The sequence below is a fragment of the Arthrobacter sp. KNU40 genome (genome assembly GCF_051515115.1).
GTDB lineage: Bacteria > Actinomycetota > Actinomycetes > Actinomycetales > Micrococcaceae > Arthrobacter.
Window position 1 is genome coordinate 2,614,569 of the sequence record NZ_CP195850.1, and the last position, 230,686, is coordinate 2,845,254.

Genomic DNA, 230,686 nt, shown 5'->3' on the forward strand with positions numbered 1-230,686 from the left:
CCTTGAGCCGCGGGGCCACGGCCGCCGCGCCGTCGTTGTTGAAGCCCATGCGGTTGATCACGGCCTTGTCCTCGATCAAGCGGAAAAGCCGTGGCTTCTCGTTGCCGGGCTGCGCCTGGCCGGTGATCGTTCCCACTTCCACGTGGCCGAAGCCTAGTTCAGCGAGGGCTTCGATTCCGTGGCCCTCTTTGTCGAAGCCGGCCGCAAGGCCGAAGGGCGAAGGGAACGTCAGCCCGAAAGCCTCCGTGCGCAGGGAGGGGTGCGGAGCCGTCATTTTGGCCAGGACGCGTCCTGCGCCTGAGCGGTGTGCGTAGCGGATCGCCTGGAAGCCGATCTTGTGGGCTTTTTCGGCATCCATCCAGGAGAAGGCCAGCTTGAAGAATGTGGGGTAAACGCGCATGGTACTAGTTTTCCGGTTTACGGGTCGCGCACCAAACCAAGGCGGTTACCGGGCGGTAGCATGTACGAATGCCGAGCAATCCACTTGATGGAGTTCACTCCCAGGCAATCATCGAAGCCGATGTCGTCATTATTGGCGCGGGATTGTCGGGACTGGTCGCCGCCGCCCAAGCCTACGCCGACGGCAAACGGGTTGCTGTCCTGGACCAGGAGCCTTCGGCGTCCGTGGGCGGCCAGGCGCATTGGTCTTTCGGTGGCTTGTTCCTGGTCAACTCCCCCGAGCAGCGGAGGCTGGGCGTCAAGGACAGTGCCGAGCTCGCCTTGAGCGACTGGCTGGCGTCCGCGGCCTTTGACCGGCCCGAAGACTTCTGGGCCCGGCGGTGGGCAGAAGCTTACGTGGATTTCGCCGCCGGCGAGAAGCGCCGGTGGCTGAACTCGCTTGGGGTGCGGCTCTTTCCGCTCGTGCAGTGGGCCGAACGCGGCGGCTATGGTCCCCAAGGCCACGGCAACACTGTCCCGCGGTTCCACGTCACGTGGGGCACGGGACCAGGCGTCGTGCAACCGTTCCTGGCGAAAGTGCACGAAGGCGCGGCCCGCGGGAGGATATCCCTGCACTTCCGGCACCGCGCCACGCAGATCACGACGACGGCGGCCCGCGTCACGGGGGTCGGCGGCGAGATCCTGGAGGCGTCCGGAGCCGGACGCGGCGAAGCGTCGGCAAGGACCGTCGTCGGGCACTTTGAGGCGACCGCGGGTGCGATCATCGTGACCACCGGCGGGATCGGCGGGAACCACACTTTGGTGCGGAGGCAATGGCCCGACGGTAACGCGCCGGAACACATGCTGAGCGGTGTACCTGCATCCGTCGACGGCGAGTTCCTCGCTGCCGCCGCAGCCGCCGGCGGGCGGCTCATCAATGGCGACCGCATGTGGCACTACCCCGAAGGCATCCACAACCACTCCCCTGTGTGGCCTTCGCACGGCATCCGGATACTGCCCGGTCCGTCGTCGCTGTGGATTGACGCGACGGGAAGGCAGCTGCCAGCCCCGCTGTTTCCGGGCTTCGACTCGCTGGGCGCCCTCCGGCATATCCTGGCGAGCGGGCACGGGCATTCGTGGTTTGTGTGCAACCGCACCATCGCGCTGAAGGAGTTCGCCCTCTCAGGCTCGGAACAGAACCCGGACCTCACTGGCAAGGACATCAGGCTCCTTGCCTCCCGGCTCAGTCCCGGCAGCGACTCGCCGTTGCGCCTCTTCCTCGACCGTGGCGTGGACTTCCTGCAAGCCGCAACGGCCGCCGAGCTCGCCGCGAAAATGAACGCGCTGACAGGTTCAGCGCTGGTAGATCCTGCCCGGCTCGATTCACTCATCCAGGATCGGGACCTGCAAGTGGCGAGCGGGCTGGGCAAGGATCCGCAGCTCGCCGCGATCCGGGCGGCCCGGCGATTCGCCACCGACAAGATCATGCGGGTGGCCCCGCCGCACCGGCTCACCGACCCGAAGCACGGCCCGCTCCTGGCTGTCCGGCTCTCTGTCCTGACGCGTAAGAGCCTCGGCGGGCTTGAGACGGATCTGCGTTCACGCGTGCTCGACGATACCGGAGATCCCGTCCCGGGCTTGTATGCAGCCGGCGAGGCTGCCGGCTTCGGCGGTGGAGGAGTCCATGGCTACCGGGCATTGGAAGGAACGTTCCTCGGCAGCTCCATGTTCACCGGACGCGCAGCCGGACGCGATGCCGCGGCGAGTGTCTAAGCTGTTCCCATGGAGTGGCAGACCGATATCCTCGGTGCGGACTTCGAAAGTTGCGCATTCGAGGCGGCCGGACCTGATGGAGTTGTCCGGCGCGCAACGCTCGTCCGCCATGTCCCGCGCCAGGGCACCGGCGGCCCGGGTGATTCTCTCCCGCCGGCCAACCGTTCGGTCCTGTTCCTGCACGGCTGGAGCGACTACTTTTTCAACGTTGCCCTGGCAGAGTTCTGGACTGGACAAGGCTTCCATTTCTACGCGTTGGACATGCACAACCATGGCCGCAGCCTGCAGGCAGACACACCTGGCGGTTACGTTGAGCACCTGAACGACTACGACGCCGAAATCAGCAAAGCCATCGGCATGATCCGTTCCGCAGACCAGCGTGAACAGGAAGCCGGTTCATTGACCCTCATGGGACATTCCACCGGGGGCCTCGTAGCCGCTTTGTGGGCCAGCAGCCACCCTGGCTCCGTCCAGTACCTCGTACTCAATAGCCCGTGGCTTGAAATGCACGGAAGTTCCGTGGTCCGGCGTGCAGCGCAGACGATGGTGAAACCGCTCGCACGGTTCTGGCCCAAGACAATCCTGCGCTTGCCCGAACGCGGCTTCTACTTCCGCAGCATCAGCAGCTCGGCCGAGGGAGAATGGCTCCTCGACGAAAAATACCGCCCGCCTTTGGCGTTCCCCATGCGGGCCGGCTGGCTCAGCGCGGTCCTCAGCGGCCACACAAGGGTGGCCCGGGGTCTGAGGATAGACATCCCGATCCTGGTCCTGATTTCCGGGGCGAGCGCCAACGGCATGGTCTGGCAGGAGTCCATGCGGCATTCGGACGCCGTCCTGGACGTCAACACCATGGCCGTCCGTGCCATGACCCTTGGCCGGACCGTCACCCTGGAACGGGTGGATGGCGGCCTCCACGACGTCTTCCTGTCGGCCGGTCCGGTGCGCGCCGATGCCTACGACAGGCTTGCGCGCTGGATTCACGGGTACATCACCAACGGGCCAGGGACGGACCGTGCGGGAGGCCAGGAGCTTGGACAAGCGGGGGAAATGCCATGACCACGGAACTGGGATTGCCGGTCTGGCAACGGGACTTTCTGGGCGGCGGTTTCGAGGCCTTGGAGCTCGAACTTCCACCGGACGAAGAGGGGCCGGTCTGCGCAACCCTCGTCCGGCACGTCCGCCCGGCGGCCGCACCATCGGTGCAGCACGGACTCCTGGATGCGCTGACGGCATTCACTCGACGCCGGCGCCGGAGCGACGTTCCCGTTACCAAGGGGCCGCCGAGGGTGGTGCTGTATATCCACGGCTGGGCCGACTACTTCATGCAGACAGAACTGGCCGAGTTCCTGGGCGCCTCGGGGTTCCATTTCTATGCGCTCGACCTGCGCAAATTCGGGCGGAGCCTGCGGCCGGGCCAAACTCCCGGCTACACCACAGACCTGACGGTCTATGACGAAGACCTCGACGCCGCCCTGCAGGCCATCCGGCAGGATATCGCCGAGCTGACGGGCAGCGCGGAGGCAGCTACCATCCACCTCCTGGCCCATTCGCTGGGCGGCCTGATCGCGGCGCTCTGGGCTGACCGGAATCCCGGCCGCATTGCCACGCTGACGTTGAATTCGCCGTGGCTGGAGCTCCAAGGCAGCAGCCTGATCCGCAGCATGGCGATGCGTCTTGTGGAACCGTTTGCGCGCACGGACCCCAAGCGTCCTTTCCGCTTCCCGGAGATGCCGGCCTACTGGGAAAGCGTGAGCAACCTGGCCCACGGCGAATGGACCCTTGATCCGGAATGGAGGCCGCGGGCGTCCTTCCCGATCCGCGCAGGGTGGACCAAGGCAGTCCTGGCGGGCCACGCCGCCGTCGAACGCAAACTCAATATCGACGCGCCGGTGCTCGTGTTACTTTCCGGCCGGACCCGGATCCAGGCTGAGTGGACCGCGGAGCTTATGCGCGTCGACGCCGTGATCGACGTCGAGCAGACTGCCCGCCGGGCACTGGGCCTCGGGCGCCGGACGGCGGTATTCCGCTATCCGGGTGCACTCCATGATGTGTTCCTGTCACGGCGGACCGTCCGGCAGCAGGCCTACAGGGACGTGGCCATCTGGTTGGCTTCCTATCCGGACTGAGCGGTTTCAACGCACGCTCGTGCTAGTTCCGGGCCGCGGTCAACGGGGTGCCGCAGCGTCTACCGCGCCTCCATATCGGCGGTCCCGTTTGGCATAGATCTCGACGGCGTCCCACAAAGTCCTGCGATCAACGTCGGGCCACAGTGTGTCCATGAAGACGAACTCCGCATAGGCCGATTGCCACAAGAGGAAGTTTGAGAGGCGCTGCTCACCTGAACTGCGCAAAAACAGGTCCACATCCGGAAGGTCCGGTTCATCGAGGTACTTCTGGATGGTCTTCTCAGTCACGGAGCCGGGCTTCAAGCGCCCATCAGCCACATCCTTGGCAATCGCGGCCACGGCATCGGCGATTTCGGCGCGCCCGCCGTAGTTAACACACATGGTCAAGGTGCACGTGTCGTTGCCGCGCGTGTACTCCTCGGCTTCCTCCAGCTCCTTGATGACGGAGCCCCAGAGCTTGGGCCGCCGGCCTGCCCAGCGGATCCGCACGCCCCATTCGTCGAGCTGGTTGCGTTGCCGACGTAGCACGTCCTTGTTAAATCCCATGAGGAAGCGCACTTCTTCAGGAGAACGGCGCCAGTTTTCGGTGGAGAAAGCGTAGACACTGACGTACTTGATGCCCAGTTCGATCGCACCCGCCATCACATCCAGCAGGGCCGGCTCCCCGGCCTTGTGGCCCTCGATGCGCGGAAGGCCGCGCTGGTTCGCCCAGCGGCCGTTGCCGTCCATGACGATCGCCACGTGCCGCGGTACCAGTTCGGCAGGGATGGCCGGCGGCCTGGCGCCCGAGGGATGGTGGTAGGGGGCCCTCACCGGAGTGGTCCGCGCCGTTGCCGTCTTCTTTTTTCCCAGTGCCACTTTCAGCTTCGCTCCACATGTTTGAGGGACTTCAATGCTCGTTCAAGGTGCCATTGCAGGTAACTTGCCACCAGTCCGGCGGCCTCGCGGCGATGCAAGGATTCGGACACATCCGCAGTGGCCCAGTCTCCCGTCAGCAGCGCACCCAGCAAGACGACGGTCTCGGGAGCGGGTGCCGGCGAGCCGGGCGGGCGGCAGTCGTTGCAGATCATTCCGCCCAAGGGAGCGGAGAAGGCTGTGTGCGGACCTCTCGCCCCGCAGCGGGCGCAATCCGTGAAACTGGGTGCCCAACCGCCGGTTGCCAAAGCGCGGAGCAGGTAGGAGTCAAGAATGAGTTCCGGCGGGTGGTCGGAACGGCTCAAGGCGGCAAGTGCCCCGACAAGGAGGTTGTATTGGGCCGTTCCCGAATCGGCGTCGGCGTCCGTCAGTTTCTCCGCCGTTTCCGTCATGGCGGCAGCGGCGGTGTACCGGGAGTAATCGGCGGCGATCGAGCTCCCGTAGGCTCCTTTGGCGACAGCCTGGGTGACGATGTCCAAGGTGCGGCCGGAAACGAGTTGCAGGTCAGCCACCATGAACGGCTCCAAGCGGGCACCGAACCGGCTACTGGTACGCCGTACGCCCTTGGCAACCGCCCTTACTTGTCCGTGGTGCTTTGTCAGCAAAGTGATGATGCGGTCCGCTTCGCCCAGTTTGTGGGTGCGCAGCACTACGGCATCGTCCCGATAGGACCGCGCTGCGAACGACGAAGGATTGGCCACAGTTAATCTTCGCACCACACCGGGCCTTATCGGGTCCGGCGAAGCCGTGCGGCGCCGTGTTGGCGGCGCCGCACGGCAAATGGCTATGCCCGGACGGCCCGGATGGCTCGGTTGACGGCGGAGATGACTGCCTTGAGCGCCGCGGTGCTCGTGTTGGGATCGATACCGACTCCCCAGAGGACCCGCTCGCCAACGGCGCATTCAACATATGCTGCGGCAGTGGCGCTGCCACCTTCGGAAAGGGCATGTTCGGAGTAGTCCAGGACGCGGACGTCCACGCCGTCTTGACGGAGGATGTCCAGCATGGCCGCGATCGGGCCGTTGCCCGTGCCGGTCCGCTGGACCACCGTGCCGTCAATGCGCAGGGCTGCATGCAGGGAAAGCTCGCCGGACTCATCGGTCTCGGTGCGGATGGAACCCAGCGAATAGCGTCCCCACTGGCCATCGGCTGTGCTGGCCGGCAGGTACTCGTCCTGGAACATCGCCCACAGCTGGGCTCCGCTGACTTCGCCGCCCACGGTGTCGGTGCGATGCTGGATGACGCCGGAGAACTCGATTTGTGCCCGGCGCGGCAGGTCCAGGCTGTGCTCGTTCTTGAGCAAGTACGCCACACCGCCCTTGCCGGACTGGGAGTTGACGCGGATGACGGCCTCGTAGCTGCGGCCCAGGTCCTTCGGATCGATCGGCAGGTAGGGAACCTGCCACGTGAAGTCGTCGACGGCCTTGCCGGCCGCGGCAGCTTCCTTCTCGAGGGCTTCGAAGCCCTTCTTGATGGCGTCCTGGTGCGAACCGGAGAACGCCGTGAATACCAGATCGCCGCCATACGGGGAACGCTCGGGAACGGGCAACTGGTTGCAGTACTCCACGGTCCTGCGTACCTCGTCGATGTCCGAGAAGTCGATCATCGGATCGACGCCTTGGACGAACATGTTAAGGCCCAGGGTGACCAGGTCCACGTTGCCGGTACGCTCGCCGTTGCCGAACAAGCAGCCTTCGATGCGGTCGGCGCCGGCCAGGTAGCCCAACTCCGCGGCGGCAACGCCTGTGCCGCGATCGTTGTGCGGGTGGAGGGAAATGATGATGCCTTCACGGGGGTGCAGGTTCCGGTGCATCCATTCGATGGAGTCCGCGTAGACATTGGGGGTGGCCATTTCCACGGTGGCGGGCAGGTTGATGATGACCTGCTTGTCCGCGGATGCTTCGAAAACATCGGCGATCGCGTTGCAAACGCGTGCTGCGTACTCAAGTTCGGTCCCCGTGAAGGACTCCGGCGAGTACTCGTACGTGATGTGGGTGTCCGTGAGGGTTTCCTCGTACTTCTTGCACAAACGGGCACCCTGGAGGGCGATGTCCAGGATCCCGTCCTCGTCCTGGTTGAACACGACGCGGCGCTGCAGGACCGACGTCGAGTTGTACAGGTGGACGATCGCCTGCTTGGCGCCGACGAGTGATTCGTAGGTGCGCTCAATCAGGTGTTCCCGCGCCTGGGTCAGGACCTGGATGGAGACGTCATCCGGAATGTGGCCGCCTTCGATGAGCTGCCGCACGAAGTCGAAGTCTGTCTGCGAAGCGGAGGGGAAACCGACCTCGATTTCCTTGTAGCCCATCTTGACCAGCAGCTGGAACATTTTCAGCTTGCGGGCCGGGCTCATCGGGTCGATCAGGGCCTGGTTGCCGTCACGGAGGTCCACAGCGCACCAGCGCGGAGCCTTGGTGATGACCTTGTCCGGCCAAGTGCGGTCCGGCAGCTCGACACTGATCTGGTCCTGAAAAGGCAGGTACCGATGAATGGGCATTCCGGAGGGCTTTTGTGCGTTGCGCATGACTTTGGGGGCCTTTTCTCTTAATCTTTGATGGAAGATTGGCCGGGCATAGCTAACTCCGCAGCGAGGGTTGGCCTAGCGAATGATCGCCTACGAGGCCCCGCCGCGGCAGCTAAGGAGAAGCATTCCTGCACGCACCATTTCACAGTAACACGGGTGCGTATGATGACAATGCAATACCTGAAGCAACGTCCACTATGCAGACGCGGTAACGGCGGTGAGCCGGTTCCGCTCGTCGTCCGAAGGAGTTCTTGTGCCACAGTCGGGGATCACACTGTCCAACATCGATGAAACCGTCAGGCCGCAGGACGACCTTTACCAGCACGTCAACGGGGCGTGGCTGAAGTCAACGGTCATCCCCGACGACCGCCCGCTTGAGGGAACGTTCACCGCGCTGCGGGATGGCGCTGAACTGGCAGTCAAAGCGATCATCGAGGAAGCTGCCGCAAAGGGCGAGGACGCCAGCGGCATCGAACGCAAAGTAGGCGGGCTCTACAACAGCTTCATGGACGAAGAGGCCACCGAAGCCAAGGGTATGGAGCCTATCCGCGCCCGGCTTGCGGAGGTCTTTGCTACGGCTTCGCCGGCCGAAGTGGTTGCCCTGACCGGGCGGCTGTTCCGCTCGGATGTGTCCGGCCTGTTTTCCATCTACCCCGCTCCCGACGCCGGGAACCCGGACCGGGTCCTGTTGTACATCGGCCAGGGCGGACTTGGCCTTCCCGACGAGTCCTACTATCGGGACGAGAAGTTCGAAGGCATTGTCAGCGCCTATGCGAAATACGTCACCAAACTCTTCGGCCTGGGAGGCATTCCCGACGCCGACAATGCCGCGGCGCGCGTTGTCGCCCTCGAAAAGGCCCTTGCCTCGCACCACTGGGACAACGTCACCCTTCGCGATCCGCAGAAGACCTACAACCTCAAGACCGCGGAGGAGGGCCGTGAACTATTCCCCTACCTTGATTCCTGGTTCGATTCTGCCCGGATTGAAGCAGGCAAATTCACCGAGCTGGTGGTAAGCACTCCTGATTTCTTCGCGGGTGCGTCCTCCCTCGTCGAGACCGAGTCCCTTGCCACGTGGCAAGAGTGGCTGGCCCTGCGTGTGCTCAATGCCGCCGCCCCCTATCTCTCGTCGGCGTTCGTGGACGCAAACTTCGATTTCTACGGCACCACCCTGAGTGGCACTCCGCAGAACAAGGACCGCTGGAAGCGCGGAGTCGCCGTCGTCGAAGCCGCCCTTGGTGAGGCGGTCGGCCAGATCTACGTTGAGCGCCACTTCCCCGAAGGCTACAAAGCCAGGATGCAGACGCTGGTTGCCAAACTGATCGAGGCTTACCGCGAGAGCATCACGGCGCTCGACTGGATGGGTGACGACACCAAGGCTGAAGCGCTGAAAAAGCTTGAGGCCTTCCGGCCCAAGATTGGTTTCCCGGACAAGTGGATTGACTATTCCGCCGTCGACATTGATCCGGGTGATCTTCTGGGGAACGTCGAGCGGGCACACAACGCCGACGTCGACCGCCACCTCGATGAGGTCGGCAAGCCGGTCGATCTCGACAAGTGGCTCATGACCCCGCAGACGGTCAACGCGTATTACCACCCCATGCTGAACGAGATTGTCTTCCCCGCGGCCATCCTGCAACCGCCATTCTTCACGGCGGAAGCCGACGACGCGGTCAACTACGGAGGCATCGGCGCCATCATCGGCCATGAAATCGGCCATGGCTTCGACGACCAAGGCTCCCAGTTCGACGGGAGTGGAGCGCTGCGGAATTGGTGGAGCGAGGAAGACCGCAAGGCCTTCGAAGCACTGGCGGCGAAACTTGTTGCCCAGTTCGATGCCCTTGCCCCCTATGCCGCTCCCGAGCACAAGGTCAACGGGAAGCTCACGCTCGGCGAAAACATCGGCGATCTGGGCGGCCTGACCATCGCCTACAAGGCTTATCTCCTGAGCCTTGAGGGTGCGGAACCTCCCGTCCTCGAAGGCCTGACCGGCCAGCAGCGCTTCTTCATGTCCTGGGCTGCCGGCTGGCGCCAGGTCATTCGTCCCGAGGAAGCCATCCGGCGCGTCGCTACGGATCCGCACTCCCCCAACGAGTTCCGGACCAATGCCATCGCCAAGAACCTGGACTCGTTCCATGAGGCGTTCGCGGTGGAAGCCGGGGATGGAATGTGGTTGTCGCCTGAGGACCGCGTCAGCATCTGGTAGGCAGCGGGAGTTTCCCGCGTTGCTACCTCGCGATGAGTGCCGGGTTGACCGCCTGGCATTTCACGTCGCCTGCGGTCTGCTTGACGACGTCGGACGGTACGGAGGCAACTCCGTACTTGGTCCCGGAATTGAAGTCACTGCCGACATAGACCTGGACTCCGACGACACCCTTGGATAGTTCGACTTGCGAGGCCGGGATCCCCAGGAGGTTCGCGACATCCGGCGCGACGTCGGCATAGCCGGTCCCGTAATAGACAACCGTCTTGGGGACGGCGGCTGCAAGGAAATGAGCGGCTTTCGTGAATCCGCCGCCAACCAGGGCAGCGGCGATCTCCTGTCCGCGGGACGCGACGCCCGTTCCGTCTGCCACGGTCACTGGCTGAAGGGCCTTGTCATAGGCCGGAACGGCAGGAGTGCTTGGCGCCGGTGCCGCGCTGCTTGACGGGGCGCCGGACGCCGCGGGCGAGGGACTGGCCGACGGAGTGGCCGTGGCCCCCGGCGTGGTCAGGTCCAGGTTCGCGCGCATGGCGGCGAACAGCTGCGTGGCCTGCGGTTCAACCAATTCGAGCCTGTTGGGATCGACGGCGGCGGGCTGGGTGGGAACCGAGACGAACGCGACCTTGGACAAGTCAACGTCTTTGAGGCGGCTCCCGATGGTCAGGAGCGACTGGACCGATGCCAGGCCTTCATCCACGGTCAGGTTCTTTGTCACGGCATCCGCGATGGACAGCAGGCTCTGCGGATTGCTTAGCGTTCCGTCGGACTTGATCTTCCGGGTCAGCGAAGAGAGGAAACCCTGCTGCGCCTGGATCCGGCCGAGGTCACTTCCGTCGCCAAAACCGTGGCGGGTCCGGAGGAAGGCCAGGGCCTGCTCCCCTTGGACACTCGATGTTCCCTTGGGGAGCCGGAGTCCGGAATCAGGGTCGTAGACGGCGTCGCTCACGCACACGTTGACCCCGCCGACGGCGTTGGACAGCTCCTTGACGGCGTTGAAGTCGGCCATCATGAAGTGATCGATTTGCAGTCCCGTGAGCTTGTTCACTGTGTCCACGGCGCAACCGATCCCGGCTTCTGCCATCGCCGAGTTGATCATGACGTTGGAATGGGCTTCATAGACGGTATTGGTTTTGGGATCGGTGCACTTCGGAACATCCACCAAGAGGTCGCGGGGAAAGCTGGTGAGGCTCACCCTCTTGTTGTCCGCCGAAATGTCCAGCAGCATCATGACATCCGACTGGCCATAGCCGGTGGAGTCCTGCGTTGAACCGTATTGCGCGTTCTTTCCGTCCCTCGTGTCGGACCCGAGGATGAGGATCTGCTGGCGGTCCGTGGCGTCGTTCGCAGCGGCCTCGGTCCTGGGAGCGCCTGCCGACAAAGGTGCTTTGCTGATGTTCGACTGCAAGCGGATGACCCAGTAGGCGGCGAAAGCAATACCTGCGACCAACAGCACCGACACCGTCACGGCGGTGACCTTAAGCCAGAGCGGGAGGCCCTTCGGAGCATTCATGTGGCGGGGGGTGCCGGGAGCTTCCCCGTGGCGTGCAGCGCCGGGGGCACCTATGGTGCCGGGCTCCTGAACGCGTGCATCGCGACGTCGCACGACTCGCTCGACCTTTCCTCGGAAAATGGGATTCGGACCATTTTACGGGCCCAAACTGGGAAATTCCCCAGCGGCTAGAATCCCAACTTCACGAGTTGCTTCGGGTCGCGCTGCCAGTCCTTGGCCACTTTGACGTGCAAGTCGAGGTAGATCTTGGTTCCCAAAAGGGCCTCAATGCCCTTGCGGGCATTCGTTCCGACCTCGCGCAGCCGGCTTCCGGCCTTGCCGATGATGATGGCCTTCTGGGACGGACGTTCAACGTACAAATTGACCCGCACGTCGAGGAGCGGGTTGTCTTCGGAGCGGCCTTCGCGGGGCAGGATTTCCTCCACCACCACAGCCAACGAGTGGGGAAGCTCGTCCCGGACGCCTTCCAAGGCTGCTTCCCGGATAAGTTCGGCGACCATGACGGCCTCCGGTTCGTCGGTGAGTTCGCCGTCCGGGTAGAGGGGCGGAGAAGGAGGCATGTGGCCGATGAGGACGTCGGCGACCGTACTGACCTGGAAGCCGTCGGTCGCGGAAACCGGAACGATATCGGCCCAGCCTTGTTCGCCGAGGACTTCGCGGCCCAATGCGGCTACAGCCAGGAGTTGTTCGGTCAAGGCCTGGCGGTCCACCAGGTCGGTCTTGGTGACAAGTGCGATGATCGGCTTGCGTCCGACGGCGGCGAGCTGGGCCGCAATGTATTTGTCGCCCGGTCCGATCTTCTCATTGGCGGGCAGGCAGAAACCAATGGCGTCCACTTCGGAGAGGGTGTCCGCGACGAGATCGTTGAGCCGCTTGCCAAGGAGGGTGCGCGGGCGGTGCAGGCCGGGAGTGTCCACGAGGATAAGTTGTGCGTTCTCCCGATGGACAATGCCGCGGATCGTGTGCCTCGTGGTCTGCGGCTTTGCCGAGGTGATGGCCACCTTCTGGCCAACCAAAGCATTGGTGAGGGTGGACTTGCCCGCATTGGGACGGCCCACAAGAACCGAGAAACCCGCGTGGAAGCCGCCGAAGTCCTGATCGGCGTCGAACTTCTTATTGTGCTTGCTCACGTGGAACTCCCTGTTGCGTTGTGTCGGCCTCGTCGAGAAGGTCTTCAAGGTCAGTGTCTTCTTTTGGAATGGCTGCCGCAATGATATGGCTGACCCGGTTTCGCCGGCCTTCCAGCCTATCGGCTTTCAAGGAGATCCCATCCACCCTCACTGCGCTGCCTACGATCGGCACCTTGCCCAGGGTTTTTGCCAGGAGGCCGCCCACTGTGTCCACTTCGTCGTCGTCGAGGTTGATGTGGAAAAGCTCGCCGAGGTCGTCGATGCTCATCCGTGAACTGACGCGGTACGTGCCATCACCCAAGTCAGCGACTTCCGCATCGTTGGAGTCGTACTCATCCACGATCTCCCCCACGATTTCCTCGATGAGGTCCTCGAGGGTCACCAGCCCGGCCGTGCCGCCGTATTCGTCAATCACTACGGCCACATGCGTGGACTCTTGCTGGAGCTCGCTGAGGAGGTCGCTGACAGGCTTTGATTCGGGAACGAAACGGGCCTCGCGGGCTATGGCATCAACGTCCTGGCGCACTGATGGCTGTTCCGGGCGGTGCAAGGCGGCAGCGACGTCCTTCAAATAGAGAATGCCGCGGATCTGGTCCGCATTCTCGCCGATAACGGGGATCCTTGAGTATCCGGAGCGCAGGAACAGGGCCATGGCCTGCTCCAGGCTGGATCCGGACTCGATGCTCACAATGTCCGTTCGAGGGACCATCACCGAGCGCACTAGCGTGTCGCCGAAGTCGAAGACCGACTGGATGAGTTCGGCCTCGCTGTCCTCGATCATGTCCGATTCCGTGGCCCTGTCGACGAGTTCACGGAATTCTTCCTCGCTGAAGAAAGCTTCATCGCCGCTGGGCGCACCGGGTGCCACCACGCTGCCGATCCTCACGAGCCAGCCGGGAATGGGACCCAGGATCCAGCACAGGAACCTGATGAGCGGGGCAGAGTAGCGAACCACGCCGCCAGAGTGGGCGCGTCCGAGTTGACGGGGCGAAACGCCCACCAGAACGAAACCAATGACGGCCATGATGCCCGTCGCTGCCAAACCGGCAAGCCAGACGTTCTCGAGGAGGCTATGCATGACGACGGCGACGGCCACCGCTGCCGCCATCTCGAACCAGACCCGCCAGAAACGCAGCGCCCGGATGTGCGCAATTGGCTGCGCGAGGATGCTGCGAAGCGCATTCCCCCGGCTCTTGACGATGGCTTGCTCGGCGTCGTGCCGCGGCAGGAAGGTGAAGGCAGCCTCAGCCGCGGTCAGCAGGGCGACGAAACTGAGGAACACCAACGCCATCCCGACCAGGATGAGCGAGGTCACAGCATGGTCTCCATGGGGGCGTCCTTGCCAAGGAACGCGGACAGCAGCTCACGCTGCAAGCCGAACATCTCGGCCTTTTCCTCCGGTTCGGCGTGGTCGAAACCGAGCAGGTGAAGGATCCCGTGCGTGCAGAGCAGGAGCATTTCATCCTGTGTCGAATGACCGGCGTTGCGGGCTTGCACCTCGGCCACCTGCGGGCAGATGGCGATGTCGCCCAGCATGCCCTGCGGAGCAGGCTTACCAGGCGTTCCCGGCGTCAACTCATCCATCGGAACAGACAAGACATCGGTAGCGCCAGGTTCGTCCATGAGCTCGATGTGGAGCTTTTCCATGGCAGGCTCATCCACCAGGAGGATGGAAAGTTCGGCTTGGGGGTGAATGTAGAGCCGCTCGAAGATGAAGCGTGAAAGCGTCACCAATTGTGCCTCGTCCACTTGGACGCCGGACTCGTTGTTGACCTCGATGCTCATCTGTGTTCTCCCCGTTTGTCGTGGATCGGCGTGTGCTGGGCACGCACCCGGTGCTTTTCATCCCATTTGCTGTAGGCGGACACGATGTCGGCGACAAGCCGGTGCCTGACGACGTCGGAAGCGTCCAGCATCGTAAAGTTCACGCCGTCGATTCCGTTGAGGATTTCCTGGACGATGCGCAGACCCGAGGTGGCGCCGAAGGGCAGATCCACCTGGGTGATGTCACCCGTGACAACCATCTTGGAGCCGAAGCCCAAGCGGGTCAGGAACATCTTCATCTGTTCCGCCGTGGTGTTCTGGGCTTCATCAAGGATGATGAACGCGTCGTTGAGCGTGCGGCCGCGCATGTACGCAAGCGGTGCTACCTCAATAGTCCCGGCAGCCATAAGGCGCGGGATCGATTCCGGGTCCATCATGTCGTGCAAGGCGTCGTACAAAGGACGCAGGTACGGGTCGATCTTGTCGCTCAACGTTCCCGGAAGGAAGCCGAGGCGCTCTCCTGCCTCGACAGCGGGCCTCGTGAGGATGATGCGGCTGACTTCCTTGAGCTGCAGTGCCTGGACGGCCTTGGCCATCGCCAGGTACGTCTTGCCGGTGCCCGCAGGACCGATCCCGAAGATCACCGTGTTGTCGTCGATGGCGTCGACATAGTTCTTCTGGTTGAGCGTTTTGGGGCGGATGGTGCGCCCGCGGCTCGAAAGGATGTTGTGGGTCAGGACTTCGACGGGGTTTTGGAGGGACTGGCTGCGCAACAAGGACACGAGTTGCTGGAGCACGTCCGGGGTGATGACCGTCCCCTTGCCGACCAGGCCGCGGACTTCCTCTAGAAGCCGCATGATCCGGGGAACATCGCTCGACGGTCCGCTGAAGGAGAGCTCGTTGCCGCGCACATGAAAGTCGACGCCGGGGAACTGGGCTTCGATGTAGCGCAACGCCTCGTCATGGCTGCCAAGGGTCTGAACCATCTGATCCGAGTTGTCAAAGATGACAACTTCCGTCCGGGCGCCCGGGACAGAGTGTGGGAACTCGGCCGGACCTGTGTCAACGCTGCCGGCCTTGGGCCGCCCGTTCAATGATTCTGTCATAGTGCTGGCCTTGCGGCCTCTGCTCCTCCGGCTTGGTGATGTCCATCGATTTTCTCCGATGTCCGTCTGCTGGATGGGCGCACGATCGCGGGCCTCGGATTGCTTTCAATCCTACGCCAGCCAGTCTCCGGGGTGGTTCCAGACCCTGCCCGGCGGGGCTGCGGACGGCCGATCCATGCCGCTTTGGTATCAACTCGGCATCGACCTCGTATCAATCGGATTGCAGTTGGCCGCCGGGGTATCGAAACGCCAGCCGGGGCCCGGGAGACTGTGACAAGCTGATTCATGGGCAAAATGCCCCTGTGCCCGGCCACCGGGCGCATGACTCCCCCGCACCACCGCGGCCGAACACGAGCAGGAATCCACCATCACCAGGCCAGCCGTCACTCCTCACGGCACACGCATCCGGAAACGCTCCGCGATGCTTGTGACCGCTTTGACGGCTGCCTTGTTCCTGTCGGGCTGCATTGCCGATCGCACGGGACAGGGATCCACCACTCCGATCCCCACCCCGACAGTTGCGCTGCAGACGGTGCCGGACAGCAATGCTCCGCTCGAAACAACCCAGGCCTCAAACAAGATCCCCGTGTATTGGATCGGGCGTAGCGACACGGACACCTTCCTGTACCGCGAATTCCGTGACAACCCTGGCAACGAGAACCCCATCACCACGGCCCTGCGGATCATGATGTCCCAGAAGCCGTTGGATCACGATTTCTTCACGCCGTGGCAGAACCCAGGCAGCCTGGCGACCTCGATTTCCGGTAAGAACGTCGTCACTGTCGATGTTTCCCGCGACGCGTTCAATTCCAATCTCGACGCCGGGATGGCACAGCGTGCGGTCCAGGAACTCGTCTATACCGCCACCGCAGCGGCCGCGAGTTCAGGACTGATCGATTCAGGACAGCAGATCAAGGTGACCATCCTGGTGGACGGGCACACGGACTACATGGCATTCGGTCAGGTCAAACTAGGCGATCCGATGGTCCGCGACGCATCCATGGTGGCACCGGTGTGGATCATCGACCCGCAAGAGGATCTGACCTTGCCTGCCGGTCCGGTCAAGTTCAACGGCCGGAGCACAGACCCCTCGAAGAAACTGCATTGGCAAATCCTTCGCGAGAACTCAAACGGCGACAAGTCCTCCTACCTCGCCGGGCAGACCACTGCATCTGCCGTTCCCGGACAAGGTGGAGCCTTCAGCCTCACCGTGGGGCTCGGAGCGGGCCGCTATGAATTGCGGGTTTCCTTGGTAGGACCCAACGACGCCGACGTCGCGACGGATACCCGTACTTTCAGCGTTCGCTGAGCGAGCGCTGATCCAGGACGAGCGCTGCGGGCTACCAGCGCCCCAGAATGTCACTGGCGAGCACGACGGCTGCGGGTCCCGCCGTCGACGAGCGAAGCACGTGGTGGCCCAGGAGCGCGGTGACCGCGCCGACGTCGCTGAGCTTCGTCACTTCGCGCGGTGAAATGCCACCCTCCGGGCCGACGATGAGCAGGACTTCGCGACCCGCCCCGGTTTCCGCGTCGGAAACCTCGGCCTGCCACTTCTGCAGGACATCCCGCAGCGGACGTTTCGCGTCCTCATGCAGGATGATCGCCAAGTCGGCCGCGGCAACCGCCGCAGCCAGGCCGGAGCCGTCGACGGCGGCACGCACCTCGGGAATCCACGCGCGCCGCGCCTGCTTGGCGGCTGCCGTGGCGACGGACTGCCACTTCGCGTGGGACTTGGCCGCCCTGTCACCCTTCCAACGGACGATGGAACGCTCGGCCTGCCAGGGCACGACGGCGTCGATCCCGAGTTCCGTTGCCGTCTCGACGGCAAGTTCGTCCCTGTCGCCCTTCGCGAGGGCCTGGACCAATACGAGCCGCACGGTTGGTTGGTGCTCCTCCTGGACGGCGGTGGCAAGGACTGTCAGGGTTCCGTGCCCGGATTCGGTCACGGTGCCCGTGAGCCGTTTTCCGGCACCGTCGGCAATATCGACGGCTTCGCCGACTTCCAGGCGCTTGACGGTGACAGCATGCCTGGCTTCGGCGCCGTCGAGCACAAAAGTGTCTCCAGGGCCGAGCCCGTCAAGCGTTCCGGCTGCTGCGAAGAATACGGGGTTGCTCACCGCTATAGGTTACCGAGCTTGTCCCGCAGCTTCGCGAACATACCGCCGCTGGCCACAAGCTTGCCTTCGGTGAACTGCTCTCCGCGCAATTTTGCCAGTTGGCGAAGCAGGTCTTCCTGTGCGGCGTCGAGCTTGCCGGGCGTCTCAACGTGCAGGTGCACCTTGAGGTCTCCCCTGCCGTAGCCGCGGAGATGGGTGACGCCGAGTCCACGCAGGGTGATGACTTCGCCGGACTGCGTGCCGGACTTGACGTCAATCTCCTGGGGACCGTCGAAAGTCTCAAGCTGCAGCTCAGTACCCAGTGCCGCGGCAGTCATGGGAACGCTCAGCGTGGCGTGAAGGTCGTCGCCTTCGCGGATGTAGGTGGAGTCACTGTTGACCCGGATCTCCACGTAGAGGTCACCGGGAGGACCGCCCGCAGGACCTGCTTCGCCTTGCGACGACAGCTGGATGCGGGTCCCGGTAGCGACGCCGCCGGGCACCTTGACGGTCAGTGAACGGCGGCTGCGGATGCGGCCCTGGCCGTTGCACTCATTGCAAGGATCCTTGATGATCGAGCCGAAACCTTCGCACGATCCACACGGTGCGGCTGTCATGACCTGGCCGAGGATCGAGCGTACAGCCCGCTGGACCTGGCCCGAGCCGCCACAGATGTCGCAGCGCTCCGGGTGGGTGCCCGGACGGCAGCATGAGCCTTCGCACGTGGGACAGATGACAGCGGTGTCCACCTCAAGCTTCTTGTTGACACCAAACACGGCCTCACGCAAGTCGATGCGAACGCTGATCAGGGCGTCCTGCCCGCGGCGCATACGTGATGCGGGGCCTTGCATGCCGCCGCCTCCTCCGCCGAAGAAGGTATCGAAGATGTCCTGGAAGGCGAATCCCTGGCCCGCGTATCCTCCGCCGAAACCGTTGTCGGTCCCGTTCTCGTTGCCAGTTGCGTCGTAGACACGGCGCTTCTGGGGGTCGGAGAGGACCTCGTAAGCGTGGGTCACCGCCTTGAATTCCTCGGCTGCGCCGGCCCCGGGGTTCACATCGGGGTGCAGCTTACGTGCGAGTTTGCGGTAGGCCTTTTTGATCTCCTCGCCGGTTGCTTCCGGCGAGACGCCCAGAACGTCATAGTGACTGCTCAAAGTCGGTATCTCTTCCTTGTTTACGGTTCCACTGCGTTTCTTGCGAGGCGCCCTCCAGCCGAGGCTGTCAGCCGCCCAGAATGCGGGAAAGGTAGCGTGCGACGGCACGGACGGCCGCCATGGTGTTGGGGTAGTCCATGCGGGTGGGTCCAAGAATGCCGATCTTGGCGCTGCTGCCCGGACCGTAGCCCGTGGCAACCACCGAAGCCTCCGAGAGGCCGTCATAGGGGTTTTCGCGGCCGATGCTCACCGTGACGCCGCGGGGGTCTTCCGCCATATCCGACAACAGCCGCAACATGACCACCTGCTCCTCAAGCGCTTCGAGGACCGGACCGATGCTCAGCGGGAAGTCCACGTTGGAGCGGGCCAGGTTGGCCGTGCCTGCCATGACCATGCGCTCGTCGCGGCTCCGCTCGGCAAGCCTTTCCAGGCCATGGGCAAGGGCGCCTGCAAGGTTGCGAAGCGTCGGCGGGCACAAGGCAACCACCGAAGGCAGGACTTGCGGCATGAGGTCGAGCTGGGAGCCGGCAATGCTTCCAAGGAACCGCGCGCGCAAGGCCATGAGCTCTTCGTCGGTGGCGTCCGTCGCTGCGTGCACAACGCCCTGTTCCACCTTGCCAGAATCGGCGATCAATACCACCAAGACCTGACGCGGTGCCAAAAGGACAAACTCAATGTGCCGGACACGCGCGCGGCTCAGGTGCGGGTACTGGACGACGGCGACCTGGTTGGTCAGTTGGGAGAGGAGCCGGACAGTGCGCTCAAGGATGTCCTCAACGTCGTCGGGTCCCTCAAGCAAGGAATGGATAGCCCGGCGCTCGGCAGCCGAAAGCGGCTTGACCTCGGAGATGCGGTCGACGAACAGGCGGTAGCCTTTGTCCGTTGGAATGCGGCCGGCACTCGTGTGCGGCGCGGCAATGAGGCCTTCTTCTTCAAGAAGTGCCATGTCATTGCGGATGGTGGCGCTCGACACTCCCAAATGGTGCCGTTCGACCAAGGCTTTGGAGCCGACGGGCTCGCGGGAGTGAACGTAGTCCTCCACGATGGCGCGTAACACTTCAAGCTTGCGTGGTTCGCTCACTGCCCACCTCCAATCAACATTTCAACAATTAGCACTCAACATGCCCAAGTGCTAACAAGTCTAGTATGAGCCACCTCGTTGTTAGCATTGGTACCGCTCGCGGCGAACATGATTCCCGCGAGGCCGTGGGTAATGCCACGGACCGTCAACGATCCCCCTAGCGCAAAGTGGTGTGAAGACCGTGTCTTACGACAATTGGGGCCCGCAAGACCTCACCTCGTCTGCCAAACGGCAACTGCCTGAGGTGCCCGTTGAACGCGGGATGGTTCTCGAGGACGTGCAGTCCGGTTGGGTCGGGGCCGTGACCAGGGTGGAGAAGTCCGGGGGCATGCACATTGTGGTGCTTGAGGATCGGCGGGGAAAGGCCAAATCGTTCCGGCTCGGATTCGGATTCCTCCTGGAGGGACAAGCAGTGAAGCTCGTGCCGCCGGCTCCACGCGCCGCGTCCGCCAAGGCCGCGGCGCAAGCAGGCAGGACGGCATCGGGATCCGTCCGCGTCGCCGGGCAGCGGGCCCAAGTCGCCAAGGCGAGCCGGATCTGGGTGGAAGGCAAGCACGACGCCGAACTCGTGGAAAAGGTGTGGGGAGATGATCTCCGGGTGGAGGGCATCGTCGTCGAGCCCTTGCACGGCGTGGACGATCTCAAGGCCGCCATCGCCGGGTTCTCCCCCGGCCCGGGCCGCCGGCTCGGAATCCTCGTGGACCACTTGGTACCGGATTCGAAGGAGTCGCGGATTGCTGCCGAAGCCATGACGCTGCCGGGCGCCGCGGGAAACGTCCTGATCGTGGGACATCCCTACGTGGACGTCTGGCAGGCAATCCGGCCCAAGGTGTTGGGGATCGAGCAATGGCCAACCATCGCGCGCGGCACGGATTGGAAGACCGGCATCCTGAGGTCCTTCGGCTGGCCGCATGAGACGGCCGAAGATGTCGGGCTGGGTTGGCAAAAGCTTCTTGGCGCCGTCCACAGCTACGCCGATTTGGAGCCCTCGTTGCTGGGCCGCGTGGAAGAAGTGATCGATTTCCTGACTGTTCCGTGACGATTGCGCGCCCCGGGCAGAGGAGTTGGTCGGCTGATCGCGTGCCGAGCAAGTATTCTGGGACAGCAACACTGCACCGATTGATACTCGAAGGAAGATACTTTGGCAGACAACGCTCCTGACGATCGGGATGGCACCTCGGGCCAGTCCCAGTACCACGGCGTTCCTGCCAACGCGCTGCCCTTGACCGCCTCGGAAGACCGGCAGTGGGCAACACTGGCACATTTCGGCGGGATCCTTGGCTGCGTTCCTTCGCTTCTGATCTACCTGATCTTCCGCGAACGTGGCCCCTTCACGGCACAGGAATCCAAGGAAGCGCTCAACTTCACTTTGCCTCCGACGATTGCCGCAGTGCTCGCCAACGTCCTTGTCTTGCTCCCGGTGGTGGGAAACCTGTTCGCTGTCCTTGCCACGGCGATCTGGGTGGCCGTGACCTGCTTCTCGGTGTCAGCCGGAATCCGCGTCAACCACGGACAACCGCACCGCTACCGCTTCAACCTGCGCTGGATCAAGTAGCCGGTCTTCGCGGGTCCGTACGCAACTCCCGCGCCAACCGCTAGCGCCTGCCGCTAGTCCGGAAGGATCCGGCGGACCACGGCGTCCGCGAGTAGCCGGCCCTTGAGAGTCAGGACCAGCCGTCCTTGGAAGGCCGCACCAGGCTCAACCAGTCCGTCGGCAATGAGGCCTGCGACGGCGTGGCGGCCCACCTTGTCGAGCGCGTCAACTTGAAGCCCTGTGCCGAGCCGAGCCTCCAGCATGATGCGTTCCACTTCCCGGGTTCCGGCGTCGAGCGTTTCACGTCCAGCGGCCGGAGACACCCCGCTGCCGAGCCTGTTGGCATAGGCTGTGGGGTGTTTGACGTTCCACCAGCGGACGCCGCCCATGTGGGAATGCGCACCGGGTCCGATGCCCCACCAATCGTCTCCCCGCCAATAGGCTAGGTTGTGTTTGCACGCCTGTTCGGGAGTGCGGGACCAATTGCTGACCTCGTACCAGTCCAGACCGGCGGCGCTGATCAGCTGATCGGCGAGTTCGTACTTGGCGGCGTGGTCGTCGTCGTCGATGCCGGGAACTTCTCCGCGCCGGATCTGCGCCGCCAGCTTGGTGCCTTCTTCCACGATCAGCGCATAGGCACTGATGTGGTCCGGACCGTAGGACAACGCTGTCTCGAGGGAGGTCCGCCAATCAGCCATGGACTCGCCGGGAGTCCCATAGATGAGATCGAGGCTCACCGCAAGGCCGGCGTCGCGCGCCCATTGGACCACCAAGGGGACCCGGCTGGGAGTGTGTGTACGGTCCAGGACCTTGAGGACGTGAGGGACCGCCGACTGCATGCCGAAGGAAATCCGGGTAAAGCCGGCGTCTGCGAGCAGCTGGAGGGACTCGGGCGTCACAGAGTCCGGGTTCGCCTCAGTGGTGACTTCGGCTCCCGCTTCCAGGCCCCAGTGCCCGACGGCGGCCGTCAGGATGCGTGCGAGATCTTCGGCAGGCAGCAGGGTCGGCGTCCCGCCGCCGAAGAACACCGTGCTCAGGTGCCGTTGCGGCAGCCCGGAGGCTTCCATGGCCCGGACGGCGAACTCCACTTCCGAAATGGCAGTAGACGCGTAGGCGTCCTGGGAGGCGCCGCCGCCAAGTTCGGTGGCTGTGTAAGTGTTGAAATCGCAGTATCCGCAACGGACGGCACAGAAAGGTATGTGGACGTACAGTCCAAATTTGCGTGAATCGACGCCGTCGAGCACCTGCGGCGGCAAGAGTCCGTCCGCAGGTGCCGGATCCCCGAGGGGAAGAACGCTAGGCACGGATTTCCCCTCGTGCCTGTCCTGCGCGCGCCCCTACAGTGCGCGCGTGTCCCGTGGTGTCCCGGGCGAAAAGCGGCATTACTTCTTGGCCTTGTCCTTGGATTCGTCGGTGGTCAGGGCTGCGATGAACGCTTCCTGTGGAACTTCCACGCGGCCCACCATCTTCATGCGCTTCTTGCCTTCCTTCTGCTTTTCCAGAAGTTTGCGCTTACGGGTGATGTCACCGCCATAGCACTTGGCAAGGACGTCCTTGCGGATGGCGCGGATGCTCTCACGCGCAATGATCCGCGAACCGATGGCGGCCTGGATGGGCACCTCGAACTGCTGGCGGGGAATGAGTTCGCGCAACTTGCCTGTCATCATGACGCCGTAGGCGTAGGCCTTGTCGCGGTGGGTGATGGCACTGAAAGCGTCAACCTGCTCGCCCTGGAGCATGATGTCCACCTTGACCAGGTCTGCGACCTGCTCGCCGTCGGCCTTCCAGTCCAGCGAACCGTAGCCGCGGGTCTTGGACTTGAGGATGTCGAAGAAATCGAAGACGATTTCGGCCAGCGGAAGGCGGTACCGGATTTCCACGCGGTCTTCGGAGAGGTAGTCCATGCCGCCCATGACGCCGCGGCGGCTCTGGCACAGCTCCATGATGGCGCCCACGAACTCATTCGGCGCCAGGATGGTGGCGGACACCATAGGTTCGCGCACCTCCGAGATCTTGCCGGTGGGGTATTCGCTCGGGTTGGTGACGTGCAGGACCCGCTTGTCCTCCAGCGTGACCTCGTACTCAACGTTGGGAGCGGTGGAGATGAGGTCGAGGTTGTACTCGCGCTCGAGGCGTTCACGGGTGATTTCCAAGTGCAGCAGGCCAAGGAAGCCCACGCGGAAACCGAAGCCCAGGGCGGCAGACGTCTCAGGTTCGTAGACGAGTGCTGCGTCGTTGAGCATGAGCTTCTCTAGGGCATCCCGGAGCACTGGATAGTCCGTGCCGTCCAAGGGATACAAGCCGGAGAAGACCATAGGCTTGGCATCGGCGTAACCGGCGAGGGATTGCGAAGCGGGCTTGGCCAGGTTGGTCACGGTGTCGCCGACCTTTGACTGGCGGACGTCCTTCACGCCGGTGATCAAATAGCCTACTTCGCCGACGCCCAGGCCCTTGGAGGGCGTGGGCTCCGGAGAGCTGACACCGATTTCCAGGAGCTCGTGGGTGGCACGGGTGGACATCATCTGGATCCGCTCGCGCGGGTGCAGCATGCCGTCCACGACACGGACGTAGGTGACCACGCCGCGGTAGGTGTCGTACACGGAGTCGAAGATCATGGCTCGGGCCGGAGCGTCCGGGTCGCCGACAGGAGCCGGAAGATCGCGGACGATCTTGTCCAGCAGGGCCTCTACGCCCACGCCGGTCTTGCCGGATACGCGCAGCACGTCCTCGGGGTCGCCGCCGATAAGGTTCGCGAGTTCCGCGGCGTACTTTTCGGGCTGGGCGGCCGGAAGGTCGATCTTGTTGAGCACCGGAATGATCGTGAGGTTGTTTTCCATCGCCAGGTAGAGGTTGGCCAGGGTTTGGGCCTCGATGCCTTGCGCGGCATCCACCAAGAGGACTGCGCCTTCACAGGCCGCGAGGGAACGGGAAACCTCATAGGTGAAGTCAACGTGGCCGGGGGTATCGATCATGTTCAGGGCGTAGCTGGTGCCGTCAAGTTCCCAGGGCATGCGGACAGCCTGGGACTTGATGGTGATGCCACGTTCGCGTTCGATATCCATGCGGTCCAGATACTGGGCCTTCATGTCGCGGGACTTAACGACGCCGGTGTACTGCAACATGCGGTCGGCCAAGGTGGATTTACCGTGGTCGATGTGGGCAATGATGCAGAAGTTCCGGATGATGGCCGGATCTGTCGCGGCGGGCACCGGTGCGGTGCGGGCCATGGGAGACACGCAGGGTCCTTACTGTCGATACTCACACGGCCGGACTCCGGACTGGTCTGGACCATTCCGGCCGATGCCGCATATCTGAACTAATAGTCTCCCACGAACCCGGCGCCGCTTGTGCACTGGCACGGCAAGGGAAAGTACGGTGGTTCCATGGCATCGGACACACACTTGCTTGGCAGACTCCTCAAAGGCTCCCTGGGCTACCTTCGACGGATCATCGGATCCCCGGCCGGCGCACCCCCTCGCCGATCCCCGAAGGGCGGGGCCGCGGCGAAGGCGAACCGGACACGGAACGCAAGCACCGACGTCGGGCAGCTTTCCGGTCCGTATCCGGGCGACTTCAGGGGCGCGGTGTCGCCGCGGTACTCCCCCAATCCCGACGGCAAACCGGACCCGGGAGAGATCGTGTGGTCATGGGTTCCGTACGAAGAGGATTATTCCCAGGGCAAGGACCGCCCGGTCCTTTTGATAGGGCACGACGGCGCGTGGCTGCTGGGGCTGATGCTGACCAGCAAAGACCACTACAACGGCCGCCGTTCAGATGACTACGTCGACATCGGCACCGGTTCCTGGGACCCTCAAGGCCGGCCGAGCGAGGTCAAGGTAGACCGGGTGGTTCGCATCAATCCGGCGGACGTCCGGCGGGAGGGTGCTGTCCTCGACAAACGCACTTTCCAACTTGTGGCGGGCCGGCTCAACGGGCAACACGACTCGGCATAGACGCGAAATCCCCGGAAAAGCGCCGAGTCTGATAATATTTATGGCGGTGTGTCCGTGCAGGTCGACGGCCACTCATGGTTGGCTGCCATAGGCATCCCCACGCCGCTCAGTCGATGGCCAACCTGAAAACCCTCTAGACCATTTTCCGCATTAAAAGAGAGTTCACACACGTGGCTAATATCAAGTCCCAGAAGAAGCGCATCCTCACCAACGAGAAGGCTCGCCTGCGTAACAACGCAGTCAAGTCTGAGCTGAAGACGGCCATCCGCGCCGTCGCCACCGCCGTTGAGTCCACGGACAAGGATGCCGCTGCAAAGGCTCTTGTTGCTGCTAGCCGTAAGCTGGATAAGGCTGTCAGCAAGGGCGTTATTCACAAGAACAACGCTGCAAACCGCAAGTCGGCGATCTCCAAAAAGGTCAGCGCACTCTAAGGTTTATCCAGTTCGACTGAGCTGAACATGAGGCCGGCACCCCTGGGTGCCGGCCTCAGGTATTTAAGGCGGAGCTACCTGAGACGAGCAGGACCGAGTTTACGGGCTCTTCACGGTTCGTGGGGAAATGGATCCCTGGGATGAGCGTCATGCCGCCGTCCGAACGGCACTTCTCAAGAGAATAACCGACTTGTAATTGGCCGGGTTGCGGTAACCGCGGGCGGTGCGTTTGATGTTCTTTATGGCGGTGTTGTTGGCTTCAACCTTGCCCGTCGTGGCACCGGTAATGATCAGCACCTCGATCTCTTTCCACCACCGGCAGACGGTGCGGTAGAGCCTGTTCGTCTCCGGTCGTCCGGCTGCCTTGACCAGTTCCTCAAGTTCGTTCTTCGCCGTCGCGGCGTCCTCCAGGGAGCCGGTGCGCAGCAAGACCCGCAGCTGTTCCTTGACCTTCCAGACCGCCTGGAGCGTGCCGGTCGGATCGTCGGCAGCGAACACTTCTGCTAGCCGGTGGGCGGCCTTCTCCGTGAGGGTATTGCCAGCGCGCAGGAGAAGCATCCGGTGCGCCCAGGCCTTGTCGACGGCCCTTCCGCGGCGGGCCTTGACCTGTTGGGACAGGTTCTGCCGTGTCTCGGTCACGGCCTGGTTGGCCAGGGAGATCAGGTGGAAGTGATCGACCGCGACAGCGGTCCGGGGAAGCCACATCCGCAGCGCCTTTCGGAACGCGGCCGAGGGGTCGATCGCCACGACCTGCACGGCCAGACGCCATGCCAGAGGCCGGGCGAAGAGCCACTCCCCGACGCCCCTGTGGTCCCGGCCGTCCAGGACGCCCAGCACCTGGCCGCTGTCCAGATCCACGATCGTGGTCATCCACGGCTCGAACCGTGTCCAGGCCTTGGATTCGGGGTCCTGGAAGTAGCGCACGGACCGGAACCGGTGCTCATCGATACCCAGCATTCTTGGACTCAGCTGATCCACATCCGGAAGGGTGAGAAAGCAGGCTTCATTGAGCGCGACACGGACCATCCACCAAGACACCGCGAACGCGGCAGCAGTCTCCGAGACGGCCCGGCCCGAACGGATGACCGCACCCACGAGCTGGTCCCGGAGCCGGCCGGTAGAGCGGGCACGCCGCGGGACCTGGGCGGTGGACTCAAAGAACGAGAGCCTCTCGCACGCCGGTTCTTCGCAATACCAGCGGTACTTGGACCAGAGGACCTCCACCGGGCCGGCGACAGGAATGTCCCGGATCCGCTGGAAGCGTCGTTCCTTCCGCCGCGACGCAACCACCCCGCACGTGGGGCAGCCCGGCGGCTGGTCGGTTTCGACAATGACCCTCCGGCCGCCATCGGGGCTCACTCCGGTGGAAATGACACGGTAATCGGGCAGGTTGAAGATGTTGGTGGCAGCCTCAGCTGCGACCCCGGTAGGCTCGTTCAAGGCTCGTGGTCCTGTTCCAGGTTGAATGCTTAGACACACTCATCCCAGCAGGGCCACGGGCCCCCTTGTCTTCAACGACACGAACTCATTTCCCCACCAACCACGAAGAGCCAGTTTACGATGGAGACGATGACGAAGAGCATCGCTAGGCGCCCGTTCGGGGCAACAAACACCTTCTTGGCAGCCGCAATGTAGATGGCCCCTGCGATGGTGCCGAACAGAATACGCACCCAGGCTTGACCGAGGAGACCTCGCGCTTCGGGCTCCAAAAACAGTCCCATGGCGAGCACAGTGGCCATGAATGGGATTTGACCTAGAAGAACCCAAAACCAGCTGGCTCCGAGGGTGGGGCCATGTCCTTTGAAGATGCCCTTGTATATAAGCCTTAGTACGAGGCCTTGCAGAAAGGATGCCAGAGTACTCCAGATAATGACGCCTACGCGAAGGAAGGTCACGAGCACCTCTTGGCTCGAAAACCGGTTGTGCTCGGCATTTTCTGTGGCCAGCCGTTCAATGTTCGATCCCACCGCGAATTGGGCAGCCGCAGTGTATGCGAGCAGCAGGCAGATGATCCAGACCGGGTTGATTTTCGTCGGGCTCCGCGGTGCGGGAGGGTCGGAGGTCTTTGGGCTCGCGGAGGTCATGACTTACCTTTCGAGTAGCGCGTGTTCGGCCCACTCGGCGAGGGCCGCCAGGAAGTAGAAGATAGCTGCGGTGATGAGGACTTCGCGCATCTTTGGGACACGTGACGCCAAGTGTGTTCTCCTCTGATCTTTCCGAGAAGTGTTGGCCAGAACAGGCGTGGCCCCTGGATTGTGAGCGCCCACGCTACGATCTCGAGGGGAATTTGGACTACGGTCAGCGCGACGGTCTGGTGGATGCCAATAGCTGCGGTACTTGCAACCCACGTGAAGAGAGAAGCAAGGCCAATCCCGCAGGCTATGGCGAACAGAATTTTCAAGAAGTCGGTGCCCAGATACGGGAAACGGGAACGCAAGGCTTTGAAACGAGTGCGAACGCGGTTGGTGAGACGACTGCTCATTTTCGCGCTCCTGTTGGGCGCAGTTCGATCGTATCCTTCTGGCGGACCGCGAGATCGTAGTCGGTCCAGTGGTCATCCTCGTGGGTAGCCACGAGGACCAGACGGCATTTTCCTACGGCGAGCATTGACCGGCGTGCAACTGAGGAGCCTTGCAGGTCCATTCCGTTAAGAGGCTCGTCGAGAAGTAGGACATCGACGTTCTTGAGTGCCAAAGCTACTGTCAGAACGAGTCGCTGGCGCTGTCCGAGGGACAGGTCTGCAACCCTGGTTGGCATCATCTGTTCAGTCAGAAGATGATGCCCGTCATCTTCCTGCATCTCCGACGGGCCAATCAGCGGCCTGACCATATCCAAGTGTTCTTCGACCGTGAGGTAGTCGAGGGTGAGAAAGTCCGTGTCCAGATAGACCGCCGTGAAGTCCTTTCTCCACCGCGCGATTTCAGTGCACGACGTCGAGCTCATGCCACCGAGGAGCTTGAGTAGGGTCGTCTTGCCACATCCATTCGGCCCTCGAAGCGCAACAACGCCTCGGTCCGGAAGATCTACGGAGGCACGGTCAAAGATGACGTGGGATCCAAAGGCATGATCGACACGCGTTAGAGATTTCACGTGTCCTCCATTTCGGTGACTGATAGTTCACGGACCCACGCAGGTGCGTCGTTGAGAACCAGGGAGGTCAAGAGCACAGCCACGAGAGTCAGGGCGCCGGACGTGACGCCAAACCAGGGACCTTGTGTTGCTTGCGGTGCAGCGGTACCGAGAATGCCTGAGAACACAACTGCGAGGCCAGCGCAAATTGCTGCGCCTAAGCCTGCCTTGGATTTCTGCGCCAATTTCGAGATCCGCGAGCCTGGTATGACGGCTGTCCGACGTTGGACGATCAAGGCGTCGATACTTATCTCGAGAGCGACAAGAGCAACAAGCAAGACCGCCGCCTGGGTGTACTTTCCTAAAAGGAAGAATACAGATAACAAAAGGGTCAATGGCGCAGTCACTGCGATCGCGGTAACCAGGCTGCGGATAATGATCGGCCTTACCCAGGACGGTCTAAGCCTTACGAGGAACAGGGCAAAGCCCAAAGTTTCAGGTGAAGAGATCCGTGCGAAGGATGACCGATACAGAACTAAACCCGAGAAGAAGACAGCAAGAGCAATAAACGGGGCCGTCCACGGCCATGGTGTCAATTCCATGATTGACAAGGCCAAGCTTGACAAGAGAAAAATGCATGCTGCTTTAATTGATAAATCAGCCAGCAACCCTCGGCTACGTAGGGCACGAGGATGAGCGGTGGCCCTGTAGAGGGCAGGTGTGGACGCAGCCGTAAGAACCGTACCAGCGAGGATCAACAACAACTTGTAAGCCGATCCGGAGTCGAAGCTTTCATTGACATCAAATGACGGAGAATTCGTAAAGAGAAGAATCAGGCTGCACGCCGAAAAAGCAATAATCAAAACAACGAGCACCCGGACAGCGGCTCTCTTCAGGGGTGCCACGACAAGAAATGATGAGATTGCGAGGGCCCCGGCAGCTAACAGGTTATTGACATTGTGCCATCGCACGTTCTGAAGGATGAGCATGCCGGCGAGACCAAGATCCGTAAGGACCAAACCTGCGCGCATCCCGACGTCTAGGGATGCTGACACGCTGTTCCAGCAACGATGGGTTTTCGTGTAGCGGCGCCTTGCTTGTAAAAGCGCTATTGCCAACAGCGCCGCCATGATGCTCACGACGTCAGGGGTGCTGAGCGGAATTCCCAATGTGGTTAACCCACTCGGCTGAGGCGTCCACACTATTCCGACACCGATGATTAGTAATGTCAACAAATGGCCAAAGATCATTACATTGTTAACCGCCGCAGCGTGAGAAGCAAACCCTAAAATCGTCAGAAGGTCCTGGAGTCGATGCGACCTTCGCCGAAAATCGTTAGTGAAGGTGGCCTTGCACCCGGAGAGGACCACAGCGAATACACTAGGATTCCTGTGGGTGAAGTTGCGTAAGTTCATTGTGGCCCTCCCCATGGGCTAGTACGTAAGTGGTAGCGGTTTACCAGGCAACGAACTGCTTCAGAGCCCACTTCTTGATCAGACCAAAAAGGACCCCGGCCAGTGCTGCTCCAATACCAAAGGCCGCCACGACGGCTGCAGCCATCGCCGCCCACGATAGAGCATTGAGTGCAAAGTAAATGTTCGTAGCAAGGGCAGAAGAGATGCCTAGCGTAACGGTGGCCTGAAAGGCTACCGATATTGTGAGGAAGAACGCCAAGGTGACGCCTCCAATTTTCGCCATCTTCCCTCGGAATGAAACGTTGCTTGGGTTTCGACTCTCAACGGGAGTTGACATGAATGTTCCTTTCATTCGGTGACTTTCGTAGTCACACATGGAAAGTGACTGAAGGCATGGCCGACGAAGATGGCTTGCTCGGCCACAGACCCGGCCTTGTCCCCAAAGCAAGGTCACACGTCCGGCATCTCAAAGGGCAGACACGCCGGGCGCGGCATCCGGAGGAAGGGGTCCCGCACCGTGAAATCTACGGTCAAAAGGGCTGCCTGGGAGGCCGTTGGCTTGAATTTGAGTGGTCATTGCCAGAAATTGAGTAGTGATTGCCCCGAAATTGAGTACCAGCCGGCCGCCTCTTTGTGCACTGGTGACACGCAGAGCGCGTCGCGGCACGCCGTTGACTTTCTTGTGGACTGGCGGATATACGTGGGGACGAAACCTGCGGCGCCGGGCTGAGTTGGCGAGCGGCCGGGCGCCAGCCCTCTAACGGCCGCAGGCCGCGTTGGCGATGACCGTGACGGCGTGCTCTACCGCGTACACGGGATCCCGCGAGAGGCCCTTTACCTGGGCATCCGCTTCAGCCGTGACCTGGATGGAACGGACCAGGCCTTCGGGAGTCCAACGCCGTACGTCGCGTTGGGCCTGTTCCACGAGCCATGGCTGCATGCCAAGCTGCTTGGCGATCTGCGCCGACGATCCCTGGGCTCCGGCTACCTTGGCCAGGGTGCGGAGCTTCGCGGCGAGGGCGGCCACCAGCGGCACCGGGTCAACCCCGGTGGCGAGGGCATGCCGGAGGCTGGACAGGGCCTGGGGCCCGTTGCCGGCCATGGCGGCGTCCGCAACCTTGAATGCCGTGGCTTCCACGCGGCCGCCGTAGTAGCGCTCCACTGTGGCGGCGTCGACCGCGGTAGTGGCGTCCGCGATGAGCTGGTTACAGGCCGCCGCGAGCTCGGAGAGGCTGGCACCGACTGCATTGACGAGGGCCTGGACAGCTTCCGCTTCGATGCGGCGGCCTCCTGCCTTGAATTCCGAGACGACGAATGCTGTTTTCTCGGCATCCTTTTTCAAGGGCTGGCAGTCAACCACCGGCCATCCCGAGGACTTGATGGCGTCCAAGAGCTTCTTTCCGCGCACCCCGCCACCGTGGCGAAGGACCAACACGACGTCGCTCTCCGGTTGGGCTACGTATTTCAAGGCATCGGCGAGGAAGGCATCGGTCATCGATTCGAGGCCCTCGATCTCGATGAGTTTTGCCTCATCGAACAGTGACGGCGTGACTGCCATTGCGAGCGAACCGGACTCGTAGCTGCCGGCATTGAGCCTGCTGAGTTCCAATTCAGGTGCCGCGGCCCGCACTTGCGAGCGGATCCGATCCATGGCCCGGATTCCGAGGTATTCTTCAGGGCCGGTGATGAGCACTACCGCGGACGGTGTAATGTCCCGCCAGCTGGCGGTGTTCGCCGCGGAGGTTTTGGCCTTGGAGACCTGGCCAGCAGCCAATGTTGCTTCCTTCCAGAAGGGTTTTTCTTTAGTCCCAGTCTCCCACGTGGAGCGTCCGGGGCCGTGATCCCCAACCCCGCGGCTGGCCTACCGGGCGTCGGCGAGCCCGCGTAATGGCGGTCGCTCGAGACGCGGCGAAGAGCCGACTCCCCAGCCGCTATGAGGAACACCAGGCGACGGTGCAACGACAATACGGCTGAGCCTGCCCACGTTGGATGCAGGACAAGCCACACCATCAGGATGGTCACAACAGACAAGAGCACCATGGTGGCGATTCCCGTGGGACCTTCCGGCCAGGGCAGGGCGGCTCCGGGAAGTCCTGCGAAGAACCTGGCGATTGCCGCCACCATTTCCGCGCTGGCCCCGGCTGCGGCAATAGGAACAACTGCAAGCCACGGAAGCAGCGGAACGAGGGGAACCGCAATGGTTCCCAGGATAGTCACGGGGGCGACAAACGGAGCAACTGCGATATTCGTCAGCAGTGCGTAGCTGGAGAACTGGGGTTGCAGAGCCACGATGACCGGACCGCACAGAAGCTGCGCGGCCAAAGGCACTGCAATGGCGGTAGCTAGCCAGGAAGGCACCCACGCCGGAGCCCAGGAAGCTATCGGCGGCGCCAACAGGATAATGCCCAGGGTGGCGAGGACAGACAAGAGAAATCCGATGCTCGTGCCAAGTGAGGGATCCAGGATGAGCAGGCCGGTCACGGCAATGCACAGAAAGCCCAGGCTCCGTCCCCGTCGGCCGCCGCTTAGCGCGCTGAGGCCGATAGCTCCCATGACCGCCGCCCTCAGGACGCTCGCGTCCGGCCCCACCATCATGACAAAGGACGCCAAACCAGCAAGGGCCACTATTGCCGCGACTCCCCTGGCAAGCCGAAAGCTCCTGGCCAAAAGCACCAGGCCCCCAAGAATGAGGCTGCAGTTTGCGCCGCTGACCGCCGTGAGGTGGGTGGTGCCGGTAGTTTTCATCGCCGCCTCCAGGCCTTCGTCCAAGCCGGTGGTGTCGCCCGTGACCATTCCGGGCAGGAGTCCGGCTGCGTCGCCTTGCAACCATCCGGTGGCGGAGCCGAATTGCCTTTTCAGCTGAGCTGGACCGTGGGCAATGTTGGCCGGTGCTGCCGGGTTGCTTTGAGCTTCAGGACTGTGCCGCGTGTCTGGCTTGTGGCGCGAGTCCGGCCGCATGGGTGGGGTGGCGGCGGCAAGGACACCGGCCTCGATTTGTCCTGGTTTTGCCGGCTTCAGCTTGCCGGCGGTTCTTACCTCCTGTCCCGTGACGACCTGGTTCCAGCCTTCGCCTCCAGTCAGCAGAATTCTTGTGCGGGAATGGATGAGCATGCCGTCGGCCGCAATATCGATTACTTCGGCCGGTACGGCCCAGCGTCCAGATCCACGTGAATCCGTGCCCAGTTCGCGAGGATCACCCACGATCAGCACGTGAATGACCACCGAATCGCGTGTAGCCGCAGCGTCGGCAACCGGACCGTCCTGGCGCGGGCCGGCTTCCATCGCGGCGTGGGCGGCCACGGCCGCTCCGAACAAGCACGCCATCGCCAGAGTGGCAGGTAAGGTCCTCCCGCTTCGAGGGGCCACTACTCGGACCGTGAGGAGAAGACATGCGGCGAGGAGCAAAGCCACACAAACGACTCCCGTCCACAGCGAAGGTAGATGGGCGCCCGAAAGGGAAACAGCCCACGTGAGAATGGCAGAGGGGGCCAGCCGAAGATCCACGCGGCCCGGGCTCACATTGACTCCACGACCTTAAACCGTCACCAAGGGCAGCAAGGTCTCCATCATCTTGGGACCGACACCATCCACTGCATCGAGGTCCTCCACCGACGCGAACGGACCGTGCTGCTCGCGCCATTCGACGATGCGCTTTGCCAGGACAGGACCGACCTTTGGCAGGGCATCGAGTTCTTCAACTGTCGCGGTATTGAGATTGAGCTTGCCGCCGGCAGAAGTCCCTGCGCCTGTGCTGCCGGCGGTAGGAGGTCCGCCGGCAACCGTCCCGCCAGCAGCGCCCTGGCTTGGTGGAGGAACCGCCTCCCCGGTCCGTGGAACGTGGATCTTCGCGGCGTCCTGCACCACCGCGGCAAGGTTAAGGCTATTCAGCTCGGCTGCAGGATCCGCACCACCGGCAGCAGCGATTGCGTCAAACACGCGCGCACCGGAGGGCACCCTGACGATCCCGGGACTCTTCACGGCGCCGGCAACATGGACCGTAAGCAGCTGGGATCCATCGTGTGGTTCCGGGGCCTTGTTGGCACCACCTTTGCTACTTCCCGCGCCCGCCTCTGCAGGTGCTCTCGTATGTGAACTTCGGATGAGCGGCTCCATCGTCGGCTGCCCGGACCAGGACTGCCAGAAGAACCAAAGCACCAGCAGCAAACAAGGCACAGCCAACAAGACGGCCACGCGCCATGGCGTGCGCCACCGAAGCCGCGATGGAGATCCTGCCTCTTCGTACAGGTGCTCGGTGCCTGACTTCTCCCCCGCATCGGCCATTCCCGAGCCGGAAGTCATCAAGGCCTGCGCTGGAAGCAAAGGTTCCGTTGCGTTGTCGCGGCTCGACTGCGCGACGGCCTCCCGCCCCGACGGTGGGGCAAGGCGAACAGCGAATCGAAGCCGGGCGGCACTCGCAGCATCGTCCGCGGGTGAGGCTCGATTCCTGCGTGGCATATCCACGAGCCTAGAACGTCCGAACCCGCAGCAGCAGCCCGGAACGGCGCTATGTGGACAGGGCCGCCGCAGAATGCCTGTGGAGGATCAGTGGCCGCGGAACACGACCCACTCCGAACTCATATTTGGAAGTAGTGGTTCCTCCGGGGTTTCCGGTGCGGGTCGGTGTGGGGTGGCGGGATGAACCAGGGCACGCCTGCCTGGACCTGGACGTGCCAGTCTTCCTTGTGGATCAGGTGGTGGTGGTGGCTGCACAGCAGCGTCCCGTTGGTCACCATTTGTTAGTCTGACCCCATGAAAACTCCCCGGTCGGCCGCGATCTACGCCCGCATCTCTTCAGACCAGTCGGGGGAGGCTTTGGGCGTGACGCGCCAGCTGGAGGACTGCCGCAAGCTCGCCGCCGATCACGGCTGGACGGTCGGCGATGAATATGTCGACAACGACGTCAGCGCCTTCAAGGGGAAGCCTAGACCGCAGTACCAGCGGATGCTTTCCGATCTTGCGGAGGGACACCGCGACGCGGTGATTGTTTACAACATGGACCGGCTGACCCGGCAACCGATTGAGTTGGAGGAGTTCCGCCGGTTGTGTGAGCAGGCCGGGGTGACGCAGGTGAAGTCGGTGACGGCGGACATTGACCTCGGTAACGATGACGGCTTGTTCATGGCCCGGATCCTGGCAGCCATCGCCTCCAAGGAATCCGGCCGGAAGTCCCAGCGCCTCCAACGTAAAGCACGGCAGCTGGCTGAGCAGGGATTACCCAACGGCGGGCACCGTCGCCCGTTCGGATATGAGCAGGACCGCATGACGGTGAACGAGTCCGAGGCTGAGATTCTGCGCCAGGCTGTCGCGCGGTTCCTGGCCGGGGAATCCTCGCGTTCGATCTGTGTCTGGCTCAATGACGAAGGCGTGCAGACCACGGCTGGCGGCTCGTGGCAGACGATGACGCTGAACACCACGTTGAAGTCGGCGCGCATCGCAGGGCTGCGGGAACACAAAGGAGTCGTAGTGGCCGAGGCTCAATGGCCAGGCATCATCACGCCGGAGCAGAGGCAGCAGATTCTTGGCCACTTCGAAACCAAGAAACGGACGAACACCCGCGCGCCGCGCCGCTACGTGTTGTCGGGTCTGCTGCGTTGCGGTAAATGCGGAAACAAGCTGTTTTCCGCTGTCCGCGTCGACACGCGCCGGTACGTCTGCCTTTCCGGTCCGGACCACGGAGGTTGCGGAGGCATAGCCATTGTCGCCGGCCCGATGGAAGAGTTCCTGTGCGCTGCGGTCCTTCTGCGTCTAGACACTGTGGAGATGTCGGATGCGTTGGCCGGGCGCCGTGCAGCGGACGGGCGGCAAAGCACTCTGCTGGCGGCGTTGGAGACGGACCGGAACCAGATGAGATAACTGTCCGAGCTGTGGGCGGCCAAGGAAATTTCATCCGCCGAGTGGAAAGCCGCCCGCGGACCCGTCGAGGCCAGAATCAAGGCCACCGAACGGCAGCTGGCCCTGGCATCGAACTCCACGGCACTCGACGGGTTGATCGGCACCGGGGGGCAGCTGAAGGACACATGGGAGACGCTGAACCTCGACCGGCAAGCCGCGATCATCAAAGCCGTCCTGGACTACGCGACCATTCTGCCGGGAACACCGGGAGCACGATCGCTGGACCCGGCACGGATTCAGCCCGTTTGGCAGCTATGACGCCGCGGCGGTACTCCGGCCGCTGCCGCGTCCGTCCGTTCCGGGCGCAGCACCCATGAGCACGCCAACCCGGGCGAGAACACCGGGATCGGTCACACGGACCGGAACACCCTGAGCGGCGCAACTGGCCTCCACCCACGCGGCAAGCACCCCCTCATCCAGCATCATGCACCCCACTGCGCCCAGATCGCAGGAGCCCCGGCCCAATCCTCAACCGAGGCCGACGACCACTGAGTCACCGGAGGTCCGTTCAAGTATTCGGAAGCCTGCGCCAGAACATCACTCGGGGAGTGACCGCTGAGTGCTAGCTTGACCGGCTGAAAGCCTTGGGCCACGTCATACCGGTGAAGCCCGAACACCTGCGACCCCGGATCCGCGAAAGTCTTCGAGACGTACTTCGACAGATACCCGGCTGCCTTGCGTGCCTCGGACAACGCCCCCGACCCGACCGGCAAGTCACCCAACAACTTGATATGGACATGCCCGCGGCCCCAGGCTGCCTTGATCAGTCGCCGGTGAATGTATCGCCCGACGGCGAAATGAGCGTGAAGCCCATGATCGGTCTTGTGCCACTCCGGAACCCACGCATACGGCAACGGAGCACCGCCCAAGCCCGACCGGAGATCCCTGAAAAATGCGCCCAGATGGGAACGTAATTCCTGTGGATCATGGCAGCCGATACCGGCATAGGGGCTCTTCGTGGTTGGTGGGGAAATGAGTTCGTGTCGTTGAAGACAAGGGGGCCCGTGGCCCTGCTGGGATGAGTGTGTCTAAGCATTCAACCTGGAACAGGACCACGAGCCTTGAACGAGCCTACCGGGGTCGCAGCTGAGGCTGCCACCAACATCTTCAACCTGCCCGATTACCGTGTCATTTCCACCGGAGTGAGCCCCGATGGCGGCCGGAGGGTCATTGTCGAAACCGACCAGCCGCCGGGCTGCCCCACGTGCGGGGTGGTTGCGTCGCGGCGGAAGGAACGACGCTTCCAGCGGATCCGGGACATTCCTGTCGCCGGCCCGGTGGAGGTCCTCTGGTCCAAGTACCGCTGGTATTGCGAAGAACCGGCGTGCGAGAGGCTCTCGTTCTTTGAGTCCACCGCCCAGGTCCCGCGGCGTGCCCGCTCTACCGGCCGGCTCCGGGACCAGCTCGTGGGTGCGGTCATCCGTTCGGGCCGGGCCGTCTCGGAGACTGCTGCCGCGTTCGCGGTGTCTTGGTGGATGGTCCGTGTCGCGCTCAATGAAGCCTGCTTTCTCACCCTTCCGGATGTGGATCAGCTGAGTCCAAGAATGCTGGGTATCGATGAGCACCGGTTCCGGTCCGTGCGCTACTTCCAGGACCCCGAATCCAAGGCCTGGACACGGTTCGAGCCGTGGATGACCACGATCGTGGATCTGGACAGCGGCCAGGTGCTGGGCGTCCTGGACGGCCGGGACCACAGGGGCGTCGGGGAGTGGCTCTTCGCCCGGCCTCTGGCATGGCGTCTGGCCGTGCAGGTCGTGGCGATCGACCCCTCGGCCGCGTTCCGAAAGGCGCTGCGGATGTGGCTTCCCCGGACCGCTGTCGCGGTCGATCACTTCCACCTGATCTCCCTGGCCAACCAGGCCGTGACCGAGACACGGCAGAACCTGTCCCAACAGGTCAAGGGCCGCCGCGGAAGGGCCGTCGACAAGGCCTGGGCGCACCGGATGCTTCTCCTGCGCGCTGGCAATACCCTCACGGAGAAGGCCGCCCACCGGCTAGCAGAAGTGTTCGCTGCCGACGATCCGACCGGCACGCTCCAGGCGGTCTGGAAGGTCAAGGAACAGCTGCGGGTCTTGCTGCGCACCGGCTCCCTGGAGGACGCCGCGACGGCGAAGAACGAACTTGAGGAACTGGTCAAGGCAGCCGGACGACCGGAGACGAACAGGCTCTACCGCACCGTCTGCCGGTGGTGGAAAGAGATCGAGGTGCTGATCATTACCGGTGCCACGACGGGCAAGGTTGAAGCCAACAACACCGCCATAAAGAACATCAAACGCACCGCCCGCGGTTACCGCAACCCGGCCAATTACAAGTCGGTTATTCTCTTGAGAAGTGCCGTTCGGACGGCGGCATGACGCTCATCCCAGGGATCCATTTCCCCACGAACCGTGAAGAGCCGGCATAGGTCAGCGTTCCCAGCCTGTTCAGACGGTTCGCGGCGCAGTAGCGGCGTAGTTTGGACCCCGCACGTCGACCGGCTTCGGCAGCAGCACGCTCAGGATCGGCGGCGGCGCCTTTGGCAACGAACGCGCGGTTGGGCTGGTACGACGAGCGGAACCCGCCTCCGCCCTCGCCGGCGTCCGGATAGAGCGAGAAGAACCAGCCGGCATCGGCAGCGATGAGCCGGCCGAGTGAAGTGTTGACAGCAGAAGTGGACATGGGACCCCAAGAGAACGAAACCGACAAGGAATCGCCAAGGTCCACTGACAGAGCAAAAACAAGATTGGTATTCGACAGGGGGCCTCAGCATCCGGTCTCGCTCCGGAGGGCCCAACTCTGTCGTTTAACCGTGAGCGTTTTCTGGACGCGGGCCTGCCACGCTGCTCGACCCCTCAGGAAGGCCACCTGCTAAGTATCTGTTCCGGCCCTGAGTTGGTTCTGCCGGGTCCTGCAATGAGCCCATCTTGCCACACGAATTACACGGCTGTCACTACCTGCCGCGCGACCGTTCGTCCTCGGACGCTGAGCGTCCTCCGGGCGCTGCGTCACTTGCCACCGAAGGTCGTCCTTGCCTTGGGGGGTCGAGATTGAGGCCAACCGAGTTATGTTGCTATTTCAAGTGAAGCCACGTCGGCTACGCCGCCGTGCCCTCGTTTCCGTTACTCGTGCTGAGCGACATTACGAAACTACGGAATGCGGCTAGAGAGTCGTGGGACGGGTCAGCCATCAACCCCTTCTCAATGGCGTTTTTCAGTGTCTTCACGACGGCTTGTTCACCGGCCAAATAGGCCTGAACAAGACTCTTTGATTTATTCTTGAAGGAGGAACCCCTGAGGGTCTGCACCTCATGCAGATACTGATCCGCCAGATCCACCCGTGCCGTCTCCAAGGCGTCCAGAACCAACTGCTCCAAGGCGCCCACCCTCCCCTGACCTGGCATCAGATAAACACCCGTTCGCCATCGGTCGTCAACTGCAATCTCCTCCGGGTCCCTAGGCGTCGGCAGCCCGTTCCTTTGAAGGATATCCCTACAGCGCTGGAACGAAATCGAGTGATCCGCGTCTGCGTCCATGATCAGCCCGATGGCCCTACCTACCTCGTCAAAGTCATCCAGGGAAAGAATAACCTCCAACTCACTTCGCCAATCTGTCACGTTTCCTCCCATTTCATGAATCTGCCAGGACGAGGAAGACTCATTAGAAATGGAGGCGATCACTTTCTTGGCAAAAGCAGAATCGTCACCGCCTTCAACAAGTAACAGAAGCGGTCGTTCAAACATTGGGGAAGGGGACTGGCCACTCCTCGTGATTTCTACCGTCACCGGAGTTCAACATTCATTTTCAACGCGGTACGCAGCTTTTCGTCTCCGTAACTAATAACCTTGGTAGCCTCTTCTTCTCCCGCCCTGCGTAGGCGATGGACGATGAGGGCGTGGTTCAACTTCGATAGGACGCCTTCAGCCGCTCGCACACACTCAGCGCTGTGAGTCGTCGCCACTATCTGGACGTTAAGTCGCTGAGCCGCGCGCCACAACACCCACCAGAGTTTCGGGAGTACGGAGTGATGCACCCCTGCACCGACCTCATCAATGAGAAGCAACCCATCACGACAGTTGGCCATAGACAGTAGGTACTTGGCGACGGCCGTCACTCCTTCGCCCAACAGTTCGAACGGCACAAGAGTCCCGTCTATGTCAGCGTGAAGCTGAGGACGGCCGTTTTGTACCAAAACCTCCAAATTCGAAATGCGTGGGTCAATCTCCCGCAAACTACCCAAGAGATCCAACGAGGTCTTGCCGCGGCGCAATTCAGAGTAGCCCTGTGCTAAGTCAGGACCAAGATTTCCTACCACAATGGCAGCTTTTGAGAAGGGTTCACCCGCCGGCGGTTCCAAATGAAGTGCAATGTTTATAGATGAAGCGACGTTCCCAATTGGTCCCCCCGAGCTTTCCACATTTATCGACTGTCGATGATCAGTCACATCTTCGTTGCCGACTTTGGTTCGCACAATTACGCCAGCTGACCAAGCATTCTTTGACTCTCCTCGCAGCGTCGCAAGGGAAACCGACCCCTCCGATGTGTCTCGATCCGCAATAATCTGCACCGACAGGTCGCCTTTGCCGGTCCGAGCGGAAAGTTCGACAGGCTCCGAATCTTCGAAGTTCCGGAAGATATCCCGCCAGGGGCTCGTAGCACCAGAGGTTTCCAGCCCCAGGCCCTGTCCCCTGCCGGCGGTGAGGACCTGAAGGTAGTTCCCGGCAGCAAACGGTCCGCTAGCGTGAAGGAAAAGTGCTTCGAGTAGGCTCGTCTTCCCGGCGTCGTTGAGACCAGTTATCAGGTTGACTTGAGCGAGCTCAGGAAGATGGGCTTCCCGGAAGCCTCGGAAATTCCGCGCAGTGAATGAGTTATACACTCGTCTACCCTATTCCCTCTCCGGCGCGCTTGACTCATTTCCGCTCCGGCTGTGTCCCGACGACTTGGCCCTTCCCGGCATCCTCGAAACGGTGCGATCAGGTCGTTAAGATGAGTCTGCTGATTCCGCCAGGTTCCAGGGGACATATTGACAAGTTGTCCCGTTCGCGGTGCTGGTGGGTCCGCCGCGGGACCAGTACTCGATGTGGTGGGCCTCGCACCACGGTGCCGGCATGGTGCATCCGGGGAACGCGCAGCCCTTGTCCCGCGCCGTGATGGCTTTGCGGATCTGCGGCGGGAAGATCCTGGAGGCCCGGCCGATGTCCAGGACCTTGCCCTCGCCGCCCAGGACCACGGGGATGATGTCGGCGTCGCAGGCGAGTTTGCGCAAGGTGGCTGCCGGGACGGGCCCGGTGAACGTGAAGGACCCGCTGCCGCCGCCCCGCCGGGACCGGTCGAACAGGGCGGGCCGTCCGGGCTGCGGGGCTCGCCCTGCCTCTGAAGCTTGTCCGGCCCCTGGGGCTTGTCCGGGCTGCGGATCCCGGTGGTTCTGGGGGAAGAGGTCGCCGTGTTCCTGGGGGAAGAGGTCGCGGTGGTCGATCGTGGCCAGGATCTGCGGGCGGTGGCCTCCCGTGGCGGGCAGGGATCCTGTGGCCAGGGCAAGACGGCAGGCGCCGACCAGGCCGTCCAGGAGCTTCTGCGCCCTCGAACGCCGGTCCAGCGCCTCGGCACTCTCCGGTGCCTCACGGCAGGAATCGGCGGAGGCGGAGGAATCGGCGCAGGCATCGCCGGTCGACCCGCCGGAGGCTTCCGTGAAGGCCTGAACCGTGCCCTGGGCTGCCGCGCCTTGGGGTGTGCGGGTGCGGGGGTTGGTGGCGGCGTTCATGACCGTGAGCAGGTGTTCGTATTGCTCGGCGGTGGCGAAGATCTCCACGTGCTCCAGGCCGTGCTTGGGGCGGCGCAGGAACGCTCCTTGGTGGTGGCGGAGGGATTCTTCGGACGGTTCCGGTCCGTCCTGGTCGATCGCCTCGACCCAGCGCCGGGCCACCCTGGCCAGGAAGTCCTGGTCGTTTTCCTCCGCGGTGCGGGCCAGGGTGTGTTCCATTTCCGCGGCCTTTTCCGGGCTGCAGAGCGGGCGCACCTTCGCCACGGCCATCGTGATGATCCCGGCCGAGCGGGACCCGATCACCCCGGAGGCCAGCGCCGCGGCGGTTTCTTCGCGCCGGGCAGGAACCGCTTCTCCGCTGAGGCTCCGGCCCGGCAGCAGCTCGCCCGCCAGGGCGAGCCGGTGCCTGGCGTCGGCGGCACTGATCCGCAGCAACGAACGCAGGTGCTCGGCCGTGGACCTGAACTCCCCGGCGGCGGAGGCACCGCCGTGCGCGTCCGCCTCGCCTGCGGTGGCCCCGCCCGTGCCGGGGGCCGTATCGGCATCGGCGCCCCAGCCCGTTGTCCAGCCCTGCCGGGTGGCGGGTTCTTCGTTCCTGGCCCTGTCCAGCCCGGCCGCGGCGAGTATCTGAAGATAATCCAGGGTCCGGGCGAGCTCCTCGACCCCGGACGCGAACGCAACGGCCTCCCGGAAACCGGTGAACCCGACGTCGTCGGCCGCTCTTTCGGCCAGCTCCCGCACTGCCGCCACGGCCCCGTCCAAAACGGCCAGCCGGCCGCCCCGATCGCCCGCATCTACGGAGACCAGGGGGCCCGGAGGCTGACCTGGAACGGCGGCCAGGCGCGGACCACGGGCGCGTGGACCACGAGGACCGGACACTCCGAAAAGCCCCCGGGACGCAAGGCCCCGCCGGGTGTCGAAGTATCCGATCGCTTCCATGGAAACACTCTGCCAGGAGGGTACGACAGTAATGAGGCCGTCGTTCAGGGCGTATGCCCGCGAAGCCCGCGGCTACGGGTGGCTCCGCATCGTGTTCGCCTGATTCGTGGTAGCTGCCCACTGTCACTCAGGGGGCGTCGTGGCGCCCGGGGTACTGCTTTCCCCGACGACGACCGCCAAAACGCCGAGCCCGGCGTGGGCCGCCAGCACGGCGGGCAGGGCGCTGATCTGGGCAGGCGGGCAACCGAGGCATTTCTCCCCAAGACGGGCCGCGAGCCGCTCTGCCTCTGCCAGGTTTCCAAAGTGATGCACGGCAAGCCGCGACTGTCCTACAGGCCGGGAATTGACGTCGGCGGCAACGATTTCTTCAAGCCGGGCAACGGCCTTGGCAGCCGAGCGCACCTTCTCGAGCGGTACGATCTTGCCGTCGTGGACCGCCAGGATCGGCTTGATGGACAGCATCGTCCCGAGCCACGACGCAGCAGTGCCGATTCGTCCGCCGCGCCGGAGCTGCTCGAGGCTCGGCACGTAGAAGTAGACCTTGGTGCGGCCCAATCGCTCCTCGGCAAAGCGACGGACTTCGGCTGCTGAGCGGCCGTCCGCGGCGGCAACCAGCGCGCTTTGGACGCCCATGCCTTGCGCCATTCCCACGGTGCGGGAGTCAATGACTTCGACGGGGATGGAGACGCGTTGCGCGGCCATCCGGGCGGCATCGGTGGTGCCGGACAGCCCTGCGGAAATGTGGATGGAGACGACGGCTTCGAAGCCGCGGTCCCGGGCGGCGAGATAGGCCTGTTCGAATTGCCCGGGTGAAGGACGTGAAGTCTTCACGGACGATCCCGCCGCCAGGGCCAACGCGAGGGTCTGGGTGATGTCGTCTTCCCCCTCGCCGTAGATCTCTTCGCCCACCAGGACGGGCATCGGCACGACGGCGAGGCGGCCGTCGGCAACGAACGCCTTGACCCATTCGGCCGGGAGTGCGGCAGCCGAGTCGGTGACGACGGCGGTTCGCACGACGACGGGCGCCGGCTCAGTTCCGGCGCGTCCCGGCGTCGTGGACTGGCGAAGGCGGGCCAAACGTTCCTTGAGCCACAACCAAGCGGGTGGTTCGCGGTCCGTCAAGGGAGCCTCCTGGAACTGGTGGCCGGCCGCCGGCAAGCGCCGGCGGCCGTTTCCCGGCTATACCGGGACGATGTTCACCAGTTTAGGTGCGCGAACGATCACCGTGCGGATGCCGCGGCCATCGAGTGCCCGTTGCACGTTTTCGCTGGCGAGGGCGAGCTCCCGCAGGTCGTCCTCGCTGATGTCCGGCGAGACGTCCAAACGGTCACGGACCTTGCCCTGGACCTGCACGACAGCCGTCACGGTGTCCTGGACAAGAAGCGAGGCATCGTGGGAGGGCCAGCCGGCGTTCGCGACGGAGGCCGGGTGGCCCAACTGGTTCCACAGGTCCTCGGCCGTGTATGGCGCGAAGAGGCTCAGGATGATAGCCACGGCTTCGGCGGCTTCCCGGACGGCGGGGTCCGCTCCACCGGCACCGGAGTCGATGGTTTTACGGGTCGCGTTGACCAGTTCCATCAGCTTGGCCACCACGACGTTGAACTTGTTGTTGTCCAACAGCTCAGCGGCGTCGGCGATGGTCCTGTGGGTGACTGTGCGCAGCGCACGGTCACCCGTAGAGACATCGACGCCGGGCTCGCTTGCGACGTCCTGGCCAAGGCGCCAGGCGCGGGCAAGGAACTTTGCGGAACCGGACGGCGAGACATCTGCCCAGTCAACGTCGTCCTCGGGCGGGGAAGCAAAGACCATGGTCAAGCGGACGGCATCGACGCCGAACTTGTCCAGTTGCTCGCCGAGGTCCACACCGTTGCCGAGGGACTTGCTCATGGCCTTGCCGCCGTTGAGGACCTGCCCCTGGTTGAGCAGGGCGCTGAAGGGTTCGTCCGCGGCGAGGAGGCCCATGTCGTGGATGACCTTGGTGAAGAAGCGGGCGTACAGCAAGTGCAGGATGGCGTGCTCGACGCCACCCACGTACTGGCCGACCGGCATCCAGTCGTTGATCTTGGCAGGATCGAACGGTCCCTCGGTGTAGTGCGGGGAAACGAATCGCAGGAAGTACCAGGACGAGTCCACGAACGTGTCCATCGTGTCCGTGTCGCGCTGGGCGGCCCGTCCGCAATTCGGGCACTCGACGTTGACCCATTCCAGTGCTGCGGCGAGAGGAGACGTGCCCCTCGGCGACAGCGCTTCGCCGCGCAGGTTTTCTGGCAGCGTGACGGGCAGTTGATCGTCCGGTACCGGCACCTCGCCGCATTCGGCGCAGTGGATGATGGGGATCGGAGTACCCCAGAAACGCTGGCGGCTCAGGAGCCAGTCGCGCAGGCGGAAGTTGACGAACTTCTCCCCTGTGCCCAGCTTCTCGAGGATGTCGATAGCTGCGGGGATGGCATCGGCCTTGGACAAACCGTCCAGTTCGCCGGAGTTCATCAGGGTGCCCTCGCCGGCGGTCGCGATGCCGGTTTCCGCCGGGTCTTCCCCGCCGGTGTTCAGGACCGGACGCACCGGCAGGTCAAACGCGCGGGCGAAGTCGAGGTCGCGCTGGTCGTGTGCGGGCACTGCCATGATGGCGCCCGTGCCGTAGTCGGCGAGCACGTAGTCGGCTGCCCAGACAGGCAGTTTTTCGCCGTTGAGCGGGTTGACGGCGTAGCGGCCCGTGAACACGCCGGTCTTCTCGCGCTCAGTGGACTGGCGCTCGATGTCCGACAGGGCCTTGACCTTTTCGCGGTAGGCCATGAGTGCGTCGTGCTGTTCGGGCGTGACCAGGTCCAGCGCCAGGTGCGCATCCGCGGCGACAACGAAGAACGTTGCCCCGTACAAGGTGTCCGGGCGGGTGGTGAAGACCGTGACTTCGCGCTCGGCGCGGCCGTCGGTGGCTTCGATCGCGAAGCGGACGTGTGCGCCCTCGGAGCGGCCGATCCAGTTGCGCTGCATCGCCAGGACGCGCTCGGGCCAGTGTCCCTGGAGCTCGGACATGTCGTCGAGCAAACGGTCGGCGTAATCGGTGATCTTGAAGTACCACTGGTTCAGGGACTTTTTCGTGACAGGGGTCCCGCAGCGTTCGCACGCGCCGTTGACTACCTGTTCGTTCGCGAGGACGGTCAGGTCCTTCGGGCACCAGTTGACCGGGGAATCCTTGCGGTAGGCCAGGCCGCGCTCGTAGAAGCGCTTGAACAGCCACTGTGTCCAGCGGTAGTACTCCGGGTCCGAAGTGTGCAGCCGGCGGGACCAATCGGCAGAGATCGCATAACGCTTGAACGATGCGGCCTGCGTATCGATGTTGGCGTACGTCCACTCGCTGGGGTGGGCGTTGCGCTTAATGGCGGCATTCTCGGCAGGCAGGCCGAAGGAGTCCCAGCCGATGGGGTGCAGGACGTCGAAACCCTTCTGGCGGAGGTACCGCGCCACAACGTCGCCCATTGCGAAAGCCTCGGCGTGGCCCATGTGGAGGTCGCCCGAAGGGTAGGGGAACATGTCCAGGACATAGCGCCGCTCGCGGGAGCCGTCGTCGACAGGAGTGAAGACTTTGAGGTCTTCCCAGACCTGCGGCCACTTGGCCTCCATCGAGGCGAAGCTGTAGACACCCTCCTCGGGCGTCTCGCCTGCCACTGTTGACTGTGCTCCGGTTTCTGTCTCCGGCTGAACGCTCACTGCTGCCCTCTTCTGTTCTTCCATGACGGTTTTGCCTCCTGCTCCGGGCCCCGGAAGGTCCCGGACACACAAAAGCCCCTCGGCAAGGAGGGGCGGCCGCTCGGTTCGCGATGGTCTAGATCGACGTATACCGGGCGGCTAGCTAAGCAGAAGGATCGCACGCATAAAGCCACCTTACCGCCCCTGTTGCGTGTTTGTATAAAACACGCAACAGGGCACTGCGAGTGGGTGGGAGTTTGAGGGAAAGTCGCCGTTCGCGCGCGGTGAGTGACCCGCGTTTCGAGGGGGTGGCCCCTCGCCCGGGTGTGGTGGGCACCGCAAAGCGGGCGGGGCAGGGGCCGCCCCATCGAAACAGGTGAGGCGGCCCCTTTTCGGGGCGAGCAGAACTAACTCGGCGGCAGGGCGAAAGTCTCCCTCAACCGAAGTGAGGCCTACTTAACGTCGTCGTCCACCCAATCCATGGACTTGGTCACTGCCTTCTTCCACAGCCGCATCTGCCGCTCCTGCTCTTCGGCCGGAAGCTGTGGCTCCCAGCGCTTGTCTTCGCCCCAGTTCGAGCTGAGCTCGCCGAGGTCCTTCCAGAAGCCGACGGCGAGTCCGGCCGCGTAGGCGGCGCCGAGGGCCGTGGTTTCCACGACCTTCGGACGGACAACGGGCACGCCCAGGATGTCGGCCTGGAACTGCATAAGCGCCTCATTGGCGACCATGCCGCCGTCGACCTTCAACTCGGTCAGCGGAACGCCCGAGTCCGCGTTGACGGCGTCGAGCACTTCGCGCGTCTGGAAGGCGGTGGCTTCCAGGGCCGCGCGGGCGATGTGGCCCTTGTTGGCAAAACGGGTCAGGCCAACGATGGCACCGCGGGCGTCTGCGCGCCAGTACGGGGCAAACAGGCCCGAGAACGCGGGGACGATGTAGACGCCACCGTTGTCCTCGACGCCGGCCGCAAGCGTCTCCACTTCGGGAGCGGAGCTGATCAGGCCGAGGTTGTCGCGGAGCCACTGGATCAGTGAGCCCGTGACAGCGATGGAACCTTCCAGTGCGTAGTGCGGTTTGGCGTCACCCAGCTTGTAGCCGAGCGTGGTCAGCAGGCCGTTCTTCGAGTGGACGATTTCTTCGCCCGTGTTGAAGATCAGGAAGCAGCCGGTGCCGTAGGTGTTCTTGGCTTCGCCCGCCTGGAACGCCGCCTGGCCGAAGGTTGCCGCCTGCTGGTCGCCCAGGATGCCCGCGACGGGCACTTCGCGCAGCAGCTGCGAGGTGTGGACCGTGCCGTAGACCTCGGAGGAGGACTTGATGGCGGGCATCATCGACAGCGGCACGCCGAACGCGTCCAGAATTTCCTGGTCCCATTGCAAGGTGTCGAGGTCCATGAACATGGTGCGCGAGGCGTTGGTGACGTCCGTGGCGTGTACGCCGCCGTCCACACCGCCTGTCAGATTCCACAGGACCCAGCAGTCGGTGTTGCCGAAGATGAGGTCCCCGGCTTCAGCCTTGGCCCGCGCACCTTCGACGTTGTCCAGGATCCACTTGATCTTGGTGCCGGAGAAGTAGGTCGCCAAGGGCAGGCCGACCTTTTGCTTGAAGCGCTCGGGGCCGCCGTCCTGGCCCAGTTCGTCCACGATGGACTGGGTGCGCGTGTCCTGCCAGACGATCGCGTTGTAGATGGGCTCGCCCGTGTTCTTGTCCCACACAACGGCGGTTTCGCGTTGGTTGGTGATGCCGACGGCAGCGATGTCGTGCCGGGTCAGGTTGGCCTTGGACAACGCAGAGCCGACGACCTCCCTGACGTTGTCCCAGATCTCCACTGGGTTGTGCTCTACCCAACCTGCCTGGGGAAAAATTTGCTCGTGCTCCATCTGGCCGGTGGAGACAATGTTGCCTGAGTGATCGAACACGATGGCACGCGAGCTGGTGGTTCCCTGGTCAATGGCGATGACGTATTGCGACATTTTGACGTCCTTGTCTGCTTGCTTTGGTGTGGATGCTGGATAGGTGCTGAGCGGTTTGCTACTTGGCGACGGTTGCCATGATCGGTATGGAGTGGGCGACGAGTCCGGCGATGGTCCCGCCCAGGAGCGGGCCGAGGATCGGAACCCAGGAGTAGGCCCAGTCGCTGGAGCCCTTGCCCTTGATCGGCAGAATAGCGTGGGCGATACGCGGACCGAGGTCACGGGCGGGGTTGATCGCGTAGCCCGTCGGGCCGCCAAGGGAGGCGCCGATGCCGACGACGAGCAATGCCACCGCGAGCGGGCCCAGGCCGGAGGGAGTGCCGCCGAAGGTCAGGATCACGAAGACCAGCACAAACGTGGCGATGATTTCCGTAACGAGGTTCCAGGGGTACGAGCGGATGGCCGGTCCCGTGGAGAATACGGCGAGTTTGCTGGCTGCCAATGGCTCGGCGTCGAAGTGCTGCTTGTGGGCGAGCCAGGCGAAGACAGCGCCCAGGAAGGCGCCGAGCAGTTCTCCACCGAAGTAGGTGAACGTGGATGCCGCACTCACGGCCACCCCGGGGGCGAACTCGGCCTTGCCGTCAACCAGGAGACCAAGCGTGACCGCCGGATTCAGGTGCGCACCGGACATAGCCGCTACGTATACGCCGGCAAATACTGCGATGCCCCAGCCAAAATTCACCATCAGGAACCCGCCGCTGTTACCCTTCGTGCCTTTGAGCGCGACGTTTGCAACAACGCCACAGCCAAGCAGGGTAAGCATTCCGGTTCCGAACACTTCGGAAAGGAAAACAATTCCGAGAGACATCTTTGACTCCTCATTTTCTTCTGTTGTCAGCCCTGCAGGTTTTGTGGGGGCCGTTGGGTCGGCGTCCGTTAGCGCCGTCCCGGTTGCGGTTCTCCCTTGCGGAGCGGAGAACCGCAACCCTTGTGTCCAGGCTTCTTGGCCGGAACAATCAAGCTGATGTGACGTACATTACGTTCATGCGACGAGGCTGTGAACAGTCACGCCATGAAAACGTAGAAGCACCTCCTGTGCGTGCTGGATTTCCACTCCACGCTTCGCTGAATCCCAACCAAGCTGCGTGGCGAGGACTTCGGCAATTTCGTTCAGGAGCTCCCCGGTCACGAGCCCCCGGAAGGCCAGCGAGGTGCGGCGGATGAGGACATCCACGAGGTGCCCGATCTGTTCGTTGACCGCCATGAATTCGAGCTCCCGGACGCTGAGCTCGTTCGTGGAGCGCAGTTTCCGGTCCTCGCCCGCCTTGAGGTAGGCGATGACGTCCTCGGCGCGGGTGCCGTAGCGGGTGAGCAGGCCGCTGACCCTGTCGGCACCGAGACCGGGAGCCATGTGCTTCTTGACCCAGTCCTGGATTCCGTCTTCGCTGTCCGGGAAACCCAGGCCGCCTCCGATGGCGAGCTTCGCCGTCGAGGTCTTCCGCTCCATGCCCAACTCGCGCAGAACCTCGTTGCTCAGGTGTTCGGCGAGGGCCCGGAAAGTGGTCCACTTTCCGCCGATCAATGAAAGTACGACGGCGGCCTTGCCGCCTTGAGCGGCCGCAGCACCGAAGGCTTTCCGCTCGCTTCTCTCGATCCGGTAGTCGCGGGATACGAAGCCGGGCTGGGTGTCGTCGTGGCGCGGAAGCGGCCGGACGCCGGCGAAGCTGTAGACGATATGGGTTCGCTCAACCTTGATGGAGGGGAAGACGTGCCCGACGAGGTCGAAGAAGTAGTCAATCTCGGCTTCGGTGCACACGGCATCCTGGGCCATGTCGGCCTCGACGTCGGTGGTGCCCACCAGAACGCGGTCGCCCATCGGGTAGATCAGTACGATCCGCCCGTCCGTGTGTTCGAAGAAGATCTCGCGGCCGCCGCATGCTGCGAGCAATTCCGGATGGTCCAGGACAATGTGGGAACCCTTGGTTCCTCCCATGAAGCGGCTCGCGGCACCCATTGCCTCATTAGTGAGGTCGACCCAGGCGCCGGTGGTGTTGACGATCACGTCGGCCTGGAAGCTGAATTCCTCGCCCGTGAGTTCATCGCGCAGCAAAACAGTGCCGGCTGTACCGGCTGATTCGGCGTCCGTCGAGAGAAGGGAGACGTAGTTGCTGGCACGGGCGCTGCCGCCCGGCAAACCGCTCCCAATCCCGGCCTTTTCGCCGTCCTGCAGCACATCGAGGGTGAGTCGCTCCGGGTTGTGCACGGACGCGTCAAAGTAGGTGGCTGCGTATTTGATGCCGGGGTGCAATCGCGGCAGCTCAGCCAAGGCCTTCTCCTTGCCATGGAACTGATGGCGGGGGACGCTGCCGCCGTCGCGCGAGAAGAAGTCGTACATGCTCAATCCGAGTTTGATGAGGAAGGCGCCGCGTTCCTTCGGCTTGCCTTGCTTGTGCGTGAGGAAGCGTGTGGGGGCGGAAAGTATCCCGGAGAAGGTGCTGAAGATGGGGATGGTTGTCTGCAGGGGCTTGACGTAATGGGGAGCGATCTTCAAAAGCCGGTTGCGCTCGACCACGGATTCCTGGACGAGGCGGAATTCCCCGTTCTCGAGGTAGCGGATGCCGCCGTGGATCATGTGGGATGAGGCTCCGCTGGCGCCCTGGCAGTAATCGCCGCGTTCTACGAGTGCGACATCCACGCCCTGCAGTGCCAAATCACGGAAGGTGCCGACGCCGTTGATGCCGCCTCCGATGATCAGCACCTGGGCTTGCGGCCGTTCGCGAAGTGCCGAAACCGAGGTCCGACGTGGTGATCCTGCTGCGGAACCGGAATTGCTGGTGTATCCCAAAACTGCTCCCTTGGGCTTTGGTGTGTGCGCTGCATCACTTGACGTCGCACCTTGCACAACTATTCTTCGAAAGAATGGAAAATGAAATCAAGCTACTTGCACAAACGTGCAGAACGGAATTGAGATGCCACGCTCACGACATTCAGAGGCCCTCCGGGCAGCACAGATGTACTACCTGCAGGACCTCACCATGGACGCCATCGCCCGCGAACTTCGGACCTCGCGTTCAACCGTCTCGCGGCTGCTGTCCTCGGCCCGTGAGTCGGGACTGGTCCAGATCCAGATCCGCAGTCCACTGGATTCCGCCCCTGAACTGGAGCGTATGATCCGCAACGAATACGGCGTCGATGTGCATGTGGTGCCCGTCCTGGACACCTTGAACGAGGCGGAAACCCTTGACCGGGTGGCGACCCAGGCCGCACGGACCATTGGTCCCCTGGTCGATTCCAACGCCATTATCGGAGTGGCCTGGGGTGCCACCATCAGCGCGGTCAGCAGGCACCTGACGCGCAAGATCACGCACGGCAGCACTATCGTGCAGCTCAACGGCGCCGGCAACATGCAGACGACCGGCATCACCTACGCGAGCGACATCATGCGCCGTTTCGGCATCGCCTATGGTGCTCGGGTGGAACAGTTCCCTGTACCCGCTTTCTTCGACCATGCTTCCACGAAGACCGCCATGTGGAATGAGCGCAGCGTCCAGCGCGTGCTCGATCTCCAAGCCAGGATGAGCATCGCCATCTTCGGTGTCGGTTCGGTGCATTCGGACTATCCCAGCCACGTCTACGCCGGCGGCTACCTCGACGAAACGGACCTGTCTCTGCTTGCCAGCTCGGACGTCGTGGGCGATGTTGCCACCGTCTTCTTCCGCGCCGACGGCTCTTCCGACGGCATTACCCTCAACGAGCGGTCCACCGGCCCAAGCCACGAGCAACTAAGGCAGGTCCGCCGCCGCATCTGCGTCGTCTCGGGTGCATCCAAGATCAACGGGCTGCGCGGAGCTCTGCAAGCGAGGCTGGCCACAGATCTGATCCTGGACGAGGCAACGGCGAAGCGCCTGGTCAGTTTCGGCAGCCCTTCCTGAATAATTGAAGGACCCTGAAACATTCCCGGCATCGAGGTAGGTAGAGTCTTGGCTATGAAACCCTCGCCTAGGCTCAGTCTCAACAACGGTGTCTTGATTGACCAGTTGGGGTTCGGGCTTTACAAGGTGCCGCCGGCGGACGCCACGTCTTTGGTCGCCACTGCGCTGGGCGCCGGCTACAGGCACTTCGATACAGCCGCCATGTATGGCAACGAAACCGGGGTCGGCCGGGGCATCGGCAGTGCGGTCATTCCCCCGCCCGGAGTGGACAGCAACACAGGAGGCTCCGGGGAAGGAACCCACGGACTCTCCCGCGAAGACGTCTTTGTCACCACGAAGCTCTGGAACGACGACCAGGGCTACGACTCCACGCTCCGCGCCTTCGATTCCTCGATGGCCAATCTCGGCCTCGACTACGTCGATCTGTACCTGATCCACTGGCCCTGCGCAGGGCGCGGTTTGTTCCAGGAAAGCTACCGGGCAATGGAAACCCTGTACCGCGAAGGCCGGGTGCGTGCGATCGGCGTCTCCAACTTCCAGCCGGACCATCTCGATGCGCTCATGCAAAAAGCCGAAGTGGTTCCGGCGGTGAACCAGATTGAACTGCACCCTTGGTTGCAGCAGACCCGGCTCCGCACTCTCCACGAGCAGTTGCGCATCCGCACGGAAGCGTGGAGCCCCTTGGGCCGCGGCCAGGTCCTTCAGGATCCGGCAGTTCGGGCCCTCGCGGACAAATATGGGAAGACACCTGCGCAAATCATCATCCGCTGGCACCTCCAACTGGGAAATATCGTCATCCCGAAAGCGAGCACAGCGGCACGCATCCAGGAGAACTTCGATGTCTTCGGCTTCGAGCTGGACGCCGATGACATGGATGGCTTGGCCGCCCTCGAACGCCACCACCGCACCGGGTCACACCCGGACAACGTCAACTAGGACCTGCCGAATGGAACAAGTGGACACCAACCACTCCCCCGAACCCGCACCAACCTCCCCACGGGAGTTCTTCAGCAAGGCCTTGGCCGCCCGGACGAGTGCCTCGGACATCGACCTCGACGGCAGCAACGTCGCCTATTGGTGCTACGAACCGGTCACGGTGACCGCGGATACCCGGACCATACTGGTCATCCACGGTTTCCGCGGCGATCACCACGGCCTGCTCCGCGTCGTAGACCACTTGCCGGAAATGCGTGTCATCATGCCCGACCTTCCCGGCTTTGGCAGCTCGGAGCCTTTCGCCGGAGACCCCCACACCGTGGAACGCTATGGGAAGTTCATCACCGGTTTCATGGCCGCCGTGGGTCTTGGAGCGGACACGGTTCTCCTCGGGCACTCCTTCGGATCCATTGTTGCCAGCCATTTCGCCGCCGCGAATCCGGGAGCCATCCGTCCGCTGATCCTGGTCAATCCCATCGCCGCTCCCGCGCTTGAGGGTCCCAAAGGCCTCATGACCAAGCTGGCAGTCCTCTACTACCAGGTCTCCGCCAAGCTCCCGCGCCGGCTGGGGCTCGCCGTCCTGCGCAGCCGCCTCATTGTCCGGGTCATGAGCGCCGCGATGGCCAAGACCCGGGACAAAGAACTGCGGGCCTTCGTTCATGGCCAGCACGATGCGTACTTCTCGGCGTTCGCCGACCGTGCGAGCCTCCTGGAGTCTTTCCGGGCTTCGGTGTCCAGCCATGTGGCCGAGGTCGCCGCGCAATTGGACCTTCCCGTGTTGTTGGTGGCCGGCGAGAAAGACGAGATCGCCCTGCTCCGGGACCAGCACAAGCTCTTGGAGCTGCTGCCGGACGGGGCGCTGGAAGTGATTCCCGACGTCGGGCATTTGATCCACTACGAGACGCCGGCTCCGGCCGCCGCCGCCATCCGCAGCTTCCTGGAGGAACACCCCGCGTGAAGATCGTCATAGATGCCCGCTTCACCCGCACGGACCATCATGACGGGATCAGCCGCTACGGATCAAGCCTCATAGCGGCGACATCCAAGATCGCGGACGTCACCATGCTCATCAGCGACAAGCGTCAGTTGGCGCTGCTCCCGGATGTCCCCTACGTCCACATCAGCAGCCCGCTGTCCCCCCGTGAACTGTTCGTGGCGCGCGAAGTCAACAAGCTCGAGGCCAACGTCGTGGTTTGCCCGATGCAGACCATGGGTACCTGGGGCCGCAAGTACGGACTGGTCCTGACCCTGCACGACCTCATCTACTATGAGCACCCGGCCCCTCCGGGCTTTCTGCCCGCACCGGTGCGGTTGCTCTGGCGGCTTTACCACAAGGCCTACTGGCCGCAGCGTTTGCTTCTCAACCGGGCCGACATCGTTGCCACCATCAGCCACACCACTGAGTCGCTCATCTCGGAGTTCAACTTGACCCGCCGCCCGGTCCGGATCGTGGGCAACGCACCTCAGCCAGGCCAGGCGCCACGCGATCCCGCAGCCGGCGCCGAGAAGTCCCTGCTCTACATGGGCTCGTTCATGCCCTACAAAAATGTAGAGACCATGATCCAGGGAATGGCCGAATTGCCCGGATTCACCCTGCATCTGCTCAGCCGGATCACCCCCCAGCGCCGGGCAGAGCTGGAGGCCTTGGTCCCGCCGGGCGCGAAGGTCGAGTTCCACAACGGCGTCACGGATGCCGAATACGATTCCCTCCTGCTCCGGGCTACCGCCCTCGTCAGCCTGTCCAAGGCAGAAGGCTACGGGCTGCCCCTGGTCGAGGCGATGGCACTTGGCACTCCCGTGGTCGCCAGTGACACCCCCATCTTCCGTGAGGTCGGCGGGGACGCCGTGAGCTACGTGCATTCCGAATCGCCGGGCGAATTTGCTGCAGCAGTCAAGGCCCTTGAAGATACGGAATTGTGGCAGGCGCGCTCACGCCGTTCCGTGGAACGCGCGGCTGATTTCAATTGGGACGAGTCGGCCCGCCAACTGCTGGCCGTGGCCGAAGAGATCGTTGCGATGCGCAGCCCCAAGCGACGCTAGAGGAAGTCGACGCCGTCAAGGCGCAGTTGCACGGGTCCCGAGGTGCGCTTCGCCGCGCTGGAGGCTTTGACGGCCCGCATGGAACGCGTAGCCTCCACCGCCTGTGCATAGGGAATGAAGATCAGTGTCCGGACGTCCGGATCGCGTTCCTGTTCTACCGCACGCTGCGCAGACAGCGTGAGGGAGACCGGTGCGGGGCCCGCGGTGCGCAGCTGGATAGTTTCGGCCAGGCTTTCGGTGAAGTGCACGACGTCGGCCCGCTTGCCTGTCACTGAGGCGATCCGGACTGCTGGCGGCAACTGGAGTTCCTGCCGGAGTGCCAGCTCGCGGGAGGCATATCCCGCAGGGTCCCAGCGCAACAACGCGCCCGTCGCGGTGGTGTCGTCGGCAGTGATGACTACGAGTCCGCCTTCGTTCGCGGGCCGTACGAGGGCCGCCGCGTTGAACCATCGCCGTACGGTGTCCTCACCGGCGCGCAGGTTTTCCCTGCGCAGGAGCGAATTGCCATCCAGGAGCAGCGCCGCCGCGTAGCCCCCGCTGGCTACCGGTTCAGCGCCCACAGTCGCGACCACGAGGGCACGGGCATCGGATACCGTGGCTTTGACCTGGTCCCCCGAAGACGTCACCACGGCCTTGCCTGGAAAAGCCCTGCCCAGTTCTTCCGCGGTCCTCAGCACACCGGCCGCCCCCCTGCGGAGTCGGCCTCCGCCGCAATGCCGGCACCGCCATTCCGGGGCCGGGGTGGAGCACCAGCGGCACTGCGGAAGAGCCGATTGACCGGCGATCGCGAGGGGTCCCTGGCAGTTGTTGCACCTGGCGGTTTCGCGGCAATCCTCGCAGACAAGGGACGGGGCGTAGCCGGCCCGGGCCACCTGCACCAGGACGGGTCCGCGTTCCAGTCCCTCTTTGGCGGCCCGCCAAGCGGCGCCGGGCAATCGTGCGATCTTCGCCAGGGGATCGCGTTCCTGCTCGAAGCTGTCAGCCGTATTGAGCACCCGTGGCGTCCTGGCCCGGACCACTTGCCGGGGAGCTTCCACGGGCACAGCCCAGCCCCCTTGGACAAGCCGCTGAAGCTCTGTGCTGCGGCTATGCGCGGCCATGAGGCACGCCGCTGATTCCTGTTCGGAACGCAAGAGCAGGATTTCCCGGGTGTGGGCGTAAGGGGCGCGCTGGTCAATGTGGAGGTCGTCGCCGTCGTCCCAGCACACCACCAGCCCCAGGTCCTGCACCGGAGCGTACGCAGCGGAGCGGGTGCCCACTGCCACCTTCGCGGCGCCGCTGAGGAGCCGAAGGTAGCTCCGGTACCGCGGTGTCTGGCCGTCGTCCGCCGTCAACCGCGCGAGGTCTCCTGGTGGCAGGACAGCGCGCAGCGCCGCCTCCATGCGGTCGAGATCACGGTAGTCGGGGACGACGACGACGGCGCCCCGCCCTGAGGAGCGGACTGCCGCCACCGCAGACGCCACAAGCTCGGGCCAGCCGGCGGCTCCAAAGCCCTGTGTCGCAGTCAAGACGGCACGGGGTGAGCCACCCCCGGCGAGGTGTTGCAGGTAAGGCGCCCCGTTGGCGTAGGAAGCCCACGCCGCTTGCGCCCGCGTAGCGGAGCCCTGTATGGACCCGCTGCGCTCCTCGCTGCCTTCCCCTGGCTCCTCCAAGAGGGATTCGCCGGAGAGGAACTGCTTCTCCAGGCGCGCGACGCGGGGCGGAATGGCGGTGCGGAGGACATCGCTGAGCGTCCCGGCGTAGCGGGCCGCGACGCTGGAGGCAAGCTCCAGCAACGCCGGAGTCAGAACCGGAACGGCTGAAACCACCTTGAGGAGCGGAGTCAGGGCATGTCCGGCCTCCGACGATTCCATGCGCTCCAAGACATAGCCGTTGAGTTCCTGACCGCTGAAGCGGACTTTGACCCGGACGCCTGCCAGAGCCGTTCCATCCAACTCGGCCGGGACGCTGTAGTCGAAAGGCCTGTCGAGGTGCGGCAAGGACGATTCGATCAGGACCCGTGCCACGGGATCGCTCGCCGCGAGCGGTGGTCCCCCGACGTCGGTCCCCCGCGAAGGGAACCCTTGCAACAAGGACGGCTGATGGGATGGCGAAGACGACGCCATGGCAAACGGAAGCAGTGAACCATCGCTCATGCTTGCCACCTCCCTGGAGTGCCGGATGCCTTGGGGCAATCCAAGCAGGCACCACCGACAATTCCGGCCCTGGCTGGAGCAGCCAAGTCAGGCGTTGAAGAATTCCTTCAATTCGTCCACGCGGTCCAATCGTTCCCACGTGAAATCCGGCTCGTCGCGGCCGAAGTGGCCATGCGCCGCGGTCTTTGCGTAGATGGGGCGCTTGAGGTCGAGGGCGTCGATGATGGCGCGCGGACGGAGGTCGAAGATCTCCGCAATCGCTTCGCTGATCTTGGCCGGGTCAACAGTCTCGGTGCCAAAGGTTTCCACGTAGGTGCCCACCGGACGCGCCTGGCCGATCGCGTAGGCGATCTGGATTTCGGCCCGCTTGGCCAAACCTGCCGCTACGACGTTCTTCGCTACCCAGCGCATCGCGTAGGCCGCCGAACGGTCCACCTTCGACGGATCCTTGCCCGAGAAGGCACCGCCGCCGTGGCGGGCCATGCCGCCGTACGTGTCAACGATGATCTTTCGGCCTGTCAGCCCGGCGTCGCCGACGGGACCGCCGATGACGAAGGCACCGGCCGGGTTCAGGATGTTCGCGACGTGGGAGATGTCCAGGTTGGACACGGCCAGGACGGGCTCGATCACGTGGGAGGCGAGATCGGCACGCAGGCGATCGAGGTGGGTCCCTTCGGCGTGCTGGCTGGAGATGACCACCGTTTCAACGGAAACCGGACGGTCGCGGTCGTACCCGACCGTGACCTGGGTCTTGCCGTCAGGGCGCAAGTAGGCCAGTTCGCCGCTCTTGCGGACTTCGGTGAGACGCTCGGAGAGCCGATGGGCGAGCCAAATCGGCGTCGGCATGTAGGACGGAGTCTCATCGCTCGCGTAGCCGAACATGATGCCCTGGTCACCGGCGCCCTGGAGGTCGTAGTCGTCCTCCTGGCGCCCTTCGCGGGCTTCGAGCGAATTGAAGACACCGCCGGCGATGTCGTTGGACTGCTGTCCGATGGAGACAGACACGCCGCAACGGGCGCCGTCGAAGCCGTTGGCGGACGAGTCATAACCGATGCCGAGGATAGTCTCGCGGACGATCTGCGGAATTTCGACATACGCATCAGTGGTGACTTCGCCGGCTACGTGCACCAAGCCGGTGGTGGCCATGGTTTCAACAGCCACGCGCGACTCGGGGTCTGCAGCCAGGAGCGCATCGAGGATGGCATCGCTGATCTGGTCGCAGATCTTGTCCGGGTGCCCTTCCGTAACAGACTCCGAGGTGAAGAGCCGGAGCTTGGACGGGATGCCGTGGGATTCATGGTGCAGCGGTAAAGTCACTCGACTACCTTACTCGGTTGGGGGCGGCCGGGTTCCGCCGTATGTCCCTATGCTAAGGATGGACCAGCTAAGCAATGAGCGTCACGCGGCGCTTACGTTGCCGGGTGCACGCGGCTCAGTTCCGTGCTGATGCGGTCAATAACAGCGGCGGCGACGTCGGATTTGGAACCTGCCGCCGATTGCGGCGCCGCGCCATGGCCGGAGAGAATGATCACAGAATTCTGGTCCTGGCCGAACACGCGCCCGACGCCGACCTGGTTGACCACCAAAAGGTCGCAGCCTTTGCGTTTGAGCTTGGCGGTGGCGTGCTCCAGGACGTTGCCGTCCTCGTCTCCGGTTTCGGCTGCAAACCCGATGATCAACTGCGTGGATGCCTCAGCGTCGCGGCGCACCACCAGCTCATGCAGGATGTCCGGGTTCTGCACGAGGCGCACCACGGGGGCATCGTTGCCGTTGACCTTCTTGATTTTCGTGTCCGAAACTTCGGCAGGGCGGAAATCCGCGACGGCCGCGGCCATGATCACGACGTCGGAGCCGGCAGCGGCTTCCAGCGCGGCATCACGGAGCTCCAAAGCGGATTCAACCTGGATCAGTTCGACGCCCGCGGGTGCCTTGACCTCCATGTGGGCTGCGAGGAACCTGACATGGGCGCCTGCGTCAAGGGCCGCGGCGGCCAGTGCAACACCCTGTTTGCCGGAAGACCTGTTCCCCAGGAAACGGACCGGATCCAGGGCTTCCCTGGTGCCGCCGGCGGAAATCGTGATGGTGCGCCCGGCCAGGGGTTTCGGGCCAGCAAGCAGGGTTGAAGGCGAGGATGTGCCGACCAAAGCCATGGCGGCCGCGAAGATCGCTTCCGGCTCGGGCAGCCGGCCTGGCCCGGAGTCCGCGCCGGTCAACCGGCCCACTGCGGGTTCCAGGACGGTGATGCCCCGGCTGCGCAGTGTCTCCACATTCGCCTGGGTGGCTTTGTTGTGCCACATTTCGGTGTGCATTGCGGGAGCGAAAAGCACCGGACCGTGGGCCATGAGGAGTGTATTGGTCAGCAAATCCCCCGCTTGGCCGGTTGCTGCCTTGGCCAGCAGGTCCGCAGTTGCCGGGGCGACCACGATGAGGTCCGCCTCATGCCCGAGACGGACGTGGTTGACCTTCTCGACATCGTCAAAGACGCTGTTGCTCACCGGATTGCCCGAGAGGGCCTCCCACGTAGCCACGCCGACAAACCGAGTGGCTGCTTCCGTGGGAATGACCGTGACGTTGTGTCCGGCTTCAGTAAAAAGCCGGAGGAGCGATGCAACCTTGTAGGCTGCGATCCCTCCCCCGACTCCGAGGACTATGCGCACGTGACCTCCGTCAACAGGCAGTCTGTTTACTCTGCGGGCTCGATGGGAGTGGAAACCAGCAGGCCTTCGTTGATCTCGCGCAGGGCGATGGAGAGCGACTTCTCGTTCAGCTTCGTGTCGACCAGCGGGCCAACGTACTCGAAGAGGCCCTCGTGCAGCTGGGCGTAGTACGCGTTGATCTGGCGCGCGCGCTTGGCGCCGAAAATCACCAGGCCGTACTTTGAATCGGCAGCAGCAAGCAGCTCGTCGATCGGCGGGTTGATGATGCCTTCAAGGTTCGTGGACACGAATTCTCCAAATTCTAACGGGCTGACAGGTGCTAGCGCTTAGCGCTGGTGCGGGGTAAGCCCCATGAGTGAAACAAGCTCGTCCGCTGCCCGGCGTACGTCGTCATTGATGACGGTGTGGTCAAACTCCGGTTCAGCGGCAAGTTCCAGTTTAGCGGTTTCCAGCCGTTGCTGCTGTTCCTCCGGGGTTTCGGTGCCGCGTCCCACCAGACGGCGGACCATTTCGTCCCAGCTGGGCGGAGCAAGGAACACGAAGTTGGCGTCCGGAACTGCCGCCTTGACTTGGCGGGCCCCCTGCAAATCGATCTCCAGCAGCACGGACCTGCCTTCGGCGATGGCGGCGTCCACGGTGCTGCGCAGCGTGCCGTAGCGGTTCTTTCCATGGACCACGGCCCACTCAAGCAACTGGCCGTCCTCGACGAGTGCGTCGAATTCTTCGGCGGACTTGAAGTAGTAGTGGACGCCGTCCTTCTCCCCCGGCCGCGGGGCGCGTGTGGTGGCTGAAACTGACAGCCAGACCTCGGGGTAATTGTCCCGGATATACGTGGATACTGTTCCCTTGCCAACGGCAGTGGGGCCTGCGAGGACGGTCAGTCCCGGATTCTTGCTCACATCGTCCTTCGTGGAGATCCTATATATGCTGCATATCTTCTTAGACGCCGCATATGTTAAACGCTGCATTTGTTAAACGCTGCATTCGTTTAAACGCCGTATTTGTCTTCCATAAAATCTATCAGCGACCGGGACTGGTGAATTCCCAAGCCCCTGAGCCTGCGTGAAGCGGCGATCCCGATCTCCGCCATGATGGTCGCCGCCCGGACCGGGCCGATGCCCGGAACGGCCTCGATAAGCTCGGAAACACGCATGCGGGCGATGGCCTCGTCAGTCTGTGCCGACTTAATCAGCCGGGCAAAGCTGAGTTCGCCCGTCCTGAGCTGTTCCTTCGCGAGAGCCCGTCGTGCCCGGGCTCTCGCGGCTTTCTCCAAGGCATCGGAACGTTCCTCTGGCGACAGAGCCTTTAAGGTCACTGACACATCCCCCTTTGGCCGGCATCGAGTGCGTAGCGGATTGGACTGATCCCGAAGCTATCGCGTGGTCAGTGCGGAGCGCAATGCATTGGACCCACGAAGATCAGGCTCAGGCTTCCAGCAAGCCATCGCGGGTGGACTCGGTGGCGGAACGCAGTCCGGCAATTGTTGGACCGGCCGCGAGGATTCCGCGGCTCGAGGTCGCCAGGACCGCCGGGTACGCCGTGCCGAAAGTGGCACGCAGATCAGCCGGCGTCGCTCCTTGCGCGCCCAGCCCGGGCGCCAGGATGGGCCCGTGAACGGCGTCGAGGTCCAGCCCGAGTTCCACGAGTGCCCCGCCGATCGTGGCACCCACCACGAGACCGACCGAGCCCAGACCCGCAGGCCCGCTGCCCCCCGAACCGGGAGTGACGGAATAACGGCGGTTCTCCTCGGCCGCGGCCTCGGCGATCCGCCGGGCCACCGATTCCGAACCCCCGACATGCTGCACGGACTTGCCCTCCGGGTTGGAGGTCAGGGCGAGCACAAAAACACCCCGTCCGGACTCGGCCGCGAGGTCGAGAGCGGGTCGCAGCGACTCGAAGCCAAGGTACGGGCTCAGCGTGACCGAGTCTGCGGCCAAGGCGGAGCCATCCCGTAGCCAGGCGTCGGCGTAGGCAGCCATCGTGGAGCCGATGTCTCCGCGTTTGGCGTCGGCGATACTCAACACTCCGGCATCGGATGCGGCCGCAAGGGTCCGTTCCAAGACCGCCATGCCTGCTGAGCCGTGACGCTCATAGAGCGCCACCTGCGGCTTGACCGCGGCAGCGAGCCTCGCCACGGCCTCCACGACAGTGAGCGAAAAGCGCTCCAGGCCGGCGACGTCGTCGTTCAACCCCCAGTCCGCCAAGAGCCCCGCGTGCGGGTCAATGCCGACGCACAAGGGGCCACGGGCGGCCATCGCGGCAGCCAGCCGGGAACCGAAAGGCTGTCGGGGACCAGAGCTAAGAACAGGCTGCTCCCCGGCTGCGGCAGACTCAGGCATTGACGGCCTCGGCTGCCGCGGCCTGGGAAGCTGACAGCGCAGCGGCGTGCTCCTGCAGGCTCGTCACCGACCACTCGTAAGTGCGCAACGCCTCGATGGCCTGCACGGCGGCGTTGAACTCCGCAACCGTGGTGATGCAGGGAATGCCTATGGACGTAGCGGCCGCACGGAGTTCGTAGCCGTCGCTGCGGGCTTCGCCGCCGGAAGGCGTGTTGAAGACCATGTCGATCTCGCCGGCGATGATGAGGTCCGCGATGGTTCCTTCGCCTTCGGCGCTGCTGCCTTCGGCCACCTTGCGGACCGGGGTGGCCTGGATGCCGTTGCGGCGCAGGACATCCGCGGTACCGCCTGTGGAGACGATCTCGAAACCGAGATCGGACAGGCGCTTGACGCCCATGATCACCGAACGCTTGTCGCGGTTGGCGACAGAAACGAAGATCTTGCCTTCGGTGGGCAGGGCGTTATTGGCCGCGGCCTGGCTCTTGGCGAAAGCGGTGTCGAAGTGCTTGTCGATGCCCATGACTTCGCCGGTGGAGCGCATCTCAGGGCCGAGCAACGAGTCCACTACCTTGCCTTCGGGTGTCCGGAAGCGGCTGAACGGCAGCACGGCTTCCTTCACCGCGACGGGAGCGTCGAGCGGCAGGGTTGAACCGTCGCCCGTTTCCGGCAGCATCTTGTAGGCGCTGCGGAGCTGGTTGATGGTGACGCCCGTACCGATGAGGGCCGCGGCCTTGGCCATCTGCACGCCCGTTGCCTTGGAGACGAACGGAACCGTGCGGGACGCGCGCGGGTTGGCCTCCAGCACGTAGAGCACGTCGGACGCCAGGGCGAACTGGATGTTGATCAGGCCCCGGACGCCTACGCCTTCAGCGATGGCCCGGGTGGCCGTGCGGACGCGTTCGATCACGTTGCTGCCGAGCGTGATCGGCGGCAGGACGCAAGCGGAGTCACCGGAGTGGATGCCGGCTTCCTCGATGTGCTCCATGATGCCGCCGAGGTACATGTCCGTTCCGTCGAAGAGCGCGTCGACGTCGATTTCCACGGCGTCCTCGAGGAAGCGGTCGATCAGCACCGGGTGGTCCGGGGTGATTTCCGTGGCGTTGGCGATGTAGCGCGAGAGGTTGGCTTCGTCGTAGACGATTTCCATGCCGCGGCCGCCAAGCACGTAGGACGGACGGACAAGGACCGGGTAGCCGATTTCGTCGGCGATCTTCTTGGCGTCCTCGAAGGACACGGCGGTGCCGTTCTTCGGGGCGATCAGTCCAGCCTGGTCGAGCACGCGGGAGAACATGCCGCGGTGTTCGGCGAGGTCGATCGCTTCCGGGGACGTACCCAGGATCGGCACACCGGCGTCTGCCAGCTGCTGTGCGAGCTTGAGCGGGGTCTGGCCGCCGAGCTGCACGAACACGCCCATGACGCCGCCCGTGCGTTCCTCCGCCGCGATGACTTCGAGGACGTCCTCGAGTGTCAACGGCTCGAAGTAGAGGCGCGTGGAGACGTCGTAGTCCGTGGAGACGGTTTCCGGGTTGCAGTTGACCATGACGGTTTCGTAGCCGGCCTTGCGCAACGCCATGGAGGCGTGGACGCAGGAGTAGTCGAACTCGATGCCCTGGCCGATGCGGTTGGGTCCCGAACCCAAAATGATGACGGACGGCTTGGAGTGCAGGCCGACCTCGTCCTCTTCGTCATAGGACGAGTAGTGGTAGGGGGTGTACGCGGCGAATTCGGCGGCACAGGTGTCCACCGTCTTGTAGACCGGACGGATGCCCAGGGCCTGCCGCACGCCGCGGACAACGGCTTCCGGGTTGTGGGTCAACGAGCCGATCTGCTCATCCGAGAAGCCGTGGCGCTTGGCGTTGCGGAGCATGTCTTCCGTCAGGGCGCCGGCCTTGCGGATCTCGTGGGACATCTCGTTGAGCAGCTGCAACTGGTCCAGGAACCACGGATCGATCTTGGTGGCGGCGTAGAGGTCCTCGAGCGAAGCGCCGCCGAGCAGGGCGCGCTGGACCTGGTGGAGGCGGTCCGTCGTCGGGCGCTTGGACTTCTCGATGAGCTCCGGAACTTCCCATTCGGGCACATGGCTGAAGTCCAGTTGCGAGCCCTTCTGCTCGAGGGAGCGAAGGGCCTTCTGCAAGGCCTCCGTGAAGTTGCGGCCCATGGCCATGGCTTCACCCACGGACTTCATGGTGGTGGTCAGCGTGTTGTCCGCTGCGGGGAACTTCTCGAACGCGAAGCGGGGAACCTTGACGACGACGTAGTCGAGTGTCGGCTCGAACGAAGCCGGCGTTTGCTGCGTGATGTCGTTGGGGATCTCGTCCAGGGTGTAGCCCAGGGAGAGCTTGGTGGCGATCTTCGCGATCGCGAAGCCGGTGGCCTTGGAGGCCAGCGCAGAGGAACGCGAAACACGCGGGTTCATTTCGATGACGACGACGCGTCCCGTGTGCGGTTCGATGGCGAACTGGATGTTGCAGCCACCGGTGTCGACGCCGACTTCGCGGATGACGGCGATGGAGATATCGCGCAGCCGCTGGTACTCGCGGTCAGTCAGGGTCAGGGCCGGCGCAACGGTGATGGAGTCGCCCGTGTGGACACCCACCGGATCGAAGTTCTCGATGGAGCAGACAACAACGACGTTGTCGTTCTTGTCGCGCATCATCTCCAGCTCGTACTCTTTCCAGCCGAGGATGCTCTCTTCCAGCAGGACCTCGGAGGTGGGGCTGTACTGCAGGCCCTGGCCCACGATGCGGCGCAGGTCGTCCTCGTTGTACGCCAGGCCGGAGCCCAGGCCGCCCATGGTGAAGGACGGACGGACAACCATCGGGTAGCCGAGGTCTTCCGCTGCGGTCAGTGCTTCATCCATGGTGTGGATGATGTGGCTGCGGGCCGACTCGGCGCCGCAGCGTTCCACGACGCCCTTGAACTTTTCGCGGTCCTCGCCGAGTTCGATCGCGGCAATGTTGGCACCGATCAGTTCGACGTTGTACTTCTCGAGCACGCCGTTCTTGTCCAGGGCGATGGCCGTGTTGAGGGCCGTCTGTCCACCGAGGGTGGGCAGGATGGCATCCGGGCGCTCCTTGGCGATGATCTTTTCGACCACCTCGGGCGTGATGGGCTCAACGTAGGTGGCATCGGCGAACTCGGGGTCGGTCATGATGGTGGCCGGGTTGGAGTTCACGAGGATGACGCGCAAGCCCTCCTCTTTGAGCACGCGCAAGGCCTGGGTTCCGGAGTAGTCGAACTCGGCCGCCTGGCCGATGACGATCGGGCCGGAACCGATGACGAGGACGCTCTTGAGATCTGTACGCTTTGGCATTACTTGGTGTCCTCGTTCTTCGCGGAGTTCGATGTCTGAGTGTCGGCGGCCTGTGCGGCGTCCTGGCTGTTCTTCGTGCTCTCCATCAGATCGATGAAGCGGTCGAAGAGGTAGGCGGCGTCGTGAGGTCCGGCCGCGGCTTCGGGGTGGTACTGGACCGAGAAGGCCGGGATGTCGAGGCACGCGAGTCCTTCGACGACGTCGTCGTTGAGGCTCACGTGGCTGACCTCCACGCGGCCAAAGCGCTCTTCCGGAGCCATGGTGGCGCCGTCCATGGGAGCGTCGACGGCGAATCCGTGGTTCTGCGAGGTGATCTCGACTTTGCCCGTACGGCGGTCCATCACCGGCTGGTTGATGCCGCGGTGGCCGTACTTGAGCTTGTAGGTACCGAATCCGAGCGCCCGGCCCAGGATCTGGTTGCCGAAGCAGATTCCGAAGTACGGCATCCTCTCATCGAGAACAGCGCGGAGCAGCTTCACCTGCGCGTCTGCGGTGGCGGGGTCGCCCGGGCCGTTGGACATGAAGAAACCGTCAGGGTTGACTGCCTTGACGTCATCCAGCGTTGCGGTGGCCGGCAGGACGTGGACGCGTACGCCGCGTTCGGCGAAGCGGACCGGGGTCATGGCCTTGATGCCTAGGTCGATCGCGGCGATGCTGAATTTCGGCTCGCCGTCCCAGCCATGGTCGGCGGGTTCGACGACGTAGGCTTCGTCGATGCTCACTTCTTCGGCCAAGCGGGCGCCTTCCATGGGCGCGCTGGCGAGGACAGTGTCCAGGAGCTCCTTGTCGGTGGCCTTGGCTGCCTCGCCGGAGAAGATTCCTGCACGCATGGTCTTGTGCTCGCGCAGGTGCCGGGTGATGGCGCGGGTGTCCACGGCCTGGATGCCGACGATGCCCTGTTCCACGAGCTCTGCGTCGAGGCTGCGCTCCGAGCGCCAGTTCGAGGGGCGTCGCGCAGCGTCGCGGACCACGTAGCCGGCAACCCAGATGCGGCGGGACTCGGCGTCTTCCTTGTTCACGCCGGTGTTACCGATGTGCGGAGCCGTCTGGACCACCAGCTGCCGGGCATACGAGGGGTCCGTGATGGTTTCCTGGTAGCCGGTCATGCCGGTGGCGAAGACCGCCTCGCCCAGCGCCACGCCTGTGGCGCCGTAGCTCCGGCCGCGGAACGTGCGGCCGTCTTCGAGGACCAGCACCGCCGCGGAGGACTCTGCTGGGTTGGTATTGCCTGTCACTGTGCCTGCTACTGCATTGCTATCCGTCACTTTGTTACTTTCCACTATCGGCATCTGCCTGGGGGGCTGCAGAGATCAATTCTTGAAGTGCTTCGAGGAGCGGTTGCTTGTCGGCGGCGTGCCTTGTCCTGAATCCGGTGTCGAGGTCGTGTTCTCCGAGCATCCAGCTCAAGACTACGAGTCCGTCCTTCTCTACGAACTTGCCTGCCATGCCGTCGGCGCTGCCGCAATCGGTCACGGCGTCCGCCGGAACGAACAGTGGTACTGTCCCCTTCCGGTCGAAGAGGACGCCTTCCCGGTGGACGCTCATTTCCGCGTTCCCGCGGAACCCAAGTCCATGGACGGCGACCCGGTCAAGCCAGTCTCCCGCCGTCGTCGTGGCCACGTACTGGCCTTCAGCCACAATGCCGGCCGGGCTGAGCCTTTCGGGCACTTCCGGAAGCTGCGCGAGGCCCGCCTGGCGTCTGAGCCTGCCGCGCCAACCTATCGCAATGAGTCCGGCCGCGACCGCCGCAAGAACCACAACGAGGAGCAAGGAAGCAAGTTTGTTGTCCATCAGTTGCTGCCGGCGCCCGCGGGCTCCGCGGCGTAGCGGTACGGCGTGTTGAGCTTGCCGTCCAGTACGGTCGGATGGCCCTTGAAGAAGGTGGCGACGACAGCGCCGGGCAGCTCTTTGCCCGCAAAGGGTGAGTTCCGGCCCATGGTCGCCATCTTATGCGGATCCACCGTCCACCGGGCAGCCGGGTCCACGAGGATGACGTTCGCGGGCTCACCGGCTTCGAGCGGCCGTCCCTGATCCGCCACGCGGCCGATGGCAGCGGGAACGGTGGACGTGACGCGGGCGAAGTCGGCCCACGTCATGAGCCCGGTTTCGATCATGGTTTCCTGGACTACCGACAAGGCAGTTTCCAGTCCGGTCATGCCCATGGCCGCCTGGGCCCACTCGCATTCCTTGTGCTCGCTCGGATGCGGGGCATGGTCCGTGCCAACGACGTCGATTGTGCCGTCGGCGAGTCCGGCACGGAGCGCCTGGACATCGGCGTCGGTGCGCAGGGGCGGGTTGACTTTGTAGACGGGGTCGTAGCTGCGGACCAGTTCGTCGGTGAGCAACAAGTGGTGCGGGGTGACCTCGGCGGTGACGTTGATCCCCCGTTCCTTGGCCCAGCGAACGATTTCCACCGATCCGGCGGTGGATACGTGGCAGACGTGCAGGCGGGAGCCAACGTGCTGGGCCAGGAGGACGTCCCGGGCGATGATGCTCTCTTCGGCAACCGCAGGCCACCCGGCGAGGCCGAGAACCGCGGAGACGGCGCCTTCGTTCATCTGGGCACCCGCGGTGAGGCGGGGTTCCTGCGCGTGCTGGGCAACGACGCCGTCGAACGCTTTGACGTACTCAAGGGCCCGGCGCATCAGCACGGGATCGTGGACGCAGATCCCATCGTCGGAGAAGACCCGGACCTGGGCGCGGGAGTCCGCCATGGCGCCGAGTTCGGCGAGCTGCTCGCCCGCGAGTCCGACCGTGACCGCACCCACGGGACGGACATCCACCCAACCGGCGGCACGGCCCAGGCTGTGGACCTGCTCGACGACGCCGGCGGTGTCCGCCACCGGGTTGCTGTTGGCCATGGCGTGGACCGCGGTGTAACCGCCAAGGGCTGCGGCGCGGGTACCCGTTTCAACGGTTTCCGCGTCCTCGCGGCCCGGTTCACGCAAGTGGGTGTGGATGTCGACCATGCCGGGAAGTGCCACGAGGCCGGCGGCCTCGATCACGGTGGCGCCTTCGGCGGAAAGGCCGATGCCGCGCTCAGCGATGATTCCGTCGCGGATCAGCAGGTCCTCGGCCTCGCCACCCAGGATGGCCGCGCCGCGGATCAAATAGGTGCCTGTTGCGGTCTCGGTCATCAGTTGCTCTCCTTATCGGAACGGGCGGTGCCCGGCATGGGGGCGGCTTCACGGGAGTCCCCCGAGAGCAGCAGGTACAGGGCAGCCATCCGGACCGACACGCCGTTCCGGACCTGGGCCAGGACGGTGGATCGCGGTGAATCGGCAGCCGCGGAAGAAATTTCAAGTCCGCGGTTCATGGGCCCGGGGTGCATGATGATCGTGTCCTTGAGCCCGAGTTCGTCGAGGGCGCGGAGGCGGGCATCGTCGAAGCCCCAGCGCCGGGAATACTCGCGGGTGGAGGGGAAGAAGGAAGCGTTCATGCGCTCACCTTGGACGCGCAGCATCATCATGGCGTCGACTCCGGCCTCGAGGGTCTCGTCGAGGTTGTAGCTGACCTTGCAAGGCCACTGTTCGACGCCGATCGGCAGCAAAGTGGGCGGGGCCACGAGCGTCACTTCCGCGCCAAGGGTGCGCAGGAGCCACACGTTGGAGCGGGCGACGCGGGAGTGCAGGACGTCGCCGGCGATAGCGACGCGCATGCCCGTGAGGTCTGCGCCCGTGGACGCCGAGCCGTGCAGCTTGGACCAGTGGCGGCGCATCGTGAACGCGTCGAGGAGAGCCTGTGTGGGGTGTTCGTGGGTGCCGTCCCCGGCGTTGATGACGGCCGCGTCGATCCAGTCGGTGGCGGCCAGGCGGTGCGGCGCCCCTGAAGCCCAGTGGCGGATGACTACGGCATCGGCCCCCATGGCTGCGAGGGTCTGCGCGGTGTCCTTGAGGGATTCGCCTTTCGAAACCGAGGAACCCTTGGCGGCGAAGTTGATGACGTCGGCGGAGAGCCGCTTCGCTGCTGCCTCGAAGGAAATGCGGGTGCGGGTGGAGTCTTCGAAGAAGAGGTTGACCACGGTGCGGCCGCGGAGTGCGGGCAGCTTCTTGACCTCCCGGTCCCCTACCGCCGCCATCTCTTCGGCTGTGTCCAGGATACGGATGGCGTTCGTGGCGCTGAGGTTTTCGGTGGAGAGGAGGTGTTTCATGCGCCTGCCTCGATCACTACTTCATTGATCGGCTGACCGTCCACGGAATCGAATTCTTCAAGGTGGACCCGGACCTTTTCCGAGGAGGACGTAGGCAGGTTCTTCCCGACGTGGTCCGCGCGGATCGGGAGTTCGCGGTGCCCGCGGTCCACGAGGACGGCCAGGCGGACGATGCGTGGCCTGCCGAGGTCGATGATCGCATCAAGGGCTGCCCGGATGGTGCGTCCCGAGTACAGGACGTCATCGATGAGGACTACAACCTTGTTGTCGATGCCGGACAACGGCAGTTTGGTGGGGTAGGGAGGCCTGGCGGGCTGGTGGGAAAGATCGTCACGGAACATGGTGACGTCCAGCTGACCGACAATTGCCGAGGCATTGACCGATGGATCAGCGGCGGCGATTTTTTCCGCCAGCCGCACGGCCAGCGGATAACCGCGCCGTGGGATGCCCAAAAGAACCAGATCCTGGGAACCCTTGTTGGCTTCGAGGATCTCGTGGGCGATACGAGTGAGTGCGCGGTCGATGTCCGCTTGGTTGAGAACAACCCGGGACGGCACCGGCGCAGTGACTTCAGTCATCGCTCGTCTCCCCTTTCCCCGCCTCACCGGACGGAATTAAAAAAGGAACATTTGCTCTTCAAAATTACCACAGGGGCGACGCCCGGCTGGCGCGCTCGGGAGCAAGGCGATGCGTTTTAGCTCACACCCTGGTAATGCGAAGGGCCGGTACCCACAGTTTCCTGTGGCACCGGCCCTTCGCATGCTTCCCGTGCCGCCTAAGCGAGCAGGGAAGGCTTCAGCGTCTGCAACCGTCCAAGGAGACCGTTGATGAACGCGGGAGATTCGTCGGTGGACATGACCTTTGCCAGTGCCACCGCTTCGCTGACGGCCACGCCGTCCGGGACGTCGTCGTTGTAGAGGAGTTCCCAGGCGCCGATCCGGAGGATGATACGGTCGACCGCCGGCATCCGCTCCAGGGTCCAGCCCTGGGCGTAGGTCTGGAGGAACTCGTCGATGGTGGGCTGCATGGCAACCACGCCCTCCACGATGTCCATCGTGTACGGGTTGATGACGAGGTCGGTCATTTCCCGGCGGGCCTTCAAGACCTCGAACGCGGAGGCGGAACGCTGCTCCGCCTCGAACAGTATCTCGAGGGCCCTGCTACGGGCCTTACCACGGGCGCTCACTAGTCGTTGACCCGACCCAGGTAGCTGCCGTCGCGAGTGTCTACCTTGACCTTGGTGTTGTTCTCAACGAACAGCGGCACCTGGATCTCGTAACCGGTCTCAAGGGTAGCCGGCTTGGTTCCAGCGGAGGAGCGGTCGCCCTGCAGGCCCGGCTCGGTGTAGGTGATTTCGAGGACAACGCTCGGGGGCAGCTCGATGTAGAGCGGGGTGCCTTCGTGGATGGCGATGTTGACCATCTGGTTTTCCAGCATGAAGTTGGTGGCGTCGCCTACCGTGGCACCGGAAACCGTGATCTGGTCGAAGTCCTGGGTGTCCATGAAAACGAAGTCCGCGCCGTCCTGGTACAGGTACTGGTAGTCGCGGCGGTCAACCGTGGCAGTTTCGATCTTGAGGCCGGCGTTGAAGGTCTTGTCGACCACCTTGCCCGACATGACGTTGCGCATCTTCGTGCGCACGAACGCGCCGCCCTTGCCCGGCTTGACGTGCTGGAACTCAATGATGTTCCAGAGCTGGCCCTCGAGCTTCAGCACGGTTCCGTTCTTGATGTCATTTGTGGTTGCCACTAGTATCCTCTGGTTTCTCTCACTGGTGCTAGCTACCGCTTTAGCTATTGGTTTAGCTTCCAGCCGACTATGCCAAGCAGGCATGCCGTGACGGCAGCCAGCGCGTATTTATCAAAAATCCAAAGTCCATTCTACCGGCAAAATGCGGCGCGCCTGCCCGCGCGTTCCTCAGGAGGCGAACTCGAGGACGTTCCGGGCGCGTTGCAGGGCCACAGCAGAGGAATAGATCAGCGAAGCGTCGGCTGCCAAGGCGACTCGCAGGTCCAAGGCCTTGGTGAACGACTCCGCCGCGGCGACGTGGTTGCCGGCCACAAAATAGGCCCGGCCCAAATACTGGTGGACGACCGGCTCCTTGGCGGTTCCGTGGACTTCGCCCAGTAGCCGGCGGAAGAGCTCCACGGCCCGGTCAAAGCGGTTGGTGGCACGGTGGAGTTCGGCTTCGAAGATCCGCAATTTGAACGACTCGGGATCGTTGTAGCGCGCCTCTGCCAGCAACTCGGCAGCTTCTGCTGGGTGGCCTTCGAGCATGAGCGCCATGATGCGATCGGCGGGATCGTTGGACTCAGCCAGCGCCGACTGCATGGCTTCCTCGTTGACGATGGCCGGCAGGAGCGTGTCGGGGTTGGTGCGCACCCCGGGGAATCCGCCCGTGGGCCAATCACTGATGCTGCTGAAGGTCTCGGTAGTCATGATGCGATCTCCTGGTAGGCAGCGAAGAGCAGCGAAGTGTCCGGCACGTCGAGGATTCCGGGCTTGGCGACGCCGTCGAGCACCACGAAACGCAAGAGGTCTCCGCGGGACTTCTTGTCGCGGCGCATGCCGTCGAGGAGGCCCTGCCAGCGGTCCCGGCGGTAGGTGACCGGCAACCCGAGTCCCTCAAGGATGGTGCGGTGCCTGTCGGCGTCGACGTCGGAAAGCCGCCCGACGCTGCGGGCGAGCTCCGCGGCAAACATCATGCCGACCGAAACCGCTGCGCCGTGCCGCCACGAGTAGCGTTCCACGAGTTCGATCGCATGGCCGAGCGTGTGCCCGTAGTTGAGGATTTCACGCAGGCCGGATTCCTTGAGGTCCTCGGAAACCACCTTCGCTTTGACGGCAATGGCACGTTCAATGAGCTCGCGGAGCACCGCCGAACCTGGATCGGTGACTTCCTCCGGCTTGTTTTCGACGAGTTCCAGGATGGCGGGATCGGCAATGAAGCCGCACTTGATGACCTCTGCCATGCCGGAGATCAGCTCATTCTTGGGCAGCGTCTGGAGGGTGTCCAGGTCCGCGAGGACGGCCGCGGGCGGGTGGAAGGAACCCACCAGGTTCTTGCCTTCGGCGGTATTGATGCCGGTCTTTCCGCCCACCGACGCGTCCACCATGCCGAGCAGGCTCGTGGGCATGTGGATGACCTTGACGCCGCGAAGCCAGGTGGCAGCGACGAAGCCGGCGAGGTCGGTGACCGCGCCGCCGCCGACCGCCACGATGGCGTCGGAGCGGGTGAAGTCGTTCTGGCCAAGCACTTGCCAGCAGAAGGCGGCAACCTGGATGTGCTTTCCTTCTTCGGCGTCAGGGATCTCTGCGGTGAGTGCGGTGAATCCGGCAGCCTCGAGTTCAGCACGGACCGTATCGCCCGTGAGTCGCAGGGCACGCGGGTGGACCACGAGGACCCGCCTGACGCGTTCCCCCAGCTTCGCGGGAAGGGTCTCCAGGAGGCCGCGCCCGACGACGACGTCGTAGTTCTCGTTGGCGGACTGGCCAGTGACCTTGATGACAGTTGCTTCGTTACTCACTTTTGCACTTCCTCTTTCAAGGCCGCGTATTCACGCAGTCTTTCCTCGACGTGGAGGGCGATTTCCGCCACGGTCCCGGACCGGACGTCGACGGTGATGTCTGCAAGGCGTTCATAGACAGGACGCCGGGCGGCAAAAAGGGTCTCCCAGCGGGCCATGGCGTCGCCGGCCAGCAGCGGCCTGCCCGTGTTGCGGGCAATGCGATCAGCGACTGTCTCCGCATCGCACTCGAGGTAGATCACGGTGCAGCCACCCAGCAGCTGCTGCGTGCCGGAATCGAGCACTGCGCCACCACCCAGCGAAACCACCGCGCCGTTGATGTCCGCCGCTTCAACGGCGCGTGCCACCGTCCTGGCCTCGATCTCCCGGAAAGCATGTTCTCCCCGACCGGCAAAAATATCCGCGATCGTGCCGTGGTGCTCAACGATGACTGCGTCCGTGTCCACGAACGGCACGCCCAATTGCTGGGCGAGCTGCTGGCCAATGACCGACTTGCCGACGGCCATCGGCCCGACCAAAGCGATCGCGGGCCCGTAACCGGCGCCCGGGGTACCGCGGCCCACTAGTGGCCGACCGAGTCCAGGGTTGCCGGGATGCTGTCCAGGTAACCCCGAAGGTTCCGCGCGGTCTCGGCGACCGAGTCACCGCCGAACTTCTCGGCAACGGCCTCGGCCAACACCAGTGCAACCATCGCTTCGGCCACGACACCCGCCGCCGGAACGGCACAGACGTCGGAGCGCTGGTGGTGCGCCTTGGCGGCCTCACCCGTGCTCACGTCAATGGTCTTCAATGCGCGAGGGACGGTGGCGATGGGCTTCATCGCGGCGCGGACGCGCAGCACTTCGCCAATGCTCATGCCACCTTCGATGCCACCTGCACGGTTGGTCTTGCGGACGATCCGGCCCGTCTCGTCCTTGACGATTTCATCGTGCGCGGCGGAGCCACGGCGGGCGGCCGTCAGGAACCCATCTCCGACTTCGACGCCCTTGATCGCCTGGATACCCATCAGGGCTGCAGCCAGGCGGGAATCGAGGCGACGGTCCCAGTGCACGTAGCTACCGAGTCCCGGCGGCAGGCCGTAGGCCAGAACTTCGACGACGCCGCCGAGGGTCTCGCCTTCCTTGTGTGCTGCGTCAACCTCGGCCACCATGGCGTCCGAGGTCTCCCGATCGAAGCAACGCAACGGATCGGCATCGAGGGCCAGAACGTCGGACGGCAAGGGCAGCGGACGGCCCTCGGGAACGGTCACGCTCGCGATGGAAACCGTGTGGCTCACGAGCTCGATGCCAAGCTGTTTCAGGAATTGCGAAGCCACCGTACCCAAGGCGACACGCGTGGCGGTTTCCCGGGCGCTGGCGCGTTCCAGTACAGGGCGGGCCTCAGGGAATCCGTATTTCTGCATGCCAGTGAAATCTGCATGGCCGGGCCGCGGACGGGTCAATGGCGCGTTGCGGGCCTGGTCTGCGAGAAGCGCGGGGTCCACCGGGTCGGCAGACATGATCTGCTCCCATTTTGGCCACTCGGTGTTGCCGATCTGGATCGCGACGGGGCCGCCCTGCGTCACGCCGTGCCTGACGCCGCCAAGGATGCTCACTTCGTCCTGCTCGAACTTCATCCGGGCGCCGCGGCCATAGCCGAGACGGCGACGCGCCAAGGCGTCACGTATTTCCTCGCTGGTGAGTTCCACACCGGCGGGGACGCCTTCAACAATTCCGAGCAGTGCCGGGCCATGGGATTCACCGGCAGTCAACCAACGCAACATATATCCAATCCTGCCATGTAAGGCCCTTACTAGACCCGTCGGGGAAGCCCGACTGAGTCGCACATCACATCTATGACATCGGCGGTGACGTCGGCTCCGGAAAACAAACGGATTTGCTCCACGGCTTGATAGAGCAACATCTCGAGCCCCGGAACCACTATTCCGCCCCGCGAATGCCATGCTTCGGCAATGCGGCTGGGCCAAGGATCGTAGGCGACGTCGAGCAGGACACCCCAGACATCGTCGGGAAGCTTGACATCGTCGGGAAGCTTGCCGCCGTCGGGAAGCTGCTCGAGCTGCGCCGCGATGCCGTCCGCCGCCCGCGGCGGAAGCGTGGAGATCACCAGATCGGCTCCCGCCATGCCTCCAGCGGCTTCAGCCAGCGGCCGGAGGTGAATGGAAAGCCCGACGGCGGCTGCCGCGGCTTTCGCCTCGGCGGCGCGTCCGACGTCGCGCACAAAGACGTCAACGTGTTTCGAGCCGAGCTCCCGCAGTGCCGCGATAGCCGCCGCGGATGTTCCGCCGCCGCCAAGAACCGCGGAATTCGGCTGTTCCGTCACCCCTGCGTTCCTCACGGCTTCAACGATGCCGGCCACATCAGTGTTGTGGCCGACCCGCCGCACGCCGTGCCCGGCGTCTTCAAAAGCAACCGTGTTGATGACACCCAAGTAGGCGCCAGCCCCGCGGACTTCGTCGACTTCGTCCACCATGGCGGATTTGAGGGGCATGGTGACGGACAAACCGCACCAATCGCCGCCAGCCTCAAGGTCCGCCATGAAGGCCGGGAGCCGTTCAACGGTTACATCGATTGCCGAGTATTCGATGTCGAGCCCAAGCTTCGCGTAGGCCGCGCGGTGGAGCGCTGGTGACTTCGAATGGCTGATGGGGTGCCCCAGGACGGCAGCACGTCTACTCACACGCACCGTCCGGCGTTGGCCGCACACCACGCGTTGTATTGGTCAACGTACTTGAGGTGTTCTGCCAGCGTGCTGGAGAACTTGGTTTCCTTGGTGTCGAGGTTGATTGTTACCCAATAGAGGTAATTGTTGGCTGTCGGCTTCGCGGCGGCATCGATCGCCGTCTTGCCGGGCGAACCGATGGGGCCGACCGGAAGGCCTACGTTGGCGTAGGTGTTGTAGGGGTTGCCCTTGTCAGCCTTCTGGGCATCGGTCAGGTGGAAGGTCTTGGTCCCCAGGCCGTAGGTCACCGTGGCATCGGATTGGATGAGCCCGTTCGTCTCGGTGTTGCCCGGCTTGAGCCTGTTGTAGATGGCGCCGGCCACGTTGCCGTAGTCGGCCTGGCCACCTTCAGCCTGCACGATGCTTGCCACCGTGATGGCCTGGTACTGCTTGGTCGGATCGGTGACTCCCTGGGCCTTGAGCTCGTCGGTGGTGGCCGTGACGAGCTTCTGGAGGATGTCCTTGGCGGAGGTGCCAAGGGGGAAACGGTACTCCCCCGGTGCCAGGAAGCCTTCGAGGTTCTTTGCCGGGGCAGGGACGCCGAACTGGGCCGGTGAGTCGCTGAGCGCCTTCAATTCGGACAAAGGTATGCCCGAACCCTTGGAGATCGCGTCAAGGGATTCACCGATGCGCAATCCCGCACTCAAAGCGAAATACATGACCTTGGACGAATCCTTGCCGAGGAGCACATTCACCGCATCGGAGTTCTTCATTTCCGTCTTGAAGGTGAAATCACCGGGTGAGAGTTCACCGCCGGCGGCAGTGAAGGCCGCCACGAAGGAATCGGCGTCGGCAATCACGTGCTGGCTCTGAAGGTTGGTGGCAACCAGCTTGGGGCCGGAGCCGGGGGCCACAGTGACAGTGACCGAGCCGGTACCAGGGCCGGGGTAGTCGCTGACCTTGTCCATCCCGAGCAACGGCTTCAGGAACTGTGCCCCAATTGCAACCGCCGCGACGAACACCGTGAGGGTGATGAGGAGCGCCACAAAACGGCGGCGCCTGCGGACCTTCTTCGAGGGCACCTTCGGCGCGGGAGTCGCAGCTGCCATGAGGTCATGGGCGGCGTGCTCATCATGGACCTCGTAGTCGAACTGGGGATCGTGGTGGGCATAACCTTCGTCATGGGCCTGCAGCTCGTGGAACTCGTCAGCGTGTGCGACGTCGAAGCCGTGAACAGCGTCATCGTGCAAAGCATCGTGGCCGACGGCGTCAGGGTGCAGGGCGTCGTGCTCGACGGCGGGAGGCACGAGGTCGTGGGGGTGCGCCACGTCGTAGTACTCGACATCTGGTTGCACTGAGTCAGGGTGCTGCACCGTCTCCGGGTGCTGCCCCGAGTCTTCGTGGTGCAGAAGGTCTTCATGCGAAGCGTCGTGCTGCTGCACAGCCTCTTCGGGCTGGACCGTTTCGCCGTGGATACCGTCGTCGTGGAGGTCAGCGGCGTGCGTGGTCGCTTCCGGGGCCTCCGGTGCGTAATCCGGGACATATGCCGGCTGCGGCTTAGGGACCGGGACAGGTTCAAAGTGGACAGGCACAGGCGGTGGCAAGACCTCCTGGTTCTGCGTCTCCAGGAAGCGTTCCCTGGCACGGACTTCACGACGGGTCAGGGGCCGGGTACGGCCTTCTGACGCGTCGTTGGAGGGGTCGTTGTTGACCGGGCTCACAATTGTCTTCCCCTCGTTGGAGAGTGTGGATCAATGCCGGAGGCCGGCAGCGGCGCACTGGCACCGTCAATGTGTTGGGGTGGCATCGGCGCCTGCACGCGCCTGCCCACATCCGCACCTCTGGCTTTTTGCATGTCGATCGCGTGCTGCAGAATTCCGGCAGCGGCAACCTGATCCACCACTTTACGATGATCTTTGCTGCTCATGCCAGCTTCATGGAGATTGCGGTGGGCCGTCACGGTGCTGAGCCGCTCGTCCACCATGTTGACTGGAACGTTGAGTCCGCGGCGTTGCAAGTGGGCTGCCAGCAACTCCGCGTAGTCGGTGGCCATGACGGCAGAAGCGTGTTCCTCGCCCTTCATCGTGCGGGGCAGCCCGACGAAAATCTCGACGACGCCGAGCTCCGCGACCTGCCGGACAATGACCCCGATATCGGAATTCTTCTTGGCATCCCGGCTCACAGTCTTGAACGGCGTAGCCAGGATCCCGTCCGGATCGCAGATGGCAACTCCCACACGGACGGTGCCGACGTCCACCCCCAATTTGATGCCCCGGGGGTAGTCGTCGTTGCTCGCAATGGCCTCCAAAATCAGCGCTTGGCGATCGCGTCCACAACGGCCGCAAGGGCCGGTGCGATCTTCGCGGCGTCGGTTCCGCCGCCTTGCGCGACGTCGTCCTTGCCGCCGCCGCCGCCGCCGAGGATTCCCGCAGCCACGCGGACGAGCGCGCCTGCCTTGACGCCTGCAACACGTGCGGCCTCGTTGGTGGCCACGATGATGACGGGACGGTCGTTGCTGACGCCGGCCACGGCAACAGTGGAAGCGTCGGAGCCGAGCCGGTTCCTCAGGTCCATAGCGAGGCTGCGGAGGTCGTCCGCTCCCCCGACCTGGCCGGCGTCGTGCGCCACTACCCGGACGCCTGCGGCATCCCGGGCCGTGGCAACGAGGCTAGCCGCGGCTGCCGTCAGCTGCTCCTTGCGGAGGCGGTCGAGTTCCTTCTCCGTTGCCTTGAGCTTGGCCAAGGTACTGGAGATCCGGTCTGCCAACTGGCCCGACGGGACTTTGAGCATTTCCGTGAGCTCGGTGACCAAGGCGCGCTCGGCGGCGAGGTGTCGGAAGGCGTCGAGGCCGACGAAGGCTTCCACGCGGCGGTTTCCCGAACCGACGGACTGTTCGCCGAGGAGCGACAGGCTCCCGATGAGGGAAGTGTTGGCCACATGCGTGCCACCACAGAGTTCGCGGGACCACGCGCCGTCGATCTCCACAACGCGGACTTCGCTGCCGTAGTTCTCGCCGAAGAGGGCCATGGCGCCGAGGGCCTTCGCCTCAGCGAGGCCCATGACCTTGGTGTCCACCCGGAAGTTGTTGCGGATGGCGATGTTCGAGACCTCTTCGATCTCGGACTTCGTGGCGGCACTCAGGCCTTCTCCCCAGGCGAAGTCGAAGCGCAGGTAGCCGGCCTTGTTGAAGGAACCACGCTGGGTGGCTTCCGGGCCGAGGATCTGGTGCAGGGCGGCGTGCACGATGTGCGTGCCTGTGTGGGCCTGCTCTGCGGCGTGGCGGCGTTCGCGGTCGACGGCGGCGCGCACCAAGGCGTCCGCGGCGATCTCGCCTTCGCGGACGATCGCCTTGTGGACACTCAGGCCCTTCACGGGGCGCTGGACGTCGAGGACCTCGACGACGAAGCCGTCACCGGTGATGAGGCCCTTGTCGGCCGACTGGCCGCCGGCCTCGGCGTAAAAGGGCGTCTCGTTGAGCACGAGCTCGATTTCGTCGCCCGTGGATGCGTGGGCAACACGCCGGCCGGAGCTGACGATGCCGCGGACACGGGCTGCGCCCTCCAGCTCGGTGTAGCCCGTGAAGACGGTCTCGCCCTCGGCCAGGAGTTCCTGGAAGGCTGAGACATCGGCGTGTCCGCCCTTCTTGGACTTGGCATCCGCCTGGGCGCGCTGACGCTGTTCGAGCATGAGGCTGCGGAACTCGGCTTCGTCGACCTTCAAGCCGGCTTCCTCGGCCATTTCAAGGGTGAGGTCGATTGGGAAACCGTAAGTGTCGTGCAGGGCGAAGGCATCTTCGCCGGACAGCGGCTTGCCCGCGGCCTTGGAGAGCACCACGGCTTCTTCCAGGCGCGCCGTGCCGGAAGCGATGGTGCGCAGGAAGGCTCGTTCTTCGGCATAGGCGATGCGGCTGATGCGGTCGAAGTCGGTTTCAACGACGGGGTAGACGCCCTTCATGGCGTCGCGGGAAGCCGGCAGCAATTGCGGGAGGCAAGCTTCTTCGACTCCGAGGAGGCGCATGGCGCGGACGGCACGGCGGATGAGCCGACGCAGGACGTAGCCGCGGCCTTCGTTCGACGGGGACACGCCGTCGGAGATCAGCATCAGGGCAGAGCGGATGTGGTCGGCAACGACGCGCATCCGGACGTCGTCCGTGTGGTGCGGGTCTTGTGGGGACTCCGCGGAGGTGTACTCCTTGCCGGATAGGGCTGCGGCCTTGTCGATGACGGGACGGACCTGGTCCGTTTCGTACATGTTTTCGACACCCTGCAGGATCATCGCGAGGCGCTCCATGCCGAGGCCGGTGTCGATGTTCTTCTTGGGCAGCTCGCCGGCGATGTCGAAGTCCACCTTCGAGCGGACGTTCTCGATCTGGTACTGCATGAACACGAGGTTCCAGATTTCGACGTAGCGGTTTTCGTCCGCGATGGGACCGCCTTCGGCGCCATAGGCCGGTCCGCGGTCGTAGTAGATTTCCGAGCACGGGCCGGCAGGACCCGGCTGCCCGGTGGACCAGTAGTTGTCCGCCTTCCCCATCCTCTGGATCCGCGAAGCCGGGATGCCGGTGTTCTTGAGCCACAGGTCCTGGGCTTCGTCGTCTTCTTCGTAGACGGTCACCCAAAGGCGCTCAACGTCCAGTCCGTAGCCGCCGTCGTCGACGCTCTTGGTCAGCAGCTCGAAAGCGAACTTGATGGCGTCTTCCTTGAAGTAGTCCCCGAAGGAGAAGTTTCCGCACATCTGGAAGAACGTCCCGTGGCGGGCGGTCTTGCCCACTTCCTCGATGTCGCCGGTGCGGATGCACTTCTGGACGCTCGTGGCGCGGTCGAAGGGCGGTTCCTCGCGGGCGGTGAGGTAAGGAATGAACGGAACCATGCCGGCCACAGTGAAGAGCAGGGAAGGGTCGCTGGATACGAGCGATGCTGAGGGGACGGCGGTATGGCCCTTGCTGACAAAAAAGTCCACCCAGCGTTTGGTGATCTCCTGCGACTTCATTAGCTGATTACTTACCCTTCTCAATTCACTGCACATGAGTTTGTGCGCGGTTCTGGCATATGCCATTGCCGCAGCTTCTAATTCTGCCTTGTTGACGGCCGCTTGGGCGAACCGCGGCAAGTTGTACCGCGGCTGCTACTGGCTGCCGGCGTCGTACTCCGAGATGCCGAGCGCGGCCCTGAGGTCGACTTCGCGTTCATTCATTCCGGCGCGCACGGCGTCGGCGAAGTCGTATACGCCGTCGGCCAGCCGCGCTACGGCGCGGTTCAGGCCTTCGGGGCCGATAGCGGCCTGCGCTTGGGTGATCTTGCGGAAGGCGATGACTCCGATTGCCACGCCGATCCCCATCCAGACAATTCTTTTCACAGTTTTCCTGACATACGAAGGTCGTGACTTACGAACGGATTCAGCGGCTGCGGCGGCCACTGCTCGGCTTGCGGCGGGCGGCAAAAGCCGAGCGCACTCCATAGCTGAACGCTGCCACCTTGATGAGCGGCGAACCGACTGTCGCGGCCACCAGTGAGGACAAAGCGGAGATGTTGGCGGAAGCGTCGGAAACGTTGGAGGTGATGCCATCCACCTTTTTAAGCTGCTGGTTTGTGGTGGAAACCGTCGCCGTGACTTCGTCCATCAGTGGCGTTGCTCCGTCGCTCAAGGAGCGGATGGAGGTGCGGACTTCATCGAAGACCCGCCCGAGTTTGAGGATCGGCACAGCCAACAGCACCACAAGGAGCGCGAAAACTCCGGCTGCGATCAGGCCTGCAATATCGCCACCAGTCATGGACACTCATCTCCTAGCATTTGTTGCGTTGCCATCGGTGTGCGGTGTGGTTCTACACAGGCACCCTCGGCGTGGCTTCCCCAAGTACCTTACATACAAAGAAGCCCGCGGCGCGTGCCACGGGCTTCTTTGTATGTGCTTGCTGGAAATTAGCGAGCGTAGAATTCGACCACGAGCTGCTCTTCGCAGGTCACGGGGACCTCGGAGCGCTTCGGGCGACGAACCAGGCGTGCCTGCAGGGCGTCGATCTTGACGTCCAGGTAAGCCGGAACGACGTTCAGAACGTGTGCGCCGGCAGCTGCAACCTGGAACGGAGCCATGACTTCGCTACGGCTGTGAACGTGGATGAGCTGGCCTTCGGCGACGCGGAACGACGGGCGGTCCACGCGGATGCCGTCAACGAGGATGTGGCGGTGCACAACCAGCTGGCGGGCCTGGGCGATGGTGCGGGCAAAGCCGGCACGCAGCACGAGGGCGTCGAGACGCATTTCGAGCAGTTCGATCAGGTTTTCACCGGTCAGGCCCTTGGTGCGACGTGCTTCTTCGAAGGCACGGGTCATCTGGGCTTCGCGGATGCCGTACTGGGCGCGCAGACGCTGCTTTTCGCGCAGACGTACAGCGTAGTCAGAGTCCTGCTTCTTGCGGGCACGGCCATGCTCACCGGGGCCGTACGGACGGCGCTCCATGTACTTGGCGGCCTTGGGAGTCAGAGCGATGCCGAGTGCACGCGAAAGGCGTGCGGTACGGCGAGCACGAGTGTTGTTAGCCACTTGTGTCCTTCCAATATCTGCGGTGTGTCAGTGTTACTGGCCTCCATGAGGGAGAGCATCGGCCAACCGCTGCCTTTTGCTACGGGGCGCAGGGCACAGCATCAAAACCTGGATTTTGATGGATTGTGCGCCCGAGCCTTGCCAGACAAGCATCTAGCCTACCATGACGCCTACTCGCCCCGGATGATCCTGCGCAGCCGCTCGAGCCTGGGAGCAATATCCCGTTCGGCACCGTTTGCCGTCGGCTGGTAGTAGTCCCTGCCGACCAGGTCATCCGGAGCGTACTGCTGGGTGGCCACGCCGTGCGGGGCATCGTGGGCGTACTTGTAGCCTTGGCCGTGGCCAAGGCCCTTCGCTCCTTGGTAGTGCGCATCCCGCAAGTGCGCAGGAATCCCGTTCCCCATCCCCGCACGCACATCGGCGATTGCCTTGTTGATGCCCATATAGGCGGCGTTGGACTTGGGCGCCGTCGCCAAATGCACCACAGCTTCGGCGAGGATGATGCGGCCCTCGGGCATACCGATCAACTGCACTGCCTGGGCCGCGGCGACGGCGGTCTGCAGCGCGGTCGGATCCGCCATGCCGATGTCCTCGGCAGCCGAAATGACGATCCGGCGGGCCACGAAGCGCGGGTCTTCTCCGGCTTCGAGCATGCGGGCCAGGTAGTGGAGGGCCGCGTCGACGTCGGAACCGCGGATCGACTTGATGAACGCACTGGCGACGTCATAGTGCTGGTCGCCCGCGCGGTCGTATCGGACCGCCGCCACATCCAGGGCCCGCTCCGTATGCCGGAGTTCGACGACGACCGGGGCGTCCGGGGCGCCGTCACCCGCGAGCCCCGGCTCTTCGGAAGGGTCGCCGCCGTCGTTGTTCCGGTCTCCGTAGGCGACGCCGGCAGCGGCCTCGAGCGCGGTGAGCGCGCGGCGGGCATCTCCCCCGGACAAGCGGACCAAATGATCGAGGGCTTCGGGAGTGAGCTCCACTCCCCCTGCCAGGCCGCGCGCATCGGCAACGGCCCGTTGCAGGAGCGCTTCGATGTCGCTGTCGGTGAGCGGCTTCAGGGTGAGCAACAGGGATCGGGAGAGCAGCGGCGAGACTACGGAGAACGAAGGGTTTTCGGTGGTCGCGGCGACCAGGACCACCCATCGGTTCTCGACGCCGGGAAGCAGGGCGTCCTGTTGGGCCTTGTTGAAGCGGTGGATCTCGTCAAGGAACAGCACTGTAGTAGTCCGGTAGAGATCCCGGGCGGTCAAGGCGTTTTCCATGACGAGGCGGACATCCTTGACGCCCGCAGTAATGGCCGACAATTCAACGAACTTCCGGCCCGGTCCGCGGGCGATGACATGCGCCAGCGTCGTCTTTCCCGTGCCGGGGGGTCCCCACAAGATGACCGAGCTGGGACCGGCAGGACCGACGGCGTCGGCTCCTGCGGCAAGCTGCCGCAAAGGAGACCCCTGGCCCAGCAAATGCTGCTGGCCCACGACGTCGTCGAGCGTCCGGGGCCTCATGCGGACCGCCAAAGGGCTCCGCGGCGACGCGGGACGTCCTGTGCCCGCACGTCCCGTTCCGGAACGGTCCGAATCCGCCGCCTGGCTGACGGCGTCGTCGTCGTTGTCCGAGTCGGCACCAAAGAGATCATCCACATGGATAGGCTACTCATGATTCCAGTTAAGGAGACATCGACGTGGAGACCCGGCCATCCGGCCCCAACCAAAAGCAGCCGTCCGGGGCGGGGCGCACCGCTTTCATCCCCGGTCCGAGGTTGACCGGGTGGGTGGACCGCTTCGCCGCGAGCCATGGCGCGGTTCAGGAGGAACCCGACGACCGCGGTACCCTCCTGAAGGCGGCTGATGGCGCGCTTCTAACAGCGGCTGACGGCGCCCGGGCACTATTGAGAGCCCCGTGGCCCGTCGATGGAAGGCCGGGCAGGGGCGCTTCCACGGTTGAGCGTTTGGCGTCGCTCGCTTCGCAGGAACGGCGGCTCGGAATCATCCTGGTGCGCCGGGGCGGCTACGCGGTGGGGGTCGTGAGCGGCGGCAAGGTGGCGGCGTCCAAATCGGGTTCCCGTTACGTTCAGTCTCGCTCGGCGGCAGGTGGATCCTCGCAGCAGCGCTTCGCCCGGCGTCGCGAGAACCAGGCCAACGCGCTGACGGAAGCCGTGGCCGGTTATGCCGCAGCTGTGTTCGCCGGACACAGCATTGAATATCTCGTCCTGGGCGGAGACGCCGCGCTGTCCGCGGCGGTCCTGGCGGAAAAGGCGTTGAAGGAATACGCGTCGCGGACAAGGCTCGCGTTCCTGGCAGTTACCGACCCCAACGCAACCGTGCTTCGCAGGGCTGCGGCGGAAGCCTGTGCCGTGCGGATCGAGGTCACGGATCCGCTGTAGCGGCGTGTAGCGCCAATGTTAAGCGGCGCCAACGTTAAATTGTCGGTGCCTCCTGCGATGCTGTGGGTATGGATCGAAGGACGGCCTGGAGTGCTGGGAGCAGGGCGGCCGTGGAGGCCGTCGCCGGCTCCGTTGCCGTGCTTGCCGCCGTCACCCGGGACGCGGATTCACCCGAAAGCGCCGATCCGCTAAGGAGCCTGGCCGAAGGTTGCCTGCACGGCCTCGCCGAAATCGCCCGGCTGGAAGCCCGGACCGCCGCCCTGAAAGCGAGGCTCGCCGCGGACTACGTCCAGGCCGCCAGGGCCCTCGCGCCGCCGGCGCCCTCACCGCAGGAATCCACCGCCCACGAGCTCGCCCTGCTCGCCGAACTCGCCTGCGTCCTGACCGTCAGCGAACGCACCGCCGCCGCCTTCCTCTCCGCATCCCGGTCCCTGACCACGGGCCTGCCCCTGACCCTGGCCGCGCTGCAGTCCGGGACGATCTCCTGGCAGCACGCCCGGATCATCATCGACGAAACCGACGGCCTGGGACCGGCCGCAGCGGCCGGCCTGGAAGCCCACTTCCTGGACCCCGACGCACCCAACCCCGCCCGCGGCTGCCCGGCCGGGGACCTCGTCCCGTCCCGGTTCCGGACCAAAGCCCGCACCTGGCGCGAACGCCACCACCCCGTCAGCATCGAAAACCGCCACACCCAAAGCGCCCAGGACCGGCGCGTCGAATACCTCCCGGACCGCGACGGCATGGCCTGGCTCTCCGCCCACCTCCCCGCCGACACCGCAGCCGGGATCTGGGAACGGACCACCGCCGCCGCCCGCGCCCTCCAAGGCCCCCACGAAACCCGGACCCTCGCCCAGCTCCGCGCCGACATCACCGCCACCTGGCTCCTCACCAACCACAACGGTGACACGCCCGACGGCGGCACGCCGGACGGCGGAATGGAACCGGGGCGGGTACCGTCCCCGCGGGCGCAGGTCCTGGTCACCGTCCCGGTCCTGTCCCTGATCGGCGCCACCGAGGAACCGGCCATGCTCGACGGGTACGGGCCGATCCCGCCCTCCATGGCACGCCGCCTGATCGCCGACGGCGCAGAGTCCTTCCACCGCGTCCTGACCGACCCCCGCGACGGGGCCCCGCTGGAAATCGGACGCACCAGCTACCGCCTCACCAAGGCCCAGCGCCAATGGCTGCGGCTCCGCGACGGCAAATGCCCCTTCCCCGGCTGCAACAACCACTCCCTGGACAACGACGCAGACCACCTCCTGGCCTGGGCCCACGGAGGCACCACCGGCATCACCAACCTCGCCCAACCCTGCCCCAAACACCACCGCCTCAAACACCGCACCGCATGGACCCCCACCCCGGCCAGCAAGAACCATCCACCGGGCTGGACCTCACCATCCAAACGGCACTACCCCGCCGAACACCAGGACTGGGAACCACCCCACTGGCCACCCCACCTCCCGATCGGCCCGGAACCCGGACCGGACCTGCCCGGGAATCCGGACCAAGACCTGCCCACGGATCCCTTCCCCGACTGGCACTCCTTCACTGCCGCACACCCCTGGCCCGACCCCGACGACATGGACGTCAACGCCATGGACGACCCGGCCGAGTCAGGCGATCCGGGCTGGACCGTGCCCCTGGACGACCCCTTCCCCGAATACGCCGCATTCGAAGGCACCTGACGACCAGAACTAGCAGCCAGATAACGCCCGCTGCAGCCGCGCCTGCCGGTAGAGGTACCTGCCGTGCTCCGCGAAGCCGGCGCCCTCATAGAGGGCCCGGGCGCCGGTATTCGAGGCCATCACAAGTAGCCAGAACTCCGACACGGCTTGGTGACTGCCAGCCATAAGAAGGGCGTCAAGCACCCGCTGGCCGAAGCCACGGCGACGGTGTCCGGCCTCGGTTGCCATGCAGTAGACGCCTCCCTTGCCGTCCACCAGGGCGAGGCGCCCGACGGCGGCTGGGGCGCCGTCGTCGTCCCTGATGAGGGCGTAGACCGAGGGACACGACGCCAGGATCTTCCGCGCAATCTCCAGCTCGGCGTCGCCGCCGCGGCCATCAACGGACCACCACAGCCGCAGCCACTCTTCGGACGGCTCCTCGGAGATCTCGACGCCGGTCGAAAGGTCACCGAACCGGGTAGCTGGAAGGATGCCGCCCGGGCGGACCATGATGAGGGTCTCCGACTGCCGGGTGAATCGCTGCGCATCGAGCACCGCGTTGAGGCCCGCGCTCCGTTCGTCGTCGAAAACCTGGAAGATCAGCGGCAGGCGCCGGGAGCGATACCACTGCGTGGCGGCCCGTACTGCCGACTCGTGGTCATCGGCCTGTTCCCTGGGCCAGACCGAGTTTGCCCGCTGTGTGACACCTCCGGCGGCCCGCATGACCCAGCCCCCGGCGTCCTCACGGTCCGGAGCGAGCCATGCCCGGTCCATGAGCTCCTCGATTAGAGCAAGGCTCATTTCCAGCGCCACGCGTCCTCCTCAAATCAATCGCAGTCATGCTACGCCGGAGGCCCCAGCAATGTGCGAGGGCCTCCGGGTTATTTCTGCGGTTTCCAGCTACTCCGGCTTGGCTGCCGGCGCTGCCTGCGCCTTGGCCTCAGGCTTGAAGTCAACTCCGGCTTCCTTGCGCTGCTGCGCAGTAATGGGCGCAGGAGCAGCGGTCAGGGGGTCGTAGCCGCCGCCGGACTTCGGGAAAGCGATGACGTCGCGGATCGAGTCCACGCCGGCCAGCAGTGCCACGACGCGGTCCCAACCGAAGGCCATGCCGCCGTGGGGAGGTGCGCCGTACTTGAACCCCTCGAGCAGGAAGCCGAACTTGGTCTGCGCGTCTTTCTTGTCCAGGCCCATGAGCTCGAAAACGCGCTCCTGGACATCCGCCTCGTGGATACGGATGGATCCGCCGCCGATTTCGTTGCCGTTGCACACGATGTCGTAGGCGTAAGACAGTGCCGCTTCCGGGTCCTTGTCAAAGGAGTCAAGGAACTCGGGCTTCGGAGAGGTGAAGGCGTGGTGCAGGGCCGTCCACTGTCCGCCACCCACCGCGACGTCACCCGAAGCGACGGCTGCGGCTGCGGGTTCGAACATCGGCGCGTCGACGATCCAGACGAAAGCCCAGTCTTTGGGATCGATCAGGCCGGTGCGGTGGCCGATCTCGACGCGGGCAGCGCCCAGCAGGGCGCGGGACGGGGATTTCTCGCCAGCGGCGAAGAAGATGCAGTCGCCGGGCTTTGCGCCCACGGCGTCGGCCAGGCCGGCCCGCTCGGTGTCCGTGAGGTTCTTGGCAACGGGGCCCGTGAGCTCGCCGTCCTCCTTGAACAGCACGTACGCAAGACCCTTGGCGCCACGCTGCTTGGCCCACTCCTGCCAGGCATCCAGCGCGCGGCGGGCCTGCGAGGCTCCGCCGGGCATGACGACGGCGCCGACGTAGGGCGCCTTGAAGACGCCGAAGTTCGTGTCCTTGAAGAACTCCGTCAGCTCGGTGAGCTCAAGGCCGAAGCGCAGGTCCGGTTTGTCGGAGCCGTACTTGGCCATTGCCTCGTGGTAGGTCATGCGGCGGATCGGCGTCGGGATTTCGACGTCGATCAGCTGCCACAGTGCCTTGACGATGCTTTCGCCGAGCTCGATGACGTCGTCCTGGTCAACGAAGCTGGCTTCGATGTCGAGCTGGGTGAATTCCGGCTGGCGGTCCGCACGGAAGTCTTCGTCGCGGTAGCACCGGGCGATCTGGTAGTACTTTTCGAAACCGCCGACCTGGAGTAGCTGCTTGAAAAGTTGCGGCGACTGCGGAAGCGCGTACCAGGAACCCGGGGCCAGGCGCGCCGGAACAACGAAGTCACGGGCGCCTTCCGGCGTCGAACGCGTCAGCGTGGGAGTTTCGATCTCCACGTAACCCTGCTGGTGAAGCAGTTCGCGGGCCACGCGGTTCGCTTCGGAACGCAGGCGCAGGTTCCGGGCGGGGCCGGGGCGGCGCAAGTCAAGGTAGCGGTGCTTGAGGCGTGCTTCCTCACCGACCTCGACGTGCTCGTCGATCTGGAACGGCAGGGGGTCCGAGGTGTTGAGGATCACCACTTTCTCGGCGATGACCTCGATCTCGCCCGTGGCGAGGTGCGGGTTCTCGTTGCCCTCGGGACGCTTGCTCACGGTGCCCACGATCTGCAGCACGTATTCGTTGCGCAGGCCGTGGAAGACCTCTTCCTCGCGGACAACCACCTGGGCGACACCGGACGCGTCACGCAGATCGACGAAGGCCACGCCACCGTGATCTCGGCGGCGGCCTACCCAGCCTGCCAGGGTGACGGTCTGTCCAATGTGCTCGGAACGCAAGGATCCGAGGTCATGTGTGCGCAGCACAGCATTCCTTTCAACATGATTTTCAGCGGATCATAGCTAAACGATCCCGTTCGAGTTTACCCGTATGAATGAATCGTGGCCGCCACGGAGCGCTTCCCTCCCCCGGCTGACGCCTGCGGGGTTGAAGCCTTTGAGGCGCCGGTTAGTGCCTAGCGCGTGGTGATGCGGACGTGGAGATCCTCGGGCGAAGGCTCCCAGCTGGCCGGATCCGCGTCGACTTGCTCTCCGGTGCGGATGTCCTTTACCTGGTGCTTGCCGTCGTCGTCCGTGAACCAGACGAAAGGAATGCCGCGTCGGTCGGCGAACTTGATCTGCTTGCCGAATTTCTCGGCCTTCGCCGCAACCTCGGTTGCGATCCCCCGCCCGCGCAGCTGGGCCGCGACGTCCTGGGCAGCAGACCAGCTGTCGTCGTTGTTGAGGGCCACAAGCACTGCCGTGGGTACCGATCGCGACGCCGTCGCGAATTCCTGGCTCAGGATGCGGGACACGAGGCGGGTCACGCCGATCGACAGTCCGACGCCGGGGAACTTGCGGTTGCCCTTGCTGGCGAGGGCGTCGTAGCGGCCGCCGGAGCAAATGGAACCGAGTTGCTCGTGCCCTACCAGGACGGTTTCGACGACGGTGCCGGTGTAGTAGTCGAGGCCCCGGGCGATGCTGAGGTCGGCAACAACCTTGCCGGGGGCGCGCTGCACGGCAGCCTCAATGACTTGTTCGAGCTCGCTGAGGCCTTCTTCGAGGAGCTCGTCGGCGACACCGAGGGCGCGGACCTGTGCCACAAAGGACGTGTCCTCCGTGCGGATGCTTGCGAGCTTCAAGGCAAGTGCCGCCTGCTCGTCCGTGGCGCCCAGCTCGTTCTTGAGCAGCTCGGCGACTTTCGCCTCACCGATCTTCTCGAGCTTGTCGATGCTGCGAAGCACCCCTGCAGTGTCCGTCAGGCCGATACCGCGGTAGAAGCCCTCGGCCAACTTGCGGTTGTTGATCCGTAGGCGGAAATCCGGGATAGGAAGGGCACTCAGCGCTTCCGCAATGACGAGGGCAATCTCGACGTCGTAGCGGAAAGGCAGCTCGCCGTCGCCCACGACGTCGATGTCCGCCTGCGTGAACTCGCGCGCGCGGCCTTCCTGGGGACGCTCCCCCCGCCACACTTTCTGGATCTGGTAGCGGCGGAACGGGAAGGCGAGGTAACCGGCGTTCTCGACGACGTAGCGCGCAAACGGCACCGTGAGGTCGAAGTGGAGGGCCAGCGCGTTGGGATCCGCCTTGTCCGACTTTCCGCCCTCGCCGGCGGCGTCCTCGTCTTCCTGCAGGCGGCTCAGGCCGTATACCTCTTTGTCGATCTCGCCCTTGCGCAGGAGCTGGCCAACTGTCTCAACAGCGCGGGTTTCGATCGAAGAGAAGCCATGGAGTTCGAACGTCTTGCGCAACGTGTCCAGGACATGCAGTTCCACCAACCGCTCCTGGGGAAGCCACTCGGGGAATCCGGACAGGGAGGCGGTACGGGCCATGGTGGAAATTTCTCCTCAATGATTGCGCGGTCCGGACCTGGCGCCACGAACCACGGGCCGATTCGGCTCAGGTTAGGCGGGCGTCCAGCCAGTCATGCATAAACTATGTGCGGCAGCCAGTTTATGCTTTCGGCGCCTGCACATCTAATGCGGGCACCCGGGTTCGGCCTGCCTGCGATGGAAGCTCGTCCAGACAACCAGGAGGACCCTTGTCTACAAGGCCGCGGGACAACCGTGAAGCCAAACGGCGCATCAGGCAGATGGAAGCCAAGCGCGAGCTTCGGCGTGCACAGGGCAAGCGCCGGCGCCGGGACAATGTGATCGCCGTCGGCGTGGGCGCCGCCGCCCTGATTACCGCCGTCGTGCTCCAACTCACGGTGTTCAACTCGAACCCGAGCGAATCGGAGTTCGCAGCGGCGCAGGCCGGGCTGAGTTCGCCGTCCGCTTCTGCGAACCCATCCGCTTCCGCCGCAGCAACAGGCTCGAATAGTGACGGCATTCCCAAAGCCGACACAGCCGCGGGTAAGACGTTCACTGGCCAGCTCAGCCTCAATGGAGGGGCCGTCGGCGTCGAACTGAACGGCACAACGGCTCCGCAGGCCGCAGCCGTGTTCAAATCCCTTACTGACGCGAGTTATTACAGCGGGCTCAAGTGCCCTCGACTGACCACCGCGGACAACTTCTCGGTGCTGCAGTGCGGCGCCAAGGGAACTGACACCACCGACGACCCCAACTTCCACTGGGGACCACTGGAGAACACCCCCTCAAACAACACCTACCCGGCTGGAACCATCGCGGTCGCCCGGACCGGCAACAACGCCTACGGCAACGGGCACCAATTCTTCATCGTGTACAAGGACACGGTCATTCCCCCGGATTCCGCCGGCGGGTACACGATCGTCGGCAAGGTGACGAGCGGCATGGATATCGTGACGAAGATCGCCCAGGCAGGTATTAATCCGGGTAGCAGCGCCACCGACGGCGCCCCTGTGGCACCTGTCACGATAGACTCGTTTTCTCTGAAGTAACCAGCCCGGGCCACGGTCCACGGCGCATTACCTTAGTAATCCCTCCAAGCGAAAGACTTTTAGCGGTGACAGACAGTCAGAAATCCGACGAAACTGCAGTAGTGGCCAACGACGAAGAAACCCAGGCTCCGGTAGCTGAGCAAACCGGCGGCGATCCAGCTGCCCCGGCAGAGCCCGCCGCCCCGGTAGCCGACGCCGCGGAGCCCGTAGCTGCCCAGGAAGAGCCCGCTGCCCCGGTAGCCGACGCTGCCGAACCCGCCGCCCCGGCAGAGCCCGCCGCCAGGCCTGCTTCTCCGGCGCCACGACCGGCCCTCTCGCATGCGCCTTCTCCCGCGGCGTTTGCTGCCCGCCCGAAAGCTTCAACCAGCGTGATTCCGGCGGCGCCGGCAGCCCAGCCTACGGCGGTGTCCCTGGCGGAAGCCGCCAAGTGGGGGCGCGCCGAGGGTGACGGCCATGTCTTCCTGACCATCGACGGCGAAGAGCAGCCGGTGGGACAGTACCCGGGAGTGAGCACCGACGAGGCGCTGGCGTACTTCGCCCGGAAGTACGACGACGTGGTTGCGCAGATCGTTTTGATGGAACACCGCGTCGAGTCCAAGGCCCCGGCCACGGACATGCAGAAGACGGTCGAGCACCTGCGCGAGCAGCTGGCCGAGCGCAACATGGTGGGAGACATCCGTACTGCGGAAGCCCGCCTGGATGCCCTCGCCGGACAGATTTCCGAACTGGAAAAGTCCGAGAAGGCTGCGCACGACGCCGCACGCTCCGCGGAACTCGCGGCACGCGAGGCGATCGTTGCCGAAGCAGAATCCATCGCGTCCCAGGATCCGTCCCAGGTCCAGTGGAAGACGTCCAGCGCCCGCATGAACGAACTCTTCGAGAGCTGGAAAACAGCCCAGAAGAACGGCATCCGGCTTGGACGAAGCAACGAGGACGCATTGTGGAAGCGATTCCGCTCGGCTCGTACCGTTTTTGACCGCCATCGCCGCGCCTACTTCTCCCAATTGGACAGCACCAACTCGGCCGCCAAGGTCGCCAAGGAACAGCTGATCGTCGAGGCCGAAGCACTCTCCAGTTCCACGGACTGGGGTTTCGCGGCGGGCGAATACCGCCGGCTCATGGACCAGTGGAAGGCTACGCCCCGCGCCAGCCGCAAGGACGACGACGCCCTCTGGCTCCGGTTCCGTGCCGCGCAGGATGTCTTCTTCAGCAACCGCCAGGCTGCCAACGACGAGATCGACCAGCAGTACACAGCGAACCTTTCCGTCAAGGAAGAACTCGTTGTCGAGGCCCAGGCCCTCCTGCCGATCACGGACCTCAATGCTGCCAAGAAGGCCCTGCAGTCCATCCGCGACCGCTGGGAAGAAGCCGGAAAGGTCCCCCGCGCCGACATGGGCAGGATCGAAGCCGGCCTGCGCAAGGTTGAGGATGCCGTCCGCGAAGCCGAAGAGGATAAGTGGCGCCGGAGCAATCCGGAGACCAAGGCCCGTACCAACAGCGCCCTGTCGCAGCTTGAGGCTGCCATCGCCGGCCTGAGGGAAGACCTGGAAAAGGCAGAAAAGGCCGGAGACCAGCGCCGCATCAAGAATGCACGTGAGGCCCTCGAGGCCCGTGAGGCTTGGCTTGACCAGATCCAGCGCTCGGCCAGCGATCTCGCCTAGCAGTAAGGGCTGACTGTCCTAACTGAGCTGACAGGCCCCGTCCCGGTTATCCACATAACCAGGCCGGGGCCTGTTCCCGTTGCGGCGGCCACGCGATGATTGCTGAATGGCCCCAGGACTCCCGCCCCCGCAACAACAGGACTTCCTTTCCCAGGAGCTGTACGCGCCTAGCCCGATGTTCACGTGGGCTGAGCTTCAATCGATGGCCGCGGACGGGGTGCTCACCCCGCTGTACGAGAAGAGCTTCACTCCTCCCGGGCTGGATGTCACGCCGAGACTCCGCGCCCGCGCGGCGGCCCTGGTGGTTCCGGATCGTATTCGCAGGAAGGTCATTGCGGGCCGCATGACGGCGGCATGGATCTACGGTTGCGCGGATGCCCCTGAGAGGCTTTCGCTCCTGGTGGACGCCAAACACCGCATTTCGAGCCTGCGCTCGGCCCGCGGCTGCATTCTGCACGAAGTCCGCTTGGGCCAACTGGACGTGGTCAGTATCGGCGGGCTGCTCGTGACCAGTCCCCTGCGGACGGCCGTGGATGTGGCCCTGCACGTCGAAGCCAGCAGGGCCGTGCCCGCGCTGCGAATGATGCTCTCCCAGGACGAGTTGGGTGTGCGGTTGCGGCTCTTGACCCTCGCGGTGGAGGCGTCCGCGAGGGTGCCCCACAAGAAGGCTGCCTTGCGCAAGCTCGCCGCCCTGGGTCCGACCGCCGACGCGCGAACGACCAGTGCATTCCCACCGGAGGCGGCGGCCTGAGTTGCTTCGGCTCAGCTCCTCCTGCGGTTGCCCGTGGTCCTGTAGACATCGAAGACGCCGTCGATCCTGCGCACGGCACTGAGCACGTGGTGCAGGTACTTCGGATCGCCCATTTCGAAAGCGAAGCGGGAGATGGCTACCCGGTCGCTGGACGTGTGCACGGAAGCAGCCAGGATGTTGACGTGGTTTTCCGACAGCACGCGGGTGACATCTGAGAGCAACGACTTCCGGTCCAGTGCTTCCACCTGGATCTCAACCAGGAAGACGCTGGACTGGGTTGGAGCCCATTCAACCTCGACGATGCGATCGGGCTGGTCACGGAGATCCGAGACATTCGTACAGTCCGTGCGGTGTACCGACACGCCCGAGCCCCGCGTCACGAATCCGAGGATCGGATCGGGCGGTACAGGCGTGCAGCAGCGGGCCAGCTTCACCCAGACGTCCCCTACACCCCGGACAATGACGCCGGAGTCCGAGTACCGGGTCTTCTGGAGTTGCGAGGGAATACTGACTTCGTCCAGGTCCTCATCGGGCGTTTCATGGCCGCCAAGGTGCTCCATGAGCTTTTCCATGACGGACTGAGCCGAAGTATGGCCATCGCCCACACCGGCATACAGGCCGGAAATGTCGACGTAGTGGAACTCCTCCGCCACCGTGGACAGGGCGTCATGCGTCATGAGCCGTTGCAGGGGCAGGTTCTGCTTACGCATGGCCCGTGTCAGCTGGTCCTTGCCGCGCTCGATGGCCTCTTCGCGGCGTTCCTTGCTGAACCATTGCCGGATCTTGTTGCGTGCCCGGGCGCTCTTGACGAAGTGCTGCCAGTCCTGGCTCGGTCCAGCGCCCTCGGCCTTGGAGGTGAAGATCTCCACCCAGTCGCCGTGGTTGAGCTCGCTGTTGAGCGGAACCAGCTTGCCGTTGACGCGCGCACCGATGGTCCGGTGACCTACTTCGGTGTGCACCGCGTAAGCGAAGTCCACCGGCGTCGATCCTGCGGGAAGGGCCATGACCTCGCCCTTGGGGGTGAAGACGAACACTTCCCGGGCATTGATCTCAAAACGCAGCGAGTCCAGGAATTCGCCCGGATCCGACGTTTCCTGCTGCCAGTCAACCAAGGAACGCAACCATCCCATGTCGCCGTCCTTGGGACTCCCCGGGCCTACGGCGGTCCGGTTGGGCTGGTCCTTGTACTTCCAGTGCGCAGCCACGCCATACTCGGCCCTGCGGTGCATTTCGTGGGTACGGATCTGGATCTCGACCGGCTTGCCCCCGGGCCCGATGACGGTGGTGTGCAAGGACTGGTACATGTTGAACTTCGGCATGGCGATGTAGTCCTTGAACCGCCCCGGCAGGGGGTTCCAGCGCGAATGCAAGGTGCCAAGGGCCGCGTAACAGTCTCGGACGGAGTCCACGAGGACGCGCACGCCCATGAGGTCGTTGATGTCGTCGAAGTCCTTGTCCCGGACGATCATCTTCTGGTAGATCGAGTAGTAATGCTTGGGGCGTCCCGTGATGGTGGCCTTGATGCGGGCGACGCGCAGGTCTTCGGCAATCTGGTTGCGGATGACGCTCAGGCTCTTCTCCCGCTCCGGAGTGCGGTCTCCCACCATCCGGACGATCTCTTCATACACCTTCGGGTACAAGGCGGCGAAGGAGAGATCCTCGAGTTCCCATTTGATGGTGTTCATGCCGAGGCGGTGGGCCAGCGGCGCAAAGATCTCAAGCGTTTCGCGTGCTTTGCGTGCGGATGATTCGGCGGAAACAAACCGCCACGTACGGGCATTGTGCAGCCGGTCCGCAAGCTTGATCATGAGCACCCGGATGTCCTTGGCCATGGCCACAACCATCTTGCGGACAGTCTCGGACTGTGCGGCCTCACCGAATTGGACCTTGTCCAGCTTGGTGACGCCGTCCACGAGCATCGCGACCTCCGGGCCGAAATCGCGCGTCAGGTCAGCGAGCGTGTAGGGAGTGTCCTCCACGGTGTCGTGCAGGAGCGCAGCTGCCAGGGTTGTGCCGGTGAGCCCCAATTCAGCCAGGATCGTGGCCACTGCCACGGGGTGGGTGATGTACGGATCGCCGCTCTTCCGCTTCTGCCCCTGATGGCTTCGCTCGGCCACGGTGAAGGCCCGCTGGATGAGATCGAGGTCTTCCTTGGGGTTGTTTGCCCTGACGGTCCGAAGGAGCGGCTCGAGGATGGGCGAATAGGTGCTCGTGCCTCGTCCAGTCAGTTTCGCCAGCCTGGAGCGCGTCCGCTCGCGCCGTCCGGGGAACGTCGGGCGCACGCCCGGGCTGTCCACGGGCACACCATCCACGGTGCTTCCCGTAGCTGCAGTTGCGGTGCCGGGCACGCGGCTCAGGCCGTCCTCTCCGCCCGCCGGCAGCGCCGACGTCGTACGTTCCTCCACAAAAGCACCTCTCACGACTGACTTAATTCTCCCAGTCTATTCCCGCCGGTGACCTGTCCAAGAACCGGTACCCAGATGACGGAGCCGGGAACGGAAAGGGCCGGCCACCGCCTTTCAGCGGTGGCCGGCCCTTCAGGAGGAAACCAGGCTAAACAGCGGCGGCTTCCGAGTTCGTGCTGGCAGCTGCCGCGCGTCGAGTAGCTACCTTCTTGGCCTGCTTCTGCAACTCGGGTTCGCTCTGGCGCAGCCAGGCGTAGAGCGGAGCCGCGATGAAGATCGTGGCCGCGGTACCGATCAGGATGCCGACGAACAACGCGAGGGACAGGTCGCGCAGCGTGCCGGCGCCCAACAATCCAGCACCGATGAAGAGAATCGCGGCGACGGGCAAGACTGCCACCATCATGGTGTTGATGGAGCGCACCAGGGTCTGGTTGACGGCAAGGTTGACCTCTTCGGCGAAAGTGCGCCGGCTGGAGGTGGTGATGTCCGAGGTGTTTTCACGGATTTTGTCGAAAACCACCACGGTGTCGTAAAGCGAGTAGCTGAGAACCGTCAGGAAGCCGATGATGGCCGACGGGGTCACCTCGAAGTCGCTCAAGGAGTAGATACCGGCCGTGCAGAACATCGTGACCAGCATGCCCGCAAGGGCAGAGACCGACATCTTCCAGGTACGGAAGTACAAAGCCATCAAAAGAGCTGCCAGGCCTACGAACACCGCGAGGCCGATCAGCGCCTGCTTGGTGACATCCTGCCCCCAGGTGGGGCCGATGAAGGTAGAGGTGACCTGGTTTTCGGTGACGCCGTAGGCCTTTGCAAGATCCGTTTTGATCTTGATGGTCTGGTCATCGCTGAGTTTGTCGGTCTGGATACGCATGGTGCTGCCGGCGACGTTGGCAACCCGCGGAACGGCACCGGAAACGACGTCGTGGACTGCCTTTTCGCCTACCGCGGAATCGGTGGTCTTCACGTTGGACACCGTGAACTCGGAACCGCCCCTGAAGTCGATTCCAAGGTTGTAGCCGCCTTTGACGACCGGCAGGAGGATGGAGATCGCCACCGCCACTGCGGCGATGATGAACCAGATCTTCTTGCTGGATACGAAGTTGTAAGAGCGCTTGCCCGTGTAGAGCTCGTTACCGAACTTTGCGAAGCTCGTGGTCATTACTTCTCCTCCTGGGTGCCGTTGGAAGAACCAGTGAGCTGAGCTTGCTTCTCGGCAAGCCGGCGTTCGGCGATGGTCATGCGGCGCTCGGCTTCAGCGGCTGCACCGGTGTTACGGGCGCGCACGACGGCGGGCTTCTCAGTTGGCGTGCGGAGCCTGCCGGCACCGCGGTACAGCGGCACGGCGCCCAGGCGCTCAGGGTCGAGGCCCGAGAAGCGGTGACCTTCCCCGAAGAACTTGGTCCGGGACAGCACCTGGAGCGTGGGGTGCGTGAACATGAACACGACCAGGAGGTCGGCCAACGCGGTGAGGCCAAGGGTGAAGGCGAAGCCGCGGACGTTTCCAACAGCGACGAAGTACAACACCAAGGCAGCGAGCAGGTTGACGGCCTTGGACGCAAGCACCGTTCGCTTGGCGCGCTTCCAACCATTTGCGACGGCGGACACGAGGCCCTTGCCCTCACGAAGTTCGTCGCGGATGCGTTCGAAGTACACGATAAAGGAGTCGGCTGTTTGACCAATGGCCACGATGAGACCGGCCACGCCGGCCAGGGACAGCCGGTAGTTTTCAGTCCAGCCAAGGATCGCGATGGCGAGGTACGTGAGTCCGCCGGCCACCACGAGGGAGAGGATGGTGACGAAGCCCAGGGCCCGGTACTGGAAGAGGGAATAGACCACCACGAGCAGGAGCCCGATCACACCGGCCATCAGGCCCAGACGAAGCTGCTCGCCACCGAGGGTGGCGGAAATCTGTTCCTCGGACTGGATATCGAAGCTGATGGGCAAAGCGCCGTAGCGGAGCTGGTCCGACAAGGCCCGCGCGGAGGCTTGCGTGAAGTTACCGGTGATCTGCGGCTTGCCATCGGTGATGACGGCGAGGGAACGCGGCGCGGAAATGACCTGGTCATCCAGGACGATGGCGAACTGGGCCTTGGGGTCGTTGCCGCCCTGTGCCTGGGATGCCACGTAGAACTGGTTGAGCCTCTGGGTAACGTCCTTGAAGGTCTTGGTGGCGTTGGCATCGAACGTGATCGTCACACCCCACGCATTGGTAACCGAGCCCTGTGCGCCCTGGACGGGATCGAAGGAGGACGAAACGATGTCCTGGCCCTTCACCTCGACCGGGCCAAGGATGTACTTAACGGCAGGAGTCTTGGCCGTTGCCGGCTCGCAGGTCACCAGCGGCTTGGCCGGATCCGACCGCGGCTGCTTGTCCTGGGCCGGATTGACGCAATCCAGGGCTTCGAAGGCCTTGTAGACGTCCGCTGTCACCCAGTTGTTGTCGCTGGCGTTGGCCGGCGCAGCCGTGGGCTTGGGCAGGCTCGCATCAGGCGTGCGCGATGCCACCGGAACGGCCGCAGGGTCTCCGGCCGTGATCACCGGGCGGAAGTTCATGTCGGCAGATGCCTGGATCAGGGCGCGGGTTTCCGAACTTGGCGTCCCAGGAAGGCTCACCACGACGTTACGGCCGGACTGCGTGGTGATTTCCGCTTCGGCGACACCGGAGCTGTCAACGCGTTGGCGGATAATCGCGACGGCCTGGTTCAACTGTTCTTCGTTGATGCCGGTTGATCCTTCGACCTTGGGTGCGAGAATCATTTGCGTGCCGCCCTCAAGGTCAAGCGCGAGCTTTGGGGCCCAGCTGGCGTGACCTGTGATGACGCCGCCACCGAGGACTGCTGTCAGTACAGCGAATATTGCGACAAGCCAGATCAGCACCCTGCGGGCTGCATTTTTGTGGCCGGTTCGTGCCATGTTCGATCTTCCTGTTGATGACGGAACAGCCGCCGACCTGCACGGGAGCGCAGGCCGGCGGCGATTCATTGCCGTAGAACTATTCCCGCCTGTTGAGCGGGTACGGGCTAGTTGTCCTTCTTGCCCTCGTCGTTGAGGCGCTTGAGGGTTTCGTCCGGGGTCTCCGCGGATGCCGATGCATCGGCGTCCGCGGCCGTCAGCGACGACGCGTCGTCCGGCACGTCCACTGCGGCCTCCTCGACGGGCTCAACGATCTTGGTAACGGCCTGGCGGTGCACGGTGGCGAGGTTGCCCGGAGACAGTTCAAGGACAACCTTGTTCTCAGCGTCATCCATCGAAACGATTCGGCCGAACAGTCCGAAACTGGTCATGACGTCAACGCCGGGGGCAAACTGGGACTGCAGCTTGGCCTGCTGTTGCTGCGTCTTCTTGTTGCGGCGGAACATCATGAAGATGAAGACGCCGAGCATGGCGAACAGCAGGATTGTCATTGGATCCACAGGGAAGTTCCGTTCTTTACTTACGTTTTTGGTTTCACGGCCATGTCTGCCCGGTGGATCCGGCAGCCGTGGAGCTTTCGCCCACCTGGCCGCACAATGCTCCGACGGGCGGGCACAGAACCAAGGACTCGAACGTGCCGAGTGTCATACCAGTCTAGAGGGTTAAGCTGAATGGATCGTGCTATCGGCCGGTGTCGATGCTTTCCGCCCCGTTTTCGCTGTCTTCGAACAACGCCAGCGGGTCCTGCCCGAACACTCCTGGCGGAACCGCATAACCAAGGTGGGTCCAGGCGGACGCCATGGCAATCCTGCCGCGCGGCGTCCGTCCCAGAAGGCCTTCGCGCACCAGGTACGGCTCAGCGACAGTCTCGACGGTCTCGGGTTCCTCCCCGACGGCGATCGCGAGGGTGGACAGCCCCACGGGGCCACCGTTGAACTTGAGGATCAGCGCCTCCAATACGGCACGGTCCAGGCGATCCAAGCCACGCTCATCTACCTCATACATGTCCAGCGCAGCGGAGGCGGCACGGGCATCGATCTGCTCGATGCCGTGGACCAAAGCCCAGTCCCGGACACGGCGCAGCAGCCGGTTGGCGATACGAGGAGTTCCACGGGAACGGCCCGCGATCTCGCTGAACCCGGCCGAGTTGACCTTCAGGTCAAGCAATCCGGCCGAGCGACGCAGAACCAATTCAAGCTCCGCTACGGAATAGAACTCCAAGTGCCCGGTGAAACCAAAGCGGTCACGCAGCGGACCAGGCAAAAGCCCGGCCCGCGTGGTGGCGCCAACGAGGGTGAATGGCGGCAGCTCAAGCGGAATGGCCGTGGCGCCCGCGCCCTTGCCCACCACGATGTCCACCCGGAAGTCTTCCATCGCCATGTACAGCATTTCCTCGGCGGGCCGGGACATCCGGTGGATTTCGTCGAGGAAGAGCACTTCGCCCTCCGAAAGCGAGGAGAGGATGGCCGCGAGGTCTCCGGCGTGCTGGATTGCCGGCCCGCTGCTGATGCGCAAGGGAGCGTTCATCTCGGCGGCGATGATCATGGAGAGCGTGGTCTTCCCCAGTCCCGGGGGGCCCGAAAGCAGGACGTGGTCCGCGCTGCGGCCACGCATCCTTGAGGCCTCCAGCACGAGCGAGAGTTGCTTGCGGACGCGGTGCTGGCCTACGAAGTCGTGGAGGTTCTTCGGGCGCAGTGCGGCCTCGATGATGCGCTCTTCGGGTTCCTCTCCCCCGGTAACGAGGGACTGCTCAGCCACGGCTGCCTACCCGGTTTCCAGCGCGTGCGCCGTCCTGCCCCAGCCAGCGAAGTGTTGCCCGCAGGATCTGGGCCACGTTGCCGGCGTCGGCAAGTTCCGGGGAATCGGCCATTGCCTTGTCGATACTGCCGGCGGCGTCCTTCTCCGACCAGCCGAGGCTGGTCATTGCGGCCACCACCTGCGGCTTCCAGACCGACTCGGCCGCGACCGCGGGTGCAGCCCCCGGAGCGGTGCCGTGAGGAACGAGTTTGCCCGCAAGCTCCAGGACGATCCTGCCGGCCACCTTCGGCCCGATGCCGGGGACCTTGGTGAATGACTTTGTGTCACCGGAATGGGCGGCCACCCGGATCGCTTCGGGCTCATGGACGGCCAGGACCGCGAGGGCCAGGCGCGGCCCCACCCCGCTCACGCTGAGAAGGACATCGAATACTTCGCGCTCGTCATCGTTCGAGAATCCAAAGAGCGTCAGGGAGTCCTCCCGGACGATCAATGAAGTGAACAGCTTCGCTTCCTCGCCGACATGCAGGTGGCTGAGGGTTTGGGGCGTGGCGTAGACGCTCATACCGGCACCGTTGAGATCGATGACGGCCGTGGAGAGACTGACGTGTGCCACGGTTCCGCGGAGAAAACTGATCAAGACCCGGCTCCTGAAGTACTGCCCCGTGCATGCTGCGCTGCGGGCTATCCGAACATATCTACGAATACCCTAGCAAGGGCCACCGACATTTACCGGCCGCGGCGCGCTTTCGCTTCGGCTTCAGCCCAGGCCCGCTGGGCGGGTGTCAATGCACTGCTCCCCGGTCCGGTGGTGGCAACCGCGGCACCGCTGCCGGCCCGCCACGCGTGCGTGACGGCGAGGGCCAACGCGTCCGCGGCGTCGGCCGGGCGCGGCGGGGCGTCAAGACGAAGGATCTTGGTGATGAGTTTTGTCACCGCTTCTTTGTTGGAGGTGCCGCTACCCGTGACGGCAGCTTTGACCTCCGACGGCGTGTGGAGCGCCACCGGGATGCCCCGCCGCGCAGCGGCCGCAATGACCACGCCGGACGCCTGGGCGACGCCCATGACGGTACTGACGTTCAACTGGGAGAAGACCCGTTCGACCGCGAGAACGTCGGGTTTGTACAGGTCCAGCCATTCGTCGATGGCCTTGGCGATGACCAGCAATCGCTGGTCCAATGATTGTTCCGGGGAGGTTCCCACGACGCAGACGGCGACCATGGTGGCGCGCCGGTTCCGTTCGACGTCGACCACTCCGATGCCGCAACGGGTGAGGCCCGGATCGACTCCCAATACGCGAAGAGTCAAGTCCGGGCCTCCCTGTTTGTTATGAAGCTGTGTTGCAAGTGGGCGCTACTCGGCTTCGAGCGCAGCCTGGACTTCCTCGCTCATGTCCGCGTTGGTGTACACGTTCTGGACGTCGTCGAGATCCTCAAGGGCGTCGACGAGCTTCATGAACTTCTTGGCACCGTCGAGGTCCAACGGCACCTGCATGGACGGGACGAACTCAGCTTCGTCCGTCTCGTATTCGATGCCGGCATCCTTGAGGGCTTCGCGGATGGCCTGGAGATCAGTGGGCTCCGAGTGGATTTCCCAGTTCTCGCCGTTGTCCTTGACTTCTTCGGCGCCGGCGTCGAGTACGGCCATCAGGATGTCGTCTTCGCTGAGCCCGTTCTTGGGCAGGTTGACGACGCCCTTGCGGGTGAAGAGGTAGCTCACCGAGCCGGGGTCGGCAATGGTGCCCCCGTTGCGGGAGATCGCCAGCCGGACCTCGGAGGCGGCACGGTTCTTGTTGTCCGTGAGGCACTCGATCAGGAGGGCGGAACCCTGCGGGCCCCGGGCTTCGTACATGATTTCCGTGTAGTCGACCACTTCGCCGGTCAGGCCGGCTCCGCGCTTGATGGCGCGGTCGATGTTGTCGGCGGGGACCGACGTCTTCTTCGCTTTGGTGACAGCCAGTTCCAGGCTGGGGTTGCCGGCAAGGTCCGGTCCGCCCATGCGGGCCGCGACTTCGATGTTCTTGATCAGTTTGGCGAACGACTTGGCCCTGCGGCTATCGAGGATGGCCTTCTTGTGCTTGGTCGTCGCCCATTTGGAGTGGCCTGACATGCTTTAAACTTCCCCTCTGATCATTCGAATAAACAATTCATGCACGCGCTTCTCCCCAGTCACTTCCGGGTGGAAGGAGGTGGCCAGCAACCGACCTGAGCGCACTGCAACAATTCTAGCCAACCCGTGCAAAGTGTCCGTGTGGGTGGCTTTTCCCGGTTCCACCTGGGCAAGGATTTCGACGCCGGGACCAACGCGTTCCACCCACGGTCCACGGATGAACACGGCGTGGACGGGGTCGACGCCGGATTCGCCGGCGCTGAACTCAAGGCCTTTGAAGTCAAGGTCGGTTTCGAAAGACTCGCGCTGACGGCCGAAGGCGTTGCGACGGACCGTGATGTCCAATCCACCGAAAGTCTGCTGCGGATTCCCGGCGAGGTCCGTGGCGGGATCGGCGATGTCGTCCGCTAGCAGGATCATGCCGGCGCAGGATCCATAGACCGGCAGGCCGGACGCAATCTGCTTGCGGATTGGATCGGCGAGTTCAAAGATGCGCGCCAGCTTGTCGATGGTGGTCGACTCGCCGCCGGGAATGATGAGGCCGTCAATGTCGTCGAGTTCCGCCGGACGCCGGATGCCGACGCCGGTGGCACCGGCCGCTTCGACGGCGTGGATGTGCTCACGAAAATCGCCTTGTAGTGCGAGGACGCCGATGCGCAGGCCCGAGCCCACGCTTGATGACGCCTCGGAAGGGGGATTGGTCATTCGACCATCATAATGCGCTGCCACTGCCGGGCTCGCCCCGGGAATCCGATGGCAGGCTTACGGCACGTGGTTTATGCACCAACTGGGATATATTACAGAGCATGTTTTCGTTCACCGTTCCACTCGGCAAGCTGGTCCGTGCTGTGTCCCGGCTGCGCGGCGGGGGTTCGGCTTTGCCCGGCCTCGTGGTCGAGAAAATCGACCCAGGCTTCATGCAAAGGACGCTGTCCTCGCTCCCCCACGGCGTGGCGGTTGTGAGCGGAACCAACGGCAAGACCACCACCACCAAAATGGTGGTGGAGCTCTTGGAAAGCCAGGGCCTGAAGGTCTTCACCAACCGGACAGGCAGCAACTTCACCCGCGGCGTCGCAGCTGCGCTCCTCGGTGAAGTGGACTGGCGCGGAAGGCTGGACGCCGACGTCGCGGTCTTGGAACTCGACGAAGCACATGCCGTGCACTTCGTGAACAAAGTGCCGCCGCGCTACTGCCTCCTCCTCAACGTCCTGCGCGACCAGCTGGACCGTTTCGGCGAAATCGACGCCACCGCGATGCTTCTCCAGCGCATCGCCGAGCGCACCACCGGCACCGTGGTCCTGAACCGCGAGGACCCCCGGGTCGCCCGCATTGCAGGGGCCGTGAGCGGCCCCGAGGTGCTCTACTTCGGATTGGACGAATCGCTCCGAAGCACCTTCCCGAACGACGACGACATGCGGGCCGCGGCTCCGGGAACCAGCCCCGTCGGTGACGTTCCCGACTCCCCGGCGGCCGACGTCGTGCTCCGCCGCGTCGGTACCGACGACGCCGACTTCGAGTTCGACGGAACCCGAGTGGCGACCCACATGAAACTCCGCGGCGTCTACAACATCTTCAATGCCGCCGCCGCATTGGTGCTCGCCAGGAGCATCACCGGAGCAAGCGGAAGGCCTGGCGATGCCGCCAAGCTGGTCAAGGCACTCTCGGAGGTGGCTCCGGCCTTTGGCCGCGGGGAGAGCCTGACGGTGGATGGCCAGCCCCTCGAGTTGGTCCTGGTGAAGAACCCGAGCGGTTTCCGCCTGGGCCTGAAGTCATTCCCGGCGAAGGGCTACGCGTCCATGATCGCCATCAACGACAACTATGCCGACGGCCGCGACATGTCCTGGCTCTGGGACGTTGAATTCGATTCCCTGCGCGAGGACGGCGTCGAGGTCCTGACCGGTGTCCGTGCCTACGACATGGCGCTGCGCCTCCAGTACGACGAGGTCCGTTTCGGTTCAGTGGACACGGACATCCCTGCGGCGTTGGCTGAATTCATCCGAGGGTCGGCGGGCAAGCCTAAACGCGTGTTCTGCACCTACACCGCGATGTTGGCCATCCGGCGCGAACTCTCCAAAATCACCACAGTAGAGGTGGTCTCATGACCCCGGCCGAAGACACCGCCCTCCACGCCAGCAAGGGCACCGTCCGGGTCCTCCAGCTGTATCCCCGTGACATGAACATCTACGGCGACTGGGGCAATGCCCTCGTCCTGCGGCAGCGCTTGCTCTGGCACGGATACACGCCTGAGCTCCTTGAATACAACGTGGGCGACGACTTCCCCGAAGATGTCGATCTCATTGTGGGCGGAGGTGGCCAGGACAGCGGCCAGGTAGTCATCCAGGACGATCTCCAGTCACGAGGCGAACAACTCCGCGAGATGGCCGAGGACGGAACGCCGATGCTGGTTATTTGCGGGCTTTACCAGCTTTTCGGCAAGTTCTTCAAGACGAAGAGCGGCCCTGTTATCCCCGGTATCGGCATCCTTGACGTCGAGACGGTCGGCACCGATGAACGCCTCATCGGAAACGTCACCCTGACCTCACCGGAATTCGGCGAAATCCTGGGCTATGAAAACCACAGCGGACAGACTTCCCTGGGTCCCGGCGTCGAGCCCCTCGGCACCGTGTCCAAGGGTGCCGGCAACAACAGCAAAGACAACCACGAAGGCGCCAGGCACCGGAATGTGGTTGCCAGCTATCTGCACGGTTCCTTGTTGCCCAAGAATCCGGCCATCGCCGACTTCCTGATCCGGACCGCCGTCGAACGCAAGTACGGTACCTTCGTCCCCGGAACGCCCGACGACGGCTATGCGCGCCTCGCGCGCGAGAATGCGGCGCGGCGGCCGCGCTAACCCGCGGGAAAGCGTTGTGGGCGGAGGCCCTGCATGAAAGGGTTGCTTCATGACGAACCCTCTCTTGGAGCCGAGTACCCTTCCCTTCGGATTGCCGCCCTTCGCAACGATCCAGGACAGCCACTACGCCGAAGCCGTGGACGCGGGACTCTCTGAGCACCTGGCCGAGATACAGGCCATCCTGGACAATCCGGAGCCTGCTTCCTTCGAAAACACGGCAGTTGCAATGGAGCGCTCCGGACGACAGCTGGAGCGGGCAGCGGCCTCCTTCTTCACACTGGTTTCTGCCGATGCCTCGGAGGCCATCCGCGAACTCGAAACCGAACTGTCTCCCCGTTTCGCGAGCCATCAGGACGCGGTCTACCTCAACCGTGGACTGTACGAGCGATTCGCAGCCGTAGACACCTCAGGACTTGACAATGAATCCATCCGGCTGGTGGAGGAATACCTCCGGGAATTCCGACAGTCGGGGATCCAGCTTGATCCGGCTGACCAGGAAAAGCTCAAGAGCCTCAATGCGGAACTCTCCCGTTTGGGAACGGAGTACGGGCAACGCGTCAAGGAAGCCATGAAGGCCGCTGCCCTCGTGGTGGATGACGCCACGGAGCTTGCCGGCCTGCCGGCGGACGACATCGCCAGCGCCGCCGAGGCAGCACGCTCTGCCGGACACGAAGGGAAATACCTCCTGACCCTCATTCAACCAAGCAACCAACCTGCTTTGGCTTCTTTGCAGAACCGTGAGCTCCGGCGCCGCCTCTATGAGGCATCCATTGCGAGGGGTAGCGACGGCGGCAGCCTGGACGTCATGGAGCTGGCGAAGGCGATGGTGCGTTTGAGGGCCGAGAAGGCGACACTTCTCGGGTTCGGCAACTACGCCGAACTGGTCATGGACCGCCAGACCGCCCCCGATTTCGCGGCCGTGCAGGCGATGCTGAACCGGCTTGCTCCTGCCGCCATCCGCAACGCCGACGCCGAAGCGGGCGCCTTGGCGGAGAGCGCGGGGCACCCGCTGGAAGCCTGGGACTGGGCGTACTACTCCTCGAACGTCCGCCGGGAGCGCTACGAGGTGGACGAACAGCAGCTACGGCCCTATTTCGAATTGGACCGAGTGCTGGTGGACGGCGTGTTTTTCGCAGCCACGAGCCTCTTCGGTATTACTTTCCACGAGCGGAAGGACCTTGAGGGGTACCACCCCGATGTCCGCGTCTGGGAGGTGCGGAACGAGGACGGCTCCGAGCTTGCCCTTTTCCTGGGCGACTACTACGCGCGGGACTCCAAACGCGGCGGCGCCTGGATGAATTCGCTCGTCGAACAATCAGCGCTCCTGGGTACCAAGGCGGTGGTGATCAACAACCTGAACATCTCCAAACCGCCGGCCGGAGAACCCACCTTGCTCACCCTGGACGAAGTCAGGACCATGTTCCACGAGTTCGGCCATGCCTTGCACGGACTCTTCTCCAACGTCACGTATCCACGATTCTCCGGAACCTCGGTCCCACGGGACTTCGTGGAGTATCCGTCGCAGGTCAACGAGATGTGGATCATGTGGCCCGAGATCATCGGCAACTACGCGCGCCACTACGCCACCGGCGAGCCACTCCCACAGGACATCATCGATCGCCTCAACGAGTCCAAGCTCTGGGGCGAAGGTTTCGCCACCACGGAATACCTCGGAGCCGCCCTGTTGGACCTGGCCTGGCACGTGCTGGACGTAGACGGAGTCCCTCAGGATGCCCAGGATTTCGAGGCCAAGGCACTGGCCGCGGCAGGCGTGGCCCACTCCCTCATACCTCCCCGGTACCGCACGGGGTACTTCCAGCACATCTTCGCCGGGGATTACTACGCAGCCGGGTACTACTCCTACATCTGGAGTGAAGTGCTCGACGCGGAAACGGTGGACTGGTTCACGGAAAACGGCGGGCTCCTGCGCGAGAACGGCGAACGATTCCGTTCCGAACTGCTCTCCCGCGGAAACAGCCGGGATCCGCTGGAATCCTTCCGCACCCTCCGGGGCCGCGAAGCGTCCCTCGAGCCCCTCCTGAAGCGCCGCGGGCTCGAATAACCAGCGGGCAGACCCAACTAGCTCGCAGTTGTTGACCCTTCTATGGTTCGTCAAGCGTGGCTGGGTGTTGGGTTTGTGTTGTTGAGTGTTCGGTAGATCCGTCGGGCGAGATAGCGTTTCACGCACCGGCGGATCTCCCTTTTGGTCCGTCCTTCGGCTTGTCGTTTCTGGACGTATCCGATGGTCTCGGTGTCGAAGGTCATCCTGCTGAGGGCGATCATGTGCAGGGCTTTGTTCAGGGTTCTGTCGCCGCCGCGGTTGAGCCGGTGCCGGACGGTGTTCCCGGAGGAGGCCGGGATCGGGCTGACCCCGGCCAGGGAAGCGAAGGCGGCCTCGGAACGGACCCGGCCCTGATGGGACCACGCGGTCAGGCAGATTGCGGCGGTGACGGGACCGAATCCGGTTTCCTGCAGCAGGGGCGCGGCTTCGCTGATTTCGACCAGTTCGGTGATCCGGGAGCCGTTGGTTTTGATGTCCGCGTCGAGTTCGCTGATGTGTCTGGCCAGCCGGACCGCTTCGGAGCGGGCAACGGACAATGCCAGCGGTTCTTCGCGGGCCCGCCAACGGGAGACCTCGGCGATCTGGGTTCCGGTCAGGGGTTTGCGGGCGTCCAGGCCCAGATCGTTCACCCTCAGGAGCGCGGTCAGTGCGTTCACGGACCGTGTGCGCTCGGTGGTCATGGACTCCCGCGCGGTGACCAGGACCCGCAAGGCTGCACGGATCCCTTCGTTCAGCCGCGGGCGGCGCAGCTGCTGCTCCCGGAGGGGCAGGACGGCCGCGGCGATCCGGTGCGCGTCCAACACATCGGACTTGCCGACTCCGCGGTGGGTGCGGGCGTCCATCCGGGCGGCTTCGGCGACCTGGTAGCCGGCGGCGCCGACGGCACCGGCGAGCAGGGCGCCATAGGACGCGGCGCCCTCGATCACCCACAGGGTCCCCAGATCGGCGCCGGTGCGGCGCGCGACCCAGGCGATGGCCCGGTTGATGCCGGCGCTGGTGGTCGGGAAATCCCGGGTCTGGAGCAGTTCCCCGGTAGCGGTGATGATGGCGTAGACATGGTTTTTGGCGTGGGTGTCGACGCCGACGACAAACGGGTGGGAATGCGCAACGATAGTCATAGCGGTTCCGGCACTTTCCTCTATTTCGCGGATATGGTCAGGGCCGCAAACGGCCGGTACCAGTCCGGGTAGAGGTCACTTCGGAACAGCACTGTGACGAGCCACGCCCCGTCAAACAGGGCGGGCAACCTTCTGATCAAGTCACCGAGGTGGGCCGGGCAGGTACCGGCCGCCCACCCCGCGGACGGACAAGTCACTAAAATGGCACCCCGACGGGGCCAGCCGTTATGTGAGTCACGACCGCAGGGCGGAACGGCCAGCACCTACTCTGCCAGCCAGTCCCAGACCAGCCACTCCAATCCTCACAGTCGTTATGGAGCCTCATAACGACAACAACTGCTAGTTACTTGGGTTAACGCGCGACGGCGGCCGGTCACCACGAAAGGTGACCGGCCGCCGTCGTAGTTAGCCAGAGCGGAAGGCTCATGGACTCAGAGCACCGGACGGTGTGATCCGGCAGCGCGTTCGACTGCTGCTCCACAAACTCGGCGCCGAGGCGCCTCCTCCATGGAGCCTCTGCAGTCTCTCTTAGCACGCCGAGGATCAGCGCCGTCCGGCGCACCAACATAGCGCGCCGGCTTAAGACCTACTACCAGCCGCGCTCGGCAAGGCGGTGCGGCTCGGGGATTTCCTCGACGTTGATGCCGACCATGGCTTCGCCCAGGCCTCGGGAGACCTTGGCGATGACGTCGGGGTCGTCGAAGAAGGTGGTGGCCTTTACGACGGCGGCGGCACGCTGGGCCGGGTTGCCGGACTTGAAGATGCCCGAACCGACGAACACGCCGTCCGCGCCGAGCTGCATCATCATGGCAGCGTCGGCCGGGGTGGCGATACCGCCGGCGGTGAACAGGACAACGGGAAGCTTGCCGGTCGCGGCGACTTCCTTGACGAGTTCGTACGGGGCCTGCAGTTCCTTGGCGGCGACGTAGAGCTCGTCATCGGGAAGCGTTGAGAGGCGGAGGATCTCGGCGCGGATCTGGCGCATGTGGGTGGTGGCGTTGGAGACGTCGCCTGTGCCGGCCTCGCCCTTGGAGCGGATCATGGCCGCGCCCTCGTTGATGCGGCGCAGCGCCTCGCCGAGGTTGGTGGCACCGCAGACGAAGGGAACCGTGAAGTTCCACTTGTCGATGTGGTGGGTGTAGTCGGCCGGGGTCAGGACCTCGGACTCGTCGATGTAGTCCACGCCGAGGGACTGCAGGACCTGTGCCTCGACGAAGTGGCCGATGCGGGCCTTGGCCATGACGGGGATGGAGACGGCGGCGATGATCGCATCGATCATGTCCGGATCCGACATGCGGGACACGCCGCCCTGGGCGCGGATGTCGGCGGGAACGCGCTCGAGCGCCATGACAGCCACGGCACCGGCATCTTCGGCGATGCGGGCCTGCTCGACGTTGACGACGTCCATGATGACGCCGCCCTTGAGCATCTCGGCCATACCGCGCTTGACGCGGTTGCTGCCCGTAACGCTGGCTGCGGACGAACCGGCTTCGTTGCTTACATCAGGTGTAGACACAAAAACCCCTATGGGTAGATAGAAGACCTTGGCCGGGGCGCAGGCGGACAGGGGCCACACACAGCGCGCCGGATTTCCAGGTCACATTGACCAAGTAACTTCAATACTAGTCCCCTGCGCTGTGCCCGTCGTACTTGATTACCGGCCTTGGCCACCCGGTCCTGCCGGCACCGGCGGGCGTCGCTCACCCGCTGTCATGACTTCCGCGCGTCGCGATACTTCAGGTACCCATTTACGGCATCAGATTCGTCGCCGTGGCGAAGGCGCGGGAATCCGTCTTCGGCAATGGTGAGTGCGTCACCGGCCCGGTCGCTGAGGCGATCCGGGTTCATTGGGACCTCAACACCTGATTTTTGGGACCTGTTTTCCTTGTTTCGCTTTGCGCGACGTCGATTGGCAGCGCAGGGGCTAAAAAAGTCAGACCCCCGTGACAGGGTTTATTCATGGAAGGCATCGGTCAACTCGTGGCACGTCGGGCAGCCCCGCCCGATGGCGGGATCGCGGCGCCGGGACGGCTGTCCCGCCGCCTGAAGCCCGTCCCTGCCTGGCATGCCGGGCAGCAAAACCCGGCCGCGCTGTCCCCGCGAGCCGCGCTGTCCCCCGCGAGTGGCCTTGATCTGGCGGTGGCGGCGATGGATGCGCTGCGCTCAACCGCTCTCGCCGACGCCCGCGTGCTGGCTTTCTCCGAAGCCGCCGATTTCGCCGGCAAGGTCGAGGAGATCTCCCGGACGGTCGAGTTTCTGCAGCTCGTCGCAGCCCAGGCCGTGGAACGGACCCGGCGCGAAGCCCAGGCGGCATGGCAGGCATCCCCGGCGCCGGGGTGGCGGACCGGCTGGACCGAACCCACCGCAGCCGACACCGCAGCCGCACCGGTCGCGGGAACTGAAGCCGACACCGCAGCCGCACCGGTCGCGGGAGCAGCCGACGCGGTCGACGACGGGTACCGGAACGCGGCCGAATTCCTGCGGGCCAGGCTGCGGATCAGCATCGGCGAGGCCAGGCGCCGGCTTGTCCTGGCCTCCGGCGTGCTCCCGCAAACAGGGATCGCCGGACAGGACGTCCCCGCACGCCACGAACTCCTCGCCGAAGCCCTTTCCACGGCAGCCGTGCCGTCCCGATCGGCCACGATCATCAGCATGGCGCTGGACCAGGTGCGACACATCGCCGACGCGGACACCGCCCACCAGATGGAACACTCCCTCACCCGCACCGCAGTTGAGAGCGACCCCGATTTCGTGTCCCGGATGGCCAAACGCTGGGTCGACGCGATCGACCAGGACGGATCCGAACCCGGCGAGGAAGAACTACGCCATCGCCAAGGAGCGTTCATCCGCAAACCCCGCCGCGGACTGCACCACCTGGAAATCTTCGCCACCGCGGAACAATTTGAAACCCTCGCCACCGCCATGAACACCGCCGCCAACCCCCGCCTGCAGCCCAACGCCGCCGGCACAGGCACCGGCACAGGCACCGGCCCCGCCACCGGCCCCGACCTGGACCGCCGCTCCCGGGCACAGAAACTCCTCGACGGGCTCACCGGCGCCTGCGCAGTGGCCCTGGCCACCGGCGAACTGCCCGCCAACGGCGGCCTCCGGCCCCAGCTGATGGTGACCATCGACTACCGGGACCTCCTCGAACGCCTCGAACGGGTCGACCGCGAAACGCCCACCGGCCCGCACCTGAGCAGCGGCGCGTCCACCTTCCAGGGCCCGCTCCACCCCTCGGTCATCCGCAAGATCGCCTGCGACGCGGACATCATCCCCGTCCTGCTCGGCAGCGATAGCCGCGTCCTGGACATCGGCCGCACCACCCGCATCTTCCCGCCCCACATCCGCAAAGCCATCATCGCCCGGGACCAAGGCTGCGCCTTCCCCGACTGCACCATCCCCGCACCCTGGTGCGAAGCCCACCACATCACCTACTGGTCCCACGGCGGCACCACCGGAACCGACAACGGCACCCTCTTATGCAGCCACCACCACCACGTCATCCACAAAGAACACTGGACCATCACCCTGGACACCGGCACAGCATGGTTCAAACCACCACCCCACCTCGACCCCCGCCAAACACCCCGACGCAACCACCACTTCCGACCCACCCGGACATAAGCCTGCCCGACAGGAAACGTGCCTGAACACGACAGGATGATCCCACCGCTTAAGCGGGCGTCCCGCCGTCGACGTCTGCCATCGCCTGTTCGCGGACGGCCGCCATCCTTTGGACGACGGTGACGGCCGTAGCGGCGGCGAGCATGACAAGGGTCACCAGCAAGACGACGGGAGGCAACCCGAGCCCGGTCAAGCCGGTGACGAGGAGCACAGAGATGAGCCGTTCCGCGCGCTCGGCTATGCCCACATTGGCGTAGAAGCCTAATGATTCAGCCTTGGCGCGGGCGTACGAAACCACCATCCCGAGCACCAAGCAGGCCAGGGAAGCGATAGCGATCGCACTGTTCCCGCCGCCCGTGAAGAACCAGATTGCGACGCCGGCGAAAATGGCGCCGTCTGCCAGCCGGTCCAGCGTGGAGTCGAGGAAGTTTCCCCAGGGGCCGCTGCGCCCCTGTTCCCTCGCCATGATTCCGTCCACGACGTCGGACAGCGCGAAAACGGCGATCAGCAGCGAACCCCACCAGAGCTGGCCCAGGGGGTAGAGAATCAGGGCACCGAGAACTACGCCGGCGGTCCCGACGACGGTGACGGCGTCGGGCGAGACCCCAACCCTGAGCAGGAACCGGGCAACGGGCGAGAACAGCCCGGTGAAAAACCCGCGGGCGTGCCGATTAAGCATCCGTCTCCCCGGAGAGATCCGACTCTTCCGGCCAGGCGTCGGCCACCTGCTGGCGAACCTCGTCAAGGGTCTGAGTGATGGCCTTCGTCTGAGCGATGATCGGGAAGAAGTTCCCGTCCCCACCCCAGCGAGGAACCACGTGCTGATGCAGGTGTGCGGCGATTCCCGCCCCGCCTGCCACGCCTTGGTTCATGCCCAGGTTGAAGCCGCTCGGGTTGGCCACCTTTCGCAGCACCCGCATAGCGGTCTGCGTGAGCTCTGCCATTTCCGCCGTTTCCTGCACTGTGATGTCCGTGTAGTCCGGAACGTGCCGGTAAGGACACACCAGCAAATGACCAGGGTTGTAAGGGAACAAATTGAGCACAACGTAGCACGTCTTGCCGCGCCGCACGATGAGGGATTCCTCGTCCGTGCGGCTCGGAGCTACACAGAACGGGCAGTCGTCCTGATTTTTGAACTGGTTCTGCCCGCCCTTGATGTAGGCAAGGCGGTGCGGAGTCCACAGGCGCTGGAAGGCATCAGGAACACCTGCCAGGCCGAAGTCGTCAGTCACTTCGGCATCGCCCGGATACTCAGCTGTCACGCCCGTGTTCTCCTGCACTATTTCCTGCCCCCCGCGTGTCCGACTCGTCAGCTCTCGCGGTTCTTGACGGCGTCCACAATTCTTCGGACGGCCTCGGCAACGGGCACACCGTTGTCCTGGCTGCCGTCGCGGAAGCGGAACGACACCGCGCCGGCCTCTGCGTCCTCTCCCCCTGCGATGAGGACGAAGGGAATCTTGTCCTTGCTCGCAGTGCGGATCTTCTTCGGGAAACGGTCTGAGGAAATGTCTACCTCGGCACGGATGCCAGCGGCCTTGAGCTGGCCGACGACGTCGAACATATAGTCGTTGAACGCCTCCGCCACCGGAATGCCGACCACCTGCACGGGCGAGAGCCAAGCGGGGAAAGCCCCCGCGTAGTGTTCGGTCAGTACGCCCATGAAACGCTCAACCGAGCCGAACAAGGCACGGTGGATCATGACCGGACGCTGGCGGGTACCGTCGGCGGCCTGGAACTCCAGCTCGAACCTCTCAGGCAAGTTGAAGTCCAGCTGGATGGTGGACATCTGCCAGGTGCGGCCCAAAGCATCCTTCGCCTGCACGGAGATCTTGGGACCGTAGAACGCGGCTCCGCCCGGATCCGGGACCAGCTCCAGCCCCGAGGCCTCGGCTACTTCGGCCAAGGTCCGGGTGGCTTCCTCCCATGCGGCGTCCTCTCCAACGAACTTGTCTTCGTTCTTGGTGGACAGTTCAAGGTAGAAGTCGTCCAGGCCGTAGTCTTTGAGCAGGCCGAGGACGAAGTTCAAGGTTGTGGTCAGCTCGTCCTTCATCTGCTCGCGGGTGCAGTAGATGTGGGCGTCGTCCTGTGTCATGCCGCGCACGCGGGTCAGGCCGTGGACAACACCGGACTTCTCGTAGCGGTATACAGAGCCGAATTCGAAGAGCCGAAGGGGCAGTTCCCGGTAGGAGCGGCCGCGTGACCGGAAGATCAGGTTGTGCATGGGGCAGTTCATCGGCTTCAGGTAGTAGTCCTGGCCGGGCTTGCGTACGGTGCCGTCGTCGTTCAGTTCCGCGTCGATGTGCATCGCCGGGAACATGCCTTCCTTGTACCAGTCAAGGTGGCCGGAGACTTCGTAGAGGTGTCCCTTGGTGATGTGCGGGGTGTAGACGAACTCGTACCCGGCGTCGACGTGACGCTGGCGCGAATAGTCCTCCATCGCCTTGCGGATGATGCCGCCCTTGGGGTGGAACACCGGCAGGCCGGAGCCCAGCTCATCCGGGAAGGAAAACAGGTCCAGCTCCGCGCCGAGCTTGCGGTGATCGCGGCGCTCGGCCTCGGCGATGCGCTCCTGGTATGCCTTCAGCGCGTCCTTGGTGGGCCAGGCTGTGCCGTAGATGCGCTGCAGCTGCTGGTTGTTCTGGTTGCCCAGCCAGTATGCCGCCGAGGAGCGGGTCAGCGCGAAGGCGTTGGAGATCAGCTTGGTGTTGGGCAAGTGCGGGCCGCGGCAAAGATCGCACCAGACGCTGTCACCGCTCTTGCGGTCCACGTTGTCGTAGATGGTGATGTCCCCGGCGCCCACCTCGACGTTGACGCCCTCGCCGGCGTCGGCGGCGTCATTCTTCTTGCCCAGCAGTTCAAGCTTGTAGGGCTCGCCCTTCATGGCTTCGCGGGCTTCGTCTTCGGTGACGACGCGGCGCACGAACTTCTGGTTCTGGTTGATGATCTTTTGCATCATCTTCTCAAGCTGGCGCAAGTCTTCAGGAGTGAAGGGCTCGGCAACATCGAAGTCGAAGTAGAAGCCGTCTGTGATGTATGGGCCGATTCCGAGTTTGGCGTCCGGACGAAGCTGCTGCACAGCCTGGGCCATGACGTGCGCGGTTGAGTGACGCAGGACGTTAAGTCCGTCCGGCGAGTCGATGGTGATGCCATCAACCTGGGCACCCTCGGGCAGCACCTGGTCGAGGTCTTTGAGTTCGCCATCGACACGGGCCACTACGACGTCGCGGCGCTCAAAGAAGAGTTCCGCGCCGGTGGTCCCTTCCGTCACCTTGGTCTCTTCGCCATCGACGATGAGGGTGATCTGCTGGGCATCTGACACGGGTGTCTCCTATTCATTGATAAGGCTTCATAGCTTGTGGCGTACGGGGACCACAGCCAGCCATCGTCCATCGTATCCGCTCCGGCTGGGGCAGCCAAAGCAGGCGCGGGCGCGCCGTTTCGTGGGCTCCAGACCAACGCTTAAGCGGTGGCGGCCCTTTGAGTCCGGCCCTAATGAATCTTGTCGCGGAGTGAGGATCAAGGCTTGGTTTGCAGCAATGCAAGAAGGGCGCTGCCGTCCGGACTGCCCAGGCCTGTGCAGGGATCCCAGCCGGTCCCGGCATGGTAGCTTCCGTTGGAACCAGTGGTGATGTCATGGAAGCCCGACGCCGGTTGGGTGCCGTTTTGGTAGAGCAGCGGTTGGATGAGCCCAAAGCGCCTGTTAGTGGCCTGCGCGAGGCGGGCAACGAGGGCCGCCCAGAGCGGTGCGACCGCACTGGTTCCGCCGATCACCATGTCTTTCCCGTCGACGCGCACCTTGTAACCCGTCTGCGGGTCGGCGACACCGCTGACATCCGGGACGCCCCTTCCGGCCTTTTTGTGCTTGGCGTGCCCCGAGATGCCAGACTGCCAGGATGGAACCGGAAAGACGTCGCTGTAACCTCCGCCAGTAGCCGAGTTGGGGCCGTCGTTCCAGACCGTTTCCGCGCTGATGACGCCTGTCGCGCCGTCTGCTTGAAGGCGGGTTCCGCCGCAGGCCAGCACATGCGGGCTCGACGCCGGGAAATCGGCGTGATCCTTGTTGTCCGTTGCGCCGTCCGCACTGCCGTTGTCCCCGGCCGCGGCTGTCACCGTCACTCCGAGAGCCGCGGCGTCGGCCAGTGCCTGGTCGAAAGCCGTCCGGGCTTGGGCGGTCCAGGCGTCTTCGCTCTGACCCCAACTGATGCTGATCGCGGCCGGCACCGGATTTGCATGGGAGGCTGCGACAATCGCGTCCAGGAATCCGGCGTCAGTGTTGGGAGCGAAATAGACCACAATGGTGGCCTTCGGCGCCAAGGCGCCGACCACTTCGACGTCGAGCAGGACTTCCCCATCGGCGCCGGCCGGATCCTGCCCGGGATGGTTCGCCCCGCCGTCGACTCCCACCGCTGTGACGCTGGGCGTGACGATCCCCAGGCCCTGGAAGTAGGTGTCAAGGTCTTGCTGTCCGTAGCCGCCGCCCAGTTCAAGGATGGCAACGGTTTGGCCCGTTCCGTCCGTTCCCTCAGGAAAGTTGTAGATCTTGCCCAGCTGGGGCGGGGTGTAGCTGGTACCGGCCGCGGCCAGGGGAATGGCGTGGAATTGGGCCCGGGCCTGCGGCCGGTCGTCCAGGCCGAGGACGGCGACGACGACGCCGTCGAGGGCTGCAGGCACTTGCAGGCCTCCGGTGCGGTGCCGGTGGGTGACAGCAGCGCCGTCCGGGCCGCGGCTCGTCAGCTCGTCCAGTGACGTCCCGAAGACGGCGCCTAACCGCTCCACCGTTCCAGCCAGCCGAATCCTGCGGCTGGCCGCGTCCGATTCCACAACGTCGAGACCGAGGTCGGTGAAGGTGCGTCCAGCGAGATCAAGGTCTGCTGCCGACGCGCCGTACCGGGAGGCCAGTTCGTCCCGCGAAAGCGGAGCGGACGGAATTTCGGGCATCTCTTCCTGGCGCCTCAGGATGACCGTCGCCTCGATCCGACGCGAAGGATCGACGGGACCGAGAACGTCCCGGACCCCCGGAGCCGGAGCCCTGTCTGATCCGGGCAGCGGAACGCTTTGCGTTTCCGTAGGCTGTCGGTCTTCTGGAGTGTCCTGCATCGACATTGGTGCCTCCTACGCTCGCTGTGAGAGAGCTTCGTCCCCTGCGATTATGCACCCGGAGCCGTTTTGGCACCATGGCGTGGAACAGAAATGGTCACTGGCGCCGACTCGGCTGGCGCGGCTTCCGAAGGGCTTGGGCACGGCGGCCGCCCACGGTAGCGTGGGGCCTTGGCGGCCCAAGCCACAGCAATGGCCGGCACAGCGGCGAGTCAAAGGAGCGAACCATCAATAGGTCACACCGAACATCAGCCCATGAACCCGACACCGCAGTTGAATTGAACCCGGTGTTCAGCCGGCCGGGAGAATCCAGTATTTTTCCACGGTTCACCATTCCGGACGGTGAGTCCCTTCCTTCGACTGCTTATCAGGTAGTCCACGACGAAGCCATGTTGGACGGCAACTCCCGCCTGAACCTCGCCACGTTCGTCGGAACCTGGATGGAACCCGAGGCGTCGAAGCTGTATGCCGAAACGTTCGACAAGAACATGATCGACAAGGACGAATACCCCCAGACGGCGTTGATTGAGACCCGCTGCTGGCGGATGCTCGCCGACTTGTGGAACGCCCCCGATCCGGCCAAGTCCGTTGGGACCTCCACGATCGGTTCCTCCGAGGCATGCATGCTGGGCGGCTTGGCCTTGAAACGTCGCTGGCAGCACGCGCGGCGGGCGGCCGGCCTTTCCACAGACAAACCCAACCTGGTCCTCAGCTCGGCAGTGCAGGTGTGCTGGGAGAAGTTCTGCAACTACTGGGATGTGGAGGCCCGGTACGTTCCGGTGTCGAAGGAACACCAAATGCTGGACGGCTACGAGCTGGACAAGTACGTGGACGAGAACACCATTGGCGTTGTGGCCATCATGGGCGTGACCTACACGGGAGTCTATGAACCCGTGGAGAAAATCTCGGCGGCGCTGGACGAAATCCAGGAAAAGCACGGCCTTGATATTCCGATCCACGTCGACGGCGCCTCCGGAGCGATGGTTGCGCCCTTCCTGCAGAGGGAGACTGTCTGGGACTTCCGTCTGCCGAGGGTCGCCTCGATCAACACGTCCGGCCACAAGTACGGCTTGGTCTATCCCGGTCTTGGCTGGATCATTTGGCGGGACGAGCAAGCGCTCCCCGAAGACCTGATCTTCCATGTCAGCTACCTCGGCGGGAACATGCCGAGCTTCGCACTGAACTTCTCGCGGCCCGGCGCCCAGGTGCTGCTTCAGTACTACCTGTTCCTCCGGCTCGGATACGAGGGATACAAATCCGTTCAGGCAACCTCCCGGGACGTGGCGCTCTATCTATCGAGTGAAATAGGGGCGATGGAGCCGTTTACCTTGTGGAGCGACGGATCGGACATTCCGGTCTTTGCCTGGCAGCTCACCGACGGATACACGAAGAACTGGAACCTTCACCACTTGTCCGAGCGGCTGCGGATGAATGGATGGCTCGTCCCTGCCTACCCCATGCCGGACGGATTGAGCGAGATCACAGTCCAACGGATCGTTGTCCGCAACGGTTTCACACGAGACCTCGCATCGAGTTTCCTGGCCGACCTCAAGAAGGAAGTCGCCTACTTGGACGGCCTCACGTCACCGATGCCCGCCGATGGGCAAACCCAGGCGTTCCACCACTAGCAGCTTCACCACCGACCGCTCCAAGGAAGGACGTGTGCCATGTGCCGATTGTTCGGCTTGCATGCCGGTTCACAAGCAGTCCGCGCCACTTTTTGGCTCCTGGACGCGCCGGACAGCCTCGCTGACCAGAGCCGGCGCGAGCCCGACGGCGCCGGCATAGGCACGTTCGACAGTGAAGGTAAGGCCCATGTCGCCAAACAGCCTCTCGCTGCATGGGAGGACCACGCCTTTGCGCGCGAGGCGCGGGTCCTGAAGAGCACGACGTTCCTGGCCCATGTGCGGTATGCCAGTACCGGCGCGCACACCATGGTCAACACGCACCCGTTCGAGCAGGACGGGAGGTTGTTCGCCCACAACGGCGCCTTCGGCGATCTTGAACGGCTCGATCAGCGGCTGGCCGAGTTCGGGGTTTCGGATCTGGTAAAGGGCCAGACAGACAGTGAACGCCTCTTCGCATTGCTCACCGCGGAGAGCAGGCGCGCAAATGGCGACGTCGGCGAAGGTATCACCCAAGCGATCAGCTGGATCGCGAAGGAGCTCCCAGTGTTCAGCTTGAACCTGATCCTGACGACGGCGAGCGACGTTTGGTCGGTCAGGTATCCGGACACGCATGAACTGCACATTCTGGAACGGTTGCCTGCCCGCGCCGAGGAGGCGGCTCCCCTGGACGCGCGGAGCTCCCGCATCCGCGCCCACAGCAAGGATTTGGCCCATTCCGGACACGTCCTCATCGCCACCGAACCGATGGATGACAACCCGGAATGGAGAGCACTGCCGGGCGGTGCGTTGGTCCACATCGGTCCGGATCTCGATGTGACCATCAGCCACCCCTTCCCGGAGGCTCCGACACATCCGCTCACGCTATCGGACCTCTCCCCCTCCGCGGCAGCATCCCAGAAGCCGTGATCCTCGAACACAAAACAGCGTCCGGCGTCTTGGGCTTATGGCCGCGTGTTCATCGTGTCCGCGCGCCCCGCCGCGCATAAGATCGATCCATGACCGCTGAAGTCGAATCCGAAACCGCCTTCGTCCCGGCCGTCCAACTCGACGGGCAAATGAGCATCAATGACGTCCTGCTGGAGCTGGGACGGGAACCAGTGGTGTACCCGTCCGCGAACGCCGACGCCGGCGATTTCCGCATTTTCTAGCACCGGCGCTGGGGGAACTCCGGCTGATAGAGGTACTGGCAGGGACTCCCTCAAGGCGCTCAAACGTCACTATCGTTGATCGCATGGACAACCGGAACGACGCCCGCGATTTCCTTGCTTCCCGGCGTGCGAAGATCACCCCCGAACAGGCGGGGCTACCGACGTCGGGCGGGAACCGGCGCGTAGCCGGTCTCCGTCGCGGAGAAGTCGCAATCCTGGCCGGGGTAAGCGTCGAGTATTACACGCGGCTGGAACGCGGAAACCTTGCCGGAGTATCCGAGAGCGTCCTGGAAGCATTGGCCAGGGCTCTCCAACTCGACGACGCTGAGAGCGCACACCTGTTCGATCTGGCGCGCACAGCCGGGACGAGCAAGCGGCTGCGTCGGTCGGCTCCACAACAAGTCCGGCCGAGTGTCCACTTTGTCCTCGACGCCATCACTGACGCGCCGGCATTTGTCCGCAACGCGCGCATGGATATCCTCGCCGCCAACAAACTTGGCCTTGCTTTGCATTCCGAGATGTACGTCAACCCGGTCCGGCCGCCCAACTACGCGCGCTTCATTTTCCTGGATGAGGAGCGGGCCCGGAGGTTCTTCCCGGATTGGGAACTCGCTGCCAACAACATGGTGGCCATCCTGCGCACAGAGGCCGGCCGCGACCCCTTCGACCGCGGATTGAGCGATCTTGTAGGCGAACTTTCCACCCGAAGCGATGAATTCCGCACTCGCTGGGCAGCCCACAACGTGCGCCGCCACTACAGCGGCTTCAAGCATTTCCATCACCCAGTGGTGGGCGAACTCCGGTTGCTGTTCGAGGCAATGGAATTGTCAGCGGACACCGGCCTCTCCCTGTTCATCTATCCTGCGGAACCTGGCTCCCCCTCGGCAGACGCCCTGCGCCTCCTCGCGAGCTGGGCCGCCACGCAGGAAATGGCAGATCAACCCCAAGCCGCACCCACTGCAGGCGGAGTGTGACGGCCTAGGGCTGCTATTCCCTACGCGATCCCGAGGAAAACCAAAAGCGCCCGTTCCACTTCCACAAGCTGGGCGGCGGTAAGGCGCCCTACCCGGGACTGGACGTTGGACCGGCGCACTGTGGTGACTTTGTCGATCATTACGTGACTTTCGCGGACCAGCCCTGACAGGTCAGAAGGTGTCACCGGGATCCGCAACAAACGCGCGTCCCGAAGAGTTGAGGTCATGGGCACCACGGTTAGGGACTCCGAATCGCTGAAGCGATCGTCCTGAATGACTAGCGCCGGACGTGGATTCGAGGCGAAGACGCCGCCAGCAACCGTCCAGATCTCGCCGCGGATCACTCCTCGTCGTCCCAGAGTACGGACACGGCGTCGACGAAGTCCTGATCATCGGAATGCCGGTCCGCTTCGGCCACGATGGCACTTTGCCGCCTCGCTTCCTCGGCGAACGTCTTGGCACGAGTGTCCGGCACCCACACCTGAATGGGCCGGAAGCCCTGCTCCCGCATCCGGCGCCGATACTCGCTAACTCGATCCTTCACCGTTCCCATACGACAATTGTTACATGTAACCGTTTCGGCCGGTAGAGGCCGGTCGGACCCTGTGCCCAGACTAAACGTTGCCCTGACTTACCGCGTTGGCCCCCGGCGCCCCTCTTCGTCGCCTCGCTCGTCGTCTCGCTCCCGTCGGTCTCCGGCGTCGTCCCTGTCCCGACGGCGTACCTCACCATTCGTGTCCGAGCGGTTGCCCGCATCGGGGTCCAACTCTTCCGCCCGCCGCAGCCTGTCCTGCGAGGCTTCGTTGGCCCGTTCGGCTGCCTTCTGCTTGTCAGTGGCCTCCTGATGCAAGCGTTCCGCTTCGCTCTCGGCGCGGGCGGCGTCAGCTGCCGCTCGAGCGGCCTCAGCGCTGCGCTCATGAGCTCCGAGGGCGTCGGCACGGGCTTTCTCGCGGAGGTCCGCAGCGCGCTTGCGGTTAGCTGCGTCCTTCGCTCGGCGCCCATAAGCGACGACGGCGACGATCACGGCGATGATCACAATCGCCACCACGATCCAAATCCATGCTTGCCCGTCCATTGCAGCTCCCCTCGAAAATTGACTGTGCTTCCGGTGCGCAAGCTCGATGGTTCGGCCGACCGTGCCGTCGGCAGCTCGGATCGGCGTCCCCGGACAGCGCGCGGATGCTGGTCCCTTGAGTCAACAACTTTGCGTGAAACATGGCACGAGTAGCCTGTACTTGTTTTCCCCAGAGGTTCCAGCGGATTGCCGATGCTGGTTTACTCAACGGCAGGCGACTGTGGCCGAACGCCAAAGGACAGCGAGGGTTCGTCGGGCGTAGCGAGGGTCAGCACCGCCTCCTCGACGGTCTCCTCATCTTCCAGTTCCCGTTCCACACGGCGCAATGCGATGGCTACCTCATGCTCCCGAAGGTCGCCCGTGATATCCACCGCCGCGACGAGGTACAGCTTGCGCGGCCCAACAAACTCCAGGTGCAGATACGTTAGGCGATCGATTTCCGGGTGTTCCATGACCCTGATCGCCATCGACTTCTCGAGTTCCGGTGTAACGCCCTGACCGACGAGGAAGCGACGATTGCGATCTATCAGCACCACCGCGATGACACCGAGAAGGATGCCGACAAATATGGATCCGAGGGCATCTGGGAGCGGCGATCCAGTGAGCTGGTGCAGAAAGATCCCCAAGAAGGCAATGAGCAGGCCTATCAGCGCGGCACTGTCCTCCGCGAAGACGGCGCGCATGGTGGGGTCCGAGCTTTTGAGCACTTGTTCCAAGGTGCGACGTTCAAGTTCCCTTGCCGACGTGCGGGCCTGCCGGAACGCTTGGATGAACGAGGCCCCTTCGAGCACGAAGGATATCGCGAGGACAACATAGGCGACCTCGAAATCACCCCCTGGATCCGGTGCGAAAAGCTGTTGGACACCGTGCATCACGGACACAACGGCCCCTGCTGTGAACAAGCCGAAGGCGGCAAACATCGACCACACGTAAGCTTCCCTGCCGTAGCCCATCGGATGGGCCACGTCCCGCTGTTTCGAGGATCTCCTCTCAGCCACCAGCAGGAATATCTGGTTACCGGTGTCCGCCCAGGAGTGGGCGGACTCGGCGATCATCGAAGCGGAACCGGTAAGTATGGCCGCGACGGTTTTTGCCGCGGCGACCAAAAGATTTGCGGCAAAGGCCAAGATCACGGTCATGAGGGATGAAGACGGCATCTTGACCTTCTTGGTTTCAACCATGGAAGCTACGGTACCCACCAACGGTGGAGACCACGCCTAGTGGCTGCCGAGGAACGAACGGAGGGTGAGGGCGTTACGGACCGCGTTGCCGCCGCCGTCGTTATTGAAATAGACGAAGACCTCCTTGCCCGCGGCCTCCCATTCCGCAATTCGTTCTGCCCACCAGCGCAGGTCCTGATCGGAGTATGAACCTCCGGAAAGGTGATGGTGATCCGGCCCGTGCATCCTGATGTAGACAAACGGCGCCGTGGCCCTCAGGACGCAAGGGAGCTCCGCTCCGCTCATGATGCAGTAGGCCGTTTGGTGCCTTTCAAGCAGTTCGTAGACAGCCTCGTCGTGCCAGCTGTGATGGCGGAATTCGACGGCGACTTTCATCCACTCGGGAAGGAGGTCAAGGAAATACGCCAGCCGGCCGTCGTCGCGCTCCATTCCCGGCGGCAGCTGGACCAGCATGACTCCACGCCTGGCCCCGAGCTCATGCCACGCCGAGGTGATCCTGCCAATCCAGGCTTCAGGGGCATAAAGGCGCTTTGCGTGGGTGAGCCCGCGGGGCGCTTTGACCGAAAAGGCGAAGCCTTCAGGCAGCCGGCGTCGCCAGCTGGCAAACGATGGATCACGCGGCCACCGATAGAAACTCGCGTTGAGTTCGACGGTCTCGAATTGCTGCACGTAGTAACCGAGCCGGTTACGGGAGGGAGTGCCAGCGGGATAGAGCACGTGCTCCCAGTGGTCGTAACTCCACCCCGACGTTCCAACGTGGGTTCCCATGTGCCCAGCCTATGGTCGACGTCCCTAAATAAGTAAGCTGATGATATCCGGGATTGAAGAGAGGTTGGTCGAGGGCCATGCGATTCGGGTCGATTTTCGGGCTGATCGTGGTGATCTGGCTCATCATTGGAGCGGTAGCCGCTGGACAACGTGGCTACTTCAGCGCAGTTCCCGCGCAGTGTTCCCAGTTGGCAACAATCAGCCTGAATATTGTTGCCGGCCCCCTGAACTACATGGGACTGAACCCTGTGGCAGGTTGCGAACTGCCGCGTCCGTCGTGAGCGGACCGGAAGATCCTCCACTCACCGGGCCGGCAGCCGACACCAGGCATGAGTCCGAGGACCAGCGCATGGACCGCAACTGGAATGAGCTGCTCCAGGAGATGCGCGTCCTCCAGACAGGCGTGCAAATTATCGGTGGCTTCCTGCTCACCCTTCCGTTCCAGCAGAGATTCGGCACCCTGACCGAGCTGCAGAAGTGGTGGTTTCTCCTTCTGGTCGTTCTGGCGACCATGACCACCGGCCTCATGCTGGTGCCGGTCAGCCTGCACCGGCGGCTCTTCCAGCATCACGTCAAGGACCGGTTGGTGGCTGCAGGGGACATGGTCGTCAAGGCCGTCGTCGCATGTGTATCCCTGCTGATCGCAGGATGTGCCGGACTGATCTTCAGCGTTGCCGTGGGGCCCGAAGCTGGCCTGGCCGCCGGGGGCGGCATTCTTGTCGCCCTCGCGGCGATCGTGCTCGTGTACCCGCTGCTTTCCTGGTCTCCCGCTCGCCGGAAGGCCGAGCCGGAACCCTGATTCGAGGTCTGACGACGGCCTAGTCTAGGCCGTCTCGATCGACATAGTAAGTTTGCTGATCAATTTTCCCGAATCCATGGACAAGTAACCGCCCAGCCTACTAGTTTCGATGTGGTAACAGGCTTGAAAGGGCGTCGACAGAAGGCCAGAGGCCTTCTCGTCCGGGGCCAGCCTCGCGGTCACTACGGACGGCGTCTTAAGTATCAGGTTCTTGATTTTCCACCAACAGGTTCAACCAGCACGGAATGGACGGTATGGACATGGACAAGCAGCACGCAGCCGAGGAAGAGGAAGCCGGAGGCTACGGAACTCCGACGCCGGAACAAGAAACAGCAGGACGCGCGGGCCAGCAGGCGAATCAGGGCGGGCAGAACGGATCAACCGCGGTGCCATCGGCCGATGCCGAGCTGGATGAGTCGAACTCCGAGGGAAGCAAGCCAGGGAGTTCTTTCTCGTCCGAACCGAAGGGCGATGCGACTGGGCTGCCCGAGGATAAGTCCCCGAAAGACGACGACGGCGAAACTTTCGACGCTGGCTAGACCGCCAGACGACCACCAACCTCCGCAGGAACAAGCGCAAGCAAGGAGCACAAACATGGCTACGGTTAACCGAACAATCGACGTGGAAGTTCCCGTTTCAGTGGCATACAACCAATGGACCCAGTTCGAGTCTTTCCCGGAATTCATGAAGGGCGTCGAAGCGGTGGAACAAATCGACGAGACTGCCCTGCATTTTTCCACCAACGTGGGCGGCGTCAAGCGCGACTTCAACGCCCAAATCCTTGAGCAGGTGCCGGATTCGCTAGTCAGCTGGGCCAGCATTGACGGACCAAGGAACGCGGGGACGGTTAGCTTCGAACCACTTGGAGCGGACCGTACCCGAGTAAATGTGGAGATCGAATGGGAGCCAGAGAGCCTTGCCGAGAAGGCCGGCTCGCTGGTGGGCATCGATGACATGCGGGTCTCAGCCGACCTCGACAAGTTCAAGAAATTCATCGAAGAGCGCGGCTATGAGACTGGCGGCTGGCGAGGCTCCGTGGCCGCCGGGGATGTCGACGACTCCGGGGCAGTATTCCGTGCCGCTACCACTTCGGAACTGCCCGCCGTCGATCCTGACTTGACGGCCCCTGCCGCTACGGAAGCGGCCGACGGCGGCGACGCGGCTCGCGTCGGCCAGTACACCGAGGGCGACTACGGCACGGAGCGCGTCACGGATCTCCCCGCAGAGCGGATCGAAGGCGACTACACCACGGAGGAAACCGAAACACGTCCGCGTCCGTCGGACCGCTGAGCCCCGTGGGGCCGGCCACGAACAGGCCGGCCCCACGGACGTCCGCCCAGACTTCATCGACTATTCGAGGAGCAGACAATGAGCGAGTTCCCTCCCGACCCGACGCGAGACCCTAGCGCTGACCCCACCCGAGAGCCTGGTCCAAGCCCGACGCCGGAGCCGGCACCGTTGCCGGAGCCAGGGCCGACACCTGTGCCGACCCCTGGCCCGGACTTTCCCTCTCCGCCTTCGCGCCCCTTGGGAGAGCCGCCACTCACGATCTTGTAGGCCCGACATGAAGTGCAGGCCGCCCGCTCAGAGCGTATGAAAGGCAACTGAGATGTCGAACGATCCAGAAATGCGGCCTGCACTGATGCAAGCCGAAGAAGCGGACTCCATCCGGGCTCTGGCGACGCAATTGCGTGTGGACTCCATCAGGTGCAGCACCAACGCCGGCTCGGGTCATCCCACGTCGTCGTTGTCGGCCGCGGATCTCATGGCGGTCCTCCTCACCAGGCACCTTCGCTACGACTGGGAACACCCGGCTTTGCCGAACAACGACCACCTGATCTTCTCCAAGGGACATGCTTCACCGCTTCTGTACTCCATGTATCGGGCCGTGGGCGTGGTGGAGGAAGAGGAACTGCTGAACACCTATCGTCAGTTCGGTGCCCGTCTTCAGGGCCACCCGACGCCGGTGCTGCCTTGGGTGGATGTGGCGACCGGCTCGCTGGGACAAGGGCTGCCGGTCGCCGTCGGGGTGAGCCTCGCGGGACGGTACCTGGACAAACTTCCCTTCCACACCTGGGTGTTGTGCGGAGACAGCGAGCTGGCTGAAGGGTCCATCTGGGAGGCCCTCGACAAGGCGGCCTACTACAAGCTCTGCAACCTCACCGCCGTCGTCGACGTCAACCGGCTCGGTCAGGACGGCCCGACCGAACTGCAGTGGGACATGGACGCCTACGCCAGGCGGGTAGAAGCCTTCGGGGCCCGGGCCCTCATCATCGACGGCCATGACCTCAGCCAGATAGACGACGCGCTGAGCCGGGCCCGCAGCGACCACGATCAGCCGACGGTGATCCTGGCCAAGACGATCAAGGGCAAAGGGGTAGCTGAGATCGAAGACCAGAACGGCTGGCACGGCAAAGCGCTCCCGGCGGACATGGCCGAGAAAGCCATAGCATCCCTTGGTGGACCGAGCAGCGTCCACGTGACCACCAGACCTCCGGAGCCCGGCACTCCAGCAATCACGCCGGAAACTCACGCCGCCGTAACACTTCCGGATTGGAAGGTTGGCGACAAAGTGGCGACCAGGGCCGCCTTTGGCGCCGCCGTATCCGCGCTTGCGGTCCGCCCCGAAGTGGTGGTCCTTGACGGCGAAGTGGGGAATTCGACCCACGCCGGAGACTTCAAGGAGGTGGCTCCTGAGCGGTATTTCGAAATCTTCATTGCCGAGCAGCAACTCGTCGCCGCAACCATCGGCCTCTCGGTACGTGGCTACGTGGCCTTCGCCTCAAGTTTCGCGGCTTTCCTGATTTCGCGGCCATTCGACTTTATCCGCATGGCCGGAGTCTCAGAAGTGGACATCCGGCTCGTCGGCACGCACGCCGGCGTTGAAATCGGGCAAGATGGTCCTTCGCAAATGGCCCTGGAGGACATAGCAGCCATGAGGGCAGTGCACAGTTCCACGGTGCTCTATCCGGCCGACGCCCCTTCGACGGCGCAGCTCGTGAGCACCATGGCGGACACGCCCGGAATCTCCTATCTGCGCGCCACCCGGGGAGCTTATCCCGTGATTTACGGTCCGGACGAACACTTCCCCCTTGGCGGAAGCAAGGTCCACGGCGCCGGCCCCGACGACCAGGTTGCCCTCATCGGCGCCGGCGTCACGCTCCACGAATGCCTCGCTGCCGCCGAGGAACTGGCCCAGTCGGGAATCAAAGCCCGCGTCATCGACCTCTACTCCATCAAGCCGGTCGACGTCGACACCCTGCGCCGGACGTGCCTCGAAACCGACGGCCGGATTGTTGTCGCAGAAGACCACTACGCACAAGGCGGGATCGGCTCGGCCGTGCTCGAAGCGCTCGCGAGTGCCAACACGCCCAAACTCCATTTGGCGCTGCTTGCGGTAAGGGAACTTCCTGGCTCGGGCGAACCCAAGGACTTGCTCAACGCCGCAGGTATTTCCGCACGCCACATCGCTGCCGCCGCCCGTGACTTGGTCATGGACTGAGGCCGCAACGGCGCGACGGCGCCGCCTTGGGGTTTGCGTCACAATCTGTCGTTTCCAAGCCATATTCGTCGTTCTGAGCATTTAGCGGTGAACAACCCGGGCGCCCTCATTACTATCTAGTGGATGGGGGCGAATTCCGGACCTAGCTGGGAGTTGCCGGGATGAAATATCAGGAGCTGGCATTGTCGGAACCTTTGGAGTCTGAAGACCCGCTCGTCGAGCCGGAACCGGTTCTGGTTCCCGGGGACGACAGGGACACCCTGGCCGCCCTGCGTGGGCAAGCGCAGGAGATCATCGACGAAGTCCTCGGCGGAACCGAACCGAGCGGTGAGCACCTACGGGCAAAGCTCAGGTCCAGCATTGCCCGGCACCCGGGATTCCCGGAGCTAGCGCTGCTCGAGCACTTGATGAACCGGGCGAGTGGCAACTGACCCACCCCGCGGTTGCACACGTTTTACACAGGGTTTACCCACGCGGTCTTGTTAGCCTCAACACAGTCATCACAGACTGAATATCACGTGAAAAACGATTCACGGTGGTTGTTCAACCAGAGCAGCGGACGAGGAATGCAGTGATGCTCCGTCCCGGGCGGTAGTGAAGTCGCTACTGAGCGGGATCCGCAGACCGGGAGGTAGCAGTGGCCGGCATATTCGAAGTGTTTGTTGACGGGGAGTCCTTTTTCAGGTTCCGCCTCAAATCACCTGACGGAACGGTCATCGCTGTTTCGACGCCGTTCGAGGACAAGCCCGCGGTTGTCGCCGGAATCGCCGCTGCACGGGAGTGCGCGGGCATGGGATTGGTCACCGACCTGTGCCCGGCGGCGGGCGTACGCGAACGGGCCGCGACCGTTCGCCCGAGCGCTATCCCTCACAATGTGGGTTCCCAGCCATGTGACGAACCTCGCCAGGCATCCGACGGATTCCGCACCCGCGCCAAAGAACTCCGGCGTGCGGCAACCGCGCCCAGATGGACCGGCGCGGCGTAAAACCTCGACAACGTCAGGACCGACGGCGCACTGGGGGACTCACCTGGGTCTCAGCAGGCAAGATGCGCCGCCGGCCGTTTTGGTCCAGCCCTCATTCTTCCACTCATTGTCTGTCGAGGCCACCTTCCCGGCCTATCAGTCAGTCCTGCTTGCGTGCTCGACTTGGCTGTACACGCGGTGGTTCTCCAGGCATCTTCGGGTAGTCGGGCGGGAACGGCAGCTCCCCGAGCCCGGCTCCGACGTCGCGTTCCCACCATTGAAGCAGGACGTCAATTTTGCCTGCTTTGGAGTTCATGTCATCCCAAGGGTCTCCTACGGATTTCAGCCTGCCTGGCACGCTAAGGATGGTGAACTTTTTCGGGTCAGCAGTTTCCAGTTCGTCCCACGTGATCGGACAAGAGACCGGGGCATGGGCAAGCGCCCTCGGGCTATACGCGCCGGCTATGGTGCGGTCGCGGTTGGCTTGGTTGAAATCGACGAATACCCGTTCACCCCGTTCTTCCTTCCACCAGGCAGTGGTGACCTTGTCCGGCATTCGGCGCTCGAGCTCCCGGGCGGCTGCAATCACGGCATGCCGTACGTCCAAGAACTCATGCGAAGGCTCGATCGGGGCATAGACGTGGAGCCCGCGGTTTCCGGAGGTCTTGATAAAAGTGGTCAATCCCGCCTCCGCGAGTACGCCTTTCAGCTCAAGGGCCGCGGGAATCGCGTCATCGAAATCTGTTCCGGGCTGCGGGTCCAGGTCGATCCGCAACTGGTCGGGGTTGTCGGTGTTTTCGGCTCGTGACGGCCAAGGATGAAAGACCACCGTGTTCATCTGGACGGCCCACACTGCCGCGGCTGGCTCGTCGAGGACCAATTGGGGATGCGAGCGCGCACTCGGATAGATCACCCTTACCGACCGGATAAAGTCCGGGGTTCCTTTCGGCGGATTCTTGGAGAAGAACTGTTCTCCGTCGATGCTGTCCGAAAAGCGCTGCAGCGAGACCGGCCGGTCACCGTTCGCGGCTATGAATGCTTCCCCGACATCAACGATATAGCGCGCGAGATCCAGCTTGGTGAGGCCCAATTCCGGCCAGAGAACCCGGCTCGGACTGGAGATCCGCATTTCCCGGGAACCGTTCGGCCCATCAACGGTGAGGGTGGTTGCTTCGGTAGCCATGGGGACAAGCTACCCCGGCCCTACCCTCGGTGTCAGCAGCCTGAATGGATTCCGCATTCATCGGTCATCGCGACGGTTTGAGAACCATCGCCGACCCTCCTCCGCGCCGCACTGGCTCTGCGGCAGCGATCATGAGCCCGCCCGGCCTGAATTCGATCGCGGTTGCGGCACCGATCTCCGCCGCCGAAGTGAAAGCGTCGCCGGATGGCGTGAACTGGTGGCCATATGGCGTGAGTTGGTTCCCGTACGCCGTGATGAACTCCGGTTCGGCCGTCACTTTGGCGGTGTTACGTTGAGAGGCGCGCGGGGCAGCGATCGCGTCGGAGATGCTCATGCCCAGGTCCACCCGGTTCAAGATGGTCTGCAGCACCGTGGTGATGATCGTCGATCCGCCGGGCGAGCCGAGAGCGAGGAACGGCTTGCCCTCCTTGAGGATGATGGTCGGGGACATCGAAGAGCGTGGGCGCTTGCCGGGATCGATTCGGTTGGGGTCGCTCGCGCTGTATACGGCCGAGAAATCGGTCATCTCGTTGTTCAGCAGGAACCCGCGTCCCGGCACCACGATGCCTGAGCCGCCGGTCTGCTCGATCGTGAGCGTGTATTCGACCACGTTCCCCCACCGGTCGGCGACTGTCATGTTGGTCGTCGAGATGTTTTCGGTGTCCTTCTCGTTGGCGGGTGCGGCCGCGGAAGCCGGGCACACGCCGTCGAACGTGGAGACATCTCCCGGCGCGACGGGCTTCATGACCGCGTGCAGTGGGTCGATCTTGCAGGCGCGCTCCTTGCCGAACAGCGGGTCAGTGAGCGCGGCGGTGGGAACATCGACGAACGCAGGGTCGCCCACGTACTTTCCACGGTCGGCGAAGGCGAGCGCGCTCGCCTCGAGGTAGTGGTGAAGAGCAGCTGGCTTGGACATCTCAGAAAGGTTGACGGTGTCCAGGATGTTTAGCGCCTCGCCTACCGTGGTACCCCCGCTGCTCGACGGCGCCATGCCGTAGACGTCGAGGCCGCGGTAGTCGACGTGGGTGGGCGCTTGGTCCAGGGGCTCGTATGCCGCGAGGTCGGCTGTGGTCATGTGCCCCACGGGGATGGGCAGCGTGGTGGTCGCGGTCTTGGGCGGGGCTTGGACGGTTGCTGCGATCTCGGCTGCGAGCGGACCGCTGTAAAAGGCCTGTGTGCCCTGCTTCGCGAGGAGCCGGTAGGTCGCGGCGAGGTCGTGGTTCTGGAAGATGCTGCCGACGGCGGGGGCGTCCCCTCCCGGTAGGTACAGATTGCTGGTGGAGCTGAACGCCGCGAAGCGGAGCTTGTTGTCTAGTGTCTGTTGGCGGAAAGTCGGGTCGACGACGAAGCCGCGGGTCGCGACCTTGATGGCAGGCTGGAGGGCGTCGCCAAGACTCAACGTCCCCCAGCGTTCGAGTGCGCGCTCCCAGGTGGCCGCCGTGCCGGGGACGCCTACAGAGACCCCGCTGGTGACGAGTTCGGGGGTGAAGTTGTACGGCTTCCCTGTGGCGGGATCGATGAACGCGTCATGCGGCATCGCCGCCGGGGCGGTCTCGCGCCCGTCGATGGTGCCGATCTTTCCGGTCTTCGCGTCGTAGAACACGAAGTATCCGCCACCGCCGATCCCGGCACTGTACGGTTCGGTCACGCCCAGCGTCGCGGCGGCGGCGACGGCGGCGTCTGCTGCGTTGCCGCCCTTGCGGAGAACCTCGATGGCGGCAGCGGATGCTTCAGGGTCTACGGTGCTGACCGCGCCGCCGTATCCGGTGGCGGTGGCGGTCTTTTCAGTCTGGCGCGGATCGGCAAAGGCGGGGTTGGCGACGGCGCCGCTCGTCACGCTCAGCGCGAGTACTGCCGTCATGGTGGCCAGTCGAAGTCTGCGATGTGACATGGTCGCTCCTCAAATGGTGGTGCGAGATGGGTGGGGCCACCCTACTCCGCGGCTACGCGAGGCTCAACGGGTCCAGCAAACCCGGCAGCCCCAACAACCTCGTGCAAATCATTGACAAACTTGTACAAGTCTTTCCATACTTGCAGGACAAGGTTTCAACGAAGCAACTGGAGGACAGATGTCGGCAAAACTCACGGATGTCGCAAAGCTGGCAGGGGTGTCCCTGGCAACGGCGTCGCGGGCATTCGGAGACCCCGGCCGCCTGGCAGCCGAAACGCGGCAGAAGGTCATGGCCGCGGCCGAACAATTGGGTTACGACGTGCCCGGAGTAACTGGCAGCCGGACGTTCGGCGTCATCGTCCCGGACATTTCTAATGCGGTGTTCGCCGCCCTCATCAAGGCCATCCAGGACCAGGCCTGGCACGGCCGCCACCGGATGGTCCTCGCCGACACCTCCGAATCGTCCTCACGGGAACAGGCACACCTCGAATCCTTCGCCACGGGCGTGGACGGCATTATCCTCTGCTCGCCCCGCCTGCCTTCCGAGCAGATTCACCATCTCGCGGGTAGCGCGCCGCTCGTAGTCATCAATGGAGAGGCGGAGCACGCCGCACGGGTGCTCATGGAGGCCGGCGAGGGAATCCGCCAAGCCGTCGAGCATCTCTACGCCCTCGGCCACCGCAAGCTCGCCTACATTCCCGGGCCCGCGTCGTCATGGGCCAACGGCCAACGCCGTGCAGCGATCACCCGCTTCTGCGCCGACTGGGGCATCGAACTCGTCACCGTGGGGAACCAGAATGCAACCGTCGACGGCGGACTGGCCGCAGCAGCGTCGGTGGTCGCCAGCGGCGCCACCGCAGTGATTGCATACAACGATCTGGTCGCCATCGGCATGCTCGCCGGCGCCCGGACCCTCGGCTACCACTGCCCGGAGGACATCAGCGTTGTCGGTATCGACGACCTCGACATTGCCGCCGCGGCAGAACCCGGACTCACCTCTGTCCGGGTACCCATTGACCGAAGCGGCGCCCTCAGCCTTGAGCTCCTCCTCGAGCAGATGGCCGGAAAGCCCACAGCAACGGAAGCCGTCCACCTCAGTTCACAACTCATCGTGCGTGGCTCCACCTTTGCTGCGCGCACCGCAGAGCAAGCCCTCCAGGGAAAGTAACCATGAGAATCGTCATCGCAGACCCCAACCTGATGCCCCACCGCTCCACTTTCGAGGCCGCGCTCCCCGAGGGCGCCCTTACCTCCTGGCACGACAGCTGGAGCGAGCATGCAGTACTCACCGACCTCAAAGATGCCGACGTCTACGTCGGGCCACGCTTCACCGAGGCCATGGGCGCGGCCGCCGGCAATCTGCGGCTTGTGCACGTTGGCGGTGCCGGCTACGACGGCATCGACGCCTCCGCTTTGCCCGTCGGTGCGGTCTGCGCGAACACCTTCCACCACGAAAGTTCCATTGCCGAACATATCGCCACCGTTTTGGTGGCGCTCCGCCGCAACTTGCTTGGCCAGGACGCGGCACTTCGGAGCGGCGTCTGGTCTTCGTCTGTCTATTCCTCAGGGATCCGCCAGCCGGAAACACTCCGCGGTGCCGTGGTCACATTCCTCGGATTCGGGCACATCGGCGGCGCCGCATGGTCGCTCCTCAAGGCCTTCGGCGCCGAAGGTATCGCTATCACCCGCAGCGGCAGCGTGGACGCAAAGGCCAACTCCCTGCGCTGGGCAGGCACCACCGAACGCCTCGGCGAGGCGCTCAGTGAATCGGACATCCTGGTGGTCAGCATCCCGCTCTCGGAGCAAACCACCGGCATCATCGGCGCGGCAGAACTCGACGACCTCGGGCCGGACGGCTTGCTCGTCAACATTGCCCGCGGACCCGTCGTCGACGAAGCCGCACTCTACGAAGCCCTGAAAGACCGGCGGATCGCGGGGGCCGCGATCGACGTCTGGTACCAATACCCGGGAACTGACGGCCGCGGCGAACCGTCCACCCTCCCGTTCGGCCGGCTGGACAACATCATCATGACCCCGCACTCCTCCGGCGTCACCGCAGAGACTTTCCGCAGCCGCGCACTCGAGATCGCCGAAAACATCACCCGTCTTTCCACAAACCAGCCGCTTAAGAATGTAGTGATTTCCCGATGACCCGAAAAATCGTCGACGTCGACGTCCTGGTAACCAGCCCGAGCCGCAACTTCGTCACCCTCAAGATCACCACCGACGACGGCATCGTCGGTTGGGGTGACGCCACACTGAACGGCCGCGAGCTCTCCGTCGCGAGCTACCTCCGCGATCACCTCGGCCCGGCCCTGCTCGGCAGGGACGCGGACCGCATCGAAGACACCTGGCAATACTCTTATAAAGGCGCGTACTGGCGGCGCGGGCCGGTGACCATGGCCGCGATCGGCGCCATCGACCTCGCCCTCTGGGACATCAAAGGCAAGGCCCTCGGTGTTCCCGTCTACCAGCTCCTGGGCGGCGCAGCCCGCGACAAGATCCTCACGTACACGCACGCCACCGGCTGGGACCTGCCCGAACTGTTGGACTCGATTGACCAGCGCCGTGAACAAGGCTTCCGCGCCGTCCGCGCCCAGTCCGGCGTCCCCGGGCTCGACAAGGTTTACGGCGTCACCAAGGGTGCCGCGAGCTACGAACCCGCCGGTCGCGGTGCCGGACCTGTCGAAGAAGACTGGGACACCGGCGCCTACCTGCGCCACGCACCAAAGATCCTCAGCGCAGTCCGTGAGCACGTCGGCCCCGAGCTCAAGCTCCTCCACGACGTCCACCACCGCCTCAACCCCACCGAGGCAGCCCGTCTGGCCCGCTCCTTGGAAGACGTGGACCTCTTCTGGCTCGAAGACGTCACCCCCGCGGAGAACCAGCGTTTGCTCCGCACGCTGCGCCAGCAGTCCACCATTCCTTTGGCCATCGGCGAAGTCTTCAACACCGTCTGGGATGCCGAGTTGCTCATCACTGAACGGCTCATCGACTACATCCGCACCGCCGTCGTACATGCCGGAGGCATCTCCCACGTCCGGAAGATCCTGGCCTTCGCTGAGGTGTACCAAATCAAGGGCGCACCCCACGGCCCGTCCGATGTCTCCCCCATCAACCTGTCCGCATCGCTGCACCTCGGCCTGGCCACGAGCAACTTCGCCATCCAGGAATACATGGGCTACGACCCCAAGGTGTCCGAGGTCTTCCAATCCAGTTTCCGTTTCGAAGACGGTTACCTGCACCCTGGCGAAGAGCCCGGTCTGGGCGTCCAGGTAGACGAAGATGCCGCAGCGCGCTTCCCGTACAAGCAGGCCTATCTGCCCATCGCCCGGGAGCTCGACGGCTCCATGAAGGACTGGTGACCCATGGCCACGCCACGCCTCCCCCAGCTGAACGCCGAAACACCCGGAGTCCTGCGCCGAACCGTCGCCCCGGCACCCGCACCCGGCATCGTGCACCTCGGCTTCGGAAACTTCCATCGCGCGCACCAAGCGGTCTATACGGATGCCGCCGTCGCGGCGCAGGGCGGCGACTGGGGAATCATTGGGATTTCCAGCCGTTCCTCAACCATCACCGATGCCATGCACGCCCAGGACATGCTCTACACCGTCGTCGAAATCTCGCCCGACGGATCCAAGTTCTCGACCCCGCGCGTGCATACGGACGCCTTTGTCGCGGCACAGGAACCACAACGCGTCGTGGCCGCCATTGGCGCCGAGACCACGCGCATCGTATCCCTGACGGTCACCGAAAACGGCTACACCTACAGCCCCGCGACTGGCTCCTTGAACGTTGCCGATCCTGACGTCCGGCACGACCTCGCGAACAGCTCAGTCCCCCGGACGCCGATCGGGCAGATCGTCCGCGGACTCCAGCAGCGGGCGCGCACCCATGGCAAAGCAGTGACGGTCCTCAGCTGCGACAACCTCGCGGACAACGGGCACCACACCCAACGCCTGGTACGCGAATTCGCATCACTGCTCCCGGCCGGCGAGGCCGCCGAGACGGTCCAGTGGATCGATGCCAACGTCACCTTCCCCTCGTCCATGGTGGACCGGATCGTACCCGCCACGACGGACCACTACCGCAGCCTCGTCGCCGAGCAACTCGGCTACGCTGACCAGATCCCCGTGCCAGCCGAGCCCTTCACAATGTGGATCCTGGAGGACAACTTCATAGCGGGCCGCCCGGCCTGGGAGGCTGCGGGGGCTATCTTTACTGACGACGTCGCGGCGTATGAGCAGCTCAAGGTCCGGCTCCTGAACGGCACCCACTCGCTGATCGCCTACCTCGGAGCCCTGTCCGGTGCAGCCACCATTCCGGCCGCCACGGACATGGCCTACATTGAAACCGCCGCGCGCCGCGTACTCCGTGATGAGTACCTGCCGAGCGTGACGGTGCCCGCCGCCGTCGACGTCGACGCTTACGAGGAGCAACTCTTCTCGCGTTGGCGCAACTCGGCACTAGGGCACCGGACCAGCCAGGTGGGCAGCGATGGCTCCGTCAAACTCCGCCAGCGGATCCCGACTCCTGCCTTGGAAATGCTCGACACCGGTGCGATGCCCCACTACCTCGCGCTCACCGTCGCCGCGTACCTGTCGTGCATCGCGCCCCTTCAGGGATTCGACCCCGGCAACCACGCCAACGAGATGCAAGATCCCGCCCGGGAAACACTCCAGGAGCTCGCAACGGGATCCACGTCCGGAAGGGACCTCGCAGCCAAGGTACTCGGCGAACACCATCTTCTCGGCGACGAACTCGCGACTCGTGAAGACTTCATCCGCCGCACTGGTGAGCTGATCGACATCATCCACCGGCACGGCCCGCTCGCCGCCGCAAGCGCGGCCGCCGAGTCAACCTCACTTCTTCCCGCACAGACCCGGAGCATCCGATGACCACCCAAGCAATCCGCCGCGCCGACGGATCCTCCGTGCCGCTGACCACTGAAGCGGCCGTCCTCCACGGAGCGGGCGACATCCGCATCGAACACAAACCCCTGAAGACCCTCGGACCGAACGATGTCCTCGTCGAGATGCGCTCGGGCGGCATCTGCGGCTCGGACATGCACTATTTCGCCGACGGCCGCAACGGCACCAACGTCCTTCGCCACCCCACGGTTCTCGGCCATGAAGGTGCGGGCGTCGTCATCGCCCGCGGTGAGGCGGCCAGCATCGCCGCGGGCACCGCCGTCGTGATGGAACCCGCGCTGCCGTGCCGGAACTGCCCCACGTGCCTCTCCGGACGCTACAACCTCTGCCCGACGGGGACGTGCTTCGGATCCCCGCCCACCGACGGGCTGTTCGCCCGCCACGTGGTGGTGCCCGAAGCGGCGCTTCACGTTCTTCCGGACGGCATCCCTGCCGAGGTCGGGGCAGCGATCGAACCGCTTGCCGTCGCCGTCTGGGCGGTTGAACGCGCCCACGTGCAGGCCGGACACCGGGTGCTGATCACGGGCGCAGGGCCGATCGGCCTGCTCGTGGCGCAAGTGGCGGCCTCCCGCGGCGCGTCAGAGATCGTCGTGACCGACGTCAACGACGACCGCCTGGCTGTTGCCGCCCGGTTCGGCGCCACCCGGACCATCAACAACTCGGTGTCGCCCTTGGATCTGAAAGACATGGATTGCCTGATCGAATGCTCAGGCAACACCCGTGCACTGGCCGACGGCATCCTGACACTCGCCCCGGCCGCCCGGGCAACCGTCGTCGGCCAGGCCCGCCCCACCGTCGACGGGATCCCGCTCGGTTTCCTGCAACGCTTTGAAATCGACCTGGTGACCGCGTTCCGGTACGCCAACGCCTTCCCGACGGCGATCCAGCTCGCCTCCTCAGGGGTAGTGGACCTCCGGTCAATCATCACCGCAACATTTCCCCTCGCCAACGCGGCGGCCGCACTCACGGCCCCCGTGACAGACCCCACCAACCTCAAGGTCCTCATCACCTACTGACTCGGCCCAAGTACGGGCCAGCGGACATCCATTCAAAGGAGTATGGAAATGACCACAGCAGCAAACCTCCCGCCCACGCCGGTGGACCAAAGCAAAGTCCGGAAGGCAGCCATCGCCGGACTCATCGGCACCACGCTTGAACTGTACGATTTCGTCATCTACGGCACAGCGTCGGCACTCGTCTTCAGCAAGCTCTTCTTCCCCAACATTTCGCCCGCGGCGGCGCTGCTGGCCAGTTTCAGCACCTTCGCCGTCGGATTCCTGTTCAGGCCCCTCGGCGGGATCTTCTTCTCCCATTTCGGCGATCGACTCGGCCGCAAGTGGGTCCTGGTAGTCACCCTGCTGCTCATGGGAGGAGCGACGCTGGCAATCGGGCTCCTGCCGACCTTCGGCCAGGTAGGTCTCCTTGCCCCGATCCTGCTGTGTGTCTGCCGCGCTGCCCAGGGCTTCGGCGCCGGAGCGGAGCAATCGGGCGGCGCAACGCTGCTCACCGAATCCGCCGCGCCTGGAACCCGAGGCAAGCTGGCGTCCCTCATCATGGTCGGCGCCGCCGCCGGAACGGCGCTCGGAGCACTCGTGTGGATCGCAGCCCAGTCGCTGGCACCCAACGACATGCTCACGTGGGGCTGGAGGCTCGTCTTCTTCTCCAGCATCTTCGTCACCATCGCCGCGCTGGTCATCCGACGCAAGCTGGACGAATCGCCGGTCTTCGAAGAGATCAAGCAGGCCCGCACGGAACCTCCGGCACCCCTGCGGGAAGTTGCCAAATACGGCAAGGCCAACGTCCTGCGCGTCATCCTGATGAACCTCGGCGTCAGCACCCAGTCCTACACCATCCAGGTGTTCATGGCCTCGTACCTCATTACCGTGATCGGAACGGACCCGAAGTTCATTCCTCCCGTGCTCCTTATCGGTTCGCTCTGTGGCGGAGTCGCGGCGGTGTCCTTCGGAATCCTTTCCGACAAGATTGGACGCCGACGCGTGGTCTCACTCATCACCGGGGCACTCATCCTCTTCCCTGCCCCCGCGTTCCTGCTGCTGACCACGGGCTCGCCGGTAGCCATCGTATTGGTGATCGTGGTCGGATTCGTCCTGGCATGCCAAGGCGTTGTGGGCGTGCACATGAGCTATTTCCCTGAAATCTTCGGCAGCCGTTACCGCTACGCAGGTGTCACCTTGGGGCGCGAGTTCTCGTCCATCATCGGCGGAGGCATCGCTCCCATGATCTGCGCGGCGCTGCTGGGGATGTTCAGCAACTCGTGGATCCCCGTGGCGATCTACATGTCCCTGACCATGCTCATCAGCTTCATCGCGACCCGCATGTCACCGGAAACCCTCAACCGCGATTTGACCGACCCTGAGGATGCAGCACACGGCAAAAGCGGGGTTGTCACGGTGACCTCCGAAGCGCAGCACGTCCAGTAGCACCCGAAGGGCTCCCGACGGCCGCGAGTGCCGCCGTCGGGAGCCCCCGCCAACCAACCACCGTACGAAGGACATCTATGTTCCGTCCCGAAACCCCGGGCACCGACTCCCGCGCAGCCCCGTCCGCCATACTCCGCGACTCCAGGGTCGTTGCAGTGCTGAGGGCCCGGCACGCGAAGGACTACGCCCCCGTCATCGAGGCCCTCCGGGAAGGCGGTGTGTTCAGTATCGAGCTGACCCTGAGCACGCCGGGAGTATTCGAGGAACTTCCCCTGCTCCGGGAGCGGTTCGGCGAATCCGTGGAAATCGGCGTCGGCACGGTGACGACGGCTGCCGAGGCGGAAACGGCACTCGACCTGGGCGCCGCGTACGTCGTTACGCCCGTCACCGAACCGGACGTCATCACCGCCTGCACCCGACGCGGGGTGCCCGTCTTTCCTGGCGGGCTCACCCCCACCGAGCTCCACACCGGTTGGAAGCTGGGCGCCACAGCCGTCAAGGTCTTCCCCGCCTCCACGGTCGGGCCCGGCTACATATCGCAACTCCGCGGCCCCTTCCCCGACATTCAGGTGGTCCCTTCCGGCGGTGTCAATATCGAAGACGTGCCGGCATGGATTCGTGCAGGAGCATTGGCAGTCAGTCTCGGAGGACCGCTCCTCGGCGACGCCTTCAAAGGCGGGAGCCTGGCTGAACTGACCGCACGGGCCCGACGGGTCCGAAACTTCGTTGATGAGGCACGTGAATCCCTATGAGTCACGGAACATATGTCGTCACCCTTGGGGAAACCATGGCGCTCATGGCTTCGGACAAGGCCGGCCCGCTTGCCCATGCGTCCACCATGAGCCTCGGCATCGGAGGCTCTGAGTCCAATGTTGCCATCGGCCTGCAACGTTTGGGTGTCCAGGCCGTCTGGTGCGGCCGGATCGGCGCGGATTCCCTCGGCCAGCTTGTAGCACGGGAGATCCGCGCTGAGGGCGTGGATGTCCGCGCCATAGTCGACGACGACGCGCCCACGGGTCTGATGATCAAGGAACGTCGGACCCCCACAGCCCAGAAAGTTGCGTATTACCGTTCCGGCAGTGCAGGCTCACGGATTGTCCCCGACGACGTCGACGAACGGCTGATTGCCGGGGCCGCCCTGCTCCACGTCAGCGGAATCACCCCGGCGCTTTCTCCGCAAGCCGCTTCCACCCTTCAGTACGCTATCGCCGCGGCCAAATCATCCGGTGTTCCGGTCTCTTTCGACCTGAATTACCGTAGTAAGCTCTGGAGCACCGAGGCCGCCGGAAGCGCCTACCGCGAAATTATCCCGGACGTCGACATCGTTTTCGCCGGTCTCGAAGAGGCCGAACTCGCAGTCGGGACAGTCCGCGACGCCGAGGAGGCCGCCAGACGCATCGCGGCCATGGGGCCCAGCCAAGTGCTTATCAAGTTGGGCGCAGACGGCGCCTTGGCATTCGTCGACGGCAAGGTCTTCAGACAGGGCGCACTGGTCATCGTTGCCCTCGATACCGTGGGTGCCGGAGACGCGTTCGTCGCGGGCTACCTGGCCGAATTCGTCGGAGGCTTGGAGGCTGAGGAGCGTCTTCAGACAGCCGTCAGCACAGGTGCTTTTGTGTGCCTCGTCCCCGGCGACTGGGAGGGGCTCCCCCGGCGCGATGAACTGCCGCTCCTCGGGAACCATGAACCGGTCAGTCGATGAGCAAATTCTTCATAGGGGCCTATGCGGCAGCACCAAGCTTGAACGGTTGGGATCCGTCGGCTGAAGGCAAGTTCCTCAAATCTGTCTTGGAACTGGACGGCGTTGCCGGCCTCGAAGTCCCCTTCGCGGGGAAGCTGCACAAGGACGACGAATCCTGGTTATTGCGGCAGCTGCCAGAGCAAGCAGACTTCATCGTGACCACCATTCCCGGGACCATGGCCCGCCTTGGCTCAGACCCCGGCTTCGGCCTGGCCTCAACTTCCAATGCCGGGCGCAAGGCGGCAATCGACTTCATTCGAGAGGCGCTGAACGCCGCCGGAAGGCTCAACGAGAGCCTTGCCCGAGCCGCGGTTGTTGCCGTTGAGATCCATTCAGCGCCTTGGGCAGATGGACAGGCGGCTTCTGCGGCCGCCTTGGCCGACTCGCTGAAGGAAATTTCTGACTGGCAGTGGAACGGTGCGCGGATTGTGCTTGAGCACTGTGATGCATTTGTCCCTGGGCAAGTGCCTTCCAAAGGATTTCTCCCGCTCCACGTTGAAGCGGAAACAGTGCACGGGGTAAACGAGTCAAGCGGCCGATCCATGGGCATTGCCGTCAACTGGGGGCGGTCCGTGATTGAGCAACGCAACCCGGATGCCGCTCTGGAGCACATCGACTTCCTTCGCGGGAATGACCTGCTCGGAGGGTTTGTGCTCTCAGGCTGCGCAGCGGTTGATACCCGGTACGGTGCGGCCTGGGCCGATGTGCACGTACCTCCTGCGCCTCCAACCTCGCTGCCCGCCCGTCCGGACGTCGAATCGCCTGGGGACCTGGATGTCCTCGAGTCGGGGTCCCTCTTGACGGCTAACCGCATTGAGGAATGCCTGCGCGCGGCGGGTCCGGCGTCCGGCAAGGATTTTCGGGGAATCAAAGTTGCCGCCCCTCCGCACGCAACAGTGGAGCAGCGCGTGGCAGTCATCTCGAAAACGCTCGATCTGGCCCGCGCTGCCGAACAGTAACCTTCCCCTAGGGCCGGACGATTACCCCAGAGGGGACGAATGTCCATGGCCCGGCAAGGGGGCCTAGACTGTACGGGCTCCGTCGGTTCGAAGAAAGCGAGGTGAAACCGTGCCTGATGGCCTTATTGCTGGAGACAGCGATGCCCTTGTAGCTGGTCGGTACCGGTTGGGAACCTTGATCGGCCGCGGCGCCACCGCGTCGGTGTACCGGGCGCAAGATGAGAGGCTAGGCCGCGACGTGGCGCTGAAGCTCTTTTCTCCCCTGCTCGGCGGGCCGGACGAGCTTGCCCGGCATGAAAACGAGATGCGGCTCCTGGCGACTTTCAATCATCCCTCACTCGTCACTCTCTTCGACGCCGGTACCGACGATCGGGACCCAGAGCATGCCCGGACATTCCTCGCCATGGAACTGATTCACGGTCCGGACCTGTATGCCGGATTGCGGGGCCGACCGCTGTCGCCCCGGGACGTAGCCCATATAGGAGCGGATCTGGCTTCGGCCCTGGACTACGTCCATGGGCGCGGGATCATCCACCGCGATATCAAACCCGCGAATGTCCTCCTGCCTGATACCCCTGTAGGATCCCCCATCCGGCCCAAGCTCACAGACTTCGGGATCGCCCGCATCATGGAGGGAACGCGCCTGACCGCAACAGGCACGATGGTGGGAACCGCAGCATACCTGAGCCCGGAACAGGCCACCGGCTCTGTCCTCGGACCGTCAAGCGATATCTACTCCCTCGGACTCCTCCTCCTCGAATGCCTGACCGGAAAGCTCGAATACCCGGGAACCAGCGTGGAGTCGGCCGTCGCGAGGCTCCACCGCCCACCCCGTGTACCGGAGGCCCTGGGGGCGCGCTGGGTTGACCTCCTCACCGCCATGACATTGACTGAACCTTCTGCGCGGCCTGGCGCACTAGAGGTTGAGCAAGCACTTCGGAGTGCCTTCGGTTCCGGCGTCCCAGCGGCGATACCCGCTGGCGCCAACGGAGCCACGCAGGCTCTTCCGCGCATGCCCGACCGCCCGCCCCGCACCGCCAAGGCAACCATCCAGATGCGGGTGCAGCCCGAGGCAACGGCGAGGCGAGGGAAGCCCGTAAGCCGCGCGCGCAGATCGGCGTTAGCTGTCGCCGCCGCACTTCTGGCCGCCGCCCTGGTGATCGTTGGCGTGAGCGCCTTCCAGTCGCCTGCTCCCGCGGCCCCGGACCCGTCCGTCTCGGCAACGCCCACGCCCAACACCCCTACGCCGACGCCCTCACCGAGCATTGAGCCATCCACGCCGGCTGCGCCTGTTCCGGTGGCACCGGCACCGGGACATCACAAGAGCAACGGCAAGGGAAGTGGCGGTTAGGAACCGGCGCCTGTTCCTGGCCTGAGCTGCCACAAGCCGTCCGGGTGCATCGAAAAGGGGAGGGCCGGCACGCCGACCCTCCCCTTTGTTCCTGCTGTTGCTAGATTCCGCCGTCGCGGGTGTCCCGGGTCACGATGCGGTCCCCCGTGACCGGGTCAACTGTGGCGCGGCTTTCGCTGATTCGGCGGGTCCGGCGCGGGCCGAACACGAAAAGGGAAACGATCAAGCCGATGACGCCAACGACCATCAGGATGTAGCCGACCATATGGAGGTCGATGAAAGACACGACATCTCCGGGGATGGCGAAGGCCAGAATGGCGCCTATCGCGATAAGGAAGATGGATGATCCGATACCCACTGCTGTACCTCCTGCTGAACCGCGGACCCGGCGGTGGCGGGTATTACTAAGGTTACTTTGCATCGCCAAAGCTACACGTCAGCACTGCATCCGGCAACCACATTCCGCTCGGATCGCGGCATCCGAGCGGCATATCGGCTAAAACACTAAGGGTGCTTTGCTTTTTGGTGGCCGCCGGGTACGGTCAATGAAGGACGATATGTCTCTATTGGGGAGGTCAGCCAATGGCTGGGAAGTTTGAACTGTTTGTCGATGCCCGGGAACGCTACAGGTTCCGGCTGAAGGCAGCAGACGGGACCGTCATGGCGGTCTCGAAGGATTTTGAGACCAAACGCGCCGCAGTTGTGGGAATCCGCGAAGTGCGGGCATGTGCGGGAATGGGACTGATCACGGACCTGTGTCCGAGCCAGCCGGCCGCATCAGGGGCGGCACCGGAAGCCTCCTCCCCTGCCTTGGCCGAGGCCGGGCCTCCCCGGGGCCGGAATTGGCTTGGCCGAACGTCTATCGTTCGCAAGCGCGGCCACAAAGCACTGACGTCCAAGAGATGGCTTGACCGGGTCGAATAGTACCGGTCGAATAGCACCGAACTGAAGAAATGGCCGGGACTCATGAGTCCCGGCCATTTCCATTGCATTCAGTAGGACGTCATGGCTTCCGGCGGTTGGGTGGTCCATTCGGTCTCGGTGGCCCGCATCCAGGGATACGGCAGGAGTTCCTCCAAGCCGACGCTTCCAACCTCTCCCCCGGCATCAACCAGGACAGTTGCCTCGGGCCCATAGTTCCGCAGCAGTTCCCGGCAAACGCCGCAAGGATTGGTGACCTGGGGTTCGCCGTGTGGGTCCATGCTCACTGCGACGGACGACCGGATCGAGGCTTCCTGCGCGATGCGGGCATTCGCGAGGGCACTGGATTCGGCGCACACGTTGATTCGTTTCGAGCCGATGTGAAGGCCCAGGTAGATCGTCCCTGACTCGCCCCGCATGGCCGCGGCCACCCGGTGGTTCTCGCCGTGGTGAGCCGTGAGAAGCAGCTGACGGGCCGCGGTGTAGAGCTCCACATCGGACTCGCTGAGGTCAAACGAGATCATATTCCTAGCTCCCAATGAAAATTCCGTTCTTCCGCCGGGCGAGCACGTAGAACACAATGCTCAACACGGACAGCACGGCGACATAAACCGGGAAGATCCACGATGCATTCATGGACTGGAGCCAGACCAGGAGGTAGGAGGCCGTGCCGCCGAAGATGGCGACGCCGATTCCGTAACCGAGGGAAGTTCCGGCGCCGCGGCAGGCCTTGGGCATCAGGGAACTCGTGACGACGTTGTAAAGGGTCATGTTCAGGACCAGAACAACCGAGCCGCCGAGGAGGACCGCGGCGAATCCGCCGATGCCCGGACGGACGTACATGAGCATCAGGAAGACCGAAGGAATGGACAGCGCGCGGGTGATCAGGAACCACTTGGAAATGGACTTGCCATCGGCGAACTTGCCGACCACCAGGCTGCCGACTACCAGCACGACGCCAAGAATGGTGGTGAGGGCGAAGACAGCCGTGGCGTCTTCCTTAAAGCCGCTGCGAGCCGCGGTGGGCAGTCCCGTATTCCAGGCGTAGTTGTAGGCTTGCGCCGCCCCAACGACGAAGGTGATGGCCAGCACGCTCAGCCAATGCTTGCGCACCCCGCCCCAAACAGCTTTCGAGGAGTTCTCCGCAAGCTCCTCGGGCCGCATGGTTTCCGGAAGGGTCCGGCGAAGGTAGACCACGACAAAGCCGAAGATTGCCCCCACGATGAAGGGAACGCGCCAACCCCAGTCGGCCATGACGGTCCCGCTCAGCATCAGGCTGCACAGGTAGCTGACCAGCGAGGCGAGGAGGATGCCCGAGTTGACGAAGAAGGAAATGATGCCTGCGACGAACCCTTCGCGCCCCGCGGGAACCAGTTCGACGGCGTGTGCGGTGGAAAGCGGAGCTTCAACACCGGTGGAGATGCCCTGCACGATGCGGCAGATCAGGAGGATGACGCCGGCAGCGCCACCGATCTGCTGGTAGGTCGGGCATAGGGCGATGATCAGCGTGGTGACTGCCATCATCATGATGGACCAGAGCATCACTTTTCGACGGCCGATTCTGTCGGCGAAGGTACCGAGCAGGACGCCACCGAGCGGACGGAACGCGAAGCCGACGGCGAAGACCGCCAAGGCGTTAAGGGTTGCGGCGGTGGGGTCCTGCGAGGGGAAGAACTTTGGCCCGATGAAGGCCGACAGGAGTCCGAAGACCATCCAGTCGTACCATTCAAGGGTGTTCCCGAGTCCGAGGCCCAGCAGCCCGCGGCGGATTTCCGGAGAGAGCCGGGATTTCCGGGCGCTCTCCGGGCCATTCTTGACGACAGTGTCAGTCATGATTCTTTCCTTCCTCCGCACCTTCGCGGTGCGTGAGGGTACGGATCACCGTTGCCACCCAGGGGGTATGGACGGTGATCGAAACTATCATTTTGGCTTGGTCCGGCGGGGCCGAACCAGCTCACCTCATGGGAAGCGAGTTAGCCCAGATAGCTACGCGTGCCTCTTCGTAGCGCTTTGAAGCAAACGGGGACATCCAGTCCGGTAAGGGGAGCGTGGATGGCTTGCTTGGATGCCGCAGGATCAGTAGGGAAACACGAGGGTGGACGTGGGGCTGGGCTGGGCCTTCCGCCAGAAGGCTGAAGCGCCCGCGTCTGTCGATCGTGTTGCAAACTTCCCCACGTGATGCGACTCACTTAACTATATTGAAGATATTCACCAGGTCAATGCTTTTTGATAAATAGCCCTCGCCGCGCCGCGAGCAGTGAGGAGTCCGCCGCCGCAGGACGCCGCTCAGTTCGGGCGGAGAAGAAAATTTCACCAAACCATTGATTCGCTAAAATTTTTCACTATAGTTATGTGAGTCAGCTCACCGAGAGAAAGCTGGATCATGACCAACGAGATCATCACGGCATCCTCACCGGCCGGCACGAGCGCGCTTCTGGCAACTGTCGGCAACAAGGTCCGCACGATGCGCAAGGACAAGGGGATGACCCTGTCCAAACTCTCGGAAATCACCGGTCTCAGCCCGGCGATCGTCAGCCAGATCGAACGTGGGCTGGCCAATCCATCATTCACCACTTTGGCACAGCTGGCCCACGGCCTGGACATTCCCGTCGGGAAATTCTTCATCGGTCAGGAAGAGACCAGATCGCCGGTTGTCCGCAAGGCCGAACGGCGAAACCTCAAAGGCGTCACCAAGAAGTCCGTGGGCGAGGCCGTTTACGAGCTCCTGACCCCGGACCTCAACGGCGCCTTGGAGGCCCAATGGATCGTGAGCCCGCCAGGCCACGACACCAGCGCCACTCCTTTCCGCCACAGCGGCGAGGAATTCGGGATCATCCTCTCGGGAAGGAAAGACATCTTCCTGGACGGCCAGTGCTACACGCTTGAGGCGGGCGATTCGATCACTTTCTCGTCGGATACGCCTCACTGGTACAAAAACAGCTACGAAGAGGTATGCGTAGCAATATGGGTCAACGCCCCTCACGTGTGGTGATCACCCGGCGCTAGCCGCCGCCTGCTCCCATACACGCACGGACCCTTGGACGTCCGTTCGCAAAAATCTCTATTTCCGTGTCCAGGTCCCGCGGGACCTCTACTCGTCATGCCCTCCGCCCGGGCCTGGTTCGCTGCGTGCATCGCCGCGAACTCCTCCCGGGCACCTCGTCTACACCCCGGCAACCGTTCCAACGGCATGCCCGCCGGGAAGTAAGGATCCTCCTCCATGAACTCCTTTGCCAGCACATCGTCACTGGAACTCAGTACGACGACGGCGGATCTCACCGCGCCCGTCATCTCCCGCTCCGCCGTCCTCGTGGTCGGCGGTGGGCCCGCCGGCGTGGCCGCCGCGGTCACCGCAGCACGTTCCGGCGCATCCGTCACGCTCCTGGAGCGCTACTCCTCGCTCGGCGGACTCGCCTCCGGAGGCATGGTCCTGGTGCTCGACGACATGATCAACGGCCAGGAAATCACGGTCACTGGCATCGTTTCGGAGTACGTCGAACGGCTGCAGAAGCTCGGCCTTGCGGTTGTCCCGCCCGCCGATGACCGCAAGACCTCCGAGGAACTCTGGAACAAGTGGGGCCGCTACGGCACCTTCGACTTCCACTCACACACGAACCCCAAGCCGATTTGCTACGCCGCTGCCTTCGACCCCGACGGCTGGAAGCGGGTCTCCAACGACCTCGTCCGCGAAGCCGGAGTCAACCTCCGCCTGCACTCCTGGTTCTCCCGCCCGATCGTGGACAACGGCGTCATCAAGGGTGTCATTTGCGAGACCAAGTCCGGCCCGCAGGCGTTCATGGCGGACATCGTCATCGACACGACCGGAGACATCGACGTCGCCTCCCGTGCCGGCGCCAGCCACATCAAGGACAGCTACCTCACCACGCTCGTTTTCCGCCTGGGCAACGTTGACACCGCTGCCGCCGAGGCTTTCGAGCAGGCCAACCCGAAGGAAGCCCGCGCCATCAACCGCACCATCAAGCGCCTCCTCGGCGGCGCCTGGGAACTGTGGTGGCTCAAGACACCCATCGACGGCGTCGTCTGGTGCAACGCTCCCCACATGACCGGATACGACGGCGTGGACCCAGCGGACATGACCGCCGCCGAGTTCGCCGCACGGGACCGGATCACCGAGGCCGTTGAGTACGTCCGCGCCCACCTGCCGGGCTTTGAGAACTGCTACATGCTGGACGTCGCCTCCCAAATGGGCGTAAGGCAAACCCGCCTGCTCGAGGGCGAATACGTCATGACGAAGGACGACGTCACCTCCCGCCGCCACTTCGCGGACACCGTGGCCCGCGGCCGCGATTACTACTACCCGTACCGCTCGCTGCTTCCCAAGGAAGTAGACCAACTGCTCGTCGCCGGGCGCCACTACTCGGCCACCCCGGAAGCACAGAAGATGTCCCGCGAGATCCCGCCCTGCATGGCCATGGGCCAGGCAGTCGGCGTCGCCGCGGCTCTGGCGGTCGAGAACGGTACCCTTGTCCGCGAGGTTTCCGCGCTGGACATCCAGCAGGGCATGCGCCGGCACGGTGCAGACCCGGGCGACGTCCCGTCGTCGAACGCTACCCTTGACAGCGAAGTGGCGGTGGGGGCATGAGCACCGACACCCTTCTCGATGAGTTTGAGGAAACCACGACGGCGGCGCCTGGCGCCGCTGCCAAGCCCAACGGCATCCCGCTCCCCCTCGACGGCACCAAGATCGTGGACTTCACCCAAGTGTTCATGGGACCGTCCTGCACCCAGCTGCTGGGCGACTACGGCGCGGACATCATCAAGGTGGAACGTCCGGGCGCCGGCGACATCTCGCGCAACTCGTTCCCGGACAAGGACGGCCAGGACAACCCCATTTTCCTGTCCATCAACCGGAACAAGCGAAGCGTTTCCGTGGACACCCGCACCGACGAGGGCAAGGCCGTCCTCCGCCGGGTCATGGCCGACGCCGACGTCGTCGTCAGCAACTTCCGTTCCGGCGTGATGGAGCGGATGGGCTTCGGCTATGAGGAACTGAAAGCCGCGAACCCGGGCATCATCTGGGCCTCCGGCACGGGCTTCGGCCCGGTTGGGCCGTACTCCCACAAGGGGGGCCAGGATGCGATCGCACAGGCGTACTCGGGCGTGATGTGGCGGCGCGAGTCCGACGACATGAAGCCGGCCATCTACCCCACCACGCTGTGCGACTACATCACCGGCATGCACCTCATGCAGGGCATCCTGCTGGCGTTGCGCACCCGGGAGACGTCCGGCGTCGGGCAAAAGGTCGAGGTGACCATGTACGACTCCATGCTGCACTTGCAGATGCAGGAGGCATGCATGCAGCTCAACCGCGGCTACGAAGTCAATTGGGGCGCCATGCCGCTGAGCGGCGTCTTTGAAACCACCGACGGCGCCGTCTGCATGGTAGGCGGTTTCACCCCCGACCCGCTCGCGCGGATTTCCGAAGCGCTGGGACTGGATGAAGACCTCACCCAGCGGCCGGAGTTCGCCAACCTTGAGCAGCAGTTCAAGCACAAGCCGGCCCTGCAGGCGATTTTCCGGGAGCGCATCGCCACGAACACCACCGAGTACTGGACCAACCAGTTGGAAAGCCAAGGCCTGCTCAACGCCCCCGTCCACACCCTGGAACAGGCCTTGGCCGATGCGCAGACCGAGGCCAACGGCATGATCGTCGAGGCCGAGCACCCGGGCGTCGGCACCGTGAAGATGCTCAACGCCCCCATTCGCTTGTCTGCTACCCCGCCTTCCATCCGGCGCGTGGCGCCGCGGCTCGGCGAGCACAACGTTGAGGTCCTCCTGGAGAACGGCTTCGACGCTGAAACCATCGAGCGCCTGCAGAAATTGGGAGTTCTCCGGTGACTGCTTCGATAGAAGAGAAGGCAATCGTGGACCAGGTCACGCTGGCCATCGAGAACCACGTGGCCACAGTGGTGATCGACCGCCAGCACGTGCTCAACGCGGTGGACGGGACTGCCCAGGCCAGGCTCAATGACATCTGGAACCAGATCGAAGCTGATCCTGCCGTGCGCGCCGTCGTCATCACCGGTGCCGGCACGCGGGCGTTCTGCGTCGGCGCGGACATGTCCGCCTCCGCCGTGGACAAGACCGGCCTGCAGTACTGGGCGGAGCTTGACCCCAACGGTTTCGGCGGACTGAGCCTGCGGACGAGCCTGGACATTCCGGTCATTGCCCGGGTGAACGGCTATGCGCTGGGCGGCGGCATGGAGATCGTGCTCGGCGCCGACATCGTCGTTGCCGCGGACACGGCCCGCTTCGGCCTCACCGAACCGCGGGTCGGGCGCCTGGCGCTCGACGGCGGCATCCATCAGCTGGTGCGCCGCGTCCCCTATACGCAAGCGATGGGCCTGCTCCTCACCGGCCGGAAGGCCGATGCTGCAGAGATGCAGTCGATGGGCCTCGTCAACGAAGTTGTTCCGGCTGGGGAGCTCGACGCCGCGGTGCAGCGCTGGGTCGACCAGATCCTCGCCTGCGCGCCGAGCTCCGTCCGGGCCGTCAAACAAATGGTCAGCAGGACGAGCCACTTGAGCGCCGCGGAAGCCCGCGGCCTCAGGCTGCCGGCCCTCATGGCCGCCCTCGACAGCGAAGACTCCGCCGAAGGCGTACGCGCTTTCCAGGAAAAGCGCCCGCCTGTGTGGCCGGGCCGCTGAATGCAGCACGAACAGATGCAAGACCCCGAACTTCAGCACGTAAGGAAGGACAATCCAATGCGGGAAGCACTACCACCCGGAGTGTGGGGCGTCGTCGCCACGCCATTCCAGGCCAGCACCCTCGATCTGGACACCGACAGCCTGGCCCAGTTGGTGGAGCACTATGAATCCATCGGCGCCACAGGGCTGACTGTCCTGGGTGTCTTCGGCGAGGCCGCCGCCCTGACCGCAGCGGAGCGCAGCCTGGCGCTGGAAGTTGTCGTCGAAGAAACCCGATTGCCCCTCGTGGTCGGTGTGACCTCGCTCTTCACGGGCACGGCTGTCGAAGAAATCCGCGCTGCCCAGGCCGTGGCGGGAAACCGGATCGCGGCAGTCATGGTGCAGGCAAATTCGGCACGCCCGGAAGTGGTGATCGCGCACCTGAACGCCATCCACCAATCCACCGGCGCCAAAGTTGTCCTGCAGGACTACCCGGTGGCCAGCGGTGTCAGCATCAGCACGGAAGCGCTCATTTACGTGGTCCAGGCGTGCAAGTTCGTTATCGCAGTCAAGGCTGAGGCCCCGCCCACCAGTGTGGCCATCGCCCAACTGGCGGCCGCCGTCGAGGTCTCCGTGTTCGGTGGGCTGGGCGGTCAGGGGCTCCTCGACGAGCTGGTGGCCGGCGCTGCCGGCGCCATGACGGGGTTCTCCTACCCGGAAGCCCTCGTGGCCTGCGTCCGCGCCTGGCAGTCGGGTGGCTACGACGCCGCCCGGGACGCATTGCTCCCGTACATGCCACTCATCAACTTCGAGCAGCAGGCCCGGATCGCCCTGGCGGTCCGGAAGGAGTGCTTCCGTGAACGGGGCCTCATCAAGGACTCCGGCGTCCGCCCGCCCGCGGCTCCTTTCCCGGAGGTCCTCAGGAACGGAATGCTGACGCATCTGGCAGAAGCAGCCCGCGCTTTGGATCTCTCGCTCGCCCCCACCGCCCACACAGCAGGAAGGCTCTGATGGACTTCGGAATCAGTGGAAAGACCGCATTCGTCGCCGCCTCCACGGGAGGGCTGGGACTGGCTGTCGCCCGCGGCCTCGCGGCCGAAGGCGTCCGGGTTGCCATCACCGGCCGCCGGGGCGAGCTGGCCGAGAAGATCGCGGCGGAGCTGGAGGCAGACGGCCACAGCGCCGTGGCTGTTGAAGCGGACCTCAGTACCGCGGACGGAGTGACCGCCGCCGTCGAACGCGCCGTGGAACTTCTCGGTCCCATCGACATCCTCGTCCTCAACGGCCCCGGCCCCAAGCCCGGGGCAGCCGCGAGCCTTGGCGCCGACGACATCGCGGCGGCGTTCGAGTTGCTCGTGAAGCCGCACCACGCCCTTGTCTCGAGGATCCTTCCGGGGATGCGGGAGCGGCGCTGGGGACGGATCCTGGCCATCGGATCCAGCGGAATTGTGGCACCCCTGCCCAACCTCGCCGTCTCCAACACAGGCCGCGCAGCATTGGCCGGGTACCTCAAGACGCTTGCGGCGGAAGTGGCCCTCGACGCCGTCACAGTCAACATGATCTTGCCCGGACGCATCGCCACCGATCGCGTCGCCGAACTGGACCGGGCGGCGGCCAAACGCCGCGGCACCACGCCTGAGGAGATCCAACTCGAATCCCGCAAGACCATTCCAGCCCGACGGTACGGCGAACCGGAGGAGTTCGGTGCCGCCGGCGCGTTCCTCTGCAGTGCCCCGGCTTCCTACATCACCGGCGTCGCGCTTCGCTGTGACGGAGGCCTGATCCGGAGCCTCTAGGCGCCGATCTCCGCCCGAACAGCCCTAATGCCCAATCCCAACCGCTAAGCCAAAGGATTACCATGACTTCCACCGCTACCGAATCCGCAACCTCCACCCGCAAGGATGTTGCCGCAGCGCAGCACCTGATTAACGGCGAATGGATCGGAGACCCAGAAATCCAGCGGATCAACCCGGCCCGCCCGGAGGAACTCGCTGCCCTCTCCCCGCGAGGCACCGCCGATGACGTCGACGCGGCCATCACCGCCGCTGCCGCCGCCCAGCCGGCTTGGGCAGCCCTGCCCGCCCCTGCCCGCGGCGCCATCCTCATGACCGCCGGCAACCTCCTCCTCGAGCGCCAAAGCGCGATCGCCGAGGACCTTGTCCGCGAGGAAGGCAAAACCCTCGTCGAAGCCAAGGGAGAGGTCAAGCGCGCCTCGGACGTCCTGCGCTTCTTCGGCTCCCTCGGCTGGGCCGCCACCGGCGAAGTACTTCCCAGCGGCCTCCCGGACACCACCATCACCACCCGGCGCGAGCCGCTCGGCGTCGTCGGGCTCATCACCCCCTGGAACTTCCCCATCGCCATCCCGGCATGGAAGGCCGCCCCCGCACTCATCAGCGGCAACGCCGTCGTCATCAAGCCGGCCGAACTCACCCCGCTCTCCGCGACGCACCTTGCCCGCGCCCTGCAGGACGCCGGGCTTCCCGCCGGAGTATTCAACGTGGTCCACGGCAAGGGCCGCGTGGTCGGAGACGCTTTGGCACGTGATACCCGCATCGCAGGGCTGTCCTTCACCGGATCCACCAAAGTGGGGCTCGGACTCCAGGAAATCCTGAATGCCCGCCGCGCCCGCGTCCAGCTCGAAATGGGCGGCAAGAACGGCGTCCTGGTGCTCGACGACGCCGATCCGCAGAAGGCCTCCGCGGTAGTCGCAGCCGGCGCGTTCGGGCTCACGGGCCAGGCGTGCACGGCAACGTCCCGGGTCTACGTCACCCCGGGCATCCGGGACGCGTTCCTCGAAGCCCTTGTTGTGGAGGCCGCGGGCTACACCGCCGGTGACGGGCTCGACGGCGCCAAGATGGGCGCTGTGGTGAGCAGCCAGCAGTTCGAACAGGACCAAGCAGCGGTGCGCACCGCCGTCGAACGCGGCGCCACCCTCCTTCACGGAGAGTACGACGGCGACCCCTCCGGCGCTCTGCTCTTCCCAGCCGCTGTCCTCACTGACATTGCCTTTGACGATGCCGCCGTGACGGAGGAAATCTTCGGTCCGGTGGTCGCAGTCCTGGGGGTGCCCGATTACGAGGCCGGCCTCGCCGCGATCAACGGCTCCCGCTACGGCCTCACCGCAGGCATCTGCACCGATTCCTTGGCCTTGGCCACGGACTTCGCCGCGCGGGCGCAGGCCGGAGTGATCAAGGTGAACCGTCCCACGGCGGGTCTGGATTTGAACGTGCCGTTCGGTGGCGTGAAGGACTCCTCCACGAACACCTTCCGGGAGCAGGGCAAGTCCGCACTGGACTTCTTCACTTGGGGCAAGACCGTTTACACGGGTGTATAGCGCGTCATGACCTACGTGATCGCGCAGCCCTGCGTGGACGTCAAGGACAAAGCCTGCATCGATGAATGCCCGGTGGACTGCATCTACGAAGGCGAACGCTCGCTCTACATCCACCCGTCCGAATGTGTGGACTGCGGCGCCTGCGATCCCGTGTGCCCGGTCGAGGCGATCTACTTCTCGGACGACGTTCCGGATGAGTGGGCAGATTATGTCCGGGCCAACGTCGAGTTCTTCGAGGAACTCGGATCCCCACAAGGAGGATCGGCACTGGGGAACCTCGGCCGGGACCACCCCGTGGTTGCAGCGGCACGAGTCGCGGGCTGATGTTAAGCGGCCAGCGTGGCCTGGATCGCCTGTCGAAGCGATTCCAGGCTGGGCAGGCCGGAGAGGCCACCAGCCCTACGGTAGACGCGACACGTCATGGCCGGCTCTGTCGCAGAGGGGAAGAGGTCAATTCCGTCCACCGTGAATGTCGGGGATCCGTGGAATCCGGATGCTTCGGCCTCTTCGTCGCTTGTGATCTCCCTGGCCGCAATCAAGGCCGGGTCCTTCCCTTCCAGTTCAACGGCCCGGGAGAACAGTTCCCGGGCCGCGGTGCCATGGGGACAGTCCTGTATGGTGAGCAATTCGAAATCCATGACCCCATTATCCGGCACCGTACTGTCAGGCTCACAGCAGGTCGGCATGATGCTCTGCGACGACGTTCGGGTGGGCCCGAAGCCGGTAGCGGAGGGCGTTGTCCCCGTAGGTTTCCAAAATCGGACTGTTCGTCGGGTCAACCGACAAGCCGCGGGCTTTTGCCTGGAACTCCGGGCTTACGGCAAGCTGCGGCATGGTCGCGTCAAGTGCAGGATTGTAGAAGAACGGAAGGGAAATCCGGTCCGTGCCTCGAAGCGGTGAGATGACCCGGTGCAGGGTCGCCTTGAGGTAGCCGTTGGTGGCCAGTTCCAGCATTTCGCCGATATTGACCACGAAAGTCCCCGGCACTTGGGGCGCGTCGATCCACTTCCCTTGATACTCGACCTGGAGACCGCCCTTTCCTGGCTCAACCAAGAGGAGTGTCAGCACACCTCCATCACGGTGGGACCCCACGCCCTGCTTGGGTTCCGGGTTCGACTCCCCCGGATATCTCACGATCTTGAGGACAGGGAAAGCCCGTGCGGCGAATGCCGCATCAAAAGTGTCCTCGGGCGCTCCGAGGGAAACTGCCAGGGCCCGCAACAGGGTCAGCGAGATAGTACTTAGCCGTTCGGTCCATTCCGAGACAATCTCCCGCATTTCCGGCAGCGCATCGGGCCACAGGTTGGGCCCCTCGAGGCGCCAATATTCCGCGACACCGGGACCCGGCTCAACAGTGTCACGTTCGACGCCGATGTCGATCTGCTCGCGCCAGTCGATCCCGCCGTCCGTGAGCTCGCCGCCAACGCGGGTGTAGCCGCGGAACTGGGGGCTGCGGACGTTCTCGATCGCGAGTTTTTCCTCCTCGGGCAGCTCGAAAAAGCGGCGCGACACGTCGAGAATGGCGTCCGTCAACTCCTTCGGGATGCCGTGGCCGGCCAGATACAGGAAGCCAACCTCATGCATGGCATCGCGCAGTTCGTCACGGAATCGGGAGGCCTCCTCCGGCCCTGCATCCAGACGGGAGAAGTCGATTACGGGCAATGTATCGAGTGTCAATGCACTTGTCCTTTTCATCGAGTGGTGCAAGTGTGCGGATGATCCCCGTCGCCTCAGCCCTCCCGTTTGGGATGCCACACACCGAAACGGTTGCCGTGCGGGTCCAGGAGGTGCGCGAACTCTATCGCGCCGTTGTCGACGAACGGGATGGCTACGCTCGCACCGAGTGACTCGGCCCTGGCGATCGCGGCCTTCACATCGTCGACTTGCACGTAGAAGATCGCCCACGACGTTTCCTCGAGCGATGACGTGTCCCACAGCCCGCCCTTGTCGCCATTCACCATCTGGTAGCTGGCAGGCGAGGACGCACCGAAAGTCCAGTCGAAAAGCGAGCTGTAGAAGGCCCGCGCGCTCTCGGGATCGGGAGAACCGACTTCGAAGTAGTTCACTATCGAGGCCACGACTGTTTCCTTTCCACTTCCGCCGCGAATGGACGGAGGCCGCCCGCGAGACCTGGGGGCGGCCTTTTCGAATAGTTAGGGCATGACCTTGTACAGATCGACGACGGTCTCTTCCGGGGGCGACTCGAATCCGCCCTCGATGCCCGCCTGCATGCGGGGCATGAGAATGCCGTCGCGGAAGTTCTCCCAACTTTCCTTCGATTCGTGGACGGCCATGATCGTCCAACCGCCGGCCGAGGGGCCTGCGGCATGGAAAGTCTGACCGTCGGGCAGCAGCCCCTCTCCTGGGTGGACAGCGGCAATTGACGCCTCGTATTGGTCCTTCGTGCCTCCTGGGAAGAAGTGCACAACTCCATAGGGTGCGGCTTCCATCTCTGCTCCTTGCTGGTGTGGACGGGTATGGACATGCCAAGCAATAGACCCCGCTACCCAGGATGTCAATGGGTTTTCAGGGCCGGGATCCGAAACCGATATTCAGGTCCAGAATTCGTCTGCCTTGGCTGTGTCCTCGAAGAATTCCCGGCCCTCTACAACCTTTCCGTCGCGGAGAACGAAGGAGATGGCGGTTGCGATGTCCAGGGTCTTTCCGTCGCTTTCGGCGCGGCTTTGCTGGAGCCCGATGGTGTGGTTTTCTCCACCCACGATGTCTTGGACCGCCGCTTGGAAGGTACCTTGGGAACGCGCTCCCAGTTCGCCGAAATAGGCCAGGATGGCGTCTCTTCCTTGCTTCGTGCCGGAGAGTACGCCATTTCCAGCTGCGTACCAGACTGCGTCCTCCGCGAACAACTCGCTGAGTGCCGCCAAATCACCCGTGTTAAAGGCCTCGTATCCACGCCGGACCAATTCAGCGTTTTCTGTAGCTCCCATGTCGCATACCTCTCCGTCATCCTCGTCGGTCAATGGGACGGCTTAAGGCTATTCCCGGGCAGGGTGCCTGTCGATGGGGAAAGCCTTGGATTCGGGTGCCACGCGATGGACCGACAACGGCAATTCAGTGGCAAGCTGGACCACAAAGGGCCGCAGCGATAAAGAGGGTAAAGCCGTGATTGAGACCGCTGAAGCCGTTCTTCACGACGGCACGACGATCCCCATAACCTTGCACGGAAGCGGACGCGCCCTTCTGCTCCCGGCCCGCTTCGCCCCCTATCCGCCGGAGGAAGCAGCAACGATGCGCCGCTGGGGCGCTGATCCGGACCTGGGCTCCAAGCTGGTGAACGGACTCGCGCGATCCCACCGCGTCGTCGTCGCCGATTATGAAAACCACCGGATGGCACACCCTGCACCGGACACCCTTACTCCAGGGAATGTCACGGCTGATCTCCTTGCCATCGCCGACGCCGCTGAGGCCGGCAGCTTCGCCTACTACGGCTACTCCTGGCTAGCACTCTGCGGCCTGCAACTCGCAATCCGCACTGACCGGCTTTGGGCATTGGTGATGGGCGGATTCCCACCCCTGGATGGGCCCTACGCGAGCATGTTGGCGGTGACCCGGGCAGCACATTCGATGTCCGGACAATCCGCCGACCTGGTTCCTTCGCCGACCACTGACGTTGAGCCTGGAGACTGGGATTCGGTGCCCGTTCAAACGAACGAAGCCCAGACCCGTCAATTCGTGACCCTCTACGAGGCCCTTCAAGGCTTCGACGATTCCTCCGCCGAAGTCCCGCCGGGCTTGCCTCGCCTCGCCTTCGCGGGGGCGGAAGACCGGATCGACTACGGCCCTGCATGGGGCAACGTTCACGTAAAGATCGGCGAGCCCCTGACGACACACCAACAAGCCCTCATTGACGCCGGTTGGGATGTCCGGGTGCTCGCTGGCCTCGACCACATCGGAGCGATGCATAGCTCCGTCGTCTTGCCCATCCTGACGGACTGGCTCCGGAAGGTCGGCTAGGCCTGCTTGCTTTGACGAGGCTCTTGAGACACGTCCGGGCCGGTGGGACGATGAAGCCGTGAATCCCTTCCTCGAATTTGTCGGCCACTACTGGTGGCTGGTCTTCCCGCTGAGCGGATTGGCCGGCGGTTGGGCGCGGTCCTGGTCCAGGGCCAGTGAGCGGCGGCACCGCCGTCGGGTGGAGCTCTATCAGCTCAAGAACCGCGCGGCGGAATCGGAGCACGCTAGCCAGGCAGAGGTGGTGCGGCTGCAAGAGGCCCACGACGCCGTGAACCGGCGATGGCTCGAATACGAACTCGACGTCGGAAAACTCATCGATTTTCCGGTCATGTCGGATGTCCGCGAACCGCTCACGGTGGCGTTTCTTCGGGCCAAGCGGGAGGCTGACGGTCTGCGTCCGGCAACTCCGGGAGAAATCACGACGGCGGCCCGGCTGGCCGAGTATCGCGCGGCCGTCCGGAGCTTCGAGCTGGCGTTCGATGTGGCAGAGCGGGAAGCCAAGCGCATCAAGGACGGCAACTTCACTGAACCCGAGCGCCAGCGGCTGGCGACCGCCAGGAAGCTGCTCAGGATCGCTTCTGACAGTGCAGCGACGCCGGCAGAGAGGCAGACGGCCTATAAGCGTGCCCGACGCGAATTGGATGGGCTGATTGTCCTGCCCGACGCGACCATCGCGGCCTTGGAAGAGAAGATCGAGGGAATGCTCGACGCCCCAAAGGCTCCGGACTTCCATCAAAGCTGAGAGGAACCGATCTCAGTGTTTGACACGACGAATGATCACGTACCTGTGATGCTTCCGATGCCGGGTCTTGGTACGACGTGGAGTCAGTCCCAGCGGGGGCAACCCAAGCGCTTTCCGCCTGGCTGACAAGCGAATATTTGCGTAGATCAGAAATAGGAAGAAGCCCAGTGCCGGGATGAGCAGCACCAATATCCACGGTAAATTGCCCACGGCACGCCTCCTACGCTCAGTCTCCGGCCCGGCGTAACTGACGTCAAGAGTGCGATATTCGGTAGTGGCTACCCGACTCCTCTGAGACCAAGGGCTATCCACGGGACCATGCTAGGCGTAGCTTTCTTCTCATCCCGGCACGCCTAACTTGGCCCGCAGCCGGTACCTACCAGGAGGTCATCATGGACAACCTATTCGGACGCGGCGGACTCGGAGTACCGGAGCCGCTCCGACGCTTCCTTCAAGGCGAATCCGACCCTTCGCTCCGCATCGAGCAATACCAAGAGGGGGACACGCTGGTCGTCAGAGTGGATCTGCCGGGAATCGACCCCGAGACCGACGTCGACATCAGCATTGCCGACGACACCCTGCATATCGAGGCGCGGCGCGAGGAGGATGCCGAACACGTTGACAAGAAGGGCTACCGCACCGAGCTCCGCTACGGCGAACGGACCCGCAGCATTCCGCTGCCCCGCGGAGTGAGCCAGGACGGCATCGTCGCCACGTACGAGGACGGCGTCCTCGAAATCCGTCTCCAGCTCCCCGAACAGTCAGAGCCGCAGACCACGAAAATCCGGGTGGTCCGAACGGGTGGTCGAGAGGCCAATCAGTCTCCGGAGGACCCGGGCAACTAGCCCGACCGAGGACGCGAGCCTAAGGGCCCCCTCCGTTTGGGCGCCGCACTTTTTGGAGCCGCGGGGCTGGCCGCTTGCCCTGCGGAGCAGTAGCCTCAAGGGGCGTGACGGGCATCGCGAGGACAGCGACGACGGTGAGCGCGGCGCTCACGAGCACCGCGAGAAATACCGCCGCAGAAGCGAATACCACCGATTGCGGATTCTTAGCGCCACCGGGGCTGCCGGCGTAGATCGCATTTGCCACGGCGCCGAAAACGGCTACTCCAAGCGAACTGCCAATGGATCGCGCGAAGAGGTTGGTGCCCGTCACCACTCCTCGTTCGTGCCATTCGACACTGGACTGGGCCGCGATCAGGCTCGGGGTTGCCAGAAGCCCAAGTCCGAGCCCGGCAACGAAGCAACTCCCTGCGACGAGCAGGATGTTCGGTGTGTAGGCCGTCACGGCGAGGGCCGCCGAGCCGATAAGGGTAACGGTGATTCCGATCAGGGCTGTTGCCCGAAAGCCGATCCGAAGGTAAAAGCGGCCCGACTGCGAAGCGCTGATCGGCCAGCCGATCGTCAGGGCCGCCAGGGACAGGCCCGCAGCCAATGGCGACACCGAAAGCGCCCCTTGAAGGAAGGTCGGAACGTACGAGGTGAGGCCAAGTACGACTGCCCCGGCTCCAAAGGAGATCAGTGCGGTCGTGCCGAGAAGACGCCTCGAAACGACCCACGGCGGAAGGACAGGTTCAGCTGCCCGTCGCTCGACCAGGACGAAGGCAACAAGCAAAACTGCGCCAATGGCGAATACTGCGATGCTGATCGGAGAGTCCCAGGCCCAGGCCTGGCCGCCTTCCAAGGCACCGAGGATGCCCAAGGTCAACGTGACCGTGAGAAGGGCGGCTCCAAGATAATCGACGCGGTGCTTTACCCGCTCGATGTTCTCCTGGAACCTTTGAACCAGCATCCACGCAGCCACGATGCACAGCGGAATGTTGACGAGGAAGATTCCGCGCCAAACTCCAAGCGACGAGAACACCCCGCCCAGAGTTGGGCCCACAACAGACGACGTTGCCCACACGCTGGCGAGGTAGCCTTGCACCTTCGCGCGCTCGGCGAGGGTGTAGATATCGCCGGCGATGGTAATGGCCACAGGCAGGACCGCGCCGGCACCCAGTCCCTGCACCACGCGGAAGGCGATGAGCGCAGGCATGCTCCACGCAAGCCCGCAAAGGATGGATCCGAGAAGGAAGAGTCCGATGCCAGTGAGAATGATTGGCTTCCGACCCGCCATATCGGAGAGTTTCGCGTAGACCGGGACCGAGACGGCCTGCGCGAGCAGGTAGGCGGAGAAGAGCCAAGGGAACGAGGCGAACCCGCCGATTTCATGAACGATCGAAGGCACAGCGGTCGCCACGATGGTTGCATCGATCGCGACAAGGCCGCTCGAGAGCATCAGGGCTATGAGTATCGGGCCCCGTTTGGAACGGAAGCCGACCCCGTCACTTTGAGTTGCCATGTCCGGCCCTGTCTTTCCCCTATGCCCCGGCGTATCCTAATTACGTTTCCGGCACCGGCTTTGGCCGGCATTCTTCTCTGCATCCATCATTTATCCCTGCACCCACTCAGTTAGGCGCCATCCATGGAGATGAACATCAGGGACCACTGGGACATGCTCAGCCCCGAAACACGACATTGGCTAACCGACAACCCCGGATGCGTGGTCCTGCCGCGAACCATCGCGGAAATAATCCACCAGGAAACCGGGATCACCCCGGATGCCGACCGGCACAGCCAGGTCAGCCTCTCCCCTGAGGATCTGAAATTCATACTGGCCAAAGCTGAAGAAAATACGGTCCGGCCGACGTAATCGATGCCTGGGCAGTCGAGCGCGTCAGTCCTCGCCGTCCTCATCCGCTGGGTCCGGTGGACTGGCTGCCTCACGTAGTGGTCCCACTGCTCCGTCCGCGCCGTAGTCGCCTTCGGCGTACTGGCCGATTTCCGATTCCGCTGTGCGCCCTGGAACGGCTCCCGCCTCTCCGAGGTCTGCTTTTGCGTAGCGCCCGGATTCCTTGGCTTTCTTACCCAACGGTTCGGGCAAGCCGCCTTGACTGCCGGCTGCGCCGTAGTCGCCTTCGCTGTATTGGCCTTCTTCGTCCTCGGACTGCCGACCGGGCTCCGTTCCGCTCTTGCCGTAGTCTCCCTCGACGTACCGGCCCCGGAGGTCCGGTTCCTCGGGAAGTCCGTTTTCCTCCCCGCCTTTCTCCTCTTCAGTGGGTTCTTCGACGCCGCTGCTGTCGGTCATGATCTTGCCTTTCCCGCAACGAACCTTGCGTCTCTTCGGCGCCCCTTAAGTTTATCGACGGGCTTTGCGGGGCAACAGGGCGTCAGCCCTACGGACTCTGAAGTACCAGTTTCGGCTCGTAGCTTTCAAGCTGGACGCTGGCCCTTACAAGTGCCCGGAGTTCGGACAGGCCTCCCGTAACCACTCCGGCCGCCCGCGCCTGGACCAGTACGTTTCCGAGCGCCGTGGCTTCCACGGGACCGGCCACAACCGTCTTGCCGGCGGCATCTGCGGTGAGCTGGCAGAGCAGCCTGTTCTGCGAGCCCCCACCCACGATGTGGACCACGGACGTCTGCTTGCCGGACAGTCCTTCGGCCCGTGCCAGGGTCCTGGCGTAGGCGGCCGCGAGGCTGTCCAGGATGCAGCGCACGACGGCGGCCGGCCGGTCCGGGAGGACGGCACCGCCGGCGCGGACCGCGGATCTGATGCGTTCGGGCATGTTGTCCGGGGCGATGAACGCAGGATCGTCGGCATTGATCTGCGGGCCGCCGCCGGGAAGTGCCGCCGCGGACTCCAGGAGCGCGGCTAGCTCCTGCCGGTGCCCTTCGGCGGCCCAGGTGCGTTGGCATTCGCTGAGCAACCACAGGCCGCCCACGTTGCGCAGATACCTGATGGTGCCGTCGACGCCCCGCTCGTTGGTGAAGTTGGCCAATCGGCTTGTTTCATTCAGGACCGGGCTGTCCAGCTCAACGCCCACGAGGGACCAGGTGCCGGAGGAAATGTAGGCGAAGTCTTCTTGCTGCGCGGGAACGGCTGCCACTGCCGAGGCGGTGTCGTGCGATCCCACGGCAACCACGGCCGTCTCCGCTCCGAGGCCCGTCCGGGCTGCGACGTCCGGCAGCAGCGTGCCTATGGTCTCGCCCGGCTGGATGATGGCCGGGAACAGGTTCTTTGGCAGGCCGAGTGCCTTGAAGAATTCTGTGGCCCACTCCCCCGTGACGGCGTCAAAAAGCCCGGTGGTGGAAGCATTCGTGGCCTCGGTACGGCGTTGCCCTGTGAGCTTGAACGCGATCAAGTCCGGGATAAGCAACGCCTGGACGCCGTGCAGTTCACGTTCGGTGGCGAGCTGGTAGAGCGTATTGAACTGCAGGAACTGCAGCCCGGTGGTGGCATAGAGCCGCGCCGGGTCCAGTACCTTGTGGACGTCCGCAACGGCCGTTCGGGCGCGCTCGTCGCGGTAGCTGAACGGCTGGGTCCGCAGGGCACCGGAGGCATCCACGAGTCCGTAGTCCACTGCCCACGTGTCGATGCCGATGCTGGCAATCCGCTCCCCGCTCGCGGCGGCCGTTTCCGCGGCCGCCGCAAGTCCCGTGAGCACCTCATCGAACAGGGCGTGGAAGTCCCAGTGGAGTCCGCCGTCGAGCTCTACGACGCCGTTGGGGAAACGGTGCACTGTTTCGAGCGAGACTGATTTTCCGGACGCAGCCCGCCCGCCGGTGACCCGGCCGAGCATGACGCGGCCCGAGGACGCTCCGATATCGACCGCGGCGAAAACGCCGCGGGCACTGGATTGTCCGCTCATCGGAGGAAGGCTGCTGCGACGCCCGCGTCCACCGGGATGTGCAGGCCGGTGGTGTGGGAGAGTTCGTTGCTGGTGAGGACGGCGGCCGCGTTGGCCACGTGCTCGGGCAGGACTTCGCGTTTGAGCAGGGTGCGCTGGGCGTAGTACTTGCCCAGTTCCTGCTCGTCGACGCCGTAGACGGCGGCGCGCTTGGCGCCCCAGCCTCCGGCGAAGATCCCGGAGCCGCGGACCACGCCGTCGGGGTTGATGCCGTTGACGCGGATGCCGTACTCGCCCAGTTCAGCGGCCAGCAGGCGTACCTGGTGGGCTTGGTCTGCCTTGGTGGCGGAGTAGGCGATGTTGTTCGGGCCGGCGAACACCGAGTTCTTCGAAGAAATGTAGACGATGTCCCCGCCCATGCCCTGGTCGATCATGACCTTCGCCGCGGCCTTCGAGACCAGGAACGAGCCCTTGGCCATGACGTTGTGCTGCAGGTCCCAATCCTTCTCCGTGGTTTCCAGCAGGGGCTTGGAGATCGACAGGCCTGCGTTGTTCACCACCAGGTCCAGGCCGCCGAAGGCCAGGACGGCTTCCTGGACGGCCGCGGCGATCTGGGTTTCGTCGGTGACGTCTGCCTGCACGCCGAGGGCGACGTCCGGACCGCCGAGTTCGGCCGCGACGGCCTGCGCGTTGTCCAGGTTGAGGTCCGCGATGACCACGCAGGCGCCTTCCGCGGCGAGGCGCGTCGCGATCGCCTTGCCGATGCCCGACGCCGCCCCAGTCACGAGCGCGATGCGCGTGGCGTGCGACTTGGGCTTGGGCATCCGGGCGAGCTTGGCTTCCTCAAGGGCCCAGTATTCGATCCGGAACTTCTCGGATTCCTCAATCGGGGCGTAGGAGGAGATGGCCTCGGCGCCGCGCATCACGTTGATCGCGTTCAGGTAGAACTCCCCGGCGACCCGTGCAGTCTGCTTGTCCTTGCCGTAGGAGAACATGCCCACGCCGGGGACCAGGACGATGGCCGGATCCGCGCCGCGCAGGGCCGGCGAATCGGCGTCGGCGTGGCGGTCGTAGTAGGCCTGGTAATCCTCCCGGTACGCGGCATGCAGTTCCTTGAGGCGCGCGGTGCTCTCCTGGATGCCGGCGCCGGCGGGCAGGTCCAGGACGAGGGGCTTGACCTTGGTGCGCAGGAAGTGGTCCGGGCAGGACGTGCCCAGCGCCCCGAGGCGCGGGTGCCCGTCGCCTTCGAGGAACTCCAGGACACGCGGATCGTCGCTGAAGTGGCCCACCTGCGGCTTGTCGGCCGAGGCGAGGCCGCGGATGACGGGAGCCAACGCGGCCGCTTTGGCCCGTCGCTCGGCTTCCGGAAGCGCGGCGTAGCCGGGGAGCTTGCCGCCGAACGGCTCGGCCTTGCCGTTCTCCGCGATGTAGCGTTCGGCCTGCTCGATGATCCAGAGGGAGTTGGCCTCGGCTTCCCCGCTCGTAGCGCCCCAGGCGGTGATGCCATGGCCGCCCAGGATGGTGCCGATGGCCTGCGGGTTGGCTTCCTTGACCGCGGCAATGTCCAGTCCCAGCTGGAAGCCCGGGCGGCGCCAGGGAACCCACACGACCTTCTCGCCGAAGACCTTGGAGGTCAGCGCTTCGCCGTCCACTGCCGTCGCGATCGCGATGCCGGAGTCCGGGTGCAGGTGGTCCACGTGCGCGGCGTCCACGAGCCCGTGCATCGCGGTATCGATCGACGGCGCGGCGCCGCCCTTGCCGTGCAGGCAGTAATCGAAGGCGGCCACCATGTCATCTTCGCGCGCGACGCCGGGGTAAACGGCCTTGAGTGCCTGCAGCCGGTCCAGCCGCAGCACGGCCAGGTTTTCTGCCTTCAGCGTGCCCAGATCGCCGCCGGAACCCTTGACCCACAACAGCTCGACGTCCTCGCCGGTGACGGGGTCCTTTTCCGTGCCCTTCGCGGACGTGTTTCCGCCGGCGAAGTTGGTGTTCCGCTTGTCCGCGCCCAGGCGGTTGGAACGGCCGATCAATTCTTCAACAGTCTTGTTGTTGCTCATGTTCCTAAGCGCCCCATCCGGCTTGCTGGCCGCCCACGCGGTCCTCGTTGATCTTCTTCTGGTAGCCGCTTGCCCTGAACGCCGTCATCGGATCAGCAGGCAGGCCGCGCGATTCGCGCCACTCGGCCAGGACCGGCCGGACATCCGTGTAGAAGGCATCGTTGAAGATGCCGTTTGCGGCCAGGACATCGCCTTCGCGCTGCGCCTCGGCCAGCGCGTCCATGTCGATGAGCAGGGCACGGGCCGTCATTTCCTGAACGTTGAGCACCGAGCGGATCTGGCCCGGGATCTTCTCCTCCAGGTTGTGGCACTGGTCCAACATCAGGGCGACGCCCGAATCCTTTCCGAAGCCGCCGCCGCGGATGACCTCATGCATGATGCGGAACAACTGGAAAGGATCCGCGGCGCCGACGATCAGGTCGTCGTCGGCATAGAAGCGCGAGTTGAAGTCGAAGGATCCGAGCTTGCCCAGGCGCAACAACTGCATGACGATGAACTCGATGTTCGTGCCCGGGGCATGGTGGCCCGTGTCCAGGCACACGAAGGCCTTCTCCCCCAGGGCCAGCGTCTGGGCGTAGGAGGTACCCCAGTCCGGAACGTCGGTGTGGTAAAAAGCAGGCTCGAAGAACTTGTACTCCAGGACCAGGCGCTGGCCTTCGCCGAGGCCCGCGTAGATTTCCTGCAACGATTCCGCCAAACGGTCCTGCCGGCCGCGCAGGTCGTCCTGTCCCGGATAGTTGGTGCCGTCCGCCAGCCAGACCTTCAGGTCCCGGGAGCCCGTGGCATGCATGATCTCGATGCACTCCAGGTGATGATCGATCGCCCGCCGGCGCACGGCTGCGTCGGAGGACGTCAGGGAACCGTATTTGTATTCGTCGTCCTGGAACGTATTGGAGTTGATGGTCCCCAGCCCGACGCCGAGGTCCGCCGCGTACTCGCGGAGCGCGGAATAATCATCCACCTTGTCCCACGGGATATGCAGTGCCACGGTCGGCGCAAGGCCCGTCAGCTCGTGGACTTTCGCGGCGTCGGCCAGCTTCTCCTGGATGGTCCGCGGGGTGCCGGGCGTGCCGAACACCTTGAATCGCGTGCCCGAGTTGCCGTAGGCCCACGAGGGAACCTCGATGGCCAGTTCCCCGAGGCGGCCCAGGGCCGTTTCCGTGGTGTTCATGATTGTTCCTTCTGCGGTTGATGGTTGTCCTCTGAGGCGCTGGCCGCGGACAATTGGTCCTCGAGATTGAAGATTTCGGTGAGTTGGACGAATCCCTGATCCGGTGCCCCGTCGAGGTCTTCGAAGAAGCGGGACATTTCGGCCTGCCAGCGGGAGTTGACGTCCCTGACTGCCATCCTGGATTGGGCTTCCGGCAGGTTGTCGGTTTCGAAGTAGCCGATCAGCAGCCCGTCAGCGCGGAGGAAGAGCGAGTAATTGTCCCAGCCGGAGGACTTCAGTGCCTGGAGCATCTCCGGCCAGACCGCGGCGTGGCGGCGCGTGTATTCCGGGATGAGTCCGGGTTTGAGCTGGAGCTGGAAGCAGACACGCTGGGTGCTCATGGCAGCACGACCTGCCGGTGTGCGATGCCCAGCAGGGACGCTGCTGCCTTGATGTCCGCAGCGCGGTGTCCGACGCAGAGGGCCCAGTGGTGGCCGATGCCTGTTTGGCTCCACTCGTCGACCCAGACTCCTGGGTCTCCGCCGAAGTCCACGCGGGAGGTCGTGTTGCCGATCGCCAGTAGCGGTCCGGGCACTACTTCGCCTTCGGAGGTGATGAACACGAAGCTGCCATCGGGGTCCTGACCGAGGCCGAACGTAGTGACCGGTCCGTGCCGCACATCGAATTCAACCGAGACGCCCCAGCCGCGTTTGCCGTGGTAGACGCCCAGTCCGCGCAGCAACGGGTCCCGCGCCGAGACAGCCAGGTGCGCCGGCCCGTCGTGGCCCATTTCGACAACGTTATCGAAGAAGTTCAGTGCCTGGATCTCGGTGAAGGACCCGCCTGCGCCGATCGCCTGCGCGGCCAGCATGGCGATGGACGTCCGCAGCTCGAATTCTCCTGCCATCGGGATCCCCCGGGCCGTGAGAATGGAGGAGCCCAGAATCATTCCGGCCCCCAGCCGTTCGTGCTGTTCTCCGGCAAGTCCGCGGTGGTAGTACGCCACGGAGTCAAGATCGAAGTCCTGCACCAGACGGTCCAGGCCCACCGAGACTTTGGCGCCCCACGCAAAGTCGTCGTCGTTCACGGAGTCGTCCAGCACAAATAGCTCGCGGGCCAATTCGAGCCGTTCCGCTACTTCTGACTCTGTCACCGCGTTCACGCGTTCACGCAGGTCATCGAATTCAAGCACCTCCACATGGGAGCCGAAAGTGGTCGAGACGGTGGTCAGATCGGTGGCGACGTCCAGCATTCCCGGGTAGAGGTGGCCCATGAGTCCGTGGCGGGCGTTACGCAGCCGGGCGCGCACGCCGGCGGCGTGGACCCACTGGGTGATCCGCTCCCAGGCGGATTCCTGCTTAAGGTGCCCGGAAACGGAGCGGAAGTCGATTCCGGCGCGCCGGAAGACGTTGGCGACCTCGGGCACCGGGCATTGGCCGCAGTAGGCCAGCCACTTGCCCGTATCGAAGTTCGCGTGGTCCATCGCCTCGGTGGGCTGCAGGTCGATCACCAGTACGGGGGTCTTGGCCCGTTGGGCTATCGGCAGCACCATGGACGATGTCAGGTAGGTGGTCAGGAAGATGACGATCAGATCGCAGTCAGCCCTACGCAGCTTCTCGCCGGCCGCAGCCGCTTCCTGAGCGTCGGAGATGAAGCCGGTGTCGATGACTTCGGCGTCGAGTCCCTGGAAACGACCGGTGACGTAACGGACGGACTCCTGCAGCTGCGGCAGCAGTTCCGGAAACTGGGGCCAGTAGGCGCCCAGCCCACCGGAGACCAATCCGATGCGGGTGGAGCGACGCCGGTGCAGCCGCAGCAGCCGCGCGGCCGATTGTTTCTGGTTCATTTTGGGGGCCTTCCGGAATGAAAGAGGGAACTCTGGGGCTCCGTAACGGTGGGGCGGAAAAGAGGACGCGCCGGGCGGACCGTCTGTTGCCCGCCCGGCTGCCTGGTATGGGTCAGAAGTTGTACTTGTCGATGTTCGCGGTGTTGAAGACCGTCGGGGGCCCAACGATCACGACGCCGCCCTTCCCGACTTTGCGTTCGCCGAGTTCTCCGGCCGTGAACGTGTCTCCTTCGGCGCCGGTCATCTTGCCGTCTTTGAGGGCCTTCCCGGCGTACGCGGCGACGTAGCCAAGTTGCGCCGGATCCCAGAGGGCGAACTCCTTGACGGTTCCGTCCTTGACGAAGGGGCGCATTTCATTGGGCAGACCCAGCCCGGTGAGGGCAACTTTGCCCTTGTATGCGGACGTTGAGAGGTACCGGGCGGTGGCTGCGATGCCGACGGTGGTCGGGGAAATGATGCCCTTCAGGTTCGGGTGGGCCTGCATGAGGCCCTGCGCTTCCTGGAAGGACTTGGTGTCATTGTCATCACCGTAGACCTTGGCCACGAGTTTGATGTCCTTGTACGCCGGGTTGGAGGCGAGTTCCTCCTCCATGTACTTGATCCACTCGTTCTGGTTCGTGGCGTTGGCGGTGGCCGACAGGATGGCGATTTCGCCGCTGCCGCCGATCTGCTCGGAGATCAGCTTGGTCTGGATCAGGGCTACGTCCTTGGCCACCACCTGGCTGATGAACACGTCGCGGCAGTCGGGCTTGGTGTCCGAGTCGAACGCGACGATCTTGGCGCCGGCAGACCGCGCCTCTCCCAGGGCCGTGCACACGGCGTCGGGGTCGTTGGCCGCGATCACAATGACATTGGTGCCGGCCTGTGTCTCGGCGTTGATGAAGGAAACCTGGCTGGAGGCGGAGGCCTCCAGCGGGCCGACGACCTGGGAAGAAGCGAAGCCTGCTTCCGCGGCACCCTTCTTGCCGCCGCCCAAGACAACGTCCGTGTACGGGTTGTTCAGCTGCTTGGGGATGAAGGTGATTTTCAGATCCCCTCCCGCTGCGCGGCTGCTCCCACCGGCAGATCCCGAGCCGCTGTTGCAGGCTGTCAGCGCCAGCGCGGCCACGGCTGTAATGGCCACCATGGTCGCTAAACGGCCGGCTTGGCCTTTGTTTCTGCGGTTCAACATCATTGTTCTTCCCTTTTCCTCGTACTGTAGGTACATCCGGTCCCAGGTGGGCACGGTTGCTGCGGTGTTTGTGTGCCGGTTTTCAGGTGGTCTTACGGGTGAAGCTTCGGCGGACGCGCCGGGTATGCCGCCATTGCTTGATGGCCGAGCCGATGCTCGGTGCCACAACGGAGAGAATGAGCAGCAGTCCGGTCACGGTGATGAGGACGACATCGGATACGCGTGCCAGTCGCAGGGCGTAGTTGAGCGTCCCGATCAGCAGCACTCCGGCAACGACTCCGGGGATCGACCCTTTGCCGCCGAAGATCGACACTCCGCCCAGAAGTACGGCGGCGATGACTGCCAGTTCCAGGCCGGAGGCGTTGTCGCTGCGGGCGCTGGTATATCGCAGCGTCCAGTAGATACCAGCGAGTGCTGAAACGGCGCCGGATCCTACATAGAGCCAGAATTTGCTGCGGGCCACTTTGATGCCCACAAATCCGGCGGCTTCCTTGCTGTATCCCATCGCGAAGAGCCCGCGTCCGAACGGCGTGAAATGGAGCAGGATCCCGAAGAAGATCATCACGAGGACGGCGCCGATCATGACGCTCGGAATGCCAGTGCCGCCGAGTTTGGAGGTGAAGAATGCTGTGAGAGCCTTTGGGAAGTTGGCCACGGCATTGTCTCCGATGATCACGAGGGCAAGGCCGCGGAACAATGCCAGGGTGCCGATCGTGACCGCGAGCGAGGGCAGTCCCAGCACGGCGATCAGGAATCCGTTGAACATTCCGGCCGCTATTCCGCTCAGCAGGCTGATCGCGAGGACCATCCAGATATCCATGCCGCCGGCCCAGAGGACTCCCATCAAGGCACTGGTCAGGCCCGCCGTGCTGGCGACGGAGAGGTCGATTTCGCCCGTGATGATAATCAGCGTCATCGGCATCGCGATAAGCAGGACCGGGATCACGTCCAGGAGCAGGAACCCGGTAGTGACCGGTGAAGCGAAGCGCGGGATGGCAATGGCTGCATAGATTAGGAAGGCGGCCAGGCCGTAGATGGTGATGGCGTCACGACCCGTCAGGATTCGCGCGGCGCCGGTCCTGCCCTTAGGTTCGCTGGCGAGCGGTTTGGTGCTATCGGCAACGGGAGCCGGGGCCGCGCTGGTGGTCGAAGTGCTTTCAGACATTGCGAGCCTCGCTTATCCGCAGTTTCTTGGCTGTGCGCAGGCTTGCCACGCGGTCGATGATGATGGCGGTGAGGATTAGCACTCCGACTATGGCCTGTTGCCAGAACTTGTCGACCCGCAGTGCGGTCAGGGAGCTGGTGATGGTAGTCAGGAGAAGGGCACCGAGGGCGGCCCCCGCCACGGACCCGCTGCCGCCAAAGATGGCCACGCCCCCGACGACGGCGGCGGCAACTACTGTCAGTTCCATGCCGGTACCCGTGGTGGCTCCCACGGAGTTGAAGCGGCTGGCGTAGAGGACACCGGCAAGGCCTGCCAAGGCCCCGTTGGCCAGGAAGGCCAGGAACACCCGCTTGGACACCTTAATGCCAAAGGCCGTGGCCGCATCCGGGTCCGAGCCGATGGCGTACAGGTCCCTGCCCGGACGGGTGCCGGACATGTAGACAGCAACGGCGATGACGACGACGATGGCAAGCAAAGTAATCATGGGGAACCCCACCACGGTGTTCACGGACAGGGCGCCGAAGGCGTCGGGCCGGTCACCGGCGAAGAACTGCTTACCGCCTGCCCAGGCGTTGTTCAGCCCTCGGAAGACATAGAGAGTCCCGAGCGTAATGACCAGGGCGGGCACTTTCGCCACCGTCACCAGGAGTCCGTTGAAGGCGCCCAAAAGTGCCCCAAAGGCCATCCCGATCGCGAAGACCGCGATGATCGGAAGTTCGGGCATCGCGGAGAAGACGGAGCCTGTGCCGAAGGCAACCAGTCCCAGCATGGAGCCGACGGAGAGGTCAATGTTCCGGGTGATGATCAGGAGGGTCTGCCCCGCCGCCAGGATGATGATGATCGTGGCGTTCAGGAGTAGGTCCTTTACGCCCTGGGGAGTGAGAAACAGTGGGTTGATCAGGTAGGTGACGATCACCAGAAGAGCCAGCGCGATCAACACAGGCAACTCGCGCAGCCGCAACAACGAGGCCACGGCGCCCCGCGCGCCTGGGGCGGGCGTCGTCATTGCTTTCCTGTGGTCCAGAGCTGAGCTCATGGGGTACCTCCTACGGAAGACGTGGCTGCGTGCATGACCGATTCGGGATTCGCGTCGGCGCGGTCAAATTCTGCGGTGATCCGGCCTTCACGCATGACCAAGACCCGGTCCGCCATGCCGAGGACCTCCGGCAGCTCGGACGAGATCATCAAAACGGCGATGCCCCGGCCGGCGAGGTCGGAAATGAGCCGATGGACCTCGCTTTTCGTCCCGACGTCGATGCCGCGGGTAGGTTCGTCAATGATGAGCAACCGCGGGTCGGTGGCCAGCCACTTGGCAAGCACTACCTTTTGCTGATTTCCCCCGGAGAGCGTGGAGACGGCATGTTCCTGCGAGCCGCTCTTGACCTGGAGCCGCTTGCTCCAGTCCTGGGCTGCACGACGTTCGGCGGCACGGTTAATCAAGCCTGCCGTCGCAAATTTGTGGCGCAGCGTGAGAGTGACGTTCCGGGCCACGGACAGGCTCATGACCAGGCCCTGCTTACGGCGGTCCTCGGGAACAAAGCCCATGCCCGCGGTGATGGCAGCCTGTGGATCCCGCGCCTTGAGTTTGCGGCCCTCGAAGCTGATTTCACCGGCATCGTAGGGATCGATGCCGAACACGGCGCGCGCCACCTCGGTACGGCCGGCACCTACGAGTCCGGCCAGCGCGACGATCTCCCCCGCTCGGACCTCGAAGCTGATATCTCTGAAGACCCCGGGGCGGCTGAGCCCTTCCACTTTCAGGACCACATCCCCGATCTCCGCAGCTGTCTTGGGGAACAGTGCTTCGATGTCGCGGCCGACCATCTCGCGGACTATCTGCTCCACCGTCACTTCTGCGGTCCGGTGGGTGGAGATGTACCGGCCGTCTCGCATCACAGTGATCCGGTCGCACAAGTCAAAGACCTCGTCGAAGCGATGCGAAATGAAGAGAATTCCGGTCCCCTTGTCCCGGAGGCTGCGGGCTACGGCGAACAGCCGTTCCACTTCGACACCGCTAAGGGCGGCCGTAGGCTCATCCATGACCAGAATCTTGGCGTCCAGCGAGATGGCCTTGGCGATTTCGATGATCTGCTGGTCCGCAATGGAGAGGCCCTCGGCGATGCGCGTCGGATCGATGGGGACCCCAAGCCGGTCGAAAAGCTGGTGGGCTTCCCTGACCATGGTTGCCTTGCTGATCAGTCCGAACCGGCCCTTGGGCTGGCGGCCAATGAAGATGTTTTCAGCGACGCTCAGGTCAGGAAAGAGCGTGGGCTCCTGATAGATCACAGAGATTCCGGCGGCTTTACTCTCGCCGACATTGCGGAACTGGACGCTTTCGCCACCCACCTTGAAGTCGCCCGAATCCGGGTGGTGCAGGCCTGCGAGGATCTTGACCAGGGTCGACTTCCCGGCGCCGTTCTCGCCGACCAGTGCGTGGATTTCGCCAGCCTGGATCTCGATGGTTCCGTCGGCCAGGGCGACCACCGGGCCAAAGGTCTTGGCGGCGTGGGCGAGGGAGAGGGCCAGCCCTGACGATTCCTCTGCGGGACCGGACCGGGAACTGTTTGTCTGCTGCATAAAATTGACCGCACCTTTGGGGCTTCGTGAACTGCGAAATGAATCGTTTCAGAGCTGCTGTGTTTTGAATCATATGGGCATCGCGATGCAGTCGTCAAGAGGTTTTAGGTTCCCTTTTGATTCGTTTCATTGAAAGGGTTCAAATCGGGCTCCGGACGGGTATCCTGAGGACACTAACTTGCTTACCAACGCTTGCCCCTCCAAACGGCAGCGACGTCCGCACTCAGGAGCTCAAGAAATGGTTTCAGCCAGCGTCAAGGATGTCGCAGCGTTGGCTCGGGTCTCCGTGGGGACGGTTTCCAACGTGTTAAATCGGCCGGAAAAAGTGTCTACGGACGTCATGGCTCGGGTACAGGCCGCGATCGACCAACTCGGCTTTGTCCGCAACGACGCCGCACGCCAGCTCCGCGCAGGCATGAGTCACAGCATCGGATTGGTGGTCCTGGATGCCGCGAACCCCTTTTTCACCGATTTGGCCAGGGGCGCCGAGGACCGAGCCGCCACGGAGCACTTTACTGTCCTGGTGGGCAACAGCAACGAGGACGCAGAGCGGGAGGCGGCTTACTTGGATCTCTTTGAACAGCAACGCGTCCGCGGGGTGCTCCTTTCCCCGGTCGGCAATGTGATCCCACGGCTGGAACAGTTGCGCCGGCGGGGCATCCCCACGGTTCTCGTGGACCGGCAGACGGACAACTTGAGCTTTTCCTCCGTCGCGGTGGACGACCTTGCCGGTGGCGAAATGGCTGTTGCCCACTTGCTATCCCTGGGCCGTCGGCGGATCGCGTTTGTCGGCGGCCCGGCGAGCATTCGTCAGGTGACAGACCGTCTCTCGGGGGCGCGCAAGGCAATTCAGGCGCCAGCCAATGCAACCCTGGAAGTCGTCGAGACAGATTCCCTCACCGTCCTCTCGGGTAGGGCCGCAGGTGAGGCCATCCGCCACCGGCCCGCAGCCGAACGTCCGGATGCGATCTTCGCGGCCAACGATCTGCTTGCTGTGGGGGTTCTGCAGGGCCTGATGTTAATGGGCGGAGTGCAGGTGCCAAAGGAGATAGCACTGATCGGCTACGACGATATCGAGTTTGCGGCCGCTGCCGTGGTCCCTCTGTCTTCCATCCGGCAGCCAAGCGCACTGATTGGGTCCACGGCTCTGGAATTGCTGCTCCAGGAAGCTAACTCGGAGACAGGATTTGAACCCACTCAAGTAGTTTTTCCTCCTCAGCTGGTGGTCCGGGCGTCCACCCTTAGCTGACTGAGGAGGGAGTCCACGGATCCGCCGTCAATGATGCGGCCGTTAGACGACGGCCGCCCGCCCAGCGAAGGGCGCTCTTTCGGCGCGTTCAAGACTTACTTCGAGCCGGCCGTTGGCACGAAAGCGTCCTTTTCGGAGGAAATGAGCGATACATAGGTCTCCAGTTGGGACCGTAGCTGATCCGCCGAGTGGTGTTCCGGCGTCAGCGTGGCCGTGATTTGGGCACCGAGCGCGAATGTCATGATCCCGCCGACGATGTCGTCGTCGTTCAGCCCCTCCTTCAGTTCGCCAAGTTCCCTGGCTTCACGGAGCTTGTCGAACAGGGCTTCACGCCATTGCTCCATTGAGGAATCATGCAGGGCGGCCTTCGCCGGGTCCGTCAGTGCGCGCTGCCAGAAAGCGATCGCGATTCGCGCCTCGTTAAGCCTCTCGGCGTCGAGCGGCAAAATTTCATGGCAATAGCTGCGCAAAGCGGACAGGCCCCGCAGGCCGGCGGTGGAGTCGCTCATGCGGGTATTCGTCTGGTTGAAGACGTGGGCGAAAGCGAACGTCAAGAGATCGTCCTTCGTGGGGAAATACGGCTTGAGCGCGCCGTTGGCAAAGCCTGCTTCCGTTGCTATCTCGCGCATGGTGGCACCCTCGATCCCCCTGCTGGCGATGATCCGCCACGTGGCTTCGACCAGCTCCACCCGGCGCTTGTCGTGGTCTACGATCTTCGGCACGCTTTCCCCAAATCTTTTTTTCTACAACCGTTGTGACTCAGATTACACGATGCTATTCTCTACACACATAGAAAATAAACCGCCACTCACAAAGGCCTTCCATGAGCACAACTTCCTCTCCAGAAATCGCCGACATGGCTGAGTTTGCCGGACCGTCTCCCTATGCCTTGACCAGCGCCGAAGACATCACGGCCGTCAGGGGCATTTTGGCCGACGCCGGACTCTTCGACGAATCCATCCGGATCGCCTACCTTGGCCTGCTTGATCCCCCTCGCGATTCAGGAGCGCACGTATCGGGGACTCCGGACCGCAGGTTCAGGGCGTTCCTACATAACGTTTCATCCGGTGCCGCACAGGACGTCGTCGTTTCTGTGACACACCAGGAAGTCGTCTCGAAAGTCGAACTCGATACGTCGGTAACGGGCGAGCTTCCGGTCATCGAAGAAGAATTCGAGGTGGTCGAAGAGATCCTCGCCCAGGACGAGCGATGGCTCAATGCCTTGGCTGACCGGAATCTCGATGTCAGCAAAGTCAGGGTCGCTCCCCTGTCAGCCGGGGTCTTCGAATACCCCGAAGAGAAAGGCCGCCGGATCCTGCGCGGCTTGGCTTTCGTCCAGGAGTTCCCCGGCGACAGCGCCTGGGCCCACCCTGTGGACGGGCTGGTCGCCTACGTCGACGTCGTGAGCAAGACCGTCGACCAAGTCCTGGATTTCGGGCCGGTCCCGGTTCCGGAAGAACACGGCAACTTTACGGACCCTGAGCTGACCGGGCCGATGCGCACCACCCAGAAACCGATCCACATCACCCAGCCGGAAGGTCCGAGCTTCACCGTCCACAATGGGAACCACGTCGAGTGGGAGAAGTGGAGCCTGGACATCGGCTTCGATGTCCGGGAAGGCGTAGTCCTCCACAATGTCGCCTTCGACGACGCCGCTCGCCGCCGCAGCATCCTCAAGCGCGCCTCGATCGCCGAAATGGTGGTCCCGTACGGCGATCCCTCTCCCGTGCGCTCCTGGCAGAACTACTTCGATACCGGCGAATACCTCGTGGGCCAATACGCCAACTCGCTCGAGCTCGGCTGCGATTGCCTTGGCGAAATCACCTACCTCAGCCCGGTAGTGAGCGACTCGTTCGGCCGGCCACGGGAGATCCGCAACGGCATCTGCATGCACGAAGAGGATTGGAGCATCCTCGCCAAGCACAGCGACCTCTGGAGCGGTGTGAACTACACCCGCCGGAACCGGAGGCTCGTCATCAGCTTCTTCACCACCATCGGCAACTACGACTACGGCTTCTACTGGTACCTCTACCTCGACGGCACCATCGAGTTCGAAGCCAAGGCCACCGGCGTCGTCTTCACAAGCGCCCACCCCGGGAAAGGCTACCCGTACGCCTCGGAGCTCGCCCCGGGCCTGGGTGCTCCCTTCCATCAGCACCTTTTCAGTGCCCGCCTGGACTTCGCCATCGACGGCCTGAGCAACAGGGTCGAGGAAGAGGACGCTGTCCGCGTACCCATGGGAGAAGGCAACGAGCGCGGCAACGCCTTCGCGCGCCGTCGGACGGTGCTCAAGAGCGAATCGGAGGCAGTGCGCGAGTCCGACATGGCGGCCGGGCGCGCCTGGATCATTTCCAATCCCGAATCACTCAACCGCCTGGGCGACCCTGTGGGGTACAAGCTCCACGGACAAGGGCATCCCATGCTCCTGGCCGACCCCCAATCGTCCATCGCCCGGCGTGCGGCCTTCGCTACGAAGGACCTGTGGGTGACCCGCTACGACGAGAATGAGCGCTACCCCAGCGGCGACTTCGTCAACCAGCACTGCGGAGGAGCCGGATTGCCGTCCTACATTGCCCGCAACAGGGACATCGACGGTCAAGACATCGTCGTGTGGCACACCTTCGGGCTGACCCACTTCCCCCGACCCGAGGACTGGCCGATCATGCCCGTCGACACTGTGGGCTTCAAACTACGTCCCGAAGGCTTCTTCGATCGGAGCCCCGTCCTCGATGTCCCCGCGTCGAAGCCCGCCGAAGGCGGCCACTGCCACATGGAGGCCCAGAAATGAGTTTAACAACAGGGAAAGAGACCACCGAGGTGGGCCACCCGCATCACCATCGACGCCGTCTCGGCGTCCCGGCGGTGACTTTCATGATCATCGCCGCCTCGGCTCCGCTCACCGTCCTCGCCGGCGGGGTGACGACGACGTTTGCCGTCACCGGGGTCACCGGCGTGCCGCTCTCCTTCCTGCTGCTCGGCGGAACCCTCGCCGTGTTCGCCGTCGGCTACGCGGCCATGAGCCGGTACGTCGTCAACGCCGGCGCCTTCTATTCCTACGTAGCCCAGGGCATCTCCCGGCCGGTCGGCGTCGGGGTTTCGATGGTGGCCCTGATGGCCTACAACCTGATGCAAGTCGGCATCTACGGCCTCTTCGGCTTCACCGTCTCAAGCCTGATCAACGAACGCTTCGGCGTCACTGTCCCCTGGTGGATTCCGGTGCTGGTCTGCATCGCCGTCGTCGCTTTCCTCGGGGTGAACCGGGTGGACCTGTCAGCGAAGGTCCTCGGGGTGCTTGTCGGCCTGGAGTTCCTCGTGGTGATTGTCTACGACGTCGTCTCCTTTGCCGTGGCACCCGAAGGAATCAGCGGAGCACCGCTCAGCCCGCAGAGCCTCTTTGTACCGGGCGTCGGGGCGGTCCTCTCCTTCGGCATCGCGGCATTCATGGGATTCGAATCGGCAGCGATCTACGGCGAGGAAAGCAAGGACCCCAAACACACCGTCGCCCGTGCCACCTACACTGCCGTCGCCATCATTGCGCTCTTCTACGCTGTTTCCTCCTGGGCGATGGCGGTCGGCACCGGACCGTCAGCCGTGGTGGACGCCTCAGCGAAACAAGGACCGGACCTGATGTTCGGTTTCCTCAGCGACCACGCCGGTGTTCTTCTCGCCGACCTGGCCCGCCTGCTCTTCGTCACGAGCCTCTTCGCGGCACTCGTCAGCTTCCACAATGCCGCGGCGCGCTACTTCTTCTCCTTGGGCAGGGAGCGAGTCCTTCCCCGAAAGCTGGGCGCAGTCCGGCGGCACAGCGGCGCCCCCTACGCCGGGTCGATCGCCCAGACGGTGATCGCCGTCGTGGTCACGGTGGCATTCGCCATCGCGGGGACCGGATCGTCGCTGGGTGATCTCTACCCTGTCCTGACCATGTTCACGTGGCTGACGAACGACGGCGCGATGGGACTCGTCCTCTTGATGACCGTTGTTTCGCTGGCCGTCATTGGATTCTTCCGCAAGAACAGGCATGACGCTGGAATCTGGACCCGCGTGATCGCCCCTGCCTTGGGGTTCGTGCTCTTGGCCGTGATTTTCGTTCTGATCGTAGTCAACTTCAACGTCCTGCTGGGCCAAAACGAGACGAATGCCCTGACGTTCATCCTGCCGGCGACGATCATCGTACCTGGATTGGTGGGGGTCGCTTGGGCATTCCGCCTCCGCCGAAGCAATCCCGCCGTGTATCGGCGCATCGGGCACGGCGAAGAGGGGCCGGCGGCCGTGCACCTCGGGGACGAAGAAGACTTGTAGCGCCTGGACTGACGATCGGTAAACGACATGCACACAATCCTTTCGTTGGTCATGCTGGCCTGCTGCGCCTTGGGGATCTGGAGCCCGATGCGGGAAGGCCTGTTCAGGAACCTCAGCCAGTGGGGGCCGATGGCACTCATGCTCGTGGCGATGGCGGACACAACCTTCGGGCCGGGCATTGTTCCGGGCGTCGTGTGGGGCCTGCTGCTTCTCCTCACGTCCCCTCTTCCGCTGGTTCTCCTGCCAAAGCATCGCCGCGGCGGCATGGAAATACACCGCTCCCTGTCCATCGTGGCCATGTTCGCCATCTTCGTCACAACCCTTCCCTCCGCCCCATCCGGTTCGATACACCCAACACATGCGCATTCGGGACCGGGTGGAGCGAACCCCGCCCTCGCAGTTGTCCTCGCGGCAGCGGTCATCGCCTATTCAGTCGTCCTGGCGGCCCGAACGCTGCGACTAAACGGCCGTAGACACCGTCGACAGGCCTCTGCATCCCTTGAGGCCATCTCTTCAGCGGGTGCGTTGGGCGCCATGATCCTGATGGCCGTTTGACCCCTGGAACGTTGTCCTTCGAAACCAATACCAACTCAGAGTGGAGTAAACCCTTGGAAAGCTACGACGCCCTCCTGGCTTCAATCACCCCGACCACCGGCGAAACCCGGACCATCCTCGACCCCGCCACCGGCACCGCCGTCGGCGAGGCTCCCGTTCACACCGTCGAGGACCTCGAACGCGCCATCACCGCCGCCCGGGCGGCCCAACCCGCGTGGGCTGCGCTGGGACACGACGCCCGGTCCGCCGCGCTGCTCAGGGCCGCCGACACCGTCGAGCGCTCCGCAGAGGAACTTGCCCGCCTGCTCTCCCGCGAGCAGGGCAAACCGCTGAACGGCCCCAACGCCCGCTTCGAAGTCGGCGCCTGCGCCGCCTGGCTGCGCGCCACCGCCGGCACCCCGCTGGACCCGGAAACCGTGGTGGACGACGGCGAAACCCGCGCCGAGCTGCACTACCGGCCCATCGGCGTCGTCGGCGCGATCGGCCCCTGGAACTGGCCCATGATGATCACGATCTGGCAGATCGCCCCCGCCCTGCGCATGGGCAACGCCGTCGTCGTCAAGCCCTCCGAATACACGCCCCTGTCCGTGCTCGCCCTGGCCGCCGTGATCAACGAAGAGCTTCCCGAGGGCCTCCTCACCGTGGTCTCCGGCGGCCGCGACGTCGGCGCCCGGCTCGCCGAACACCCCTCCATCGGCAAAGTCATGTTCACCGGCTCCACCGCCACCGGCAAAGCGATCATCCGCTCGAGCGCGGACACGGTAAAGCGCCTCACTCTCGAACTCGGCGGCAACGACGCCGGCATCGTCCTGCCCGACGCCGACCCCAAAGCCATCGCCGAAGGACTCTTCTGGGGCGCCTTCATCAACACCGGCCAGACCTGCGCCGCACTCAAGCGCCTCTACGTCCACGACTCGCTGTATGAGGCGGTGTGCACCGAACTCGCCGCCGTTGCCGCCGCGATGCCCATGGGGAACGGGTGGGACGAGGCGAACGTGCTGGGACCGCTACAGAACCGGCAGCAATACGACATCGTCGCGAAACTCGTGGACGCCGCCCGCGATTCCGGCGCCCGCATCCTGCTCGGCGGCAACCCCGACGACGGCCAGCCCGGCTACTTCTACCCCACCACCCTCGTGGCCGACATCGACAACGACAACCCCCTCGTCGCCGAGGAACAGTTCGGCCCCGCCCTGCCCATCATCCGCTACAGCACCGTGGACGAGGCCGTCGCCAAGGCGAACGCGCTCGACGTCGGACTCGGCGCCTCCGTCTGGTCCTCGGATCTGGAAGCCGCCCGCGAGGTCGCGGTACGCCTCGAAGCCGGCACGGTCTGGATCAACAAGCACGGCAACGTCGACCCCCGCATCCCCTTCGGCGGCGCCAAGCAATCCGGCTACGGCCTCGAATTCGGCGTCGAAGGCCTCAAAGCCCTCGGCGTCCCGCAAATCATCAACGGCTGACCCAACTGGCTCGCAGTTGTTGTCGTTTTGAGGCCCCAGAACCTGCGCCGGGGCCCCAGTCTTCGGACACCTCAGTGACGATCGTGAAAATGGACTCGCCGAGGACAATGATGACGAACAAGCCAAGCCGCTCAGATGCGTGCTCGATGTTGATCCCGCCGATACCCCGGTCAGGCCAAAGTCGGGCGCTAAGCGTCATCATTCCAACCTCGACAACGATCGCGGCAGCCCACAGAATGACAGCGATGTGGAGCGGCAAAGAGGCTGAGATGAGCCAGAGGACTGCGGTGCCGCCGTTGTAGATCCAGATGCGCCACGGAGTTTCGGACGAATTCCCGCGGTGCTGGTACAGCCACAAGATCAGCAGGACCACGCGAATGGCAGCATTGGCCAGCGAAAAGGCCCAGGCCCGTTCGCCAAAGGCCCCGGGCGCCGCGGCGGCCATGACGCTCGCCGCTGCCATGGCAGCGAGCATCGCTATGCCCAGCGCCCGGGACGACAAACCAGGCAGGAGGTTGACGACTGAAACAATGTTCACCCAGGCCCACCACGCCGGAAAGAAAAGCAGGACGAACGTACCGAATTCAGCCCATCCAGGATCACCGTGGATCCCGCGGGCAAGCTGGCCGACAAAGGCGACGAAGACGAGGTCGAAGAACAGTTCCATCCAGTGCACGCGTCGGGGGTCACGGGCCACCTCGTGTGTCAGCGCGCCAGAAGCCGACGACTTATCCATCATTGACCCATGCTATTGGCTGGCTAAGCGCTAGTGGCTCCTGGCGACGAAGAGAGGCTGTTCATACAGGTACCCGGAATGCACCTGACAAGGCCTGAGATAGTAGCATTTGTAATGCATGAATACCCCTGCAATGGGCGTCCTGCGGACAGGGAAGTTGGGGACAAGTAAAGGCAATGGATTCGGAACCGGTACAGCCAGAGGTAAACCCGCGATTCAGCAACACCCGGAAACAGAATACCGAGCTTGCCATCCAGCAACTCCGGGACGGTGGGTTCACCACCATTCAGATAGATGAATTCGTCGAGACGTTGCGCCGTATGGAGGCAGACGAGTCGATCCTCGCGCCCCTGACAAATGCCTTGTTCGCCATGAACGTCTCAGTCCAGTGGCTGATGTAGCGACGATTCTCCCCTTCCATTCTTTCCAACGATGTAATCTGCTTGTAAAGCCGAAGCTGACTTGCGTGCGGAAGAAGGAAAAGTGGCAGTTACCATGCGGGATGTGGCCCAGGCGGCCGATGTGTCAATCAAGACGGTGTCGAACGTCATCAATGACCATCCGAACATCAAATCCGAGACGCGCGAGCGGGTATTGCTGGCCATCGAGAAACTTGGCTATCAGCCCAATCTCTCTGCCCGTGGGTTGAGGTCAGGCCGCACGGACGTCATCAGCCTCATCATCCCGGATTTGAAGAACGCATACTTTGCCGAACTTGCCGACGCCGTGATGACGGCCGCCTCAAAGCGCGGGAAGGTCGTGATCATCGAACAAAGCGGGGGCTCGCGGACACGCGAGCTGGAGATCCTCCATGGCCCCCGAATGCGAATGGTCGATGGCGTCTTGTACAGCGTGCTTGGCCTGGGCCAGGAGGACGTGGGCCTCATTGATATTCCGACGCCCATGGTCCTCCTGGGCGAGCGGATTTTTCATGGCCCCACGGACCACGTGACCATGCAAAACATTGAGGCTTCACAAGCAGCTACGGAACACCTCCTGCAGCGCGGACGAACGAAACTACTCGCCTTTGGCGCCCATCGAAATGAAGTCATCGGCTCAGCCGGGCTCCGCCTGGAAGGTTACCGCCGCGCCTTGCGGAACGCGGGGCTGGATTACCGGGACGAACTGGCTATCGACGTCCAGTCGTGGCACCGGTCCGACGGCGCCCAAGCCATGCGGCAGGTCTTGGAGTCCGGGCTCGAGTTCGATGGCGTCGTGGCATTCAACGACTCCATCGCCCTGGGTGCCATGCGTGTCATGCAGGACGCTGGACTGAGAATCCCCGAGGATGTCGCGATCATCGGATTCGACGACATCGACGAGACCCGGTATTCGTTACCAACGTTGTCGACCATAGATCCGGGCCGGCGGGAGATCGCCGAGACCGCCGTCGCGATGCTCCTGGAACGGATCGACGGCGCGGCCGAAGCAACGCCCGCCCGCGAGTTTGAAGCGGATTTCAAGGTCATCAGCCGGCAGTCCACGGCGATCAAGTCCGCCGAAGACTCCGCCTAATTTTTTCTTGACATGTAAGTCGGGTCACATCATCATGGATTTACAACGATTACTTACATCGATGTAAAAGCTTGGGATTGTCCTCTCGCCCCAACTTCCGAGTCCGTCCGGCCCCCACCAGCATCCATTGGCTGGAGGACGGCCTACCCTCACTGCTCCACCTCCGACGACGACGTCCATGCACGACCGAAGGGAAACTACGTGAACAAGAAAGCAATCGCAGCAGCAGTATCAGCCGCTGCCTTGGCCGCCACAATGGCAGGGTGCAGTGGCGGCGCGGATGCCGCAAGCGCGGGCTCCAACACGACCAATTGCACCAACAAGATCGTCCATGCCGACGCTCCGAAGGTCTCCGTGTGGGCGTGGTACCCGAACATGGCCACGGTCGTGGACAACTTCAACAACTCCCACGCCGATGTCCAGGTCTGCTGGACCGTGGCCGGCCAAGGCGCCCCGGAGTATGCGAAGTTCCAAACCGCTATCCAGGCCGGCAAGGGAGCCCCTGACGTGATCATGCTCGAGGCCGACCAGCTGACGGGTTTTGAATTGCAGAACGCACTTGTCGACCTGAGCAAGTACGGCGCCGGAGACGTCAAGAAGAACTTCAGCGCCGGCTCCTGGAAGGACGTCTCGCAAGGCGATTCGGTCTACGCGATTCCGGTCGACGGCGGGCCCATGGGCATGATCTACCGCAAGGATGTGCTGGACAAGTACGGCATCAAGCCGCCGACGACCTGGGCGGAGTACGAAACGGCCGCGCAAAAGGTCAAGGACGCCGGCGGCCCCGCATTCGGAGATCTTGGCAGCAATGTTCCTGCCGCCCTGACCGCCCTCATGGCCCAAAAGGGCGCCGTTCCCTTCACTTATGACCTGGCGGACCAGAAGAACATCTCCATTCACCTCGACAGCCAGCCGGCCAAGGACGTGCTGAACTACTGGGCCGCGCTCGTGAAGAAGGGTCTGGTGGCCACCCAAGACCAGTTCACCACCGACTACATCTCAGGAATGATCGGCGGCAAGTACGCCACGTACATCTCCGCGGCTTGGGCTCCCGGCTACCTCACCGGATCCGGAGTGGGTAAGGGCACCGAGAAAGGAACATTCGCCGCTGCGCCGCTCCCCCAATGGGATCCAAGCAACCCCGTCTCCGTGAACTGGGGAGGATCCACCTTTGCCGTCACCTCGCAGGCGGGTGACCAGAAGCTCGCCGCCGAAGTCGCCAAGGGCCTCTACGCCGACGACGCCTCCCTCACGGATGGCTGGAAGACCCAGACAATCTTCCCGCTCAACCAAAATGTGCTGAAGTCGGATGCGTTCACCAACAACGCGGTCGATTTCTTTGGCGGGCAGACTGCAAACAAGGACATTTACATCCCGGCCGAAAATGCCTACAAGGGATTCAGTTACAGCCCGTTCAGTGTCTACTACTACGCACAACTGCAGGCCGAGACGGTCAAGATCAACGCCGGCAAAGTCAGCGGGGACGAAGCAGCCACTGAGCTGCAAGGCATCATGGTGAACTACGCGAAGAGCCAAGGGTTCACTGTCAACTGACCACTCCTCCCGTTCCGCCCGGCCCCGCGGCCGGGCGGAACGGGACGGAATCGATCGATAGAAAGTTGCAGGACAGCTCATGGCAGTTCACGGGTCAACGGTGACGTCGTTGCCGCATACTTCCGCACCGGACACGGTGAATCCCCCGCCCACTCCCGAACGCAGAACCCGCAGCGACAAGATGAATGCACGGCGCGCCCGGACCGGCTGGCTCTTCATCGCACCGTTCGGCGTGGTTTTCGTAGCGTTCCTTCTGGCTCCGCTTGCTTACGCCCTCTACCTCAGCCTGTTCACCAAGGGCCTGGCGACAGGTACGCGGTTCAGCGGTTTGGAGAACTATCTCCACGCCTTCTCGGATCCACAGTTCCTCAAGGGCGTCTGGTTCGTGGTTCGCTTCTCCTTGGTCCTTATCCCGGTCCAGATGGCCGTCTCCCTGGCGGCCGCGCTCGTGCTCGATCACCTCACCTCCCGGCTCGCCAGGTTCTCCCGGCTGATGATCTTCCTGCCGTACGCAGTGCCCGCGGTCATCGGCGCCCTGATGTGGGGGTTTCTCTACAGTCCGACATTCGGCCCGCTTGAGCAGCTTTTCTCCTTGTTCCACGCGCCGGCGCCTTTCCTGCTCAGCCAGGACAACGTCTTCTACGGCCTGCTCAACGTTGTGACGTGGCAGTGGGCCGGCTATTACATGATCATCATTTACGCGGCATTGCAGGGAATTGATCCGACGCTGTACGAGGCCGCCAAGATTGATGGCGCGTCCGAAAGGCAAGTTGCTTTTCGCATCAAAATACCCCTCGTTTCTTCGGCGCTGGTGCTCATTCTTATCTTTGCGCTGATCGGGACGCTGCAGTTCTTCTCCGAGCCGCAAATCCTCGGGCCGGTAGCGAACGGCAGCATCACCCCGGATTTCACCCCGAACATCTACGCGTTCAACTTGGCCTTCGGATATGCCCAGTTCAACTACGCCTCGGCCATCTCCTTCTCCCTTGGCATCGTCGTCTTCATCGCGGTGTATATCTTCATGTTCGCGACCCGCAAGAAAGGGAGCAATCTCTCATGAGCACACCGACAACACATCTCCCGGCTACAACCCGGTTGTCGCGGCCCCGTCGCCGCAACGTTGTGGCTCATGTCTTTCTGGGCGTCCTGGTCTTGTATTTCCTGGCTCCCATTTGGTGGCTGTTCGTTGCCAGCACGAAGGATGCACAAGGGCTTTTTGCCGGCTCTTCCGGCGCTATGTGGTTCGACAAGAATTTCAACCTGATCGCAAACATCCAGGAGCTTTTCGCCTACAACGGCGGGGAGTATGTGCAGTGGCTCGGTAATTCGCTGCTCTACGCTGTCAGCGGCGGCTTGGGAGCGACGGCAATCTCGGTCCTGGCCGGTTACGGCTTCGCCAAGTACAAGTTCCGGGGCCGGAACCTTACGTTCGCGTTGCTGCTCGGTGCCGTAATGGTCCCCATGACGGCGCTGGTCATCCCGACATTCATCCTGATGTCCAACCTCAAGCTCACAGATACCGTGTGGGCGGTCATCCTGCCGTCCCTCCTAAGCCCCTTCGGCGTCTACCTGATGCGGGTTTACACCGCAGAAGCCGTGCCTGATGAGTTGCTCGACGCGGCCAGGGTGGACGGAGCCGGCGAACTGCGGACCTTTTTCCAAGTCTCCTTGCCCTTGCTTCGGCCGGCGCTCGTGACTGTCCTCCTGCTTTCCGTCGTCGGGACCTGGAACAACTACTTCCTGCCCTTGGCCATGTTGTCCACGGAGAGGCTCTATCCACTCACGGTGGGCATAGGCCTCTGGGAGCAGCTGGCCTCATCCAACAACGGCGGTGGCCACTCGCTCTGGAGCCTGATTGTGGTCGGTTCGTTCATTTCCATCATTCCCCTCGTGGTGGCATTCCTCACCCTGCAGAAGTACTGGCAGGGTGGCCTGTCTCTCGGCAGCCTCAAATAGGCATTCAAAGCACCCTTTCTCTTCCCGCTACCTCTCACTGAAAGCAGACAATGGTTTCCGCACGCCTTACGATCGACCCACAATTCGCAGTGGGCGCAGTCAATCCCCGCCTCTTCGGTTCGTTTGTTGAACACCTCGGACGCTGTGTCTACGACGGCATCTACGAACCCGCTCACCCCAACGCCGACGCCGACGGTTTCCGCACTGACGTGATTGAGCTCGTCAAGGAACTCGGTGTCTCCACCATCCGCTACCCGGGCGGCAACTTCGTCTCCGGGTTCCGCTGGGAGGACAGTGTTGGACCCAAGGAACACCGCCCCCGCCGCCTCGACCTCGCTTGGCACTCCACCGAAACCAACGAGATCGGCATGCACGAGTTCAGCACATGGCTGGAGAAGGTGGGCAGCGAACTCATGCTGGCCGTCAACCTCGGCACCCGGGGCACGCTGGAAGCTTTGGACCTGTTGGAGTACTCCAACATCCGCTCCGGGACGGAGCTGTCGGACCGCCGCGCCGCTCATGGCCGGGCGGAGCCTTTCGGCGTCAAAATGTGGTGCCTCGGCAATGAAATGGACGGCCCGTGGCAGTTGGGCCATCGCTCCGCTGACGACTACGGCAAAATCGCATCGCAGACCGCGAAGGCAATGCGTCAACTGGATCCTTCAGTTGAACTCGTGGTCTGTGGCTCGTCCAGCGCCCATATGCCCACGTTCGGAGAATGGGAGCGCGTAGTACTCACCCACTCCTACGAGGACGTCGACTACATTTCGTGCCACGCTTACTACGAGGAAAAGAGCGGCGACCTGGACTCGTTCCTTGCCTCCGCTACCGACATGGACCACTTCATTGAATCCGTTGTGGCAACAGCGGACCACGTCAAGGCCGTCAACGGAAGCACGAAAACCATCAACATTTCCTTCGACGAATGGAATGTGTGGTACCTCGAGCGGTTCCATAAGGTCGACAAAATCGAAGGGCTGGACAACTGGCCCAAGGCGCCGCGGTTGCTCGAGGACGCGTATTCCGTGGCCGACGCCGTCGTCTTCGGCAACCTGCTGATCTCATTGCTCAAGCACGCCGACCGTGTCACCTCCGCCTCCCTCGCGCAGCTGGTCAACGTGATCGCTCCCATCATGACCGAACCCGGGGGGCCGGCGTGGAAGCAGACCACCTTCTTCCCGTTCGCGTTGACATCCAAACTGGCCAAGGGAGTCGCCCTGGATGTGAAGCTGGAAGCGGACAGCTACAGCACGGAGGCCTACGGCACCGTCCCGCTCATCGACGCCGTCGCGACCTACGAGGCGGACGCAGCTGCGACGTCGGTCTTCCTAGTCAACCGATCACGGACTGAAGAAGCAACGGTCACCATCGACCTGACGGCGCTTGACGGCGTAATCGTCATGGGTGCCCACACCCTTTCGGACGCGGACGTCTACGCCAAGAACACGCTAGAGGATCGGGACCGCGTGGGCTTGCAGCCGAACAAGAGCGCCGTCGTGCGCAACGGCGTCGTCGAAATCACCCTGCCTCCCGTCTCCTGGACGGCGCTGAACCTCGGCTGACTTTGCTGGATCGGTCAAGTGCCAAGCGACATCCCGGTCCGAAGACCGGGATGTCGCTCCTATTTTGCAGCACCGCGGATTGAACCTCTTTTGGAGACAGCCGCCCGGTGGGACGATTTTGACATGAGCGAAAACGACAACCAAAAGCTCGTGTCCCAGGCTGCCGGCCAGAGCCTTCCCAGGGAAAAGGGAACTTTCGTGGAGGAATACGAACACCCGACCACGCACCAGATGCGCATCATCGGTCAGCGGCGGACCGAGGCGGAAGCCAAGCTTGAGCGGCAACAGCGCAAGGCTCGGGAGAAGTTCCACGAATAAAAGACCCGCTTAGGCAGCCGGAGCCGAGTCGAGGTCTTCGCCGGGTGCCCCCCTGGTGACTGGTAGCTCCAGACGATCCGCGGGCGAAGACTTGAGCCGAGGCCAGCCGCCCGATCGCGCGTCCAACGCAGCGAGCGGGAGCACGCTGTGGACAATGTAGTCGCACGCCGCCGGGCCTATCATCACCAGATCCTCGCATAGTTCTCCGCGGTGTCCGGGAGCGATGCCGGCCGCCCGAAGGCTCGCCCTGAACGTCCTGGCTCTCACAGGTTCCGAAGCCTTAAGTCCGCACCAGCTGATGTACAGACCATACAGTTCTTCGAAGCTGAGGCCGTCCTCTCCGGAACTCCGGGAGACGCACTCATTGAGGAAATTATCCAGCGGTACTTTCGCCATCGTTGCCCCCTGCGCCTTGGCAGCTCACCGGCTGCGTTTCCATAGCTACAGCTAACAATGTGATCCAAAACAAGGAACCTACCTGAATACACAGAAATTTAAGGGCGTCAGTTGCCCTTGTCAACTAGATACTCAGGCGTGAAGGCGCGGCGATGATCCCCGCAGACCAGCCGGAATGCCTCTCCGTTCACAGCCCGCCGGCGAGTTTGTAGTAGGCGGCGTTCCAGGCGAGTTCCTTCTTGAACTGCCGGATGGTGGTGCCGTCGTCGATGGTGAGCAGTTCGGTCCGGGCGATTTCGGCGAAGTCTTCGAACACGTCCATGCCCACCTGGGTGGAGAGGAGGGTGTGGTGCGCGGCGCCTGCGGTGAGCCAGGCGGCGGCGGAGGTGGCGAAGTCGGGCTTGGGCGACCAGAGTGCCCGGGCGACCGGGAGGTTGGGCAGCGGTTCGTCGAGGTCGACGACGTCGACGGCGTTCGCCACGAGGCGGAACCGGTCGCGCATGTCCGAGAGCGCGACGACGATGCCGGGCCCTGAGTCGGTGTCGAAGACCATGCGGACGGGGTCTTCCTTGCCGCCGATGCCCAGCGGGTGGATCTCCACGCGGGGCTTGGTGGCGGTCAGGGAGGGGCAGACCTCGAGCATGTGCGCGCCGAGGATCTTCTCCTGCCCCGGGGTCAGGTGGTAGGTGTAGTCCTCCATGAGGGAGGCGCCTCCGGGGAGCCCGGCGCCCATGACCTTGGCGGCCCGGACCAGGATCGCGGTCTTCCAGTCGCCTTCGGCGCCGAAGCCGTAGCCGTCGGCCATGAGCCGCTGCACGGCCATTCCGGGAAGCTGGCGCAGCGCGCCCAGGTCCTCGAACGACGTCGTGAACGCGGCCGAGCCGTTGGCCTCCAGGAAGGAGCGGAGGCCGAGTTCGATGCGGGCGCTGTAGCGCAGCGAGTCGTGCCGGGCACCGCCGGCACGCAGTTCCGGCGCCACTTCGTAGAGGCGTTCGTACTCCGCGACGAGGGCGTCGACGTCGGACTCCGGCGCTCCGTGGACGGCGTCGGCGAGTTCGTTGACGGGCCAGGTGTTGACCGAGACGCCGAAGCGCAGCTCGGCTTCGGTCTTGTCTCCTTCGGTGACGGCAACGTTGCGCATGTTGTCCCCGAAACGGGTCAGCTTCAGGGTGCGCACGGCGGCCCAGCCGGCCGCGGCGCGCTGCCAGGCACCCACCTGGCGCGTCACCTCGGGGTTGGAGACGTGCCCGACGACGGTCTTCCGCGGCACGCCGAGGCGGGACTGGATGTAGCCGAATTCGCGGTCACCGTGGGCCGCCTGGTTCAGGTTCATGAAATCGAAGTCGATGTCCGCCCACGGCAGGGCCACGTTCGCCTGCGTGTGCAGGTGCAGGAGCGGCTTGCGGAGCAGATCCAGTCCCTGGATCCACATCTTGGCCGGGCTGAAGGTGTGCATCCAAGCCGTCACGCCGATCACGGCGTCGTCCGAGTTCGCTTCCAGCGCGGTGCGCCGGATCGAGTCCGCATCCGTCAGCACGGGCTTCCAGACCAGCTTCACCGGAACAGCGGAGGACCCGTTCAGCGCTGCGGCGATCTCCTGGGACTGCGCGGCGACCTGCTTGAGGACGTCCTCGCCGTAAAGGTGCTGGCTGCCCGTGAGGAACCAGACTTCGTAGTGATCGAGAGACGTGTTGTGGGCGGTGGGCATGGGTTTCTCCTTGAAAAGTTCGTGGGTTGGAAGGCCTGGCGGCAGGCCGCGTCAGCGGCCATAGACGTTCTGGTACCGGTCGTAGAGGGACTCGATCTGGCCCGCGTCGATGGGCAGCGGATCGCCGAGCTGCCGGGAAATGTGGACCGTGCGGGCCACTTCCTCGCACATGACGGCGGCCTTGACGGCGGAGCGGGCGTCCTTGCCGATGGTGAACGGGCCGTGGTTCTGCATCAGGACCGCCGGCGAATGGGAGGCCCTGAGTGTTTCCACGATGCCGCGGCCGATCGAGTCGTCCCCGATCAACGCGAACGGGCCCACCGGGATGGTGCCGCCGAATTCGTCCCCCATCATGGTCAACACGCACGGGATCGCCTCACCGCGCGCGGCCCAGGCCGTCGCGTAGGTCGAGTGCGTATGCACCACGCCCCCGACGTCGGGCATGTTCCGGTAGACGTAGGCGTGCGCGGCGGTGTCCGACGACGGCGACAGTTCCGGGTTGCCCCACTCACCCTCGCGATCGCCCGCAACGGGAACCCCATGGAGGTCGGTGACCACCATGGACTCGGGAGTAAGCTGCTCATAAGAAACCCCGGACGGTTTGATCACCATCAGGTCCTGGCCGGGTACGCGGGCAGAGACATTGCCCGCGGTCCACACCACGAGCTCGTAGCGGGTCAGTTCGGTGTGCAGGGCGCAGACCTCGGCCCGGATCCTGGCAATCGTCTCCAGCAGGGCGCTCATGCGTTGCTTCCTTCCAGAACGGGATTCATTGGCGCGGTTTGGTGTGCCGAGCGTTGCATCTTCTTGAGCCGGTGCATGACCTCGTTCGCTCCCCTGCCGAAGTAGTCGTGGAGGGTCTGGTACTCGGCGAACAGTTCTTCGTAGGCGGCGACCCTTTCCGGGATCGGCGTGTAGACGGCTCCGGGTTCGGATCCCATGGCGGCCGCGGCCGCCCGGATGTCCGGGTACTCCCCCGCGGCGACCGCGGCGTGGATGGCAGAACCCAACGCAGGACCCTGGGCGGAACCGATCGTGGAGAGCGGCAGCCCGGTGATATCGGCGTAGATCTGCATCAGCAGCGTGTTCTTCAGGAGCCCTCCGGCGACGATGAATTCCTTCACCGGCACCCCCGCGTCGCGGAAGGCGTCAACGATAGTGCGGGTGCCGAAGGCCGTGGCCTCCAGCAGCGCCCGATAGATATCTTCCGGGCGGGTCGCCAAGGTCTGGCCGACGATCACTCCGGACAGCTCGTGATCCACCAGGACCGACCGGTTGCCCGAGTGCCAGTCCAGGGCGATGAGTCCGTGTTCACCGATTTCTTGGCGGGCGGCGAGTTCGGTGAGGTACTCGTGGATCCCCAGGCCGAGTTCACCGGCGGCTTCGTGGTATTCGGGCGGCACGCCGTACTTGGTGAACCAGCCGAAGATGTCTCCCACCCCGGACTGGCCTGCTTCGTAACCCCAGAGGCCGTCCACGATCCCGCCGTCGACTACTCCGCACATGCCCGGCACCTCGCGCAGGACATCCGCGTTCATGACATGGCACGTGGAGGTGCCCATGATCGCGACAAGCTGCCCGGGCTCCACGGCCCGGGCAGCCGGCGCGGTGACGTGCGCGTCGACATTCCCGACCGCGACGGCGATGCCCTCGCGCAGGCCGGTCCAGGCGGCGGCCTCGGCCGTCAGGTAGCCGGCGGCATCGCCGAGCCGGCCGATCGTGTGGGCCAGCTTGGTGGACACGAAGTCCTTGAAGTCCGGGTTCAGCGCCGCAAGGAAGTCTTCAGCCGGGTATTTGCCGTCCTGGTAGATGCCCTTGTACCCGGCGGTGCAGGCATTACGCACATAGTTCCCGCACAGCTGCCAGACGATCCAGTCCGCGGCTTCGACCCAGTGGTCCATCTCCGCGTACGCGCCCGGGTCCTCCTCCAGCAACTGGAGGCCTTTGGCGAACTCCCATTCAGAAGAAATGAGCCCACCATAGCGCGGCAGCCAGGCTTCGCCGAGCTCGGCTGCCAAGGCGTTGATGCGGTCCGCCTGCCCCTGGGCAGCGTGGTGCCGCCACAACTTCACATACGCATGCGGCCGGTTGGCGAAGCCGGGAAGTTCGCTGAGCGGAGTGCCGTCGGCCTTCACCGGCACCATGGTGCACGCCGTGAAGTCGGTGGCGATCCCGACGACGGCGGCCGGATCGATCCCGGCGTCGCGCACCGCGGCGGGAACCGCATGACGCAACACCTCGCGGTAGTCCTCCGGCACCTGAAGCGCCCATTCCCCCGGAAGCCGGACGCCTGTGCCATCAGGTCCATCCGCCAGATCGCCGGGCAAAGCCTCGGTGATGACCGCGTGCGGGTAGTCGAACACGCCGCTTCCCAGTTCCTTGCCGTCCCTGACCCGCACCACGACCGCCCTGCCGGAAAGCGTGCCGTAGTCCACGCCGATGACGTAATGTTCCTTGCCGTCCGCTGTGACGCCCATGAAAATCCTCCAATAGCCAGTCCGCAGCCTTGCGGACTCGTCCAATTGTGAGCGCTAACAATTCGCACGTCAAGACAACAGTGTCAAGGCAGCAGCGTCAAGGGCCCACCGCCCACTTGAAACAAAAGGCGATCAGTCGGGGGCGGAAGTACTTTGGCGCACCACCAACTCCGGCTCCACCACGGTGGTGCCGACGCTTTGCCCGTCCTCGATGCCGCCCAGCATGAGGTCCATGCAGCGCCGCCCGAGTTCTTCGAAGTCCTGGCGCACCGTGGTCAGCGGCGGCGTGAAGTAGCCGGATTCGGGTTGGTCATCGAAACCCACCACCGAAACGTCCTCGGGCACGCGGACGCCCGCCTCGCTGAAGGCCCGCAACAGGCCCAGGGCCATCTGGTCATTTCCCACGAAAAGCGCGGTGGCCGTCCTTTCAGCGGCGAGTTTCCTGCCGATGTCGTAGCCGCTGCCGGCACTCCAGTCCCCCACCACCAGCAGATCATCCTCAAGGCCCGCGGCCCGCAACGCCGCGCTCCACCCTTCGGCCCTGGCCACGCCGTCGATCCAATCCTGCGGGCCGGCCACGTGTCCGATCCTGCGATGTCCTTGATCAAGCAGATGCCTCACGGCCAGTTCCGCGCCGCGCTGCTGGTCTACCATCGCTCCGCTGACGAAGGCGTCGCCCATCGATCCGACGGCCACCACGGGAACCCCGGCATTCACTTCCGCCAACGCCAGCAGGGTCTCCGAATGCGGCACGATGACGACGATCCCCTCCACGGACTGGTCCAGGAAATGCCGGACTGCATCAAGAATCGCCTCACGATTGACCGTCCTCAAAGCTGCGATGCTGACGAAATAGCCGGCATCCCTCGCCGCCTGTTCGACGCCCAGCAAGGTGTTCGCCGGACCGTATTGCGCCAGCTCACTGGCCAGGACACCGATGGTCTGGGAGCGACGGGTCACGAGGCTCCGTGCAGCAGTGTTGCGCCGGTAACCCAGTTCGGCGATCGCCGCCTCGACACGCTCACGAGTGCCCTTGCTGACGTTGGGGTGGTCGTTGATCACCCGGGACACGGTCTGGTGCGAGACTCCCGCCCGTTCCGCCACATCCTCAAGCCGTGGCAAGCGCCCGCTGCTTTTTGTCATGGAGCTATTCTGCGCGACTTGGACGCCAAGCAGCGAACGTGGCCGTTGCGAGTCCGGGCTGAGCTACCGGCCAGTACAGGACCATAGGCGCGGCGGGGATAGACTCGATTCAAGCCCACCAACCACCATTTGAGGAGCCCCATGCGCGCCACCATCATCCACGGTCCCGGCGACATCCGTGTTGAAGACCGTAACTTCCCCACGATCCAGCTGCCCACCGACGTCGTTGTCAAAGTCACCGCCTCCTGCGTCTGCGGATCGGATCTGTGGCCGTACCGCGGGGTCAAGCCCACCCACCAGCCTTCGGCCATTGGACACGAATTCATCGGCACGGTGGAAAGCATCGGCGACGACATCACGGGCTTGGCGGTCGGCGACTTCGTCATCGCTCCCTTCCTGGTCAGCTGCGGCGCCTGCCCGCAATGCTTGAACGGCGTCACCGTTGCCTGCGATCATTTGGCAGGTTGGGGCGGCAAAGATGACAGCGGGCACGCGATCGACGGCGGCCAGGGCCAGGCCGTGCGCGTACCGCTCGCCGAGTCGACCCTCGTCAAGGTTCCCGGCGTCACGGAACCCGACGACGCCCTCCGCGCGAGCTTGCTGACGCTTTCCGACGTGATGGCGACCGGCCACCACGCCGCCCTCGCGGCAAAGGTCGGCCCCGGCAGGACGGTCGTCGTCGTCGGCGACGGCGCGGTAGGGCTCTGCGGCGTGCTCGCAGCGAAGCGGCTTGGAGCCGAGAGGATCATCGCGATGTCCCGCCACGCGGACCGCCAGGCGATTGCCCTCGAGTTCGGGGCCACGGACATCGTCGCCGAGCGTGGCGACGACGGAGTGGCCAAGGTCCGTGAGTTGCTGGGAGGCGTTTTGGCCGACTCCGTCCTGGAGTGCGTCGGGACCAAGGAATCCATGGAACAGGCACTGCACAGCGTCCGCCCGGGCGGCGCCCTCGGCTTTGTCGGTGTCCCGACGGGCGGAGCCGAAGCCCCGCTGCGCTACTTGTTCGACACGAACATTTCGATTGCCGGCGGCATGGCTCCGGCTCGCACCTATATCCCGGAACTGCTCGCCGACGTACTCGAGGGAAAGATCAATCCGGGACGGGTCTTCGACACCGTGATGCCGCTCGAGGACGCCCCCGAGGCCTACCGCGCCATGGACGAACGGCGCTCCATCAAGGTCCTGCTCACTCCCTGAGGGCATGGACCCGCAAGCCCCGGGCGGGATGGGGGGACTGTGGCGTGCGCGCGGGAACGGCGGGAGAATCCATATAGGAAGCCTCGCCTGAACCCAAGGGAGTGAACGGAATGATCACTGGTGCCCAAGCGCGTCCGGTGGCTAACCAGGACGGGTATTTGCCCATCGAGGATCACGGACTTATCGGCGATGGGTCCACGTGCGCTTTGGTGGGACGGGACGGCGCAATTACCTGGCTTTGCCTGCCGGAATTCGACAGTCCCCCGTTCCTGGCGGGGATCCTTGACGCGGATTCAGGCGGCCGTTTTGAAATAGCCCCTCTTCGCACTCTGGCATCCTCCCAGCGCTACACCGAGGATTCCTGCGTGCTGGTCACGTCCCTCGTGTCGGATCGCGGCGTGCTGCAGGTGACGGACGGACTTACGCTGCGTGCCGGCGCCGACTTGTCGGAGCCGGTGCCGGCCGGCCGTTCCGAACTCCTGCGGCACGCGCGAGCCGTGGGCGGCGACGTCCCGCTGCGCATCAGCCTGATACCGAAGGCTGGTGTCACCTTTGACGCCCTGGCCACCGGCTGGAGGTTTGATTGGCGGCAGGACGGAGTGCAGGAAGTTTACCTGTGGTCCTCCGTTGAACTGATCCCTGACGGCCGTGGCTTGTCCGCCGAATTGACGCTTCGCGCCGGAGAGACCCTGACCATGGTCCTGCACTGGTCGGGACGGTTCCGGCTTCGTCAGCATCCCGAGAGCAAGAAGCTCATCGACCAGACCGTGTACGCCTGGCGCCGGTGGGCGTCGAGCCTGGACTGCGAAGGCTCCCAAGCGGAGTTGATGAAGCGTTCGGCCCTGACGCTGAAAATGTTGGATCACGCCGAAACGGGGGCCATCCTGGCGGCCGCCACCTCATCCCTGCCTGAGTGGCCAGGGACGTCGCGGAACTGGGACTACAGGTACACGTGGGTCCGCGACGCGTCCTTCTCCAACTATGTGTTCAGGCGCATTGGCGACCCCAGTGATGCGGACGTCTTCCTCGCCTGGGTCCTGACCAACGTTGAGCGGGACGGTGTCCCGCACGTCATGTACGCCTTGGACGGTTCCCAGCCGCCCGAAGAGGTGCAGGATCCACAGTTGAGGGGATACCGCGGCTCGGCCCCGGTCAGGTGGGGAAACGGCGCCCGCCACCAACTTCAGCACGATGTGTACGGTGAAATCGTCGATATCGCATACCAGTGGTCGGGCAGCGGGAAGCGAGTCGATGAGCGGCTCTGGGCCGCACTGATCCCGATCGTGGAAATGGCCATCAGGAACTGGAGGGCTCCGGACTCGGGGCCTTGGGAAATCCGGGACAAAAGCAGGCCCTTCACCTACTCGGCGGCGCTATGTTACGTCGCGATCGACCGCGCCATTCAGATCGCGCGGAGGGACGGGCTTCCCTATCCCAAGCGCCGGTGGGAGGCCACGGCCCGGCGAATCCGGCAGGCTGCCCTGACGCAATCCTGGGATCCACGGCGGCGCACGTTTACCGAGAATCTGGGCGGCCATGGCGGACTGGACGCGTCCTTGTTGACCCTTCCTGTCCGCAACGTCATTGATTTCGACGATCCGCGGATGGTGTCCACTACTCAAGCCATCGCCGCAGAGCTCGACGCCGGCAACGGACTTTTGTTCCGCTACCTGCCAGAGGTTTCTCCCGATGGCCTGCCGGGGAGCGAAGGGGCGTTCCTCCTCTGCAGCTTCTGGTTGGTGGACAACCTGGCCGGACAAGGGCGCGTGGATGAGGCCCACGAACTCTACGAGTCCCTCTGCAGCCGAGCGAATCCACTGGGCCTGCTTCCCGAGCAGATCCACCCGGATACCGGCGAATTCCTCGGGAACTTCCCGCAGGCGTTCAGCCATGTGGGAGTACTGGCCAGCGGCCTGCGTCTGCTGAAAGCCGAGCGGCGGGCCGCGAACGCCGGCTCCACCGCGGAGAAGCAGATCTAGCGGCGGGGCAGGGCCCGATGCGTGCATGGTGGGTCCGGGAACCGGGTCCGATTGAATCCCGGCCGCTTATTTGGGGCGAACGGCCCGATCCGCACCCCGGGCGGCGGGAGCTCCTCGTCCGCGTCCGAACGTGTGGTGTCTGCCGCACGGATCTGCACCTCGCAGAGGGTGACCTTGCGCCGCGGATGCCGAACGTCGTACCCGGCCACGAAGCGGTAGGAATGGTCAGCGAGGCGGGCGAAGGGTGCGTGAGGTTCCGGCGCGGCGACAGGGTCGGAGTGGCCTGGCTCGGCGGAACGTGCGGGACCTGCGCGTATTGCCGCCGTGGCGACGAGAATCTCTGCCTCTCCCCTGTCTTCACCGGATGGGACAGGGACGGCGGCTACGCCGAACAACTCACGGTTTCCGAGGATTTCGCCTATGCCATCCCGCCTCAGTTTTCGGACGAGCAGGCGGCCCCTCTCTTGTGCTCCGGCATCATCGGGTACCGGGCCCTCAAACTGGCAGAGCTTCCGCCGGGCGGCCGACTGGGCATCTATGGCTTCGGAGGCTCTGCCCATCTCACGGCACAAATGGCGCGCCACCAAGGAGCGCAGGTCTACGTGATGACCCGTTCGGAGCCTGCCCGCGAACTGGCGCGTGAACTGGGCGCCGTGTTTGCGGGCGACGCGTACGATTCCCCGCCGGACCCACTCGACTCGGCGATACTCTTTGCTCCCGTCGGGGACCTAGTTCCTGTGGCACTCAAGGCGTTGGACCGGGGCGGGACCCTCGCCATTGCAGGCATCCACCTCAGCGACATACCGCCCCTGAACTACTCCTCTGATCTCTTCTACGAGCGCAGGCTTCGCAGTGTCAGCGCCAATACGCGGGCGGACGGAGAGGAGTTCTGGTCCCTGGCCGCGGAAATTCGGCTGGCTCCTACCACGACCGCGTATCCATTGTCTGAGGCCGATAGGGCGTTACGGGATTTGGCCGGCGGCCGCATTACCGGGGCTGCCGTCCTGAAAGCCTGAACTGCGTATGACCTGTGTAGGGTCGGAATACTGAAGCAAGAGACGGCGATCGGCGGGTCCTATGACGGCCCGCCGGTCGGTATTCCCGCTGTTCAGTGTTTCAGCACCTCACGGTTCAGCACTTCAGTGCGAAGGGCTGACCATGTGATGCCGGTGTTCCTCGGTGCTGGGCTTGATCGCCATCGCGGTGACGACGAGCGCCACCAGGCCAGCGATCCAGGATGTCCAGGCGACTCCGGCTTGCATGGAGTAGGAGCCTAGCCACGGAGAAAGGAACAGCAAGGCACCGAATGCTGCCTGCACCCACTCCATGACCGGCGTTCCGGGCATGGCCAGATTGATGACACCGCTAACGATCAGCAAAACGCCGAACACGACCATCAGGGCAGCGGACGAGCCGGCCGCCGTGGTCCAGATGACCGACAGAGCAGCATAGAGACCGGCGATAACCGTGACCCAATCCTGCCATCGCGTCCATTTCTTCATTGAACCCACCTCTGTGATGTGGACTGCATCCCGGGGTACGGAGCATGTACTCCGGTATTGATGTAACAAAATCCGTATGCAGCTACTTCCCGACGAACGCGTACGGGATTAGTCCGCCGTCGTCGAATCCTGCCGCTCACGAAGCCTTGCTAACAGCGGACTTCCGGTCTACAACGTAGTCATAGAGCAACATTGACGAACATGCCCGCCGTCGCCGGCACGTCCGTCCAGAGAGGACCCCGTGATATCGAGTCGCTGGTCATAAAGTCGCAGTCAGCCCAGTGCTGACTTATCGACGTCCGTTGGTGAGAACCGCCGTGGCCTCCGGCGTGGACCTGCGTCCGGCGCCAACGCCCAGGTTCCGGCCCGACCCCGCCAGGTCGCTTGCAGTCGAAACCAATGGAAGGAAAGAAATGTCAACCATGAAGGTCCCGGCACGAAGCGCCGGAACCGCCTTCATTGCAACTCTCGCTATCACGGCGCTCGCCGCCTGCTCGAGCACGAGCACATCGACGACGTCGAGCACCACGAGTCCCGGAGGAGCGGTACCGCAGATCTCCGCGGATGCGTTCACGGCCGATTTCTCGGCAATGAAACAGCTCACCTCCCTCGCATCACAAGGCAAAGGGATGGTCGGCGTGCTGCTGCCGGACACCACCACTTCCGCGCGGTACGTCACCTTCGATGCCCCCTACCTGAAGAAGGCCTTCGAAGCCGCTGGACTCGACTCCTCAAAGTTCAAGATCGACAATGCGCAGGGCAGCGCAAGCACAATGCAGACGCAGGCCGAGGCTGACATCACAGCCGGCGCGTCAGTGCTCCTTGTCGACGCCCTCGACTCCGGCTCCGGCGCGGCCATCGAGGCGGCCGCCAACGCGCGCGGCGTCAAAGTGATCGACTATGACCGGCTCGTCAAAGGCGGGGCGAAGGATCGCACCTACGTCAGCTTCGACAACGTCAAGGTTGGCCAGCTGATCGGCCAGGGCGAGATCACGTGCATCGCAGATTGGAAAGTCACCAAGCCGAACATCCTGGTCATGGATGGCGATCCGACCGACAACAACGCGAAGCTGTTCGCCGAAGGATATAACGGGGTACTCAAGCCGCACTTCGACAACGGCGAGTACGTCAACGTCGGAGAACCCGCCGGCACCTGGACACCCTCCGTGGCACAGACGACGTTCGCCCAGCAATACACCGCCCACCCGAACATCAACGCTGTGGTCACGCCTAACGACGACAACGCCAACGCTGTGATCGCCTACCTGCAGAGCAAGCAAATTCCCGCCAAGACCTTCCCGACCACGGGACAGGATGCGTCATTGTCCGGCCTGCAGAACATCCTGAAGGGATACCAGTGCGGAACGGTGTACAAGCCGATCTACTTTGAGGCCCAGGCGGCCGCCGCGGCAGCCCTCTACCTGCGGGCGGGCGTGACCGTTCCGTCAACCCTTGTCAACGGCAAGACCACGGACGACACCGCGAAGTCCGACGTCGGATCGGTCCTGCTGACCCCGCTGTGGGTGACCACGAAGAACATGGCGGACACCGTCGTCAAGGACGGCGCCGTAACGAGCTCTTCGCTGTGCATCTCGCAAGTGAAGGACGCGTGCACCGCGGCAGGTATCCAGTAGTCCAAACCATGAGTGAGTTGGCAACCCCGGACCCCGCCGACGTCGGGCCCCTGCTTCGGCTGGAGGGCATCGACAAGAACTTCGGGCCGGTGCAGGCACTGGTCGACATTACGCTTGAGGTACCGATCGGCAAGGTGACTGCGCTTGCCGGCGACAACGGCGCGGGCAAATCGGTATTGATCAAATGCGTCGCCGGCATTCACACGCCCGACGACGGGCAGCTGTTTTGGGAGAACCAGCCCGTACGGTTGAACTCGCCGCACGAAGCGGCGGCGCTCGGAATCGAGACTGTCTACCAGGACCTTGCGCTGTGCGACAACCTCGATATCGTGCAGAACCTGTTCCTCGGCCGCGAACGCCTGCGCCACTTTCTCCTCGACGAAGAGAACATGGAGATCGCGGCCCGGGAGACACTCGCGAGCCTGGCCGTGACAACAGTGCGATCGATCCGGCAACCCGTCGCGTCGCTGTCCGGAGGGCAACGCCAGTCCGTGGCCATCGCGAAGTCGGTGCTGTGGAACTCGAAGCTCGTCATCATGGACGAGCCGACCGCGGCCCTCGGCGTCGCCCAGACGGAGGTGGTCCTCCACCTGATCCGCCAGCTCGCCGACCGGGGCGTCGCCGTCATCGTCGTCTCGCACAACATGAACGACGTGTTCGAGGTCGCAGACCGCATCGCCGTGCTCAGGCTCGGGCAGCTTGTGGCCATCCGGCCTGTCACGGAAATGGACCGGCAGATCGTGGTCGACCTGATGACCACGGGGTTCTCCGATCGGGCACGGCCGGAACTCGCGTCGCCACCGCCGTCGGACCGTCAGCTCACCGCCGCAAAGGGTCCGCTCCCTTCCGCGGCAGCCGTGCTCCAGGACGAGCCGACCACGGCAGCCGCCAAGCGGAAGGCCGCATTGGCGTTGAACCCGGACATCACCGCGACGTCGCTCCCCGAATACTTCCGCGCGGCGTTCGCGCGGGTCCGGGGCGGCGAGAGCGGAGTGCTGCCGGTTCTTGCGGGCCTGTTGCTGATCTCGGTGTTGTTCCAATCGTTGAACCCGAACTTCCTGACTGCCGGGAACATGGTGAACCTGCTCATCCAGGGTTCGGTCTTCATGCTGTTGGCGATGGGCCAGGTCTTCGTCCTCCTACTCGGCGAAATCGACTTGTCCATCGGGTACGTCGGTGGTGTGGGCGGCGTCATCATGGCCGAACTCGTCCAGGAGTCCACCGGCTGGCCGTGGTGGGCGGCGATCGCCGTCGGCCTGCTTGGCTGCGCGGGGATCGGGCTGCTTCATGGCACGATCATCACCCGCCTCGGATTGCCGTCGTTCGTCGTGACCCTTGGCGGCCAGCTCGGCTGGCTTGGCGTCATGCTCATCATCCTCGGCAGCGGCGGCGTAGTGCCCATCAACGACAACGTCATCAACAACATCGCGAGCGGCAACCTCAGCCCCGTCACGAGCTGGATCCTCATGCTCGTCGTCGTCGGAGCGTTCAGCGCGTGGACGTGGCTGCGCGACGCCCGCCGGCGCAACACCGGGCTCGTCGCGCCGCCCGCCAGCGTGAGCGCCCTGAAGATCGCGGCCGTGCTCGCCGCCGGGGTTGCCATCGTGTGGCTCTGCAATACGGACCGCGGCATCCTGGTCGAAATCAGTGGCGTTCCGTGGGTCCTTCTCGTGGTGCTCGGAGTCCTCGCCGCATGGACACTGCTGCTTGGGCGAACCCGGTTCGGCCGTTACGTCTACGCCATTGGCGGCAACGCCGAGGCCGCGCGGCGGGGAGGCGTGAACCTTGCCCGCATTCGCACCCTCGCCTTCATCCTCGCTTCCTTCACCGCAGGAATCGGCGGAATCGTCTACGCGTCGCGGCTCCGTTCCGTCTCGACGTCGTACGACGGCGGCACGCTGGTGCTTTATGCCGTGGCGGCAGCGGTCATCGGCGGGACCAGCTTGTTCGGCGGTCGCGGCAAGGTGCTGCACGGCGTCCTGGGCGGACTCGTGATCGCCACAATCGATAACGGAATGGGCTTGCAGGGCTACAGCGCACCGGCAAAGTACGTCGTCACGGCACTGGTTCTCGTCGCGGCCGTGACGATCGACGCAGTCGCGCGCCGCGGGCGCTCCCGGACGTAACCGGCTTTTGGAATGGGCGGGCACGGAAGCAGCTACCTGGCCCGTCTGGACTTGGATAATCAGCAGGCTTAACGTTCAAGAGTGACTGGCTTCCCGGACGGACGGTCCCAGGGGCAATCCCTTCGGCCAGGTCACGCAGGTCCGAGCGAGGAGGAAAGATGCGGAAGGTTGAAGAAACGATTGACGTGGCCGTCCCTGTCCGTACGGCTTACAACCAATGGACGCAGTTTGAGTCCTTTCCCCGATTCATGTCCGGGGTGGAATCCGTAACCCAGTTGAGCGACACGACCAACCACTGGGTCACGAAGGTAGGGGGTGTGGAACTGGCATTCGATACGGAGATAGTCGACCAAGAACCCGACGACCGGATTGCCTGGCGCAGTATTGACGGCAAGTCGCACGCCGGCATCATTAGGTTTTCCCCGCTGGACGCGAACCACACGCACGTCAAAGTCCATTTCGAATGGGAGCCCGAAACCGTCATGGAGAAGGCCGGAGCGGCACTCCAAATTGACGAGATGCAGGTGAAGGCGGACTTGAAGAAATTCAAGGAGTTCATAGAGTCGCGCGGAAACGAAACCGGAGGATGGCGCGGTGAGGTGGAGGAGTAAATGACGGACTCAGGACCAGTGCTTGTGGTCGGGGGCACCGGGATGCTGGGCAGCCAGGTCGTGTCGAGGCTGCTGGCAGGTGGAAAACAAGTCCGTGCCTTGGTGCGGCCGGAATCGGACGCGAGCCGCCTCGAGCAGTTAGGGGCCACGATCGCCCGAGGCGACATGATGGACCCGGAGTCGCTGGTGGAGGCCATGGACGGCGTGGACGCTGTGATCACCTCAGCTGCGGGATACACCCACCATCGGGACGGCGACAGCCCCGTCATCGACACCGTAGGCAACACCAACCTCGTCGATGCCGCCAGCCGCGCCAGTATTCGCAGATTCGTCCTCACCAGTATCCTCACGTGCGATCAAACCCCGGAGGTTCCGCACTTCTGGCACAAGAAACTGACCGAGGATCGCCTGGAAGAACTGGGGGTCCCGTTCGTGGCCCTGCGTCCGGGCGCCTTCCTTGAGCAGATCGCCCGCTTCGGCGACCCTTTCATCGAAGGGCGGCTTACGTGGTTCGGGTCTTCGAGCGTTCCCCTGACCTACGTTCTTGCCAGTGACCTGGCCGGGTACCTCGCGGCGGCAGTCGACGCGAGGGGCGTCGAAGGTCAGCGCATCGACATCGGTTGGGACCGGCCGGTAAGCATTCAGGACATCGCCGATATCTCTGCCCGGATGCTTGGGCGGCAGATTGAGCTCGTCCTCACCCAGATGAACCCGCTCAATCCGATGGCGAAGGACCTCGGGGCGATGATCGACTGGTTCGGGACCGGCCGCTACGTCGCCGATACCTCACGGCAACGCGAAGTCTTCGGCCCACCGCCAACCGCGGAGGACGCCGTCGGGCGCCTGCTCACGAGCCTCGGGCACAAGCTTCACTGAGCCAGCCCGACGGCGGCCGCACGGGGCAGCGTGTGACCCGCGTTAGCTCACGGCGGGAAGCGCGTCGGGGATGCGCGGCTTAGCGTTGCCGGCGAAGGTGAATTTGGCGTCGTCGCCTTCGCCGTCCACATCGACCACCACGATGTCACCCGGGTGCAGCTCGCCGAAGAGGATCTTCTCGGAGAGCTGGTCCTCGATCTCGCGCTGGATGGTGCGGCGCAGCGGCCGGGCGCCCATGGCCGGGTTGTAGCCGCGCGTGGCCAAGAGGACCTTGGCTGCGTCCGTAAGCTCGATGCCCATGTCCTTGTCTGCCAGATGCTGTTCCAAGCGACGGATCATCAGGTCCACGATCTCGATGATCTCGTCCTGCGTGAGTTGCGGGAAGACGATGACGTCGTCAACGCGGTTGAGGAACTCGGGACGGAATTGCTGCTTGAGCTCCTCGGTGACCCGCGCCCGCATCCGGTTGTAGCCGGTGGTGGTGTCCGTGCCGGACTGGAAGCCGGTGGCCACGCTCTTGGATATGTCGCGGGTGCCCAGGTTGGTGGTCATGATGATCACCGTGTTCTTGAAGTCCACCACGCGGCCATGGCTATCCGTCAAGCGGCCGTCTTCCATGATCTGCAGCAGCGAGTTGAAGAGATCGGCGTGGGCCTTCTCCACTTCGTCGAACAGCACCACGGAGAACGGACGACGCCGGACCTTCTCCGTCAACTGGCCACCCTCGTCGTAGCCGACGTAGCCCGGAGGAGCACCGAAGAGACGGGACACGGTGTGCTTCTCGGAGTATTCGGACATGTCCAGCGTGATGAGGGCATCCTCATCGGCAAAGAGGAATTCCGCCAGGGCCTTGGCGAGCTCGGTCTTGCCGACCCCCGTGGGGCCGGCGAAGATGAACGAGCCACCCGGACGCTTGGGATCCTTCAGGCCTGCACGAGTGCGGCGGATCGCACGCGACACTGAATTGATCGCCTCATTCTGCCCAATAACGCGCTTGTGCAGCTCCTCCTCCATCTTGAGCAGGCGGCTGGATTCTTCCTCGGTGAGTTTGAAGACCGGGATACCGGTGGAATTCGCGAGAACTTCGGCAATCAGCTCCTCGTCCACCTCGGCGTTGCCGTCCGTACCGCCGGCCTTCCATCTGAGCTCCCTTTCCCTGCGCTCGGCGACAAGTTTCTGCTCCTTAATACGCAGCGACGCGGCGCCCTCGAAGTCCTGGGCATCGATGGCGGATTCCTTCTCCATCTTCACCTCTGCGATGCGTGCGTCCATCGCTTTCAGCTCCGGTGGCCGGGTCATGCGGCGGATGCGAAGCCGTGCACCGGCTTCGTCGATCAGGTCGATCGCTTTGTCCGGCAGGAAGCGGTCCGAAACGTACCGCTCCGAGAGGCTCGCCGCGGCCGCCAGTGCGCCGTCGGTGATGGTCACCCGGTGGTGCGCCTCGTAGCGGTCACGCAGGCCCTTGAGAATCTCTACAGTGTCGGCCACCGACGGTTCCTGGACCTGGATCGGCTGGAAGCGGCGCTCCAAGGCGGCGTCCTTCTCAATGTGCTTGCGGTACTCATCCAAGGTGGTGGCACCAATGGTCTGGAGTTCACCACGGGCCAGCAACGGCTTGAGGATGGACGCGGCATCGATGGCACCTTCCGCAGCGCCGGCACCCACGAGCGTGTGGATCTCGTCGATGAAGAGGATGATGTCCCCGCGGGTCCGGATTTCCTTGAGGACCTTCTTCAAGCGCTCTTCAAAGTCACCGCGGTAACGGGAACCGGCCACTACGGAGCCCAAATCGAGCGTGTAGAGCTGTTTGTCCTTCAGGCTCTCCGGCACGTTGCCCCGGACGATCGCCTGGGCAAGGCCCTCGACGACGGCAGTCTTGCCGACGCCGGGCTCACCGATCAGCACGGGGTTGTTCTTGGTCCGGCGGGAGAGGACCTGCATGACGCGTTCCATCTCCAGCTCGCGGCCGATCACGGGATCAAGCTTGTTTTCCCGCGCTGCTTGCGTAAGGTTGCGGCCGAACTGGTCCAGCACCACCGAACCGGCCGGAGCAACCTCGGCTTGGCTTGGTCCGGCGACCATTCCACTGGGATCCTTGCCCTCATAGCCGGAGAGCAAGTGAATGACTTGCTGGCGGACCCGGCCAAGGTCGGCGCCAAGCTTGACGAGGACCTGCGCGGCAACGCCTTCACCCTCGCGGATGAGGCCAAGCAGGATGTGCTCTGTACCGATGTAGTTGTGGCCGAGCTGAAGGGCTTCACGGAGGGCGAGCTCAAGCACCTTCTTGGCGCGCGGGGTGAACGGGATGTGGCCGGACGGGGCTTGCCGCCCCTGGCCGATGATCTCCTGCACCTGTTCCCGGACGCCATCGAGCGAAATGCTCATCGACTCCAGCGCCTTGGCGGCTACCCCCTCACCCTCCTGGATCAGACCCAAAAGGATGTGCTCGGTACCGATGTAGTTGTGGTTGAGCATGCGTGCCTCTTCTTGGGCAAGCACAACAACGCGACGGGCACGGTCCGTAAATCTCTCAAACATTTCGCCACACTCCTGGCAGCCGCCTACCTTGATGCTACGTCGCTGAGGGCCTTCTTGGGGGATCGCCGGAGACAGAATTTTAGATACCGGGCAGGCCGGCCGCACGGCTCTTCTCCACAGACGGTCCAGACCGTGAAGAATGAGAACAACCACCGAGTAGAGGGAATTAACATGAGCACCCTGAAGCAACGCCTGCATGCCGACGTCGTAGTCCACATGAAGGACCACAACAAGACCGCGCTCACGACGGTCCGCAACGTCCTGGGCGAAATAGAGACGCGTGAAAAGTCCGGCAAGACACCTATCGAGCTGGACGACACGCAGGTGACGGCGCTGCTGCAAAAGGAAGCCGCCAAGCGCAGGGACACGGCCCGCATTTACACGGATGCCGGCGAGGCCGAGCGCGCTGCGGCGGAAATAGCCGAAGCGGAAGTCATTGAGGCGTACCTGCCCAAAATGTTGACGCCCGCGGAAGTCGAAGACATCGTCGACGAGGCAATCGCCGTGTTGAAGGCCAGTGGTCAGGAGCTTACTATCAGGCAGATGGGCGCCGTGATGAAGCCCGTCACAGCAAAGGTCGCCGGCCGCTTTGACGGCAAGGCGGTCAGCGAAATCGTCCGGACCCGACTCGCATAGCTTCACCGGCACGCAGGGAGGAGCAGCCATGGCCGCCATCATCCTGGGATGGAATCCACGGCTTGGGAACGACTGGAACTACGAGGCTGTAATCGAGCAGGTCGCGGAAACAGGTCAGTTCCTGGAGCGGTGGAACGTCGGGCAACACCGGAAGATCCAGCCAGGCAACCTGGCATGGCTGCTCCTGCAAGGCGGGGGCCCTCACGGACGGGGGCTGATCGGACACGGCGTGGTCATGTCCGAAAGCTATGAAGCGCCACAACGCACCGAACCCCAGAGTATGGCGCGGTACGTAAGCGTGGCCTTCGATGCCCTGCTCCCCTTCGGCGGCCAGATCCCGTCGAGTGTCCTCTCCAGAGAAGTGCCGGACGTGGCCTGGAATACCTTCCGTGGTTCTGGACGGTTCATTCCGCCGGAATCAGAACCTCTCCTTCAGCACGTGTGGCGGGAGCACGGGCCAGCGGTCTCTGAGCCGTGCCAGATTATTCCAGGGACCTACCCTGAAGGAGCCGTCAGCAGGATTGAAACGAACCGCTACGAGCGGGATCCTGAAGCCCGCCGGATCTGCCTGGCTTTCCACGGGACGTCGTGTGCCGCGTGCACTTTCTCCTTCGAAGTAAGCTACGGGGACATCGGCAAGGACTTCATCCACATCCACCACGTGGTTCCCGTTTCACAGCTTGGCAGCGACTACCGGCTCGATCCCATAACGGACCTTGTGCCGCTGTGTGCGAACTGCCACGCCATGGCACACAGGGGCGTGGGCACCCCTCGCACAGTGGCGGAACTGCGCCGGGCCATCGCCGCCGCCGGGCATTTGCCCGGCCAAATCGTGGACGACAGGGCATTGGCGGCCCAGGACGCCGCACACCGAATCCTTGAGCAGCGGTGACCAAAGGGCCGCCCTTTGCACTAGCCAGCCAAGGTTCTTCCCCGTATTTTGGTTAACTACACCGTGTGGCGAGCACCACACACACTGTGAGTCAGATGATCCATTTGCCGGACGAGAAATCACTGGGGCGCAACGTCGCGCCCCAGACCGGCGAAACCTACCGGGCGTCACGCGCCGCCCGCTGTTCAGGAGGATGCGCATGACCGGGATGTTTGAACTCTTCATCGACGAGGACACGAGCTTCAGATTCAGGCTCAAAGCACCGGACGGAACAGTGGTAGCCGTCTCCAAGTCCTTTCCTGACAAGCGTGCTGCGGTGTGCGGCATCAGTGACGTCCGCGAATATGCAGGAATGGGCCTGATAACCGATCTCTGCCCCGAAGTCCCACTTCGCGGACCAGCGCCCACGCCACCGGCTCCCGTTGTGAGGCAAACCAGTCCTTCCGCGATGCCGCCGCTTCCGGCCCCGCCGCGGCACCATGGTCCCCTCCCCCAAAGAGATCGCACCCGGCCCTGGCATACTCCGGCCCTGGTCGACCATCCTGCACCGGTTTAGTTGAGGCGTAGCCCTAAAGTTGGACGACATCCGACCGCGGCGGCCCTTGTCCCGGCCCCGCGCCGCCGGGTGTAATGGACGCACGACGGCGACTCCCGCCGTCGTGCGCCGAAGGAGCCGCAATGTTCACCAGCCCGTACGCTGATGTCGAGATCCCCGAAGTCACGATTTATGAGTATCTGTTCGGTGGGCTGGGCGTCGAGGACCTTGACAGGATCGCGCTCGTGGACGGCACCTCGGGCGCGGAAATGACCTACCGGCAACTCGTCAGCCGAGTCGACGCCACCGCAGGCTGGCTCGCTGGCCGCGGGGCAGGCCCGGGGACTACCTTGGGCCTTTTCTGCCCCAACGTGCCGGCCTTCGCCGTCGTGTTCCACGGGGTCCTCCGCGCGGGTGCCGCCGTCACCACGGTCAACGCGCTGTTTACCGCCGATGAAGTCGGAAGCCAGCTGAGCGATGCTGGCGCCTCCTGGCTCTTCACCATCTCGCCCTTCCTTGAGCGGGCGGAGGCCGCGGCGCTGCTTGCCGGGATCCCGGCGGAACGCCTCGTGGTGCTCGACGGCGGCGAGCTCGCTCCCGCCGCGGGGCATCCGTCGCTAACGGACGTGCTCGAAGCCGGTCTTCCCGCACCGACTCTCAGTGTCGATCCGCACGCCGCCGCCGTCGTGCCCTATTCCTCCGGCACGAGCGGCACGCCTAAGGGTGTTCTGTTGAGCCAGTACAACCTCGTGGCGAACGTCGCACAGTCGCGTGCCTTCTTCCGTGTGACTCCCGACGACGTGCTGCTCGCCGTCCTGCCCTTCTTCCACGCCTACGGCCTGACAGTGCTGCTCAATCTCGCCCTCGGCGAGCGGGCCCGGCTCGTCACGATGCCGAAGTTCGACCTCGCCGAGTTCCTCCGGATCACGCAGGACCACCGCTGCACCTACCTCTTCATCGCGCCGCCCATCGCCGTCGCGCTCGCGAAGCATCCTTTGGTGGACCAATTCGACCTTTCGTCCGTGCGCGCCGTGCTTTCGGGTGCGGCGCCCCTCGACGGCGAGCTGGGGCACGCTGTTGCGAAGCGGCTCGGGTGCACGATGCTCCAGGGCTACGGAATGACCGAGCTGAGTCCCGTGTCCCACGCCATTCCGCGTGACGGCGCCGAGCGCGTCCCGCTCGACTCTGTGGGCTACACCGTGCCGAACACGGAGTGCAAGCTCCTCGACCCGGCAACGGACGAAGAGATCGAAGTCCCGGCCGAAGGACCTAGTGCTCCCGGGCAGCTCCTTGTCCGCGGCCCGCAAGTCATGCTCGGCTACCTGAACCGGCCCGACGCAACCGCCGCGACGATTGATCCGGATGGCTTCCTCCGTACCGGTGACATCGCAACCGTCACTGCCGACGGCGTCGTGACGATCGTCGACCGGCTCAAAGAGCTGATCAAGTACAAGGGCTATCAGATCGCGCCGGCCGAGCTCGAAGCCCTTCTGCTCACCCACCCCCTGATCGCGGATGCCGCGGTCATCGGCATCCATGCGGACGACGGCGAAGAGGTACCGAAGGCGTTCGTCGTCCGGCAGTCGGGGGCCGAGCTCGGGGACGGCGATGTCATGGAGTTCGTCGCCGGGCGGGTGGCGCCGTTCAAGCGAGTGCGATCGGTGGAGTTCGTCGATGTGATTCCCAAGTCGGCGTCGGGAAAGATCCTCCGGCGGGAGCTGCGCGCGAGGGCCTAGGAATGCGTGTCGACTCCCTGGCAATGTCCCTGGCTACGCTTGGCCCGGCGAAACCGGCGGGACGCGCAGGCTTCCATACCGCTCCATGCGGTGCCACCGCAGGTGGACCCCGGCCAAGGCCGTCACTACCGACTGGATGACCACGAGGTACATGAGCTGACGATAGACGAACTGCTGAAGCGGAAGTGTCCACAGTGGGCGCAGCAACTCATTGTCGAGCCTGAACGCATAGGCCGCCATGAGGAATTGAACCAGGAGGAAAACAAGCCAGAGCTCCCCGATCCGGACCGGATCAAGAAAAACCAGGCCGTAGATCGCGAAGACATCAACGATGGGCGCGAACAAGGGAAGCAGCACCTGAAGGACCAGGAGGTAGCCGAGACCACGCCGGCCGAGTTTACCGGCCTGGCCGCCCTGCACGACCGCGCCGCGGTGCTTCCACATGGCTTGAAGCGTGCCATAGCACCAGCGGTAATCGCCCTTCGGCAGTTGGGAGCCCGTCCGCGTTGGAAGCCGGTGTCGATGGGGATGACGGAAGATTACGGGCTGCCGGAGCACGTTGGGACCGCACATGAAAGCAACCAGCAAGAGGATGAGGATTCGCATCCCGTAGCCCAAAAGCTTCATATTCGACGATCCTCCGGGTTCAATGTTCAAAACGGCTAGCGCTTCGCGAGCGTTCGCAGGAGTTTCAGGGCCACGGAGATCGAAGCGAGGTCCACCTGCCCGGGTTTGGTGACCTCCACGAACGTCTCCTTGATCCTTCCCAGTTGCTCCTGGCGTCCGCTCTCCCACTCCACAATCCGTTCCACGGCAGAGGTACCGGAGGCACCGCTCGCCCGGGTCGCCTGCATGACGGAAATGGTGATGTCGACGACGGCGGAATAGGCGTCGTCACGCAGGGCTGCGCGGGCCAAGGCTTCCCACCGGCTTTGACGCGGCAGGTCAGTGATGCGCAGCAACAGCGTTCCTACGCCGATCCAGTGAATGACCGTGTGGTACATGTCGGCGATGGCAAATCGGAGGCGCGCCGCCCGAGGTCACTCGGCATCCCGATGTCGTCCGTCACCACTGCGACAACGCTGGCATCCAGTTCGGTCAGGATCCCGACGGCGGCCTGCCCGGGCGCGCGCGACGACGCCACTTTCAGATGGTGCCCCGCCCGCGCCCGGAGCGTCTCAGGACTATGGCTCCGCAGATCCTCCGGGGGCACCTGGGCGTAGTATTCGGCCAGGAAAGTTTCGCTGGGCTCACGGGAACCCGGTGATTTCGCCTCCCCCGCCGGCACCGATTCGCGTGTCATGTCAGCGCGCCTCCACTGCGGGTGCCACTCGCAAACTGGGGTTGACGATCCAGCCCCCGCGCCTCCTTCATCATGGCTGGCCGCACCGACGCCGTCCAGTGCTGCAAAAAAGTATCAGGACACCACGCGGGCGCGGGCCGCATGGCCCGCGCCCTGCTATCGGCGTCTGCGGACTAGTGCTTCCTGAAGGCGCCCTTGATCTTTTCGCCTGCCAGCTTCAGATCGGCCCTGACCTGACGGGACTTGCCCTCAGCCTTCAGCCGGTCATTGCCGGTGGCCTCGCCGGCCGCTTCCGTGGCCTTGCCGTGGAGTTTCCCGGCAGCGTGATGGAACCTCTCACCCCAACCCATAATGGCTCTCCTTAGTCGGCGGCCCGCGGCGGGACACCGCGAGGCCGCACTTAAATTGTAGGTACGGAACGAGGGCAAAGGCAGGTCCCGAGGTGAAGCCTTGCCGCTCAGGAAGCATGGATACGCGTCCCGTACCATGGGGCGGATGGTGTTCATACGGCTATACCGCGAAGGCAAACTCGAACGTGACGATGTCAGGGCCCACGAGATCGAAGCCCTGGCCCGCCAGGATGACGTGGTGCTGTGGATCGACTACACGAACCCGACGGCGGATGACCTGCTCGGCGTGGAAACCGTGTACGGGCTTCACCGACTCGCCGTCGAGGACGCCGTCCACGATTTTCAGCGGCCCAAACTGGACCGATACCCGAACCACCTGTTCCTTTCGGCTTACCAGGCGGCGCTAAAGCCTGGCGCCGGCGAACTTGCCGTCGTCGAAATCTCGGCATTCGTAACCCATAACGCCCTGGTGACGGTGCACGGGCCCGAGTTCGACACCGACGAACTGACGGCGCACTGGGACTCGGAAACCGACCTGGCCCAACACGGAGTGCCGTTCCTCTTCTGGGGCCTGCTGGACATGATCGTCGACGGGCACTTCGACGCCGTCCAGGAACTCGATGGCTACATCGATGCCCTCGAAGAGTCGCTTTTCGACGACCACTCCCCCGACCACGACCTGCAGCGGAAGACCTTCGAACTCCGCAAGAACCTCGTCCGGCTCCGCCGCGTCGTCCTGCCCATGCGTGAAGTCCTCAATACCCTCCTCCGGCGGGAAGACCTGGTCGGCTGCAGCCCGGCGATGCAGCCCTTCCTGCAGGACGTCTACGACCATGTGCTGCGTGCCTCCGAATGGACGGAATCGCTCCGCGACCTGGTCACCACTATCCTGGAAACCCACATCAGCATCCAGGGGAACCAGATGAACCTGGTCATGAAGAAGGTCACCAGCTGGGCCGCAATCATCGCCGTCCCCACTGCCGTGACCGGCTTCTTCGGGCAGAATGTGCCATTTTTCGGCTTCCAGAGCGATTACGGCCTCTGGCTGTCCTGCGCGCTCATGGCCGGCGGTTCAATCTTCCTGTACCTCGCCTTCAAGAAGCGGGACTGGATCTAGCTGGTTCCCCTTGGAGGTCCGCTGTCCTACTGATCGGCCTTTCGGGAAGGAAGTACCAAGAGCGCGTCCCCGACCGCGCGTTCCGATCCGCCCGACGGGCTGTTCTGGACTTTCCCATCGGCAACGGCTGTTGTTGACCCGCCCCCGTCGAGATTCATGGCCTGGACCATGCCGAGTGACACCGCGACGTCAGCCTCTTCCTTTAGGCTCAGCCCCAGCGAGGAAGTTGAGCGTCCGTCCGCGGTGACAAGCATGGTCCTGCCCTGGGCATCGGTCCCGGCGAAGGTCCGGGGGTTCCGCTTGTGGACCCAGCCGTAGTAGAAGCTGTTTCCATCGTTGTGATGCACCATGCCGTCATGCCCGGCAGTGACGTCCACGCTGCCGTCTTTGACGAGCAAGGGTCCGCCGTTGACGACGCTCGTGGCCTTGTTGGTGTGCAGGGGCTTCCCGTCCTGGCCGAGCAATCCGACGTCGATCTTCAGCTTCGCGCCCACGGGAGCGAGTGCACGGAGCCGTGCGACGTCGGTTCCAGTGGCCTGGATGGTGTGTCCGCCCGCAGGGACGGCCCCGCCACGGGTTTCGGCGATGGATGTGACGGTGTCGTGGCTGTCCACCATCACTTCAAGGCCCGGGCCCGTGGGCGTGGTCGGCCCGAATTCCGGAGTGAAGGTGACGAGCTCGTTGGAGTTCGTGCAAGTGACGTCCTGGAGCGGGCCCGAGGTAGGCAAGTCATTGGCGCCGCCGCAGTTACGGATCAGGCCCGGCACCCGGTCGATACCGTCCAAAGTCGCTTCTCCGGAAGGGGCCGAGATTTTCCCTGACCAGGTGAGCCGCTGGATATTGCTGGCGTTCTTCTTTCCGTCAATGACGAGGGCCGGGCGGTCCGCCACGGCTTCGCTGAGAATCTTGCCTCCGTACACACCAACGCCGGCGGGGTCGCCTTCAGCACCGGCCTTCGGGTCGAAGACGAAGAAGCCTGCATTCACAGCGGCGAGGGCGTGGGCGTCCGATGCCAGCTGGCTGGTCGTCTCCCGCTTCTCCAGGTCCGGGCCGAAGGAGGCGGCGAGCTGGCCCTGGTAAGTCCCAGGGTCGATCGTGATGACGTCAAGATTCCACGGTCCGCGCGTCGTCGTGCTGGTTTCGGAGTCGCCGTCCCAACCGGTGTAGATCACTGAGGACGCGAAACCGGCGGCTTTGATCTTCGCGACGACTGAGGCGCCGTCCGCGTGAGCGGCAAAATGGCCGGCGCGGACCCGGTAGCCCAAGTCGCCGCCGGCGTCGGCAAGCTGCGGCGACTGGACATGTTCAACGCGGGCATCGACGCCGGCGGCCTTCAGCTTGTCGGCTGTGCGCTGCGCAGTAGCCTGGCTTGAGAGCGCCGACGCCGGAGCATCCGGATCCGGCGAGTCAGAGGGGATGGCTACTTCGGCCGTCCAGAAGAGCGAGGAGTCAGCTCCACCCCGGCTGATTTTGGTGAGTGTGACGCCGGGCGCAAGGGTTGTCACCGTCCGTTTCTCGGGAAGGTCAGCGGCGCCAAGGTTGAGGTGGGCACCCTGATCAGTGCTCTTGCCAACTGTCCGGACATCGTCCGCATGGGTGGGGCCCACGGGGCTGAGGAGCGCTGAAAAGACGGCCAGAACGAGCCCCCCAGTGAGGGCACTGCGACGTTTGAGGGAGGCTTTCATACGTCCACCGTATAAAGACCAGACGGTCACCAGTGCCGGTTTTCGGGTTTCGCAAAACCTATTGACCGAACCTTCATGCCACGTTCACTTGCCGGCCGAGTTGCGACCTGGGGCCAGATTCCCGGTTCCGCCTGCGGAGGGCTTGGGAACCCGGCTTGACCAACCCGATTCCAAGGACACATCGTTTGGCACCGCCTCGTCAGGATACGACTCACGACTGGCAACTTGCGATACATCGTGATGGTGATCGCTTCCACGCCTTTCGGACCGCCCGGGCAATGAAAGATGTTCGTCGCAAAGCGAGCGATTCAACTGGCAAATTTTTGACAGTTGAAGCCACTGAGAAGGCCCCTTTCAAGCCCCGACAGTCGAAAGCTACACCCTTCTCTCGGATTGCGTTTTGTCCGGCTCTCTACACACAGGACCACCCGAAGTGTGGTCATCGCGTGTATGGGCGCGGTTGAAGAGAAAGGGACATAAGTGACTCACGGAAGATTCGAACGGGACGCGGGCAACCCGCCGGGACAGACTAAGGGCTGGTCGGCGTTCGCCAAGACCGGTGCCTTGACAGCCGCCGGCGCCCTGGCCCTCTCCGCTATCGGGACCGGTGGCATCCTTGCGGCGCCTGCGGCGCACGCCGCAACTGACCTGCCGGGCATGCATCGATCGGGCATCAGCGTCCAGGCTCCGCCGCCCCGGGCGTTTGGCGATTGGTCGATGTGGCTGGGATCCCTGAACCTGAACGGTGCCGCCGGTGGTCCCACGGCTTTCTGCTTCGACGTCGGGATCCCGGCCGGACCGGCCGGATCCGGGGCGGTGGGCTCCCTAGGAAACCCGCAGCTTAATTACGCGATCCAGAAGTACCAGGGTGACCCTGCTAACCACGCAGCCTTGGCGTACTTGGTACACGAGCTCGCGGATCCGAGGTTCAACGTGCCGTGGAACGGCAACGGGGCTCCTTACCCTAACCTCCGGGACTCATCGGATCCGCAACTGCCCGGTGTCCGCGCCCAGGCGGCGGCGATACTCGCCGACGCCCAAGCCAATTCCGGTCCGTATTCCGCGCAGCCTAAGCTCTCGATGGACGCGAACGGTCGCGGCGGCACGGTCACCTCGACGGAACTGGTTTCCGCAGCCGGGAACAAGCTGGGCGGGTTCTCGGCCCGCGCCATCTTGAACGGCCCCGCTGTGTGGGCAGGAACGAACTCCCAGGCCGTCAACCTCCATACCGGAGATCAGCTCGGCTTCGCGGCTACCGGAAACGGAACGGTGTCCGTGACGCTGACGATCGACGCACCCGGGTCGTCGGCTACCACGTATTCGGTGCCCGGCTTCCAGAACCTTCTCGTTGCCGGCGGGGCTCAACCCGTCGCGGGAACGTCAGCCGACGCCAAGGTGATCTTCGATTTCCAACCCGAAGCGACCTCGACCGCCGGTCGGTTTGTGGAGGGCGGCCAGCCCCTGGTGGACGTCCTGCACGTGAACACGTCCACGGGGAACACCAATGACTGGGCTTTCGTGAACGGCGGCAACGTGCCGGCCCGCTTCGACGTCGACTGGTATTACAGCCCGGTCAGACTCGCCCCGACCGCCCAGATCCCGGCTGCGGTCGTGAAGGTTGCCTCCGGAACTGGCACCGCAACGGGACCGGGTGACGTGAAGGTGACCGCTGACAAGAACGCGGACAGGGCCGGCTATTACTACCCTGTGGCCCGCTTCTCAAAGGGGGCCCAGCCCGCCGGGCTGCAGCAGTACTTCCGTGCTGACTGGACCGCTGGCTTCAATGATCCTCATGAGGAGACCATCCAGAAGTACCAGCCGGCGGTGGCGACCAAGGCATCGGCCATTGAAAACGGGAAGATCTACGACGTCATCACCGTGACCGGCAACGAGCCCGGCAAGGAACTCTCCGTGACCACGGATCTGGTTCTGACCTCCGCTGCCCCGATTACCGGCGGCACCGACACCGTTCCTGCTGATGCCGACGTCATCGGAACCGTCACCACGAAGGTCACCGGGAACGGCGAATTCAAGACCGCGGCCGTCGAGGTTCCATGGGAGAAAATCGTCGCCGAGAAATGGTCCAAAGGCCTGAATGCCAATCTGTACTTCTCCGAGAAGATCGACGGTACCGAGTCCACCAAGGCGTGGGACGGCAAGGAACTGCTGCCGAACGAAACCGTCCCGGTCAAGAAGCCTTCGATCATCACCAAAGCCTCCGAGAACGGCACCGTGCCGCTCGTGGCCCACGACATCGGAATAGTCTCGGGCACCATCCCGTCCGGCACCGGCATCAAAGTCACCACCAAAGTGAACCAGTACAAGTTTGACGACTCGACCGACGGGTCCGCCCAGGCCGTCTGCGCCAACCCGTCTTGGTCCTCCCCGGACCAGGAAGTCACCGGTGCCGGTGAAATCACCTACCCGGGCCACACCATCGCCCACAAAGGCACCTACGGATACGTCGAGGAACTTAAGCTGACGATCGATAAGGGCGAGGGCAAGGAACCGTTCACCACGGAGTTGCATAAAGGCAACTGCGGCGAGAAGAACGAAACTGTCATCGCCTTCCCCGAAGCCGTCACTGTTACCCCAAACAAGCCGGCCCTGATGGTCAACACCGGATTCGCGCCCACCACCGGCACCGCACGGGAAGCCGGGCCGAACATGCCGCTGCTGATCGCGGGCGGCACCGCCTTCGCACTGGCTCTCCTCGGAGGAGCAGGGCTGTTGTACCGCAAACGCTTCGACAACCGCGGAGTTGAAACGGACAACATCCAAGCGGACGAACATGCTGACTAGAAGCACCTAGCTGTCAGGTTGACGCGGGGCATCCGGATCCAGCCACCCACGCTGATCACCGGGTGCCCCGCCCCACACCCAAGGAAAAGACAAATGATCAAAACCCGCAGCTATCCCCGCGCCCGGTGGACCAACGTTGCACTGACAACGGTCGTCACCTGTAGCGTGGCCGGAGCCACCGCAAGCGTCTTGGCCTTCACCTCACCACCCGCTCCCCCAGCGGCTCCGCAGGCACCTGTGCCGGCGCCGTTTACAGCCGCAGGACCGGACACGTTCACCGGCCCGGCCGCGATCCGCAACCTTCCGCCTAACACGCTTTCCATCCCGGGCGTGGACCTCAAAGTAGGGCTCGTGGACCAAGGCCATGACGGTTCCGGCTACCTGGTGGTCCCGGATGCCTCCAAAGCTGCCCGCTACAGAGAGTCGGCGGCTGTGTGTGCCGCGGAGGGATCGACCCTGCTGGCCGGGCACGTGAACTTCCCGGATGGGTCGCTCGCGCCGATGGCTTCCCTCGTCCGGGTGACCAAGGGCATGCCCCTCTACGTATCCGACAACGCCGGCGATACCTGCAGATACAAGATCATCGGTTTGGAATCATTGGGCAAGACGTCCCTGCCGGCAGACAACTTTGACGAGGGCCCACACCTACTTCGGGTCGTTACCTGTGATCTTGCCAGTCCCTTCGTGACGATTGCCGGGCATGCCCAGTTCGCCAACAACACTGTGGCCACCGCAATCCCCTGGCCATGACTCACCGCACCGGTCCAGAGCGGGTTGGCTCCGTCAGGCAGGGATGTCCTCTCGCGAATGCACTCCAAGTGACGCGTAGCTCCCGGTTCGGGCGTTCTTGGGTCTCGCCTTGCTCCAGACCAGCGAAGCCAGCGCCTCCTGGACCCCGGGCAGGGAAAGAGCGTTGGCAGGGGAAATTCCTTGGAGACGGCCCCAGAGATATCCGCGTTCGCTGCACACGAAGTCCACGAGCGCCCTCTTGTGCCCCTTGGGCACGCAGCTCAACGCCCTGTTCGTTTCCAAACGGGAGAGCGCGGTTCCCGGCGCTGATCTGAAGCAGATCTCCTCCATTTGCCTGGATGCTCGATGTTCGATCACCTGCAGACCCTGCTCTGCGACGTCGCGATCCCATCCAGCCCTGATCAACAACGCCATTAGTTCATCCCAGAGAGGCGATGAACCGGCGGGCATGGGCGAAATGGCCAACGGAAGCTGAGGCCATTCGCATTCATGTCCATACACCGACACCAGCGGCGCCCCCTCCCCCAGGGCGTGGTTCTTCTTCACGTCTGCCCACACGCCATCCCGAACATCTCGCTCTGAGATCCAGTGGCGTTGGCTGACTGTCCAGGTTCGCAGCCCGTTGCGGACAACCGTCAGCAGCCACGCGCAAGCCGGGACGTCCATGGGGATCCCCCGGTCGCAAAGAACTTCCGTGGCGTAGAACAGTGCATCTTCGGGGGCAATCGAGGAGAACTCGTGCTGGAAACGGGACAATAGCGCCGGAAGAAACGAACCGAACAGCAGCCGGGCCGATGGACCGTTCCGGCCTTCCCGCTGCCATCTTGCTACGAGGTCCCGCAGGAGGGCGTCGCGTTCGGCCGACGTCGACAACCGGCCATGGGTTCCGGGACTCACGCGGCGACACCCCACTGCCTCGCAACATCGCTCATCAGTTCCGCCGCCGCGTGGAACTGGGCGGCCAGCCGGCGTCGTCGTGCGGGATGCGCCTCGGGCAACCGCTGGACGACAAGCTCAGAGGTTCCCATATTCCGGATGGAATCCATCAACTCCCGCACCTGGATTTCCGCCAGCACGGCCGCGTCGGAAGGACCGTGATCCACTCCCAAGGCGCCGACGTCCGCCAAGAACCCCTCCACATCGAAGATTCCCTCGTTGGAATCAGAGTTGGAGCCGGAGTTGGAATCCGAGTGAGCCAGTTCGCCCGCGATCACATTCTTTGGTACTGCGGGTGCGATGCGGCGCATTTTGCCGTCCAGTGACAATCTCACGGATGGCAGCGTTCCACCCTCTGCAACGCCCTTTGCGAGGAGGGTCTTCACGGTCTCATGGGATACGCCCAGGACCGGGGCGATGGCACGGAGCGACAAATTTCCGGCCGCCAACTCCATGGCGACACTCACCCGGGCGCTGCCTCCCAGGCTCGGAAGGACCAGCCGCTCAGCCTCCACCAACTCAGCCCACGTGCCCAGGCCAAAGCCCTTCCACGCCCTCGCTTGGTACAGCTCCAAAGCAAGCCTCACGACCTGGCCGAGCAACCGGTCAACCACGCCCACTTGGCGGTCCAGCTCAGCCAGACGCAGGCGCAACCGCTTCACCTTGACAAGCGCATCCCCGACATCCAGATCCCCCTGCATACCTGCGCACCTCCCCAAATGCACTAAGGACCGCCCTGTTGCCGTCCGGCCGCTCGGCGAACTCGGCAAAACGGACAAATGGGCTGCTATTAGAACTAGTGGCCCGTCGCTTCAATTTGTGTCGCAGAAGCTTTGGAAGCCCTGAGTGCGGTTGAGTCCGCGGGTCTCCGGAAAACAGCCGGGACCCCTCAAAACCTCCACATTTCCACGCTTTGCCATTGTCAACGGCATCTTCGTCGCCAACAATGAAGCATGCCGGTCTACGTGAGGTCTCTGGAAACTGCCGTACCGCCCACAGTGCTTGTGCAACCACAGGCGCGCGACGTTTTTGCATCCCAACCCGGGCTGACACGGCTCGGATCCAGGCTCGTGCGAACATGCTTTGACTCAGCAGCGATCGATACCCGATTCACCGCCGTCGCCGAATTGTCCCTGGACAACCACTCCGAGAATCCCTCATTCTTCGACCCCGCCACCGGCCGTGTACTTAGCCCGAGCACCAAGGTCCGAAACGAAATATTTGCCGTCGAAGCTACCAAATTGTTCATTGAAGCCGCCAAGGCCGCCGTCGGGAAATGTCCCGATATCGATTTACTTGACATAACCCACGTCATTACTGTTTCCTGCACTGGATTTTTCAATCCTGGCCCCGACTACAAAGTAGTCCGGGCCCTCGGACTCAGCCCCGCCGTGCAGCGCTATCACCTTGGCTTCATGGGTTGCTACGCCGCGTTCCCCGCCCTCCGCGCAGCCCGGCAGTTTTGCCAGGCCGATCCCTCTGCGGTCGTCCTTGTTATCTGCGTAGAGCTTTGCTCACTTCATGTCCGGACCTCGAATGATCCGGACACCATCATGGGATCGGCGATCTTTGCGGATGGCGCGGCGGCCGCCGTCGTGACGTCCCGTGAACCTGAGGGGCCGGACCCGGTGATCAGGCTGGATCACTTCGAGACTGTCCTGACGCCGGTCGGCGAAGAAGCGATGGCCTGGAACATTGGCGACGAAGGCTTCGAAATGGTCCTCGGCACGTACGTGCCGCACATCATCGAGGAACACATCACCGGCGCGCTCGAGCCGCTGCTTGCCCGGGACCCGTCCCTGGCGGGACTCCCCTACCGGGACATTACGCATTGGGCCATCCATCCCGGCGGCCGCAGCATCCTCGACAAAGTCGAGTCGAAACTTGAACTCACCGAAGAACAAATGATTCCCGCGCGCGAAGTCCTTCGCGACTACGGCAACATGAGCAGTGCCACCGTTCTCTTCGTCTTGAAGCACATCCTCGGACAAACTCCGGCGCAGCGGGAGGAACGCATCTGTTCCATGGCATTCGGGCCCGGCCTCACGGTGGAGACTGGACTATTCACCCGGGTCTCTCCGGCTCTGTGATGCCGGTTCTGTGATGCCTGCCCTCCGCCGCCCAGGCGGCTTTCTCGGCGCACGGGACGTGACCGCCGTTGAAGACATGGACCGTCCCGATTGCGCGCTTGACCGGCTCAACCGGAGTTACGCGCGGTTTCCGATCGTCAACGCTGTGGTGTCCGGCTGGCGGGACACCTACAGCTCACGGATCAAGCCATTGCTCACGACGGCGGCCCCCACCACGGTCCTTGACGTCGGCTGCGGCGGAGGAGACGTCGCCCGCAGCCTCGCGCGCCGGGCCGCGGCAGACGGCTACCGCCTGGAAGTTACCGGAATCGACCCGGACGAACGAGCCTTCATGTTCGCGAACTCTGCCCCGCCCGTGGAAGGCGTCAACTACAGAAAAGCCCTCAGCTCAGAGCTCGTGTCAGAGGGGCGCACGTTCGACGTCGTTATTTCCAACCATGTCCTGCACCACTTGACTACCCCGGAACTCGCCTCGTTCCTCCACGACTCCGAACAGCTTTGCGGCCGGATCGCCCTGCACAACGACCTCAAGCGTAGCCGCGTGGCGTACGCACTTTTCTGGGCCGGATCCTGGCCACTTGGCATTGGATCCTATATCCATGGAGACGGCCTCACATCCATCAGACGGAGCTACACCGCAGCGGAACTCCGTGCCGCCACTCCCCCGGAGTGGACGGTAGAACCGAGCGGCTTATGGCACAACCTGCTGGTCTACCGGCCCGGAGGGGTCCCCGATGTTTGACGTCGTGGTGGTTGGAGCCGGACCGGTCGGGCTATATATGGCAGCCCTGCTGCTGCAAGACGGACACCGCGTAGCAGTTCTGGAACGGCGCGCGACGTCGAGCCGCCAGACCCGCGCCATCGGAATCCATCCTCCCGCCCTCGCAGCTTTGGACGCAGTAGGCGCCGCACATCCGCTGGTCTCTTCAGGCGTCCGGATCACCCACGGCGCCGCGTACAGCGGCGGCAGGAAAGTTGCCGACATGGACTTTGCCCGTCCCTCGTCCGAGTACCCCTTCATCCTCTCCGTTCCGCAATATCTCACCACAAACGCCCTCGAGTCCAGGGTGATCGACCTCGATCCGAACGCGCTCCACCGCGGCGTGCAGGTTGAGGAAGTCGTCGACGACGGCGGGCGCTTGCGTCTGCGGGGACAGCAAGAGGGGGCTCCGAGGGAGTTTCTGGGCCGCTTCGTCGTGGCTGCCGACGGCGTCCATTCAGCAGTGCGCGCAGGACTGGGACTGGAGCCTCGCTTGCGCACCTATCCCGACTACTACGTCATGGGCGATTTCCGGGATGAATCGATGTACGGCAACAACGCGGTCCTTTTCCTTGAGCCGGGCGGAATCGTGGAGTCCTTTCCCTTGCCTGGCGGCATCCGCCGTTGGGTTGTCCGGCTTGGCGCCCCGTGCCAGGAACCCACTCCCCACGCGCTCGCCGCCCTCATCAAAAAGCGGACCGGCAGCGCGGTGGACTCCGCAAGCAATACGATGATCAGCGCCTTCGGCGTCACCTCGAGGCTGGTCTCCCGGATGGTCCATGGACGGGTCGCCCTGATTGGAGACGCCGCCCACGAGATCAGCCCGATCGGTGGTCAAGGCATGAACCTGGGCTGGTTGGACGCCGTCGCCCTCGCGCCGATTGTCGGGGAAGCGTTGCGAACATCGGAGGGAGGCCCTGCTGGCGAAAAACTCGCGGGCTTCGAACGCGACCGGCAGCGCGCGGCGAAGAAAGCCATCCGGCAGGCCAGCCTGAACATGGCGCTGGGCCGACCCTTGCCGCCGAAGGTCCTCAGCGCAAGGAACGCCTTGATCGGCCGGGCAATCACCTTGCCGATGTTCTCGGAGCTTGTTGCCCGGAGATTCACGATGCACTGACACTAAGCTCAATCCATGGACTTTGAGACCCGCCCCCTGCCTTCCGGCCCGGACACGACGTTTACTGCCTCGGAAATCCGCAGCGCAGTTCAGGACTTGCTCGGTCTCGATGGCCTCCCGCCCATCGTGCAGGTCGGCCACCCCGTGCTGCGCCAGCGAGCCGCTCCCTATGACGGCCAGCTTGGGGACACCGAATTGGCGCAGCTGATCGAACGGATGCGTGATGTCATGCATGCCGCTCCCGGCGTGGGTCTCGCGGCGCCGCAGCTCGGCATCCCCTTGCAGCTGGCTGTGCTCGAAGACCATTTCGATGTTGATCCTGTTGCCTCGGAACTCCGGCAAAGGACGCCGCTGGGCTTCTTCGCGATACTGAATCCCAGCTACGAGGCCGAGGGGACTGCCACGGCGTCGTTCTATGAGGGCTGCCTGTCGATGCGCGGATTCCAGGCCGTGGTCACAAGGCACCGCGATGTTCGCCTGCACTACCAGCGTCCGGACGGCAGTGCGGCCTCGGCCGGATTCTCCGGATGGCAGGCCCGGATAGTCCAGCACGAGACCGACCACCTGCACGGCGGGCTCTATTTGGACCGCGCCGAGCTCCGGTCGTTGGCAAACGATGCAGAATACTCTGCCCATTGGGCGTACCCCGGAATCGAGGAGGCAAGACGCGGGTTGGGCTTCCTCAAGCCGTAGCTGAACCGTCTTCGCGCGGCGGGTTCGCTGCGGAAGGCAGGTGCTTTGCCCACCATGCGAGGATCTGCTCGAAGCGCTGTCGCCTGTGGTGTGGCGTGCCCGACCGCGATAGTTCGTGGTCTTCACCGGGGAAGAGGAGCAACGCCGTCTCCACGCCCTGCGCCTTGAGCGCGGCAAAGTAGCGCTGGCCCTGTTCAACCGGGCATCGGAGATCGTTTTCGCTGTGGATCACCAGGGTGGGCGTGCGGACTGCAGTCACCACGGCCATGGGGCTTTGGGCCGCCATCTGCTCGGGCGAGCCGCCCGTGTATTGACCGCCGAAGAACCATCCGATATCCGAGGAACCTGTAAAGCTCACAGGATCAAGGAATCCGCGCTCCACAATTGCTGCCTTGAAGCGGTGTTCGTGGCCGATAACCCAGGCAGTCAGATACCCGCCGTAGGACCCGCCCATGATGCCGATCGATTCCCTGTCCATCGCCGGGAAGGCTTCCAGTGCCCCCTCCATGAAGGTGAGTACATCCGACATGTCCACGGTGCCCATCTTTTCCTTGATGGCGCCGCCGTGCGCCTGGCCGTACCCGGCGGAACCACGCGGGTTGCACATCAACACGGCGTATCCCGCTTCGGCGTACACCTGGGCTTCGTCAAAGAAGGCCCCCGTGTACTGGGCGAAAGGGCCGCCGTGGATCGTGAGCAGCACGGGGTGGGGGCCGGGCCCCTCCGGCAGGACCGCCCAGCCATGGACTGGATAGCCATCACTGCCGGCGGCAGTGAACTCATGCGGTTCAAGGATGGTTGCTTCGTCCCGGAGCGCCTTGGTGAAATCGGTGAGGACTCGGAGTCCACCCTTCTCCAGAACGCCGAGCTCACCATTTCTGAAGGCGTCACCGTAAGAGACATACACCAGCTCGCCCACCGCGGAAGCGCCAATCACTACCAGGGGCTCCTTGACGAGGACCTCGCTCTCGCCGTCGGCCGTCCATTGGATCAGCTGCACGCTTCCACGGCTCGTGTTGAGTGCGAGCACCCCATCCACTCCAAAAGCTTCGATGCGGCCGCCGATGTCCTGGTTTTCGACGTCGCTTAGCATCGTTGCCTGGCCGCCCCGGACCGGCATGACGTACAGGGCCGTGTTCCTCGCGACGAAGTCCAGGCCGTCGTCGCCGAGGTCCTGCGCCGTAAAGAACAGCCATTCACCGTTCGCGGATTCGCAGGCTTCCTGGACGGACTGCGGCGCAGCGCCTGGACGCAGCGCTGTCGCCTCGCCGCCCGCGGCGGGGACGCTATGGATACCCGAGGCGATATCGGCGTCGTGCCCTTCATGGAGTGAGGCGACAAAGTAGATGCTCTCGCCGTTGCGGCTGAAGGACGGCGAAGTGTGGTCGGCTTCGCCGAACGTCAACTGCACCGCAGGCGGCAACAGTGCCGCCGCCTCCGCCCCGCGGGCTTTGGCGGCCCTCCCCGCAGGAACCACAGGAGGTTCCGCTCCGATCTCGGGGACGTCGACGACGAACAGTTGGGCGGGCTTGTCCGCGGTGTAGCCCAGTCCATTGAGCCTGTACTGGTTGTCGGTGATCAACCGTGCGTCTTCGCTGCCTGCGCCGACCCCGTCAACCGTTCCGTAACGGCCTTCTTCTGGAACCCGTGAGGAAAACACAATCCTGCGCGAATCGGGCGCCCAGGAAAACTCCGAGACTCCCAACTTCTGTTCCGTGATCGCTTGCGGCTCCCCGCCGTCGGCCTCGACCACATGCAGTTGCGGCTTGCCGTCCGGCGTCGCCCGGAGGAATGCCAACGCGCTGCCGTCGGGCGAAAACGCAGGTGCGGTGTCCCGGAAGCCACGGGTGATCCGACGGGGCGGTATCGCGGGGTCAAAGGGAACACTCCACAGTTGCCCGACGTACGCATCGGCGTCGAAGTCGGGCCGCGTCACGGACACGACGGTGCGGGTGCCGTCGGGATGGGCGGCGGGGGCGGAGACGGAATTCAGCAGCGGGAGTTGTTCGGCTTTCACGCTGGTGAGCCTAGCGGCCGTCATGGCATGACGATATGTGCCACTCCGGCCGCCGTAGGATTGTCCGTATGCTTTCCGACGCCGTCCCTGCCCTGCGCTGCCCGGTATGCCAGGGTCCGTTCGGCCTGGGCGGGGCAGCGCCATTTTCGTTGCGTTGCGTCGCCGGCCACAGTTTCGACGCCGCCAAACAGGGCTACTTCAACCTGCTCAGCGGCAAGGGCACGGTCTTCGAGGCCGACACGGCAGAGATGGTCGGAGCCCGCAACGACTTCCTGGGCGCGGGCCATTACGCTCCCCTCGCTGAGGCGATCGCGGAGCTGGCGTCCCCGGTACTGTCCGCGCCGGGATCCCTCATCCTGGATTCAGGGACCGGCACCGGCCACTACCTGCGCACAGTGCTGGACCGCACTCCTACAGCGGCAATCGGCATCGACATCTCGAAGTTCGCCCTCCGCCGGGCAGCACGGTTGAATCCCGGCGCCATCAATCTCGTGTGGGATATTTGGCGTCCCCTGCCGATCGCCGACCATGCCGTAGATGCCATCATCGTGGTCTTCGCACCGCGGAATCCCCGGGAATTTGCCCGGGTGCTGCGTCCAGGCGGCCGGGTGATCGTGGTGACTCCGCGCAATGGACACCTTGGGGAGATTGCCGAACGGACCGGAATGCTGGCCATTGAGCCGGGCAAAGACGAGCGCCTTGCGGAGTCCATGCAGGAGTTCTTCACCCCTGCGGACACCATTCAACTCGACGTGGACCTCACGCTGGACGGCCGGGACCTCGCCGATGTCGCCTTCATGGGACCGGCAGGCCATCACCTTGAACGCTCCGCCCTCCTGGCGTCGACGGCCACGGAAACGTCCGTCCACGCCACTGCGAAGTTCACCCTCAGCGTTTTCACAGCGCCGGAGGACGGCTCCTAACGGTAACCTTCGCGCCGGGCTAGGATGGAAAAACAGCGACTGTGATCTTGCCGACGCTGCAGTCCGGATCAGGCCGGCTGCTGCCGCAGGTCCGGAAACAGGGGGAACGATGTTTGAATGGCTTGGCAGCAACTGGTGGGCCCTCTGGCTCACGGTGTTTCTGGCTTTCGCCGTAGTGGAGATGCTGACGCTCAGCTTCTTCTTCATCATGCTCGGGGCCGGCGCGCTGGCTGCCCTCGTCGCTGACTTTGCCGGGGCCGATCTCTGGTTGCAGATCGTCGTCTTTTGCATCGTGTCCCTGCTGATGATCGCGTTCGTCCGCCCTATCGCACTCAAGCATTTGCACAAGGGGCCCGCCGAGCAACGTACCAATGTGGACCGCCTGATCGGCCAATCAGCGCTCGTCATGGAGCCGGTCACCGCGACCGCAGGACTGGTCAAGATCGGCGGCGACGTGTGGAGCGCCCGCAGCGCAGCTGGAATCATCGACGCCGGCCAGACCGTGCAGGTCATCAGGATTGACGGCGCGACGGCGGTAGTCGCCTCCACAGCGGAAGACAGCCCGCACTGAGCAGCGTCCCGCCATGGCACAAGCCGCTGCGTTCGACGACGAGCGTTCGGCCTATCACCGCACATAACCGCATCAAATACGTAACTGGGGAATGAAGGAGATGTATGGACAGCTTGGGAGGAACTGCAGCCGCGATCGTGCTGCTAGTTCTCGTCATATTCGTGATTATCGTTTTGGTCCGCTCGATCAGGATCATCCCGCAAGCGCGCGCCGGCGTCGTAGAACGCCTCGGTAAGTACCAGCGCACGCTCAACCCCGGGCTCACCATCCTGATCCCGTTTGTCGACCGCCTGCTGCCGCTGTTGGATCTTCGTGAACAAGTGGTTTCCTTCCCGCCGCAGCCGGTGATCACCGAGGACAACCTGGTTGTCTCGATCGACACCGTGGTCTACTTCCAGGTCACGGATCCCCGGGCCGCGACCTACGAGATCGCCAACTACATCCAGGCTGTTGAACAGCTGACCACCACGACGCTCCGCAACGTCGTGGGCGGCTTGAATCTTGAAGAAGCGCTCACCTCCCGCGACCAGATCAACGGCCAGCTCCGGGGGGTCCTCGACGAAGCCACCGGACGCTGGGGAATCCGCGTTTCGCGCGTCGAACTCAAGGCAATCGACCCGCCGCACTCCATCCAGGACTCAATGGAAAAGCAGATGCGGGCCGAGCGCGACCGTCGCGCCGCGATTCTGACCGCCGAAGGCACCAAGCAATCGCAGATCCTGACGGCCGAGGGGCAACGGCAAGCTGCAATCCTGGCCGCAGAGGGTGACGCCAAGGCAGCCATCCTCCGCGCCGATGGTGAAGCCCAGGCCATTCAGAAGGTCTTCGACGCCATCCACAAGGGCAACCCGGACCAAAAGCTTCTGGCCTACCAGTACCTTCAGATCCTGCCGAAGATTGCGGAGGGATCATCCAACAAGCTGTGGATCATCCCCAGCGAGGTGGGTGAGGCCCTCAAAGGCATCGGCGGTGCGCTGGGTGGCGCCAACGGCGGATCAGGCGTGGCTGACCTGTTCAGCGATTCCACACAAGAACCGTCGGCGTAACCGCGGATAGTTTGGAGGGGGACCGGCCAAATTCCCTGGCCGGTCCCCTTCGCTTTGTCCTGTCAGCTTCGATCCGCGTATAATGGTGTATTTGTCCGGCCGGTTCAATCCGAACGGAACATTAACGCTTGGTCAGGCGTTTCATCTAGTGATGCAACGTGTGCAGACAGTAGTCCGGGCGGCGCCTTTGCGGCGCCCGGCTAGCGCGGAGCATGGTTCCGCGAACAGACAGAGGGAGTAATCATGAGCGATCGCAGCCTGCGGGGCATGCGTCTTGGCGCCCAGAGCATGGAAACCGAATCCGGTGTGGAGCCGGCGCCGCGTCAGCGGGTTGAATACCGCTGCGCGGACGGAGAGCAGGTCT

At 63.9% G+C, this 230,686-nt stretch carries 213 protein-coding genes and 1 pseudogene (2 of these 214 only partly in view); 92 read left to right on the forward strand and 122 right to left on the reverse strand.

Features of this window, described 5'->3' with window-relative positions; translation table 11 throughout:
* Positions 1-400, reverse strand: partial view of a quinone-dependent dihydroorotate dehydrogenase gene (locus tag ACSKT0_RS12060; protein ID WP_437770038.1) — the start only. It extends 668 nt beyond the left edge of the window; the window shows 400 of its 1,068 coding nt (coding positions 1-400); the start codon lies at positions 398-400; the stop codon falls past the left edge of the window.
* Between the two features lie 68 nt (positions 401-468).
* Here ACSKT0_RS12060 and ACSKT0_RS12065 point away from each other — a divergent pair, with 68 nt between their 5' ends.
* From ACSKT0_RS12065 to ACSKT0_RS12075, 3 genes are read left to right on the forward strand one after another with little or no spacing between them, the layout of a single operon-like run.
* On the forward strand, positions 469-2,151 hold the full coding sequence (locus tag ACSKT0_RS12065; protein WP_437770039.1) for an FAD-binding dehydrogenase: 1,683 nt from the start codon (positions 469-471) through the stop codon (positions 2,149-2,151).
* A 9-nt stretch (positions 2,152-2,160) separates the two neighbouring features.
* On the forward strand, positions 2,161-3,207 hold the full coding sequence (locus ACSKT0_RS12070) for an alpha/beta hydrolase (RefSeq protein WP_437770040.1): 1,047 nt from the start codon (positions 2,161-2,163) through the stop codon (positions 3,205-3,207).
* Positions 3,204-4,277 (forward strand): alpha/beta hydrolase, encoded by a 1,074-nt coding sequence (locus ACSKT0_RS12075; RefSeq protein WP_437770041.1) that lies wholly within the window; start codon positions 3,204-3,206, stop codon positions 4,275-4,277. The genes ACSKT0_RS12070 and ACSKT0_RS12075 overlap by 4 nt, the downstream gene beginning before the upstream one ends.
* A gap of 39 nt (positions 4,278-4,316) precedes the next feature.
* Here ACSKT0_RS12075 and ACSKT0_RS12080 read toward each other — a convergent pair whose 3' ends face one another.
* From ACSKT0_RS12080 to leuA, 3 genes are all read right to left on the reverse strand, one after another.
* Positions 4,317-5,135, reverse strand: a complete 819-nt coding sequence (locus ACSKT0_RS12080; protein WP_437770042.1) for an isoprenyl transferase — start codon at positions 5,133-5,135, stop codon at positions 4,317-4,319.
* Between the two features lie 2 nt (positions 5,136-5,137).
* Positions 5,138-5,893, reverse strand: coding sequence for a DNA repair protein RecO (gene recO, locus ACSKT0_RS12085; RefSeq protein WP_345447763.1), 756 nt, complete (start codon positions 5,891-5,893; stop codon positions 5,138-5,140).
* Between the two features lie 83 nt (positions 5,894-5,976).
* A complete protein-coding gene (gene leuA / locus ACSKT0_RS12090; protein ID WP_437770043.1) occupies positions 5,977-7,716 on the reverse strand; it encodes a 2-isopropylmalate synthase in 1,740 nt (579 codons plus the stop codon).
* Positions 7,717-7,969: 253 nt separating this feature from the next.
* On the opposite strand from leuA, the gene ACSKT0_RS12095 reads away from it, so the two are divergent.
* Positions 7,970-9,922, forward strand: coding sequence for a M13 family metallopeptidase (locus ACSKT0_RS12095; protein ID WP_437770044.1), 1,953 nt, complete (start codon positions 7,970-7,972; stop codon positions 9,920-9,922).
* A gap of 22 nt (positions 9,923-9,944) precedes the next feature.
* Here ACSKT0_RS12095 and ACSKT0_RS12100 read toward each other — a convergent pair whose 3' ends face one another.
* From ACSKT0_RS12100 to ACSKT0_RS12120, 5 genes are all read right to left on the reverse strand, one after another.
* Positions 9,945-11,522, reverse strand: a complete 1,578-nt coding sequence (locus tag ACSKT0_RS12100) for an LCP family protein (RefSeq protein ID WP_437770045.1) — start codon at positions 11,520-11,522, stop codon at positions 9,945-9,947.
* 74 nt (positions 11,523-11,596) lie between these two features.
* Complete coding sequence (gene era, locus ACSKT0_RS12105) at positions 11,597-12,559, reverse strand: GTPase Era (RefSeq protein ID WP_345447466.1); 963 nt, start codon at positions 12,557-12,559, stop codon at positions 11,597-11,599.
* Positions 12,543-13,874, reverse strand: coding sequence for a hemolysin family protein (locus tag ACSKT0_RS12110; RefSeq protein WP_437770046.1), 1,332 nt, complete (start codon positions 13,872-13,874; stop codon positions 12,543-12,545). The genes era and ACSKT0_RS12110 overlap by 17 nt, the downstream gene beginning before the upstream one ends.
* The gene (ybeY, locus tag ACSKT0_RS12115) at positions 13,871-14,344 is read right to left on the reverse strand and encodes an rRNA maturation RNase YbeY (protein ID WP_236810860.1); all 474 of its coding nucleotides are present in this window, start codon (positions 14,342-14,344) and stop codon (positions 13,871-13,873) included. The genes ACSKT0_RS12110 and ybeY overlap by 4 nt, the downstream gene beginning before the upstream one ends.
* Complete coding sequence (locus ACSKT0_RS12120) at positions 14,341-15,429, reverse strand: PhoH family protein (RefSeq protein ID WP_234749230.1); 1,089 nt, start codon at positions 15,427-15,429, stop codon at positions 14,341-14,343. Before ACSKT0_RS12120 ends, ybeY begins: the two co-directional genes overlap by 4 nt.
* Positions 15,430-15,850: 421 nt before the next feature.
* Between ACSKT0_RS12120 and ACSKT0_RS12125 the strand changes: the two genes are divergently transcribed.
* Positions 15,851-16,738, forward strand: coding sequence for a GerMN domain-containing protein (locus ACSKT0_RS12125; RefSeq protein WP_437770047.1), 888 nt, complete (start codon positions 15,851-15,853; stop codon positions 16,736-16,738).
* A 31-nt stretch (positions 16,739-16,769) separates the two neighbouring features.
* Here the strand turns inward: ACSKT0_RS12125 and ACSKT0_RS12130 are convergent, their stop codons facing one another.
* The 3 genes from ACSKT0_RS12130 to hrcA all read right to left on the reverse strand — a co-directional run bounded on the left by ACSKT0_RS12130 (position 16,770) and on the right by hrcA (position 19,760).
* A complete protein-coding gene (locus ACSKT0_RS12130) occupies positions 16,770-17,546 on the reverse strand; it encodes a 16S rRNA (uracil(1498)-N(3))-methyltransferase (RefSeq protein ID WP_437770048.1) in 777 nt (258 codons plus the stop codon).
* A 2-nt stretch (positions 17,547-17,548) separates the two neighbouring features.
* Positions 17,549-18,679, reverse strand: a complete 1,131-nt coding sequence (gene dnaJ / locus ACSKT0_RS12135) for a molecular chaperone DnaJ (protein WP_059390014.1) — start codon at positions 18,677-18,679, stop codon at positions 17,549-17,551.
* A 67-nt stretch (positions 18,680-18,746) separates the two neighbouring features.
* Positions 18,747-19,760, reverse strand: coding sequence for a heat-inducible transcriptional repressor HrcA (hrcA, locus tag ACSKT0_RS12140; RefSeq protein WP_236810846.1), 1,014 nt, complete (start codon positions 19,758-19,760; stop codon positions 18,747-18,749).
* 181 nt (positions 19,761-19,941) lie between these two features.
* On the opposite strand from hrcA, the gene ACSKT0_RS12145 reads away from it, so the two are divergent.
* Positions 19,942-20,799 carry a DUF3097 domain-containing protein gene (locus ACSKT0_RS12145; RefSeq protein ID WP_437770049.1) on the forward strand — a complete coding sequence of 286 codons (858 nt, stop codon included), beginning with the start codon at positions 19,942-19,944 and terminating at the stop codon, positions 20,797-20,799.
* Between the two features lie 102 nt (positions 20,800-20,901).
* Positions 20,902-21,315 carry a DUF4870 domain-containing protein gene (locus ACSKT0_RS12150; protein WP_345447489.1) on the forward strand — a complete coding sequence of 138 codons (414 nt, stop codon included), beginning with the start codon at positions 20,902-20,904 and terminating at the stop codon, positions 21,313-21,315.
* Positions 21,316-21,368: 53 nt separating this feature from the next.
* Here the strand turns inward: ACSKT0_RS12150 and hemW are convergent, their stop codons facing one another.
* On the reverse strand, positions 21,369-22,598 hold the full coding sequence (gene hemW, locus ACSKT0_RS12155) for a radical SAM family heme chaperone HemW (protein WP_437770050.1): 1,230 nt from the start codon (positions 22,596-22,598) through the stop codon (positions 21,369-21,371).
* A gap of 78 nt (positions 22,599-22,676) precedes the next feature.
* On the reverse strand, positions 22,677-24,530 hold the full coding sequence (gene lepA / locus ACSKT0_RS12160; RefSeq protein ID WP_236810839.1) for a translation elongation factor 4: 1,854 nt from the start codon (positions 24,528-24,530) through the stop codon (positions 22,677-22,679).
* Positions 24,531-24,677: 147 nt separating this feature from the next.
* Here lepA and ACSKT0_RS12165 point away from each other — a divergent pair, with 147 nt between their 5' ends.
* Together ACSKT0_RS12165 and rpsT are read left to right on the forward strand one after the other, a co-directional pair.
* A complete protein-coding gene (locus tag ACSKT0_RS12165; protein ID WP_437770051.1) occupies positions 24,678-25,247 on the forward strand; it encodes a type II toxin-antitoxin system PemK/MazF family toxin in 570 nt (189 codons plus the stop codon).
* Between the two features lie 170 nt (positions 25,248-25,417).
* Positions 25,418-25,678: a 30S ribosomal protein S20 gene (gene rpsT / locus ACSKT0_RS12170; protein WP_236810834.1), complete on the forward strand. Its 261-nt coding sequence runs from the start codon at positions 25,418-25,420 to the stop codon at positions 25,676-25,678.
* Positions 25,679-25,825: 147 nt separating this feature from the next.
* Here rpsT and ACSKT0_RS12175 read toward each other — a convergent pair whose 3' ends face one another.
* The 9 genes and pseudogenes from ACSKT0_RS12175 to ACSKT0_RS12215 all read right to left on the reverse strand — a co-directional run.
* Positions 25,826-27,118 carry an ISL3 family transposase gene (locus ACSKT0_RS12175; RefSeq protein ID WP_437770052.1) on the reverse strand — a complete coding sequence of 431 codons (1,293 nt, stop codon included), beginning with the start codon at positions 27,116-27,118 and terminating at the stop codon, positions 25,826-25,828.
* Between the two features lie 71 nt (positions 27,119-27,189).
* Positions 27,190-27,762, reverse strand: a complete 573-nt coding sequence (locus ACSKT0_RS12180; protein ID WP_437770053.1) for a hypothetical protein — start codon at positions 27,760-27,762, stop codon at positions 27,190-27,192.
* A 394-nt stretch (positions 27,763-28,156) separates the two neighbouring features.
* Positions 28,157-28,768, reverse strand: a complete 612-nt coding sequence (locus ACSKT0_RS12185) for an ABC transporter ATP-binding protein (protein WP_437770054.1) — start codon at positions 28,766-28,768, stop codon at positions 28,157-28,159.
* Positions 28,765-29,886, reverse strand: a complete 1,122-nt coding sequence (locus ACSKT0_RS12190) for a hypothetical protein (RefSeq protein ID WP_437770055.1) — start codon at positions 29,884-29,886, stop codon at positions 28,765-28,767. Before ACSKT0_RS12190 ends, ACSKT0_RS12185 begins: the two co-directional genes overlap by 4 nt.
* A gap of 316 nt (positions 29,887-30,202) precedes the next feature.
* Positions 30,203-30,499, reverse strand: coding sequence for a hypothetical protein (locus ACSKT0_RS12195; protein ID WP_437770056.1), 297 nt, complete (start codon positions 30,497-30,499; stop codon positions 30,203-30,205).
* Positions 30,500-30,919: 420 nt separating this feature from the next.
* On the reverse strand, positions 30,920-31,936 hold the full coding sequence (gene holA / locus ACSKT0_RS12200) for a DNA polymerase III subunit delta (protein WP_437770057.1): 1,017 nt from the start codon (positions 31,934-31,936) through the stop codon (positions 30,920-30,922).
* Positions 31,855-33,462, reverse strand: a complete 1,608-nt coding sequence (locus tag ACSKT0_RS12205) for a ComEC/Rec2 family competence protein (protein WP_437770058.1) — start codon at positions 33,460-33,462, stop codon at positions 31,855-31,857. The genes holA and ACSKT0_RS12205 overlap by 82 nt, the downstream gene beginning before the upstream one ends.
* 234 nt (positions 33,463-33,696) lie before the next feature.
* Positions 33,697-34,617: a helix-hairpin-helix domain-containing protein gene (locus tag ACSKT0_RS12210; RefSeq protein WP_437770059.1), complete on the reverse strand. Its 921-nt coding sequence runs from the start codon at positions 34,615-34,617 to the stop codon at positions 33,697-33,699.
* Between the two features lie 119 nt (positions 34,618-34,736).
* Positions 34,737-34,886: pseudogene (locus ACSKT0_RS12215) on the reverse strand (DUF222 domain-containing protein); the annotation flags it as partial.
* Positions 34,887-34,911: 25 nt separating this feature from the next.
* Here ACSKT0_RS12215 and ACSKT0_RS12220 point away from each other — a divergent pair.
* The gene (locus ACSKT0_RS12220; protein ID WP_437770060.1) at positions 34,912-36,015 is read left to right on the forward strand and encodes a recombinase family protein; all 1,104 of its coding nucleotides are present in this window, start codon (positions 34,912-34,914) and stop codon (positions 36,013-36,015) included.
* Positions 36,016-36,306: 291 nt separating this feature from the next.
* Here ACSKT0_RS12220 and ACSKT0_RS12225 read toward each other — a convergent pair whose 3' ends face one another.
* Positions 36,307-36,480 (reverse strand): hypothetical protein, encoded by a 174-nt coding sequence (locus tag ACSKT0_RS12225; RefSeq protein WP_437770061.1) that lies wholly within the window; start codon positions 36,478-36,480, stop codon positions 36,307-36,309.
* On the reverse strand, positions 36,477-36,923 hold the full coding sequence (locus ACSKT0_RS12230) for a rolling circle replication-associated protein (protein ID WP_437770062.1): 447 nt from the start codon (positions 36,921-36,923) through the stop codon (positions 36,477-36,479). The genes ACSKT0_RS12225 and ACSKT0_RS12230 overlap by 4 nt, the downstream gene beginning before the upstream one ends.
* 192 nt (positions 36,924-37,115) lie before the next feature.
* Here ACSKT0_RS12230 and ACSKT0_RS12235 point away from each other — a divergent pair, with 192 nt between their 5' ends.
* The gene (locus ACSKT0_RS12235; protein WP_437770063.1) at positions 37,116-38,408 is read left to right on the forward strand and encodes an ISL3 family transposase; all 1,293 of its coding nucleotides are present in this window, start codon (positions 37,116-37,118) and stop codon (positions 38,406-38,408) included.
* Here the strand turns inward: ACSKT0_RS12235 and ACSKT0_RS12240 are convergent.
* From ACSKT0_RS12240 to ACSKT0_RS12280, 9 genes are all read right to left on the reverse strand, one after another.
* Complete coding sequence (locus tag ACSKT0_RS12240) at positions 38,371-38,712, reverse strand: hypothetical protein (RefSeq protein WP_437770064.1); 342 nt, start codon at positions 38,710-38,712, stop codon at positions 38,371-38,373. The two genes, ACSKT0_RS12235 and ACSKT0_RS12240, sit on opposite strands and share 38 nt — an antisense overlap.
* Before the next feature lie 415 nt (positions 38,713-39,127).
* A complete protein-coding gene (locus ACSKT0_RS12245) occupies positions 39,128-39,772 on the reverse strand; it encodes a DUF3226 domain-containing protein (protein ID WP_437770065.1) in 645 nt (214 codons plus the stop codon).
* 38 nt (positions 39,773-39,810) lie between these two features.
* Positions 39,811-40,905 (reverse strand): AAA family ATPase, encoded by a 1,095-nt coding sequence (locus tag ACSKT0_RS12250; RefSeq protein ID WP_437770066.1) that lies wholly within the window; start codon positions 40,903-40,905, stop codon positions 39,811-39,813.
* 105 nt (positions 40,906-41,010) lie between these two features.
* Positions 41,011-42,729, reverse strand: coding sequence for a DUF222 domain-containing protein (locus ACSKT0_RS12255; protein ID WP_437770067.1), 1,719 nt, complete (start codon positions 42,727-42,729; stop codon positions 41,011-41,013).
* A gap of 123 nt (positions 42,730-42,852) precedes the next feature.
* Positions 42,853-43,851, reverse strand: coding sequence for a DegV family protein (locus ACSKT0_RS12260; RefSeq protein ID WP_437770068.1), 999 nt, complete (start codon positions 43,849-43,851; stop codon positions 42,853-42,855).
* A gap of 57 nt (positions 43,852-43,908) precedes the next feature.
* Positions 43,909-46,437 carry a leucine--tRNA ligase gene (gene leuS / locus ACSKT0_RS12265; protein WP_437774019.1) on the reverse strand — a complete coding sequence of 843 codons (2,529 nt, stop codon included), beginning with the start codon at positions 46,435-46,437 and terminating at the stop codon, positions 43,909-43,911.
* Positions 46,438-46,868: 431 nt separating this feature from the next.
* A complete protein-coding gene (gene glpK / locus ACSKT0_RS12270) occupies positions 46,869-48,383 on the reverse strand; it encodes a glycerol kinase GlpK (protein WP_437770069.1) in 1,515 nt (504 codons plus the stop codon).
* Positions 48,384-48,441: 58 nt separating this feature from the next.
* Complete coding sequence (locus ACSKT0_RS12275) at positions 48,442-49,191, reverse strand: MIP/aquaporin family protein (protein WP_345450587.1); 750 nt, start codon at positions 49,189-49,191, stop codon at positions 48,442-48,444.
* Between the two features lie 174 nt (positions 49,192-49,365).
* Positions 49,366-51,168: a glycerol-3-phosphate dehydrogenase/oxidase gene (locus tag ACSKT0_RS12280; RefSeq protein ID WP_437770070.1), complete on the reverse strand. Its 1,803-nt coding sequence runs from the start codon at positions 51,166-51,168 to the stop codon at positions 49,366-49,368.
* 124 nt (positions 51,169-51,292) lie between these two features.
* On the opposite strand from ACSKT0_RS12280, the gene ACSKT0_RS12285 reads away from it, so the two are divergent.
* Genes ACSKT0_RS12285 through ACSKT0_RS12300 form a run of 4 tightly spaced genes read left to right on the forward strand, consistent with a single transcriptional unit; the run spans position 51,293 to position 55,231 of the window.
* Complete coding sequence (locus ACSKT0_RS12285) at positions 51,293-52,255, forward strand: sugar-binding transcriptional regulator (protein WP_437770071.1); 963 nt, start codon at positions 51,293-51,295, stop codon at positions 52,253-52,255.
* A gap of 54 nt (positions 52,256-52,309) precedes the next feature.
* Positions 52,310-53,191, forward strand: coding sequence for an aldo/keto reductase (locus ACSKT0_RS12290; protein WP_437770072.1), 882 nt, complete (start codon positions 52,310-52,312; stop codon positions 53,189-53,191).
* A 10-nt stretch (positions 53,192-53,201) separates the two neighbouring features.
* Complete coding sequence (locus ACSKT0_RS12295; RefSeq protein ID WP_437770073.1) at positions 53,202-54,149, forward strand: alpha/beta fold hydrolase; 948 nt, start codon at positions 53,202-53,204, stop codon at positions 54,147-54,149.
* The gene (locus tag ACSKT0_RS12300) at positions 54,146-55,231 is read left to right on the forward strand and encodes a glycosyltransferase family 4 protein (RefSeq protein ID WP_437770074.1); all 1,086 of its coding nucleotides are present in this window, start codon (positions 54,146-54,148) and stop codon (positions 55,229-55,231) included. The genes ACSKT0_RS12295 and ACSKT0_RS12300 overlap by 4 nt, the downstream gene beginning before the upstream one ends.
* On the opposite strand, the gene ACSKT0_RS12305 is transcribed toward ACSKT0_RS12300, so the two are convergent.
* The 27 genes from ACSKT0_RS12305 to ACSKT0_RS12435 form a co-directional block, all read right to left on the reverse strand.
* Complete coding sequence (locus tag ACSKT0_RS12305; RefSeq protein WP_437770075.1) at positions 55,228-57,366, reverse strand: primosomal protein N'; 2,139 nt, start codon at positions 57,364-57,366, stop codon at positions 55,228-55,230. The two genes, ACSKT0_RS12300 and ACSKT0_RS12305, sit on opposite strands and share 4 nt — an antisense overlap.
* Before the next feature lie 87 nt (positions 57,367-57,453).
* Complete coding sequence (metK, locus tag ACSKT0_RS12310; RefSeq protein ID WP_234754218.1) at positions 57,454-58,683, reverse strand: methionine adenosyltransferase; 1,230 nt, start codon at positions 58,681-58,683, stop codon at positions 57,454-57,456.
* Between the two features lie 92 nt (positions 58,684-58,775).
* A complete protein-coding gene (coaBC, locus tag ACSKT0_RS12315) occupies positions 58,776-60,023 on the reverse strand; it encodes a bifunctional phosphopantothenoylcysteine decarboxylase/phosphopantothenate--cysteine ligase CoaBC (RefSeq protein ID WP_437770076.1) in 1,248 nt (415 codons plus the stop codon).
* Positions 60,024-60,049: 26 nt separating this feature from the next.
* Positions 60,050-60,310, reverse strand: coding sequence for a DNA-directed RNA polymerase subunit omega (gene rpoZ / locus ACSKT0_RS12320; RefSeq protein ID WP_028267125.1), 261 nt, complete (start codon positions 60,308-60,310; stop codon positions 60,050-60,052).
* Positions 60,311-60,349: 39 nt separating this feature from the next.
* On the reverse strand, positions 60,350-60,922 hold the full coding sequence (gene gmk / locus ACSKT0_RS12325; protein WP_345450601.1) for a guanylate kinase: 573 nt from the start codon (positions 60,920-60,922) through the stop codon (positions 60,350-60,352).
* Between the two features lie 89 nt (positions 60,923-61,011).
* Positions 61,012-61,338, reverse strand: coding sequence for an integration host factor, actinobacterial type (gene mihF / locus ACSKT0_RS12330; RefSeq protein ID WP_437770077.1), 327 nt, complete (start codon positions 61,336-61,338; stop codon positions 61,012-61,014).
* Positions 61,339-61,447: 109 nt separating this feature from the next.
* Positions 61,448-62,362 (reverse strand): orotidine-5'-phosphate decarboxylase, encoded by a 915-nt coding sequence (gene pyrF, locus ACSKT0_RS12335; RefSeq protein WP_437770078.1) that lies wholly within the window; start codon positions 62,360-62,362, stop codon positions 61,448-61,450.
* The gene (gene carB / locus ACSKT0_RS12340) at positions 62,355-65,675 is read right to left on the reverse strand and encodes a carbamoyl-phosphate synthase large subunit (protein WP_437770079.1); all 3,321 of its coding nucleotides are present in this window, start codon (positions 65,673-65,675) and stop codon (positions 62,355-62,357) included. Before carB ends, pyrF begins: the two co-directional genes overlap by 8 nt.
* On the reverse strand, positions 65,675-66,964 hold the full coding sequence (gene carA / locus ACSKT0_RS12345; protein ID WP_437770080.1) for a glutamine-hydrolyzing carbamoyl-phosphate synthase small subunit: 1,290 nt from the start codon (positions 66,962-66,964) through the stop codon (positions 65,675-65,677). The genes carB and carA overlap by 1 nt, the downstream gene beginning before the upstream one ends.
* Positions 66,945-67,466 carry a PH-like domain-containing protein gene (locus ACSKT0_RS12350; protein WP_437770081.1) on the reverse strand — a complete coding sequence of 174 codons (522 nt, stop codon included), beginning with the start codon at positions 67,464-67,466 and terminating at the stop codon, positions 66,945-66,947. Before ACSKT0_RS12350 ends, carA begins: the two co-directional genes overlap by 20 nt.
* Positions 67,466-68,812, reverse strand: coding sequence for a dihydroorotase (locus ACSKT0_RS12355; RefSeq protein WP_437770082.1), 1,347 nt, complete (start codon positions 68,810-68,812; stop codon positions 67,466-67,468). The genes ACSKT0_RS12350 and ACSKT0_RS12355 overlap by 1 nt, the downstream gene beginning before the upstream one ends.
* On the reverse strand, positions 68,812-69,825 hold the full coding sequence (locus tag ACSKT0_RS12360) for an aspartate carbamoyltransferase catalytic subunit (protein ID WP_437770083.1): 1,014 nt from the start codon (positions 69,823-69,825) through the stop codon (positions 68,812-68,814). The genes ACSKT0_RS12355 and ACSKT0_RS12360 overlap by 1 nt, the downstream gene beginning before the upstream one ends.
* Complete coding sequence (gene pyrR / locus ACSKT0_RS12365; protein WP_437770084.1) at positions 69,822-70,403, reverse strand: bifunctional pyr operon transcriptional regulator/uracil phosphoribosyltransferase PyrR; 582 nt, start codon at positions 70,401-70,403, stop codon at positions 69,822-69,824. Before pyrR ends, ACSKT0_RS12360 begins: the two co-directional genes overlap by 4 nt.
* A gap of 197 nt (positions 70,404-70,600) precedes the next feature.
* Entirely contained in the window at positions 70,601-71,011 is a 411-nt protein-coding gene (nusB, locus tag ACSKT0_RS12370) for a transcription antitermination factor NusB (protein ID WP_236810722.1), read from the reverse strand.
* Entirely contained in the window at positions 71,011-71,574 is a 564-nt protein-coding gene (efp, locus tag ACSKT0_RS12375; RefSeq protein ID WP_028267136.1) for an elongation factor P, read from the reverse strand. The genes nusB and efp overlap by 1 nt, the downstream gene beginning before the upstream one ends.
* A gap of 168 nt (positions 71,575-71,742) precedes the next feature.
* Positions 71,743-72,264, reverse strand: a complete 522-nt coding sequence (locus ACSKT0_RS12380) for a tetratricopeptide repeat protein (RefSeq protein ID WP_437770085.1) — start codon at positions 72,262-72,264, stop codon at positions 71,743-71,745.
* The gene (gene aroB / locus ACSKT0_RS12385) at positions 72,261-73,352 is read right to left on the reverse strand and encodes a 3-dehydroquinate synthase (protein WP_437770086.1); all 1,092 of its coding nucleotides are present in this window, start codon (positions 73,350-73,352) and stop codon (positions 72,261-72,263) included. Before aroB ends, ACSKT0_RS12380 begins: the two co-directional genes overlap by 4 nt.
* Entirely contained in the window at positions 73,349-73,858 is a 510-nt protein-coding gene (locus ACSKT0_RS12390) for a shikimate kinase (protein ID WP_437774020.1), read from the reverse strand. The genes aroB and ACSKT0_RS12390 overlap by 4 nt, the downstream gene beginning before the upstream one ends.
* A 56-nt stretch (positions 73,859-73,914) precedes the next feature.
* Complete coding sequence (gene aroC, locus ACSKT0_RS12395; RefSeq protein ID WP_345450624.1) at positions 73,915-75,114, reverse strand: chorismate synthase; 1,200 nt, start codon at positions 75,112-75,114, stop codon at positions 73,915-73,917.
* A gap of 29 nt (positions 75,115-75,143) precedes the next feature.
* Positions 75,144-76,031, reverse strand: a complete 888-nt coding sequence (locus tag ACSKT0_RS12400) for a shikimate dehydrogenase (RefSeq protein WP_437770087.1) — start codon at positions 76,029-76,031, stop codon at positions 75,144-75,146.
* Complete coding sequence (mltG, locus tag ACSKT0_RS12405; RefSeq protein WP_437770088.1) at positions 76,028-77,734, reverse strand: endolytic transglycosylase MltG; 1,707 nt, start codon at positions 77,732-77,734, stop codon at positions 76,028-76,030. The genes ACSKT0_RS12400 and mltG overlap by 4 nt, the downstream gene beginning before the upstream one ends.
* On the reverse strand, positions 77,731-78,321 hold the full coding sequence (ruvX, locus tag ACSKT0_RS12410; RefSeq protein ID WP_437770089.1) for a Holliday junction resolvase RuvX: 591 nt from the start codon (positions 78,319-78,321) through the stop codon (positions 77,731-77,733). The genes mltG and ruvX overlap by 4 nt, the downstream gene beginning before the upstream one ends.
* A gap of 2 nt (positions 78,322-78,323) precedes the next feature.
* Positions 78,324-81,002: an alanine--tRNA ligase gene (gene alaS / locus ACSKT0_RS12415; RefSeq protein WP_437770090.1), complete on the reverse strand. Its 2,679-nt coding sequence runs from the start codon at positions 81,000-81,002 to the stop codon at positions 78,324-78,326.
* 135 nt (positions 81,003-81,137) lie between these two features.
* Positions 81,138-81,350, reverse strand: a complete 213-nt coding sequence (locus tag ACSKT0_RS12420; protein ID WP_437774021.1) for a hypothetical protein — start codon at positions 81,348-81,350, stop codon at positions 81,138-81,140.
* Positions 81,351-81,408: 58 nt separating this feature from the next.
* On the reverse strand, positions 81,409-81,783 hold the full coding sequence (locus ACSKT0_RS12425) for a DUF948 domain-containing protein (protein ID WP_236810709.1): 375 nt from the start codon (positions 81,781-81,783) through the stop codon (positions 81,409-81,411).
* 149 nt (positions 81,784-81,932) lie between these two features.
* Complete coding sequence (gene rpsD, locus ACSKT0_RS12430) at positions 81,933-82,553, reverse strand: 30S ribosomal protein S4 (protein WP_028267147.1); 621 nt, start codon at positions 82,551-82,553, stop codon at positions 81,933-81,935.
* A 170-nt stretch (positions 82,554-82,723) separates the two neighbouring features.
* Positions 82,724-84,196 (reverse strand): replication-associated recombination protein A, encoded by a 1,473-nt coding sequence (locus ACSKT0_RS12435; RefSeq protein ID WP_437770091.1) that lies wholly within the window; start codon positions 84,194-84,196, stop codon positions 82,724-82,726.
* A 41-nt stretch (positions 84,197-84,237) separates the two neighbouring features.
* Between ACSKT0_RS12435 and ACSKT0_RS12440 the strand changes: the two genes are divergently transcribed.
* Together ACSKT0_RS12440 and ACSKT0_RS12445 are read left to right on the forward strand one after the other, a co-directional pair.
* Positions 84,238-84,939, forward strand: a complete 702-nt coding sequence (locus ACSKT0_RS12440; protein ID WP_437770092.1) for an acVLRF1 family peptidyl-tRNA hydrolase — start codon at positions 84,238-84,240, stop codon at positions 84,937-84,939.
* Between the two features lie 68 nt (positions 84,940-85,007).
* Positions 85,008-86,624: a DUF222 domain-containing protein gene (locus tag ACSKT0_RS12445; protein WP_437770093.1), complete on the forward strand. Its 1,617-nt coding sequence runs from the start codon at positions 85,008-85,010 to the stop codon at positions 86,622-86,624.
* 9 nt (positions 86,625-86,633) lie between these two features.
* On the opposite strand, the gene ACSKT0_RS12450 is transcribed toward ACSKT0_RS12445, so the two are convergent.
* The 3 genes from ACSKT0_RS12450 to hisS all read right to left on the reverse strand — a co-directional run bounded on the left by ACSKT0_RS12450 (position 86,634) and on the right by hisS (position 90,802).
* Positions 86,634-87,404, reverse strand: a complete 771-nt coding sequence (locus ACSKT0_RS12450; protein WP_437770094.1) for a GNAT family N-acetyltransferase — start codon at positions 87,402-87,404, stop codon at positions 86,634-86,636.
* 99 nt (positions 87,405-87,503) lie between these two features.
* Positions 87,504-89,297 (reverse strand): aspartate--tRNA ligase, encoded by a 1,794-nt coding sequence (gene aspS, locus ACSKT0_RS12455; protein ID WP_437770095.1) that lies wholly within the window; start codon positions 89,295-89,297, stop codon positions 87,504-87,506.
* A gap of 149 nt (positions 89,298-89,446) precedes the next feature.
* Positions 89,447-90,802, reverse strand: coding sequence for a histidine--tRNA ligase (hisS, locus tag ACSKT0_RS12460; RefSeq protein WP_437770096.1), 1,356 nt, complete (start codon positions 90,800-90,802; stop codon positions 89,447-89,449).
* Positions 90,803-91,062: 260 nt separating this feature from the next.
* On the opposite strand from hisS, the gene ACSKT0_RS12465 reads away from it, so the two are divergent.
* The 3 genes from ACSKT0_RS12465 (at position 91,063) to ACSKT0_RS12475 (ending at position 94,242) form a co-directional block, all read left to right on the forward strand.
* Entirely contained in the window at positions 91,063-91,830 is a 768-nt protein-coding gene (locus tag ACSKT0_RS12465; RefSeq protein WP_437774022.1) for a peptidylprolyl isomerase, read from the forward strand.
* Between the two features lie 65 nt (positions 91,831-91,895).
* Positions 91,896-93,491 (forward strand): DUF349 domain-containing protein, encoded by a 1,596-nt coding sequence (locus ACSKT0_RS12470; protein ID WP_437770097.1) that lies wholly within the window; start codon positions 91,896-91,898, stop codon positions 93,489-93,491.
* Positions 93,492-93,597: 106 nt separating this feature from the next.
* Positions 93,598-94,242, forward strand: coding sequence for a hypothetical protein (locus tag ACSKT0_RS12475; RefSeq protein ID WP_437770098.1), 645 nt, complete (start codon positions 93,598-93,600; stop codon positions 94,240-94,242).
* Between the two features lie 11 nt (positions 94,243-94,253).
* Here ACSKT0_RS12475 and ACSKT0_RS12480 read toward each other — a convergent pair whose 3' ends face one another.
* The 9 genes from ACSKT0_RS12480 to pdxT all read right to left on the reverse strand — a co-directional run bounded on the left by ACSKT0_RS12480 (position 94,254) and on the right by pdxT (position 104,132).
* Entirely contained in the window at positions 94,254-96,647 is a 2,394-nt protein-coding gene (locus tag ACSKT0_RS12480) for a RelA/SpoT family protein (protein WP_308193900.1), read from the reverse strand.
* A 148-nt stretch (positions 96,648-96,795) separates the two neighbouring features.
* Complete coding sequence (gene secF / locus ACSKT0_RS12485; protein WP_437770099.1) at positions 96,796-97,809, reverse strand: protein translocase subunit SecF; 1,014 nt, start codon at positions 97,807-97,809, stop codon at positions 96,796-96,798.
* Positions 97,809-99,563 carry a protein translocase subunit SecD gene (gene secD, locus ACSKT0_RS12490; protein ID WP_437770100.1) on the reverse strand — a complete coding sequence of 585 codons (1,755 nt, stop codon included), beginning with the start codon at positions 99,561-99,563 and terminating at the stop codon, positions 97,809-97,811. Before secD ends, secF begins: the two co-directional genes overlap by 1 nt.
* 107 nt (positions 99,564-99,670) lie before the next feature.
* On the reverse strand, positions 99,671-100,054 hold the full coding sequence (gene yajC, locus ACSKT0_RS12495; protein ID WP_345451195.1) for a preprotein translocase subunit YajC: 384 nt from the start codon (positions 100,052-100,054) through the stop codon (positions 99,671-99,673).
* Positions 100,055-100,244: 190 nt separating this feature from the next.
* Positions 100,245-101,321, reverse strand: a complete 1,077-nt coding sequence (gene ruvB / locus ACSKT0_RS12500) for a Holliday junction branch migration DNA helicase RuvB (protein ID WP_345450658.1) — start codon at positions 101,319-101,321, stop codon at positions 100,245-100,247.
* Positions 101,314-101,958, reverse strand: coding sequence for a Holliday junction branch migration protein RuvA (gene ruvA, locus ACSKT0_RS12505; RefSeq protein ID WP_437770101.1), 645 nt, complete (start codon positions 101,956-101,958; stop codon positions 101,314-101,316). Before ruvA ends, ruvB begins: the two co-directional genes overlap by 8 nt.
* Positions 101,959-102,047: 89 nt before the next feature.
* A complete protein-coding gene (gene ruvC, locus ACSKT0_RS12510) occupies positions 102,048-102,626 on the reverse strand; it encodes a crossover junction endodeoxyribonuclease RuvC (RefSeq protein WP_236810689.1) in 579 nt (192 codons plus the stop codon).
* Between the two features lie 45 nt (positions 102,627-102,671).
* The gene (locus ACSKT0_RS12515) at positions 102,672-103,427 is read right to left on the reverse strand and encodes a YebC/PmpR family DNA-binding transcriptional regulator (protein ID WP_437770102.1); all 756 of its coding nucleotides are present in this window, start codon (positions 103,425-103,427) and stop codon (positions 102,672-102,674) included.
* A gap of 3 nt (positions 103,428-103,430) precedes the next feature.
* Positions 103,431-104,132, reverse strand: a complete 702-nt coding sequence (gene pdxT / locus ACSKT0_RS12520) for a pyridoxal 5'-phosphate synthase glutaminase subunit PdxT (protein ID WP_236810687.1) — start codon at positions 104,130-104,132, stop codon at positions 103,431-103,433.
* A gap of 101 nt (positions 104,133-104,233) precedes the next feature.
* Here pdxT and ACSKT0_RS12525 point away from each other — a divergent pair, with 101 nt between their 5' ends.
* The 3 genes from ACSKT0_RS12525 to ACSKT0_RS12535 are packed head-to-tail and all read left to right on the forward strand — an operon-like array spanning position 104,234 to position 108,340.
* The gene (locus ACSKT0_RS12525) at positions 104,234-105,529 is read left to right on the forward strand and encodes a MurT ligase domain-containing protein (RefSeq protein ID WP_437770103.1); all 1,296 of its coding nucleotides are present in this window, start codon (positions 104,234-104,236) and stop codon (positions 105,527-105,529) included.
* A complete protein-coding gene (locus ACSKT0_RS12530) occupies positions 105,526-106,278 on the forward strand; it encodes a type 1 glutamine amidotransferase (RefSeq protein ID WP_437770104.1) in 753 nt (250 codons plus the stop codon). The genes ACSKT0_RS12525 and ACSKT0_RS12530 overlap by 4 nt, the downstream gene beginning before the upstream one ends.
* A gap of 49 nt (positions 106,279-106,327) precedes the next feature.
* The gene (locus ACSKT0_RS12535; RefSeq protein WP_437770105.1) at positions 106,328-108,340 is read left to right on the forward strand and encodes a M3 family metallopeptidase; all 2,013 of its coding nucleotides are present in this window, start codon (positions 106,328-106,330) and stop codon (positions 108,338-108,340) included.
* Between the two features lie 50 nt (positions 108,341-108,390).
* Here ACSKT0_RS12535 and ACSKT0_RS12540 read toward each other — a convergent pair whose 3' ends face one another.
* The 3 genes from ACSKT0_RS12540 to ACSKT0_RS12550 all read right to left on the reverse strand — a co-directional run bounded on the left by ACSKT0_RS12540 (position 108,391) and on the right by ACSKT0_RS12550 (position 111,306).
* A complete protein-coding gene (locus ACSKT0_RS12540; protein ID WP_437770106.1) occupies positions 108,391-109,458 on the reverse strand; it encodes an IS110 family transposase in 1,068 nt (355 codons plus the stop codon).
* A 589-nt stretch (positions 109,459-110,047) separates the two neighbouring features.
* Positions 110,048-110,974, reverse strand: coding sequence for a pyridoxal 5'-phosphate synthase lyase subunit PdxS (gene pdxS, locus ACSKT0_RS12545; protein WP_437770107.1), 927 nt, complete (start codon positions 110,972-110,974; stop codon positions 110,048-110,050).
* Between the two features lie 194 nt (positions 110,975-111,168).
* Positions 111,169-111,306: a hypothetical protein gene (locus tag ACSKT0_RS12550; protein WP_437770108.1), complete on the reverse strand. Its 138-nt coding sequence runs from the start codon at positions 111,304-111,306 to the stop codon at positions 111,169-111,171.
* A 111-nt stretch (positions 111,307-111,417) separates the two neighbouring features.
* On the opposite strand from ACSKT0_RS12550, the gene ACSKT0_RS12555 reads away from it, so the two are divergent.
* Positions 111,418-113,085 (forward strand): DUF222 domain-containing protein, encoded by a 1,668-nt coding sequence (locus tag ACSKT0_RS12555; RefSeq protein ID WP_437770109.1) that lies wholly within the window; start codon positions 111,418-111,420, stop codon positions 113,083-113,085.
* A 49-nt stretch (positions 113,086-113,134) separates the two neighbouring features.
* Here the strand turns inward: ACSKT0_RS12555 and pgsA are convergent, their stop codons facing one another.
* The 4 genes from pgsA to ACSKT0_RS12575 all read right to left on the reverse strand — a co-directional run bounded on the left by pgsA (position 113,135) and on the right by ACSKT0_RS12575 (position 118,188).
* Positions 113,135-113,764 carry a phosphatidylinositol phosphate synthase gene (gene pgsA, locus ACSKT0_RS12560; protein WP_437770110.1) on the reverse strand — a complete coding sequence of 210 codons (630 nt, stop codon included), beginning with the start codon at positions 113,762-113,764 and terminating at the stop codon, positions 113,135-113,137.
* Positions 113,757-114,365: an HIT family protein gene (locus ACSKT0_RS12565; RefSeq protein WP_345450673.1), complete on the reverse strand. Its 609-nt coding sequence runs from the start codon at positions 114,363-114,365 to the stop codon at positions 113,757-113,759. Before ACSKT0_RS12565 ends, pgsA begins: the two co-directional genes overlap by 8 nt.
* A 29-nt stretch (positions 114,366-114,394) precedes the next feature.
* The gene (gene thrS / locus ACSKT0_RS12570; RefSeq protein ID WP_345450675.1) at positions 114,395-116,404 is read right to left on the reverse strand and encodes a threonine--tRNA ligase; all 2,010 of its coding nucleotides are present in this window, start codon (positions 116,402-116,404) and stop codon (positions 114,395-114,397) included.
* 197 nt (positions 116,405-116,601) lie between these two features.
* Entirely contained in the window at positions 116,602-118,188 is a 1,587-nt protein-coding gene (locus ACSKT0_RS12575; protein WP_437770111.1) for a S53 family peptidase, read from the reverse strand.
* Between the two features lie 221 nt (positions 118,189-118,409).
* Between ACSKT0_RS12575 and ACSKT0_RS12580 the strand changes: the two genes are divergently transcribed.
* From ACSKT0_RS12580 to ACSKT0_RS12595, 4 genes are all read left to right on the forward strand, one after another.
* On the forward strand, positions 118,410-119,810 hold the full coding sequence (locus tag ACSKT0_RS12580) for a glutamate decarboxylase (protein ID WP_437774023.1): 1,401 nt from the start codon (positions 118,410-118,412) through the stop codon (positions 119,808-119,810).
* A gap of 39 nt (positions 119,811-119,849) precedes the next feature.
* Positions 119,850-120,716, forward strand: a complete 867-nt coding sequence (locus ACSKT0_RS12585; protein WP_437770112.1) for a class II glutamine amidotransferase — start codon at positions 119,850-119,852, stop codon at positions 120,714-120,716.
* Positions 120,717-120,805: 89 nt separating this feature from the next.
* On the forward strand, positions 120,806-120,958 hold the full coding sequence (locus tag ACSKT0_RS12590; protein ID WP_284982224.1) for a hypothetical protein: 153 nt from the start codon (positions 120,806-120,808) through the stop codon (positions 120,956-120,958).
* Between the two features lie 83 nt (positions 120,959-121,041).
* Entirely contained in the window at positions 121,042-121,932 is an 891-nt protein-coding gene (locus ACSKT0_RS12595; RefSeq protein ID WP_437770113.1) for a helix-turn-helix transcriptional regulator, read from the forward strand.
* Positions 121,933-121,952: 20 nt separating this feature from the next.
* On the opposite strand, the gene ACSKT0_RS12600 is transcribed toward ACSKT0_RS12595, so the two are convergent.
* The 5 genes from ACSKT0_RS12600 to ACSKT0_RS12620 all read right to left on the reverse strand — a co-directional run bounded on the left by ACSKT0_RS12600 (position 121,953) and on the right by ACSKT0_RS12620 (position 124,956).
* Positions 121,953-122,276, reverse strand: a complete 324-nt coding sequence (locus ACSKT0_RS12600; RefSeq protein ID WP_437770114.1) for a type II toxin-antitoxin system PemK/MazF family toxin — start codon at positions 122,274-122,276, stop codon at positions 121,953-121,955.
* A complete protein-coding gene (locus tag ACSKT0_RS12605; RefSeq protein ID WP_437770115.1) occupies positions 122,273-122,485 on the reverse strand; it encodes an antitoxin MazE family protein in 213 nt (70 codons plus the stop codon). Before ACSKT0_RS12605 ends, ACSKT0_RS12600 begins: the two co-directional genes overlap by 4 nt.
* Before the next feature lie 78 nt (positions 122,486-122,563).
* Positions 122,564-123,007 (reverse strand): hypothetical protein, encoded by a 444-nt coding sequence (locus ACSKT0_RS12610; protein WP_437770116.1) that lies wholly within the window; start codon positions 123,005-123,007, stop codon positions 122,564-122,566.
* A 200-nt stretch (positions 123,008-123,207) separates the two neighbouring features.
* Positions 123,208-124,188, reverse strand: coding sequence for a cation diffusion facilitator family transporter (locus ACSKT0_RS12615; protein WP_437770117.1), 981 nt, complete (start codon positions 124,186-124,188; stop codon positions 123,208-123,210).
* Between the two features lie 36 nt (positions 124,189-124,224).
* Positions 124,225-124,956, reverse strand: coding sequence for a DUF72 domain-containing protein (locus tag ACSKT0_RS12620; protein ID WP_437770118.1), 732 nt, complete (start codon positions 124,954-124,956; stop codon positions 124,225-124,227).
* A 77-nt stretch (positions 124,957-125,033) separates the two neighbouring features.
* On the opposite strand from ACSKT0_RS12620, the gene ACSKT0_RS12625 reads away from it, so the two are divergent.
* From ACSKT0_RS12625 to ACSKT0_RS12655, 7 genes are all read left to right on the forward strand, one after another.
* A complete protein-coding gene (locus ACSKT0_RS12625) occupies positions 125,034-125,237 on the forward strand; it encodes a hypothetical protein (RefSeq protein ID WP_376940683.1) in 204 nt (67 codons plus the stop codon).
* Between the two features lie 68 nt (positions 125,238-125,305).
* On the forward strand, positions 125,306-125,755 hold the full coding sequence (locus ACSKT0_RS12630; RefSeq protein WP_437770119.1) for a DUF6328 family protein: 450 nt from the start codon (positions 125,306-125,308) through the stop codon (positions 125,753-125,755).
* Positions 125,756-126,015: 260 nt separating this feature from the next.
* Positions 126,016-126,294: a hypothetical protein gene (locus tag ACSKT0_RS12635; protein ID WP_437770120.1), complete on the forward strand. Its 279-nt coding sequence runs from the start codon at positions 126,016-126,018 to the stop codon at positions 126,292-126,294.
* Positions 126,295-126,349: 55 nt separating this feature from the next.
* Positions 126,350-127,045, forward strand: coding sequence for an SRPBCC family protein (locus ACSKT0_RS12640; RefSeq protein ID WP_437770121.1), 696 nt, complete (start codon positions 126,350-126,352; stop codon positions 127,043-127,045).
* Positions 127,046-127,364: 319 nt separating this feature from the next.
* A complete protein-coding gene (locus ACSKT0_RS12645) occupies positions 127,365-129,257 on the forward strand; it encodes a transketolase (RefSeq protein WP_437770122.1) in 1,893 nt (630 codons plus the stop codon).
* A 161-nt stretch (positions 129,258-129,418) separates the two neighbouring features.
* Positions 129,419-129,688 carry a hypothetical protein gene (locus ACSKT0_RS12650; protein ID WP_437770123.1) on the forward strand — a complete coding sequence of 90 codons (270 nt, stop codon included), beginning with the start codon at positions 129,419-129,421 and terminating at the stop codon, positions 129,686-129,688.
* Positions 129,689-129,894: 206 nt separating this feature from the next.
* The gene (locus ACSKT0_RS12655; protein WP_437770124.1) at positions 129,895-130,242 is read left to right on the forward strand and encodes a YegP family protein; all 348 of its coding nucleotides are present in this window, start codon (positions 129,895-129,897) and stop codon (positions 130,240-130,242) included.
* A 139-nt stretch (positions 130,243-130,381) separates the two neighbouring features.
* On the opposite strand, the gene ligD is transcribed toward ACSKT0_RS12655, so the two are convergent.
* Positions 130,382-131,404, reverse strand: a complete 1,023-nt coding sequence (ligD, locus tag ACSKT0_RS12660; RefSeq protein WP_437770125.1) for a non-homologous end-joining DNA ligase — start codon at positions 131,402-131,404, stop codon at positions 130,382-130,384.
* Between the two features lie 64 nt (positions 131,405-131,468).
* Entirely contained in the window at positions 131,469-133,295 is a 1,827-nt protein-coding gene (ggt, locus tag ACSKT0_RS12665; protein ID WP_437770126.1) for a gamma-glutamyltransferase, read from the reverse strand.
* A gap of 178 nt (positions 133,296-133,473) precedes the next feature.
* On the opposite strand from ggt, the gene ACSKT0_RS12670 reads away from it, so the two are divergent.
* The 10 genes from ACSKT0_RS12670 to ACSKT0_RS12715 all read left to right on the forward strand — a co-directional run bounded on the left by ACSKT0_RS12670 (position 133,474) and on the right by ACSKT0_RS12715 (position 144,718).
* On the forward strand, positions 133,474-134,463 hold the full coding sequence (locus ACSKT0_RS12670) for a LacI family DNA-binding transcriptional regulator (RefSeq protein WP_345450711.1): 990 nt from the start codon (positions 133,474-133,476) through the stop codon (positions 134,461-134,463).
* 2 nt (positions 134,464-134,465) lie between these two features.
* A complete protein-coding gene (locus ACSKT0_RS12675; RefSeq protein ID WP_345450713.1) occupies positions 134,466-135,446 on the forward strand; it encodes a 2-hydroxyacid dehydrogenase in 981 nt (326 codons plus the stop codon).
* Positions 135,443-136,660, forward strand: coding sequence for a D-mannonate dehydratase ManD (manD, locus tag ACSKT0_RS12680; RefSeq protein ID WP_437770127.1), 1,218 nt, complete (start codon positions 135,443-135,445; stop codon positions 136,658-136,660). Before ACSKT0_RS12675 ends, manD begins: the two co-directional genes overlap by 4 nt.
* 3 nt (positions 136,661-136,663) lie before the next feature.
* Positions 136,664-138,193: a mannitol dehydrogenase family protein gene (locus ACSKT0_RS12685; protein ID WP_437770128.1), complete on the forward strand. Its 1,530-nt coding sequence runs from the start codon at positions 136,664-136,666 to the stop codon at positions 138,191-138,193.
* Entirely contained in the window at positions 138,190-139,242 is a 1,053-nt protein-coding gene (locus tag ACSKT0_RS12690) for an NAD(P)-dependent alcohol dehydrogenase (RefSeq protein WP_437770129.1), read from the forward strand. The genes ACSKT0_RS12685 and ACSKT0_RS12690 overlap by 4 nt, the downstream gene beginning before the upstream one ends.
* 48 nt (positions 139,243-139,290) lie before the next feature.
* The gene (locus tag ACSKT0_RS12695; RefSeq protein WP_437770130.1) at positions 139,291-140,667 is read left to right on the forward strand and encodes an MFS transporter; all 1,377 of its coding nucleotides are present in this window, start codon (positions 139,291-139,293) and stop codon (positions 140,665-140,667) included.
* 77 nt (positions 140,668-140,744) lie between these two features.
* Entirely contained in the window at positions 140,745-141,419 is a 675-nt protein-coding gene (locus tag ACSKT0_RS12700) for a bifunctional 4-hydroxy-2-oxoglutarate aldolase/2-dehydro-3-deoxy-phosphogluconate aldolase (RefSeq protein WP_437770131.1), read from the forward strand.
* Complete coding sequence (locus ACSKT0_RS12705; RefSeq protein WP_437770132.1) at positions 141,416-142,369, forward strand: sugar kinase; 954 nt, start codon at positions 141,416-141,418, stop codon at positions 142,367-142,369. Before ACSKT0_RS12700 ends, ACSKT0_RS12705 begins: the two co-directional genes overlap by 4 nt.
* Positions 142,366-143,367, forward strand: a complete 1,002-nt coding sequence (locus ACSKT0_RS12710; RefSeq protein ID WP_437770133.1) for a DUF4862 family protein — start codon at positions 142,366-142,368, stop codon at positions 143,365-143,367. Before ACSKT0_RS12705 ends, ACSKT0_RS12710 begins: the two co-directional genes overlap by 4 nt.
* Positions 143,368-143,476: 109 nt before the next feature.
* A complete protein-coding gene (locus tag ACSKT0_RS12715) occupies positions 143,477-144,718 on the forward strand; it encodes a serine/threonine-protein kinase (protein WP_437770134.1) in 1,242 nt (413 codons plus the stop codon).
* Positions 144,719-144,818: 100 nt separating this feature from the next.
* Here the strand turns inward: ACSKT0_RS12715 and ACSKT0_RS12720 are convergent, their stop codons facing one another.
* On the reverse strand, positions 144,819-145,076 hold the full coding sequence (locus ACSKT0_RS12720; protein WP_078107972.1) for a DUF6458 family protein: 258 nt from the start codon (positions 145,074-145,076) through the stop codon (positions 144,819-144,821).
* A 224-nt stretch (positions 145,077-145,300) separates the two neighbouring features.
* Here ACSKT0_RS12720 and ACSKT0_RS12725 point away from each other — a divergent pair, with 224 nt between their 5' ends.
* On the forward strand, positions 145,301-145,642 hold the full coding sequence (locus ACSKT0_RS12725; protein WP_437770135.1) for a YegP family protein: 342 nt from the start codon (positions 145,301-145,303) through the stop codon (positions 145,640-145,642).
* A gap of 68 nt (positions 145,643-145,710) precedes the next feature.
* Here ACSKT0_RS12725 and ACSKT0_RS12730 read toward each other — a convergent pair whose 3' ends face one another.
* Positions 145,711-146,163, reverse strand: a complete 453-nt coding sequence (locus tag ACSKT0_RS12730) for a hypothetical protein (protein ID WP_437770136.1) — start codon at positions 146,161-146,163, stop codon at positions 145,711-145,713.
* Positions 146,164-146,167: 4 nt separating this feature from the next.
* Complete coding sequence (locus ACSKT0_RS12735) at positions 146,168-147,472, reverse strand: MFS transporter (protein WP_437770137.1); 1,305 nt, start codon at positions 147,470-147,472, stop codon at positions 146,168-146,170.
* Between the two features lie 550 nt (positions 147,473-148,022).
* Between ACSKT0_RS12735 and ACSKT0_RS12740 the strand changes: the two genes are divergently transcribed.
* From ACSKT0_RS12740 to fdxA, 8 genes are all read left to right on the forward strand, one after another.
* Positions 148,023-148,631 (forward strand): helix-turn-helix domain-containing protein, encoded by a 609-nt coding sequence (locus ACSKT0_RS12740; RefSeq protein ID WP_236810629.1) that lies wholly within the window; start codon positions 148,023-148,025, stop codon positions 148,629-148,631.
* Between the two features lie 228 nt (positions 148,632-148,859).
* Complete coding sequence (locus ACSKT0_RS12745) at positions 148,860-150,242, forward strand: FAD-dependent oxidoreductase (RefSeq protein WP_437770138.1); 1,383 nt, start codon at positions 148,860-148,862, stop codon at positions 150,240-150,242.
* Positions 150,239-151,498, forward strand: a complete 1,260-nt coding sequence (locus tag ACSKT0_RS12750; protein ID WP_437770139.1) for a CaiB/BaiF CoA transferase family protein — start codon at positions 150,239-150,241, stop codon at positions 151,496-151,498. Before ACSKT0_RS12745 ends, ACSKT0_RS12750 begins: the two co-directional genes overlap by 4 nt.
* Complete coding sequence (locus ACSKT0_RS12755; protein ID WP_437770140.1) at positions 151,495-152,307, forward strand: enoyl-CoA hydratase-related protein; 813 nt, start codon at positions 151,495-151,497, stop codon at positions 152,305-152,307. Before ACSKT0_RS12750 ends, ACSKT0_RS12755 begins: the two co-directional genes overlap by 4 nt.
* A 57-nt stretch (positions 152,308-152,364) precedes the next feature.
* On the forward strand, positions 152,365-153,297 hold the full coding sequence (locus ACSKT0_RS12760) for a dihydrodipicolinate synthase family protein (protein ID WP_437770141.1): 933 nt from the start codon (positions 152,365-152,367) through the stop codon (positions 153,295-153,297).
* Positions 153,297-154,082 (forward strand): SDR family oxidoreductase, encoded by a 786-nt coding sequence (locus ACSKT0_RS12765; protein ID WP_437770142.1) that lies wholly within the window; start codon positions 153,297-153,299, stop codon positions 154,080-154,082. The genes ACSKT0_RS12760 and ACSKT0_RS12765 overlap by 1 nt, the downstream gene beginning before the upstream one ends.
* A 62-nt stretch (positions 154,083-154,144) precedes the next feature.
* The gene (locus ACSKT0_RS12770; RefSeq protein ID WP_437770143.1) at positions 154,145-155,620 is read left to right on the forward strand and encodes an aldehyde dehydrogenase family protein; all 1,476 of its coding nucleotides are present in this window, start codon (positions 154,145-154,147) and stop codon (positions 155,618-155,620) included.
* Between the two features lie 6 nt (positions 155,621-155,626).
* Positions 155,627-155,944 carry a ferredoxin gene (fdxA, locus tag ACSKT0_RS12775; RefSeq protein WP_437770144.1) on the forward strand — a complete coding sequence of 106 codons (318 nt, stop codon included), beginning with the start codon at positions 155,627-155,629 and terminating at the stop codon, positions 155,942-155,944.
* Positions 155,945-155,946: 2 nt separating this feature from the next.
* On the opposite strand, the gene ACSKT0_RS12780 is transcribed toward fdxA, so the two are convergent.
* From ACSKT0_RS12780 to ACSKT0_RS12800, 5 genes are all read right to left on the reverse strand, one after another.
* Positions 155,947-156,258 carry a hypothetical protein gene (locus tag ACSKT0_RS12780; protein WP_437770145.1) on the reverse strand — a complete coding sequence of 104 codons (312 nt, stop codon included), beginning with the start codon at positions 156,256-156,258 and terminating at the stop codon, positions 155,947-155,949.
* Positions 156,259-156,289: 31 nt separating this feature from the next.
* Positions 156,290-157,297 (reverse strand): isopenicillin N synthase family dioxygenase, encoded by a 1,008-nt coding sequence (locus tag ACSKT0_RS12785; RefSeq protein WP_437770146.1) that lies wholly within the window; start codon positions 157,295-157,297, stop codon positions 156,290-156,292.
* Between the two features lie 53 nt (positions 157,298-157,350).
* Positions 157,351-157,698 (reverse strand): VOC family protein, encoded by a 348-nt coding sequence (locus ACSKT0_RS12790; RefSeq protein WP_437770147.1) that lies wholly within the window; start codon positions 157,696-157,698, stop codon positions 157,351-157,353.
* 75 nt (positions 157,699-157,773) lie between these two features.
* Entirely contained in the window at positions 157,774-158,070 is a 297-nt protein-coding gene (locus ACSKT0_RS12795) for a hypothetical protein (protein ID WP_437770148.1), read from the reverse strand.
* Positions 158,071-158,172: 102 nt separating this feature from the next.
* Complete coding sequence (locus ACSKT0_RS12800; RefSeq protein WP_437770149.1) at positions 158,173-158,565, reverse strand: nuclear transport factor 2 family protein; 393 nt, start codon at positions 158,563-158,565, stop codon at positions 158,173-158,175.
* A 175-nt stretch (positions 158,566-158,740) separates the two neighbouring features.
* Here ACSKT0_RS12800 and ACSKT0_RS12805 point away from each other — a divergent pair, with 175 nt between their 5' ends.
* From ACSKT0_RS12805 to ACSKT0_RS12815, 3 genes are all read left to right on the forward strand, one after another.
* On the forward strand, positions 158,741-159,592 hold the full coding sequence (locus tag ACSKT0_RS12805) for an alpha/beta hydrolase (protein ID WP_437770150.1): 852 nt from the start codon (positions 158,741-158,743) through the stop codon (positions 159,590-159,592).
* A gap of 58 nt (positions 159,593-159,650) precedes the next feature.
* Positions 159,651-160,334: a hypothetical protein gene (locus ACSKT0_RS12810; RefSeq protein ID WP_437770151.1), complete on the forward strand. Its 684-nt coding sequence runs from the start codon at positions 159,651-159,653 to the stop codon at positions 160,332-160,334.
* Between the two features lie 392 nt (positions 160,335-160,726).
* On the forward strand, positions 160,727-161,179 hold the full coding sequence (locus tag ACSKT0_RS12815; protein WP_437770152.1) for an Hsp20/alpha crystallin family protein: 453 nt from the start codon (positions 160,727-160,729) through the stop codon (positions 161,177-161,179).
* 19 nt (positions 161,180-161,198) lie between these two features.
* Here the strand turns inward: ACSKT0_RS12815 and ACSKT0_RS12820 are convergent, their stop codons facing one another.
* Positions 161,199-162,677: an MFS transporter gene (locus ACSKT0_RS12820; protein WP_437770153.1), complete on the reverse strand. Its 1,479-nt coding sequence runs from the start codon at positions 162,675-162,677 to the stop codon at positions 161,199-161,201.
* A 123-nt stretch (positions 162,678-162,800) separates the two neighbouring features.
* Here ACSKT0_RS12820 and ACSKT0_RS12825 point away from each other — a divergent pair, with 123 nt between their 5' ends.
* Positions 162,801-163,028, forward strand: a complete 228-nt coding sequence (locus ACSKT0_RS12825) for a hypothetical protein (protein ID WP_437770154.1) — start codon at positions 162,801-162,803, stop codon at positions 163,026-163,028.
* Positions 163,029-163,052: 24 nt separating this feature from the next.
* Here ACSKT0_RS12825 and ACSKT0_RS12830 read toward each other — a convergent pair whose 3' ends face one another.
* From ACSKT0_RS12830 to ACSKT0_RS12875, 10 genes are all read right to left on the reverse strand, one after another.
* A complete protein-coding gene (locus ACSKT0_RS12830; RefSeq protein ID WP_437770155.1) occupies positions 163,053-163,463 on the reverse strand; it encodes a hypothetical protein in 411 nt (136 codons plus the stop codon).
* 88 nt (positions 163,464-163,551) lie between these two features.
* A complete protein-coding gene (locus tag ACSKT0_RS12835) occupies positions 163,552-165,024 on the reverse strand; it encodes a rhamnulokinase (RefSeq protein ID WP_437770156.1) in 1,473 nt (490 codons plus the stop codon).
* Complete coding sequence (locus ACSKT0_RS12840) at positions 165,021-167,060, reverse strand: bifunctional aldolase/short-chain dehydrogenase (protein WP_437770157.1); 2,040 nt, start codon at positions 167,058-167,060, stop codon at positions 165,021-165,023. Before ACSKT0_RS12840 ends, ACSKT0_RS12835 begins: the two co-directional genes overlap by 4 nt.
* A gap of 4 nt (positions 167,061-167,064) precedes the next feature.
* On the reverse strand, positions 167,065-168,231 hold the full coding sequence (rhaI, locus tag ACSKT0_RS12845) for an L-rhamnose isomerase (RefSeq protein WP_437770158.1): 1,167 nt from the start codon (positions 168,229-168,231) through the stop codon (positions 167,065-167,067).
* Complete coding sequence (locus ACSKT0_RS12850) at positions 168,228-168,611, reverse strand: L-rhamnose mutarotase (protein ID WP_437770159.1); 384 nt, start codon at positions 168,609-168,611, stop codon at positions 168,228-168,230. Before ACSKT0_RS12850 ends, rhaI begins: the two co-directional genes overlap by 4 nt.
* On the reverse strand, positions 168,608-170,056 hold the full coding sequence (locus ACSKT0_RS12855; protein WP_437770160.1) for an arabinose isomerase: 1,449 nt from the start codon (positions 170,054-170,056) through the stop codon (positions 168,608-168,610). Before ACSKT0_RS12855 ends, ACSKT0_RS12850 begins: the two co-directional genes overlap by 4 nt.
* 112 nt (positions 170,057-170,168) lie before the next feature.
* Positions 170,169-171,230, reverse strand: coding sequence for a rhamnose ABC transporter substrate-binding protein (gene rhaS / locus ACSKT0_RS12860; RefSeq protein ID WP_437770161.1), 1,062 nt, complete (start codon positions 171,228-171,230; stop codon positions 170,169-170,171).
* A 79-nt stretch (positions 171,231-171,309) separates the two neighbouring features.
* Positions 171,310-172,392, reverse strand: a complete 1,083-nt coding sequence (locus ACSKT0_RS12865; RefSeq protein WP_437770162.1) for an ABC transporter permease — start codon at positions 172,390-172,392, stop codon at positions 171,310-171,312.
* Complete coding sequence (locus tag ACSKT0_RS12870) at positions 172,385-173,428, reverse strand: ABC transporter permease (RefSeq protein WP_437770163.1); 1,044 nt, start codon at positions 173,426-173,428, stop codon at positions 172,385-172,387. The genes ACSKT0_RS12865 and ACSKT0_RS12870 overlap by 8 nt, the downstream gene beginning before the upstream one ends.
* Positions 173,425-174,969, reverse strand: coding sequence for a sugar ABC transporter ATP-binding protein (locus tag ACSKT0_RS12875; protein WP_437770164.1), 1,545 nt, complete (start codon positions 174,967-174,969; stop codon positions 173,425-173,427). The genes ACSKT0_RS12870 and ACSKT0_RS12875 overlap by 4 nt, the downstream gene beginning before the upstream one ends.
* 238 nt (positions 174,970-175,207) lie before the next feature.
* Between ACSKT0_RS12875 and ACSKT0_RS12880 the strand changes: the two genes are divergently transcribed.
* Positions 175,208-176,218: a LacI family DNA-binding transcriptional regulator gene (locus tag ACSKT0_RS12880; protein WP_437770165.1), complete on the forward strand. Its 1,011-nt coding sequence runs from the start codon at positions 175,208-175,210 to the stop codon at positions 176,216-176,218.
* Positions 176,219-176,313: 95 nt separating this feature from the next.
* Here the strand turns inward: ACSKT0_RS12880 and ACSKT0_RS12885 are convergent, their stop codons facing one another.
* Complete coding sequence (locus ACSKT0_RS12885) at positions 176,314-176,940, reverse strand: TetR/AcrR family transcriptional regulator (RefSeq protein ID WP_437770166.1); 627 nt, start codon at positions 176,938-176,940, stop codon at positions 176,314-176,316.
* Positions 176,941-177,074: 134 nt separating this feature from the next.
* On the opposite strand from ACSKT0_RS12885, the gene ACSKT0_RS12890 reads away from it, so the two are divergent.
* The 4 genes from ACSKT0_RS12890 to ACSKT0_RS12905 are packed head-to-tail and all read left to right on the forward strand — an operon-like array spanning position 177,075 to position 182,535.
* A complete protein-coding gene (locus ACSKT0_RS12890) occupies positions 177,075-179,006 on the forward strand; it encodes a primary-amine oxidase (RefSeq protein ID WP_437774024.1) in 1,932 nt (643 codons plus the stop codon).
* On the forward strand, positions 179,003-180,517 hold the full coding sequence (locus ACSKT0_RS12895) for an APC family permease (RefSeq protein ID WP_437770167.1): 1,515 nt from the start codon (positions 179,003-179,005) through the stop codon (positions 180,515-180,517). The genes ACSKT0_RS12890 and ACSKT0_RS12895 overlap by 4 nt, the downstream gene beginning before the upstream one ends.
* Before the next feature lie 27 nt (positions 180,518-180,544).
* Positions 180,545-181,072, forward strand: a complete 528-nt coding sequence (locus ACSKT0_RS12900) for a hypothetical protein (RefSeq protein ID WP_437770168.1) — start codon at positions 180,545-180,547, stop codon at positions 181,070-181,072.
* A gap of 53 nt (positions 181,073-181,125) precedes the next feature.
* Positions 181,126-182,535, forward strand: a complete 1,410-nt coding sequence (locus ACSKT0_RS12905) for an aldehyde dehydrogenase family protein (RefSeq protein WP_437770169.1) — start codon at positions 181,126-181,128, stop codon at positions 182,533-182,535.
* On the opposite strand, the gene ACSKT0_RS12910 is transcribed toward ACSKT0_RS12905, so the two are convergent.
* Positions 182,525-183,274, reverse strand: coding sequence for a low temperature requirement protein A (locus ACSKT0_RS12910; RefSeq protein ID WP_437770170.1), 750 nt, complete (start codon positions 183,272-183,274; stop codon positions 182,525-182,527). The two genes, ACSKT0_RS12905 and ACSKT0_RS12910, sit on opposite strands and share 11 nt — an antisense overlap.
* 173 nt (positions 183,275-183,447) lie before the next feature.
* Here ACSKT0_RS12910 and ACSKT0_RS12915 point away from each other — a divergent pair, with 173 nt between their 5' ends.
* The 7 genes from ACSKT0_RS12915 (at position 183,448) to ACSKT0_RS12945 (ending at position 190,176) form a co-directional block, all read left to right on the forward strand.
* Positions 183,448-183,672 (forward strand): hypothetical protein, encoded by a 225-nt coding sequence (locus ACSKT0_RS12915; protein ID WP_437770171.1) that lies wholly within the window; start codon positions 183,448-183,450, stop codon positions 183,670-183,672.
* An 82-nt stretch (positions 183,673-183,754) separates the two neighbouring features.
* A complete protein-coding gene (locus ACSKT0_RS12920) occupies positions 183,755-184,786 on the forward strand; it encodes a LacI family DNA-binding transcriptional regulator (RefSeq protein ID WP_437770172.1) in 1,032 nt (343 codons plus the stop codon).
* Between the two features lie 201 nt (positions 184,787-184,987).
* Positions 184,988-186,340, forward strand: a complete 1,353-nt coding sequence (locus tag ACSKT0_RS12925) for an ABC transporter substrate-binding protein (protein ID WP_437770173.1) — start codon at positions 184,988-184,990, stop codon at positions 186,338-186,340.
* A gap of 79 nt (positions 186,341-186,419) precedes the next feature.
* Positions 186,420-187,400 (forward strand): carbohydrate ABC transporter permease, encoded by a 981-nt coding sequence (locus ACSKT0_RS12930; protein WP_437770174.1) that lies wholly within the window; start codon positions 186,420-186,422, stop codon positions 187,398-187,400.
* Complete coding sequence (locus ACSKT0_RS12935; protein WP_437770175.1) at positions 187,397-188,296, forward strand: carbohydrate ABC transporter permease; 900 nt, start codon at positions 187,397-187,399, stop codon at positions 188,294-188,296. Before ACSKT0_RS12930 ends, ACSKT0_RS12935 begins: the two co-directional genes overlap by 4 nt.
* Positions 188,297-188,346: 50 nt before the next feature.
* Positions 188,347-189,858 (forward strand): arabinosylfuranosidase ArfA, encoded by a 1,512-nt coding sequence (gene arfA, locus ACSKT0_RS12940; RefSeq protein ID WP_437770176.1) that lies wholly within the window; start codon positions 188,347-188,349, stop codon positions 189,856-189,858.
* Between the two features lie 123 nt (positions 189,859-189,981).
* Positions 189,982-190,176, forward strand: a complete 195-nt coding sequence (locus ACSKT0_RS12945) for a hypothetical protein (RefSeq protein ID WP_437770177.1) — start codon at positions 189,982-189,984, stop codon at positions 190,174-190,176.
* Between the two features lie 583 nt (positions 190,177-190,759).
* On the opposite strand, the gene araA is transcribed toward ACSKT0_RS12945, so the two are convergent.
* From araA to ACSKT0_RS12965, 4 genes are all read right to left on the reverse strand, one after another.
* Entirely contained in the window at positions 190,760-192,280 is a 1,521-nt protein-coding gene (gene araA, locus ACSKT0_RS12950; RefSeq protein ID WP_437770178.1) for an L-arabinose isomerase, read from the reverse strand.
* A 51-nt stretch (positions 192,281-192,331) separates the two neighbouring features.
* On the reverse strand, positions 192,332-193,024 hold the full coding sequence (locus tag ACSKT0_RS12955) for an L-ribulose-5-phosphate 4-epimerase (protein WP_437770179.1): 693 nt from the start codon (positions 193,022-193,024) through the stop codon (positions 192,332-192,334).
* Positions 193,021-194,757: a ribulokinase gene (gene araB / locus ACSKT0_RS12960; RefSeq protein ID WP_437770180.1), complete on the reverse strand. Its 1,737-nt coding sequence runs from the start codon at positions 194,755-194,757 to the stop codon at positions 193,021-193,023. Before araB ends, ACSKT0_RS12955 begins: the two co-directional genes overlap by 4 nt.
* 132 nt (positions 194,758-194,889) lie before the next feature.
* Positions 194,890-195,900 carry a LacI family DNA-binding transcriptional regulator gene (locus ACSKT0_RS12965; RefSeq protein WP_437770181.1) on the reverse strand — a complete coding sequence of 337 codons (1,011 nt, stop codon included), beginning with the start codon at positions 195,898-195,900 and terminating at the stop codon, positions 194,890-194,892.
* A 141-nt stretch (positions 195,901-196,041) separates the two neighbouring features.
* Here ACSKT0_RS12965 and ACSKT0_RS12970 point away from each other — a divergent pair, with 141 nt between their 5' ends.
* The 3 genes from ACSKT0_RS12970 to ACSKT0_RS12980 all read left to right on the forward strand — a co-directional run bounded on the left by ACSKT0_RS12970 (position 196,042) and on the right by ACSKT0_RS12980 (position 200,092).
* On the forward strand, positions 196,042-197,097 hold the full coding sequence (locus tag ACSKT0_RS12970) for a zinc-dependent alcohol dehydrogenase family protein (RefSeq protein WP_437770182.1): 1,056 nt from the start codon (positions 196,042-196,044) through the stop codon (positions 197,095-197,097).
* Positions 197,098-197,207: 110 nt separating this feature from the next.
* Positions 197,208-199,076 (forward strand): glycoside hydrolase family 15 protein, encoded by a 1,869-nt coding sequence (locus tag ACSKT0_RS12975; protein ID WP_437770183.1) that lies wholly within the window; start codon positions 197,208-197,210, stop codon positions 199,074-199,076.
* Positions 199,077-199,093: 17 nt separating this feature from the next.
* The gene (locus ACSKT0_RS12980) at positions 199,094-200,092 is read left to right on the forward strand and encodes a zinc-dependent alcohol dehydrogenase family protein (RefSeq protein WP_437770184.1); all 999 of its coding nucleotides are present in this window, start codon (positions 199,094-199,096) and stop codon (positions 200,090-200,092) included.
* Between the two features lie 123 nt (positions 200,093-200,215).
* Here the strand turns inward: ACSKT0_RS12980 and ACSKT0_RS12985 are convergent, their stop codons facing one another.
* On the reverse strand, positions 200,216-200,578 hold the full coding sequence (locus ACSKT0_RS12985; protein WP_437770185.1) for an SPW repeat protein: 363 nt from the start codon (positions 200,576-200,578) through the stop codon (positions 200,216-200,218).
* Positions 200,579-200,991: 413 nt separating this feature from the next.
* Between ACSKT0_RS12985 and ACSKT0_RS12990 the strand changes: the two genes are divergently transcribed.
* The 4 genes from ACSKT0_RS12990 to ACSKT0_RS13005 all read left to right on the forward strand — a co-directional run bounded on the left by ACSKT0_RS12990 (position 200,992) and on the right by ACSKT0_RS13005 (position 205,825).
* Positions 200,992-202,212 carry a sugar ABC transporter substrate-binding protein gene (locus ACSKT0_RS12990; protein WP_437770186.1) on the forward strand — a complete coding sequence of 407 codons (1,221 nt, stop codon included), beginning with the start codon at positions 200,992-200,994 and terminating at the stop codon, positions 202,210-202,212.
* A gap of 8 nt (positions 202,213-202,220) precedes the next feature.
* Positions 202,221-204,338, forward strand: a complete 2,118-nt coding sequence (locus tag ACSKT0_RS12995; protein WP_437770187.1) for an ABC transporter permease subunit — start codon at positions 202,221-202,223, stop codon at positions 204,336-204,338.
* A gap of 158 nt (positions 204,339-204,496) precedes the next feature.
* Positions 204,497-204,949 carry an SRPBCC family protein gene (locus ACSKT0_RS13000; protein WP_437770188.1) on the forward strand — a complete coding sequence of 151 codons (453 nt, stop codon included), beginning with the start codon at positions 204,497-204,499 and terminating at the stop codon, positions 204,947-204,949.
* Positions 204,950-205,825, forward strand: a complete 876-nt coding sequence (locus ACSKT0_RS13005; RefSeq protein WP_437770189.1) for an SDR family oxidoreductase — start codon at positions 204,950-204,952, stop codon at positions 205,823-205,825.
* A gap of 42 nt (positions 205,826-205,867) precedes the next feature.
* Here ACSKT0_RS13005 and ACSKT0_RS13010 read toward each other — a convergent pair whose 3' ends face one another.
* Complete coding sequence (locus ACSKT0_RS13010; RefSeq protein WP_437770190.1) at positions 205,868-208,363, reverse strand: ATP-dependent Clp protease ATP-binding subunit; 2,496 nt, start codon at positions 208,361-208,363, stop codon at positions 205,868-205,870.
* A gap of 171 nt (positions 208,364-208,534) precedes the next feature.
* On the opposite strand from ACSKT0_RS13010, the gene ACSKT0_RS13015 reads away from it, so the two are divergent.
* The 4 genes from ACSKT0_RS13015 (at position 208,535) to ACSKT0_RS13030 (ending at position 212,162) form a co-directional block, all read left to right on the forward strand.
* Positions 208,535-208,999, forward strand: a complete 465-nt coding sequence (locus ACSKT0_RS13015) for a GatB/YqeY domain-containing protein (RefSeq protein WP_437770191.1) — start codon at positions 208,535-208,537, stop codon at positions 208,997-208,999.
* Positions 209,000-209,027: 28 nt separating this feature from the next.
* Positions 209,028-209,891, forward strand: a complete 864-nt coding sequence (locus tag ACSKT0_RS13020; protein ID WP_437770192.1) for an HNH endonuclease — start codon at positions 209,028-209,030, stop codon at positions 209,889-209,891.
* A gap of 199 nt (positions 209,892-210,090) precedes the next feature.
* Positions 210,091-210,447 (forward strand): YegP family protein, encoded by a 357-nt coding sequence (locus tag ACSKT0_RS13025; RefSeq protein ID WP_437770193.1) that lies wholly within the window; start codon positions 210,091-210,093, stop codon positions 210,445-210,447.
* Between the two features lie 122 nt (positions 210,448-210,569).
* Entirely contained in the window at positions 210,570-212,162 is a 1,593-nt protein-coding gene (locus ACSKT0_RS13030) for an AMP-binding protein (RefSeq protein ID WP_437770194.1), read from the forward strand.
* Positions 212,163-212,195: 33 nt separating this feature from the next.
* On the opposite strand, the gene ACSKT0_RS13035 is transcribed toward ACSKT0_RS13030, so the two are convergent.
* The 4 genes from ACSKT0_RS13035 to ACSKT0_RS13050 all read right to left on the reverse strand — a co-directional run bounded on the left by ACSKT0_RS13035 (position 212,196) and on the right by ACSKT0_RS13050 (position 213,815).
* Entirely contained in the window at positions 212,196-212,789 is a 594-nt protein-coding gene (locus ACSKT0_RS13035; protein WP_437770195.1) for a hypothetical protein, read from the reverse strand.
* A gap of 35 nt (positions 212,790-212,824) precedes the next feature.
* Positions 212,825-213,124 carry a hypothetical protein gene (locus ACSKT0_RS13040; protein WP_437770196.1) on the reverse strand — a complete coding sequence of 100 codons (300 nt, stop codon included), beginning with the start codon at positions 213,122-213,124 and terminating at the stop codon, positions 212,825-212,827.
* An 8-nt stretch (positions 213,125-213,132) separates the two neighbouring features.
* Positions 213,133-213,465 carry a hypothetical protein gene (locus ACSKT0_RS13045; protein ID WP_437770197.1) on the reverse strand — a complete coding sequence of 111 codons (333 nt, stop codon included), beginning with the start codon at positions 213,463-213,465 and terminating at the stop codon, positions 213,133-213,135.
* Between the two features lie 173 nt (positions 213,466-213,638).
* Positions 213,639-213,815, reverse strand: coding sequence for a CsbD family protein (locus ACSKT0_RS13050; RefSeq protein ID WP_236818202.1), 177 nt, complete (start codon positions 213,813-213,815; stop codon positions 213,639-213,641).
* Positions 213,816-213,960: 145 nt separating this feature from the next.
* Between ACSKT0_RS13050 and ACSKT0_RS13055 the strand changes: the two genes are divergently transcribed.
* Positions 213,961-214,932, forward strand: coding sequence for a magnesium transporter CorA family protein (locus ACSKT0_RS13055; RefSeq protein ID WP_437770198.1), 972 nt, complete (start codon positions 213,961-213,963; stop codon positions 214,930-214,932).
* Positions 214,933-214,958: 26 nt separating this feature from the next.
* Here the strand turns inward: ACSKT0_RS13055 and ACSKT0_RS13060 are convergent, their stop codons facing one another.
* Positions 214,959-216,617, reverse strand: coding sequence for a phosphodiester glycosidase family protein (locus ACSKT0_RS13060; protein WP_437770199.1), 1,659 nt, complete (start codon positions 216,615-216,617; stop codon positions 214,959-214,961).
* A gap of 480 nt (positions 216,618-217,097) precedes the next feature.
* Here ACSKT0_RS13060 and ACSKT0_RS13065 point away from each other — a divergent pair, with 480 nt between their 5' ends.
* Positions 217,098-219,419, forward strand: a complete 2,322-nt coding sequence (locus ACSKT0_RS13065) for a hypothetical protein (RefSeq protein ID WP_437770200.1) — start codon at positions 217,098-217,100, stop codon at positions 219,417-219,419.
* A gap of 93 nt (positions 219,420-219,512) precedes the next feature.
* Positions 219,513-220,169, forward strand: coding sequence for a class F sortase (locus ACSKT0_RS13070; RefSeq protein ID WP_437770201.1), 657 nt, complete (start codon positions 219,513-219,515; stop codon positions 220,167-220,169).
* 33 nt (positions 220,170-220,202) lie between these two features.
* On the opposite strand, the gene ACSKT0_RS13075 is transcribed toward ACSKT0_RS13070, so the two are convergent.
* Both ACSKT0_RS13075 and ACSKT0_RS13080 read right to left on the reverse strand, forming a co-directional pair.
* Positions 220,203-221,066, reverse strand: a complete 864-nt coding sequence (locus ACSKT0_RS13075; RefSeq protein WP_437770202.1) for a hypothetical protein — start codon at positions 221,064-221,066, stop codon at positions 220,203-220,205.
* Positions 221,063-221,806, reverse strand: a complete 744-nt coding sequence (locus ACSKT0_RS13080; protein WP_437770203.1) for a hypothetical protein — start codon at positions 221,804-221,806, stop codon at positions 221,063-221,065. Before ACSKT0_RS13080 ends, ACSKT0_RS13075 begins: the two co-directional genes overlap by 4 nt.
* 252 nt (positions 221,807-222,058) lie before the next feature.
* Here ACSKT0_RS13080 and ACSKT0_RS13085 point away from each other — a divergent pair, with 252 nt between their 5' ends.
* From ACSKT0_RS13085 to ACSKT0_RS13100, 4 genes are read left to right on the forward strand one after another with little or no spacing between them, the layout of a single operon-like run.
* Positions 222,059-223,195 carry a type III polyketide synthase gene (locus tag ACSKT0_RS13085; protein ID WP_437770204.1) on the forward strand — a complete coding sequence of 379 codons (1,137 nt, stop codon included), beginning with the start codon at positions 222,059-222,061 and terminating at the stop codon, positions 223,193-223,195.
* 13 nt (positions 223,196-223,208) lie between these two features.
* A complete protein-coding gene (locus tag ACSKT0_RS13090; protein ID WP_437770205.1) occupies positions 223,209-223,937 on the forward strand; it encodes a class I SAM-dependent methyltransferase in 729 nt (242 codons plus the stop codon).
* Positions 223,930-225,072, forward strand: coding sequence for an FAD-dependent oxidoreductase (locus ACSKT0_RS13095; protein WP_437770206.1), 1,143 nt, complete (start codon positions 223,930-223,932; stop codon positions 225,070-225,072). Before ACSKT0_RS13090 ends, ACSKT0_RS13095 begins: the two co-directional genes overlap by 8 nt.
* Before the next feature lie 15 nt (positions 225,073-225,087).
* The gene (locus ACSKT0_RS13100; RefSeq protein ID WP_437770207.1) at positions 225,088-225,765 is read left to right on the forward strand and encodes a peptide deformylase; all 678 of its coding nucleotides are present in this window, start codon (positions 225,088-225,090) and stop codon (positions 225,763-225,765) included.
* Here ACSKT0_RS13100 and ACSKT0_RS13105 read toward each other — a convergent pair.
* Entirely contained in the window at positions 225,755-227,806 is a 2,052-nt protein-coding gene (locus ACSKT0_RS13105; RefSeq protein ID WP_437770208.1) for a S9 family peptidase, read from the reverse strand. The genes ACSKT0_RS13100 and ACSKT0_RS13105 overlap by 11 nt on opposite strands.
* 44 nt (positions 227,807-227,850) lie before the next feature.
* On the opposite strand from ACSKT0_RS13105, the gene ACSKT0_RS13110 reads away from it, so the two are divergent.
* From ACSKT0_RS13110 to ACSKT0_RS13125, 4 genes are all read left to right on the forward strand, one after another.
* Positions 227,851-228,705, forward strand: a complete 855-nt coding sequence (locus tag ACSKT0_RS13110; RefSeq protein ID WP_437770209.1) for a methyltransferase domain-containing protein — start codon at positions 227,851-227,853, stop codon at positions 228,703-228,705.
* Between the two features lie 109 nt (positions 228,706-228,814).
* Positions 228,815-229,276, forward strand: a complete 462-nt coding sequence (locus tag ACSKT0_RS13115) for an NfeD family protein (RefSeq protein WP_437770210.1) — start codon at positions 228,815-228,817, stop codon at positions 229,274-229,276.
* A 104-nt stretch (positions 229,277-229,380) separates the two neighbouring features.
* Complete coding sequence (locus ACSKT0_RS13120) at positions 229,381-230,322, forward strand: SPFH domain-containing protein (protein WP_345450570.1); 942 nt, start codon at positions 229,381-229,383, stop codon at positions 230,320-230,322.
* Positions 230,323-230,565: 243 nt separating this feature from the next.
* A protein-coding gene (locus tag ACSKT0_RS13125; RefSeq protein WP_059389983.1) for an RNA polymerase-binding protein RbpA crosses the window boundary here: on the forward strand, positions 230,566-230,686 show its 5' end (the start). The gene runs 227 nt beyond the window's last position; 121 of the gene's 348 nt are visible here — the first part of the coding sequence; its start codon is at positions 230,566-230,568; the stop codon falls past the right edge of the window.

Excerpts from the sequence above, each read along its gene's own strand:
- ACSKT0_RS12065 (WP_437770039.1), top strand. The coding sequence starts at position 469 with ATGCCGAGCAATCCACTTGATGGAGTTCACTCCCAGGCAATCATCGAA.
- ACSKT0_RS12070 (WP_437770040.1), top strand. The coding sequence starts at position 2,161 with ATGGAGTGGCAGACCGATATCCTCGGTGCGGACTTCGAAAGTTGCGCA.
- ACSKT0_RS12075 (WP_437770041.1), top strand. The coding sequence starts at position 3,204 with ATGACCACGGAACTGGGATTGCCGGTCTGGCAACGGGACTTTCTGGGC.
- leuA (WP_437770043.1), bottom strand. The coding sequence starts at position 7,716 with ATGCGCAACGCACAAAAGCCCTCCGGAATGCCCATTCATCGGTACCTG.
- ybeY (WP_236810860.1), bottom strand. The coding sequence starts at position 14,344 with ATGAGCATCGAGGTCAACAACGAGTCCGGCGTCCAAGTGGACGAGGCA.
- ACSKT0_RS12120 (WP_234749230.1), bottom strand. The coding sequence starts at position 15,429 with ATGACAGAATCATTGAACGGGCGGCCCAAGGCCGGCAGCGTTGACACA.
- ACSKT0_RS12125 (WP_437770047.1), top strand. The coding sequence starts at position 15,851 with ATGCTTGTGACCGCTTTGACGGCTGCCTTGTTCCTGTCGGGCTGCATT.
- ACSKT0_RS12165 (WP_437770051.1), top strand. The coding sequence starts at position 24,678 with ATGGCATCGGACACACACTTGCTTGGCAGACTCCTCAAAGGCTCCCTG.
- ACSKT0_RS12180 (WP_437770053.1), bottom strand. The coding sequence starts at position 27,762 with ATGACCTCCGCGAGCCCAAAGACCTCCGACCCTCCCGCACCGCGGAGC.
- ACSKT0_RS12195 (WP_437770056.1), bottom strand. The coding sequence starts at position 30,499 with ATGTCAACTCCCGTTGAGAGTCGAAACCCAAGCAACGTTTCATTCCGA.
- ACSKT0_RS12210 (WP_437770059.1), bottom strand. The coding sequence starts at position 34,617 with ATGCCACGCAGGAATCGAGCCTCACCCGCGGACGATGCTGCGAGTGCC.
- ACSKT0_RS12220 (WP_437770060.1), top strand. The coding sequence starts at position 34,912 with ATGAAAACTCCCCGGTCGGCCGCGATCTACGCCCGCATCTCTTCAGAC.
- ACSKT0_RS12225 (WP_437770061.1), bottom strand. The coding sequence starts at position 36,480 with ATGATGCTGGATGAGGGGGTGCTTGCCGCGTGGGTGGAGGCCAGTTGC.
- ACSKT0_RS12240 (WP_437770064.1), bottom strand. The coding sequence starts at position 38,712 with ATGTCCACTTCTGCTGTCAACACTTCACTCGGCCGGCTCATCGCTGCC.
- ACSKT0_RS12245 (WP_437770065.1), bottom strand. The coding sequence starts at position 39,772 with ATGTTTGAACGACCGCTTCTGTTACTTGTTGAAGGCGGTGACGATTCT.
- ACSKT0_RS12255 (WP_437770067.1), bottom strand. The coding sequence starts at position 42,729 with ATGGAAGCGATCGGATACTTCGACACCCGGCGGGGCCTTGCGTCCCGG.
- glpK (WP_437770069.1), bottom strand. The coding sequence starts at position 48,383 with ATGTCGCAATACGTCATCGCCATTGACCAGGGAACCACCAGCTCGCGT.
- ACSKT0_RS12275 (WP_345450587.1), bottom strand. The coding sequence starts at position 49,191 with ATGTCTCTCGGAATTGTTTTCCTTTCCGAAGTGTTCGGAACCGGAATG.
- ACSKT0_RS12285 (WP_437770071.1), top strand. The coding sequence starts at position 51,293 with ATGCCACGCTCACGACATTCAGAGGCCCTCCGGGCAGCACAGATGTAC.
- ACSKT0_RS12290 (WP_437770072.1), top strand. The coding sequence starts at position 52,310 with ATGAAACCCTCGCCTAGGCTCAGTCTCAACAACGGTGTCTTGATTGAC.
- ACSKT0_RS12295 (WP_437770073.1), top strand. The coding sequence starts at position 53,202 with ATGGAACAAGTGGACACCAACCACTCCCCCGAACCCGCACCAACCTCC.
- ACSKT0_RS12305 (WP_437770075.1), bottom strand. The coding sequence starts at position 57,366 with ATGAGCGATGGTTCACTGCTTCCGTTTGCCATGGCGTCGTCTTCGCCA.
- pyrF (WP_437770078.1), bottom strand. The coding sequence starts at position 62,362 with ATGCCTGAGTCTGCCGCAGCCGGGGAGCAGCCTGTTCTTAGCTCTGGT.
- carB (WP_437770079.1), bottom strand. The coding sequence starts at position 65,675 with ATGCCAAAGCGTACAGATCTCAAGAGCGTCCTCGTCATCGGTTCCGGC.
- carA (WP_437770080.1), bottom strand. The coding sequence starts at position 66,964 with ATGCCGATAGTGGAAAGTAACAAAGTGACGGATAGCAATGCAGTAGCA.
- ACSKT0_RS12350 (WP_437770081.1), bottom strand. The coding sequence starts at position 67,466 with ATGGACAACAAACTTGCTTCCTTGCTCCTCGTTGTGGTTCTTGCGGCG.
- ACSKT0_RS12355 (WP_437770082.1), bottom strand. The coding sequence starts at position 68,812 with ATGACCGAGACCGCAACAGGCACCTATTTGATCCGCGGCGCGGCCATC.
- ACSKT0_RS12360 (WP_437770083.1), bottom strand. The coding sequence starts at position 69,825 with ATGAAACACCTCCTCTCCACCGAAAACCTCAGCGCCACGAACGCCATC.
- pyrR (WP_437770084.1), bottom strand. The coding sequence starts at position 70,403 with ATGACTGAAGTCACTGCGCCGGTGCCGTCCCGGGTTGTTCTCAACCAA.
- ACSKT0_RS12380 (WP_437770085.1), bottom strand. The coding sequence starts at position 72,264 with ATGACTACCGAGACCTTCAGCAGCATCAGTGATTGGCCCACGGGCGGA.
- ACSKT0_RS12390 (WP_437774020.1), bottom strand. The coding sequence starts at position 73,858 with ATGGCCGTCGGCAAGTCGGTCATTGGCCAGCAGCTCGCCCAGCAATTG.
- aroC (WP_345450624.1), bottom strand. The coding sequence starts at position 75,114 with ATGTTGCGTTGGTTGACTGCCGGTGAATCCCATGGCCCGGCACTGCTC.
- alaS (WP_437770090.1), bottom strand. The coding sequence starts at position 81,002 with ATGAAGTCGCAGGAGATCACCAAACGCTGGGTGGACTTTTTTGTCAGC.
- ACSKT0_RS12420 (WP_437774021.1), bottom strand. The coding sequence starts at position 81,350 with ATGGGGATCGGCGTGGCAATCGGAGTCATCGCCTTCCGCAAGATCACC.
- ACSKT0_RS12425 (WP_236810709.1), bottom strand. The coding sequence starts at position 81,783 with ATGACTGGTGGCGATATTGCAGGCCTGATCGCAGCCGGAGTTTTCGCG.
- ACSKT0_RS12445 (WP_437770093.1), top strand. The coding sequence starts at position 85,008 with ATGGATCGAAGGACGGCCTGGAGTGCTGGGAGCAGGGCGGCCGTGGAG.
- ACSKT0_RS12450 (WP_437770094.1), bottom strand. The coding sequence starts at position 87,404 with ATGAGCCTTGCTCTAATCGAGGAGCTCATGGACCGGGCATGGCTCGCT.
- hisS (WP_437770096.1), bottom strand. The coding sequence starts at position 90,802 with ATGGCCCGTACCGCCTCCCTGTCCGGATTCCCCGAGTGGCTTCCCCAG.
- ACSKT0_RS12465 (WP_437774022.1), top strand. The coding sequence starts at position 91,063 with ATGGAAGCCAAGCGCGAGCTTCGGCGTGCACAGGGCAAGCGCCGGCGC.
- ACSKT0_RS12475 (WP_437770098.1), top strand. The coding sequence starts at position 93,598 with ATGGCCCCAGGACTCCCGCCCCCGCAACAACAGGACTTCCTTTCCCAG.
- secF (WP_437770099.1), bottom strand. The coding sequence starts at position 97,809 with ATGACCACGAGCTTCGCAAAGTTCGGTAACGAGCTCTACACGGGCAAG.
- secD (WP_437770100.1), bottom strand. The coding sequence starts at position 99,563 with ATGGCACGAACCGGCCACAAAAATGCAGCCCGCAGGGTGCTGATCTGG.
- yajC (WP_345451195.1), bottom strand. The coding sequence starts at position 100,054 with ATGACAATCCTGCTGTTCGCCATGCTCGGCGTCTTCATCTTCATGATG.
- ACSKT0_RS12515 (WP_437770102.1), bottom strand. The coding sequence starts at position 103,427 with ATGTCAGGCCACTCCAAATGGGCGACGACCAAGCACAAGAAGGCCATC.
- pdxT (WP_236810687.1), bottom strand. The coding sequence starts at position 104,132 with ATGACCAATCCCCCTTCCGAGGCGTCATCAAGCGTGGGCTCGGGCCTG.
- ACSKT0_RS12525 (WP_437770103.1), top strand. The coding sequence starts at position 104,234 with ATGTTTTCGTTCACCGTTCCACTCGGCAAGCTGGTCCGTGCTGTGTCC.
- ACSKT0_RS12530 (WP_437770104.1), top strand. The coding sequence starts at position 105,526 with ATGACCCCGGCCGAAGACACCGCCCTCCACGCCAGCAAGGGCACCGTC.
- ACSKT0_RS12535 (WP_437770105.1), top strand. The coding sequence starts at position 106,328 with ATGACGAACCCTCTCTTGGAGCCGAGTACCCTTCCCTTCGGATTGCCG.
- ACSKT0_RS12540 (WP_437770106.1), bottom strand. The coding sequence starts at position 109,458 with ATGACTATCGTTGCGCATTCCCACCCGTTTGTCGTCGGCGTCGACACC.
- ACSKT0_RS12550 (WP_437770108.1), bottom strand. The coding sequence starts at position 111,306 with ATGAACCCGGATCGCCTCAGCGACCGGGCCGGTGACGCACTCACCATT.
- ACSKT0_RS12555 (WP_437770109.1), top strand. The coding sequence starts at position 111,418 with ATGGAAGGCATCGGTCAACTCGTGGCACGTCGGGCAGCCCCGCCCGAT.
- pgsA (WP_437770110.1), bottom strand. The coding sequence starts at position 113,764 with ATGCTTAATCGGCACGCCCGCGGGTTTTTCACCGGGCTGTTCTCGCCC.
- ACSKT0_RS12575 (WP_437770111.1), bottom strand. The coding sequence starts at position 118,188 with ATGTCGATGCAGGACACTCCAGAAGACCGACAGCCTACGGAAACGCAA.
- ACSKT0_RS12585 (WP_437770112.1), top strand. The coding sequence starts at position 119,850 with ATGTGCCGATTGTTCGGCTTGCATGCCGGTTCACAAGCAGTCCGCGCC.
- ACSKT0_RS12590 (WP_284982224.1), top strand. The coding sequence starts at position 120,806 with ATGACCGCTGAAGTCGAATCCGAAACCGCCTTCGTCCCGGCCGTCCAA.
- ACSKT0_RS12595 (WP_437770113.1), top strand. The coding sequence starts at position 121,042 with ATGGACAACCGGAACGACGCCCGCGATTTCCTTGCTTCCCGGCGTGCG.
- ACSKT0_RS12605 (WP_437770115.1), bottom strand. The coding sequence starts at position 122,485 with ATGGGAACGGTGAAGGATCGAGTTAGCGAGTATCGGCGCCGGATGCGG.
- ACSKT0_RS12610 (WP_437770116.1), bottom strand. The coding sequence starts at position 123,007 with ATGGACGGGCAAGCATGGATTTGGATCGTGGTGGCGATTGTGATCATC.
- ACSKT0_RS12615 (WP_437770117.1), bottom strand. The coding sequence starts at position 124,188 with ATGGTTGAAACCAAGAAGGTCAAGATGCCGTCTTCATCCCTCATGACC.
- ACSKT0_RS12620 (WP_437770118.1), bottom strand. The coding sequence starts at position 124,956 with ATGGGAACCCACGTTGGAACGTCGGGGTGGAGTTACGACCACTGGGAG.
- ACSKT0_RS12625 (WP_376940683.1), top strand. The coding sequence starts at position 125,034 with ATGCGATTCGGGTCGATTTTCGGGCTGATCGTGGTGATCTGGCTCATC.
- ACSKT0_RS12630 (WP_437770119.1), top strand. The coding sequence starts at position 125,306 with ATGGACCGCAACTGGAATGAGCTGCTCCAGGAGATGCGCGTCCTCCAG.
- ACSKT0_RS12635 (WP_437770120.1), top strand. The coding sequence starts at position 126,016 with ATGGACAAGCAGCACGCAGCCGAGGAAGAGGAAGCCGGAGGCTACGGA.
- ACSKT0_RS12640 (WP_437770121.1), top strand. The coding sequence starts at position 126,350 with ATGGCTACGGTTAACCGAACAATCGACGTGGAAGTTCCCGTTTCAGTG.
- ACSKT0_RS12645 (WP_437770122.1), top strand. The coding sequence starts at position 127,365 with ATGTCGAACGATCCAGAAATGCGGCCTGCACTGATGCAAGCCGAAGAA.
- ACSKT0_RS12650 (WP_437770123.1), top strand. The coding sequence starts at position 129,419 with ATGAAATATCAGGAGCTGGCATTGTCGGAACCTTTGGAGTCTGAAGAC.
- ligD (WP_437770125.1), bottom strand. The coding sequence starts at position 131,404 with ATGGCTACCGAAGCAACCACCCTCACCGTTGATGGGCCGAACGGTTCC.
- ggt (WP_437770126.1), bottom strand. The coding sequence starts at position 133,295 with ATGTCACATCGCAGACTTCGACTGGCCACCATGACGGCAGTACTCGCG.
- ACSKT0_RS12670 (WP_345450711.1), top strand. The coding sequence starts at position 133,474 with ATGTCGGCAAAACTCACGGATGTCGCAAAGCTGGCAGGGGTGTCCCTG.
- ACSKT0_RS12675 (WP_345450713.1), top strand. The coding sequence starts at position 134,466 with ATGAGAATCGTCATCGCAGACCCCAACCTGATGCCCCACCGCTCCACT.
- manD (WP_437770127.1), top strand. The coding sequence starts at position 135,443 with ATGACCCGAAAAATCGTCGACGTCGACGTCCTGGTAACCAGCCCGAGC.
- ACSKT0_RS12685 (WP_437770128.1), top strand. The coding sequence starts at position 136,664 with ATGGCCACGCCACGCCTCCCCCAGCTGAACGCCGAAACACCCGGAGTC.
- ACSKT0_RS12690 (WP_437770129.1), top strand. The coding sequence starts at position 138,190 with ATGACCACCCAAGCAATCCGCCGCGCCGACGGATCCTCCGTGCCGCTG.
- ACSKT0_RS12695 (WP_437770130.1), top strand. The coding sequence starts at position 139,291 with ATGACCACAGCAGCAAACCTCCCGCCCACGCCGGTGGACCAAAGCAAA.
- ACSKT0_RS12700 (WP_437770131.1), top strand. The coding sequence starts at position 140,745 with ATGTTCCGTCCCGAAACCCCGGGCACCGACTCCCGCGCAGCCCCGTCC.
- ACSKT0_RS12705 (WP_437770132.1), top strand. The coding sequence starts at position 141,416 with ATGAGTCACGGAACATATGTCGTCACCCTTGGGGAAACCATGGCGCTC.
- ACSKT0_RS12710 (WP_437770133.1), top strand. The coding sequence starts at position 142,366 with ATGAGCAAATTCTTCATAGGGGCCTATGCGGCAGCACCAAGCTTGAAC.
- ACSKT0_RS12725 (WP_437770135.1), top strand. The coding sequence starts at position 145,301 with ATGGCTGGGAAGTTTGAACTGTTTGTCGATGCCCGGGAACGCTACAGG.
- ACSKT0_RS12730 (WP_437770136.1), bottom strand. The coding sequence starts at position 146,163 with ATGATCTCGTTTGACCTCAGCGAGTCCGATGTGGAGCTCTACACCGCG.
- ACSKT0_RS12735 (WP_437770137.1), bottom strand. The coding sequence starts at position 147,472 with ATGACTGACACTGTCGTCAAGAATGGCCCGGAGAGCGCCCGGAAATCC.
- ACSKT0_RS12740 (WP_236810629.1), top strand. The coding sequence starts at position 148,023 with ATGACCAACGAGATCATCACGGCATCCTCACCGGCCGGCACGAGCGCG.
- ACSKT0_RS12745 (WP_437770138.1), top strand. The coding sequence starts at position 148,860 with ATGAACTCCTTTGCCAGCACATCGTCACTGGAACTCAGTACGACGACG.
- ACSKT0_RS12750 (WP_437770139.1), top strand. The coding sequence starts at position 150,239 with ATGAGCACCGACACCCTTCTCGATGAGTTTGAGGAAACCACGACGGCG.
- ACSKT0_RS12760 (WP_437770141.1), top strand. The coding sequence starts at position 152,365 with ATGCGGGAAGCACTACCACCCGGAGTGTGGGGCGTCGTCGCCACGCCA.
- ACSKT0_RS12765 (WP_437770142.1), top strand. The coding sequence starts at position 153,297 with ATGGACTTCGGAATCAGTGGAAAGACCGCATTCGTCGCCGCCTCCACG.
- ACSKT0_RS12770 (WP_437770143.1), top strand. The coding sequence starts at position 154,145 with ATGACTTCCACCGCTACCGAATCCGCAACCTCCACCCGCAAGGATGTT.
- fdxA (WP_437770144.1), top strand. The coding sequence starts at position 155,627 with ATGACCTACGTGATCGCGCAGCCCTGCGTGGACGTCAAGGACAAAGCC.
- ACSKT0_RS12780 (WP_437770145.1), bottom strand. The coding sequence starts at position 156,258 with ATGGATTTCGAATTGCTCACCATACAGGACTGTCCCCATGGCACCGCG.
- ACSKT0_RS12795 (WP_437770148.1), bottom strand. The coding sequence starts at position 158,070 with ATGGAAGCCGCACCCTATGGAGTTGTGCACTTCTTCCCAGGAGGCACG.
- ACSKT0_RS12800 (WP_437770149.1), bottom strand. The coding sequence starts at position 158,565 with ATGGGAGCTACAGAAAACGCTGAATTGGTCCGGCGTGGATACGAGGCC.
- ACSKT0_RS12815 (WP_437770152.1), top strand. The coding sequence starts at position 160,727 with ATGGACAACCTATTCGGACGCGGCGGACTCGGAGTACCGGAGCCGCTC.
- ACSKT0_RS12820 (WP_437770153.1), bottom strand. The coding sequence starts at position 162,677 with ATGGCAACTCAAAGTGACGGGGTCGGCTTCCGTTCCAAACGGGGCCCG.
- ACSKT0_RS12825 (WP_437770154.1), top strand. The coding sequence starts at position 162,801 with ATGGAGATGAACATCAGGGACCACTGGGACATGCTCAGCCCCGAAACA.
- ACSKT0_RS12830 (WP_437770155.1), bottom strand. The coding sequence starts at position 163,463 with ATGACCGACAGCAGCGGCGTCGAAGAACCCACTGAAGAGGAGAAAGGC.
- ACSKT0_RS12835 (WP_437770156.1), bottom strand. The coding sequence starts at position 165,024 with ATGAGCGGACAATCCAGTGCCCGCGGCGTTTTCGCCGCGGTCGATATC.
- ACSKT0_RS12840 (WP_437770157.1), bottom strand. The coding sequence starts at position 167,060 with ATGAGCAACAACAAGACTGTTGAAGAATTGATCGGCCGTTCCAACCGC.
- rhaI (WP_437770158.1), bottom strand. The coding sequence starts at position 168,231 with ATGAACACCACGGAAACGGCCCTGGGCCGCCTCGGGGAACTGGCCATC.
- ACSKT0_RS12850 (WP_437770159.1), bottom strand. The coding sequence starts at position 168,611 with ATGAGCACCCAGCGTGTCTGCTTCCAGCTCCAGCTCAAACCCGGACTC.
- ACSKT0_RS12855 (WP_437770160.1), bottom strand. The coding sequence starts at position 170,056 with ATGAACCAGAAACAATCGGCCGCGCGGCTGCTGCGGCTGCACCGGCGT.
- rhaS (WP_437770161.1), bottom strand. The coding sequence starts at position 171,230 with ATGATGTTGAACCGCAGAAACAAAGGCCAAGCCGGCCGTTTAGCGACC.
- ACSKT0_RS12865 (WP_437770162.1), bottom strand. The coding sequence starts at position 172,392 with ATGTCTGAAAGCACTTCGACCACCAGCGCGGCCCCGGCTCCCGTTGCC.
- ACSKT0_RS12870 (WP_437770163.1), bottom strand. The coding sequence starts at position 173,428 with ATGAGCTCAGCTCTGGACCACAGGAAAGCAATGACGACGCCCGCCCCA.
- ACSKT0_RS12875 (WP_437770164.1), bottom strand. The coding sequence starts at position 174,969 with ATGCAGCAGACAAACAGTTCCCGGTCCGGTCCCGCAGAGGAATCGTCA.
- ACSKT0_RS12880 (WP_437770165.1), top strand. The coding sequence starts at position 175,208 with ATGGTTTCAGCCAGCGTCAAGGATGTCGCAGCGTTGGCTCGGGTCTCC.
- ACSKT0_RS12890 (WP_437774024.1), top strand. The coding sequence starts at position 177,075 with ATGGCTGAGTTTGCCGGACCGTCTCCCTATGCCTTGACCAGCGCCGAA.
- ACSKT0_RS12895 (WP_437770167.1), top strand. The coding sequence starts at position 179,003 with ATGAGTTTAACAACAGGGAAAGAGACCACCGAGGTGGGCCACCCGCAT.
- ACSKT0_RS12900 (WP_437770168.1), top strand. The coding sequence starts at position 180,545 with ATGCACACAATCCTTTCGTTGGTCATGCTGGCCTGCTGCGCCTTGGGG.
- ACSKT0_RS12910 (WP_437770170.1), bottom strand. The coding sequence starts at position 183,274 with ATGATGGATAAGTCGTCGGCTTCTGGCGCGCTGACACACGAGGTGGCC.
- ACSKT0_RS12915 (WP_437770171.1), top strand. The coding sequence starts at position 183,448 with ATGGATTCGGAACCGGTACAGCCAGAGGTAAACCCGCGATTCAGCAAC.
- ACSKT0_RS12930 (WP_437770174.1), top strand. The coding sequence starts at position 186,420 with ATGGCAGTTCACGGGTCAACGGTGACGTCGTTGCCGCATACTTCCGCA.
- ACSKT0_RS12935 (WP_437770175.1), top strand. The coding sequence starts at position 187,397 with ATGAGCACACCGACAACACATCTCCCGGCTACAACCCGGTTGTCGCGG.
- arfA (WP_437770176.1), top strand. The coding sequence starts at position 188,347 with ATGGTTTCCGCACGCCTTACGATCGACCCACAATTCGCAGTGGGCGCA.
- ACSKT0_RS12945 (WP_437770177.1), top strand. The coding sequence starts at position 189,982 with ATGAGCGAAAACGACAACCAAAAGCTCGTGTCCCAGGCTGCCGGCCAG.
- araA (WP_437770178.1), bottom strand. The coding sequence starts at position 192,280 with ATGCCCACCGCCCACAACACGTCTCTCGATCACTACGAAGTCTGGTTC.
- ACSKT0_RS12955 (WP_437770179.1), bottom strand. The coding sequence starts at position 193,024 with ATGAGCGCCCTGCTGGAGACGATTGCCAGGATCCGGGCCGAGGTCTGC.
- araB (WP_437770180.1), bottom strand. The coding sequence starts at position 194,757 with ATGGGCGTCACAGCGGACGGCAAGGAACATTACGTCATCGGCGTGGAC.
- ACSKT0_RS12965 (WP_437770181.1), bottom strand. The coding sequence starts at position 195,900 with ATGACAAAAAGCAGCGGGCGCTTGCCACGGCTTGAGGATGTGGCGGAA.
- ACSKT0_RS12970 (WP_437770182.1), top strand. The coding sequence starts at position 196,042 with ATGCGCGCCACCATCATCCACGGTCCCGGCGACATCCGTGTTGAAGAC.
- ACSKT0_RS12975 (WP_437770183.1), top strand. The coding sequence starts at position 197,208 with ATGATCACTGGTGCCCAAGCGCGTCCGGTGGCTAACCAGGACGGGTAT.
- ACSKT0_RS12980 (WP_437770184.1), top strand. The coding sequence starts at position 199,094 with ATGCGTGCATGGTGGGTCCGGGAACCGGGTCCGATTGAATCCCGGCCG.
- ACSKT0_RS12985 (WP_437770185.1), bottom strand. The coding sequence starts at position 200,578 with ATGAAGAAATGGACGCGATGGCAGGATTGGGTCACGGTTATCGCCGGT.
- ACSKT0_RS12990 (WP_437770186.1), top strand. The coding sequence starts at position 200,992 with ATGTCAACCATGAAGGTCCCGGCACGAAGCGCCGGAACCGCCTTCATT.
- ACSKT0_RS12995 (WP_437770187.1), top strand. The coding sequence starts at position 202,221 with ATGAGTGAGTTGGCAACCCCGGACCCCGCCGACGTCGGGCCCCTGCTT.
- ACSKT0_RS13000 (WP_437770188.1), top strand. The coding sequence starts at position 204,497 with ATGCGGAAGGTTGAAGAAACGATTGACGTGGCCGTCCCTGTCCGTACG.
- ACSKT0_RS13005 (WP_437770189.1), top strand. The coding sequence starts at position 204,950 with ATGACGGACTCAGGACCAGTGCTTGTGGTCGGGGGCACCGGGATGCTG.
- ACSKT0_RS13010 (WP_437770190.1), bottom strand. The coding sequence starts at position 208,363 with ATGTTTGAGAGATTTACGGACCGTGCCCGTCGCGTTGTTGTGCTTGCC.
- ACSKT0_RS13015 (WP_437770191.1), top strand. The coding sequence starts at position 208,535 with ATGAGCACCCTGAAGCAACGCCTGCATGCCGACGTCGTAGTCCACATG.
- ACSKT0_RS13020 (WP_437770192.1), top strand. The coding sequence starts at position 209,028 with ATGGCCGCCATCATCCTGGGATGGAATCCACGGCTTGGGAACGACTGG.
- ACSKT0_RS13025 (WP_437770193.1), top strand. The coding sequence starts at position 210,091 with ATGACCGGGATGTTTGAACTCTTCATCGACGAGGACACGAGCTTCAGA.
- ACSKT0_RS13030 (WP_437770194.1), top strand. The coding sequence starts at position 210,570 with ATGTTCACCAGCCCGTACGCTGATGTCGAGATCCCCGAAGTCACGATT.
- ACSKT0_RS13035 (WP_437770195.1), bottom strand. The coding sequence starts at position 212,789 with ATGAAGCTTTTGGGCTACGGGATGCGAATCCTCATCCTCTTGCTGGTT.
- ACSKT0_RS13045 (WP_437770197.1), bottom strand. The coding sequence starts at position 213,465 with ATGACACGCGAATCGGTGCCGGCGGGGGAGGCGAAATCACCGGGTTCC.
- ACSKT0_RS13050 (WP_236818202.1), bottom strand. The coding sequence starts at position 213,815 with ATGGGTTGGGGTGAGAGGTTCCATCACGCTGCCGGGAAACTCCACGGC.
- ACSKT0_RS13055 (WP_437770198.1), top strand. The coding sequence starts at position 213,961 with ATGGTGTTCATACGGCTATACCGCGAAGGCAAACTCGAACGTGACGAT.
- ACSKT0_RS13060 (WP_437770199.1), bottom strand. The coding sequence starts at position 216,617 with ATGAAAGCCTCCCTCAAACGTCGCAGTGCCCTCACTGGGGGGCTCGTT.
- ACSKT0_RS13070 (WP_437770201.1), top strand. The coding sequence starts at position 219,513 with ATGATCAAAACCCGCAGCTATCCCCGCGCCCGGTGGACCAACGTTGCA.
- ACSKT0_RS13080 (WP_437770203.1), bottom strand. The coding sequence starts at position 221,806 with ATGCAGGGGGATCTGGATGTCGGGGATGCGCTTGTCAAGGTGAAGCGG.
- ACSKT0_RS13085 (WP_437770204.1), top strand. The coding sequence starts at position 222,059 with ATGCCGGTCTACGTGAGGTCTCTGGAAACTGCCGTACCGCCCACAGTG.
- ACSKT0_RS13090 (WP_437770205.1), top strand. The coding sequence starts at position 223,209 with ATGCCTGCCCTCCGCCGCCCAGGCGGCTTTCTCGGCGCACGGGACGTG.
- ACSKT0_RS13095 (WP_437770206.1), top strand. The coding sequence starts at position 223,930 with ATGTTTGACGTCGTGGTGGTTGGAGCCGGACCGGTCGGGCTATATATG.
- ACSKT0_RS13100 (WP_437770207.1), top strand. The coding sequence starts at position 225,088 with ATGGACTTTGAGACCCGCCCCCTGCCTTCCGGCCCGGACACGACGTTT.
- ACSKT0_RS13105 (WP_437770208.1), bottom strand. The coding sequence starts at position 227,806 with ATGACGGCCGCTAGGCTCACCAGCGTGAAAGCCGAACAACTCCCGCTG.
- ACSKT0_RS13110 (WP_437770209.1), top strand. The coding sequence starts at position 227,851 with ATGCTTTCCGACGCCGTCCCTGCCCTGCGCTGCCCGGTATGCCAGGGT.
- ACSKT0_RS13115 (WP_437770210.1), top strand. The coding sequence starts at position 228,815 with ATGTTTGAATGGCTTGGCAGCAACTGGTGGGCCCTCTGGCTCACGGTG.
- ACSKT0_RS13120 (WP_345450570.1), top strand. The coding sequence starts at position 229,381 with ATGGACAGCTTGGGAGGAACTGCAGCCGCGATCGTGCTGCTAGTTCTC.